The organism is Rhizobium sp. WYJ-E13 (assembly GCF_018987265.1).
Lineage (GTDB): Bacteria > Pseudomonadota > Alphaproteobacteria > Rhizobiales > Rhizobiaceae > Rhizobium.
Window position 1 is genome coordinate 2,406,506 of the sequence record NZ_CP076853.1, and the last position, 226,913, is coordinate 2,633,418.

General features: G+C 60.5%; 218 protein-coding genes, 1 tRNA gene, 2 other RNA genes, 1 pseudogene and 1 riboswitch (1 of these 223 cut by a window edge). Of the genes and pseudogenes, 86 read left to right on the top strand and 136 right to left on the bottom strand.

All coding sequences use genetic code 11. From position 1 onward, the window contains the following. The first annotated feature begins 139 nt into the window (after positions 1-139). The 3 genes from KQ933_RS12185 to KQ933_RS12195 all read left to right on the top strand — a co-directional run bounded on the left by KQ933_RS12185 (position 140) and on the right by KQ933_RS12195 (position 3,044). Positions 140-1,057: a bifunctional helix-turn-helix transcriptional regulator/GNAT family N-acetyltransferase gene (locus KQ933_RS12185; protein WP_216755127.1), complete on the top strand. Its 918-nt coding sequence runs from the start codon at positions 140-142 to the stop codon at positions 1,055-1,057. A 60-nt stretch (positions 1,058-1,117) separates the two neighbouring features. Continuing rightward, the gene (locus tag KQ933_RS12190) at positions 1,118-1,741 is read left to right on the top strand and encodes a TetR/AcrR family transcriptional regulator (protein ID WP_216755128.1); all 624 of its coding nucleotides are present in this window, start codon (positions 1,118-1,120) and stop codon (positions 1,739-1,741) included. 94 nt (positions 1,742-1,835) lie between these two features. Continuing rightward, entirely contained in the window at positions 1,836-3,044 is a 1,209-nt protein-coding gene (locus tag KQ933_RS12195) for an MFS transporter (protein WP_216755129.1), read from the top strand. 43 nt (positions 3,045-3,087) lie between these two features. On the opposite strand, the gene KQ933_RS12200 is transcribed toward KQ933_RS12195, so the two are convergent. Next, positions 3,088-3,516 (bottom strand): helix-turn-helix domain-containing protein, encoded by a 429-nt coding sequence (locus KQ933_RS12200; protein WP_216755130.1) that lies wholly within the window; start codon positions 3,514-3,516, stop codon positions 3,088-3,090. A 119-nt stretch (positions 3,517-3,635) separates the two neighbouring features. Here KQ933_RS12200 and KQ933_RS12205 point away from each other — a divergent pair, with 119 nt between their 5' ends. Further along, positions 3,636-4,517, top strand: coding sequence for an SDR family oxidoreductase (locus tag KQ933_RS12205; RefSeq protein WP_216755131.1), 882 nt, complete (start codon positions 3,636-3,638; stop codon positions 4,515-4,517). 49 nt (positions 4,518-4,566) lie between these two features. Here the strand turns inward: KQ933_RS12205 and KQ933_RS12210 are convergent, their stop codons facing one another. Beyond that, positions 4,567-5,319 (bottom strand): pyridoxine 5'-phosphate synthase, encoded by a 753-nt coding sequence (locus tag KQ933_RS12210; RefSeq protein WP_216755132.1) that lies wholly within the window; start codon positions 5,317-5,319, stop codon positions 4,567-4,569. Between the two features lie 447 nt (positions 5,320-5,766). Here KQ933_RS12210 and KQ933_RS12215 point away from each other — a divergent pair, with 447 nt between their 5' ends. Next, positions 5,767-6,459, top strand: a complete 693-nt coding sequence (locus KQ933_RS12215) for a MerR family transcriptional regulator (RefSeq protein WP_216755133.1) — start codon at positions 5,767-5,769, stop codon at positions 6,457-6,459. 74 nt (positions 6,460-6,533) lie between these two features. Here KQ933_RS12215 and KQ933_RS12220 read toward each other — a convergent pair whose 3' ends face one another. The 3 genes from KQ933_RS12220 to KQ933_RS12230 form a co-directional block, all read right to left on the bottom strand. Then, positions 6,534-7,661, bottom strand: a complete 1,128-nt coding sequence (locus KQ933_RS12220) for an ATP-dependent RecD-like DNA helicase (protein WP_183736035.1) — start codon at positions 7,659-7,661, stop codon at positions 6,534-6,536. Between the two features lie 125 nt (positions 7,662-7,786). Further along, positions 7,787-8,518 (bottom strand): alpha/beta fold hydrolase, encoded by a 732-nt coding sequence (locus KQ933_RS12225; protein ID WP_253958328.1) that lies wholly within the window; start codon positions 8,516-8,518, stop codon positions 7,787-7,789. Between the two features lie 207 nt (positions 8,519-8,725). Further along, positions 8,726-10,027, bottom strand: coding sequence for a folylpolyglutamate synthase/dihydrofolate synthase family protein (locus tag KQ933_RS12230; protein ID WP_367882480.1), 1,302 nt, complete (start codon positions 10,025-10,027; stop codon positions 8,726-8,728). Positions 10,028-10,048: 21 nt separating this feature from the next. Then, positions 10,049-10,129: riboswitch (ZMP/ZTP riboswitch) on the bottom strand. Positions 10,130-10,301: 172 nt separating this feature from the next. On the opposite strand from KQ933_RS12230, the gene KQ933_RS12235 reads away from it, so the two are divergent. The 4 genes from KQ933_RS12235 to KQ933_RS12250 all read left to right on the top strand — a co-directional run bounded on the left by KQ933_RS12235 (position 10,302) and on the right by KQ933_RS12250 (position 13,110). Next, the gene (locus tag KQ933_RS12235) at positions 10,302-11,333 is read left to right on the top strand and encodes a sensor domain-containing diguanylate cyclase (protein WP_216755135.1); all 1,032 of its coding nucleotides are present in this window, start codon (positions 10,302-10,304) and stop codon (positions 11,331-11,333) included. A gap of 91 nt (positions 11,334-11,424) precedes the next feature. Beyond that, positions 11,425-11,805 (top strand): hypothetical protein, encoded by a 381-nt coding sequence (locus KQ933_RS12240; RefSeq protein ID WP_216755137.1) that lies wholly within the window; start codon positions 11,425-11,427, stop codon positions 11,803-11,805. 10 nt (positions 11,806-11,815) lie between these two features. Then, entirely contained in the window at positions 11,816-12,331 is a 516-nt protein-coding gene (locus tag KQ933_RS12245) for an RNA polymerase sigma factor (RefSeq protein ID WP_216755138.1), read from the top strand. Then, complete coding sequence (locus KQ933_RS12250) at positions 12,328-13,110, top strand: anti-sigma factor (protein WP_216755139.1); 783 nt, start codon at positions 12,328-12,330, stop codon at positions 13,108-13,110. Before KQ933_RS12245 ends, KQ933_RS12250 begins: the two co-directional genes overlap by 4 nt. 131 nt (positions 13,111-13,241) lie before the next feature. Here the strand turns inward: KQ933_RS12250 and KQ933_RS12255 are convergent, their stop codons facing one another. Together KQ933_RS12255 and KQ933_RS12260 are read right to left on the bottom strand one after the other, a co-directional pair. Next, positions 13,242-13,541, bottom strand: coding sequence for a putative quinol monooxygenase (locus KQ933_RS12255; protein WP_216755140.1), 300 nt, complete (start codon positions 13,539-13,541; stop codon positions 13,242-13,244). Between the two features lie 18 nt (positions 13,542-13,559). Continuing rightward, entirely contained in the window at positions 13,560-14,576 is a 1,017-nt protein-coding gene (locus KQ933_RS12260; RefSeq protein ID WP_216755142.1) for an NADP-dependent oxidoreductase, read from the bottom strand. 110 nt (positions 14,577-14,686) lie between these two features. Between KQ933_RS12260 and KQ933_RS12265 the strand changes: the two genes are divergently transcribed. Further along, positions 14,687-15,241 (top strand): TetR/AcrR family transcriptional regulator, encoded by a 555-nt coding sequence (locus tag KQ933_RS12265; RefSeq protein ID WP_216755143.1) that lies wholly within the window; start codon positions 14,687-14,689, stop codon positions 15,239-15,241. Between the two features lie 186 nt (positions 15,242-15,427). On the opposite strand, the gene KQ933_RS12270 is transcribed toward KQ933_RS12265, so the two are convergent. From KQ933_RS12270 to nthA, 4 genes are all read right to left on the bottom strand, one after another. After that, positions 15,428-16,615, bottom strand: coding sequence for an IS701 family transposase (locus tag KQ933_RS12270; protein WP_216755009.1), 1,188 nt, complete (start codon positions 16,613-16,615; stop codon positions 15,428-15,430). Between the two features lie 93 nt (positions 16,616-16,708). Beyond that, on the bottom strand, positions 16,709-17,104 hold the full coding sequence (locus KQ933_RS12275; RefSeq protein ID WP_216755144.1) for a nitrile hydratase accessory protein: 396 nt from the start codon (positions 17,102-17,104) through the stop codon (positions 16,709-16,711). Continuing rightward, positions 17,091-17,750, bottom strand: a complete 660-nt coding sequence (gene nthB / locus KQ933_RS12280) for a nitrile hydratase subunit beta (RefSeq protein ID WP_216755145.1) — start codon at positions 17,748-17,750, stop codon at positions 17,091-17,093. Before nthB ends, KQ933_RS12275 begins: the two co-directional genes overlap by 14 nt. Further along, positions 17,747-18,382 (bottom strand): nitrile hydratase subunit alpha, encoded by a 636-nt coding sequence (gene nthA, locus KQ933_RS12285; RefSeq protein WP_216755146.1) that lies wholly within the window; start codon positions 18,380-18,382, stop codon positions 17,747-17,749. The genes nthB and nthA overlap by 4 nt, the downstream gene beginning before the upstream one ends. Positions 18,383-18,562: 180 nt before the next feature. Here nthA and KQ933_RS12290 point away from each other — a divergent pair, with 180 nt between their 5' ends. Together KQ933_RS12290 and KQ933_RS12295 are read left to right on the top strand one after the other, a co-directional pair. Then, positions 18,563-19,843 (top strand): SDR family oxidoreductase, encoded by a 1,281-nt coding sequence (locus tag KQ933_RS12290; protein WP_216755147.1) that lies wholly within the window; start codon positions 18,563-18,565, stop codon positions 19,841-19,843. After that, positions 19,843-20,313 carry a DUF2269 domain-containing protein gene (locus KQ933_RS12295; protein WP_216755148.1) on the top strand — a complete coding sequence of 157 codons (471 nt, stop codon included), beginning with the start codon at positions 19,843-19,845 and terminating at the stop codon, positions 20,311-20,313. The genes KQ933_RS12290 and KQ933_RS12295 overlap by 1 nt, the downstream gene beginning before the upstream one ends. Here KQ933_RS12295 and KQ933_RS12300 read toward each other — a convergent pair. Further along, entirely contained in the window at positions 20,305-20,898 is a 594-nt protein-coding gene (locus KQ933_RS12300; protein ID WP_216755149.1) for a LysE family translocator, read from the bottom strand. The genes KQ933_RS12295 and KQ933_RS12300 overlap by 9 nt on opposite strands. A 151-nt stretch (positions 20,899-21,049) precedes the next feature. Between KQ933_RS12300 and KQ933_RS12305 the strand changes: the two genes are divergently transcribed. Beyond that, on the top strand, positions 21,050-21,895 hold the full coding sequence (locus KQ933_RS12305; protein WP_216755150.1) for an aldo/keto reductase: 846 nt from the start codon (positions 21,050-21,052) through the stop codon (positions 21,893-21,895). Positions 21,896-21,959: 64 nt separating this feature from the next. On the opposite strand, the gene ilvN is transcribed toward KQ933_RS12305, so the two are convergent. Continuing rightward, entirely contained in the window at positions 21,960-22,532 is a 573-nt protein-coding gene (ilvN, locus tag KQ933_RS12310; protein ID WP_183736022.1) for an acetolactate synthase small subunit, read from the bottom strand. 24 nt (positions 22,533-22,556) lie between these two features. Continuing rightward, positions 22,557-24,350, bottom strand: coding sequence for an acetolactate synthase 3 large subunit (locus tag KQ933_RS12315; protein WP_216755151.1), 1,794 nt, complete (start codon positions 24,348-24,350; stop codon positions 22,557-22,559). Positions 24,351-24,675: 325 nt separating this feature from the next. Between KQ933_RS12315 and KQ933_RS12320 the strand changes: the two genes are divergently transcribed. Then, entirely contained in the window at positions 24,676-26,709 is a 2,034-nt protein-coding gene (locus KQ933_RS12320; protein ID WP_216755152.1) for an ATP-binding protein, read from the top strand. Positions 26,710-26,716: 7 nt separating this feature from the next. On the opposite strand, the gene KQ933_RS12325 is transcribed toward KQ933_RS12320, so the two are convergent. Together KQ933_RS12325 and miaA are read right to left on the bottom strand one after the other, a co-directional pair. Next, positions 26,717-26,974, bottom strand: coding sequence for a hypothetical protein (locus tag KQ933_RS12325; protein WP_216755153.1), 258 nt, complete (start codon positions 26,972-26,974; stop codon positions 26,717-26,719). Between the two features lie 81 nt (positions 26,975-27,055). Then, positions 27,056-27,952, bottom strand: coding sequence for a tRNA (adenosine(37)-N6)-dimethylallyltransferase MiaA (gene miaA / locus KQ933_RS12330; RefSeq protein WP_216755154.1), 897 nt, complete (start codon positions 27,950-27,952; stop codon positions 27,056-27,058). On the opposite strand from miaA, the gene serB reads away from it, so the two are divergent. Continuing rightward, on the top strand, positions 27,951-28,841 hold the full coding sequence (gene serB, locus KQ933_RS12335; RefSeq protein ID WP_216755155.1) for a phosphoserine phosphatase SerB: 891 nt from the start codon (positions 27,951-27,953) through the stop codon (positions 28,839-28,841). The genes miaA and serB overlap by 2 nt on opposite strands. Before the next feature lie 156 nt (positions 28,842-28,997). On the opposite strand, the gene KQ933_RS12340 is transcribed toward serB, so the two are convergent. The 7 genes from KQ933_RS12340 to KQ933_RS12370 all read right to left on the bottom strand — a co-directional run bounded on the left by KQ933_RS12340 (position 28,998) and on the right by KQ933_RS12370 (position 36,456). Further along, the gene (locus tag KQ933_RS12340; protein WP_216755122.1) at positions 28,998-30,368 is read right to left on the bottom strand and encodes an IS1182 family transposase; all 1,371 of its coding nucleotides are present in this window, start codon (positions 30,366-30,368) and stop codon (positions 28,998-29,000) included. 103 nt (positions 30,369-30,471) lie between these two features. After that, positions 30,472-32,226 carry a Do family serine endopeptidase gene (locus KQ933_RS12345; protein WP_216755156.1) on the bottom strand — a complete coding sequence of 585 codons (1,755 nt, stop codon included), beginning with the start codon at positions 32,224-32,226 and terminating at the stop codon, positions 30,472-30,474. 396 nt (positions 32,227-32,622) lie between these two features. Then, positions 32,623-32,808 carry a DUF2065 domain-containing protein gene (locus KQ933_RS12350; protein WP_216755157.1) on the bottom strand — a complete coding sequence of 62 codons (186 nt, stop codon included), beginning with the start codon at positions 32,806-32,808 and terminating at the stop codon, positions 32,623-32,625. An 11-nt stretch (positions 32,809-32,819) separates the two neighbouring features. After that, on the bottom strand, positions 32,820-33,779 hold the full coding sequence (gene hflC / locus KQ933_RS12355) for a protease modulator HflC (protein WP_216755158.1): 960 nt from the start codon (positions 33,777-33,779) through the stop codon (positions 32,820-32,822). 3 nt (positions 33,780-33,782) lie between these two features. Continuing rightward, complete coding sequence (gene hflK, locus KQ933_RS12360) at positions 33,783-34,880, bottom strand: FtsH protease activity modulator HflK (protein WP_216755159.1); 1,098 nt, start codon at positions 34,878-34,880, stop codon at positions 33,783-33,785. A gap of 146 nt (positions 34,881-35,026) precedes the next feature. Beyond that, positions 35,027-35,548 (bottom strand): dihydrofolate reductase, encoded by a 522-nt coding sequence (locus tag KQ933_RS12365; protein WP_216755160.1) that lies wholly within the window; start codon positions 35,546-35,548, stop codon positions 35,027-35,029. Between the two features lie 113 nt (positions 35,549-35,661). Beyond that, the gene (locus tag KQ933_RS12370) at positions 35,662-36,456 is read right to left on the bottom strand and encodes a thymidylate synthase (RefSeq protein WP_216758901.1); all 795 of its coding nucleotides are present in this window, start codon (positions 36,454-36,456) and stop codon (positions 35,662-35,664) included. A gap of 114 nt (positions 36,457-36,570) precedes the next feature. On the opposite strand from KQ933_RS12370, the gene ssrA reads away from it, so the two are divergent. The 4 genes from ssrA to KQ933_RS12390 all read left to right on the top strand — a co-directional run bounded on the left by ssrA (position 36,571) and on the right by KQ933_RS12390 (position 38,128). Then, positions 36,571-36,947, top strand: a transfer-messenger RNA (tmRNA) gene (gene ssrA / locus KQ933_RS12375). 131 nt (positions 36,948-37,078) lie between these two features. Beyond that, positions 37,079-37,588 carry an SspB family protein gene (locus tag KQ933_RS12380; protein WP_216755161.1) on the top strand — a complete coding sequence of 170 codons (510 nt, stop codon included), beginning with the start codon at positions 37,079-37,081 and terminating at the stop codon, positions 37,586-37,588. 47 nt (positions 37,589-37,635) lie between these two features. Then, complete coding sequence (locus KQ933_RS12385) at positions 37,636-37,824, top strand: DUF4169 family protein (RefSeq protein ID WP_216755162.1); 189 nt, start codon at positions 37,636-37,638, stop codon at positions 37,822-37,824. A gap of 82 nt (positions 37,825-37,906) precedes the next feature. Continuing rightward, positions 37,907-38,128, top strand: coding sequence for a ribbon-helix-helix domain-containing protein (locus KQ933_RS12390; protein WP_216755163.1), 222 nt, complete (start codon positions 37,907-37,909; stop codon positions 38,126-38,128). A gap of 36 nt (positions 38,129-38,164) precedes the next feature. On the opposite strand, the gene KQ933_RS12395 is transcribed toward KQ933_RS12390, so the two are convergent. From KQ933_RS12395 to KQ933_RS12405, 3 genes are all read right to left on the bottom strand, one after another. Beyond that, the gene (locus KQ933_RS12395; protein ID WP_216755164.1) at positions 38,165-41,869 is read right to left on the bottom strand and encodes an AsmA family protein; all 3,705 of its coding nucleotides are present in this window, start codon (positions 41,867-41,869) and stop codon (positions 38,165-38,167) included. A gap of 89 nt (positions 41,870-41,958) precedes the next feature. Continuing rightward, positions 41,959-43,371, bottom strand: coding sequence for an FAD-binding oxidoreductase (locus KQ933_RS12400; RefSeq protein ID WP_216755165.1), 1,413 nt, complete (start codon positions 43,369-43,371; stop codon positions 41,959-41,961). 100 nt (positions 43,372-43,471) lie between these two features. Then, complete coding sequence (locus tag KQ933_RS12405) at positions 43,472-44,524, bottom strand: aldo/keto reductase (RefSeq protein ID WP_216755166.1); 1,053 nt, start codon at positions 44,522-44,524, stop codon at positions 43,472-43,474. A gap of 91 nt (positions 44,525-44,615) precedes the next feature. Between KQ933_RS12405 and KQ933_RS12410 the strand changes: the two genes are divergently transcribed. Then, the gene (locus KQ933_RS12410) at positions 44,616-45,518 is read left to right on the top strand and encodes a LysR family transcriptional regulator (RefSeq protein WP_216755167.1); all 903 of its coding nucleotides are present in this window, start codon (positions 44,616-44,618) and stop codon (positions 45,516-45,518) included. Positions 45,519-45,667: 149 nt separating this feature from the next. Continuing rightward, on the top strand, positions 45,668-46,762 hold the full coding sequence (locus tag KQ933_RS12415) for an AbrB family transcriptional regulator (RefSeq protein ID WP_216758902.1): 1,095 nt from the start codon (positions 45,668-45,670) through the stop codon (positions 46,760-46,762). A gap of 199 nt (positions 46,763-46,961) precedes the next feature. Here KQ933_RS12415 and KQ933_RS12420 read toward each other — a convergent pair whose 3' ends face one another. Beyond that, positions 46,962-48,752: an ABC transporter ATP-binding protein gene (locus tag KQ933_RS12420; protein WP_216755168.1), complete on the bottom strand. Its 1,791-nt coding sequence runs from the start codon at positions 48,750-48,752 to the stop codon at positions 46,962-46,964. Between the two features lie 571 nt (positions 48,753-49,323). Here KQ933_RS12420 and KQ933_RS12425 point away from each other — a divergent pair. Beyond that, positions 49,324-50,244: a LysR family transcriptional regulator gene (locus KQ933_RS12425; RefSeq protein WP_216755169.1), complete on the top strand. Its 921-nt coding sequence runs from the start codon at positions 49,324-49,326 to the stop codon at positions 50,242-50,244. A 95-nt stretch (positions 50,245-50,339) separates the two neighbouring features. Here KQ933_RS12425 and KQ933_RS12430 read toward each other — a convergent pair whose 3' ends face one another. Both KQ933_RS12430 and KQ933_RS12435 read right to left on the bottom strand, forming a co-directional pair. Beyond that, entirely contained in the window at positions 50,340-51,293 is a 954-nt protein-coding gene (locus tag KQ933_RS12430) for an NmrA/HSCARG family protein (protein ID WP_216755170.1), read from the bottom strand. A 231-nt stretch (positions 51,294-51,524) separates the two neighbouring features. Further along, complete coding sequence (locus KQ933_RS12435) at positions 51,525-52,418, bottom strand: AraC family transcriptional regulator (protein ID WP_216755171.1); 894 nt, start codon at positions 52,416-52,418, stop codon at positions 51,525-51,527. Between the two features lie 32 nt (positions 52,419-52,450). Here KQ933_RS12435 and KQ933_RS12440 point away from each other — a divergent pair, with 32 nt between their 5' ends. Then, complete coding sequence (locus tag KQ933_RS12440; protein ID WP_216755172.1) at positions 52,451-52,858, top strand: DUF2000 family protein; 408 nt, start codon at positions 52,451-52,453, stop codon at positions 52,856-52,858. Between the two features lie 67 nt (positions 52,859-52,925). Here the strand turns inward: KQ933_RS12440 and KQ933_RS12445 are convergent, their stop codons facing one another. Further along, positions 52,926-53,591: an OmpA family protein gene (locus KQ933_RS12445; RefSeq protein ID WP_216755173.1), complete on the bottom strand. Its 666-nt coding sequence runs from the start codon at positions 53,589-53,591 to the stop codon at positions 52,926-52,928. A 160-nt stretch (positions 53,592-53,751) separates the two neighbouring features. After that, positions 53,752-54,165 carry a helix-turn-helix domain-containing protein gene (locus tag KQ933_RS12450; protein ID WP_216755174.1) on the bottom strand — a complete coding sequence of 138 codons (414 nt, stop codon included), beginning with the start codon at positions 54,163-54,165 and terminating at the stop codon, positions 53,752-53,754. A gap of 77 nt (positions 54,166-54,242) precedes the next feature. On the opposite strand from KQ933_RS12450, the gene KQ933_RS12455 reads away from it, so the two are divergent. Further along, the gene (locus KQ933_RS12455) at positions 54,243-54,830 is read left to right on the top strand and encodes an NADPH-dependent FMN reductase (RefSeq protein WP_113204759.1); all 588 of its coding nucleotides are present in this window, start codon (positions 54,243-54,245) and stop codon (positions 54,828-54,830) included. A gap of 61 nt (positions 54,831-54,891) precedes the next feature. Here KQ933_RS12455 and KQ933_RS12460 read toward each other — a convergent pair whose 3' ends face one another. The 5 genes from KQ933_RS12460 to KQ933_RS12480 form a co-directional block, all read right to left on the bottom strand. Further along, on the bottom strand, positions 54,892-55,890 hold the full coding sequence (locus tag KQ933_RS12460) for a flagellin (RefSeq protein ID WP_216755175.1): 999 nt from the start codon (positions 55,888-55,890) through the stop codon (positions 54,892-54,894). 283 nt (positions 55,891-56,173) lie between these two features. Continuing rightward, a complete protein-coding gene (locus tag KQ933_RS12465) occupies positions 56,174-59,329 on the bottom strand; it encodes an efflux RND transporter permease subunit (protein ID WP_216755176.1) in 3,156 nt (1,051 codons plus the stop codon). Continuing rightward, a complete protein-coding gene (locus tag KQ933_RS12470; RefSeq protein ID WP_216755177.1) occupies positions 59,326-60,537 on the bottom strand; it encodes an efflux RND transporter periplasmic adaptor subunit in 1,212 nt (403 codons plus the stop codon). Before KQ933_RS12470 ends, KQ933_RS12465 begins: the two co-directional genes overlap by 4 nt. 292 nt (positions 60,538-60,829) lie before the next feature. Continuing rightward, positions 60,830-61,618 carry an AraC family transcriptional regulator gene (locus KQ933_RS12475; protein ID WP_216755178.1) on the bottom strand — a complete coding sequence of 263 codons (789 nt, stop codon included), beginning with the start codon at positions 61,616-61,618 and terminating at the stop codon, positions 60,830-60,832. 192 nt (positions 61,619-61,810) lie between these two features. Then, positions 61,811-62,293 carry a VOC family protein gene (locus KQ933_RS12480; protein WP_216755179.1) on the bottom strand — a complete coding sequence of 161 codons (483 nt, stop codon included), beginning with the start codon at positions 62,291-62,293 and terminating at the stop codon, positions 61,811-61,813. 311 nt (positions 62,294-62,604) lie between these two features. Between KQ933_RS12480 and KQ933_RS12485 the strand changes: the two genes are divergently transcribed. The 11 genes from KQ933_RS12485 to pncA all read left to right on the top strand — a co-directional run bounded on the left by KQ933_RS12485 (position 62,605) and on the right by pncA (position 73,406). Next, the gene (locus tag KQ933_RS12485; protein WP_216755180.1) at positions 62,605-63,294 is read left to right on the top strand and encodes a hydrolase; all 690 of its coding nucleotides are present in this window, start codon (positions 62,605-62,607) and stop codon (positions 63,292-63,294) included. Positions 63,295-63,362: 68 nt separating this feature from the next. Then, positions 63,363-63,632, top strand: coding sequence for a XapX domain-containing protein (locus KQ933_RS12490; RefSeq protein ID WP_216755181.1), 270 nt, complete (start codon positions 63,363-63,365; stop codon positions 63,630-63,632). A 28-nt stretch (positions 63,633-63,660) separates the two neighbouring features. Then, complete coding sequence (locus KQ933_RS12495) at positions 63,661-65,547, top strand: amidohydrolase (protein WP_216755182.1); 1,887 nt, start codon at positions 63,661-63,663, stop codon at positions 65,545-65,547. 11 nt (positions 65,548-65,558) lie between these two features. Beyond that, positions 65,559-65,987 carry a DoxX family protein gene (locus tag KQ933_RS12500; protein ID WP_216755183.1) on the top strand — a complete coding sequence of 143 codons (429 nt, stop codon included), beginning with the start codon at positions 65,559-65,561 and terminating at the stop codon, positions 65,985-65,987. A gap of 128 nt (positions 65,988-66,115) precedes the next feature. Next, complete coding sequence (locus tag KQ933_RS12505; protein WP_216755184.1) at positions 66,116-66,937, top strand: alpha/beta fold hydrolase; 822 nt, start codon at positions 66,116-66,118, stop codon at positions 66,935-66,937. A gap of 49 nt (positions 66,938-66,986) precedes the next feature. Further along, a complete protein-coding gene (locus KQ933_RS12510; protein WP_216755185.1) occupies positions 66,987-67,868 on the top strand; it encodes a glyoxalase in 882 nt (293 codons plus the stop codon). Positions 67,869-67,895: 27 nt separating this feature from the next. Then, entirely contained in the window at positions 67,896-68,573 is a 678-nt protein-coding gene (locus KQ933_RS12515; protein WP_216755186.1) for a YoaK family protein, read from the top strand. A gap of 137 nt (positions 68,574-68,710) precedes the next feature. Continuing rightward, complete coding sequence (locus tag KQ933_RS12520) at positions 68,711-71,206, top strand: ATP-dependent helicase (protein WP_216755187.1); 2,496 nt, start codon at positions 68,711-68,713, stop codon at positions 71,204-71,206. A gap of 161 nt (positions 71,207-71,367) precedes the next feature. Continuing rightward, the gene (locus KQ933_RS12525; RefSeq protein WP_216755188.1) at positions 71,368-71,859 is read left to right on the top strand and encodes a hypothetical protein; all 492 of its coding nucleotides are present in this window, start codon (positions 71,368-71,370) and stop codon (positions 71,857-71,859) included. A 204-nt stretch (positions 71,860-72,063) separates the two neighbouring features. Continuing rightward, positions 72,064-72,573 (top strand): GNAT family N-acetyltransferase, encoded by a 510-nt coding sequence (locus KQ933_RS12530; protein ID WP_216755189.1) that lies wholly within the window; start codon positions 72,064-72,066, stop codon positions 72,571-72,573. A 206-nt stretch (positions 72,574-72,779) separates the two neighbouring features. Then, positions 72,780-73,406, top strand: a complete 627-nt coding sequence (gene pncA / locus KQ933_RS12535) for a bifunctional nicotinamidase/pyrazinamidase (protein WP_216755190.1) — start codon at positions 72,780-72,782, stop codon at positions 73,404-73,406. On the opposite strand, the gene KQ933_RS12540 is transcribed toward pncA, so the two are convergent. Further along, positions 73,407-73,658, bottom strand: coding sequence for a DUF2164 domain-containing protein (locus tag KQ933_RS12540; RefSeq protein WP_216755191.1), 252 nt, complete (start codon positions 73,656-73,658; stop codon positions 73,407-73,409). A gap of 133 nt (positions 73,659-73,791) precedes the next feature. Between KQ933_RS12540 and KQ933_RS12545 the strand changes: the two genes are divergently transcribed. Next, the gene (locus tag KQ933_RS12545; RefSeq protein ID WP_216755192.1) at positions 73,792-74,523 is read left to right on the top strand and encodes an AzlC family ABC transporter permease; all 732 of its coding nucleotides are present in this window, start codon (positions 73,792-73,794) and stop codon (positions 74,521-74,523) included. Position 74,524: 1 nt separating this feature from the next. Next, entirely contained in the window at positions 74,525-74,833 is a 309-nt protein-coding gene (locus KQ933_RS12550; protein ID WP_183803456.1) for an AzlD family protein, read from the top strand. Between the two features lie 23 nt (positions 74,834-74,856). Here KQ933_RS12550 and KQ933_RS12555 read toward each other — a convergent pair whose 3' ends face one another. Further along, positions 74,857-76,692, bottom strand: a complete 1,836-nt coding sequence (locus KQ933_RS12555) for an aminopeptidase P family protein (protein ID WP_216755193.1) — start codon at positions 76,690-76,692, stop codon at positions 74,857-74,859. Between the two features lie 278 nt (positions 76,693-76,970). Here KQ933_RS12555 and KQ933_RS12560 point away from each other — a divergent pair, with 278 nt between their 5' ends. Further along, on the top strand, positions 76,971-77,144 hold the full coding sequence (locus KQ933_RS12560) for a hypothetical protein (RefSeq protein WP_018115709.1): 174 nt from the start codon (positions 76,971-76,973) through the stop codon (positions 77,142-77,144). A 187-nt stretch (positions 77,145-77,331) separates the two neighbouring features. On the opposite strand, the gene KQ933_RS12565 is transcribed toward KQ933_RS12560, so the two are convergent. Next, positions 77,332-78,210: a 50S ribosomal protein L11 methyltransferase gene (locus KQ933_RS12565; RefSeq protein ID WP_216755194.1), complete on the bottom strand. Its 879-nt coding sequence runs from the start codon at positions 78,208-78,210 to the stop codon at positions 77,332-77,334. A gap of 59 nt (positions 78,211-78,269) precedes the next feature. Next, positions 78,270-78,872, bottom strand: a complete 603-nt coding sequence (locus tag KQ933_RS12570) for an SCO family protein (protein WP_216755195.1) — start codon at positions 78,870-78,872, stop codon at positions 78,270-78,272. A gap of 377 nt (positions 78,873-79,249) precedes the next feature. On the opposite strand from KQ933_RS12570, the gene KQ933_RS12575 reads away from it, so the two are divergent. Both KQ933_RS12575 and KQ933_RS12580 read left to right on the top strand, forming a co-directional pair. Then, entirely contained in the window at positions 79,250-81,217 is a 1,968-nt protein-coding gene (locus tag KQ933_RS12575; RefSeq protein WP_216755196.1) for a methyl-accepting chemotaxis protein, read from the top strand. A gap of 2 nt (positions 81,218-81,219) precedes the next feature. Beyond that, the gene (locus KQ933_RS12580) at positions 81,220-81,693 is read left to right on the top strand and encodes a chemotaxis protein CheW (RefSeq protein ID WP_216755197.1); all 474 of its coding nucleotides are present in this window, start codon (positions 81,220-81,222) and stop codon (positions 81,691-81,693) included. Positions 81,694-81,739: 46 nt separating this feature from the next. On the opposite strand, the gene KQ933_RS12585 is transcribed toward KQ933_RS12580, so the two are convergent. Next, positions 81,740-82,231 (bottom strand): CreA family protein, encoded by a 492-nt coding sequence (locus KQ933_RS12585; RefSeq protein ID WP_216755198.1) that lies wholly within the window; start codon positions 82,229-82,231, stop codon positions 81,740-81,742. A gap of 66 nt (positions 82,232-82,297) precedes the next feature. Then, positions 82,298-82,888: a 3'-5' exonuclease gene (locus KQ933_RS12590; RefSeq protein ID WP_216755199.1), complete on the bottom strand. Its 591-nt coding sequence runs from the start codon at positions 82,886-82,888 to the stop codon at positions 82,298-82,300. A gap of 268 nt (positions 82,889-83,156) precedes the next feature. On the opposite strand from KQ933_RS12590, the gene KQ933_RS12595 reads away from it, so the two are divergent. Beyond that, entirely contained in the window at positions 83,157-83,687 is a 531-nt protein-coding gene (locus KQ933_RS12595) for a GNAT family N-acetyltransferase (protein ID WP_216755200.1), read from the top strand. Positions 83,688-83,721: 34 nt separating this feature from the next. Here KQ933_RS12595 and ligA read toward each other — a convergent pair whose 3' ends face one another. From ligA to aqpZ, 10 genes are all read right to left on the bottom strand, one after another. Continuing rightward, on the bottom strand, positions 83,722-85,878 hold the full coding sequence (gene ligA, locus KQ933_RS12600; RefSeq protein ID WP_216755201.1) for an NAD-dependent DNA ligase LigA: 2,157 nt from the start codon (positions 85,876-85,878) through the stop codon (positions 83,722-83,724). 75 nt (positions 85,879-85,953) lie between these two features. Continuing rightward, complete coding sequence (locus KQ933_RS12605; RefSeq protein ID WP_216755202.1) at positions 85,954-86,472, bottom strand: DUF6886 family protein; 519 nt, start codon at positions 86,470-86,472, stop codon at positions 85,954-85,956. Positions 86,473-86,545: 73 nt separating this feature from the next. Further along, the gene (gene recN / locus KQ933_RS12610; protein WP_216755203.1) at positions 86,546-88,219 is read right to left on the bottom strand and encodes a DNA repair protein RecN; all 1,674 of its coding nucleotides are present in this window, start codon (positions 88,217-88,219) and stop codon (positions 86,546-86,548) included. A 5-nt stretch (positions 88,220-88,224) separates the two neighbouring features. Next, positions 88,225-89,094 carry an outer membrane protein assembly factor BamD gene (locus KQ933_RS12615; protein WP_216755204.1) on the bottom strand — a complete coding sequence of 290 codons (870 nt, stop codon included), beginning with the start codon at positions 89,092-89,094 and terminating at the stop codon, positions 88,225-88,227. Positions 89,095-89,364: 270 nt separating this feature from the next. Further along, positions 89,365-90,321 carry a UDP-3-O-acyl-N-acetylglucosamine deacetylase gene (gene lpxC / locus KQ933_RS12620; RefSeq protein WP_216755205.1) on the bottom strand — a complete coding sequence of 319 codons (957 nt, stop codon included), beginning with the start codon at positions 90,319-90,321 and terminating at the stop codon, positions 89,365-89,367. A 261-nt stretch (positions 90,322-90,582) separates the two neighbouring features. Next, a complete protein-coding gene (ftsZ, locus tag KQ933_RS12625; RefSeq protein WP_216755206.1) occupies positions 90,583-92,292 on the bottom strand; it encodes a cell division protein FtsZ in 1,710 nt (569 codons plus the stop codon). A gap of 56 nt (positions 92,293-92,348) precedes the next feature. Continuing rightward, positions 92,349-93,680 carry a cell division protein FtsA gene (ftsA, locus tag KQ933_RS12630; protein WP_113324938.1) on the bottom strand — a complete coding sequence of 444 codons (1,332 nt, stop codon included), beginning with the start codon at positions 93,678-93,680 and terminating at the stop codon, positions 92,349-92,351. Further along, the gene (locus tag KQ933_RS12635; protein WP_216755207.1) at positions 93,677-94,609 is read right to left on the bottom strand and encodes a cell division protein FtsQ/DivIB; all 933 of its coding nucleotides are present in this window, start codon (positions 94,607-94,609) and stop codon (positions 93,677-93,679) included. Before KQ933_RS12635 ends, ftsA begins: the two co-directional genes overlap by 4 nt. After that, on the bottom strand, positions 94,597-95,523 hold the full coding sequence (locus KQ933_RS12640; protein ID WP_216755208.1) for a D-alanine--D-alanine ligase: 927 nt from the start codon (positions 95,521-95,523) through the stop codon (positions 94,597-94,599). Before KQ933_RS12640 ends, KQ933_RS12635 begins: the two co-directional genes overlap by 13 nt. Positions 95,524-95,797: 274 nt before the next feature. After that, positions 95,798-96,484: an aquaporin Z gene (gene aqpZ / locus KQ933_RS12645; protein ID WP_216755209.1), complete on the bottom strand. Its 687-nt coding sequence runs from the start codon at positions 96,482-96,484 to the stop codon at positions 95,798-95,800. A gap of 271 nt (positions 96,485-96,755) precedes the next feature. Between aqpZ and KQ933_RS12650 the strand changes: the two genes are divergently transcribed. Next, positions 96,756-98,051 carry an MFS transporter gene (locus KQ933_RS12650; protein WP_216755210.1) on the top strand — a complete coding sequence of 432 codons (1,296 nt, stop codon included), beginning with the start codon at positions 96,756-96,758 and terminating at the stop codon, positions 98,049-98,051. A 113-nt stretch (positions 98,052-98,164) separates the two neighbouring features. After that, positions 98,165-99,094: an SDR family oxidoreductase gene (locus KQ933_RS12655; RefSeq protein WP_216755211.1), complete on the top strand. Its 930-nt coding sequence runs from the start codon at positions 98,165-98,167 to the stop codon at positions 99,092-99,094. Positions 99,095-99,199: 105 nt separating this feature from the next. Here the strand turns inward: KQ933_RS12655 and murB are convergent, their stop codons facing one another. From murB to KQ933_RS12740, 17 genes are all read right to left on the bottom strand, one after another. Beyond that, entirely contained in the window at positions 99,200-100,174 is a 975-nt protein-coding gene (gene murB / locus KQ933_RS12660; RefSeq protein ID WP_216755212.1) for a UDP-N-acetylmuramate dehydrogenase, read from the bottom strand. Then, a complete protein-coding gene (gene murC, locus KQ933_RS12665) occupies positions 100,171-101,586 on the bottom strand; it encodes a UDP-N-acetylmuramate--L-alanine ligase (protein WP_216755213.1) in 1,416 nt (471 codons plus the stop codon). Before murC ends, murB begins: the two co-directional genes overlap by 4 nt. Beyond that, complete coding sequence (murG, locus tag KQ933_RS12670; protein ID WP_216755214.1) at positions 101,583-102,707, bottom strand: undecaprenyldiphospho-muramoylpentapeptide beta-N-acetylglucosaminyltransferase; 1,125 nt, start codon at positions 102,705-102,707, stop codon at positions 101,583-101,585. The genes murC and murG overlap by 4 nt, the downstream gene beginning before the upstream one ends. 7 nt (positions 102,708-102,714) lie before the next feature. Then, positions 102,715-103,869 carry a putative lipid II flippase FtsW gene (gene ftsW / locus KQ933_RS12675; protein ID WP_216755215.1) on the bottom strand — a complete coding sequence of 385 codons (1,155 nt, stop codon included), beginning with the start codon at positions 103,867-103,869 and terminating at the stop codon, positions 102,715-102,717. A gap of 1 nt (position 103,870) precedes the next feature. Next, positions 103,871-105,283, bottom strand: coding sequence for a UDP-N-acetylmuramoyl-L-alanine--D-glutamate ligase (murD, locus tag KQ933_RS12680; RefSeq protein ID WP_216755216.1), 1,413 nt, complete (start codon positions 105,281-105,283; stop codon positions 103,871-103,873). A gap of 7 nt (positions 105,284-105,290) precedes the next feature. Continuing rightward, positions 105,291-106,391, bottom strand: a complete 1,101-nt coding sequence (gene mraY / locus KQ933_RS12685; RefSeq protein ID WP_183731091.1) for a phospho-N-acetylmuramoyl-pentapeptide-transferase — start codon at positions 106,389-106,391, stop codon at positions 105,291-105,293. A 20-nt stretch (positions 106,392-106,411) separates the two neighbouring features. Next, on the bottom strand, positions 106,412-107,845 hold the full coding sequence (locus tag KQ933_RS12690) for a UDP-N-acetylmuramoylalanyl-D-glutamyl-2,6-diaminopimelate--D-alanyl-D-alanine ligase (protein WP_216755217.1): 1,434 nt from the start codon (positions 107,843-107,845) through the stop codon (positions 106,412-106,414). Next, positions 107,842-109,302, bottom strand: coding sequence for a UDP-N-acetylmuramoyl-L-alanyl-D-glutamate--2,6-diaminopimelate ligase (locus KQ933_RS12695; protein WP_216755218.1), 1,461 nt, complete (start codon positions 109,300-109,302; stop codon positions 107,842-107,844). Before KQ933_RS12695 ends, KQ933_RS12690 begins: the two co-directional genes overlap by 4 nt. Before the next feature lie 64 nt (positions 109,303-109,366). Beyond that, positions 109,367-111,115, bottom strand: a complete 1,749-nt coding sequence (locus KQ933_RS12700) for a penicillin-binding protein 2 (protein ID WP_216755219.1) — start codon at positions 111,113-111,115, stop codon at positions 109,367-109,369. Continuing rightward, on the bottom strand, positions 111,115-111,555 hold the full coding sequence (locus KQ933_RS12705; protein WP_183731103.1) for a hypothetical protein: 441 nt from the start codon (positions 111,553-111,555) through the stop codon (positions 111,115-111,117). Before KQ933_RS12705 ends, KQ933_RS12700 begins: the two co-directional genes overlap by 1 nt. 1 nt (position 111,556) lies before the next feature. Then, positions 111,557-112,582: a 16S rRNA (cytosine(1402)-N(4))-methyltransferase RsmH gene (gene rsmH, locus KQ933_RS12710; RefSeq protein WP_216755220.1), complete on the bottom strand. Its 1,026-nt coding sequence runs from the start codon at positions 112,580-112,582 to the stop codon at positions 111,557-111,559. A gap of 17 nt (positions 112,583-112,599) precedes the next feature. Beyond that, positions 112,600-113,037: a division/cell wall cluster transcriptional repressor MraZ gene (gene mraZ / locus KQ933_RS12715; RefSeq protein ID WP_216755221.1), complete on the bottom strand. Its 438-nt coding sequence runs from the start codon at positions 113,035-113,037 to the stop codon at positions 112,600-112,602. Positions 113,038-113,467: 430 nt separating this feature from the next. Continuing rightward, positions 113,468-113,861, bottom strand: an RNA gene (rnpB, locus tag KQ933_RS12720) — RNase P RNA component class A. 57 nt (positions 113,862-113,918) lie between these two features. Next, positions 113,919-115,094, bottom strand: coding sequence for an FAD-binding oxidoreductase (locus KQ933_RS12725; RefSeq protein WP_216755222.1), 1,176 nt, complete (start codon positions 115,092-115,094; stop codon positions 113,919-113,921). 81 nt (positions 115,095-115,175) lie between these two features. Further along, the gene (locus KQ933_RS12730) at positions 115,176-115,793 is read right to left on the bottom strand and encodes a lytic transglycosylase domain-containing protein (RefSeq protein WP_216755223.1); all 618 of its coding nucleotides are present in this window, start codon (positions 115,791-115,793) and stop codon (positions 115,176-115,178) included. Between the two features lie 263 nt (positions 115,794-116,056). Next, positions 116,057-116,818 carry an N-acetylmuramoyl-L-alanine amidase gene (locus KQ933_RS12735; RefSeq protein ID WP_216755224.1) on the bottom strand — a complete coding sequence of 254 codons (762 nt, stop codon included), beginning with the start codon at positions 116,816-116,818 and terminating at the stop codon, positions 116,057-116,059. Then, on the bottom strand, positions 116,815-117,522 hold the full coding sequence (locus tag KQ933_RS12740) for a DnaJ family molecular chaperone (protein ID WP_216755225.1): 708 nt from the start codon (positions 117,520-117,522) through the stop codon (positions 116,815-116,817). The genes KQ933_RS12735 and KQ933_RS12740 overlap by 4 nt, the downstream gene beginning before the upstream one ends. 428 nt (positions 117,523-117,950) lie before the next feature. Between KQ933_RS12740 and KQ933_RS12745 the strand changes: the two genes are divergently transcribed. The 3 genes from KQ933_RS12745 (at position 117,951) to KQ933_RS12755 (ending at position 120,939) form a co-directional block, all read left to right on the top strand. Beyond that, entirely contained in the window at positions 117,951-119,162 is a 1,212-nt protein-coding gene (locus tag KQ933_RS12745; protein WP_216755226.1) for a pyrophosphate--fructose-6-phosphate 1-phosphotransferase, read from the top strand. A 57-nt stretch (positions 119,163-119,219) separates the two neighbouring features. Further along, complete coding sequence (locus KQ933_RS12750; protein WP_216755227.1) at positions 119,220-119,855, top strand: LysE family translocator; 636 nt, start codon at positions 119,220-119,222, stop codon at positions 119,853-119,855. 115 nt (positions 119,856-119,970) lie between these two features. Next, on the top strand, positions 119,971-120,939 hold the full coding sequence (locus KQ933_RS12755) for a lytic transglycosylase domain-containing protein (RefSeq protein ID WP_216755228.1): 969 nt from the start codon (positions 119,971-119,973) through the stop codon (positions 120,937-120,939). Positions 120,940-120,965: 26 nt separating this feature from the next. On the opposite strand, the gene KQ933_RS12760 is transcribed toward KQ933_RS12755, so the two are convergent. Continuing rightward, complete coding sequence (locus KQ933_RS12760) at positions 120,966-122,357, bottom strand: serine hydrolase (RefSeq protein WP_216755229.1); 1,392 nt, start codon at positions 122,355-122,357, stop codon at positions 120,966-120,968. Positions 122,358-122,553: 196 nt separating this feature from the next. On the opposite strand from KQ933_RS12760, the gene KQ933_RS12765 reads away from it, so the two are divergent. The 5 genes from KQ933_RS12765 to KQ933_RS12785 all read left to right on the top strand — a co-directional run bounded on the left by KQ933_RS12765 (position 122,554) and on the right by KQ933_RS12785 (position 127,693). Further along, complete coding sequence (locus KQ933_RS12765) at positions 122,554-123,798, top strand: DUF3419 family protein (protein ID WP_216755230.1); 1,245 nt, start codon at positions 122,554-122,556, stop codon at positions 123,796-123,798. Next, positions 123,795-124,466: a class I SAM-dependent methyltransferase gene (locus KQ933_RS12770; RefSeq protein ID WP_216755231.1), complete on the top strand. Its 672-nt coding sequence runs from the start codon at positions 123,795-123,797 to the stop codon at positions 124,464-124,466. The genes KQ933_RS12765 and KQ933_RS12770 overlap by 4 nt, the downstream gene beginning before the upstream one ends. 120 nt (positions 124,467-124,586) lie before the next feature. Further along, complete coding sequence (locus tag KQ933_RS12775; protein WP_216755232.1) at positions 124,587-125,384, top strand: GH25 family lysozyme; 798 nt, start codon at positions 124,587-124,589, stop codon at positions 125,382-125,384. A gap of 83 nt (positions 125,385-125,467) precedes the next feature. Next, entirely contained in the window at positions 125,468-126,694 is a 1,227-nt protein-coding gene (locus KQ933_RS12780; protein ID WP_216755233.1) for a lytic murein transglycosylase, read from the top strand. A gap of 93 nt (positions 126,695-126,787) precedes the next feature. After that, a complete protein-coding gene (locus KQ933_RS12785) occupies positions 126,788-127,693 on the top strand; it encodes a DMT family transporter (RefSeq protein ID WP_216755234.1) in 906 nt (301 codons plus the stop codon). A gap of 435 nt (positions 127,694-128,128) precedes the next feature. Here the strand turns inward: KQ933_RS12785 and metF are convergent, their stop codons facing one another. From metF to KQ933_RS12805, 4 genes are all read right to left on the bottom strand, one after another. Then, positions 128,129-129,031: a methylenetetrahydrofolate reductase [NAD(P)H] gene (gene metF, locus KQ933_RS12790; RefSeq protein WP_216755235.1), complete on the bottom strand. Its 903-nt coding sequence runs from the start codon at positions 129,029-129,031 to the stop codon at positions 128,129-128,131. Further along, entirely contained in the window at positions 129,032-130,057 is a 1,026-nt protein-coding gene (locus KQ933_RS12795) for a metalloregulator ArsR/SmtB family transcription factor (RefSeq protein WP_216755236.1), read from the bottom strand. A 157-nt stretch (positions 130,058-130,214) separates the two neighbouring features. Next, positions 130,215-131,864 carry an energy-dependent translational throttle protein EttA gene (gene ettA, locus KQ933_RS12800; RefSeq protein ID WP_216755237.1) on the bottom strand — a complete coding sequence of 550 codons (1,650 nt, stop codon included), beginning with the start codon at positions 131,862-131,864 and terminating at the stop codon, positions 130,215-130,217. A 108-nt stretch (positions 131,865-131,972) separates the two neighbouring features. Further along, positions 131,973-132,710: a ribonuclease gene (locus KQ933_RS12805; protein ID WP_216755238.1), complete on the bottom strand. Its 738-nt coding sequence runs from the start codon at positions 132,708-132,710 to the stop codon at positions 131,973-131,975. A gap of 157 nt (positions 132,711-132,867) precedes the next feature. On the opposite strand from KQ933_RS12805, the gene KQ933_RS12810 reads away from it, so the two are divergent. Genes KQ933_RS12810 through KQ933_RS12825 form a run of 4 tightly spaced genes read left to right on the top strand, consistent with a single transcriptional unit; the run spans position 132,868 to position 137,699 of the window. Beyond that, positions 132,868-133,812 (top strand): alpha/beta fold hydrolase, encoded by a 945-nt coding sequence (locus KQ933_RS12810; protein ID WP_216755239.1) that lies wholly within the window; start codon positions 132,868-132,870, stop codon positions 133,810-133,812. 1 nt (position 133,813) lies between these two features. Continuing rightward, on the top strand, positions 133,814-134,770 hold the full coding sequence (locus tag KQ933_RS12815) for a DMT family transporter (protein ID WP_216755240.1): 957 nt from the start codon (positions 133,814-133,816) through the stop codon (positions 134,768-134,770). A 45-nt stretch (positions 134,771-134,815) separates the two neighbouring features. Continuing rightward, positions 134,816-136,015, top strand: coding sequence for a CaiB/BaiF CoA-transferase family protein (locus KQ933_RS12820; protein WP_216755241.1), 1,200 nt, complete (start codon positions 134,816-134,818; stop codon positions 136,013-136,015). A 13-nt stretch (positions 136,016-136,028) separates the two neighbouring features. After that, a complete protein-coding gene (locus KQ933_RS12825) occupies positions 136,029-137,699 on the top strand; it encodes a thiamine pyrophosphate-binding protein (RefSeq protein WP_216755242.1) in 1,671 nt (556 codons plus the stop codon). A 46-nt stretch (positions 137,700-137,745) separates the two neighbouring features. Here KQ933_RS12825 and KQ933_RS12830 read toward each other — a convergent pair whose 3' ends face one another. The 3 genes from KQ933_RS12830 to KQ933_RS12840 all read right to left on the bottom strand — a co-directional run bounded on the left by KQ933_RS12830 (position 137,746) and on the right by KQ933_RS12840 (position 139,424). Continuing rightward, a complete protein-coding gene (locus tag KQ933_RS12830) occupies positions 137,746-138,090 on the bottom strand; it encodes a RidA family protein (RefSeq protein WP_007824077.1) in 345 nt (114 codons plus the stop codon). A gap of 72 nt (positions 138,091-138,162) precedes the next feature. Further along, positions 138,163-138,501 carry a TIGR01244 family sulfur transferase gene (locus KQ933_RS12835; protein WP_216755243.1) on the bottom strand — a complete coding sequence of 113 codons (339 nt, stop codon included), beginning with the start codon at positions 138,499-138,501 and terminating at the stop codon, positions 138,163-138,165. An 86-nt stretch (positions 138,502-138,587) separates the two neighbouring features. After that, positions 138,588-139,424, bottom strand: a complete 837-nt coding sequence (locus KQ933_RS12840; protein ID WP_216755244.1) for a DUF4432 family protein — start codon at positions 139,422-139,424, stop codon at positions 138,588-138,590. 255 nt (positions 139,425-139,679) lie between these two features. On the opposite strand from KQ933_RS12840, the gene KQ933_RS12845 reads away from it, so the two are divergent. Further along, positions 139,680-141,068, top strand: a complete 1,389-nt coding sequence (locus KQ933_RS12845; RefSeq protein ID WP_216755245.1) for a L,D-transpeptidase — start codon at positions 139,680-139,682, stop codon at positions 141,066-141,068. Positions 141,069-141,074: 6 nt separating this feature from the next. On the opposite strand, the gene KQ933_RS12850 is transcribed toward KQ933_RS12845, so the two are convergent. The 7 genes from KQ933_RS12850 to KQ933_RS12880 all read right to left on the bottom strand — a co-directional run bounded on the left by KQ933_RS12850 (position 141,075) and on the right by KQ933_RS12880 (position 149,861). Next, a complete protein-coding gene (locus tag KQ933_RS12850) occupies positions 141,075-142,190 on the bottom strand; it encodes a LuxR C-terminal-related transcriptional regulator (protein WP_216755246.1) in 1,116 nt (371 codons plus the stop codon). Positions 142,191-142,317: 127 nt separating this feature from the next. Further along, positions 142,318-143,028 carry a ParA family protein gene (locus tag KQ933_RS12855; protein ID WP_216755247.1) on the bottom strand — a complete coding sequence of 237 codons (711 nt, stop codon included), beginning with the start codon at positions 143,026-143,028 and terminating at the stop codon, positions 142,318-142,320. Between the two features lie 247 nt (positions 143,029-143,275). Then, entirely contained in the window at positions 143,276-144,430 is a 1,155-nt protein-coding gene (locus KQ933_RS12860; protein WP_216755248.1) for an iron-containing alcohol dehydrogenase, read from the bottom strand. After that, the gene (locus KQ933_RS12865) at positions 144,427-145,812 is read right to left on the bottom strand and encodes an aldehyde dehydrogenase family protein (protein ID WP_216755249.1); all 1,386 of its coding nucleotides are present in this window, start codon (positions 145,810-145,812) and stop codon (positions 144,427-144,429) included. Before KQ933_RS12865 ends, KQ933_RS12860 begins: the two co-directional genes overlap by 4 nt. A gap of 99 nt (positions 145,813-145,911) precedes the next feature. Beyond that, positions 145,912-147,276, bottom strand: coding sequence for a glutamine synthetase family protein (locus KQ933_RS12870; protein ID WP_216755250.1), 1,365 nt, complete (start codon positions 147,274-147,276; stop codon positions 145,912-145,914). Positions 147,277-147,419: 143 nt separating this feature from the next. After that, the gene (locus tag KQ933_RS12875; protein ID WP_216755251.1) at positions 147,420-148,970 is read right to left on the bottom strand and encodes an amino acid permease; all 1,551 of its coding nucleotides are present in this window, start codon (positions 148,968-148,970) and stop codon (positions 147,420-147,422) included. 120 nt (positions 148,971-149,090) lie between these two features. Continuing rightward, positions 149,091-149,861 carry an N-formylglutamate amidohydrolase gene (locus KQ933_RS12880; RefSeq protein WP_216755252.1) on the bottom strand — a complete coding sequence of 257 codons (771 nt, stop codon included), beginning with the start codon at positions 149,859-149,861 and terminating at the stop codon, positions 149,091-149,093. A gap of 177 nt (positions 149,862-150,038) precedes the next feature. Here KQ933_RS12880 and KQ933_RS12885 point away from each other — a divergent pair, with 177 nt between their 5' ends. The 7 genes from KQ933_RS12885 (at position 150,039) to KQ933_RS12915 (ending at position 156,896) form a co-directional block, all read left to right on the top strand. Beyond that, entirely contained in the window at positions 150,039-150,911 is an 873-nt protein-coding gene (locus KQ933_RS12885; protein ID WP_216755253.1) for a MurR/RpiR family transcriptional regulator, read from the top strand. A 190-nt stretch (positions 150,912-151,101) separates the two neighbouring features. Then, positions 151,102-152,205 carry an ABC transporter substrate-binding protein gene (locus tag KQ933_RS12890; RefSeq protein WP_216755254.1) on the top strand — a complete coding sequence of 368 codons (1,104 nt, stop codon included), beginning with the start codon at positions 151,102-151,104 and terminating at the stop codon, positions 152,203-152,205. Between the two features lie 72 nt (positions 152,206-152,277). Next, entirely contained in the window at positions 152,278-153,171 is an 894-nt protein-coding gene (locus KQ933_RS12895; RefSeq protein WP_216755255.1) for an ABC transporter permease subunit, read from the top strand. Then, positions 153,168-153,956, top strand: a complete 789-nt coding sequence (locus KQ933_RS12900; protein WP_216755256.1) for an ABC transporter permease — start codon at positions 153,168-153,170, stop codon at positions 153,954-153,956. Before KQ933_RS12895 ends, KQ933_RS12900 begins: the two co-directional genes overlap by 4 nt. A gap of 12 nt (positions 153,957-153,968) precedes the next feature. Beyond that, positions 153,969-155,030: an ABC transporter ATP-binding protein gene (locus tag KQ933_RS12905; RefSeq protein WP_216755257.1), complete on the top strand. Its 1,062-nt coding sequence runs from the start codon at positions 153,969-153,971 to the stop codon at positions 155,028-155,030. Positions 155,031-155,194: 164 nt separating this feature from the next. Next, positions 155,195-156,532, top strand: coding sequence for an MFS transporter (locus KQ933_RS12910; protein WP_216755258.1), 1,338 nt, complete (start codon positions 155,195-155,197; stop codon positions 156,530-156,532). Between the two features lie 58 nt (positions 156,533-156,590). Then, positions 156,591-156,896 carry an NIPSNAP family protein gene (locus KQ933_RS12915; protein WP_216755259.1) on the top strand — a complete coding sequence of 102 codons (306 nt, stop codon included), beginning with the start codon at positions 156,591-156,593 and terminating at the stop codon, positions 156,894-156,896. A gap of 67 nt (positions 156,897-156,963) precedes the next feature. On the opposite strand, the gene KQ933_RS12920 is transcribed toward KQ933_RS12915, so the two are convergent. The 5 genes from KQ933_RS12920 to KQ933_RS12940 form a co-directional block, all read right to left on the bottom strand. Further along, positions 156,964-157,965 (bottom strand): ABC transporter ATP-binding protein, encoded by a 1,002-nt coding sequence (locus tag KQ933_RS12920; RefSeq protein WP_216755260.1) that lies wholly within the window; start codon positions 157,963-157,965, stop codon positions 156,964-156,966. 10 nt (positions 157,966-157,975) lie between these two features. After that, on the bottom strand, positions 157,976-158,992 hold the full coding sequence (locus KQ933_RS12925) for a Gfo/Idh/MocA family protein (RefSeq protein ID WP_253958329.1): 1,017 nt from the start codon (positions 158,990-158,992) through the stop codon (positions 157,976-157,978). A gap of 47 nt (positions 158,993-159,039) precedes the next feature. Next, a complete protein-coding gene (locus KQ933_RS12930; protein ID WP_183731225.1) occupies positions 159,040-159,882 on the bottom strand; it encodes a carbohydrate ABC transporter permease in 843 nt (280 codons plus the stop codon). Between the two features lie 13 nt (positions 159,883-159,895). Further along, positions 159,896-160,840 (bottom strand): carbohydrate ABC transporter permease, encoded by a 945-nt coding sequence (locus KQ933_RS12935; RefSeq protein ID WP_216755262.1) that lies wholly within the window; start codon positions 160,838-160,840, stop codon positions 159,896-159,898. Between the two features lie 199 nt (positions 160,841-161,039). Beyond that, positions 161,040-162,299 (bottom strand): ABC transporter substrate-binding protein, encoded by a 1,260-nt coding sequence (locus KQ933_RS12940; RefSeq protein ID WP_216755263.1) that lies wholly within the window; start codon positions 162,297-162,299, stop codon positions 161,040-161,042. A 532-nt stretch (positions 162,300-162,831) separates the two neighbouring features. Between KQ933_RS12940 and KQ933_RS12945 the strand changes: the two genes are divergently transcribed. Both KQ933_RS12945 and KQ933_RS12950 read left to right on the top strand, forming a co-directional pair. After that, positions 162,832-163,716: an N-acetylglucosamine kinase gene (locus tag KQ933_RS12945; RefSeq protein WP_216755264.1), complete on the top strand. Its 885-nt coding sequence runs from the start codon at positions 162,832-162,834 to the stop codon at positions 163,714-163,716. Then, positions 163,713-164,477, top strand: coding sequence for a GntR family transcriptional regulator (locus KQ933_RS12950; protein ID WP_216755265.1), 765 nt, complete (start codon positions 163,713-163,715; stop codon positions 164,475-164,477). The genes KQ933_RS12945 and KQ933_RS12950 overlap by 4 nt, the downstream gene beginning before the upstream one ends. Positions 164,478-164,480: 3 nt before the next feature. On the opposite strand, the gene KQ933_RS12955 is transcribed toward KQ933_RS12950, so the two are convergent. The 3 genes from KQ933_RS12955 to metH form a co-directional block, all read right to left on the bottom strand. Then, on the bottom strand, positions 164,481-164,882 hold the full coding sequence (locus KQ933_RS12955; RefSeq protein ID WP_216755266.1) for a type II toxin-antitoxin system VapC family toxin: 402 nt from the start codon (positions 164,880-164,882) through the stop codon (positions 164,481-164,483). Continuing rightward, complete coding sequence (locus KQ933_RS12960; RefSeq protein ID WP_216755267.1) at positions 164,879-165,112, bottom strand: type II toxin-antitoxin system Phd/YefM family antitoxin; 234 nt, start codon at positions 165,110-165,112, stop codon at positions 164,879-164,881. Before KQ933_RS12960 ends, KQ933_RS12955 begins: the two co-directional genes overlap by 4 nt. Positions 165,113-165,298: 186 nt before the next feature. Beyond that, a complete protein-coding gene (metH, locus tag KQ933_RS12965) occupies positions 165,299-169,072 on the bottom strand; it encodes a methionine synthase (RefSeq protein ID WP_216755268.1) in 3,774 nt (1,257 codons plus the stop codon). Positions 169,073-169,245: 173 nt separating this feature from the next. Between metH and KQ933_RS12970 the strand changes: the two genes are divergently transcribed. Next, the gene (locus tag KQ933_RS12970; protein ID WP_216755269.1) at positions 169,246-170,490 is read left to right on the top strand and encodes an AGE family epimerase/isomerase; all 1,245 of its coding nucleotides are present in this window, start codon (positions 169,246-169,248) and stop codon (positions 170,488-170,490) included. Between the two features lie 10 nt (positions 170,491-170,500). On the opposite strand, the gene KQ933_RS12975 is transcribed toward KQ933_RS12970, so the two are convergent. From KQ933_RS12975 to KQ933_RS13005, 7 genes are all read right to left on the bottom strand, one after another. Then, the gene (locus tag KQ933_RS12975) at positions 170,501-171,124 is read right to left on the bottom strand and encodes a DUF2799 domain-containing protein (RefSeq protein WP_216755270.1); all 624 of its coding nucleotides are present in this window, start codon (positions 171,122-171,124) and stop codon (positions 170,501-170,503) included. Positions 171,125-171,243: 119 nt separating this feature from the next. Then, entirely contained in the window at positions 171,244-171,732 is a 489-nt protein-coding gene (locus KQ933_RS12980; RefSeq protein WP_216755271.1) for a heme-degrading domain-containing protein, read from the bottom strand. A gap of 109 nt (positions 171,733-171,841) precedes the next feature. Continuing rightward, complete coding sequence (locus KQ933_RS12985; RefSeq protein ID WP_216755272.1) at positions 171,842-172,585, bottom strand: aspartate/glutamate racemase family protein; 744 nt, start codon at positions 172,583-172,585, stop codon at positions 171,842-171,844. 1 nt (position 172,586) lies between these two features. Beyond that, the gene (locus KQ933_RS12990; protein WP_216755273.1) at positions 172,587-173,408 is read right to left on the bottom strand and encodes an ABC transporter permease; all 822 of its coding nucleotides are present in this window, start codon (positions 173,406-173,408) and stop codon (positions 172,587-172,589) included. 1 nt (position 173,409) lies between these two features. Next, the gene (locus KQ933_RS12995; protein ID WP_216755274.1) at positions 173,410-174,321 is read right to left on the bottom strand and encodes an ABC transporter permease; all 912 of its coding nucleotides are present in this window, start codon (positions 174,319-174,321) and stop codon (positions 173,410-173,412) included. A gap of 101 nt (positions 174,322-174,422) precedes the next feature. Then, positions 174,423-175,724: a PotD/PotF family extracellular solute-binding protein gene (locus KQ933_RS13000; RefSeq protein WP_183731266.1), complete on the bottom strand. Its 1,302-nt coding sequence runs from the start codon at positions 175,722-175,724 to the stop codon at positions 174,423-174,425. A gap of 28 nt (positions 175,725-175,752) precedes the next feature. After that, complete coding sequence (locus tag KQ933_RS13005; protein WP_216755275.1) at positions 175,753-176,841, bottom strand: ABC transporter ATP-binding protein; 1,089 nt, start codon at positions 176,839-176,841, stop codon at positions 175,753-175,755. Positions 176,842-177,107: 266 nt separating this feature from the next. Between KQ933_RS13005 and KQ933_RS13010 the strand changes: the two genes are divergently transcribed. After that, a complete protein-coding gene (locus KQ933_RS13010; protein ID WP_216758903.1) occupies positions 177,108-177,818 on the top strand; it encodes a GntR family transcriptional regulator in 711 nt (236 codons plus the stop codon). A 4-nt stretch (positions 177,819-177,822) separates the two neighbouring features. On the opposite strand, the gene KQ933_RS13015 is transcribed toward KQ933_RS13010, so the two are convergent. After that, on the bottom strand, positions 177,823-178,230 hold the full coding sequence (locus KQ933_RS13015; protein ID WP_216755276.1) for a DUF4174 domain-containing protein: 408 nt from the start codon (positions 178,228-178,230) through the stop codon (positions 177,823-177,825). 94 nt (positions 178,231-178,324) lie between these two features. Continuing rightward, positions 178,325-178,708, bottom strand: a complete 384-nt coding sequence (locus KQ933_RS13020) for a hypothetical protein (RefSeq protein ID WP_216755277.1) — start codon at positions 178,706-178,708, stop codon at positions 178,325-178,327. Positions 178,709-179,026: 318 nt separating this feature from the next. Here KQ933_RS13020 and KQ933_RS13025 point away from each other — a divergent pair, with 318 nt between their 5' ends. From KQ933_RS13025 to KQ933_RS13035, 3 genes are all read left to right on the top strand, one after another. Next, on the top strand, positions 179,027-179,233 hold the full coding sequence (locus KQ933_RS13025) for a hypothetical protein (RefSeq protein WP_216755278.1): 207 nt from the start codon (positions 179,027-179,029) through the stop codon (positions 179,231-179,233). Positions 179,234-179,242: 9 nt separating this feature from the next. After that, on the top strand, positions 179,243-179,458 hold the full coding sequence (locus KQ933_RS13030) for a hypothetical protein (RefSeq protein ID WP_253958236.1): 216 nt from the start codon (positions 179,243-179,245) through the stop codon (positions 179,456-179,458). Positions 179,459-179,692: 234 nt separating this feature from the next. Continuing rightward, complete coding sequence (locus KQ933_RS13035; RefSeq protein ID WP_216755279.1) at positions 179,693-179,941, top strand: DUF2934 domain-containing protein; 249 nt, start codon at positions 179,693-179,695, stop codon at positions 179,939-179,941. A gap of 8 nt (positions 179,942-179,949) precedes the next feature. Here the strand turns inward: KQ933_RS13035 and KQ933_RS13040 are convergent, their stop codons facing one another. Further along, entirely contained in the window at positions 179,950-181,890 is a 1,941-nt protein-coding gene (locus KQ933_RS13040; protein WP_216755280.1) for a DUF5054 domain-containing protein, read from the bottom strand. A gap of 386 nt (positions 181,891-182,276) precedes the next feature. Between KQ933_RS13040 and KQ933_RS13045 the strand changes: the two genes are divergently transcribed. Beyond that, positions 182,277-182,588, top strand: coding sequence for a hypothetical protein (locus KQ933_RS13045; protein ID WP_216755281.1), 312 nt, complete (start codon positions 182,277-182,279; stop codon positions 182,586-182,588). Between the two features lie 19 nt (positions 182,589-182,607). Here KQ933_RS13045 and KQ933_RS13050 read toward each other — a convergent pair whose 3' ends face one another. Then, entirely contained in the window at positions 182,608-182,793 is a 186-nt protein-coding gene (locus tag KQ933_RS13050) for a hypothetical protein (protein ID WP_113300036.1), read from the bottom strand. Between the two features lie 126 nt (positions 182,794-182,919). Here KQ933_RS13050 and KQ933_RS13055 point away from each other — a divergent pair, with 126 nt between their 5' ends. From KQ933_RS13055 to KQ933_RS13065, 3 genes are all read left to right on the top strand, one after another. After that, positions 182,920-183,645 carry a LuxR family transcriptional regulator gene (locus KQ933_RS13055; RefSeq protein WP_216755282.1) on the top strand — a complete coding sequence of 242 codons (726 nt, stop codon included), beginning with the start codon at positions 182,920-182,922 and terminating at the stop codon, positions 183,643-183,645. A 211-nt stretch (positions 183,646-183,856) separates the two neighbouring features. Further along, positions 183,857-184,522 (top strand): acyl-homoserine-lactone synthase, encoded by a 666-nt coding sequence (locus KQ933_RS13060; protein ID WP_216755283.1) that lies wholly within the window; start codon positions 183,857-183,859, stop codon positions 184,520-184,522. After that, entirely contained in the window at positions 184,519-184,710 is a 192-nt protein-coding gene (locus KQ933_RS13065) for a hypothetical protein (protein WP_183731300.1), read from the top strand. The genes KQ933_RS13060 and KQ933_RS13065 overlap by 4 nt, the downstream gene beginning before the upstream one ends. A 208-nt stretch (positions 184,711-184,918) precedes the next feature. Here the strand turns inward: KQ933_RS13065 and KQ933_RS13070 are convergent, their stop codons facing one another. Further along, positions 184,919-185,287, bottom strand: a complete 369-nt coding sequence (locus KQ933_RS13070; protein ID WP_216755284.1) for a response regulator — start codon at positions 185,285-185,287, stop codon at positions 184,919-184,921. A gap of 192 nt (positions 185,288-185,479) precedes the next feature. Between KQ933_RS13070 and KQ933_RS13075 the strand changes: the two genes are divergently transcribed. Then, positions 185,480-185,555, top strand: a tRNA-Ile gene (locus KQ933_RS13075). Positions 185,556-185,688: 133 nt separating this feature from the next. Here KQ933_RS13075 and KQ933_RS13080 read toward each other — a convergent pair. Together KQ933_RS13080 and KQ933_RS13085 are read right to left on the bottom strand one after the other, a co-directional pair. Continuing rightward, the gene (locus KQ933_RS13080) at positions 185,689-186,036 is read right to left on the bottom strand and encodes a hypothetical protein (protein ID WP_216755285.1); all 348 of its coding nucleotides are present in this window, start codon (positions 186,034-186,036) and stop codon (positions 185,689-185,691) included. Between the two features lie 6 nt (positions 186,037-186,042). Then, positions 186,043-186,537, bottom strand: a complete 495-nt coding sequence (locus KQ933_RS13085) for a hypothetical protein (protein WP_253958237.1) — start codon at positions 186,535-186,537, stop codon at positions 186,043-186,045. A 457-nt stretch (positions 186,538-186,994) separates the two neighbouring features. Here KQ933_RS13085 and KQ933_RS13090 point away from each other — a divergent pair. The 3 genes and pseudogenes from KQ933_RS13090 to KQ933_RS13100 all read left to right on the top strand — a co-directional run. After that, positions 186,995-187,107: pseudogene (locus KQ933_RS13090) on the top strand (IS30 family transposase); the annotation flags it as partial. Positions 187,108-187,264: 157 nt separating this feature from the next. Then, a complete protein-coding gene (locus tag KQ933_RS13095; RefSeq protein ID WP_216755287.1) occupies positions 187,265-187,855 on the top strand; it encodes an ankyrin repeat domain-containing protein in 591 nt (196 codons plus the stop codon). 31 nt (positions 187,856-187,886) lie between these two features. Next, on the top strand, positions 187,887-188,414 hold the full coding sequence (locus KQ933_RS13100; protein WP_216755288.1) for a YHS domain-containing (seleno)protein: 528 nt from the start codon (positions 187,887-187,889) through the stop codon (positions 188,412-188,414). On the opposite strand, the gene KQ933_RS13105 is transcribed toward KQ933_RS13100, so the two are convergent. From KQ933_RS13105 to KQ933_RS13120, 4 genes are all read right to left on the bottom strand, one after another. Next, on the bottom strand, positions 188,415-190,628 hold the full coding sequence (locus KQ933_RS13105; RefSeq protein WP_216755289.1) for an adenylate/guanylate cyclase domain-containing protein: 2,214 nt from the start codon (positions 190,626-190,628) through the stop codon (positions 188,415-188,417). A 184-nt stretch (positions 190,629-190,812) separates the two neighbouring features. Then, entirely contained in the window at positions 190,813-191,025 is a 213-nt protein-coding gene (locus KQ933_RS13110) for a hypothetical protein (RefSeq protein WP_216755290.1), read from the bottom strand. A 62-nt stretch (positions 191,026-191,087) separates the two neighbouring features. After that, on the bottom strand, positions 191,088-192,431 hold the full coding sequence (locus KQ933_RS13115; protein WP_216755291.1) for an O-antigen ligase: 1,344 nt from the start codon (positions 192,429-192,431) through the stop codon (positions 191,088-191,090). Beyond that, positions 192,425-193,162, bottom strand: coding sequence for a glycosyltransferase family 25 protein (locus tag KQ933_RS13120; RefSeq protein WP_216755292.1), 738 nt, complete (start codon positions 193,160-193,162; stop codon positions 192,425-192,427). The genes KQ933_RS13115 and KQ933_RS13120 overlap by 7 nt, the downstream gene beginning before the upstream one ends. Before the next feature lie 230 nt (positions 193,163-193,392). On the opposite strand from KQ933_RS13120, the gene KQ933_RS13125 reads away from it, so the two are divergent. Next, entirely contained in the window at positions 193,393-194,136 is a 744-nt protein-coding gene (locus KQ933_RS13125) for an SIMPL domain-containing protein (protein WP_216755293.1), read from the top strand. Between the two features lie 109 nt (positions 194,137-194,245). On the opposite strand, the gene KQ933_RS13130 is transcribed toward KQ933_RS13125, so the two are convergent. The 8 genes from KQ933_RS13130 to KQ933_RS13165 form a co-directional block, all read right to left on the bottom strand. Further along, positions 194,246-194,629: a hypothetical protein gene (locus KQ933_RS13130; RefSeq protein ID WP_216755294.1), complete on the bottom strand. Its 384-nt coding sequence runs from the start codon at positions 194,627-194,629 to the stop codon at positions 194,246-194,248. A 154-nt stretch (positions 194,630-194,783) separates the two neighbouring features. Continuing rightward, positions 194,784-195,089 carry a hypothetical protein gene (locus KQ933_RS13135; protein ID WP_216755295.1) on the bottom strand — a complete coding sequence of 102 codons (306 nt, stop codon included), beginning with the start codon at positions 195,087-195,089 and terminating at the stop codon, positions 194,784-194,786. A 123-nt stretch (positions 195,090-195,212) separates the two neighbouring features. Next, a complete protein-coding gene (locus KQ933_RS13140) occupies positions 195,213-195,635 on the bottom strand; it encodes a secondary thiamine-phosphate synthase enzyme YjbQ (RefSeq protein WP_216755296.1) in 423 nt (140 codons plus the stop codon). Between the two features lie 73 nt (positions 195,636-195,708). Then, positions 195,709-196,062 (bottom strand): DUF1428 domain-containing protein, encoded by a 354-nt coding sequence (locus KQ933_RS13145; RefSeq protein WP_216755297.1) that lies wholly within the window; start codon positions 196,060-196,062, stop codon positions 195,709-195,711. A 109-nt stretch (positions 196,063-196,171) separates the two neighbouring features. Then, positions 196,172-197,395 carry an MFS transporter gene (locus KQ933_RS13150; protein WP_216755298.1) on the bottom strand — a complete coding sequence of 408 codons (1,224 nt, stop codon included), beginning with the start codon at positions 197,393-197,395 and terminating at the stop codon, positions 196,172-196,174. A gap of 154 nt (positions 197,396-197,549) precedes the next feature. Beyond that, positions 197,550-198,176 carry a hypothetical protein gene (locus KQ933_RS13155; RefSeq protein WP_216755299.1) on the bottom strand — a complete coding sequence of 209 codons (627 nt, stop codon included), beginning with the start codon at positions 198,174-198,176 and terminating at the stop codon, positions 197,550-197,552. Between the two features lie 141 nt (positions 198,177-198,317). After that, positions 198,318-198,716, bottom strand: coding sequence for a DUF427 domain-containing protein (locus KQ933_RS13160; RefSeq protein ID WP_216755300.1), 399 nt, complete (start codon positions 198,714-198,716; stop codon positions 198,318-198,320). A gap of 223 nt (positions 198,717-198,939) precedes the next feature. Further along, the gene (locus KQ933_RS13165; RefSeq protein ID WP_216755301.1) at positions 198,940-199,875 is read right to left on the bottom strand and encodes a phytanoyl-CoA dioxygenase family protein; all 936 of its coding nucleotides are present in this window, start codon (positions 199,873-199,875) and stop codon (positions 198,940-198,942) included. Positions 199,876-200,011: 136 nt separating this feature from the next. Between KQ933_RS13165 and KQ933_RS13170 the strand changes: the two genes are divergently transcribed. Further along, positions 200,012-200,875 (top strand): AraC family transcriptional regulator, encoded by an 864-nt coding sequence (locus tag KQ933_RS13170; protein WP_216755302.1) that lies wholly within the window; start codon positions 200,012-200,014, stop codon positions 200,873-200,875. On the opposite strand, the gene KQ933_RS13175 is transcribed toward KQ933_RS13170, so the two are convergent. The 8 genes from KQ933_RS13175 to rpoD all read right to left on the bottom strand — a co-directional run bounded on the left by KQ933_RS13175 (position 200,872) and on the right by rpoD (position 208,399). After that, positions 200,872-201,759 (bottom strand): DMT family transporter, encoded by an 888-nt coding sequence (locus KQ933_RS13175; protein ID WP_216755303.1) that lies wholly within the window; start codon positions 201,757-201,759, stop codon positions 200,872-200,874. The two genes, KQ933_RS13170 and KQ933_RS13175, sit on opposite strands and share 4 nt — an antisense overlap. A gap of 72 nt (positions 201,760-201,831) precedes the next feature. After that, complete coding sequence (locus KQ933_RS13180) at positions 201,832-202,632, bottom strand: AraC family transcriptional regulator (protein WP_216755304.1); 801 nt, start codon at positions 202,630-202,632, stop codon at positions 201,832-201,834. Between the two features lie 120 nt (positions 202,633-202,752). Next, positions 202,753-203,550 (bottom strand): APH(3') family aminoglycoside O-phosphotransferase, encoded by a 798-nt coding sequence (locus KQ933_RS13185; RefSeq protein WP_216755305.1) that lies wholly within the window; start codon positions 203,548-203,550, stop codon positions 202,753-202,755. Between the two features lie 50 nt (positions 203,551-203,600). Beyond that, on the bottom strand, positions 203,601-203,762 hold the full coding sequence (locus tag KQ933_RS13190) for a hypothetical protein (RefSeq protein WP_183731361.1): 162 nt from the start codon (positions 203,760-203,762) through the stop codon (positions 203,601-203,603). Positions 203,763-203,866: 104 nt separating this feature from the next. Continuing rightward, positions 203,867-204,961: a DUF930 domain-containing protein gene (locus KQ933_RS13195; RefSeq protein ID WP_216755306.1), complete on the bottom strand. Its 1,095-nt coding sequence runs from the start codon at positions 204,959-204,961 to the stop codon at positions 203,867-203,869. A 34-nt stretch (positions 204,962-204,995) separates the two neighbouring features. After that, entirely contained in the window at positions 204,996-205,724 is a 729-nt protein-coding gene (locus KQ933_RS13200) for a DUF930 domain-containing protein (RefSeq protein ID WP_216758905.1), read from the bottom strand. Between the two features lie 107 nt (positions 205,725-205,831). After that, the gene (locus KQ933_RS13205) at positions 205,832-206,125 is read right to left on the bottom strand and encodes a GYD domain-containing protein (protein WP_216755307.1); all 294 of its coding nucleotides are present in this window, start codon (positions 206,123-206,125) and stop codon (positions 205,832-205,834) included. A gap of 219 nt (positions 206,126-206,344) precedes the next feature. Further along, positions 206,345-208,399 (bottom strand): RNA polymerase sigma factor RpoD, encoded by a 2,055-nt coding sequence (gene rpoD / locus KQ933_RS13210; RefSeq protein ID WP_216755308.1) that lies wholly within the window; start codon positions 208,397-208,399, stop codon positions 206,345-206,347. 499 nt (positions 208,400-208,898) lie between these two features. Here rpoD and KQ933_RS13215 point away from each other — a divergent pair, with 499 nt between their 5' ends. Further along, entirely contained in the window at positions 208,899-209,441 is a 543-nt protein-coding gene (locus KQ933_RS13215) for a murein L,D-transpeptidase family protein (protein WP_216755309.1), read from the top strand. 124 nt (positions 209,442-209,565) lie between these two features. Here KQ933_RS13215 and tdh read toward each other — a convergent pair whose 3' ends face one another. From tdh to dnaG, 5 genes are all read right to left on the bottom strand, one after another. After that, positions 209,566-210,603: an L-threonine 3-dehydrogenase gene (gene tdh / locus KQ933_RS13220; RefSeq protein WP_216755310.1), complete on the bottom strand. Its 1,038-nt coding sequence runs from the start codon at positions 210,601-210,603 to the stop codon at positions 209,566-209,568. Positions 210,604-210,624: 21 nt separating this feature from the next. After that, positions 210,625-211,812, bottom strand: coding sequence for a glycine C-acetyltransferase (locus KQ933_RS13225; protein ID WP_216755311.1), 1,188 nt, complete (start codon positions 211,810-211,812; stop codon positions 210,625-210,627). Between the two features lie 275 nt (positions 211,813-212,087). Next, a complete protein-coding gene (locus KQ933_RS13230; protein ID WP_216755312.1) occupies positions 212,088-212,549 on the bottom strand; it encodes a cupin domain-containing protein in 462 nt (153 codons plus the stop codon). A gap of 76 nt (positions 212,550-212,625) precedes the next feature. Beyond that, positions 212,626-214,491, bottom strand: coding sequence for a DNA helicase RecQ (gene recQ, locus KQ933_RS13235; protein ID WP_216755313.1), 1,866 nt, complete (start codon positions 214,489-214,491; stop codon positions 212,626-212,628). After that, entirely contained in the window at positions 214,491-216,467 is a 1,977-nt protein-coding gene (gene dnaG, locus KQ933_RS13240) for a DNA primase (RefSeq protein ID WP_216755314.1), read from the bottom strand. The genes recQ and dnaG overlap by 1 nt, the downstream gene beginning before the upstream one ends. A gap of 665 nt (positions 216,468-217,132) precedes the next feature. Between dnaG and KQ933_RS13245 the strand changes: the two genes are divergently transcribed. After that, complete coding sequence (locus KQ933_RS13245) at positions 217,133-218,029, top strand: hypothetical protein (protein ID WP_216755315.1); 897 nt, start codon at positions 217,133-217,135, stop codon at positions 218,027-218,029. On the opposite strand, the gene KQ933_RS13250 is transcribed toward KQ933_RS13245, so the two are convergent. Beyond that, positions 218,010-218,462, bottom strand: coding sequence for a GatB/YqeY domain-containing protein (locus tag KQ933_RS13250; protein WP_216755316.1), 453 nt, complete (start codon positions 218,460-218,462; stop codon positions 218,010-218,012). The two genes, KQ933_RS13245 and KQ933_RS13250, sit on opposite strands and share 20 nt — an antisense overlap. 272 nt (positions 218,463-218,734) lie before the next feature. Between KQ933_RS13250 and carA the strand changes: the two genes are divergently transcribed. The 3 genes from carA (at position 218,735) to KQ933_RS13265 (ending at position 221,085) form a co-directional block, all read left to right on the top strand. Further along, positions 218,735-219,940: a glutamine-hydrolyzing carbamoyl-phosphate synthase small subunit gene (gene carA / locus KQ933_RS13255; protein ID WP_216755317.1), complete on the top strand. Its 1,206-nt coding sequence runs from the start codon at positions 218,735-218,737 to the stop codon at positions 219,938-219,940. Positions 219,941-220,078: 138 nt separating this feature from the next. Next, positions 220,079-220,582 carry a GNAT family N-acetyltransferase gene (locus KQ933_RS13260; protein WP_216755318.1) on the top strand — a complete coding sequence of 168 codons (504 nt, stop codon included), beginning with the start codon at positions 220,079-220,081 and terminating at the stop codon, positions 220,580-220,582. 182 nt (positions 220,583-220,764) lie between these two features. Then, positions 220,765-221,085, top strand: a complete 321-nt coding sequence (locus KQ933_RS13265; RefSeq protein ID WP_216755319.1) for an antibiotic biosynthesis monooxygenase — start codon at positions 220,765-220,767, stop codon at positions 221,083-221,085. A 20-nt stretch (positions 221,086-221,105) separates the two neighbouring features. Here KQ933_RS13265 and KQ933_RS13270 read toward each other — a convergent pair whose 3' ends face one another. From KQ933_RS13270 to KQ933_RS13280, 3 genes are all read right to left on the bottom strand, one after another. Continuing rightward, a complete protein-coding gene (locus KQ933_RS13270) occupies positions 221,106-222,509 on the bottom strand; it encodes an MATE family efflux transporter (protein WP_216755320.1) in 1,404 nt (467 codons plus the stop codon). Between the two features lie 140 nt (positions 222,510-222,649). Next, positions 222,650-223,897: a TCR/Tet family MFS transporter gene (locus KQ933_RS13275; protein ID WP_216755321.1), complete on the bottom strand. Its 1,248-nt coding sequence runs from the start codon at positions 223,895-223,897 to the stop codon at positions 222,650-222,652. 134 nt (positions 223,898-224,031) lie between these two features. Next, positions 224,032-224,937 (bottom strand): LysR family transcriptional regulator, encoded by a 906-nt coding sequence (locus KQ933_RS13280; RefSeq protein ID WP_216755322.1) that lies wholly within the window; start codon positions 224,935-224,937, stop codon positions 224,032-224,034. Positions 224,938-225,047: 110 nt separating this feature from the next. Between KQ933_RS13280 and KQ933_RS13285 the strand changes: the two genes are divergently transcribed. After that, positions 225,048-226,040 carry an aldo/keto reductase gene (locus KQ933_RS13285; RefSeq protein WP_216755323.1) on the top strand — a complete coding sequence of 331 codons (993 nt, stop codon included), beginning with the start codon at positions 225,048-225,050 and terminating at the stop codon, positions 226,038-226,040. A 215-nt stretch (positions 226,041-226,255) separates the two neighbouring features. Here KQ933_RS13285 and KQ933_RS13290 read toward each other — a convergent pair whose 3' ends face one another. Beyond that, on the bottom strand, positions 226,256-226,913 hold the 3' portion of the coding sequence (locus KQ933_RS13290; protein WP_216755324.1) for a neutral zinc metallopeptidase. It continues 272 nt past the right edge of the window; only the last 658 of its 930 coding nucleotides appear in the window; the start codon falls outside the window, past its right edge; its stop codon occupies positions 226,256-226,258.

Genomic DNA, 226,913 nt, shown 5'->3' on the forward strand with positions numbered 1-226,913 from the left:
GTCAAATAAAAGCAGCAGAGTTTCGTTAGAACGCCGTGCGTCCATTCTGACGCACGGCGTTCTAACTCTTTGAATCTGCGCATCAGGCTTACCCAAAATCAAAACGGATTCTCGGGCCGATGCTGTAGGAGACCCTGCCATGACCGATATTGCCCTCATCGAATCCGCCCGCGAATTCAATCGCTTCTACACGAACTTCCTCGGCCTTCTGAACAAGGCCTATCTCGATACCCCCTTCACGCTGACGGATGCGCGTGTGCTCTTCGAGATCGGCGTCCATGATGGCGTCAATGCCGGCGCGCTCGCCCGCGACCTGCAGCTCGATCCCGCCTATCTCAGCCGCATCCTCAAGCGCTTCCGGGAGGAAGACCTCATCGAGGCAACGCCCGATCCAGCCGATCAGCGCAGCCAGATCCTCACTGTCACCGACAGGGGACGAGCGCAGTTCGAGGAATTCGGCCGCCGCTCCAATGCGCAAATCGCCGCCCGTTTCGAGACGCTGGCCGATGGCGAGCCGGAAGCGGCCGTTGCCGCCATGCGCACGATCCGCGCCATCCTCGATCCGCAGGTACGACCGGCAGCCGCTATCATCCGTTCGCATCGCACCGGTGACATCGGCTGGATCGTCCAGAGCCAGGGACGCTTTTATGCCGAGGAATATGGCTGGGATTTGCGCTTCGAAGGGCTGGTCGCCGATGTCGCCGGAAAGTTCCTCGCCAATTTCGACCCCGAGATGGAGCATTGCTGGATCGCCGAGCGTGGCGGCATCAATCTCGGCTCGGTGCTGATCACCAATGGCGGCGACGGCATCGCCAAACTTCGCCTGCTCTATGTCGACAAGGCCGCTCGCGGTCTCGGCCTTGGTAAACAGCTCGTCGAAGAATGCATCGCCTTCTCCCGCCGCAAGGGATACCGGCAGATCTCGCTCTGGACCAACGACTTCCTCCATACCGCCCGCGCCATCTATCAGAAGGCCGGCTTCCGGCTTGTCTCCGAAGAGAGACATCGCATGTTCGGCCCTGAGGCCAATGGCCAGACCTGGGTGCTCGATCTCTGATTTTGCTGCGTCGCAGAAATTTTACTTGATTTGGAAACGGTCATTCCCTAATTAGGCGTCATGACCGTTGACACCCTGACACCTGATGTGAAGACCCGCAGCCGCGGCCGCCCGCGCGAGTTCGATATGGACTCAGCCCTCGATGCTGCGCTGCGCGTCTTCTCCGAGCGCGGCTACCACGCCGCCTCCATCAGCGAACTGACCGAAGCCATGGGCCTCGCCTCAGGCAGCGTCTACAAGGCTTTCAAGGACAAGCGCGGCATCTTCCTTGCCGCCTTCAAGCGCTATCGTCAGCTCGGACGCGGCCGGCTGGAGGCGAAGATCGCATCCGTAAAGACCGGGCGCGAAAAGGTCTTCCAGATGGTCATGTATTACGCCGAACTTTCCCATGGCGAAGCAGGCCTCAAGGGCTGCCTCGTCGTCGGCGGCGCGAACGATCTTTCTCTGCTGGACGAGGAAGCGGCAGAGCATGTCGCCGCCGCCTTTTCCGCTGATGAAATGCTGATGGCCGATCTCATCCGCATCGGCCAGGCAGATGGCACGATTCCGCCGACCGTGGATGCTGATGCCACGGCCCTCACCTTTCTCTGCCTGACCAAGGGGCTGCGCGTCATCGGGAAGACGGGACGCGGCGAGAAAGAGATGATGGCTGCGGCAGAGGCCGCAATGCGGCTCGTGACCTGACGACCGAAATACCGGCACCCGTTCAAGGATCGGGTGGCGGCAGACGATTAAATTGCATTCAATCCTCCCAATCATTGCCCGACTGGAGTTTCTGATGAGCGTTTCAGCCACCACGCCGGATGCGGCCATGCCCCGAGCCCTATCCCCCTGGCTAACCTTCCTTTTTGCAGCTTCCTGCGGCTTTGTCGCCGCCAACCTCTATTACGGCCAGCCGCTGGCGGGCCTGATCAGCGCCGATCTCGGCTTCTCGCCTGCCGCAACCGGCCTCATCGTCACGTTGACGCAGATCGGCTACGGTCTCGGCCTTCTGCTTCTGGTGCCGCTTGCAGACCTCTTCGAAAACCGTCGTCTCATACTGACGCTGACTGTCGGCTCCGCACTTGCCCTCGTCGGCGCGGCCTTCTCCTCCACGCCATCAATGTTCCTGACGGCCTCGCTCTGCATCGGCCTCGCCTCGGTCGCAGCGCAGGTTCTCGTTCCCTTCGCCGCCAGCATGGCGCCGGATGCCACGCGCGGCCAGGTCGTCGGCAATGTCATGAGCGGCCTGCTCTGCGGCATCATGCTCGCCCGCCCCTTCGCGAGTCTCGTTGCCGAAGCCTCGTCCTGGCATATGGTCTATTACGTCACCGCCGCCGTCATGATCGCACTCGGCGTCGTGCTGCGCGCCAACCTGCCGGTTCGCATCCCGCACACGAAACTGCGTTATGGTGAGCTGCTGGCCTCCATGGGCCATCTGGCGCTGAATTCGCGGGTGCTGCAGCGCCGCGCCCTTTATCAGGCCGGCATGTTCGGCGCTTTCAGCCTATTCTGGACGACCGCGCCGCTGCTGCTTGCAAGCCCGGCTTTCGGCATATCGCAGAGCGGCATCGCCCTCTTCGCGCTCGCTGGCGCTGCCGGCGCCGTCGCCTCGCCGATCGCCGGCCGCCTGGCCGACCGAGGCCTGACGAAGGTCGCCTCAACGCTCGCGATGCTGCTCGGCATGGGTTCCTTCCTCATCAGCCAGTTCGCCACCGACGGCTCGCTGATGGCGTTGGTCCTGCTGACGGCTGCGGCGATCCTTTTGGATTTCGGTGTGACGACCAATCTCGTCTGTGGCCAGCGCGCCATCTACGGGCTGAGCCCGGAACATCGCGGCCGCCTGAACGGCCTGTTCATGGCGACGTTCTTCACCGGCGGCGCCATCGGCTCCGCACTCGGCGGCTGGGCTTACGCAACCGGCGGCTGGACGATGGCCGCCTGGATCGGCTTCTGTTTCCCAGCGCTCGCCTTCCTGTTCTTCCTGACGGAAGGCCGTAAGATGTAGTCAAATCAGGACCAGGCGGGTAACCGCCTGATCCTTCCTTCTTTCATTGTTCTGCGTCAAAGCGCAGCCGCGCGGCGCGAACCTCGTCATGGTTCGCCTCGGCCCAGTTCAGAAGCTGCGACAACGCCGTGTAGAGCGAGCGGCCGAGATCGGTCATCCGGTACTCCACACTCGGCGGCTTCGTCGGAAAAACCTCCCGCTCGATATAGCCGTCCCGCTGCAGGTCGCGTAGCGACTGGGTGAGCATGCGCTGAGAAATATCAGGGATCATCCGGCGCAATTCGCCAAAACGGTAGGGCTGCTTGGCAAGCGCTTCGAGAATCAGCGTCGACCATTTGCCACCGATCTGCTGTAACACATCACGAACCGGGCAATTGGTGAAATCCAGGCTGGCAAGGTCGATCTCGCGCCGCGCACCCAGCCCTTCGGATTGGTCTGTTCTCGCTTTCAGATTGACGACTGTTCCGGCCATGAGCTGGTTCCCTTTTGGTAACGAAGTCTCGAAAAACTGCCTTCTTTACAGTCTCGGGTCAATTCCTATTCTAGTGTTACTCTCTTTTTGAGACCACCTGTCAACCACTAGAGGATACTATGAGCGGAACCATTCTCGTCACCGGCGCTGCGGGCCAACTCGGCCAGCTTGTCGTCCATCACCTGATCGAAAGCTACAAGGTCGCCCCGGCTAGTATCATTGCCGCGACCCGCAACCCGGAAAAGCTCGCTGGTCTCGCTGCCAAGGGTGTTGTCATCCGCAAGGCGGATTTCGATGACGCAGCCGGCCTCGAAGCCGCTTTCGCTGGTACTGACCGCCTGCTGATCATCAGCACGGATGCGCTCGACACGCCCGGCAAGCGCCTGACCCAGCACAAAGCCGCCGTCGCTGCTGCTGTGAAGGCAAAGGTGAAGCACATCACCTACACCTCCATGCCGGCCCCTGATAATTCGCTTGTCACCTTCGCGCCCGATCATCTCGGCACCGAAAACGCCATCAAGGAAAGCGGCATCCCCTACGCGATCGTCCGAGACGCTTGGTATCACGACAACTATCTGCACGGCATGCCGCACAATCTGCAGACCGGAAAATGGTTCACCTCGGCGGGTGACGGCAAGATCTCGACCATCTCGCGTGACGACTGCGCACTCGCCATCGCTTCGGTCCTCGCCGCCGGGACCACCGGCATCTACACGCTGACCGGCAAGCAGTCGCTGACCTCAAAGGAAATCGCCGCCATCGTCACCGAAGCCACCGGCAAGCCGCTGGATGTCGTCAGTGTCACCGACGAACAGCTCGGCCAGGGCATCCGCGGCGCCGGCCTGCCGGGCTTCGTTGCCGACATGCTGGTCTCCGCCGACGCCAATATCCGCGCCGGCAAGTTCGACATCGTCACCGACGACTTCACCAAGCTGACGGGCAAAGAACCGCAGTCGCTGAAGGACTACTTCATCGCCAACAAGGCCGCGCTCACCGCCTGAGCCGGTCTAAAGTCCCGCCCTCGCATCCACCGAGGGCGGGCCTCTTCATTCAGATTTTCTGGCCGCAAGCCCGGCAGAAGCGGCGCACCGTCTCCGCCATGCCATATTCGAGTGCGTCGGCCGTCAGCCCGTGGCCGATCGAGACTTCGGCGAGATCGGGAATACGCTTGATCAGCGCCGGCAGGTTTGCCACCGTCAAATCATGGCCGCCATTGACGGCAAGGCCGAGCGCAATCGCCGCATCCGCCGTCTTGCCAAGCCCCTCGAGAATCGGCCCCGCCCGCTCCGGCGCATCGTAGCAGCCGCCATACGGACCGGTGTAAAGTTCGATTCGGTCGGCCCCCGTCGCCTTCGCGGCCTTCACCGCCTCAGCGTCGCCATCGCCGTCGGCGAACAGCGAAACGCGACATCCCATCTTTTTCAGCCGCGCCACGACATCGGTGAGAAACGCCTGATGCTTGCGGAAATCCCAGCCATGGTCGGAGGTCGCCTGTGAGGGATCGTCAGGCACCAGCGTCACCTGCTCCGGCGCAGCACCAGCACAAAGCGCCAGGAACTCCTCGGTCGGATAACCCTCTATATTGAATTCGGCTTCCGGAAATTCGTCGTCGATCAGGTTGCGGATGACCGGAAGGTCGGAAAAGCGGATATGCCGCTGGTCCGGCCGCGGGTGCACGGTCAGCCCCGAGGCGCCGGCGGCAAGCGCGATGCGCCCGAGCCCTTCCACGCTTGGCCAGGGCAGATCGCGCCGGTTGCGCAGCATGGCGATGGCATTGAGGTTCACGGAAAGTTTGGCGGGCATGGCGAGATCCATCAGCGCTTGAAAAACTGGCCTGCTTTTAAGCTAAGCGGCCCGTCAACGCCAATGAGATTCGCGGATGCATTCATGCCTGCTGGTGATGGCGATCCCCCCGCAGCTGCTGACGTCACACCCCGTACCGGAAACAGTAATTCCCGTTCCCTTGAAAGACCATTCGTCGGCGGCAGTAAACCGTGTGGTGACATCGTACCACACATCCGAAGCAAGAGGTGGATTGAGTGCCATGACATTGCTATCCCATTTAAAAACGGTTATTTTTAGCACTTCTAAAAAAGAACGTCCGCGCATAATGTGGGCGCTGCGTAACGAGTAAGTACGCCGAGTCCTGCTTCTTCCAACGATAAGAACGCTTGAGGAAACCCCACTCGCTGCGCTCCGGAAGCAACTGGCAAACCGCATGAGGTGCAACTAGCTGCCCCAGGAGGGTTCATGCCAGACGGTTCCAAACGTATGTTTGCTGCCGCCGGTATCGCTTCGGAGGCCCGGTCGAAATACCGGTTCCTGCCTTCGGCCGCTTTGCCGCCGGATATCCCACACGGTCCAGTGCCTATCGCCGACATGGCGAACGCTTTCGGCGTCACGCACAGGACATTGCATTTCTATGAGGAAAAGGGCCTGATTTCCGCAAACCGCATCGGCCTGATGCGCGTTTACGATCAGGATGACATCATGCGCATGGCGGTCATCACCGTCTGCCGCGAAACCGGCATGCCGATCGCCGTCATCCAGGAATTGATGGACGTTCTGCGCGGCGCGGCCTCGCAGGAAGAGGCTGAGTCGATCTTCCACGAGGCGCTCTCCCAGCGCAAGCGCGAGCTGACGGCTGAGATGTCGACTTTGCATCGGCAGCTGCAACAGGTGAGCGACCTTCTCGATTACGACAGCAGCCTCGACCTGCCGCCGATCAACGACAATAGGGATCCGGCAAGCCTGACCGATCAGGAGCGCCAATGCCTGGAGCTGATGGCCGAGGGATATTCGACGCAGCGCATCGCCCGCGCCCTCGACCTCAGACATGAGGAAACGCGCGCGCTGGAAGCCGACATCATCATGAAATTCCAAGCCAACAACCGCTTTCAGGCGATCGCCAAGGCGGTTCTCCTCGGCATCGTGCAGGCTTGATTCTCCCCACACCGGCTGCGGCCGCCACCGCATCTGCATGGCAGTGAACGCCAATCCCCAACGAACGCCAGACCTTAGCGGACGATCGTCAGCGTCTCTGCCGCGCGTGTGATCGCCGTATAAAGCCAGCGCTCGCGCGTGTCACGGAAGGCCCAGCTTTCGTCGAACAGCACGACATTGTTCCACTGCGAACCCTGCGCCTTGTGCACCGTCAGCGCATAGCCGTAATCGAACTCGTCATAGCGCTTGCGCGTGTTCCAGGGAATCTCGCCTTCCACATTCTCGAAGGCCTGCTTCAGGAGCTTGATCTTCGCAGCCCCCCGATCCATGTCGTCGTCTTCAGGGCGGACCAGCAGGTTGATGCCGGGCTTCGTCGTTTCCTTGGACGAGGTCATGACCTGCCAGAGCGAGCCGTTGAGCAGGCCCTTGGCCGGGTCGTTGCGCAGGCAGACAAGCTTGTCGCCGGTCTGCGGATGTTCGGTCGTAAACCCTTTGAGTTCACGCAAGCGCTGGTTATAGCGTCGCCGCGTCTTGTTGGTGCCGACGAGCACCTGATCGGCATCCATGACCAGCGGCTGCGTCACCTCGTTCTTCGAGATCACCTGCGCAGTGCCGTAGTCGCCATACATGATCTCGTTGCCCTCACGCACCTGCATGGCAAGCTTGATAATTGGGTTGTCGCGTGCCTGCCGGTGGATATCCGTCAGCAGGTAATCCGGCTCCTGATTGGTGAAGTAGCCGCCGCCCGACACAGGCGGCAGCTGGCCGGGATCGCCGAGCACCAGGATCGGTGTGCCGAAGCTCATCAGGTCCTTGCCGAGCGCCTCGTCCACCATCGAGCACTCGTCGACGATGATAAGGGCAGCCTTGGCGACCGGGCTCTGGCGGTTGATGGAAAACATCGGCGCAATCGAGGTCTTGCCGGTTTCCTCATCCTCAACCTCTTCCTCGCCGCGCGGCCGGTAGATCAGCGAATGGATGGTCTTGGCATTCGATGCCCCGCGCGAGCGCAGCACCTGTGCGGCCTTGCCGGTGAAGGCGGCAAACAGAACATCGCCATCAACATGCTCGGCAAAATGCTTGGCAAGCGTCGTCTTGCCCGTTCCGGCATAACCGAACAGACGGAAGAGCGGCGACCTGCCCTCCTTCAGCCAGTTCGAAACGGCCTTCAGGGCTTCATCCTGTTGAGGGGCGAATTGCATGGAAGCGACTTGGCAGGATTCGCATCGCATAGGCAAGGCGGAAATTCACGTCAAACGCAGACGTGCCGGAGCGAAAATCTCCGGCACGCTTTATTCGCGCTGGCTCCAGTGAGCAGCATCATCGCTTACTTGCTCGCAGCCGCCTCTTCGATCAGCTTTGCGACCTTGTCGGGATGCGAGACCATCACGACATGGGATGCGCCCGATACCACGACCGTGTCCTTCGAATGCGCGCGGTCGGCCATCCACTGCAGAGCCTTTGCCGGAATGTTCTTATCTGCATCGCCATAGACGAAATAGGCCGGGATCGTCTTCCAGGCTGCCTTGTCGATTGCCTCGTTCAACGCCGCATCGGTGATCGGGCGCTGAGTTGCCGCCATCAACTTGGCCTCGTCTTCCGGCACATCGGCGGCGAACTGATCATGGAACTTGGCCTGATCGATATAGAGATCCTTGACGCCGCCATCGAGCGCAACAGGCTCGGCAAGCGCGGATGCCAGAGTGCCGCCGGGAAATTTGCCCGACAGTGCCGCAGCCGTTTCCCCACTATCGGGTGCGAATGCGGCCACGTAGACCAGCGATTTGACGTTTGTTGCCGAAGATGCAGCCTCTGTTATCACCGAGCCGCCATAGGAATGGCCGACGAGCACAACAGGGGTTTTGACGCCCGCAACGACGCGCCTGATATAATCGCCATCAGACTTGACCCCGCGAAGCGGATTGGCAGCAGCGACCACCGGGTAGCCATCCTTTTCGAGCTTTTCGATGACGCCGTTCCAGCTCGACGCATCAGCGAAAGCGCCATGCACCAGAACCACCGTCGGCTTCGCATCTGCCGAAAACGAAGGAGAAGCCATCGCGGCTACCGCACCGGCAACCAGTGCAATCTTCAGAAAATTACGCATGTTGTGTTCCTTTCGAATGCCAATGCCAGGATCAATAATGCACAACTTAATTGTGCGCAATAGAAATAGAGCGCACGAAGGCTTCACTCTTCCGTGAGACTGAAATTTCAGGATCGCAAGCCGACCGAGGATGATCGCAATCGGCCCTATTTCGCGCCGCTAGCCTTTCGCGGCTTCCCGAATGATCCGCTCGCGTAGAACCCCAACGAGATAAAGCGACCCCGTGAGGATCACCCAGGCGCCGGTGGCGGCAGCCTGCTCACGCGCCTTTTCATAAGCCTTCTGCGGATCCTCGATCACGTCGCTGGAAAGACCGATCTTATCGGCAAGCTCTCGCAGTTCGGCAGGCGAACGGAAACGATCCGAAACCGAGGTGAAGATCGGCGAGACACCGTAACGGCTCATCACTTCGAGGAGCCCGGCGGCATCCTTATCCGCCGCAATCGCAACGACTGCGATACCCGGTCCGGCAAACCCCTCCATGCCGGAGAGATCGTCGAGCACAGCTTCGAGATTGAAGGGCACATGCGCCCCGTCGAGCGCGACGGCAACGCGCCTCTCCGCAACGGTCACGACGAAGCGCTCCAGCCGCCCCGGCAATTGCGATTCCTGCTCGGCCGCCTTGTCGATCAGCCATCCGGCAACCTTCCTGCCGTCCTTTGCCTCCACGCCGAATTCGCCCAGCACGTCGAGTGCGGCACCTGCAACTGCGACATTGCGCTCGGCAATCGTCTTCAGCCCGGAAAAATCCGGCCGGATAAGCCGCGCTTCGATTTCGACAGCGCGCTTGGCAATCACAGCGCCCGCCTCATGGTCGGCATCAAGCGGTGTCACGACCGTCGAATGCGGCTTGATGATGCCGGCCTTTTCGAAGGCGATGGCGGCGCGCGTCTTGCCCAATATCTCCGTATGTTCGAGGCCGATATTGGTGATGATGGAAACGTCGCTGTCGACGATATTGGTGGAATCCAGCCTCCCGCCGAGACCCGTCTCGACCACGGCCCATTCTACGCCCGCAAACCGGAAGATCAGGAAGCCGGCCGCCGTCAGCATATCGAACCATGTCGCAGCTTCCGCCGCGGTCCCTTCCGTCCTTGCCGCGCGCAAGGCGTCGAGCGCCAGGAAGAGCGCCTCGGCCAGTACGGCCTCCTCGACCGGCCGGCTGTTGATGCTGACCCGCTCGGAAATGTGCTCCACATGCGGCGAAGCATAACGTCCGACGGAAATGCCGGCATGGCGCAGCCCCGCTTCGAGCAGCGCCGAGGTCGAGCTCTTGCCCTTGGTGCCCGCCACGTGGATCGAGCGGAAGGCGTGGTGCGGATTGCCGAGACGGGCGGAGAGATCAATGATCGGCTCCAGTCCGACGCGCATTTCGCCGCGCGGGCGCTGTTCCCAGTTGGTGAGCTGATCAAGTTGCGAAAGGGCTTCGATAAGGCGAGGATTCTGTTTCTGCATGGGCATGGTACACGGCTACAAGGGTTCATTTTATGCCCAGGCGAGCGGCATCGACAACCTGCGCTTTCCGATGGTTGTCCATATGTCTCGCCAGTCGCGCAGGCAGCGCGACACTAGAACCTTTCCGTCGCCCTGCCTAGCCTCGCAAGCGGCATCGGCAGCGCTCCACCGCGACGCCGCGCGCGACAACTGCCAGTTAACGCTGGTGAATTTTAGCCCTTGCCGAGATTTTCAATAGGGCCATTTCTATCCCCTGTCTTTGACAGAGACGGAGATCCAAGTGGGGCAGACTATCCGAATTCCAGTCAACGAACCGCAGCGACTGCTTGCCGTACGCTCGCTGAACGCCATCAGCAGCGGCCCGACGCCTGAGCTTGCAGCGCTTGCCGAGCTCGCCAAGAACGCATTCGCAATGCCCTATGCCGCCGTCAACATCGTAGATGAGGACTGGCTGCGCATTGCCGGCGAAGCGGGCATGCAGCTTTCAGAATGTCCGCGCGACCTCTCCTTCTGCACCCGCGTCGTCTTCGCCAACGACATGGTCGTCATTCCCGATCTGGAACAGGATGCGGAACTCGGCACCGCACCCTATGTAACGGGCCCGCCGTATTTCCGTTTTTATGCCGGTGCGCCTCTGGAACTGGAAAACGAGCTGGCAATTGGCGCCTTCTGCATCCTGGATCAGAAGCCGCGGCTCTTCACCGAAAAAGAGGCCGCCAATCTTCGCCGTTTTGCCCGCGTGGCGAGCGCGCTTCTGCGGCTGCAGAAGGCGAATTTCGTCATGGGCCTTGCCGAAAGCAGCCTGCGCACTGCAGCCATGACCGACCCGCTGACCGGCTTCCTCAACCGCGCCGCACTCGATGCCATCGTGGACCACGCGCTGGAAGCAGCCCTTGCCTCCGGCCAGACCTTCGGCGCTCTCTATCTCGATATGGACGGTTTCAAGTCGATCAACGATACGCTTGGCCATCATATCGGCGACGAGGTACTGCGTGAGGCAGCAAACCGCATCCGTTCAGTCATCCGCTCCGGCGATATCGTCCTGCGCATGGGCGGCGACGAATTTGCAGTCTTCGTACCGAACCCGCCGAACACCGAAGCGCTGGTCTCCGTCTCCGAACGCCTGCTCTCGGCCTTCCGCAGCCCCTTCACGATCGAGGGAAATACTATCCTTGCCCGCCTGAGCATCGGCGCAGCCCTTGCTCCCAAAGGCGGCGGCCGCCGCCGCGAACTGCTGCGCAATGTCGATGGCGCCCTTTATAACGCGAAGGCTGCCGGACGGGACTGCTATGTGGTTTTCAATCCGAACTGAGATTTGAAAAAGAAACTGGAATAAAACAGACGCCTGCCGTGTCTCATCTCCGGTATCGCAAGACTGCGTGCCTAACCCGAGGAGAGAGACCATGAAGTCCGTAAAATTCCTGTCCGTGCTGGCGCTCATCGCTGCCACTGCCACTGCAGCCTTCGCCGCCCCCGCAGTCACCACCGTCGAATCGGCCAAGGGTAAGGTTCTTGCCGGCGAAAAGGGCATGACGCTCTATACCTACAAGAAGGACGAAAAGGGCGTCTCGAACTGCTACGACAAGTGCGCCACCAACTGGCCGCCTTTCCTCGCCGCTTCCGACGCCAAGGCCGATGGTGCATACTCGCTCGTCGAACGCAAGGATGGAAAGAAGCAGTGGGCCAAGGACGGCATGCCGCTCTATTATTGGGTGAAGGACATGAAGTCCGGCGATATCACCGGCGACGGCGTCGGCGGTGTCTGGGACCTCGCAAAGCCCTGATGAGGCAAGTGTGAAGACGCCCCTACCCGATACGTTCGAGGGCCAGATCCTGGCCCTCCTTCCCTCGCTCCGGCGCTATTCCCGCAGCCTCACCCGCTCGGATGCCGAAGGCGAGGATCTGCTTCAGGATTGCGTGGAAAAGGTTCTGGCCCGGCGCGGCCAGTGGCGCGGAATCAATCTGCGCGGCTGGGTTCTGACGACGATGACCAACCTCTACCGCAACACCCGCCGGGCGAGCCCCCGCGACCGGCTGGTCGAGCTCGATGCTGCCGAGGAAATGGCCAATCCCGATAACCAGGCCGATCCGCTGGAGCGTCTGCGGCTGGAACAGGCCCTCGCCAGCCTGTCGGAAGAATACCGCGCCGTGCTGATGCTCGTCGTCATCGAGGGTTACAGCTATCATGAAGTGGCAACCATGCTGGACATCCCGATCGGCACCGTCATGTCGCGCCTGTCGCGCGCACGCCAGCGCATGGGCGAACATATGAAAGCCGACAACGTGATTACGCTTCGGAGACCGAAATGAACGAGACCAACCCCACCGTGACCGAAGCGGACCTGCACGCTTACGCCGATGGGCAATTGCCGGAGGCCGCTCGCCCCCGCGTGGAAGCCTATCTCGCCGAAAACCCCGAGGACGCCGCCATGGTGGCCGGCTGGCGGACGCAGAATACCGACATCAAAAGCCTGTTTGCAGGCTATGAGAAGAGCCGCGACACCGATCTCCAGCTGGTGACACCGACAGAGCCGGCCTCTCCCTGGAAAATGCGCTCCGCACTCGCGGCTGCCGCCGTCGCGCTCTTTGTGCTCGGCGCCGTCAGCGATCGTTTCGTCCCGCCGCTCTTCGAGCGTCCACCGCTGCAACTGGCCGAATCCGAAACCCTGCCGAAACAGGCCGAAACCGCCTTCCTCGTCTATGCCAGCGAAGTGCGCCACCCGGTCGAGGTCTTCGCCAATGAGGAGGCGCATCTGGCGACCTGGCTCGGCAAACGGCTGGCGATCCCCGACCTCAAGGTACCGGATCTCAAATCTCTCGACTTCCACCTCGTTGGCGGCCGCCTGCTGCCGGTCGATGGAAGGCCGGGCGCCATGTTCATGTATGAGGATCAGGCAGGCGAACGCCTGACCGTCATCGTCGGCCGCAACAAGGAAAACAGGACGACGAGCTTCCGCTTCGCCTCCGCCAAGGACATCGAGACCTTCTACTGGATCGACGGCGAACTCGGCTATGCGGTAACAGGCGAAATCTCCCGCGACATGCTGCGCAAGGTGGCGGAGGAATGTTATCGGCAGTTCCCGTCCTAGAGCAATTCCAGCAAAGCGAACAACGGTCTTGCATCCGGAATTGCGTCGAACAAAGAGATAGCCCGGCTTCGTGTTTCGAAGAAAAACGGAAACACTCTATGGCGGGAACTGCGAGGCAGGCCAGCCTGCGTTCAGCCGATAAGCGGCCGTCCGCTCAAAACCTCATATTCGTGGAGATCACTTTTCATCTTGTCCTTCCAGGCTGTCAGGAACGCCAGCGTCTCCCTTTTCTCGATATGGGCGGCCAGCGCTTGCCGATCCTGCCAGCGCTGAGCGACCACGAAACGTCCGGCCGGCCCGTCATCCAGGGCAATGTTGTAAAACAGGCACCCCTTTTCGGCCTTCGTGCTGCTGCTGATTGCCCTGATGTCGGAAACGAACGCGTCGACATCTGCCGGATCGAGGTCGATGTAACCCATGATGACAAGCATGATTGCCGAGCCTCCTCTTCACACATCGACCGTCAGGACGATCTTGCCCTGGATATGCCCCCTGGCGGCCCGCTCATGCGCCTTGCGCGCATCCGCAAGCGGATAGGCGCTGTCGATGACGACACGGATCGTCCCGTCATTGAGCAGGCGTCCCACTTCCGCCAGTTGAGCTCCGCTGGAACGGACCTGGGTCGCCGAAACCGTGACACCGCGCTTGCCGGCCTCCGTGACATCGGCAAAGCCGAGGGGATATACCGGGAACAACGCCCCGCCACGCTTCAATACGCGCAGGAAACGACCTGTTGTCGAACCACCGACCGCATCGACGACAAGATCGATGTCACGCGCGGTCTTCTCGGGCGGCGTCCTGGTGTAATCGATGAATTCATCGGCACCGAGTTCCCTGAGTAATGACTCATGCTTGCCTGATGCCACGGCAATGACATGCGATCCCTTCAGCTTCGCGAGCTGCACCGCAAAGTGTCCTACGCCGCCGGCGGCGCCGTTGACGAGAACCGTCTTGCCCTTGAGCGGCACCGGCTCGTGCCTGCTCGATTGAAGTGGGTTCGGTTCATCATGTCCGAGCTCGATCATGAATTGCCACGCCGTCAACAGCGACATCGGCGCTCCAGCGGCATGTACGTGATCGATGCCGGCAGGCTTCAATGCGAGTTCCGAGACCGGCACGCTGACATATTCCGCATAGGCCCTGCTCTCTGCTACGCTGAAAAAGCGGACCATGGAATAGACTTCGTCGCCGACGGAGAATTCGCGGACATCATCGGCAACCGCCTCGACGACACCAGACACATCCGTGCCCAGGATGATCGGGAATGGCACCTGCGGCCGCCATTCCGGAGGAAGCGCCCTGTAACCATCGCGCAGATACCAGTCGGGAGGATTGATCCCTATGGCGTGAACGCGAACGAGCACTTCCCCCGGTTTCAGTTCAGGCTTCGGCGCATCCTCGTAACGCAGCACGTCGGGACCGCCGAACTCGTGGATCCGGATTGCTTTCATCGTTTCGCTCGACATTACTTTCTCCATCAAAATACATATGCTACCAATTTGGAGCACTGCCCCGCTACAAACGGAGCGTTGCCCCGTTTATAAATGGAGCGCTGCCCCGCTTGTCAAGAGGTGATATGAGAGCCGACGCAAAAAAGAACTATGATCACATTCTCGCGGTCGCCCGTGAGATGCTGACGGGGGATGGTGCGAATGCATCGCTGCGCGACATTGCGCGCAAAGCGGAAGTAGGAGACGGAACCTTGCACCGTCACTTCCCGACCCGGGAAGCACTGCTTGAAGCCTTGCTGCGCACCAGTTTCGAGGATTTGGCGCGACGGGCGAGCGAACTCGAACAATCGGACGATCCCGGCAATGCGCTCGTGACGTGGCTGCGCGAGGCGACCGCGATAACCCACAATTACAGCGGCGCTATTGCCTCGATGGTTTCCGCAATCGCTGACGAGAATTCCGCGCTTCACACGTCATGTGTGATGCTGCGCACAGCCGGTGCACAGCTTCTTCGACGCGCCCAGACGAAAGGCGCGGCGCGAATGGACATGGACGGCAACGACCTGTTCGCTTTGATAAGTGCGCTGGCGTGGCTCGCCGAACAACCTCCGCTCGTGCCGCGCGCGGATCACCTGTTCGACATCATCTCAGGTGCGATCCTGACGAGTGAACGGCAGTAGCTGCCTAGTACTACAGTTGCGTTTGATGCCTTGCTTTGTAGTGAGAAAGCATTGCGGATGCTTGATGCCTGCGTCGCCAGAGTGACCATGCCAAGATGAGGCGAACTCTAATCGGGGGCTGTAGCAGGAGGCGTTTGATCAGATAGCGGATCTCTGCGACGCTGGGCACGAAGGCCATGGTGTTGGTCAGGCGGCGATTGGCGGGTTTGGACTCGTTTCGTTCGGTTTGCCAGCAGCGGTGCGGCGTAGATCGGCGCCGAGTTTGGCGAGGAATGCAGCGGCTGCCATGACGAGCGTCATGTGCCGCTTCCAAGCATGCCAGGATCGCGCTTCGCAATGATCCAGGCCGAGATCGTCCTTCGCACGCTGGAAGCATTCTTCCACGGTCCAACGCAGCCCGGCAGCGCCCGCCAATTCGCTCAATTCGGTACCGGCGGGCGCAAAGACAAAGTAATAGGCGCGCGCATCGGGTTCGCGTCGGCTGCGCCGGATCAGAAGCCAGCGCTCCCATTGTGGATCCGGGCGAGAGCTGAGAGGAATACGGGCCCAATCATAAAGCCGAAGACCCTTGGCACCTTCGCCTGCTGCATGGCTCTGCCAAACCTCCGGTTTCAACTCATCAGCCATCGTTTCGGGATCGGTCTGCTCGATCCCTTGCTCACGCACAAAGCGCAGGCATTGATTGGAGCGCACTGCCAGAACATAAGGCTGGCCACGGCTTTCCAGCATCCGGCGCAGCTTGGAATCCGAACCATAAAGCGCATCCGCCAATACCCAGGCACAAGGCACGCCGGCATCCAGCGCATCGGCAATGAGCTTGGCTGCAATGGCCGGTTTGGTCGCGAAGGCTTGGGACTGGGGGACGTGAGCCGAAGCACGGCGGGCTTCATCCTCGGCCCACTCCTTCGGTAGATAAAGTTGCCGATCGATCAGGGTCTGACCGTAGCGGCTTGCATAGGCAAGGAAAACACCGATCTGACAGTTCTCGATCCGGCCGGCCGTGCCGGAATATTGTCGTGCGACACCGACTGAATGGGCGCCTTTCTTCAGGAAGCCGGTCTCATCGACCACAAGAACGCCGTCCGCGTCACCGAGAGACTCTATTGCATAAGCGCGAACCGTATCGCGCAATGCGTCAGCATCCCAATGGCTGCGCCCCAGCAGCGATTGCATCCGATAAGGGCGCTCCAGTCCTGCCTGTTCCGCCATCAGCCAGCCAGTCTTGCGCTCTACTCCCGACAACAACCCATCCAGAAAGGCACCGCACGATGCGCGCAATTCTCGGCGACCAAAGACCGAGCCCAACCGCACCTTCAAGGCATCGAGCTCACGATGCCACGCCAGAACCGACCCGGACCAACCCGCAACCGACATTGAACTTCCCTCCCGCCAAATGCGGGAAGTGAATCATGACTTCCGGTAAACCGCAACTGTAGTACTAGAGCGCCGTGCGTCCATTCGGACGCGCTAAGGACGCTCTAACTCTTTGAATTTACGCTTCGGATCGTTGGCAAGTTCGATCGGCTTGCCATGCGGTGTCGCCTCTGCCGCGCGCTGCCAGCTCTTCTGCAGGTCGAGGATTACGGCGGCATCCGCCACGCCGTGGCTGACGAGCAGATCGGAAAGTGCCGCCACCCAGCAGTCGAAATAATCGCTGCCATCGTCCGCCCGTCCAGGCTTGTGCAATTCCTTCGACAGGGTTTCAGCCCATTCGCTCCAGGCAAAAAGCCCCTTCGAATGCAAATGCACGGTCATGGCGAAAGCTTCGGCCGCCCAGGGCTCGGGAAAGACAGGATCACCCTGCGGTGACTTCGGCAGGCCGGGCAATTGCGCCAGTTCGGACGGCACCTCACACGTGCTCAAGATAGCTCTCCCATGCATCGACTGACACCGTCAGCGACGGATCGGCACCCTCGCCCCAGATCTCGGCTCCGTCGAAGACCACGGTATAGAGCCATTGCGGGTTCTCGCCCTTGCCATGGGCATTGTCATCGGGAAAGACGAAAGAGCCCTGCACCGCCTCGACGACACCCATCTTGGCGCGCGCGTAACGCGGCAGCCGCGTATGGGTCGTGGGATTGAAATTCTTCGTCTTCACTCGCTCGCCGACGACGAAGAGCGGCGCACTCTCCACCGGCCGGTCGCATGGCGCTCCCTTGGCGAGCACGCCGGCCACCATATCGGCCTTCAGCACCCGTTTCGGAACCGCGCCATCCTGCAGTTTGTGGCCGGACAGCAGCTCCTCACGGCTCGCAAAACCGTGGCGTTCCAGCAGCATGTCGATGCCGCGGATCCAGACCTCGTAGTAGCTCGCCGCAAGATAGTCGGCCGGCGGAATGCTCTCGCGCGCATGCCGGCTCTCGTCGATCGTCCAGGCGCCGAAGGCGCCGCAGGACAATGTGATACCAAGCGCCCGCTTCTCCCATTCGGCATGGAAATAGGGCTCGTTCACTTCGGGCGAGACCGGCCCGAAGCCCATCTGCCCGCCGAGATCGTGTGGGCCGTTCATGGGGTGACCTCCGGCCTGCCAGCTATCGCCGTTCCGATCATCGCATCGCGGCTGACGAGATCGGCAAGCGCCTCCTCGTCCAGACCCTCGGTGCCCTCCGGCCGCTCGGGAATGACGAGGTAGCGCAGTTCCGCCGTCGAATCCCAGACGCGGACCTTCTTGCTCTCAGGCAGCGTCACCCCGAATTCTGCCAGCACCCCGCGCGGATCGATGACGGCACGCGAGCGATAGGCCGGCGCCTTGTACCAGACCGGCGGCAGGCCGAGCACCGACCACGGGTAGCACGAGCAGAGCGTGCAGACGACGAGATTGTGCGTGTCAGCCGTATTGAAGACGGCACGCATATGCTCGCCCTGCCGGCCAGTATAGCCGAGGCTCGCAATGGCCCCCGTCGCGTCCCGCTTCAGCCATTCGGCAAAGTCGGGATCGCTCCAGGCTTTTGCAACGACACGCGCGCCATTCCGCGGCCCGACCTTCGTCTCATAAGTCTCGACAATCGCGTCGATTGCCGCCGGATCGATGAGCCCTTTCTCCGTCAGCAGCGTCTCCAGCGCTTTCACGCGCGCCTGCATGTCGGAATAGTGGTTGTCGTGGTGGTGATCATGGTGATCGTCGTGGTCATGGTCGTGCAATGCTATGTCCTCCTCGCTCGACGGCCTGAAGGGTGGAATCCCCTTCCCCCGCTCGGGGAGAAGGCGGATGAGGCAACGCCGTGCCCTCTCTCGAAACACTTCGCCTATCGTTCTAAACATATGCCACAAGCCCGCCAAGCCCTTCCGAGACCTTAAACCTTTTGCGCTACGCTCGCCGTCATGAACATCCTGATTCTCGGCGCAACAGGTTTTATCGGCTCCGTCGTCGCGGCACGTCTCGCCGCCGAGGGCCATGTCGTCAGCGGCCTCGGACGAAATGCCGCCCGCGCAGCACGCAGACAACCCGGCATCCGCTGGCATCGCGCCGATCTCTCCCAGATGACGCGACCCGAAGACTGGCGCGACATCCTCGATGGCAAGCATGCCGTCGTTAATTGCGCCGGTGCCTTGCAGGATAGCCTCGCCGACGACCTCTCGGCCACCCAGACCGAGGCCATGCTTGCCCTTTATGCCGCCGCAAAACCCGCCTCGACTCTGATTATCCAGATCTCCGCCCGAACGGATGGCGCCGGCAGCGACCTGCCCTTCCTCGCCACCAAGCGCGCTGCCGATATGGCGCTTGCGGCATCCGGCCTGCCTTACGTCATCCTCCGCCCGTCCCTCGTACTCGGCCGCAACGCCCATGGCGGCACCGCACTTCTGCGCGCACTCGCATCCTTCCCGCTTGCCCTGCCGCTCATCCATGCCGATAGCCCAGTCGAAACCGTCGCCGCCGAAGATGTCGCCACCGCAGTCTCAGCCGCGATCTCCGGAACGCTGCCCTCCGGCAACGATATCGAACTGGCCGCCGAGGAGCGGCACACGCTCGCTGATCTCGTCAGGCTGCACCGCGCTTGGCTCGGCCTGCCGGATGCTCCGGTCCTTTCCGTCCCACCGGCGGTGGCAAGGCCGGTCACATGGCTTGCCGATATCGCCGGCCATCTCGGCTGGCGCTCGCCGCTGCGCTCCACCGCCATGACCGTCATGTCCGAAGGTGTCAGCATGAACCGCCGGACGCCGTCAGGCCTTCCCGCCCTCTCGGCCGCCGCGACGCTCGCCGCCAATCCCTCGGGCGTTCAGGACTTGTGGTTCGCTCGCCTCTATCTCCTGAAGGCGCCCATCATTGCCGGCCTGTCGCTCTTTTGGCTTCTCTCCGGCCTGATCCCGCTTCTGGCTCCGAGCCAGGCGAGCGCCCACTTCCTGCCCTTCATGCCCTTGAGCGCCGCGATGGCGCTGACGATGACAACCTGCCTGATCGATGTGGCGCTCGGCGCCGCTGTGCTCTTCCGACCCTTTGCCCGCCGCGCCATCATCGGCATGCTCGCCGTCTCCCTCGCCTATCTCCTGGGCGGCACGGTGCTGGAGCCCGCCCTCTGGCTCGATCCGCTCGGCCCGTTCGTCAAGGTGCTGCCGTCCCTGCTGCTGACGCTTGCAGCCCTTGCCATTCTGGATGAACGCTGATGCTCGCCGAGCTGCTGCTTCTTGCTCACGTGGTCGGCGCAACCGTGCTCTTCGGCACCGGCGCCGGCATCGCCTTCTTCATGGTGATGGCCCACCGCACCCGCGAACCCGCGCTGATCGCCCATGTCGCCGGCACGGTCGTCATCGCCGATACGATCTTCACGGCCACAGCGGCCATTCTCCAGCCGGTGACAGGCTATCTGCTTGCCCGCATCATCGGCTGGGACCTGACCGAAAGCTGGATTGCGCTGTCGCTGTTGCTCTATGTCGTGACCGGCATCTTCTGGCTGCCGGTCGTCTGGATCCAGATCCGGCTGCGCAATCTGGCGCGCAACGCCGCCGCCGCTGGCACGACCCTGCCGCCGGCCTATTTCAGCCTCTACCGCATCTGGTTCGCCTGCGGCTTCCCGGCCTTCTTCGCCGTACTCGGCATTCTCTTGTTGATGCTGACCAAGCCGACGCTATTTTAGCATCGGCCAGAGGCTGAGCACGAGCAGCACCGCCATCGTGATATTGAACCATTTGAGCCTTGCCGGATCGGACAGCCACTCACGCAACGCCGAACCAAAGCCTGCCCAGGTGGAAACGGAGGGCACGTTGACCGCCGCAAAGGCGAGGCCGACGAGCAGCACGCTGATCATGTAGAGCTGCGGGTTGGTGTAGGTCGCCATGGCCGTCACCGCCATGACCCAGGCCTTCGGATTGACCCACTGGAAAGCTGCAGCGCCGAGAAAGGACATGGGCTTCACCCCACTCTTGCCTTCGCTGAGGGAACGCGACGTCGCGATCTTCCAGGCGATCCAGACGAGATAGGCTCCGCCGGCAAATTTCAGCGTGATATAGACCGCCGGCACCGTATGCAGCAGCGCGCCGAGCCCCAACCCCACGCCGAGCAGCAGAGACAGGAAACCCGCCCCGATGCCCAGCATATGCGGGATAGTGCGGCGGAAGCCGAAGTTCACACCCGAGGCGAAGAGCATCATGTTGTTCGGCCCCGGCGTGATCGAGGTCGTGAAGGCAAAAAGCAGCAGTGCCAGAAACGTATCCAGCGGCATGAAACCTCCCCACACCGCGCTTGTCGATGATGCGGCGGCCTATTGGATTTAGGTCAGCTTAACTGCCCTAAATCACAGCGGCCATAACATTGTTGTCATGGTGACAGGATTACCTGATAGTCTGCTGAGCACGTGTAGGACCAGAACTGCCATGGACGACCCGATCCCCACCATCACCTTCCCCGACGGCACCGAGGTCCCCGCGCTCGGCCAGGGCACCTGGGGCATGGGAGAGGATGCCGGCCATGCGAAGCAAGAGATCGCAAGCCTCCAGGCCGGCCTCGATCTCGGCATGACGATGATCGATACCGCCGAAATGTACGGTGACGGCGGAGCCGAAGAAATCGTCGGACAGGCAATCAAGGGCCGCCGTGACGAAACCTTCATCGTCAGCAAGGTCTATCCCTGGAATGCGAGCCGCACCGGCACGATCACCGCCTGCGAAGGCAGTCTCGAGCGCCTCGGCACCGACCGCATCGACCTTTATCTCCTGCATTGGCGCGGCAACTATCCGCTCACCGAGACCGTCGAAGCCTTTGAGACACTGAAAGCCGCCGGCAAGATCCGCGCCTGGGGCGTCTCCAATTTCGATACCGACGATATGCAGGAACTGCTTTCCGTGGCCGGCGGGCAGAATGTCGCCGCCAATCAGGTTCTCTACAATCTCGCCCGCCGCGGCATAGAATACGATCTCCTGCCCTGGTGCCAGGGCCGCAACATCCCGATCATGGCCTATTCGCCGATAGAACAGGGCCGCGTGCTGCACCATCCCGACCTGATCCATATCGCCAAGGCCTATCAGGCGACCCCGGCGCAACTGGCGCTCGCTTTCCTGCTGGAACGCGACGGTGTCTTCGTCATCCCCAAGACGTCGAACATCGAGCGCGCCCGCGAGAACCGCGGCTGCGTCTCCCTCGATATCACCGACGAGGACTGGGAAGCCCTCGACGAGGTCTTCCCGCCCCCGGCGAAGAAAACGCCGCTGGAGATGCTCTGACCCCAACGGCGTTAGCCATATTCTCGCAATGGGAGTATCGGATCACATGCCCGGGCTGTAGTTCCTACATGCCCTGCGCGCCGCGATTCATCGCCGCAATGCCGGTGCGGCAGACTTCGATGAGACCGAGCGGCTTCATGATCGCGATGAACTGGTCGATCTTCGAGGACTTGCCGGTGATCTCCAGTATGAAGTGGTCGACCGTCGCATCCACCACCTTGGCGTGAAAGGCATCGGCCAGGCGCAGCGTTTCGGCACGCGTCTCGCCGTTGCCGATCACCTTGAGCAGTGCCACTTCCCGCTCGATCGGCCGGTCCTGGCCGAGTTCGCGGGCACGCACCGTCAGGTCCACGACGCGATGGACGGGCACGATGCGTTCGAGCTGCGCCTTGATCTGCTCCAGCACCTGCGGCGTGCCGCGGGTAACGACGGTAATGCGCGACAGGTGCGCCGCATGCTCCGTCTCCGAAACCGTGAGGCTTTCGATATTGTAGCCGCGGCCGGAAAACAGGCCGATGACGCGGGCGAGCACGCCCGGCTCGTTATCGACGAGCACCGAGAGCGTATGGCTCTCGACGGCTGCCGTTTCCGGCGAGATGAAGTAGGCGGAGCCGGTCGGTTGAAGGTGTGCGTTCATGATCCTGGGTTTCCTACCTGATTGTTATACTAGCTGACGGCCCTTGGCGTCGATCGCGTTGGCGACCGCTTCGTCCGTGGCTTCGTCCGGCAGCAGCATTTCGTTATGGGCCTTGCCCGAGGGGATCATCGGGAAGCAGTTGGCGAGATTGGCGACGCGGCAATCGAAGATGACTGGCTTCTTGACGTCGATCATCTCCTGGATGGTTGCGTCGAGATCGTCGGGCTTCTCGCAGCGCAGGCCGACCGCACCATAGGCTTCGGCCAGCTTCACGAAATCGGGCATCGCCTCCGTATAGGAGTTGGACAGGCGGTTGCCATGCAGGAGCTGCTGCCACTGGCGCACCATGCCCATGTACTGGTTGTTCATGATGAAGATCTTGATCGGCGCATTGTGCTGGATCGCCGCCGACATTTCCTGGATGCACATCTGGATCGAGGCATCGCCGGCAATATCGATGACGAGGCTTTCCGGATGGGCGATCTGTACGCCGAGCGCTGCCGGCAGGCCGTAACCCATCGTTCCCAGGCCGCCCGAAGTCATCCAGCGGTTCGGCTGTTCGAAGCCAAAGAACTGCGCCGCCCACATCTGGTGCTGGCCGACTTCCGTCGTGATGTAGGTGTCGCGATCCCTAGTCAGGGCGAAGAGACGCTCCAGCGCATATTGCGGCATGATCACGTCGCTGCTCCTAGTATAGGCGAAGGAGTTGCGCGCGCGCCAGCGGGCGATATCGCCCCACCATGCATCGAGACGGTTCTTTTCCGGCTTCTTCGGCAGCGCTCGCCACAGGCGGATCATATCTTCCAGGATATGGCCGACATCGCCGCGGATGCCGAGATCGACGCGAACGTTCTTGTTGATCGAGGACGGGTCGATATCGATATGGATCTTCTTGGAATTCGGCGAGAAGGCGTTGAGGCGGCCCGTGATGCGGTCGTCGAAGCGGGCGCCGATGCAGACCATGACGTCGCAATCATGCATCGCCATGTTGGCCTCGTAGGAGCCGTGCATGCCGAGCATCTTCAGCCAGTTCTTGCCGGATGCCGGATAGGCGCCGAGACCCATCAGCGTCGAAGTGATCGGGAAATCGGTGAGTTCGACCAGTTCGCGCAGCATGCGGGAGGCTTCCGGACCGGAATTGATGACACCACCACCGGTATAAAAGATCGGCCGGCGGGCATTCGCCATCATTTCGATTGCTGCATGGATCTGGTTCAGGTCGCCCTGGATCTTCGGCTGGTAGCTCTTCTGGATCGCATGATCGGCCGGCGGCGTGTAGGTGCCTGTGGCGAACTGAACATCCTTCGGGATATCGACGACGACGGGGCCGGGACGGCCCGACTGCGCAATCCGGAAGGCTTCATGGATGACGGCGGCGAGCTCGTTGACATCCTTGACCAGCCAGTTGTGCTTGGTGCAGGGGCGCGTGATCCCGACGGTGTCGCATTCCTGGAAGGCGTCCGAACCGATGAGCGAGGTCGGAACCTGGCCCGTCAGGCAGACGAGCGGAATGGAATCCATCAGCGCATCCTGCAACGGCGTGACCGCATTGGTGGCGCCGGGACCTGACGTTACCAGCATGACGCCGACCTTGCCGGTGGAGCGGGCATAACCTTCGGCCGCATGGCCGGCCCCCTGCTCATGGCGAACGAGGATGTGCTTGACGTCTTCCTGCTGGAAGATCTCGTCATAGATCGGCAGAACAGCGCCGCCGGGATAGCCGAAGATGTGCTCGACGCCATTGTCCTTCAGCGCACGCAGAACGATTTCCGCTCCCGTCATCCGATTGCTGTCCGTTTGATTGTCCGTGCTCGCCATGTGTCTGTTCCGTTGATGCTGGGGATTGAGTTTGTGGCCGGAAGCCCTGATTTCGGGCATAAAAAAAGGCCCCTGAGGAGCCTTCGTCTAGCGCATGGGTGGCTATCGCCGGATGGTTACACCATCCTGCCCATGCGCTTTCCCACCACGATAAGAACGTTCGAAATTGTCATGGGCGGAATTGATAGACAGAAAATTTCGCAGCGTCAACGCATTCCGCAATAAAAAATCGGCAGCCCATCAAAGCTGCCAAGCATCCAATTGAGGCTGAAGGATTTGTTAAAGGATCGATTATATCCTGTGCGTTAATGCAGGGAGTAACCCTTTGCTCGACAACGACATGATGACGACAGGCAAAGCAGGCGAGCAGGATCGCCGCGATAGCCTCGCACCGGGAAATCGGTTTCTCGGGCGTGTCGTTGCATGCAGCGGATCGCGCGCCACCATCGCCGCCGTGGCAGAATCTGGCGGCACCGATCTCACGGAATTGTGGTCCGTCGGCCGGCTGATTTCGATAAGCGTCGGCAGGAATCGCGTCGTTGCCCTCGTCTATTCCATGAATACCGGCAATCAGGGCTGGGGCGAAGGCCAGGACAACATCTTCCGCATCGAGACGGAACTGCTCGGCGAAGTCCGTGTCGAGGAAGATGGCCGCGAGGAATTCTCGACCGGCATTTCACGCTACCCCTATCTCGGCGCCATCGCCCACCGCATCCGCGCCGCCGACCTCATGCGCATCTATGATGCCGGCAAGGGCGCCACCGCCGTCATCGGCAATCTCACGCAGGATGAAAGTATCGACGCGGCGATCCATGTCCCCTCGATGCTGTCCAAACATTTCGCCGTCGTCGGCTCAACCGGCGTCGGCAAGTCGACCGCCGTCTCGCTGCTGTTGCACAAGGCGATCGAGGCCGATCCGAAGCTGCGCGTGCTGATCCTCGATCCGCACAACGAATTTGCCGCGGCCTTTCCCAAGCACGCCGTCACTATCGATACGGATACGCTTGACCTACCCTTCTGGCTGATGCGGCTCGAAGAATTCGCCGAGGTCGTCTTCCGCGGTCGCCCGCCGGTGCCGGAAGAGCTCGACATGCTGCGCGATATCCTGCCGGAGGCCAAACGCGCCTTCCGCGGCAGCGACAGTTCGCTAGTGCGCCGCCAGACGGAAAAGAGTTCGATCACGGCCGATACACCGGTGCCCTACCGCATCGCCGATCTGCTCGCCCTCATCGATGAGCGCATCGGCAGGCTGGAAGGCCGCGCTGAAAAGCCGTTCCTGCGCTCGCTGAAGATGCGCATCATCGCCGCGATCAACGATCCGCGCTATCACTTCATGTTCTCCAGCAATACGATCAGCGACACGATCACGGAGACCATCGCGCAGATCTTCCGCATTCCCGGCGACAACAGGCCGATCTGCACCTTCCAGCTTGCCGGCATCCCCTCCGAAGTCGTCAATTCCGTCGCCTCGGTGCTCTGCCGCATGGCCTTCGAAATTGCGCTCTGGAGCGAAGGCGCCATCCATATGCTGGTCGTCTGCGAGGAAGCGCACCGCTACATACCCTCAGACCCGACCCTCGGCTTCGTGCCGACGCGGCAGGCGATTGCCCGTATCGCCAAGGAAGGCCGTAAATACGGCGTATCGCTCGGCATCATCACCCAGCGCCCCGGCGAACTCGACCAGACGATCCTATCCCAGTGCTCGACGCTCTTTGCCATGCGCCTTGCCAACGACCGCGACCAGGAAATCATCCGCTCGGCCATTCCCAACTCCTCGATCTCGACGACGAGCTTCATCTCCTCGATCGGCAACGGAGAAGCAATCGCGTTCGGCGAGGCAATCCGGGTGCCGATGCGCATGCGCTTCCTGCGCGTCGATGAAAACCTGCTGCCGAAGGCCCACAGCGCTACCAGCAAACATGCCGAGGATGATCCCGACACCGTCGACCTGCGCCGCATCGTCACCCGCATGCGGGCGATCACATCCGGCCCCGATATCTCCACCTTCCAGCAGAGCTACACGTCAGCCATGACAGACAGTTACGAGCCGGAAGACTACTTCGCCGACGACGCGGCCGATCGGCCCTATGCCGCTCCATCAACAGCAGAGGCGCCGCTCGAACCCTATCGCCCCGCCCTGCTGCCGCAGAGCCGCGCGCCGCATCCTGAGCCCCCGCCACTTTCGCCGCAGACCTCCATCGACGCACGCCTGGAAGCGCTGCGCCGCGAAATGCGCCGCGACGAACAGCCGAAGCCGGCCTTCGGCGAACAGACGTCGCCGCCGCGCCGCGAGGGCGGAATGTCGCTGCGCGAAAGCATCCTGAAAAAGCCGCTGAGCAGCCTTTACGACAAGGACTGAGTGAGCCTTACGAACGCTGCTGGCGCGTCGCCGCTGCGATTTCGGAAAGATGCCGCTCGATCAGCGCCAGGAAGGCGATGGTACCGCAGATCAGTGCCGCAACCACGATGCCGCCGATGGCGCCCAAAATTCCTCCGACGATGAACATGCCCGATCCGCCCTGCGCCGCAGCAGCGGTCGCACCCGAAAGCGTGGAAAAGGCGAGGATGACGATAGCGATCAAGGCGTTGATCGAAGAAAGCGTCTTTGCGAGAAAATTGTTCATGCCGGCCCCCATAGCTCCCTTGATCATGATTCGAGGATCATTGTAACCGTTTGCGGGCGCGAAGCATGTGTCGCTTTAGCGCTAAGGCGAAAGCCGCTCCCAGCTTTCATCCATCTGATTGCGGAACCAGGTCATCTGCCGCTTGGCATATTGCCGTGTCGCGGCCGCCCCGCGCTCGATCACCTCGGCGCGGCTCATCTCGCCATGCAGCATCGCCGCGATCTGCGACACGCCGATCGCCTTCATGACCGGCATTTCCGGGGGAAGATTAAGCGCCAGTAGCGCCCTCACCTCGTCTTCCGCCCCCTGCTCCAGCATTTTCTCGAAACGTCCGTTGATCCGCTGGTGCAGCACGATGCGATCCGGCAGCACGACGATCTTGCGCGCCGTGTGTGGATCGACGACGACAGGCCCCGCCTGCCCCTGGAATTCCGCAATCGACTGGCTCGTCGCCTCGAAAACCTCAAGCGCCCGCACGATCCTCTGCCCGTCCTGTACGTTCAGGCTCTCGGCCATGGCGGGATCAACCTTCGCAAGCTCCTCATACAGACCCTCCGATCCTTCCTCCAGAAGCCGTGCGCGCAACCGCTGCCTTATTTCCTCGGGAATGACGGGCATTTCCGATAACCCGCCCGTCAGCGCCTTGAAATAAAGCCCAGTGCCGCCGACGAAGACCGGCAGCTTTCCCTCTGCACGGATGCGCGGCAAGAGCGCCACCACATCCCGCAGCCAGGCGCCGGTCGAATAAGTCGCCCCCGCCGGCACATGACCGTAAAGGTAATGCGGTACGCCTCCCATATCCTCCTCGGACGGTCGCGCCGTCAGCACCCGCAGCGTGTCATAGACCTGCATGCTGTCGGCATTGATCACCACGCCGCCATGCTGTTTGGCAAGCTCCACGGCCAGCGCGGACTTGCCGCTGGCAGTCGGCCCGGTTATCAGGATCGCGTTCACAGAGCTCAGAAGGTTTTCCATCATGGCCCTCGTTGCCACGCTTGTTGCCAATCCGTCAAACCCCGTTCTTTCGCCTGAGATCGCCGAGCGTGCCGCCGGCGCCGTCAAGGCATCCGGGCTCTATTGGCTGGCGGATGGCATTGCCTGCGATATCGTACTCGCTGACGGCTCCGACGGCCAAGCAGCCGAGGCCAATCTGCTCGCCGTCATCGCCGGCAACCCGATCGACCTCGTCATTCAGGAACAGGAAACCCGCCGCAAGAAGATGCTGATTGCCGATATGGATTCGACCATGATCGGTCAGGAATGCATCGACGAACTCGCTGCCGAAGTCGGCCTCAAGGACAAGGTTGCCGCCATCACCGCCCGCGCCATGAACGGCGAGATCGCTTTCGAGCCGGCGTTGCGGGAACGCGTCGCCCTCCTGAAAGGTCTTCCGATCTCGGTCGTCGACGAGGTCATCGCCAAGCGGATCACCCTGACACCGGGCGGCCCCGAACTCATCGCCACCATGAAGTCGAAAGGCTATTACACAGCCCTCGTCTCCGGCGGCTTCACGGTCTTCACGAGCCGCATCGCTGCCGTTATCGGCTTCGACGAGAACCGAGCCAATATCCTGCTGGAAGAAGGCGGCCTGCTGTCCGGCCATGTCGCTGAGCCAATCCTCGGCAAGCAGGCCAAGGTCGACGCCCTCAACGACATCGCCACCCGCCTCGGCATTTCCCCTCAAGATGCCATCGCCGTCGGTGACGGCGCCAACGACCTCGGCATGCTGCATCTGGCTGGTTCCGGCGTCGCGCTTCACGCGAAACCCACTGTGGCCGCCGAAGCCGACATACAGATCAACCACGGCGACCTGACGGCGCTGCTTTATATCCAGGGCTATCGCAAGACGGATTTCGCGACGATTTGAGCCATAGGGCACTGTTGAAATGAAAAAGGAGCGGCCAACCGCTCCTCAGACCGCTGACAAACCCGTCGATTTTGTCGGCGGTTTTTTGTCGGAACGCCCGGTGAAGTGACGTTTTGCCGATGAGGTTGGTCTGATGAGAATTACGGCTGTCTGGCCTTATCCCCAGGCTGGCTTTGGGGTCTTGGTCAGCGCTATGGTGATCTTCTTGATGTTCTGGGCGGCAGCGGCCAGCAGGCATTGGCAGCGGACTCTGACGAGGCCTCGGAAGCGGGCGTAGCGGTGGCCGTGAAGTTGTTTGGCGTCGGCAAAGGAACGTTCGACGGTCTCTTTTCGCCGCTTATAGATTGCCTTGCCCCAGGGTGTCTTTCTGTTGGCATCTGTTCGTTCTCGGGCGTCTTGCCAGACATGGCGGGTGATGGTGCGCTCAGCCTTGGCATTGGACGTGCAGGAGGCAAGCAGCGGGCAGTTTCGGCAGATGGCAGGATCGGAGCGGTAGTGCTTGTAGCCGTTGCGGTCGGTGGTGGCATAGGTCAGCAACTGGCCCTCGGGGCAGCGATAGCCGTCCGTCTCGGGCTCGAACACGAACTTCGATTTGCGCATCATCCCGTCCTTGGGTGGGGTGGGATTGCGATAGCCGGTGACGCCGAGGATTTTTCTGTCCTCCAGTCCCTTGGCGATGCCTGATGTCGCATAGCCCGCATCGAGCCCGACCGCGCCGACATGCAAGTCGAAGCGGTCGCGCTGCCGGTCCAGCCGCTCCAGGTAGACGATCGAGTCATGCACATTGGCCGGCGTCACATGCGTGTCGGTGATGATGGCATGGCGACCATCGACGGTCCGATGATCGAGATAAAAGAAGCCCTTGGGCTTGCCGTCGCGCACCATGTAGCCGCTTTCAGGGTCGGTGCGGCTGACCTTGGTTTCCTTCACCTCGGGCTCGCGCGCCTTCTCCTTCAGCGGCTTCTGGCCATGCGCGGCCCGTTCGGCCTCGATCGCCCGGTCAAGATCGGCCCAGTAATCGGCCCGCGATTTCTGGAGCATCTCAAGATCATATTTGCCCTTGTTGGCATTGGCCTTCAGATGCGTGGAATCCGTATACAGTACCGTGCCGTCGACCAGGCCGTGCCGGATCGCCTGCTTCACGATCGCATCGAAGATGTCCTGGACCACGGACGTATCGTTGAAGCGGCGGCGACGGTTTTGCGACAGCGTCGAGGCATCGAAGACCGGCTCAGTCAGCTTCATCCGAAGGAACCAGCGATAGGCGACATTGACCTCGATCTCGCGCACCAACTGCCGCTCCGAGCGAACCCCGAACAGGTAGCCGATGAACAGAGCCTTGAACATTAAGGTAGGATCGAGCGGCGGACGCCCGTTGTCGGCGCAGTAGAGCCCGGCAACACGATCATGGATGAAGGAAAAGTCGATCACCGCATCGATCTTGCGAAGCAGGTGATCCTTCGGCACCAGGCTGTCGAGCGTCACCATCTCGAGAGCCGTTTGTTCGGGAGCAGGTTTCTTCAACATGTCCCAGTGAATCACAAACCCCTGGCTGTGGCCAGGGGTTTGTCAGCAGTCTGAGGAGCGGCCAACCGCTCCTTTGATTTTTCTGGCCTGTGCCGGGCGGCACCTACTCCATCGGCACCGCAACGAACCGCAAGTCGCCATTGGCCGCAGCGACCATCATCTGCGCATTGCGCCGGCCCTCCTGCTTCAGCGTCTGCACCTTGCTGGCGACAGCATCCGGTGACTTCATGAATTCCTGGGCCACTTCGACGATCACGTCACCGGGCTTCAAACCCTTCTCGGCAGCGGCCGAACCCGGTGCAACCTCGGTCACGACGACACCATCGACGCTTTCGGCAATGCCGAAGGCCTTGCGGGTTTCGGGACTGAGCAGCGAGAGCGAAAGACCGAGCACATGCTTTGGCGTAGCCTGGCCGGGAGCTGCCTGATCCTGCCCCTTTTGATCCGGGCTCTTTTGGTCTTGCCCTTGATCCTGCTGGTGCGGATCCTGGCCGTCGGGTGCGACCTGCCCCTGATCGCCACCCTGATCCGGTTCATCCATGTCGTTGTTCTCGCCGGGATCGGGGTTGATGACACCGTCATCACTCGAATTGTCGCCGGCCGCAGCCGCCTGGTCGCTGTCTTCGAGACGGCCGAGCGTCACCTTGACGGTCTGCTCCTTACCGTCGCGCAGCACGAGGACATCGACCTCTTTACCGACAGGGCTTTCGGCCACCACGCGCGGCAGGTCGCGCATCTCGGCGACAGCCTTGCCGTCGAATTTCAGGATGACATCACCGGCCTTGATCGAACCGTCATCGACAGGTCCGCCCTTGATGACGCCGGCGACCAGCGCGCCCCTGGCGCTGTCGAGGCCGAGGCTGTCGGCCACTTCGTCGGTGACCGGCTGTATGCGCACGCCGAGCCAGCCGCGGCGCGTCTCACCATACTCGCGAAGCTGCTCGACCACGCCGGATGCAAGCTCCGACGGCACGGAGAAACCGATACCGATCGAGCCGCCCGAGGGAGAAATGATCGCAGTGTTGATGCCGATCACTTCACCCTTCATGTTGAAGAGCGGGCCGCCGGAATTGCCCTTGTTGATCGCCGCATCCGTCTGGATGAAATTGTCGTAGGGGCCGGCATTGATGTTGCGGCCGCGGCCCGAAATGATGCCGACCGTCACCGATCCGCCGAAGCCGAACGGGTTGCCGATCGCCATGACCCAATCGCCGATACGCATCGTGCTGGAATCACCGAACTTGACGAATTTCAGCGGCTGCTTCGGCTCGACCTTGAGCACCGAAAGGTCAGTCTTGGTATCTGTTCCGATCAGCTTGGCCTTGAGCTTGGAACCGTTGGCGAAATTGATCTCGATGTCGTCGGCCCCCTCGATCACGTGGTTGTTCGTGACGATATAGCCGGTGGGATCGATGACGAAGCCGGAACCGAGCGAGCTGACATTGTGGCTGGGGCCGCGGTTGCCCTGCTGCTTGTTGAAGAAGTCGTTGAAGAATTCCTGGAAGGGCGAGCCGTCAGGCGCACGCGGTGCGGGACCGGCGCCCTCGTCACCCTTCACATTCTGCGAGGTCGAGATATTGACTACGGCATCGAGCAACCCTTCGGCGAGATCCGCGACGGAAGCCGGACCATTGACCGGAGCCGTCATCTGCATGGGCGGAGCAGCGGGTGCGACTGCAGCCGGGGAAACGGGCGTCGGTTGAGGGGCCGCAGGGGCCGGTGCTGCCTGTTCAGGTGTCGCTGGTGCGGGGGCGGTTTGCGCATGCGCAACACTGCTTACGCCAACATTTGCCAGAAGGGCGGTGCCGGCCAGCAGCGCGAGCGTTCGTCTGAAGGGCGAGCGAGTCGTGGGGGCCATCAAGCTTCCTCGTCTGGGATAAAGGCGCACATACAGCATCAGCATAAGGCGGAATGATGGAGGGCGAAATCACCTTTTCGAGAAATCCCCGTGCGAATGTGATTGAGAGCCTTTCCTGGCCAGATTGCAGCATTTTGTTGGCTCAAACGGAGTCGGATGGTCGACCGGCAGGCGCGCGTCGTAGCCCAGATCTATGGCTAAGCCGGCCGGTCGATCAGACGGCCCGTTTCAGCCAACCCCGGTGGTTTGCTTGCAAACCAGCTAGGGCCGGGCATCTTTGCGCCAGGATCAAAGGCGATCGGCTCGGACATACCTTGGGGTATGCCCTTCGCCAATCGCCTTTGCCCTGACGAAAACCTGCTCCGGCAGAATGCTGCAATCTGGCCAGGAAAGGCTCTAACCTCGCAAGAGCCAGACACCTCCGACACCAAGCACTACGGCCACAAGTCCAAAAGCCCTGAGTTGACGCTCTGGAACGCTTGGAAGAAGCTTCGCCATCTCGATAAGAAAACGAGGGGCCAGTGCGTAGACCAGCCCCTCGATGATGAGGAAGAATGCAAGTCCGGTGAGGAAATCCTGCACTCTGTCTGTCGTCAGTTCGCCGGCTGTGCCGGAGCCACAGGCTGCGCGGCCGCGGGCGGCACGAGGCCACCGGTCTGGCCCGGGGCCGGATTGCCGTTCGCATTCTCGAAGTAGCGGAAGAACTGCGACGTCGGCGAAAGCACCAGCGTCGTATCCTGCGACGAAAGTGCCGCGGAATAGGCGGCCATCGAGCGGTAGAACTCGAAGAAGGCCGGGTCCTTGCCGAAGGATTCGGCAAAGATGCGGTTGCGCTCCGCATCACCCTGACCACGCAGGATTTCCGAATCGCGCTGTGCATCGGCGGTGATCTCGACGACCTGACGATCGGCGACGGCCCGGCGACGTTGGCCTTCTTCATTACCTTCGGCGCGGATGCGCTCGGCCTCGGCCAGACGCTCGGAGCGCATGGCGTTGTAAGTGTTCGGAGCCACCTCCGGCGAAAGGTCCGTCCGGCGGATGCGGACGTCATCGATATGCAGGCCGAGGTTTTCGGCATCGGTGCGCAGATCGTCGCGGATTTCGAGCATCATCGCCACGCGTTCTTCCGAAAGCGCTGCGTTGTAGTCACGCAGACCGTAGACACGACGAAGCGAGGAATCGAGCTGCGCACGCAGCCGTGCCTCGGCAGCGTCGCGGTCGCCCGAGACCGTTTCGCGGAAACGGCGTACATCCGAGATATTGTAGATCACGAAGGCGTCGACATCGAAGGTCTGGCCGTCCTGAACCTGAACGCGGATATTGTCGAGGTCGAGCCTGAGCGCCCGCTTTTCCACGAACTGCACGCGGTCGGCATCCATGAAGCCGAACGGCAGTTTGAAATAGAGGCCGGGCTCTGTCTTCACCGACTGGATTTGACCGAAGCGCACGACGATTGCCTGCTCACGTGCATTGACCACGAAGATCGACGAATAAAGAATGACGAGAAGGACCGCGAGCGCGATCAGGATAAAGGGAAGTCTGTTCGATACCATGGTTCAACCTCCCTGCCGTGCCGGTGCCGCCGCCGGTCGATTGATTTCGTTGAGCGGCAGGTAGGGAACGACGCCCTGCTTTTCGTCGATCACGACCTTCTTGGAGTTCTTCAGGACCTGCTCCATCGTTTCCAGGAACAGGCGCTTGCGCGTCACATCGGGAGCCTTCGAATATTCGTCATTGATGGCTGTAAAGCGCTGTGCTTCACCTTCCGCTTCCTTGACGACGCGATCCTTGTAGGCGGCTGCGTCTTCACGGATACGGGCAGCATCGCCTCGTGCCTGACCGAGCTTCTGGTTCGTATAACGGTTGGCATCCTCGATCGTGCTGTCGCGGTCGCGACCGGCACGCTGCACTTCTTCGAAGGAGTCGGCGACTTCGCGTGGCGGCGCCACGTTCTGGATCGTCACGCCGGTCACGGTAATGCCCGCGCCATAGCGGTTCATCGTATCCTGAACGATGTTGAGAACCTGCGTCTCGATCGGCTGGCGGTTGCTGCGGAACGCATCCAGTGCCGGACGCCGGCCGACGACTTCGCGCATGGCGCTGTCGGAAACCTGCTGCAGCGTTTCAGCCGGATTTTCGACACCGAAAAGATAGGCCTTGGGATCGCTGATCGTATAGAAGACCGCGAACTGTACGTTGATGACACTCTTATCGCTCGACAGCATCAGCCCGCTCGAAGAGCCTGCCGTGGTCGCGCCGATGTTCAGCTGCTGCACCGTCACCTTGACCGTCTCGACGGTTTCAACCGGCCAGAAATGGAAATGCAGGCCCGGCAGGGAAACCTCCTGCTTGGGCTCGCCGAAGCGCAGCTCAACGCCGCGTTCGTCCGGCTGGACAACGTAAATGCATTGGAAAAGCCAGAAGATCGCGACGACCGCCACGATGATCGCAACGACACCGCCGTTGAAACCACCTGGAATGAAGCCGCGCAGCCGGTCCTGCCCGCGCCGTATGATATCCTCCAGATCAGGCGGACCGCCCTTGCCGCCGCCACCGCCGCGTGGACGGTTCGGCCCCTGCCCCCATGGTCCCTGATTGTTACCGCCGCCGCCGCCCCAAGGGCCGCCGCCGCCATTCTGATTGCTCCAGGGCATCAAAACCTCGTTGTTCGTTACGTCATACACATCCGACCGCCGTGGGGGCTGCCGGCGGATGCGATCCGACCGTTATAGGTATCGCCGCACCGGCTTTCAACGCGGTGTCAGAAACTTGGTCAATATAATTGGAAAATAGTTCCTTTTCAGGCATCTCGACGTTTATAAACGACGAAACGCGTGGGATAGGTATCCCTTTCCCCCGAGGGAACATCAACGCTCTCCGTCGCCACCCAGATCGCGGGATCGATGTCCGGAAAGGATGTGTCGCCCTCTACGTCGGCCTCCACATGCGTCACGCACATACGGTCGACGAACGCCATCGCCTGTGCGTAGATCTGCCCGCCGCCCAGGATGGAGATCTCGTTCTCACCCTGCTTGCGGGCAAGCGCCTCGGCCATTTCAATCGCCTCGTCGAGCGAGCGGGCCATATGCACGTCGGGAAGATCGATCGCGGCACCGCGCGAGATCACCACATGCTGGCGACCCGGCAGCGGCTTGCCGCCGAAGCTCTCGAAGGTCTTACGGCCGACGACGACAGGCTTGCCCACCGTCATCGCCTTGAAGCGCTTGAGGTCTGTCGAAAGCCGCCAGGGCATATCGCCGTCGCGGCCAATGATGCCGTTGCGCGCGACGGCAACGAAGATGGTTTTGCGGATATCGGACATCGGCCCTCCCGGCTTAGAGCATGTCGCGCAAAAATGTGCAGCGGTTTTGCGATCACGAAATGCGAAACAAGAGCCTAAAGCGTGGCAAGCGATCTGAAAGATCGCGACACGCTTCAGACGGCGATCGGCGCCTTGATATTGGCATCGGCATCGTAGCCGACGAGTTCGAAATCCTCGTAGACGAAGCTGAAGATATCCTTCACATCGCGCTTGATCAGCATGCGCGGCAGCGGCTTCGGCTGGCGCGCCAGCTGCAGCTTCGCCTGTTCGAAATGATTGTGGTAGAGATGTGTATCACCGAGCGTATGGACGAACTCGCCATATTTCAGCCCGGTCACCTGCGCCACCATCATCGTCAGCAGCGCATAGGAAGCGATATTGAAGGGGACGCCGAGGAAGATATCGGCCGAGCGCTGATAGAGCTGGCAGGAAAGCCTTCCATCGGCCACATAGAACTGGAACAGGCAATGGCAGGGCGGCAGCGCCATGTCATCGACCTCAGCCGGGTTCCAGGCGGAGACGATGTGGCGGCGCGAATTGGGGTTCTTGACGAGGCCTTTTACGAGATTGTCGATCTGGTCGATATGCCCGCCATCCGGTGCCGGCCAGGAGCGCCACTGAGCGCCGTAGACCGGGCCGAGATCGCCGTTCTCGTCGGCCCATTCGTCCCAGATGCTGACGCCGTTTTCACGCAGGAAGCGGATATTGGTCTCACCCTTGAGGAACCACAGCAGTTCATAGATGATCGAGCGCAGATGCAGTTTCTTCGTCGTCAGCACCGGAAAGCCGGCATCGAGATCGAAGCGCATCTGATAGCCGAAGACCGAACGCGTGCCGGTACCCGTGCGGTCGCCCCGGTCGGTGCCGTTTTCCATCACATGGCTCAAGAGGTCGAGATATTGCTTCATGGTCGCCACTGATTCCTTTTGCACCTAATTTAAGGGCAAAGCGGCCGCAAACCAATGCGCCTTGCCGATTATCCAAGCAAAAACGCTGATGAGGACGATGCTTTTATGACACATCCCCTTCCCTTGCGATCACAAAAACACTATATCACCCGTGCCGGCTTTCGGGCCGGCTATGGCGATAAACGGGCGGTGGAATAAACCTATTGGACCCGGGGGCGGTACCCGGCGCCTCCACCAAAAACAGGCGGATATCCTTTTGGACAAGCGCCTGCTTTTGATGGGGGCGAAATAGGATCGACAAGGGTGTAAAGATCGACTTTTCGCTCGGCATGATACCGCCGTTATCGGGTCACAAGTGTAGTTGCAAACGACAACAACGCTAAGGAATACGCTCTCGCTGCCTAACGGCGGTGCGGGAATTCCGCTCTAAGTCCTTACGGTTAGCCCCGTAAGGCGGGGTCCGAAGGCACCTGGCAACAGAAGCCTTCACCTTCTCCCCTTTTTCGACGAAATGATGTATGCTTGATGAAAGCATGAATCGGCTTGCGCCTTTCCCAAAGCGCCTGTTCGTGCCATACAAGTTCGTGAAAAGACTTCGAAACCGACGAAAGACAGGAAAAGCATGGGGCAGGATCACATCCGCTACGACATTCTGGCACAGGACGCGTTGCGCGGCGTCATCCGCAAGGTCTTGACTGAAGTCGCAACGACGGGCCGACTGCCCGGCGACCATCACTTCTTCATCACGTTTCTGACCGGCGCCCCCGGCGTGCGCATCTCGCAGCACCTGAAGTCCAAATATCCCGAGCAGATGACGATCGTCATCCAGCACCAGTTCTGGGAACTGAAAATCACCGAATCCCATTTCGAGATTGGCCTGTCGTTTTCCGACGTGCCGGAAAAGCTCGTCATCCCCTTCAACGCCATCAGAGGCTTCTACGATCCCTCGGTCAATTTCGAGCTGGAATTCGACGTGCCGCTGAGTGACGGCGAGGAGTTGCCGGCAGCCGAAATCACCGCCTATCCCGTTGACGCGGCCAAGACCGATGATGCGGCCGCAAAGCCCGCCGACGGCGAAGAAAAAAAACCAGGCTCCGTCGTTTCACTCGACTCTTTCCGCAAGAAGCAATGATGTCAAAGGGAGGCCGAAAGCCTCCCTTTTTTCATGGAGAGAAACGAATGAGCGCCGAAATCGTCAATCTGCGCCAGTTCCGCAAGAAGCAGGCCCGTTCCGAAAAGGAAGTGCGGGCTGAGCAGAACCGTGTGTCCCATGGGCGCACCAAGGCCGAGAAGCAATTGACCAAGGCCCTCAACGAGAAAGCCGAAAAGGCGCTCGATCAGGGCAGGCTCGAAAAAGACAAGACTTGATCGCGCCGACATAAAAGCACGCGTGATCAAGCAGTTGCGGTTCCCAAGTGAATCGCTTTCTCAATGAGACATGGTTAGCTCGATGATCCGTAAACATTCGGCGACACTGCATGGGCATCGCACAAGCTTCTCGTTGGAAGATGAATTCTGGATGGAACTGAAGACAATCGCAGCAAGTCGTTCCATGCCGCTTGCAGCGTTGATATCGGAAATAGACGATAACAGGCCGGCTGAGAGCAATCTCTCCTCGGCACTGCGCCTTCATGTCCTGAGCTGGTTGAAAAACGGCGCCGCAGGAGCTTGAGCAGCCCTGTTAGGCCGGCCTTTTTGCTCGCCGGAATTATTGTGCCTGGACGCCCGGCACCTGGTCGAAATTGAGTTGCCCGGGCTGAGGCACAGAACGGCGCGCAGCCTCGGCCTCTGCAGCAGCCCTCGCTTGTGCCTCCGCTTCCGCCTTGGCCTTCGCTTCGGCGGCAGCCTTCGCCTCGGCTTCGGCCTTGCGCTCAGCCGCCTGCTGTGCGAGCGCCCGCAGCCGCTCTTCCTCGGCCTTTCGCTGCCGCTCGATTTCGGCAGCCGCAACGCGCTGGGCATCATTGAAGCGATAGAGCGCCACTTCGCGCCGCAGCCGCTGCTTTTCCAGGACATTGGTCTGCAGCCGCTCGACACGCCGCCGCTCGCGTTCGAAGGCGCGCAGCGAGAGAAAGCTGGTGATATCGGTCACATCCATCGTCTTGCCCGGTGAAGCGAGCAGGCCGGAGAAGTTCAGCCGGATGCCCGGCTCCGCTCCCGACAGTGCCTCCGCGCCCGGATTGAGGTTGATGCCAAGCGTCGCGCTGATACGCTCCTGCGGCAGCTCGATCTGCGCATCGGCTGTCAGATGCGCGAGATCGTTGGCGACACTGACATTCTGGACCCGCAGCGTGCCGTCCGTCACGTTGAAGGGAATGCCGAGCGGCGGCAGCTTCGCCTCGCCATTGTTCAGCAGCGTCTCGACAATCGGATGTATCTTGCCGGCATTGATCTGATCCTGCATCGGATCGGTGGCGGCCAGTAGCGGCGCCAGGATCGCGAGGTTCAGCCCGCGAACGCTCGTCTCGCCGAGCCGGATTTCGCCCGAGCCGTTCAGCGAGCTCGCAATGTCCGCAACCGTCTTGCCCGAAGCTTCGAGCGAAAGCGACATGCCGAACTTGCCGTTGGCGACAGGCGCGCCGTCGCGCGACCAGACGACACCGCCGAGATCGGAATCGGCAAGCGTCAGCCGCGACTGCAGGAAACCCGTACCATTGGCATTGGTAAAGAGCATATTGCCCGAAAGCGCGCCGCCGTCCCAATTGCCGGCCATGTTGTTGAGCTGCATCTCGTCGCCCTTGTAGGCAACATCGGAGGTGAAATCATTGACAGCAGTATTGAAAAGCCCCGGCCAGAACTGCTTGGCGCTGAGCTTCAGATTGACGTCGAGATCGCGGAAAAGCGGCTGGCCGAGTGCTGCCGTCGTCAGCTGGCCATTGGACGGATCGTTGATCTGCCCGAACACCGCCTCTCCGAGCCAGCCGAGATCAGCCTTGGAGAGCGCAAGCGAACCACTCGCCGCAGTCTTTGCCGCCTTGCGGTCGAAAGTCAGTGCGCCCGTGAATTCATTGTCGGCCGCGTGCCCGTTGAGATCGGCCAACACCACCTTGTCGGCATCGATGGTCGCATTGGTCTGCATCTTGAAGGGCAGCCCGGTGCCGAGCTCAGGCAGCGCGATGCCGTTCATGACGAGATACGGGTCGAGATCCGCACTTTCGAGCGACAAGGCGACATTGCCGTTCATGAAAGTGTCGGGCCGCACATCGACCTTGCCGTTCGCCGTGAACGAAGTCCGGTCTGTGGCGAAGGTCAGCGCGGCATCCGCCGGATCGTTGCCCGCCGCCGTTACTTTCAGCGTCATGCGGCCGTTGGCGCCGGCATCGACCGGCAGTGGATCGAGACCCGCCTGGCCGAAGAGGATCGACGGAACAGCGTTGTCGAGCGTCGCCTCCAGCGCCGTCGTACCGTTGCCGGTCAGCGCCAGAAGGTCGGACATGCGGTAATCGAGATTGACGCGGCTACCGTTCGAAACGCCAGCCAGCGTCACCGCCAGCGCATTGTCGTCATCGCCGCCAAGCGTCACCGCGCCGCGCAGCGCCGTATTGCCATACCAAGCGGCATTGCGCACCAGCCGGTCCATCACAGGGTGATGCGGCAGGTGTTCGCGCAGCATGGCGAAGAAAGAGCCGGGATCGGCGGCCTTGAAGGTGATCTCGCCGGTACCCTTGTAGTCGAGCAGCGATCCCTCCGCCTTGCCCGTCGCCGTCAGTTCGGCACCCGCAAGGTTCTTGATCGACAGATGGTCGACGGAAAGCGCCCCGTCAGCAAGCGTAAAGGTCGTCTCGACATTGTCGGCCTGCACGCCGAAGGCCGTGAACTTGTCCGCCTTGAGCTGTGCAGCAATCTTGTGGTCAAGCACGTTGTCACCGGCATCCTGCCCGGTAAAGAGACCGGTCAGGGCGCGCAGCGCATCGAGATCGAGCGCATCGCCATTCAGTGCGACGGAAAGCGACGGTGTCTGGCCCTCGGTCGCCTGCCGCTCCAGCCGTCCTTTCAGCGTCGCAGCACCGATGGCGATCTCCAGGTTCTCGAAACGCTGCAGATCATGCGTCAGGCTGACATTGGCGGAGAAACCGGCCTGCCGGAGCTGGCGGATCGCCGGATCGACCGATCCGGACAGCCAGGAGGCAAGCCCCGTCGGCTGGTTGGAGGCGACGACCATCTGGCCGTTGAAGGACGGATCGCCAATGAGCGTCAGCTTGCCCTTGCCTTCCACCTGCGTGCGGCCGGGCAGCGTGCCGACGGCATTGTCGATCATCCAGCCATTGCCGGCGGGCCGCAGTTCCAATGCCACATCGCGGATCGTCGTATCGCCGGCAACGATGGCAGGCAGGCGCACGGTCGCCTTGCCGGGCACCTGCGGGATCGGCACCTGGCCGATGATTTCGATCAGCGAATTCAGCCTCTGGCGCGCCGAAACCGCCGGATCGCGGTTGGTCTTGCCAGCAGCCCCCTGGTTGCCGATACGGTTGACGTCGATCTGCTGGCCATCGGCGGTCAGCAGAAATTCCGGCGCCGTGCCGGTGTCCAGTGTCGCCTCCCCCGTGATCACATAGGGGTCATCGGTCGAGCCGACTTCCATGCGGTATTCGGGAATGCGGATGCGGTCGTTGGTGAGCTCGAAACGGCCCTTGAGGCGCGGCGGCGGCGCCTCTCCCTTTTCAGTCTTGCCCTCGCGGTTTTCAATCGCCGCAGACAGCGTGCCCTGATAGTTCGGCCGGCTGTCGACCAGCTTCAGCTCGCCGTCGAGATCGATGGTAACCGGATGTTTGTCAGGTGCAAGCCGGGTGCGTGCGCGCAGCACGCCGTTCTCGTCCGGCTGATTGCTGGAGATCGAAAAGCTGCCATGCTCGCCATCGAGCGTGCCGTCGCCCTCGATGCGCCATGGACCGGCGAGCGACTTCGCCGACATCTCGGCATTGAGCCCCGTCACATGCCGCGAACGGCCGGACTGGTCGTCGACGAACTCGATCTCACCGCCATTGACGTGCACATTTTCCAGAACGACGGTCTTGGCCGGAATTTCCGGCTGGCTGCCGCGCATCCAGTCCAGCGATCCATCCTTCAGAAGCCGCAGTCGCACCTTGGGGTTGATCACGCGCATGTCGAAGATCAGCGCTTCGCCGGAAAGGAAAGGCGCAAGCTCGGCATCCATGGAGAATTGCTCGACCTGCACGACCGGCTTGCCGTCCTCCTCCTGGCCGACGCGCACGTCATGCAGCGTCACGGACGGAAACGGTAGAAGCCGTGCGTCGACCGTGCCGTGGACCGTCACCTTCTTGCCGATGATACGGCTTGCCTGATCCTCGAAATTCATCCGGAAATCCGTCCAGTCGATGAACAGCGGTGCCAGCAGCGCTACAAAGAGCACTACGACGATCACTCCTCCTAGAAAGACGAGGAACCGGCCTACCAAGTCAGGGATTCTCCATTCGGGATTCTGTTGCCGACACTAGCGCTATTCATGCCGGGGGCAAGGGCCAAGATCATGAGATTGTTCCATTTTCAGCCCAGATGAAAAATCTTGCCGGGATTGAGGATATTGTCGGGATCGAGCGAGCGTTTGATCTGACGCATCAGATCCACCGTGCCTCCGAGCTCCTGCTCCAGAAATGCCATCTTCCCCTGACCGATCCCATGTTCGCCGGTGCATGTTCCGTCCATTGCCAGCGCCCGCGCATTCAGCCGGGCCACGAACTCCTCGGCCGTGGCAATCCCCGCGGCACTCTTGTCATCGAACAAAAGCTGCACATGGAAGTTCCCGTCACCCGCGTGGCCGACGATCGGCGCCAGCAAACCATTTGCCTCGATATCGGCCTGCGTTTCGGCAACGCAATCCGCAAGCCGCGATATCGGAACACAAACATCGGTCGAAAGTACGGCAAGGCCGGGTGCGAGCGCGCGCACCGACCAATAGGCGTCATGGCGCGCCTTCCAGAGCTTCGTGCGCTCCTCCGGGCTTGCCGCCCACTTGAATTCGCCGCCGCCGCATTCGGCCGCGATCTCGGCAAAGGCGGCTGATTGCAACGCCACCGTTTCATCCGTGCCATGGAATTCGAGGAAAAGCGCAGGGCTCTCCTCATAGGGAAGGCCGGCATAGGCAATGCTGGCGCGCATCTGCAGCGCATCGACGAGTTCGATGCGTGCCACCGGAATGCCCATCTGGATCGTCATGATGACGGCATCGCAGGCCGCCTTCACGCTCGGGAACGCGCACACACCGCCGGCGATCTTCTGCGGAATGCCGTGCAGGCGCAGCGTCACCGAGGTCAGGATGCCGAGCGTACCCTCAGCGCCCACGAAAAGCCGTGTCAGATCGTAGCCGGCCGAAGACTTGCGGGCGCGCCGCGCGGTGCGGATTTCCTCGCCTGATGCGGTGACGGCAGTCACCGCAAGCACATTGTCCTTCATCGTGCCGTAACGCACGGCATTGGTGCCGGAAGCCCGCGTCGAGGTCATGCCGCCGATCGAGGCATTGGCGCCGGGATCGATCGGGAAGAACAGGCCGGTATCGCGCAGATGGATATTCAACGCCTCGCGGGTGATGCCGGGCTCGACCGTGCAGTCGAGATCCTCAGGATTGACCTCGAGCACCCGGTTCATCCGGCTGAAATCAATGGAAATCCCGCCATTCGGCGCGTTGACTTGGCCCTCAAGCGAAGAGCCGGTACCGAAGCCGATGACCGGCACTTTGTGATCGGCACAGACCCGCACAGCGGCCTTCACATCGTCAGCCGTCTCGGCAAAGAACACTCCGTCGGGCAACTGAGCGGGAATATAGGTGGTCGTATGTGCATGCTGGGCGCGAAAAGCCTGGCCGGTCTGGAAGCGCTCTCCGAAGCGCTGTTTCAGAATACCGGTGACGGTCTCGATGCCCGCCTCGTTTCGCACCCCGACCTTTGCGTCGCGCAGCGCCATGCCCTTGATCTCCCTACATTCCACAGCCTGCTACAGCATCTGTAGCAGGCCGGGTATGAGGCAAGTCAAAGCGGCTGTCCAGCCAAGATTAGGGAAGATTTCATCCCATCTTTATTGCAGGGACAGCGGGCGGGTTGAGCCGGGCAAAACCCTCCTGCCGATAGTAAGGAAAATAGGGATAAGGCGGCGTCACGGCACTGACCGCATCCAGCCGCCTTATCTGCTCCGCCGTCAGGCTCCAGCCGACGGATCCGAGATTTTGCCTGAGCTGTTCCTCATTGCGCGCGCCGATGATGACGCTTGAGACCGTCGGCCGGCCGATCAGCCAGTTGATGGCGATCTGCGGCACCGTCCTACCGGTCTCGACGGCAATCTCGTCCAGCACGTCGACGATGTTGAAGAGCTTCTCGTCATCGACGGGTGGGCCATATTCAGCGGTCTGGTGCAGACGGCTTCCCTCCGGCAGGGCCACACCGCGGCGGATCTTGCCGGTCAGCCGGCCCCAGGCAAGGGGGCTCCAGACGAGCGCCCCCACCTGCTGGTCGGCGGCAAGCGGCATCAGCTCCCATTCGTAATCCCGCCCGGCGAGCGAATAATAGACCTGATGGGCGACATGGCGCGGGTAGCCGTATCGCTCGGAAATACCGAGCGCTTTCATCAACTGCCAGCCGGAGAAATTGGAAACGCCGACATAACGCACCTTGCCCCCGGCAACCAACCCATCGAGCGCCGAAAGCACTTCCTCCATCGGCGTCGAGGCGTCGAAGGCGTGAAGCTGCAAGAGGTCTATATAGTCGGTGCCGAGCCGCCGCAGCGCATCCTCGGTCGCGCGGATCAGCCGTGACCGCGAAGTGCCCCAATCATCAGGTCGCTCGCCCATCGGCAGCGCCATCTTGGTCGAGATCAGCACCGCATCGCGCCGGCCGGAAATCGCCTGTCCCAGCACCTCCTCTGACGCGCCAGCCGAATAAACGTCCGCCGTATCGAACAGCGTCACGCCCGCCTCCAGGCAGATATCCACCATCCGCCGCGCTTCCTCGGCATCTGTCGTGCCCCAGGCGCCGAAGAGCGGTCCGCTGCCACCGAACGTGCCGGCCCCGAAGCTCAGCACCGGCACCCTCAGCCCCGATGCGCCGAGATTTCTGTATTCCATGATCCAATCTCCTGTTTTCTGAAGAGATAGACCCGGCCAGCACTGTGATATAGATTGCCTCAGAGCATATCATTTGTGATTTGAATTCATCGTGAGCCGTCAGGACATCAATCGATCCGGTGAAATGGAAGTCTTCGTCAGCGTCGTCGAGCGCGGCGGCTTCTCCGCTGCTGCATTGGCGCGCCGCATGACGCCGTCGGCCGTTAGCAAGCTGGTCGCCCGGCTGGAAAACCGGCTCGGCACCCGCCTCGTCAACCGCTCGACGCGCAAGCTGCAGCTGACACCGGAAGGCTGCGCCTTCTATGAGCGCAGCGTGGCAATCCTCGCCAACATCTCGGAGGCCGAACGTTTTGCCTCGGCAGGAGAACAGGCGGCCGGACGCATCAGCATCAACACCAGCGGCTCTTTCGGCAATCATGTCCTGGCGCCGCTCGTCCCCGCTTTCATGGCCGAGCATCCCGGCGTCACGCTGGATATCACCCATACCGACAAGGTCGTCGACCTCCTGGAAGAGCGCGCCGATGTGGCGATCCGCGCCGGCCCGCTGAAGACATCGAGCCTGATTGCCCGCAAGCTCGGCGCTGCCAGAAAAATCATCGTCGCCTCGCCCGACTATCTGAAACAACGCGGCGAACCACGCTCAGCCACCGATCTGCACGATCACTGTCGCATTGGCTTTTCCTATGCCCGCGCACTGGAGGGCTGGCCGATCCTCCATGGCGGTGAAACGATCTCCCTTCCGCTCACATCAGGCCTGCAGGTCGGCGATGGTGAGGCCATGCGTTATCTGGCGCTCTCAGGCGCCGGCCTTGCGCGCATGACGGAGTTCACCGTGCGCGCCGATATCGCCGCCGGCCGCCTCGTCCCTGTGCTGGAAAAGCTCAATCCCGGTGATGTCGAAGAGTTCTACGCAGTCTATATCGGTCAGGGCGGGCCACTGCCGGCCCGTGTTCGCGCCCTCCTCGATTTCCTTGCAAAACACATCCGCCTTTAGGGGCACAAGGGCCAGATTCCGCAATTGACCCTTTGGCTGCCCCGAGCCTATACGGGGTCTGCGCTTGCCGGCCCTCAGCCGGCCTCTTCATGCTGCCGGAGCCTCTTCCCATCTTCGCCTACGGGCTCGCTCCGGTCAAAAGTTCGAGGATCACAATTTTGGACGCAAGCAGCTTCCAGCAGAAAGCGAGCCTGCCCAAATGGGCATTGCTGCTTGCCTTGTCCGCCATTCTTGTCCTGTTCCTCGAACTCTTCGCCCTGCCCGCCTCGCTGCTGATCGGCCCGATGGTCGCGGCGATCGGGCTGGCGCTCACCGTCGGCAAGGGGCAGTTGCGCATCCCCTACTGGCCGCTACAGTTCGGCCAGGTGCTGGTCGGCCTCCTGATGGCGCGCAACATCACGCCTGACATCCTGGGCACCATGGCCAAGGACGCGCCGCTCTTCTTCGTTTTCATCGTCTCGGTCATCGCCATTGCCGCCGGCCTCGGCTGGCTGCTCACGCGCTGGCAGGTTCTGCCCGGCACGACGGCTGTCTGGGGCTCGACGCCCGGCGGCGCCTCGGCCATGGTCATCATGTCGGAAGCCTACGGCGCCGATGCCCGCCTCGTCGCCTTCATGCAATATCTGCGCGTCGTCTTCGTCGCCGTCGGCGCCTCTGTCATCTCCCGCCTCTGGGTCGCCGCCGATGGTGAGGCGCCGCCGCCGGTCATCTTCTTCCCGGCGGTCGACTGGCCGGCCTTCACCATGACCATCGCCTTCGCCGCCCTCTGCTGCTACGCCGTCTTCCGCTTCCGCATCCAGGGCGGCAACATTGTGGTGCCGCTGTTTGCCGGCGCGGTGCTGCAAGGCTTCGGCCTGTTGAAGATCGAATTGCCGACCTGGATCCTGGCGCTCAGCTACGCGCTGATCGGCTGGAGCATCGGCCTTCGCTTCACCCGCTCGATCCTCAAACATGCCGCCCGCGCCCTGCCCCGCGTCTCCGCCTCCATCATCATCCTGATGGCGCTCTGCGGCTGCATGGCGGTGGCACTCCACAAATTCGCCGGCATCGACCCGCTGACCGCCTATCTTGCCACCAGCCCCGGCGGCGCCGATTCCGTCGCCATCATCGCCGCGTCAAGCGATGTCGACGTGCCCTTCGTCATGGCCATGCAGACCGGCCGCTTCCTGATCATTTTGCTGATCGGGCCGGCGCTTGCCCGCTTCATCGCCCGCCGCTCGGGACTTGCGGAAAGTTCCGCCTAAGGCATCGCTCGCACGACGAAGTTGGAACTCGTCTCAGCTAGCCGAGCGCGACGGAACCTATGATCGCATATCGCCGCCATGAACCCTGCCTAAGGACTACACCTCTCAGCCACAAAGCCCCGCTTGCCCAACAAAATCCAGTCGAGAAGCGGAGATGAAGCACCGGCGCACCGGCGCCTCAGCGCGCCGGTTCTTCGGCTCATGCCACCAGACCCTTGGTCAGTTCGAGCGCCTGCCGCTCGAACAGCCGGCGATAGATGCCGTTGTTGAGCCGGATGAGCGCTTGATGGTCGCCTTCTTCGACGATCATCCCCCTGTCGAACACCAGCAGTCGATCCAGCGCCCGCACCGTCGAAAGGCGGTGTGCGATGACAAGCGTCGTGCGGCCATCCATCAGGCGCTCCATGGCCTGCTGGATCTGCACTTCGCTCTCGCTGTCGAGGCTCGATGTCGCCTCGTCCAGGATCAGCACGGGTGCATCGGCGAGAAAAGCGCGCGCGATGGCGACACGCTGACGCTCGCCGCCCGACAGCTTGACACCGCGCTCGCCCACCATCGTCTCGTAGCCCTTCGGTAGGTCCATGATGAAACGATGGGCGCTCGCCTGTTTTGCCGCATTCTCGATCTCGCGCCTGGACGCGTTCGGGCTGCCATAGGCGATGTTTTCGGCCAGAGTGCGGTGAAACAGGATGGGCTCCTGCTGCACGATGGCGATCTGGCCACGCAGGCTCGATTGCGTGACCTCGGCGATATCCTGTCCGTCAATCCGGATCGACCCCGAGTTGACGTCATAGAGGCGCTGGATGAGCTTGACGAAAGTGGTCTTGCCCGAGCCGGAATGGCCGACCAATCCGACCCGTTCCCCCGGTTTGATGGTGACCGAGAAATCCTCATAGAGCGGGGTCGGATGCGCGCCATACTGGAAGGTGACGCGATCGAACACGATCTCGCCCTCGCCGATCGCGATGGCTTTCGCACCTGGCTTGTCCTCGATGCCGAGCGGCGTCTTGTCGAGCAGGACAAGTTCCTCCATGTCGTTGACGGCACGCTGCAGGTTTCGAATGTCTTGCCCGACCGAGCGCAGATAACCCTGCAGGACGAAGAACATCGCCAGCACGAAGGTGATGTCGCCTGCTGTCGCCAACCCTTGCTGCCACATGACAAGGCCGGTGCCGAGAATGCCGGCCTGCATGGAGACCATCATGAAGCCCTGGATCGTGCCGTTCAGCGTCCCGCGCTTCCACGTCCGCCGCGTGCGGTTGTCCCATTTGGCAAGCACATGGCGCAGGCGTTCCTCTTCGCGCCTTTCGGCACCAAAGGCCTTGACCACCGAGTTGCAGCTGATGGCATCCGCCAACGCGCCGCCGAGCTTGGTATCCCAGGCATTGGCAAGCTTTGCCGCAGGCGACACGAAACCCATCGAAAGTGCGACGGTCACGCCGATATAAACAAGCGATCCCGCAGCCACGATCAGCCCCATGATCGGCCAATAGGTGCCGAGCACGATACTGGCGCCGACCAGCATGACGATCGACGGCAGCAGAGCGATCAGCAGCAGGTCGTTGAGCGCGTCGAGCGCCCACATGCCGCGGGTGATCTTGCGGACCGTCGAGCCGGCGAAACTATTGGCATGCCAATCCGTCGAGAACCGCTGCACCCTATGGAAGCCGTTATTGGCGACATCGGCCATAATGCGCAGCGTCAGCCGGATGATCCCGTCGAAGATGAACCAGCGCAATACAACGCTGGTCAGGCCAAGGGCCACGACCACAGCGAAGGCGCGGATAGCACCGCCAGCCGCATTGCCGCTGGCAATCGTGTCGACGATCTCACCGGAAAACACCGGCACGAGAACTTCGGCCAGCGTGCTGGCAATAACCAGCAGGACAATAGTGCCCACCAATGCGGGGCGATGAGTCCATTGACGAAAAACAAAGCCGAGGACGCTGCGATACGCATCGGCACGGAAATCGAGCTTTTTGCGAGCCATTTTAACCAGTCCGACGCCGTGTTTCGGCAGCCGGCCCCAAAATCGAGAGTTGAAGAGCACAGTCGGAGCGGGAGACGAACTGGTCCCGGCAGATCGGTCGAGCTGTGAACGAAATTAAAACCGCATGTCGCGTTTCCCTGGCGGGCCGCGAATTGGAATGACCTAGTGTCGGATCATTCCGGACGGGAGGACTTCGATGAATGTTGATGCCATGCAACGCCTCCTTTGATTGATCTGCAGCGGTAGAGTTTCTGTACCGGACAAATTTGATTTTGCCAACCGGATCTTTTCTACTTTATGGAGAATGATGCGCGAATAACACAACATCGCGGCGTTCAAAGGAGCCCGGCATCACCCGCCTTGCTTGGGGATCAGGCGTATACGGCATGTTTTTATTGGTGCTTGCCGCGCAAAAATCGCTGAAGTCCCAGCCAAGCCTCGCAAAATTCCATCTAAATCGGGAAATCATCTACATGCGCCCCCAAGAGTCCCTGCCGTTCTGGCCATGCTTGGCTAGCCGCAAGCTCGTTTATCCCTTATATTGGCCTAATGAATGTCATTGTGCTGAAAAATGGATAATGCCGGGCTGTCTCTCGACAGAATGCGCACATTTGTTCGCGTCGCCGAGCGAGGCAACCTATCTATGGTGGCAAGAGAACTCGGCGTCGGTCAATCCACGGTGACGCGGCATCTCAACGAACTAGAGGATGCAGTCGGTGTGCCTCTCCTCAACCGAACCACGCGTCGCGTGACGCTTACCGACGAAGGCAGTCGCTATTATGCCAACTGCCTTCAGGTATTGCGCCTAGTCGAGCAGGCTGCCGAGGAAGCCAGGAATGCACGTCGGGCGGCCGCAGGCGCTGTCAGGCTTTCGTGTACCGCAGCGCTTGGCGTGATGCACATCACCCGCCTCATCTTCGAATTTCAGGACCGGCATCCTGATATCAGCGTCGATCTCAACTTGACCGACGAACGCATCGACCTGGTTCGCGAAGGCGTTGACCTGGCGCTCCGACTTGGACCTCTCACTGACAGTTCCATGAAGCTTCATGCGCTCGGAAAAAGCCACCGGCTGCTGGTCGGCGCTCCGGCCTATTTCTCCGTTCACGGGCGGCCGGAGCGCCCGGACGATCTCTCGCGATACGAAACCGTCATAATGTCCAATGTGGCCGGGAGCGATCAGATCGCTCTCTCCTCCCGCCATGGCGGGAATTTTACGGTTCCAGTCAACGGGAAGCTGCGCGTCGATCACGGGCTTGCGGCGCGCGAAGCCTTGGCTGCAGGACGCGGCATGGGTCCCGCTCACCTTTGGCTAGTCCACGATCTCCTGGATAACGGTCGCCTCGAGGTCGTGCTCGAAGACTATCGCCCGTCGCCGGTTCCGCTGAGCCTGCTCATCGTGCCAGAGCGCTCTGCCATCGCCCGCGTTCGCCTTCTCACCGACTTTCTTGTCGCCGAGATTCCCAAACTCCCGGGGATCCGGTCATCGTAACTTAGAGCGGCTCAGCTTTCACGGTAGCGCCGCTCTAAGTGTTTGTTTTTATGTAATTCCCGGGAAAACCGCTTCGCGCTTTGCCTAAAACTGCGCTAGAGCCCGAAAGATCGCTTGTCGCCGCGCCAACCCGTGGTGCGAAGATATTGCTTCCAGTCGAGCGTGTCGGGATTCAGGCGACGGCTCCACTCCAGATCATGCTCCTTTCCGAAATAACCATACTGAACGGCATACTCGACCATCCCCAGCAGTTCTTGCACGAAAAGCTCGTTGGCGGCGAACTCCGGAAAATACTGCAGCAGGCCACCCTTGGTGAAAGCATTTCGATATTCCGCCTTGAGGCCGGTTACCTCTCGGAAGGTTTCGACCATCTCGCGCGGAGAGATGACATCGCCGACGATCGGCAGCGTTCTCCCGTTGTAGCGCTCGGGATTTGAGAAAATTTCGAGCACGGCCGGCCCGGTCGCCGTGAGCGGATCGACAAAAGGTGCTCGAAAATCCTCGGGAAGATAGATCGGCAACAGCAGCGTGTCACCCTCCATGCGCGGCAGATAATATTCGAGAAGATTCGTGTAGAAGAATGCCAGGATGACGAAGGAATGAGAGATCGGCAGACCGCGAATATGGTCCGCAACGCGCGCTTTGTCGGTGAAGTGCGGAGCAAACTTCGTCCCGCCGGAGATGGCATCGACATTCTCAAGCGTGCTAAAGACAATATGTCCGACGCCTGCCTCGACCGCCGCATCCGCAAGTTGGCGGCCGATCGGAGCCTCTGTTGTCTCCGGCGGAATGATGGGCGGCGTCATCAGAAATGCCCCGTCCGCCCCTTCGAAGGCAGCAACGACATCCTTCTGGAAGCCAAGCTGGAGAGGGACGGATACAATCTCGGCTCCAAGTTGCTCCAGATTTAAAGCCTCGGGTGAATCCTTTTTCCGGGTCAGGGCGCGTACGCGGAAACGTCCGCTGCGAAGGAGCGTTGATGCGACGCTACGACCCTGTTTGCTGGTGGCACCGGCAATTGCGATGAGTGGCTTATCGTTTGCAGACATAATGTGCCTTGACCTTTCACAGACCGCCGGCTGCTTAGCCAGGCGTCATACTGAGGAGAGCATTCGGCGGACGCCGATAGCTTGGACCCGGGCAAGTTATCGAATCTGGCTTTCTTGCTGAAGGCATGCGCAATGCATATGATAATGCCGTTTTCTGGATAAATACGGATGTCATCTGATCACGTCAGATCGGTGGTGGCTGCATTTCTCAGATCTTCTTCCGGAAGAGGACTACGCCAGGCTGCCATTGCCGGCCTTTGCCGCATGGGCACGATGCAGTCCGGCCCACCGCCCCGGCGTAACGCCATAGGCCTTCTTGAAATGCCGGATGAAATGCGCCTGGTCGGCAAAGCCCGTGGCGGCGGCCACATCGGCAAAACTTTCGCCTTCGCCCATCCGCGCCTTTGCCTGCTGCAGCCGCCGCATCAGCATGTAGCGGTGCGGGCTGGTGGCAAAGGCCGTGCGGAAATGCCGTGACAGGGTGAAACGGTCGAGGCCGGTAATGTTCTCCAGTTCGCCGGAGCGCACCGGCCTCAGCGCATGCGCCTCCAGATAATCGCGAGCCGCCCGCACCTGCCTCCAGGCAACCGCGCCCAGAGCCCGGCGGCGCACCTGCGAATGCCGCGACAGGCCACCCGCCACGCGGCTGACGAAATCATCGACGAAAAGTTCGTCCAGTTCCCGGTCGAGTTCGCCGAGTGCGGCAAGCAGCACCTGCGCTAGCGCACCATCGGCGATCACAGGCTGGTCGACGAAGGGAAGACCGATCTTCTCCGCCTCCAGGCATTCCATCAACAGCGCCGGCTCCATGTAGAGCATGCGGTAATGCAGTCCGTCTGCGGTTCCCGCCCCGCCGTCGTGCTCCTCGTCCGGGTGCAACACGATCACCTGCCCCGGCAGGCTGAAGCGCCGTTCGCCGCGATAGGTGAAGGTCTGCACGCCGTGCAGGGTGACACCGAGCGCATAGGTATCGTGCCGGTGTGGCTCGAACATATTGCCGGAGAACTGCGCCTCGATACGCTCGATGCCCGGAAAGGCCGGCGCAGTCAGGATGCCGCCGCCGCCCTGCGGCTCGCACAAACGTTCAAGACCCTCGAAGACTTGCGGCGTTAGATTCAGGCTCAACGCGTTTCGATACCCTGATGAGAGAGACTGGAATGTTTGATACCAAAATTGCGATCGTCCTGCGAAACAATCTTGCCGGCTGGCAGAAGCTGAATGTCACAGCCTTCCTCTCGACAGGCATCGCCGGACAATATCCGGAGATCATCGGCGAGCCCTACCAGGACCGCGCCGGCAACCTTTACAACCCGCTATCCATCCAGCCGATCATAGTCTTGTCGGCCGACGAAACGACGATATCGACCATCCACCGCCGCGCGCTGGAGCGCGACGTGACGTCATCCGTCTTTATCGAGGAAATGTTTGCAACCGGCCACGATGCGGCCAACCGCGCCGTCTTCGCCGAATATGCCCCCGATGATGCTAAGGTTGTCGGCATTGCACTCAGAGCCGACAAGAAAATCGTCGACAAGATCACCAAGGGCGCCACGATGCAGCATTGAGGCGGAGGGCGCGCGACGAAAAAGGCCGGGCGATGCCCCGGCCTCTTTGTCGTCTGAAGGCACCCGATCAGCTCTGGGTGATCGGCGCGATCTGGATTTCGACACGGCGGTTCTGGGCGCGGCCGGCTTCGGTCGCATTGGAAGCGACCGGCTGCGACGGGCCGAAGCCGACGGCCGAGACGCGGCGCTGGTCGATGCCCTGGCTGCCGAGATAATCGGCAACGGACAGCGCGCGGCGCTGCGACAGGTCCTGATTATGCTGCAGGCTGCCGGTGGAGTCCGTATGACCGTTGATGTCGATGAGGGTGCGGTTGAACTTGCGTAGCACGATCGCCACCGAATTCAGCGTCGGATAGAAGCCCGCCTTCACCGCGTCCTGGTCGACATCGAAGGTGATGTTCGACGGCATGTTGAGAATGATGTTGTCGCCCTGGCGGGTGACAGAAATGCCGGTGCCTTCGAGCTGGGCACGAAGCTCGGCTTCCTGCTGGTCCATGTAGTTGCCGATTGCGCCACCGGCGAGCGCGCCAAGGCCGGCACCGATCAGCGCCGCGTTGCGCTTGCCATGGCCGCCGCCGCCGACGGCCACACCGACGAGGGCACCGCCGAGCGCGCCAAGGGCAGCACCGCCGGCAGTGTTGGATACCTTCTGCTCACCAGTATAGGGATCGGTCGTCGTGCAAGCTGAGAGGTAACTCGCCGCAACGGCCAGAAGGATGAATTTCTTGATCATGGACAGGAGGTTCTCCGTTCGAAGCTGGTGCGAGCAGATATTAGGGAATGCGGCAACAAGATGAAGATACCAATCTGATAAGCCAAATTCCCCATGGGAAACATCGGCCTGTTGCAGCCGCGCACCGATATCACCAGCTTTATTGGCAAACCGCAGGACTTCAGTCGAGGCCGCGACGTTTGGCATAGGCCGCCCGCGCCTCGTCCATGCGTGCGGAGTTTGCGACGACCCACTCGGCGAGCCCCCGAACCGGGTCCAGGAACTCCCGGCCGAGATCCGTCAGCGCATATTCGACCTGCGGAGGTGTCGTATGCGTGACGGTCCGGGAAACGAAACCGTTCTCCTCGAGCTCCCTGAGCGTCGATGCCAGCACCTTCTGGCTGATCTCACCCACTTCGCGGCGCAAGGCGTTGAAGCGCAGCGGCCCGTGACCCAGCACGCGCACCACTAGCAGGCTCCACTTGTCGCTGATGCGTGCCAGCATGCGGCTGATGTGATCGCAGGCGCGAACTTGCTGGCAGCCATCGGCGTCCTCCTCGCAGGGGCCGGTTTCCTGATGGTTATCTGGTTTCAATAAAGTGCCTCCTTGTGCGGCATCGCGAACCATTCGTAATTTGGTTACCGTTAGAAACCAGCATACAGGAGGTTACCATGAATTCTAAGCCCCGTATCGCCGTTATTATCGGCTCTACCCGCCCCACCCGTTTCGCCGATGCCCCGGCACAATGGATATTGAAACAGGCTCAGGCACGTGACGACTTCGACGTCGAGCTGGTCGATCTGCGCGATCACCCACTCCCCTTCTTCGAGGAAATGGCGTCGAACTTCTGGATGCCAAGCCAGAATCCGGAAGCGGTGCGCTGGCAGGAAACGATAGGGCGTTTCGACGGCTATATCTTCGTCGTCGCCGAATACAACCATTCGATCACCGGCGTTCTCAAGAACGCGCTCGACCAGGCCTACAAGGAATGGATGCGCAAGCCGTTCACCGCGATCGGCTATGGCGGCACGGGCGCCACGCGCGCGGTCGAACATCTGCGTGGGATCGGCGTCGAGCTTCATATGGTCTCCACCCGCAGTGCCGTGCATATCGGCGGTGGCGACTTCATGTCGATTCACCCGGCCTTCGGCAACAAGCCGATCGAGGAGATCGAGGCGAACCTGCTGCCGACGGCAAAGGCCGCCCTCGACGAGCTGGTCTGGTGGGCCAAGGCAACGATGGCCGCCAAGGCCGCCTGACGCCAAAGAAAACCACCCGGCGAGCATCGCTTGCCGGGCGGCCGGTACTACAAAATCGAGATCAGAAGTTCTGGAAAAGCTGACGAACCGTGTCGTAGGACGCGTTGGCAATATTCAGCGATTGCAGGCCGAGCTGCTGCTGGGTCTGAAGTGCCCTGAGCTTGCTCGATTCTGCCTCCATATCGGCATCGACGAGGCGGCCTATGCCTGAGGTGAGGTTGTCGGACAGGTTCTTGGCGAATTCGTCCTGAATGCTGATGCGCCTTTCCAATGCGCCGAAGGCCGAGCCGACGGTCGTCAGCTGTCCGAGCGCGGCGTCGACGACGCTGATCATGTCGTTCAGGTCCTGTTTGCTGGTATTCGCCGTCAGGCCGATTTCCACCTGGCCGGCCGTATTGCCGTTCTTGCTCTTGGTCAGCACCCAGGTCTGCGCGGTGCCGAGTTCGGTTGCGAAGAAGGCGGAGGTCAGCACGCCATATTCGCCGGTGCCGCCTGCCCGGTCATCGATCACATAACGCGCATCCTTGGAAGAGGTCGCGCCGCCCGGCGGAATATCGATATGGTAGCTCAGCATGCCGACCGATACCGAACCGTCAGAATTGCGGATGAAGGAGGACGGGATCTGGCGCGGCTGCGTCGGCGTCGTGGTATTGTCGAGAATGATCCAATTGTCGTTGTTGAAGCCCGCGCCTTCGGAAACGCTGCGTAGCTGCGCTTTTAACTGCTCCAGCTCTTCACCGACCTTGGTCTTGTCTACGCCCTGCTCGGTAGCGGCGACAAGCTTTGCCTTGATCTCGGTGACGACGTCGATGACGCTGTCAACGCCGGCAGATGCTGTTCCCATGGTGGCAGCCGCCATGCCGAGGGCATCCTGAATGGCGGAGAGTGCTTTGTTGTCGTGACGTACCGTCGTCGCGACTGACCAGTAGGCGGCATTATCTGTGGATTTTTCGACACGCAGACCTGTCGTGACATGGTTCTGCGTCACCGTCATATTCCGATTGATATCACGCAGCACATGAAGCGCCGCATCCACGGAGGTGCGCTGATAAATACTCACGGTACGAACTCCAAAACACAACAGGACGCAACAGAACAGGATGTACCGAAATCACGCGGACGTTCATGTCCGCCGTCGCTCGAAAAGCAGCGCAATGGCCTTCGGAAAAACTGGGGAAGACCGACCGGTTACTGATCGCAATCATTGCCGGTTATGCTTAAAAAACGGCTAAAGTTCAGAAGTAATTTATCTTATTTCACAAGCTTTCGTACACCATAAAAACGCCCGCGGGAGAGGTCCTGCGGGCGCTTCCGAAAGTATTGAAAAAGGCTTGTTCGCCCTCTTACTCGGCAGCCTGAAGCTGTTCTTCCGGATCCGGCTTCGGACGCGTCGCATGCGTCATTTCCTCGTGCAGGCGCGCTTCCTCATGGGCATGCGGCTTGGCGAAGCGGGCAATCAGCAGATAGGCGACGGGAGTGATGAACAGCGTCACCAGCGTTGCGAAGCCGAGCCCGCCGACGATGACCCAGCCGAGCGCCACGCGCGCCTCCGCACCCGCGCCATGGGCGAAGACCAGGGGAACGCCCCCAAGAATGGTCGCGATCATCGTCATCATGACTGGACGCAGGCGAAGCGCGCAGGCCTTTTCGATGGACGAGCGCACATCCTCGCCGCGGTCACGCAGCTGATTGGCGAATTCCACGATCAGGATGCCGTTCTTCGCCATGACGCCGACAAGCAGCACGAGGCCAATCTGGCTGTAGATGTTGAGGCTGGAGCCGGTGATGATGAGCGCAAAGACGGCGCAGGCAAGGCCGAGCGGCACCGTCGACATGATGATCAGCGACGACAGGACGCTCTCGAACTGGGCCGCCAGCACCAGGAAAATGATGACAATCGCAAAGCCGAAGGTCAACGCCATGCCGCTGGAATTCTCTTCGAGCGTTGCGGCCTCGGCAAGCGGCAGCAGACGCGCGCCGGGCGGCAACAGCGGTGCTGCCATCTGCGTGACGTTCTTGACAGCATCGCCGAGCGACATGCCGTCCTTGAGACCGGCGGTGATCGCTACGGACGCGAGCTGCTGTTCGCGATTGAGCTGCGGGGCGACCGAGCCTTCCTTCAGCGAAGCGATGACCGACATCGGCACGATCTTGCCTTCGCCCGTCTTCAGGAAGACGTTTTCGAGATCGGTCGGATCGTCGATCGGCCGCATCGTCGAAGTCAGAAGCACCGGGTAGGATTCACCATTGACGAAGACGTCGACCACCGATCGTCCCTCGAGCAGTGACTGGATGGCGGTCGAAAGCCCTGTAATGTCGATACCGAGATCGGAGGCCCGTTCGCGATCGATGGCGACGGAGACTTGCGCCTGCGAGGGTTCGTTGGTCAGGCGCGGCGTGTCGTATTGGCCGCTTGCGTCGAGTTGCTGCACGAGTTTGGCGGCAGCCGCCGTCAGCGCCTCGTGGTCGTTGCCGATCAGCGCCATCTGAAGACCGCTGCCGGCGCCGCGGATGCGCAGGCTGTTCGACGAGATCGCATTGCCGCGCAGCGCTGGCACCTTCGACGCAGCCTGGTTGATGTCGCGCACGATCTGGGCCTGCGTGCGGTGGCGCTCGCCCCAGGGCGCCAGCGTCAGCACCATGAAGCCGCTGTTGGAAGAGCCACCCTGGCCGGAGATCGAGAAGACGTTCCTGATATCGCCGCTGTCAACGAGCGGCTGAAGGTATTCCTCCACCAGTTGAAGCTTGTCGCGCGTATACTCGAGGCTGGAGCCCTGCGGCGTCGTCAGCCGCATCATCACCATGGCGCGGTCTTCCTCCGGCGTCAGCTCGCTCTTGACCGTGCCGAAAGCAACAACGGCTGCCGCGCCGAAAATGAGCGAGAAGACGATGACGACAACAGGCGCGCCCAGGCAGGCATGCAGCGCCCATTTATAAATGCTGGCGAAGGCCTCGCCGAAGCGGCCGAGCAGCCCGTGATCCTCGATCATCGGCTTGGTCAGCATGCGCGAGGCGAGCATCGGGCACAGCGTCAGCGCCACGATCGACGACAGGCCGACCGAGAAGGCAAGGACGAAACCGAACTCGCGGAAAAGACCACCCACCTGCCCCGGCAGGAAGGAGAGCGGAATGAAGACGGCGGCAAGTGTGGCCGTTGTCGCGATGACGGCGAAGAATACCTCGCGCGTGCCGAGCACGGCGGCCGCGCGCGGCCCCATGCCTTCCGAGCGTCGGCGCACGATGTTTTCGAGCACGACGATGGCGTCGTCGACCACGAGACCGGTCGCCAGCACGATCGCAAGCAGCGTCAGGATGTTGATCGAGAAGCCGACCATATAGATCGCGGCAAGCGTGCCGATCAGCGCCACCGGCATCGAGACGGACGGGATCAGCGTCGCGCGCCAGTCGCGCAGGAAGAGATAGATGACGACGGTGACGATCACGGCCGAGAGCAGCAACGCCAGCACCACTTCATGGATCGCGCCCTCGATGAACACGGCGTCGTCGCTGGTGATTGCGATCGTCGTGCCCTTCGGCAGCGTCTTGGAAAGCTGGTCGACGGCAGCGTGAATGCCGGTGGATATATTCAACGTATTCGACTGCGCCTGGCGGATGATGCCGAGACCGATGCCCGGCTTGCCATTGGAACGCAGCGCCGTCTCGCCGTCGCGCGGTCCGAGCGTCACGGTCGCAACATCGCCGAGGCGCACATTGTGCTGCAGGATGACGTTCTGGAAGTCTTCGGGCGTCTGCAGGCTGGCGGTGGCGCGCACCACGATATCCTGCATCGGGCTCTTCAGCGAACCGGCTGGCACATCGAGCGCGGCATTGTCGAGCGCCTTGGTGAGATCGCCAATAGTCAGCCCGCGGCTTGCAAGCGCGCTCTGATCGACGTCGACGCGGAAAACCTTTTCCTGATCGCCGTATTCCTCGACATCGGCAACGCCATCGACAGAGGCCAGTCGATCGACCACCTCGTTCTCGACGAGCAATGTCAGATCGTCCATGTTGAGCGTATCCGACGTCACCGCAAGGCGCATGATCGCCGAGGAATCCGAGTCAGCTTTGACGATCTGCGGCGCATCCGCCTCATCGGGCAGGTTCTGGGCAATGCGGCCGATGGCGTCACGCACGTCATTGGCGGCAACGGCCAGGTCGATAGAGTCGGAAAATTCCAGCGTTACGCGGCTCTGGCCGAACTGGGAACTGGAAGAGATGGATTTGAGGCCGCTGACGCGGGCGACCGCACCTTCGATGACCTTGGTCAATTCCTGGTCGATCGTCTGCGGCGAAGCACCGTCGAAGGTCGTGCGCACGGTTACCACCGGCCGGTCGACATCGGGCAGTTCGCGCACTTCGACGCCGACATAGGCCGCAAGACCGGCCACCACCATCAGCGTGTTGAACACCAGCGCCAGGATCGGGCGGCGCACGAACAGCGCGGTGAAAGACGCCTTGCTGGATTCCGGCTTGCCCTGGTGGATCTCGGTCACGTTCATTGGGAGGCGACCTTGTCGTTAGAGGCGATATCGGTCGCCACACGCACAGCGCCGTTCTCGCGCACGCGCTGCAGGCCCTGCGTGACGATCTGGTCGCCATCATCAAGGTCAGCCTTGACCAGCACATAATCCGGATTGCGCTGCACGACCGTGACCCGCACCTTGTGCGATCTGCCGTCGGTCACCCGCCAGACGAAAGAGCCCTGGGCATCCCACTGCACGGAGAGCGGGTTGACGGCTGGGTATTTATCGCCTGCAAACTTCATGCTGACAGCAAAGGACATGCCGGCGCGCAGCTCGTCCGAGCTGTTGTCGATCCGTCCCCGCAGGCGCAGCGTGCGGCTTGCCGCGTCGACGCGGTTGTCGACCGCTTCCAGCACACCTGAAAAGATCTTGCCCGGTCGCGCCACGGACGTTGCCTCGACCACCTGGCCAACGGAGACCGTATTGGCGAAACGCTCCGGCACCCAGTAGTCGACGAGGATTTCAGTGCGGTCGTCGAGCGTCACGATCGGCGTCGAGGTCGTGACGTTGTCGCCGATATTGACCGGCACGATGCCGACGATACCGTCGATCGGCGCGACGATATTGCGGCGTGCGAGATTGAGATCGGCCGCCTGCAGTTGCAGCCGCGCATTCTGCTCGGCGATCTCGGAATCGAAGACGTCCATGCGCGACACACTGGACTTGATGTTGTGGTAGAGGCTGGATTTCTCGAGCGCGCTATTCAGCGCCACCTGCGCTTGCCCCTGGGCAATGACCTGCTCCTCGCTGTCGAGTTTGGCAAGAACCTGACCCTGCTTGACCATATCGCCCGACTTGATGAGAATTTCGCGGATCGTGCCGGTTGCCTGCGGCGTGACCGCGACGGAGCGGATCGCGTCGCCCGTGCCGATCGCGTTCAGCCGGTCGTTGACGACGCCCTGTACTACGGCCTGGGTGACGACGAGAACGGAAGCATTGCGCCCACCGCCGCCTTCGCCGCCGTTACGACGACCCTGCCCTTGCCCCTGGCCGCCCTGACCTTGGCCGCCGCCCTTCGCCTGATCGGCCGCTTCATCGGTCTTGGGAGCAATCCTGGAGACGAGGTTGTCAGGAATTCCGGCATTGCGCATCGCATCGCCTGCCTCGGGCACAAAGTATACCCACGCGGCAAAGCCGGCGATAATCACGACAACGCAAAGTAAAAACTGCTTCCAAAAAGGCATTCACGTCTCCGGAGGGACTCGAGGTTAGACCAGGGTCGGTCGAAAGAGGCGTTGCGGGACAACCAGTCCCGTCAGGTGCGACAATATCGCACCTTTCCCCGGCCGGCAGCAAGCGTAACCACCCGTCATTACAGAATTGTAATATCAGCAAAGATTGAAAATAACCCGCCCGCTCACTTTTACTTGAGCGATGCCGGGGAGCCGTTCCAGCAAAAGTGTGCAGCGGTTTTGCGTCGGAACTGAGCAAGAAAAGAGATAGGCAATTTCCGTGTTCTAAGGATATGGAAATAACCTATATACGCCTCTCCCGCCGCCACGTCCCGGGCGACACCCCATGCAGCGCCGTGAAGACCCGTGTCAGATGGCTTTGGTCTGCAAAGCCGCAGGCGACCGCGATCTCGGCGATGGAGCCCGTGCCGAGCAGCATCTGCCGCGCCTTCTCCGCCCGGTATTCCATGAGCCAGCGATGTGGAGTGCGGCCGGTCGATCTCTTGAAGGCGCGGATGAAATAGCTGGTCGACAACCCGCATTGCGCCGCGACATCAGATATCGTCGCCTCCCGCGCCGTCAGCGAGGCGAGGAACGCCGTCGCCATGTTGAGCTGACGCCCCGAAAGCCCACTGCTGCGTTCGACCGGCAGATTGATCTTGCCGTAACGCGTCACCAGATGCGCCTGCAGCGCCAGCAGGACATGATCGATGAAAAGAGCGCTCGCATGCGCTGGCTGGCTGAGCGCCGGCAGGAGTGCCATTGCGAGCCCTTGCACGACCGGATCAAGCTGACCCTGCCCGCAATCGAGCCCGTTAAAGCCGGAACGCCCCGCCTCGTAGCTGAAATCGGAAAGCCCCTGCCGGGTTATGTTGAAACGCATGTTGTCGAAGGAGGAGCGATGATGGCAGCGCCACTCCTCCCCGAGATCGGTGATCGCCAGCGCTCCCGCCGGATGGCCGCCGTCGTGGATGAGCCTGCCGCGGCGCCAGAGGCGATGGTTGTCGAAGGGTTTCAGCTGCGCGATCACGCTGAAAGCCTCCGCCTGGGGAATCGGCCCGCTCTCGTCATGATCGGCGCTGTTGCTGCGCATGCGCGTGATCGACACCGCACCGGCTTGAAGCAATGAAATCTGTGGCCGAGACGCCAATTCAATCACCCCCGTTTTCGAATTGCCTCCCGCTGTCCCAATGACATCATTTCCCCTGAAAATCCACTGGGAGAATTGAAACGGCAGCCCTGTCTCCGGGGCTGCCGTCCACTCCGGTCATGGTGCTTCGCAGATTCAGGCCGCTTCCTGGAACGCCTTTTCCAATGTCGCGACATCGAGCTTGACCATCTGCAGCATCGCCTCGGTCATCTTCTTCGCATTGCCCTTGCGCTGACCGCTCATCATCTCGGCCAGAGCCTTGGGCACGATCTGCCAGGAAAGACCCCAGCGATCCCTGAGCCAGCCGCAGTGTTCTGCCATACCCCCGTTGCCAAGGAACCCATCCCAGATACGGTCGACCTCCGCCTGATCTTCGCAGATGACCTGTACGGAATAGGCATGGTTGAACGGTTCGAACGGCCCGGCCTTCATGGCCATGAAATTCTGGCCGCCAAGCTTGAACTCCACGATTTCGACACTGCCTGGAGGGCCGCTCGGCGTTTCTGCCGGCACGGTGGTGATGTCGCCGATTGCGGAATTGGGCACAAGCGAAACGTAGAATTCCACCGCCTCGCGGGCGCCTTCGGCAAACCAGAGATGTGAAATGACCTTGACCATGAAACATCCTCCTTTTGGTCGTCGTTCATGGCTCTAGGACGCATGAGCCCCGACAATCCCGACAGGGCCGCGAAAAAAAATCCCGGGTGCCTCTTTGGCTACTCCGACACCTTTCCGACCACCTCTGCGCCCCGAGGCAATTTTTGACAAAAGAGGGTAGAAACCGACAATCTGATTTGGCTTTTGCCAAGTAGGTTCGCCGTCGAATCGCGACCTCTCACTCGCGGGGAAGCGATGCACCACAAGCTTCTGCAGCGGCCGACTGGCAGCCGATTCCTGCCTTCAAGGCCTCATGACCAGGGAGAACGATAATGTCCAAATATCTTGAAGTCCTCACGCCCCAGAACAGCCAGCTGATCTTCATCGACCAGCAGCCGCAGATGGCCTTCGGCGTACAGTCCATCGACCGCCAGACTTTGAAGAATAATGTCGTCGGCCTCGCCAAGGCCGCCAAGACCTTCAAGGTGCCGACCACCATCACCACGGTCGAAACCGAGGCCTTCTCCGGCAACACCTATCCGGAACTGCTCGCCGTCTTCCCCGAAAACACGATTCTCGAACGCTCCTCGATGAACTCCTGGGACGACCAGAACGTCCGCGACGCCCTGGCGAAGAATGCCGCCAACGGCCGCAAGAAAGTCGTCGTTTCAGGCCTCTGGACGGAGGTCTGCAACACCACCTTCGCGCTCTCCTGCATGCACGACACCGATTACGAGATCTACATGGTCGCCGATGCCTCGGGCGGCACGTCGGCCGATGCGCATAAATACGCCATGGATCGCATGGTCCAGGCCGGCTGCGTTCCCGTCACCTGGCAGCAGGTTCTGCTGGAATGGCAGCGCGACTGGGCACGCCGCGAAACCTATGACGCCGTCACCACCATCGTCAAGGAACATTCCGGCGCTTACGGCATGGGCGTCGACTACGCCTATACCCACGTCCACAAGGCGCCCGAACGTGTCAAGCATGGTGAGCGCATCGGCCCGAATCCGGCCAAGTAAACTTCATCGGCGGGAGCGGCTTCTCTGCCGCTTTCGCTTTCCTGCATGACGAAGTGAATAGAGCCCAAATGAAAATCTATCTCCTCTCCCTTGGAGCCGGCCTACTCGTTGGCATTGTCTACAGCCTGCTGAACGTCCGTTCGCCGGCCCCACCGGTCGTGGCGCTTGTCGGCCTGCTTGGCATTCTGGTCGGCGAGCAGGTCATCCCATTCGCGAAGACCTTGATCAACAAGGAGCCTGCGGCCGTCTCGTGGCTGAACCAGATAAAGCCGCACATGTTCGGCCACCTGCCGAAAGGCAGCGCACCTTCCGACGCAAAGCCTTCTGACAAGGTCTGATACACGCTTTCGCTCGAGGACGAAGACTATGGAAAACGCAACTGCCGACCTCATCCTGCATCATGGCCTGATCACCACGCTCGACCGATCCAATCCGACAGCCAGCGCCGTCGCCGTCAAAGACGGCAAGTACCTCGCCGTTGGCCACGACGCCGAGATCATGGCGCTCAAGGGGCCGAATACGAAGGTGGTCGACCTCAAGGGCAAGCGCGTCCTTCCCGGCCTCATCGACAACCACACGCACGTCATCCGCGGCGGCCTGAACTTCAACATGGAACTGCGCTGGGATGGCGTTCGCTCGCTCGCCGACGCGATGGACATGCTGAAACGCCAGGTGGCGGCAACACCTGCGCCGCAATGGGTTCGTGTCGTCGGCGGCTTTACCGAGCACCAGTTTGCGGAAAAGCGCCTGCCGACGATCGAAGAGATCAACGCGGTCGCGCCGGATACCCCTGTCTTCATCCTGCATCTTTATGACCGCGCCCTTCTGAATGGCGCCGCCCTTCGCGCCGTCGGTTATACCAAGGACACCCCGAACCCACCCGGCGGCGAGATCACCCGAGATGCAAACGGTAATCCGACTGGCCTGCTGCTTGCCAAACCGAATGCTGGCATCCTCTATTCGACGCTCGCGAAGGGTCCGAAACTGCCCTTCGATTACCAGGTCAATTCCACCCGCCATTTCATGCGCGAACTGAACCGTCTGGGTATTACCGGCGTCATTGACGCAGGCGGCGGCTTCCAGAACTATCCCGACGATTACGCCGTCATCCAGAAGCTCGCCGACGAAGGCCAGATGACCGTGCGTCTCGCCTACAATCTCTTCACGCAGAAGCCGAAGCAGGAGAAGGAAGACTTCCTGAACTGGACCGCTTCGGTGAAATACAAGCAGGGCAACGACTATTTCCGCCACAATGGCGCTGGCGAAATGCTGGTCTTTTCCGCTGCCGATTTCGAGGACTTCCGACAACCGCGCCCCGACATGCCACCGGAAATGGAAGGCGAACTGGAAGAGGTCGTGCGCGTGCTCGCCGAAAACCGCTGGCCCTGGCGTCTTCACGCCACCTATGACGAGACGATCAGCCGCGCGCTCGATGTGTTCGAAAAAGTCAATCAGGATATCCCGCTCGAAGGCCTCAACTGGTTCTTCGACCACGCCGAGACGATTTCCGAACGGTCGATCGACCGGATTGCAGCCCTTGGCGGCGGCATCGCCGTGCAGCATCGCATGGCCTATCAGGGCGAATATTTCGTCGAGCGCTATGGTGTGGGTGCGGCCGAAGCCACCCCGCCGGTCGCCCGCATGCTGGAAAAGGGCGTCAAGGTCTCCGCCGGCACCGATGCGACCCGCGTCGCCTCCTATAATCCCTGGGTGTCGCTCTCCTGGATGATCACGGGCCGCACTGTCGGCGGCATGGCAATCTATCCACGCGCCAACTGCCTCGACCGCGAGACGGCGCTGCGCATGTGGACCGAAAACGTCACCTGGTTCTCCAATGAAGAAGGTAAGAAGGGGCGCATCGAGAAGGGCCAGTTCGCCGATCTCATCGTGCCGGACAAGGATTTCTTCGCCTGCGCCGAAGAGGAAATCTCGTTCCTCACCTCGGAGCTCACCATGGTCGGCGGCAGGATCGTCTATGGATCAGGCGCTTTCGCCAGCCTCGATGAAAACCCGGTCCCACCCGCCATGCCGGACTGGTCGCCGGTGCGCAGCTTCAAAGGTTATGCCGCCTGGGGCGAACCAGAAGGTGCCGGCAAGAACTCGCTGCACCGCCGCCTGATCTCGTCCTGCGGCTGCGCCAATGATTGCAACGTCCACGGCCATGCCCACGCCAATGCCTGGGGCTCGCAGGCGCCGGTCTCCGATCTCAAGAGCTTTTGGGGCGCGCTCGGCTGCGCCTGCTGGGCCGTCTGAGGATCGATCCGATGCATGCCCTTGAAATCCGACTTGCGTCCCTCGCCCGTCCTCTCTTCGGCGCGCCGTGGATGCGCTTCATCGCCTATCTCGGCCTCTGTGCCGCCTATCTGCAGGGCGGTCTCAACAAGCTCACGGATTTTCCGGGCGCGATCGGCGAAATGAACCATTTCGGCCTGTCGCCCGCTCCGCTTTTCGCCGTGTTCGTCATCATCATGGAGCTTGTAGCCTCACTCATGATTCTCATCGGCCTTTTTCGATGGCTGGGCGCGCTCGCCCTCGGCGCCTTCACGCTGCTCGCCACCTTCCTCGCCCTGCGTTTCTGGGAATTACCCGTGGGAATGGAGCGCTTCATGGCTGCCAATTCCTTCTTCGAACATCTGGGCCTCGTCGGCGGCTTCCTGCTCGTCGCCTGGCTCGATCTCAGGGAAAAAGCATAAGGCAACCTGCACCAAAGCATCACTTCCGCTGACCCCTGCAAACATGTTTTCTGGCCGTGTCAGCACCACGGTGCAACCCATCCGCCTCAGGGCACAGATCCTCCCAACCCCAGCATAGGACAAATTCAATGCCGACGATCACCACCAAGGACGGAACGACGATCTATTATCAGGATTGGGGCAACGGTCAGCCGATCCTCTTCTCCCATGGTTGGCCTCTGTCGGGCGATGCCTGGGAAGTCCAGATGCTCTACTTTGCCCAGCAGGGCTACCGCGTTATCGCCCATGATCGCCGCGGACACGGCAAGTCCTCCCAGCCGTGGAACGGCAACAATATGGATCAGTATGCCGATGACCTCGCCGAACTCATCGAGAAGCTCGACCTCAAGAACCTCATCATGATCGGCCATTCCACCGGCGGCGGCGAAGTCGCCCATTATATCGGCCGCCATGGCACGAGCCGCGTCGCCAAGGTCGTGCTCGTCGGCGCCGTACCGCCGCTGATGCTGAAGACGCCTGAAAATCCCGAGGGCACGCCGATCGAGGTCTTCGACGGCATCCGCAAGGGCACGGCCGGCGACCGCTCGCAATTCTACCGCGACCTCACCATCCCCTTCTACGGCTTCAACCGCGACGGCGCCAAGGTCAACGAAGGCCTGCGCGAAACCTTCTGGCTGATGGGCATGGCCGGCGGCATCAAGGGCCATTACGATTGCATCCATGAATTCTCCGAGGTCGATTACAGCGAAGACCTCAGGAAGATCGACGTTCCGGCCCTGCTCATCCACGGCGATGCCGACCAGATCGTGCCGATCAAGGCAGCCGCCGAAAAGGGCATCAAGCTTCTGAGGAACGGCACGCTGAAGGTTTATCCGGGTGCCCCGCACGGCCTCGCCCAGACGGAAGCCGACAAGTTCAACGCCGACGTCCTCGCCTTCATCAAGGCGTAAACCTCGAACGTACCGAATGAACGGCCGGCCAGGCCGCAGGAGATCGCATATGCTTCGTCTATCGTTAGCCCTTGTTGCCCTTCTCGGCTTGGCCGGCGCCCCAGCGCTGGCCGCCTCACCGCAATTCGGCGTCGGCGCGCAATATGACACGACCCATGTCTATGTCGCCCCCGGCGACGTGGACGCCTTTGCCAAGAGCTTCCTCGCCACCTTTGGCGGCACCAGCACCAAGCAGGTGACCGCAACGGTGACGCCGACGCCGAGCAGCACCACGTCGCAGCTTCTGCAGACGCCGGTTGGTACCGTCTCGCTCTTCGGCTTCAAGACGTCGATCCCCTACCCGTTCGGCGCCGAACGCACAGGCTATCTCGTCACCGATCTCGACAAGGCGGTCGCCGCGGCAAAGGCGGCCGGCGCCGATGTCATCGTCTCCGCTTTCCCGGATCCGATCGGCCGCGACGCCGTCATCCAGTGGCCGGGCGGCGTCAACATGCAGCTTTACTGGCATACAACCAAGCCAGACTATCCCGCCTTCACGACAGTCCCGGAAAACCGCGTCTACGTGTCGCCCGACCGTGTCGCAGCCTTCACCCACGCCTTCCTTGCCTTCTCGCATGGCAAACTCGTCTCCGACGATAAGAAGGCGCCTGGCGTCGAAATCGGCCTGCCGGACACGACATTCCATCGCCTGCGCATCGATTCCATCTTCGGCCGCATGACGGTGCTCGTCACCGATGGCCACCTGCCCTTCCCCTATGGCCGCGAGATGACGGGATATGAGACTGCCGATCTCGACGCGACGCTCCGGAAGGCTAGGAATAGCGGCGCCGAAATCCTCGTTGCGCCCTATCAATCCGGCGACCGCCGCGCCGCCATGGTGGAATTCCCGGGTGGCTATATTGCCGAAATCCACGCCGTCGCAGCAAAGTAACCAGACAAAACGATAAGAGGGAAAACGATGCGTCCAGCCCTGCCCGTACTTCTGAGCCTCACCGGCGGTTATGTCGATACAGCCGGTTTCCTGGCGCTCGGCGGCCTCTTCCCCGCCCATGTCACCGGCAACTTCGTGACATTGGGTGCGGCACTGACCCACGGCACGACGGGCATCATCGCCAAGCTTCTGGCGCTGCCGGTCTTCTGTCTGACGATCCTCCTGCTGCGCTACCTCACGCACAATGTGCCGCCCGGCGACGAGAAGGGCCTGCGCATCCTGCTCGTCATAAAGCTTCTCTTCCTGATTGCCGGCGGCGCCTGCGCCATCTGGCTTTCCCCCTTCGCCAATCCCGATGGACTGCCGCTGGTCGCAACCGGCATGCTGCTCGTCATCGCCATGGCGATCCAGAACACCGCCCACCGCATCCATCTCGGCGCCTCACCGCCGAGCACGCTGATGACCGGCACTACGACGCAAATCATGATCGACCTAGCCGACCTCGCCCATGGCAGCGCCGGCGATCAGGCAAAGCCCGTAAAGAGCCGACTGTCGCATATGGTGGTCGCCGTCTTCGCCTTCGCGCTCGGCTGCGGCCTTGCCGCCCTGCTGTATGCCACGGTCGGCACCTGGTGCTTTGCGCTACCGCCGCTCTTTGCGCTGGTTTCGGTCTGCCTGGCTTTCGCCGGCCCGCAAACGACCTGAAGTATCCGCGCAAAACGATGCAGCGGTTTTGCGATGACGACATTTGTCAAACAAGGACTTGAGGATAGCTGAGCCGCTGGGAATGAAAGCAGAACAACTTTCTGGTCTTTCCTTCCCGAATCACTACATTACGCGGCATGAGCAATAGTTTCGACGATATGCCCTTCTTCGACGAGGAACCGGGCGAAGCGCCGCGCAAACCGCAACAGCCTGCAGCACCTGCCCCAAGGGCGCCGGCTGTCGGCGGCGGCATTGCCGCCCGCGCCATGGCGGCTCGTGATGGCACTCGCCCCGATTATCTCGCCGGCCTCAACCCGGAACAGCGCGAAGCGGTCGAGACGCTGGAAGGCCCCGTCCTCGTGCTTGCCGGCGCTGGCACCGGCAAGACCCGCGTTCTGACCACCCGTATCGCCCACATTCTTTCGACCGGACGAGCCTTCCCCTCGCAGATCCTCGCCGTGACCTTCACCAACAAGGCCGCTCGCGAAATGAAGGAGCGTATCGCGCTTCTCGTCGGCGGCGCCGTTGAAGGCATGCCCTGGCTCGGCACCTTCCACTCGATCGGCGTCAAGCTCCTGCGCCGCCATGCCGAACTCGTCGGCCTGCGCTCCGATTTCACCATCCTCGACACCGACGATGTGATCCGCCTCATCAAGCAGATCATCCAGGCCGAGGGGCTCGACGACAAGCGCTGGCCGGCCAAGCAGTTCGCCGGCATGATCGATACCTGGAAGAACAAGGGCCTCGGGCCGGCCGATATTCCCGAAGGAGATGCGCGCGCCTTCGCCAATGGCCGCGGCCGCGACCTCTACTTCGCCTATCAGAACCGCCTGTCGACGCTGAACGCCTGCGATTTCGGCGATCTCCTGATGCATCCGATCGCGATCTTCCGCAAACAGCCAGATCTCTTGAAGGAATATCACCAGAAGTTCCGCTACATTCTCGTCGACGAGTATCAGGACACCAACACCGCCCAATATATGTGGCTGCGGCTTCTCGCCCAGCGTGCCAAGGGCGAGCCGCAGAATGTCTGCTGCGTCGGCGACGACGACCAATCCATCTATGGCTGGCGCGGTGCGGAAGTGGACAATATCCTCCGCTTCGAAAAGGATTTTCCAGGCGCCAAGGTCATCAAGCTGGAGCGCAACTACCGCTCGACGGCCCATATCCTCGGTGCCGCCGCCCATCTCATCACCCATAATGAAGGCCGCCTCGGCAAGACGCTCTTCACCGACCGCTCCGATCCTGACGATGTCAAGGTGCAGGTCCATGCCTCCTGGGATTCCGAAGAAGAAGCGCGTGCCATCGGCGAGGAAATCGAGCGCCTGCAGCGCGGCGACGCCGACGGCAGGAAACATCTGCTGAACGACATGGCGATCCTCGTTCGCGCCTCCTTCCAGATGCGCGAATTCGAAGACCGCTTCGTCACGCTCGGCTTGAACTACCGCGTCATCGGCGGTCCGCGCTTCTACGAGCGCCTCGAAATCCGCGATGCCATGGCCTATTTCCGCCTCGTCGCCCAGCCAGCCGACGACCTCGCCTTCGAGCGCATCATCAATACGCCGAAGCGCGGCCTTGGCGATACGACGGTGCGCGCGCTTCACGATTATGCCCGCGCCCGCGACATTCCGATGCTGGCGGCCGCCGCCGACATGATCGAGACGGACGAGCTGAAGCCGAAGGCGCGCAAGGCCCTTTTCGACGTGATTCAATCTTTCCGCCGATGGCAGGAACTGCTTGAAAACACACCACATACCGAACTTGCCGAGCAGATCCTCGAAGAGTCCGGATATACCGACATGTGGAAGAACGACAAGAGCGCCGAAGCGCCGGGTCGCCTTGAAAACCTCAAGGAACTCATCCGTTCCATGGAAAGCTTCGAATCCATGCGCGGCTTCCTGGAGCACGTCTCGCTCGTCATGGATGCCGAGACCAACGAAAATCTCGACGCCGTCTCTATCATGACGCTGCACTCGGCCAAGGGCCTGGAATTCGACACTGTCTTCCTGCCCGGCTGGGAGGAAGGCCTCTTCCCACACCAGCGTTCCCTCGACGAATCCGGTCGCGCCGGCCTGGAGGAAGAACGCCGCCTCGCCTATGTCGGCATCACCCGCGCCAAGCACCGCTGCCACATCTGGTTCGTCTCCAACCGCCGCATCCACGGCCTGTGGCAATCGACCATTCCCTCGCGCTTCCTCGACGAACTGCCGGAAACCCATGTGGAAGTGGCCGAGATGGAGCAGAACTATGGCGGCTACGGCCGCGGCGGCGGTTACGGCCAGTCGCGATTCGACAAGGCCGATCCCTTCGCCAATTCCTATTCGACTCCAGGCTGGAAGCGCGCCCAGCAGAACAAGACCGACGCCACCCGCGACAACTGGGGCACCCGCTCCGGCCATGCGGTGGAGCGCATCGGCTACGGTGAAAGCGGCCCGCGCGGCCGCACCATCGAGGGCGAACTGGTGGCGAAATCCACCGCCACCGAACCCTCGCGCTTCGCCCTCGGCGACCGCGTCTTCCACATCAAATTCGGCAACGGCTCGATATCCGGCATCGAAGGCAACAAGCTGACGATCGACTTCGACCGCGCCGGCCAGAAGCGCGTGCTGGACGGGTTTGTGGAGCGGGTCTGACCGCTCCACTGCGTCGGTACCTTGTCCGGAATCACAGGCCCAGCAGCCCGCAGTTCTCCAGATGACAAAACGCCGCTTTGACCCGACTCGCAAACAGGCATAGCCCGGTCACTGCCCGCCCATGAAAGGCAGGCTTCACAAGACCTTCAGAGGAGGTTCAAGTGACCAGTGTTTCAGCTCTGGGCAGCACGCTGACCCAGTACAAAGCCCCCCTCAATCCCCTCGACAAGAACGGTGACGGCGTCGTCTCGGCAGACGAGCTCGCCGCTGCCTCCCAATCCTCAACGGCCAGTACCGCGGGCGATGATGGTTCGTCAGGCTCCGATATCGTCCAGAAGATCACAGCCGATATTCTGGCGCTCATGCTCTCACTCCAGAAGAGCGATGACAGCGATGGCCAGTCCGGCACCGATGACATCAGTGACGAGTCCAAGGGAGCGCTCTCTGCCCTGGATTCGAACGGCGACGGCAAGTTGACCACATCGGAAATTCTTGCCGCCGACCCGCAAAAGATTGCCGCCACCGGCGGTGACGATGATGACAGCGGCCTGATGGCCAAAGTCCTGACCGACATGCAGACCGCACTTCGCGCATACCAGACGACCTACGGCAGCTCGCCCGCTGCAAACGGCGAGAGCGACCAAACGGCCTGATGCAATGAGGCTCTGCCGGGGGAGCCTCGCTGAACAGGCCGCAAGCAACCTTCGCCGCAGGCACCATTCGTTCTGACCCACGGCAAGCTCCTCAGAACACCGAGCTTTCTTGTCGGCCTTTTCGACCGCGTGGATACCCTGTAAATGACCTGCAGCTAAAGGCATTCACTCCAGGCTTCACCCGATTTTCCGGCGAGACATCCGATGACGACCATACCAACACTCCAAACCGAGCGCCTGATCCTCCGGCCTCCTGCAATGGAAGACTGGCCGGACTACCACGCGCTGATGATATCCGATCGCGCCCGATATATGGGCGGCCCGCATTCGACCAAGGCCGCCTGGGGCATGTTCTGCCATGACGTCGCCCTATGGGAACTGATGGGTCACGGCGCCCTGATGATGGAGGACCGGGTTTCAGGACAATGCCTCGGCCAGGTCGGCATCAATCACGGCCCGCTGTTTCCCGAGAAAGAACTGGACTGGCTTGTCTATCCGCAAGCCGAAGGCAAAGGTTACGCCTATGAGGCAGCCGTTGCCTTGCGCGACTGGGCCTTTACGGTTCGTGGCCTGAAGACGCTGGTGAGCTATATCGCTGCTCCCAATGTGAGGTCGATTCGGCTCGCCGAGCGGCTGGGCGCAGTGCCGGATGGAACGGCGGCGCGCCAGGATGGCGATTCCGACGATCTGGTCTTCAGGCATTCGGCTCCTTAGCGCATGCACAAATCCGAAGGGAAAACGCGAAATACTTGCCACTTTCGCGTATTACGCGAGCGCCATGGGAAAAATACGTTGATGCAGCCATCTGACACTCTCGATACGAGAAATAGCACTTGCGCCTTGCCCCCCGGAAATCCACTAGTTGATTGTGCTGGTATCGGTCGGCATTTTGCGGTGCGGTATGCGTAAGGGATAGCTTGATGAAGGCGTTGCTGCTGGTCGATATTCAGAATGGCTTCTGTCCCGGAGGCAACCTGCCGGTTCTGGATGGCCATGAGGTCGTTCCCGTCGCCAACAGCCTCATCGACAGCGGCAAATACGATCTCATCGTCGCCTCGCAGGACTGGCACCCGGCTGACCACGGCAGCTTCGCGTCCACCCATCCCTGCAAGACCCCTTTCGAGATGGGCGAACTTTCCGGCAAGCCGCAGATGTTGTGGCCGGATCACTGCGTGCAATACACGCGCGACGCCGAGCTGCACCCCGAGCTCCACTCTGCCCAAATCGACCTCATCCAGCAGAAGGGCGAAAACAAGAACGTCGACAGCTATTCCGCCTTCCGCGACAACGATCAGTATGCCGTGACAGGCTTGGCCGATTTCCTGATCGATCAAGGTGTCACCGAACTCGACGTCTGCGGGCTTGCGACCGACTATTGCGTAAAATTCTCCGCACTCGATGCGCTGGAGCTGATCCCCGGCGTCAAGGTCCGATTTGTCGAGGACGCAAGCCGCGGCATCACGCCTGAAGGCGTTGCCGCCGCCATCGACGAGATGCGTGCAAAGGGAATCGATATCGTCAAGAGTGCCGATATCCTCTCCGCCTGATCAGCCGTTCTTCTCGCCTTCCCGCTCGAGCAGATAGATCTCCTCTCCAAAATCCTCCATCTTCTTGAGGAAGGCGGCGTGGGCGTCGCGAAGCCCTCTGTTGTAGAAATAGGGTCCGATCTTCTCGGCGAAAAAATCGAGCAGGAATTCGGCCGGCAGCACGCCGATCGGGTCGAGCTCGCGATCGAAATATTGGCGGATGTGCGAAACGATCTCCGCCTTTTCTTCCTTCGTAAATTCGATCTTCTTCATTGTCTCCCTCACCTCGCCGGTGACGCAAACCGGTAACGCTTCAGCAAAATCGATTGGTGAATCAAGGAAATTCAATTGCCGCAGCGGGTGAGACACCATAGAGGGAAATTTCAATTCCAACAGGACCAATCCCATGAAACGCGCCGACTTTGTCGAAGGTTTGCGGGGCGGATTTGCCGTGGCGCTCGCTTCTGCTCCCTTTGGAGCGCTGTTTGGCGCCCTTGCTGCCGAGCAGGGCATGTCTCTCTCCGAACTCACCTTCATGAGCGCCACCGTCTATGCAGGCGCCAGCCAGTTGGTCGGCATCGAGCTCTTCGGCCATAATGTCCAGGCTTGGGTGATCGTTCTGTCCATCCTCGCCGTCAACTTCCGCCACGTGCTCTATTCGGCGGCGATCGCCCGCTACATCAGGCATTTCACGGCACTCCAGAAGTTCTTCACCTTCTTCCTTCTAGTCGATCCGCAATTTGCCGAAACCGTCAAGCGCGGCGAGGCAGGTCAGCCCGTCACCTTCACCTGGTATCTCGGCTTCGGCATCATCATCTACATTCCCTGGGTTCTCATCAGCCTGATCGGCGGCATGCTCGGCGCCTTGATCGGCGATCCGAAAATGATCGGCCTCGATATCCTCCTGCCGGCCTATTTCCTTGGCATCGTGCTCGGCTTCCGTAAACGCGACAATTTCCTGCCCGTGGCGCTGACGAGCGCTGTTGCCTCGGTCATCGCCTATCATTTCGTCGGCTCCCCCTGGCATGTGAGCCTTGGCGCTGCGGCCGGCATCATTCTTGCCGCGTTGATGCCTCTGCCTGCCGAGGAGCCGGATCTCGAAGCCGACGCCCTCAACACCGAAAATCACGAGGTCTGAGATGGAATTCGATCTCCACATGGCTCTCGTGATCCTGGCCGCCGCAGTCGCGACCTTCGCGACTCGCATCGGCGGCTACATCATGATTACCAAGATGAAACGCATCCCGCCCCGCATGGAAGCGGCGCTGAACGCCGTGCCGGCAGCGGTCCTCACGACGCTCGTCGCCCCCGCCTTCTTCATCGGCGGTTGGGATTCGAAACTGGCGCTCGCCGTCGCCCTCGTCATCGGCCTGCGCTTCTCGCACACCTGGATGCTCGTGGCCGCCTGGATCATCGTGATGATCTGGCGGCACACGATCGGTCTTTAAGTCAGACGCTCGATTCCAACCGCTCAGTATTCCAGCGGCAGCGTCGCATTCTCCAGCCATGCCTTGACGTCATGGTCGTGGATCAACGGCATCAGCGCCTCGCGCGTTTGACGGTGGTATTCGTTGAACCAGTGCAGCTCGTCATGCGTCAGCAATTCGGGAATGACGATGCTGCGATCGATTGGGCAGAAGGTCAGCGTTTCAAAGCCGAGCATCGGCATATCGCCGCCTTCAATGGCTTCAGCCTCACGCACATAGATCAGGTTTTCGATGCGGATGCCGAAATGACCCGGCCGGTAATAACCCGGCTCGTTGGAGAGGATCATGCCCGGCAGCAGTTCCTGTGTCGAAAGCCGCGAGATGCGCTGCGGCCCCTCGTGAACCGAGAGATAGGAGCCGACGCCATGACCCGTGCCATGTGCGAAATCGGCCCCTGCCCGCCACAACGCGATGCGCGCCAGCGGATCGAGGTCGCAGCCGCGCGTACCCTTGGGGAAGCGCGCCGTACTGATCTGGATCATACCCTTCAACACCAGCGTGAAGAAGCGCTTGTGCTCTTCAGTGACGACGCCGATACCCACCGTGCGGGTGATGTCGGTCGTGCCGTTGGTGTATTGCGCGCCGGAATCGATCAGGAAGAGCTCGCCCGGCTTGATATGCCGGTCGGTCGCCGTCGTCACCCGGTAGTGCATGATGGCCGCATGTTCGCCCGCACCCGAGATCGTGTCGAAGGAAATATCCTTCAGCGGGTTCTGCATGCTCTCGCCCATTTTCGCACGAGCCGCTTCCAGCCGCTGGGCAGCACCGATCTCGGTGATCGTGCCGGGCTTGCTCTGAGAGAGCCAATAGAGGAATTCGACCATGGCAGCGCCATCCTGCAGATGCGCGGCCGCCGAACCGTTGATCTCGACGCTGTTTTTCACCGCCCGCGGCAGCTTTGCCGGATCGGCACCCTCGACCACCTCGCCGCCCGCCTTGCGGACGATCTCGGCAAGGGCATAGGAGGCGATATCGGGATCGATGAGGATACGGCCGCCACCCCTGGCGACTTCAGTGAGCTTTTCGTCCAGCAGCGATGGCGCAAGCTGGCTGGCGATCTGCGCAAGATAAGCTTCCGGCTCGATGCCGGTCTTGCGCTTGTCGAGGAAAATCTCCGCCTTCCCGTCGGCATGGATGATGGCACGCGCCAGAGGATGCGGCGTATGCGGCACGTCGGCGCCGCGGATATTGAAGATCCAGGCGATGGAGGAGGGATCGGCAATCAGCACCGCTTTGAGGTTCTTCTTGCCGAGATCGGCGGCGATCGTCGCGATCTTGTCCTTGGCGAGGATGCCGGCCTGCGCGACGTTCTGGATGACAACAGGCCCAAGCGGCTCTGCCGGGCGATCTGTCCACAGCTTGTCGAGCGGATTATGCGGCAGGAAGACGAGCGAACCGCCGATCTCGGAAAGCGCCTTTTCGAGCTTGCGCACCTCCGCACCCGAATGCAGCCAAGGATCGATGCCGAGTCGCAGCCCGTTCTTGCCATGCGCCGGCAGCCAGACATGCGGCGGCTCGTTGACGAGATCCCCGCCGGTAAAGACTGCGCCGTCCACCTGTTCGGCGAGCTGAGTCACGTAACGTCCGTCGACATAGACGATCGCTTCCGTTCGGGTAATCAGCGCGATGCCCGCCGAGCCGGTGAAGCCCGTCAGCCAGGACAGCCGCTCGGCACAGGCCGGCACATATTCGCCGTTGAATTCATCGGCGCGCGGCACGAGAAACGCATCGATGCCGAGCGCATCGAAACTGGCGCGCAGCACGGAAACCCGTTCCCTGCCGAACTGCGGCGTGGAGGTGACTTCGAAAGACTGGAACATGCTGAAAACCCGAATGAATGAGACGAATCCGGTTAATGGGATAGCGGCCATGTTAGCGAATTTTCAGTCATTGGGGAGAAAAAGCGACGCGAAGCGCCTGGAAGCTGCCAGCCGCCCATTAATTTGGCAGAAATGTGTCTCGATGTGGGAAACTGGCACGCTTCATGCATTGCGCGCATGGCTCCCATGAAACAAACCCTCTGCCACCGCATGACGGAATAGCTATATACAGCGCATCGAACGGTTCGCGACGAACCACCAACAAAGGATTTTTTGAAATGACCGCCTCTCTCTCGCGCTTCGCTTACAGCAGCCCGGTACAGGCTGGCGAACGCCAGACTGTGCGTCATATCATCGGCGCCCGCCGCCCGCAGCATGAGGACAGCCTCAAGGTGCTTGCAGCCGGCCAGCGTTCCACGCGCCACAAGGGCGCACCGAGCTACGCATTCTGAGCTTAAAGCCTTTCCGATCCTCCTCCCTCCACCGGAAAGGCCTATCGGAATGCAGTAGAGCCCGCTCGAGCATCTCCTCCTCCTTCGAGCTCGCGGGCATGACCGGATTTAAACGCCGGTTTAAGGCGGTGTCACTGACACCGCCTTTTTTCTGCCTGTATTCCTGGGAAAACGCGCGTAGAAGAGATCAGGGACGATCCAGATGGATCGTCACCCAGCCGTTGCGCCAGATGGTACGCACATGGCGAAGCTTGGCGCCATTATAGGCGGCCAGCACCTTCCAGCGCTGCGAGGCGAGAATGCCGGACAGGATTACCGATCCGCCCGGCGCCAGATTGGTGACGAGCTGCGGCGCCATCTTGATCAGCGGCCGCGCCAGGATATTGGCAATGATCAGGTCGAACGGCCCATGCTCGGAAAAAGCCGTCGAGTGAAAGCCCGGTGCCGTCACAGTGCTGATGCCACTGGTGATGCCATTGCGGCGAACATTCTCGGCCGCGACGCGCACAGCGATCGGGTCAATATCAGTCGCGAGTACAGGAATATTGCGGAGCTTGCGAACGGCAATCGCCAATACGCCGCTGCCGGTTCCGAGGTCCAGCGCATTGCGCACCGTGCGGGCACGAAGCACCCGATCGATCACCTCCAGACAGCCAGCGGTCGTGCCGTGATGGCCGGTGCCGAAAGCCTGGCCGGCATCGATCTCGATGGCGATATCTCCTGATCGCACCTTGTCGCGGTCATGCGAGCCATGCACGAGGAAGCGCCCCGCCCTGACGGGCTTCAGCCCCTCCAGCGACTTGACCACCCAGTCCACATCAGGAATGACCTCGCGCAACAACGCAGCATCCGGAAATGTCTCCTTCAGCGCCTCCTCGATGCGAGGGCGCACCTCCGTCTCGTCCGCCGTCATCATGTAGACGGAGGCTTCCCAGATATCCTTCTTTTCGTCGACCTCGGTGGTGCCGATGGCAAAATCTTCTTCGCCGAAGACCTCGCTCAAGAGGTCGAGGATTTCCTCGGCCTGCTTTTCAGTCGTCGACACGTAAAGGCGGATTTCACTCACGATAGGCGATCTTTCAGGTTGCGTCGCCCGCTGCCGGTGTATGTGCTTTCAGCGGCCGGTCATCCCTTGGCGACGAGATTCTCAAGCTTCTTTATCGCCGTATCCGGATTTTCGCCATAGGAGATCGTTCCCGCAAAACGCCCGGCAGAATCAAGCAGGAAGACCGAGGCCGTGTGATCCATCGTATAGTCGCCGTTGGGATTGTTCTCGTCGACCGGCACCTTCTTGGCATAGACGCGGAAGCCCTTGATCACGTCGGCGATCTTGTCCGGCGGGCCGGAAATGCCGGTGATGCGCTTGGAAACGTTGGAGACATATTGGTTCATGATCTCGGGCGTATCGCGCTCGGGATCGACGGTCACGAAATAGGCCTGCAGCTTGTTGCCCGAGGGATCGACCTTCTCCATCCAGCCGTTGAGCTCGAACAGCGTCGTGGGGCACACTTCGGGGCAATGCGTGAAGCCGAAGAACAAGGCAGTGGGCTTGCCCCGCAAAGCCTGCTCCGTGATCGGCTGGCCACTCTGCGATACCAGCGTGAACGGCACGCCGAACGGGCCTTCGGCCACCACATTCCGCGTCCGGCTCTGATCCAGAGTGAACCAGCCGAGAACGCCGGCAAGCGCGAGCACGGCGACCCAGACGGCGATACGGAAATTCTTCATGGTATAATCCTTAATGGCTCGGGTGCCCCCACCCGTCTCGTCCGCGTGATTATAGCCGCGATCGTGAGCACGCAATTCAAGAATGCGTTTTCTCACCCGTGATTAATTGTCCCAGCTTGATGAATGCCAAATGTGGGCAAACGTGCTGAGAAAAACACGTACAAAACGAATTATCGCGCCTTTCTAACGGCTTGCGGCAACCATCCCGAAGCAGTCCCATGAAATACATCGTTAGGGAAGGCTTAATTGCGGATATCTATATTTAGTAATGCATACAGTGCTTCGGCACTGTTCCGACATGATGTCGGCCGGGGCATGAACCGGATCAGCATAAAAATTGAGGGAACTGAAAACCGCCTGGGGCGGAGGGTGGCTTTATGACAAATTCGACGGTTCGCAGAAACCTTTCGGTCGGCCAGCGGCTCTGGACGCTCGGCGGCGCTGCCTTCATCGGCTTCGGCTCGATGCTCGGTATCGGCTGGTACGAGAACATGCAGGTCGATATCAGCTTGCGCCGCGCCAGCGAAATCCAGCAGAGCATCGACAGCATCAACGACATGCGCGTCGCCGGCCTGACGCTGGTTCTCGCCGCAATGGACACGATCGTCGACAAGGACGAGAAGACCATCCAGCCCGAGCGCCTGAAAGTCATTGCCGACTCGCTCGCAACCCTTTCCGGCGGCTCGAAGGAAATGGGCATGATCGCTGAGGAGTTGAAGGCCGGCGACCTGCTGAAAAGCTACGATTCCGACGTCGGCGCGCTTCGCCAGGCCATCCAGGTGGACCTCAAGGCGCTTGTCGAACAGGGCGCGTCCGATGCCGAATTCGACAAGATCGACGATCGTATCGACTCTGAAGGCGAAAAGCTCGCCGCCACCCTCGACAAGTTCGCCAGTGACGGCACCGTCGTTGCCCGCGAGCGCATCGAAAGCGCCAACGAGACCTCCCACAGCTCGCTGGTCATCCAGATCGCGCTTGGCGTCATCGCCATCCTCACCATGGCTGCGCTGCAATATATCCATGGTGGCTCTATCCGCCGCGGCATCGTCACCGTGCGCGAAAGCATGCTGCGCATTCTGAATGGCGACCTGACGAGCAACGTCGCCGGCAAGGAACGCGGCGACGAGATCGGCGAAATGGCCCGCGCTGCCGAAAGCTTCCGTCTTGCCGCCATCGAAAAGATCGATCTGGAAACACGCACCGAGACCGACCGCCAGCGCAGCGATGCCGAGCGTCGCGAGCGCGAATCTGCCAAGCTTGCAGATGCGGAGGCGCTGAGCGCCGCCGTCACGGCTCTTGGACAGGGCCTCACCCGCCTTGCCAACGGCGATCTGACCGCAAGCATCGACCAGCCCTTCCGCGACGAATTGGAACGGCTGCGTCAGGACTTCAACCAGACGGCTCTGCGCTTGCGTCAGGCAATGGGCGATATCGCCCTGAACAGCACGTCCATCCAGGCAAACAGCAGCCAGATGCGCGCCGCCGCCGATGACCTCGCCAAGCGCACCGAGCAGCAGGCAGCCTCGCTGGAAGAGACCTCAGCGGCTCTGGACGAGATCACCTCCACCGTGCGTAACGCCACCAGCCGTGCCGAGGAAGTCGGCCAGATGGTCGCTCACACCCGCCAGAACACGGAGAAATCCGACGCCATCGTCGGCGATGCCATGGCCGCGATGGAGCGAATCGAAAACGCCTCGCGCGAAATCGGCACGATCATCAACGTCATCGACGAGATCGCGTTCCAGACGAATCTGCTGGCTCTGAACGCCGGTGTCGAAGCAGCGCGTGCCGGCGAAGCCGGCAAGGGTTTTGCGGTCGTCGCCCAGGAAGTGCGCGAACTGGCCGGCCGCGCAGCCGGAGCAGCCAAGGATATCAAGGCCTTGATCAGCAAATCCGGCACCGAAGTCAAAATCGGCGGCGAGTTGGTGACCGCTGCCGGCGAGGCTTTGCGCCAGATCGGCGAAGATGTTCTGCGCATCGACGGTCATGTTAAATCAATCGTAACCTCTGCGCGCGAACAATCGGTTGGACTGAACGAGATCAATACAGCCATCAGCCAGATGGATCAGGTGACGCAGAAGAATGCGGCCATGGTGGAAGAAACGAACGCCGCCAGCCACACTCTCGCAACCGATGCGGAAAACCTGACGCAGCTGGTACGGCAGTTCAATATCGGCGAGGGCATGAGCGCCCGTCAAACGCCGCGAGAAGCCTCCGCAGCCTCGCATCCGAAACCCTCACCCGCACGGAGCCTCATCGGCAAGGTCGCGGGCGCATTCACGGGCGGCGCAGCCGCCAGGACACTCTCCTCCTCTCCGGCCGGGGACAACTGGGAAGAATTCTGATCATGAACAACAACAACGCCATCAAGCAGTCGGGTGCCTATCTCGAAATCGTTTCGTTCCATCTGGGCGATCAGGAATTCTGCATCGATATCATGGCCATCCGCGAAATCCGCGGCTGGGCACCGGTGACGCCGATGCCGCATACCCCGCCCTACGTCCTCGGCCTCATCAACCTGCGCGGTGCGGTGATCCCGGTCATCGACATGGCCTGCCGCCTCGGCATGAAGATGACGGAACCGTCGGAGCGTTCCGCCATCATCGTCACCGACATCGCCGGCAAGCTGGTCGGCCTGCTGGTCGAACAGGTCTCCGACATGATGACCATCAAGAGCGAAGACCTTCAGCCGGCGCCGGAAATCATCCCGGAAGCCCAGCGCGCCTTCTGCCGCGGCATTGTCGCGCTCGAAAAGACCATGGTCTGCTTCCTCAACCTCGATACGGTCATTGCCGACGAGCTGGCCCGCGAAGCTGCCTGATCTCTTGGTTATCTGGAATTCGAAGGCCCGGCTCGTCCGGGCCTTTTCATTGCGGCTTCCCATTCTTCCAAACCACATCCTGCCCATAGAGCGGAATGGTCGAAATCGACATCTTCGCCGAACCATCCGTCACCTGTCGCGAATGAGCGAGATAAATCAGCGTATTGTTGGCCTTGTCGTAAATGCGATTGACCGCGAGCACCTTCCAGATGAGCGACATGCCCTGGCGGAAAACCTCGCTGCCATCCTTGGACAAATCGATATTGCCGATTTCGATCGGCCCCGTCTGACGGCAGGCGATGGAATTGTTGGACGGATCTTCGAACCAGTTGCCGTTCTTGAACCGGTCGATCAGGCTGCGGTCGAAATAGGTGACATGGCAGGTGATGCCTTTCACCTCGGGGTCGGAGACCGCCTCGACGATGATGTCATTGCCGATCCAGTCGACCCCGACCTTGCCGACGACTTCAGCTGAGGTCGCGCCCGCGGAAGCCGCGAGGAATATTGAGCCAAGGAAAAGATTGCGAAACGTGGACATGGCAACTCCCGTGTTGATCCCGCTAAGATAAGAATGGCCGGAATCTTTGCAAGAAAACGTGGGGGCTCAGGCCTTACGGCAGGTGCAGGGCTCGTAGCCCGCTGCCGTCAGCCTGCCGGGCTTCATGCCGATGACGGCGGGAATGGCAGCAACCGTCGAAGCCTTGACGGCCCTCGCCATCTCGAGCGCGGCTGCCGCACAGACGGCCGCATCTTCAGCCGCATTATGGTGGACGAAGCGCAGGCCGAGATGATCAGCAATCAGGTTCAGCCGGTGCGACAGGAAATGCGGCCAGATGCGCTGCGCCATCTTCAGGCTACAGAGATAGGTCAACTCCGGATAGGACTGCCGGTAGAGATCGAGGCTCGCCCGCCAGACACTGAAATCGAAAGCGGCATTATGGGCGATCATCGTCGCCCCTCGGAAATCGTCATGGAACTCGTCCATGACTTCAGGGAATTCCGGTGCATCCTCCACATGCTCAGGGCGGATGCCGTGAATGGCGATATTCATACCCGAAAAGCGCATGTCATGCGGTCGGATCAGCCGTTCCTCAACCCGCGTCACCTGTCCGTCCTCGATCCAGGCAAGGCCGACCGAGCAGGCACTGCCGCGCTGTTCGTTGGCTGTCTCGAAATCGATGGCGATGGTTTTCAAGGTCAAACATCCGAATCGTCTGCTCTTCCGGAATACCCATAGCCGCATCCGAAGGCAAATTCCGGCCTGTTGACATCTGCACGCAAATGGAGAAACCTCCACGCATGATCAACCCTGTGACCCACAATATGCATCTTATTTCCACGACCCTTGTAGGGTGCGCGGGAGCGATGGTGCGTCACTAGCAGTCCGATCATCCCGAGAACCCTGCCGAGGAAGCAGGGTTTCTGAAACTCCGCTCTCCTCTTTTAAACCCAAGGAGAGCATGATGTCAGCCAATCAGGACACCCCACCCGAAAAGCCTTATCTGAAGGGCCTCAGCGTTCGCGCGTTGCGGGTGAGCGATGCCGAAGCCGTCACCGAACTGATGAACCTGCCGGGCTACCGCGCCGGCACGCTGCGCCCACCCTTTCAAAGCATCGATGCGGTGCGCAAGCGCATGGAAAACCCCACGCCCGGTGCGCTCAATCTCGTCGTCGAACTCGATGGCAAGGTCGTCGCCAATGGCGGCATGACCCGCTTCGAAGGGCGGCGACAGCACGCCGCAAGTCTCGGCATGGGTGTGCATGACGATTTCACCGGCCGCGGCATCGGCACCGTTCTGATGGCCACCATGCTCGACGCCGCTGACAATTGGCACGACATCAAGCGGATGGAACTGACCGTCTACACGGATAACACAACGGCCATCCGCCTCTATGAAAAATTCGGCTTCGAGAAGGAAGGCCTCTTCAGGTCATATGGCTATCGCGATGGGCAATATGTCGATGCCTATACGATGGCGCGGCTGAGGGCTTGAAACAAAGAGGCCGGCGTTTGCCGCCGGCCCGCTCCTATCCGCCAATCAGCGCCAGCCACTCGTCCTCGTCCATCGTCTGGACGCCGAGTTCGCGTGCCTTGTCGAGCTTGGAGCCGGCGCCCGGGCCGGCAACGACGATATCGGTCTTCTTGGAGACGGAACCCGCCACCTTTGCCCCGAGGCCTTCAGCCCTCGCCTTCGCCTCTTCACGGGTGAACTTTTCCAGCGAACCGGTAAAGACGACGGTCTTGCCGGCTACCGGGCTACCCGCTGTCACCGGCTGTTCGGCCTCCTGCGGCGTTACCTCGTCGAGCAGGCGGCCGATCACCTCGATATTGCGGGGCTCCTTGTAGAATTCGACAATGGCCCGCGCGACGACCTCGCCGATGCCCTCGATGGCGTTGAGGTCGTCCCAGGCGTCGCCGGAAAGCGCCGCCGCCTCCTTCATTGCCGCAGCAAAGGCCTCGTAAGTGTTGTAGGAGCGCGCCAGCAGCTTCGCCGTCGTCTCGCCCACATGACGAATACCCAGCGCATAGATAAAGCGGTGAAGGGCAATACTGCGCCGTTCGTTGATCGCCGCGTAAAGCTTGCCGACGCTGACCTTGCCGAAGCCGTCGATATTCTCCAGCTTGGTGATCGACTGCTGCTGGCGCTTCTCCAGCGTGAAGATATCGGGCGCGGTGCGGATCTGCAGCGCCGGGTCTTCGCTCTCGAAGAAGAAGTCGATCTGCTTGGAGCCAAGTCCCTCGATATCGAAGGCGTTGCGCGAGACGAAGTGCTTCAGCTCTTCCGTCGCCTGTGCCCGGCAGATGAAACCGCCCGTGCACCGGGTGACGGAATCGAGCTTGCCGGTCTTCTCGTGCCGCTCACGCACGGCATGTGAACCACAGACCGGACATACCTTCGGAAACTGATAAGGCTGCGCATCCGCCGGCCGCTTTTCCATGACGACATCAAGCACCTGCGGGATGACGTCGCCGGCGCGCTGCACTATGACGGTATCGCCGATGCGGATATCGTGCTCCTCCTCGCGGATGCGCTCGCCGCTATTGCCGATGCCCTTGATGTAATCCTCGTTGTGCAGCGTCGCATTGGTAACCACCACACCGCCGACCGTGATCGGCGTCAGCCGCGCCACCGGGGTCAGCGCGCCGGTGCGGCCGACCTGAATGTCGATATTCTCTACGATGGTGAAAGCCTGTTCGGCCGGGAACTTGTGCGCCGTCGCCCAGCGCGGGCTGCGTGAGCGGAAACCAAGGCGCTGCTGCAGTTCGAGGCTGTCGACCTTGTAGACGACGCCGTCGATATCATAGTCGAGATCTGGCCGCTCAAGACCGATCTCGCTGTAATGGGCAAGGATATCGTCGACTGAACTCAACCGCTTCATCAGCGGATTGACCGGGAAACCCCAACTTCTGAAGGTCTCGACCATGCCCATCTGCGTATCGGCGGGCATGTCCGACATCTCACCCCAGGCATAGGCGAAGAACCTCAATTTGCGGCTCGCCGTCACCTTCGCATCGAGCTGGCGCAGCGATCCTGCAGCCGTGTTGCGCGGATTGACGTAGGTCTGCTTGCCTTCGGCCTCCATCTGGGCGTTCAGCGCCATGAAGTCGCTCTTGGCCATATAGACCTCGCCACGCACTTCCACGACGGATGGAACGCCCTTCGGCAACTCGTTCGGGATTTCCTTGATGGTGCGGATGTTGGCCGTGACGTTCTCGCCCGTCGTGCCGTCGCCGCGCGTGGCACCCGTCACCAGCCTGCCGTTCTCGTAACGGATCGACATGGAAAGCCCGTCGATCTTCGGCTCGGCCGTGAAAGCGATGGAATTATCAGGCAGACGGCCAAGGAAGCGATAGACGCTGGCAACGAAGTCGCGCACGTCCTCCTGCGAGAACGTATTGTCGAGCGACAGCATTGGACGCGAATGGACCACGGGCGCGAAAGTATTGGATGGCTCGACGCCGACGCGGCGTGACGGACTGTCCTCGCGGATAAGTTCCGGGAAACGTGCCTCGATCGCATCGTTGCGCCGCTTCAGCGCGTCATAGTCCGCGTCCGAAATCTCCGGCTGATCCTTGCCGTGGTAGAGCGCGTCATGATGCGCGATTTCCTTGGCCAGCCGCCCCAATTCGGCAGCGGCGTCTTCAAGGGTCAGGTCCTCAACAGCGACGGATTCGGTCGACATGCAGCTTCACTCCAGAGAATCTGCAATGGTTTTAGAGCAAAATCCCGCGATTGAAATAGTACCAACGTTCGGAAATCATGGCTGCGCGTTGCGTAGCCTTATGGCGCTGACATGCAACGTGGTGTCCCGTAGCGCCTTCAAAGGCATCAGGCTGTCAACGACCCTAAGCTCGATACCGCGCGGAGCAAATTCGCAATCGAGCCTGGAAACAACCGTGAGCGCCAGCGGCACGACGGCCTTGCGAGACACCCACATTCCCGCATCCTGCAAATCCTCGAAGCTCTCCGTCGGCATCTCGTAGCGATGGATGCACCCAGCCTCCAGGCGTGCCAGCCAGCCGCGTTCGATATAAGCCGCGCCGCGCCATCTGCCCAACAGCTGCCGGTCTTCTTCCGATGTCTCCGGCTTCGCCCATATCAGGATGCGCGGGCAGTCACGCGGAAAGAGATACATGAAGTCATTGACATCATCGATCGCCCAGACAAGCGGCCCATTCAGCCACTCCCTGCCCGGCGGGCGCTCGGAGGCGATACGCACCGGTCGAGGCTCGAAAATCGTAATGGCGGGATCGTTGCTGAAATGGAAAAGCCGCATGGGATGCAGGACCTCGCCGTGAGAGTGAGGCCTGATAGCGCAGTGCCGAAGCCTTGTCACCAGCAGCGGATATCTAGCCGTTGCCCGCCAGCAACCGTGCAGCCGCCGCCCTCGCCTCTTCCGTGACAGAGGCACCGGCGAGCATACGGGCGATCTCTTCCCTGCGGTCCTTCTCGGCCATGGTGGCGACGCGCGTGGCGATCTTGTCGGAGCCCTCGCCGGACGGTCCCTTGGAGATCAGGAGATGCGTGGCAGCACGTGCTGCCACCTGCGGCGCATGGGTGACGGAGAGTACCTGTACGCGGTCAGAAAGCCGCTTCAGCCGCTGGCCGATCGCGTCCGCCACCGCGCCACCGACACCGGTGTCGATTTCGTCGAAGACGAGCGTCGGCGCCGAGCCGCGGTCTGCAAGCGCCACCTTGAGCGCTAGCAGGAAGCGTGAGAGTTCACCGCCGGAGGCGACCTTCATGATCGAGCCTGGCCGCGTACCCGGATTGGTCTGGACGTGAAATTCGACGACATCGATGCCTTCGGCGGTCGCCTCCTCCGCATCGGTGGTGATCTCCACCATGAAGCGGGCGCGCTCGAGTTTCAGCGCCGGCAGCTCCGCCATGACGGCCTGCGCCAGCGCATCGCCGGCATGGTGACGCTTTTCGGACAGCGAGCGAGCCGCCGCATCGAAACTCGCCTTGGCGGCGGCCACTTCTGCATCGAGCTTGGTAAGCCGCTCCTCGCCGGCATCGAGATCGGCGAGATCGCTGATCATGCGTACGGCGAGCGCCGGAAGCTCGGTGACGGGAACCGAATATTTGCGGGAGGCGGCGCGCAATGCAAACAGCCGCTCCTCGACGCGCTCCAGTTCCTTCGGATCATATTCCGTCTTGCGCAGTGCCGCCTCCACTTCCATCTGCGCGTTCGAAAGCTGATCCAGCGCCGCGTCGAGCAGCGCGACGGTGTCTTCGAGCAGGCCGGGCGCCTCATGGCTCTTGCGCTCCAAGCGGCGTACCAGCGAGGCGATATGCGGCACGGGAGAGGCATTGCCGTTCAGGAACTCGGAAGCCTCGGCAATATCGCCGGCAATGCGCTCGGCCTTCATCATCTTCTGGCGGCGGTCGGCAAGCTCGTCTTCCTCGCCATCGCGCGGCGAGAGCTTTTCCAGCTCTTCGACGGAAGAGCGCAGATAATCCGCCTCGCGGGCCGCGGCCTCGACCTTCTCGCGGTGCTTCTTCAGCGTGCGCTCGCTATCGCGCCACTGGCGGTAAAGCGCGCCGACGGTCTGCACATCCTCGCTGATGCCCGCAAAGGCGTCGAGCAGCGTTCTGTGGGCATTGGTATCGACCAGCGCGCGGTCGTCGTGCTGGCCGTGGATCTCGACCAGCATCTGGCCGGCCTGACGCATGAGCTGCACGCTCACCGGCTGGTCGTTCACATAGGCCTTGGTGCGGCCGTCTGAGGATTGCTGGCGGCGGAAGATCAGGTCGCCTTCGTCGTCGATGCCGTTTTCGCGCAAAAGCTTCCGCGCGCCGTGATCCATGCCGACATCGAAGACGGCCGTGACCTGACCCTTGTCCTCTCCATGGCGCACGAGGCCGCCATCACCCCGCCCGCCAAGGGCCAGCGACAGACTGTCAAGCAGGATGGATTTGCCGGCACCGGTCTCACCCGTCAACACGGAAAGGCCGGTCTCGAAGGCAAGGTCCAGCCGCTCGATCAGGACGATATCGCGGATCGAAAGCTGGATCAGCATTGGCCTCAGGAACCGAGAAGGAGTTTCTTGCCCGCTGCAGCGATCCACGAACCCTTGTTTTCACGCGGCTCCGCCCCACCCGACTGCAGCAGCTTGTAAGAATCAGCATACCACTGACTGTCTGGATAATTGTGACCGAGAACGGCAGCCGCCGTCTGCGCTTCGTCGACGATACCCATTGCATAATAGGCTTCGACAAGACGGGCGAGCGCCTCTTCGATCTGATTCGTGTTCGGATATTTCTCGACGACGATGCGGAAGCGCGAGATCGCGGCGAGATATTCCTTACGCTCCATGTAATAGCGGCCGACCTGCATTTCCTTGCCGGCGAGCTGGTCGCGCGCAAAGCGCATCTTGGCCTGCGCGTCATCGACATATTCGGAATCAGGATAATTGTCGACGACGGCCTGCATGGCGTCGATGGTCTTCTGTGCCGCGCGCTGGTCCTGCGTCACGTCGACGATCTGCTTGGAATAGGTAAGACCGACGAGATACTGCACGTAGGCGGCATCCTTGGACTTCGGATACTGCGCCATATAACGGTTGCCCGATGCGAGCGCGTCATCGAAGCGGCCCTGGCGGTATTTGACGAAGGTGCTCATCACGAGCGCCTTGCGTGCCCATTCCGAGAAGGGATTCTGCGCATCGATCGCATCGAACTTGCGTGCCGCCTCAGCCATGTTACCGGCCTTCATGTTGGCGAGGCCCTGCGTGTAGAGCACATCAGGCGGATCGGTTTCGAGGCCGAGCTTGGTGATGTCGATATCCGGGTCCGACTGGCAGCCGGAAATCAAGGCGCCTGCGCTCAGCACCATCACGGATGCGAGCAAAGCGCGCGCTGTCTTCATCATCATGTCAGACCTTGCATAAGCCATTCGAAAGAATCCCACCGCCGCCGTCCACTCCACAGCAGCCACGCCTAGCTGGCGTTTCTAGCCACAAATGTGCATCGAGAGCAACGCAATGATCACGCATTAACGCATTTTTGTGGCAGCACTGCCGAGAATGTCAGGCTTTTCACGGCATTCAAAGCGGTGATAGCTAAATATATGCCGCAAACATCTATCGCGCGCGATCCGCCCCTTCCCCACAAAAAAACCGCCCCCGTTGGGAGGCGGCCCTGGCCTTAATTGGTATACTGGAGGTCATGCCGACCAGGGGGCGAATTCCGGAGCGCTGACCGCAATGAACTCGCGAACGGTAACGCGCTGGCGCGGTATCGACGTCTCGACCACTTCATAGGCCGTGGGATCGCTGAGCAATGCCTTGAGAGCGTTGGCGTTCATCTTGTGGCCACCGCGATAAGAACGGTAGCAGCCGATGAACTGTGCGCCGGCAAGCGCCAGATCTCCGACAGCATCGAGCGTCTTGTGACGCACGAACTCGTCCTTGGCGTAGCGCAGACCTTCGACATTGATGACAGTGTTGTCATCGGAGATGACGACGGAGTTTTCGAGCGAAGAGCCGAGAGCATGGCCCGAAGCCCAGAGGCGCTCGACATCGCGCATGAAGCCGAAGGTGCGCGCACGCGACAGCTCGGTCTTGAAGACGGTGGCGGTGAGATCGCCTTCCCATTTCTGGCGGCCGATCAGCGGGCATTCGAAATCGATCTCGACTTCAAAGCGCGTGCCGTCATAGGGGCGGAACTCGCTCCAGGAGCCACCATGCTCGATACGAACCGGCTTGGTGATGCGGATGTAGCGGCGCTTGACGCCGAGGGAAACGAGACCGACTTGTTCGATAGCTTCGACGAAGGAAACCGAGCTGCCATCCATGATCGGCATTTCGGCGCCGGTGACTTCGATGACGACATTGTCGAGGCCGAGCGCATAAACGGCTGCCATGACATGTTCGATCGTCGCGACGGAATGGGCCGGCGAGAAGCCGAGAACGGTGCAGAGATCGGTATTGCCGACCTGCGAGGAAACGGCCTTCAGTTCGGTGACGTCGCCGTTGTCATGCACGCGCTGGAAAATAACGCCGGTACCGGCTTCGGCCGGATTGAAGGTGATCGAAACGTCGGCACCAGAATGAACGCCGATACCCGAAAGAGTTACCGGACGCGATACCGTCGTCTGAAAGCCCAACAAGCCAAGTCCCATAAAATTCTGCCTTTATTCTTCCGCACCCGTCGCTGCCAGCCGGTCCGGTGTTCTTCTACACTGCCCGGTGCCGCTTAAAGCAGACTCTTGGAGCAGTTCGCTTGCTTCATACTTACGTGGAGGCACGCCGCAATCCAAATCACTGTTCGTTTCGGTTTGTTACGAAAATCTCGGTGCCAAAAACATCTAGAATTCAAGCACCTAGAAATGCAAACGCCCAGGATTTCGGCCCCGGGCGTTTTCTGTGGAGAAGTGTTCTTCTCAGTTCGACTGACGGCGCAGGAATGCTGGGATTTCCAGCTGGTCGTCTTCCTGCATCATGCGGGCCTGCGGGACGGCACGACCCTGGTCGTCGAGGTTGCCGCGACGCGGTGCGTAGAGGCTTGCCTCCGGCGACAACGGACGGCGCTGCTGCGAGGAGGCAGCCGGCGCAGACGTCATTTCCGGAGCGACTTCCTCTTCGCGGCGGCCGAGCGAATTGGTGATTCGCTTCAAGAGACCCATCGGGCCGCGCTCTTCCTGGACATGCGAAGCAGCAGGCTGCGAGCGATGATCGATCTCGGCCTGGACGACCGGCGGGAAATCCTCGACCTTCGGCATGCGGACCTGTTCGGGCGCCTGGCGGATGACAGGCTCATGACGGACCGGCTGCTGCATGACCGGCTGCGGAGCCGGCTGGTGCATGACGGGAGCCGGATGTAGCGGGGCCTGACGCATGACCGGAGCTGCTTCCGGTGCAGGAGCGAAGATCTTGCTCTGCGGACGGAAGGTTTCCTGCATCACCGGCTGCTGCTGGACAGGAGCAGCGGCACGCGGGGCCGGAATTTCCAGTTCACGTTCCATCTCGACTTCAGCCTGGCGGATGGTCTGTGCAATCTGGTCGGCCTTCGGTGCCTGCATGACTGGAGCAGGCTGAACTGCGGCCGGTGCCGGAGCAACGGCCGCGGAGGGACGGATAGCGGGCTTTGCGGCCGGCTGGAACCCACGGTCGGCAGCCTGGTTCATCGCACGGTCGATGCCGGTGGCGACGACCGAGACGCGGATGATGCCTTCGAGCGATTCGTCGAAGGTTGCCCCGAGGATGATGTTGGCGTCCGGATCGACTTCTTCGCGGATGCGGGTTGCAGCTTCGTCGACTTCGAACAGCGTCAGGTCGCGACCGCCGGTGATGGAGATCAGCAGGCCCTGTGCGCCCTTCATCGAAGTTTCGTCGAGCAGCGGGTTGGCGATCGCCGCTTCGGCGGCCTGCATGGCGCGGCCCGAACCGGAAGCTTCGCCCGTACCCATCATTGCGCGGCCCATTTCGCGCATGACCGAGCGGACGTCGGCGAAGTCGAGGTTGATGAGACCTTCCTTCACCATCAGGTCGGTGATGCAGGCAACGCCCGAGTAGAGAACCTGGTCGGCCATGGCGAAGGCGTCGGCGAAGGTCGTCTTGTCGTTGGCAATCCGGAAAAGATTCTGGTTCGGAATGACGATCAGCGTGTCGACCGACTTCTGCAGTTCCTGGATACCGGATTCGGCCAGACGCATGCGGCGTCCGCCTTCGAAGTGGAATGGCTTGGTGACCACACCGACCGTCAGGATGCCCTTGTTGCGGGCGGCCTGCGCGACGACAGGAGCAGCGCCAGTGCCGGTGCCACCGCCCATGCCGGCGGTAACGAAGCACATATGCGTACCGTTCAGGTGGTCGATGATCTCGTCGATGCACTCTTCGGCAGCCGCGCGGCCGACTTCCGGCTGCGAGCCGGCGCCGAGGCCTTCGGTGACGTTGGCGCCGAGCTGGATGATCCGCTCGGCCTTCGTCATGGTCAGCGCCTGGGCGTCCGTATTGGCAACGACGAAGTCGACGCCCTGGAGACCGGCGGAGATCATGTTGTTGACAGCATTGCCGCCGCCGCCGCCAACGCCGAACACGGTGATGCGCGGCTTCAGCTCGGTGATGTCAGGCTTCTGCAGCTTGATAGTCATGGTACCTGTTCCTTCTCTCTCTGGCCGCATCGCCACGCCGGCCAATTCACTCAATTTCAAAAGCTTTCCTTCAGCCACTGGCCCATGCGGGCGATGCGGCTGTTATTACCCCCAAGCGACAGGAGCAGGCTGCTCTGTGACGCATGTGTTTCCATGTCCGCGACCTGCGGATAGATCATCAACCCGACGGCCGTCGAAAAGGCCGGACCCTTGGCCGCCGTCGGAAGACCCGATACACCCATCGGACGGCCGATACGAACGTTGCGGGCCAGGATGCGCCGCGCCACTTCGGCAAGGCCGGTCAGCTGGCTGGCGCCGCCCGTCAGCACGACGCGCTTGCCGACGATCGGGCTGAAGCCCGAGCGCTGGATGCGGTCGCGGATGAGTTCCATCGTCTCCTCGATACGCGCCGAAACGATGCGCGAGACGAGAGCCCGCGGCACCTGGCTCGGCTGATCCCGGTCATCCTCGCCGATCGGCGGAATGGAGATCAGTTCACGCTCATCGGAAGAATTGGTCAGCGCCGAAGCATGAACCACCTTCAAACGTTCAGCATCCTCGATCCGGGTGGAAAGGCCGCGTGCGAGGTCGGTCGTCACATGATGACCGCCGAGGCCGACAGCATCGGTATGAACAAGCTTGCCTTCGGCAAAGACCGAGATCGTCGTCGTGCCGCCGCCCATGTCGATGGCCGCACAACCAAGTTCGACTTCATCGTCGACGAGTGCGGCAAGACCGGATGCATAAGGCGTTGCAACGATTCCTTCCACCGAAAGATGCGCTCTGTTGACGCTGAGCTCGAGATTTTTGAGTGCCGAGCGTTCCGCCGTCACGACATGCATGTCGACGCCGAGCGCATCGCCATACATCGCCAGCGGATCGCGGATGCCGCGTTCGCCATCGAGCGAGAAGCCGGTCGCCAGCGAATGCAGAACCGCGCGGTCCTGGCGCAGCGACTGCTGGCAGGCGGCCGAAAGCACCTTTTTCAGGTCGTTCAGCTCGACTTCCTGACCACCGAGATCGATGGTCGCCGTGTAGATGTCGCTGCCGAGACGGCCGGCCGTCAAGTTGACGATCAGGCTTTCGACGGTGAGGCCCGCCATGCGCTCGGCCGCATCGACAGCAAGACGGATGACGCTTTCCAGTGCGTCAAGATCGGCGATTACGCCGGTCTTGATGCCGCGCGAACGCTGATGGCCGATGCCGATGATCTCGATATTGTGCGTGCGGCCCGGCAGGATCTGGCTTTCCTCACGCGGCGTCAGCCGGCCGATCATGCAGACGACCTTGGTCGAGCCGATATCGAGCACCGAAACGATATGCGACCGCTTCGACGAAAGCGGCTTCAGGCGCGGCAATCCAAAATGGGATGAACCGAACAAGCTCATATATTCTGCCCCGCCTTCTTCAATTCCTTGGTGCGCATCGTGACCGCGGCCTGTCGGCGGGCTGCCGCCTCGGGCGTCAACTGGATCGTCGTGCGATCCGGCAGCCTGAGATCGACTGCAGCGATATCACGCTCCAGGAGCTGCTGTTCCCTGTCGAATTTCGAAAGCGTCGCGAGCGCCTGGTCGAGATCATCTTCCGGCAGCTTGACGACGACGCCATTATCCATGTGCAGGTCCCAGCGACGGCCGGAAACCCAGACATAAGCCTTCACGCGAGCCTTGACATCCGGCCACTTGGCGAAGGCGTCCTCGATGGAGGCAGCAGCCGTTTCGGCATCACGGCCGACGACGAGCGGCAGGGTCGAAAACTTGTTGTCGCGAAGCGGCGCGATCACGCTGCCGCTCTTCTCGATCAGCGAAAGCTCCTGACCGTGCTGCCAGATGGCATAGGCATTGCGTTCAGAGAGCCTCACCTCGATGGTCTTCGGATAGACCTTGCGGACTTCGACATTCTCGACCCAGGGGAGGCGTGCGATCTTCTGGCGCGCGGCATCGATGTCGAGAGCAACAAGCGACGTCGCGCCATCGAGGCCGAGAAGCTGCAGGATCTCGATTTCGGAAGTCTGGTTGTTGCCGGAAACCTTCACGTCCTCGATGGCAAAGCCGACAGCGCTTGTGGTCGCCTGGGCGACGGCTTCCGTATGACCGCCGAGCGACATACCGTAGAGACCGGTCGCAGCCAGGAAGCCGAGCGCCGAAACCGTGCCCGTATGGGCCGGAATGTGAATGCGGCCGGTACCGAGGCTGACGAGGAAACGCACGACGCGGCGCAGCGGACGCGGCAGCACGCGACGTTCGTCGGCTTCCACGATGGGAAGCGCGGCATAACGGCTGGGGCGCCCTATCCTTTTGACTGTCAACGCAAACAAGACGCGTCCTCCACCATCCACCGGAGAAATGCACCAAAGGAATATCCGGCATGGCCGGCCATTTCGGGCACAAGGGAGGTTGGAGTCATGCCCGGCTGGGTATTGACCTCCAGCCAGATAAGCTCGCCGTCTTCGGAGAAACGATCGTCGTAACGAAAGTCGGACCGACTGACGCCGCGACAACCGATTGCTTGATGCGCCCTTAACGCCAATGTTTGTATTTTTTGGTAAATTTTCGGTGAAATTTTAGCCGGCAAGACGTGTTTTGAGCCACCCGAAGCATACTTGGAGTCGTAATCATAGAAATTGTGGCCCTGAGGCACCACCTCGATGACATCCATGGGTTGATCACCCATGACGCCGCAGGTCAGTTCGCGACCATGGATATAGCGCTCCACAATGACTTCCTCGCCGTAGCGCCATTCGGCCGAACCGATGACCTGCGGCGGGTGCGCCTGATCCTCCCCGACGATGACGACACCGAAGCTGGAACCCTCGCGCACCGGCTTCACCACATAAGGCGCCCTCATCGGATGCTCCGATGGAAACGAGAAGCGGTTCAGCACCTGCGATTCGGCAACCGGAACGCCGGCAGCGGCAGCCACACGCTTCGCCCGGCCCTTATCCATGGCAAGCGCGGAGGCAAGCACGCCCGAATGCGTATAGGGGATCTGCAGATATTCGAGGATGCCCTGAATGGTGCCGTCCTCGCCGAAAGGCCCGTGCAAGGCATTGAAGACAACATCGGGCTTCAGAGCGGAGAGCTTTTCGGAAATGTCGCGCTCGACATCGATACGCGTCACCTTGAAGCCTTCATTTTCGAGGGCATCGGCACACGCCTTTCCCGAGGAAAGGCTGACAGGCCTCTCCGAGGAAAACCCGCCCATCAGGACAGCTACGTGCTCGCGACTCATCAACACCCCCAAAAATAACTTTCACCCTTCAGTATCGAGGCTTGCGCGAAGCTGGTCTGCGCGCTTCGTGGCCTTTGTCTGACTTGGGTGCATTAGAGCATCATTATGGTTAACGAACCGTTTACTTTCGTTAACTCCGCCTTGTCGAATACTTCATTTTTCTGCCCTTGCGGCCGTGCGAATATCGCAGCGAACAAGCCGCAAGGGCGATTAAAACGAAAAACCCGCGCGGAAAAACCACGCGGGTTCAATGGCATGCCTCACTGTCTTGCAGTCAGTCTTTATCGCCGAAGAATTTCCAGACGAGGCCGCCGATCGCACCGCCCGCAAGCGGCGCGATCCAGAACAGCCAGAGTTGCTGCAGCGCCCAGCCGCCGACGAAAAGCGCCTGCCCGGTCGAACGCGCCGGATTGACGGAGGTATTCGTCACGGGGATCGAGACGAGGTGAATCAGCGTCAGCCCGAAGCCGATCGCAAGCGGCGCAAATCCGGCGGGTACCCGGCTGCTTGTCGATCCCAGGATGATGATCAGGAAGAACATGGTCAGCAGAACTTCGATCAACAGTGCCGAAAGCAGCGAATAACCGCCCGGAGAATGTTCGCCATATCCGTTGGCCGCAAACCCGCCGAGCTCGAAACCCGCCTTGCCGCTGGCGATGAGATAGAGCGCTGCGGCAGCGACGATGGCACCAACCACCTGTGCGAAGACATAAGGAACGAGGTTAGCCGCGGGAAAACGTCCAGCAGCCACAAGGCCGAGAGAGACGGCGGGATTGAAATGGCCGCCGGAAATACCGCCCACGGCATAGGCCATGGTGAGGACAGTCAAGCCGAACGCCAGCGCCACGCCGGCAAAACCGATGCCAAGTTCAGGATAGGCGGCCGCGAACACAGCACTGCCGCATCCGCCGAAGACCAGCCAGAATGTGCCGAAAAACTCGGCAGCAAGACTTTTTTGCATGTGCCCCTCTATTCCCTCAACCAGAGATTTCTTATCAATCGATTACAATTTGATTCCGGTCAAGTTGGCGGCCAGCCTATGACAAGCTTGGCGCAAGAGTGAAAAAACGCCGAGCCTGGGAGACGGAGCCTCCGTCGAGGCAAACCGGTCACACCGGCGGATAATGTCGTTCGCGTCATATTCTTGCGTATCCGGGCATTTTCTCAGCCTTAAAATTGCGTTAAGAGCGGCGGCTCCCAAGCAAATCGATAAAATACTGATTGGAATGAACATGACAGAAGCGATCTCCGTATCGCCGAGCCCTTCGACCAGCGCGCAGGTCAATTCTCCGGCACGCGTCCTGATTGCCAGCCTCATCGGCACCACCATCGAATTCTTCGACTTCTACGTATACGCGACGGCAGCCGTCATCGTTTTCCCGCACCTCTTCTTCCCCTCAAGCGATCCGACCTCCGCACTCCTGCAGTCGCTCGTGACCTTCTCGATCGCCTTCTTCGCCCGCCCCTTCGGCGCCGTGGTCTTCGGCCACTTCGGCGACAAGGTTGGCCGCAAGGCGACGCTCGTGGCCGCCCTCATGACCATGGGCCTGTCGACCGTCGTGATCGGCATCCTGCCGGGTTATGATGCGATCGGCATCGCCGCTCCGTTGCTGCTCGCGCTGTGCCGCTTCGGCCAGGGCCTCGGCCTCGGCGGCGAATGGGGCGGCGCCGTGCTGCTCGCGACGGAAAACGCACCTCCCGGCAAGCGCAGCTGGTACGCCATGTTCCCGCAGCTCGGCGCGCCGATCGGCTTCATCCTCTCCTCCGGCTTCTTCTTGATCCTGGCGGAGACCATGAGCAACGAGGACTTCCTGGCCTATGGCTGGCGCATTCCCTTCATCGCCAGTCTCGCGCTCGTCGCCGTCGGTCTCTATGTCCGCCTGAAGATCGCCGAAACGCCGGAATTCCAGAAGGCTGTCGAAAAGCACGAGCGCGTCGCCGTTCCCATCGCGACCGTCTTCCGCGGCCACCTGCGCAGCCTTATCCTCGGCACGTTCATCGCAGTCGCCACCTTCGTGCTCTTCTACCTGATGACGGTCTTCACGCTGTCCTGGGGCACGACGAAACTCGGCTATTCGCGCGAGCAGTTCCTGGTCATCCAACTCGTCGGCGTCGTGTTCTTCGGCCTGACGATCCCGCTCTCCGGCTGGCTGTCGGATCGCTACTCGCGTCGCCTGATCCTGATCCTGACGACGATCGCCATCGCCGTCTTCGGCTTCTTCTATGCGAGCCTGCTGACGGCAGGCCTGACCGGCGCGGTTCTATGCTCGATCATCGGCCTCGGCCTGATGGGCTTCACCTATGGTCCGATCGGCGCGGCCCTGGCAGCTCCCTTCCCGACCATGGTGCGCTACACCGGCGCCTCGATGACCTTCAACCTCGGCGGCATCTTCGGGGCTTCGCTTGCTCCCTATATCGCCACCTGGCTCGCAACCAATTACAGCCTCAACTATGTCGGCTACTACCTCGCCGCCTCGGCTGCGATCTCGCTGATCTGCATCCTGCTGTCGGGCCGCGAAGAAGTCTGAGCCACTTACCATCTGAACAAAAAGCCGCGCCGCCCGCCGTCGCGGCTTTTTTTATTGATGCAGCCAGCGCTTCCGGTTAGCCAAGTCCTCTGCGGGCGAACAGGGAGAAGATCATGCGATGCCTCGTCACCGGCGCAGCCGGCTTCGTCGGCGGTCCGCTTGTCGAACGGCTGCACAGAGAGCGGATTTGCGACGTAACGGTCACGACACGTTCCGCGACATCAGCCTTCCCGTCCGATATCAGGCATTTCCCGGTCGATATCACCGAGAAGACCGACTGGACGGCAGCTCTGGACGCCGTCGACGTCGTCGTCCATCTCGCCGCCCGCGTTCACATCATGAACGATCGTTCGGCCGATCCGCTGGCGGACTTCCGCCGCGCCAACACCGCTTCCACCCTGAACCTTGCCGAACAGGCCGCTCGCGCGGGCGTGAAACGGTTCGTCTTCATTAGCACCATCAAGGTCAACGGCGAAGAGAACGACCGGCCGTTCAGGCACGACGACACGCCGAAGCCCCTCGATCCCTACGGCATCTCCAAGATGGAAAGCGAAATCGGCCTGCGCGAGATCGCCGCCCGCACCGGCATGGAGGTTGTCATCGTCCGCCCGCCGCTGGTCTACGGTCCCGGCGCGCGCGGCAACTTCGCGCTGCTTGTCGGGCTTGTCCGCAAGAAACTGCCGCTGCCCTTTGCCTCGCTGAAAAACCGCCGCACGCTGGTCGCAGTGCAGAACCTCGTCGACCTGATCATCACCTGCATGCGCCATCCCGCCGCCGCCGGCGAAACCTTCCTTGCCGGAGATGGCGAGGATCTTTCGACGCCCGCGCTGATCGAAGGCATTGCCGCAGGTCTCTCCGTCAAACCGATGCTGCTGCCCTTCCCGCCGTCCCTGATGCACATGGCAGCCAGGATCACCGGAAAGGAAGCCGTCTATCAGCGTCTCTGCGGCTCTCTGCAGGTCGATATATCCCACGCCCGCGACGTGCTGGGCTGGTCGCCCGTTGTCACGCCGGGCGAAGGCCTGAGGCTTGCGGTGAACTAAAGCATGTCGCGCAAAAGTGTGCAGCGGTTTTGCGACAACGACATGCGTCAAACAAGGAGTTAAAGCGTGCCAAGCGGATCTGAAAGATCGCACACGCTTTGAAGCTTACTCTGACGTCACGCCCTGAAAGGGGCGAACCTCACGGTCGGGCATGAAAAGGCCGAGACGCTTGATTTCCCATTCGAGCTTGATGCCTGACATTTCGAAAACCTTGCGGCGCACTTCCTCGCCCAGATATTCGAGATCGTAGCCCGTCGCCTGCCCCATGTTGATCATGAAGTTGCAGTGAAGCGACGACATCTGCGCGCTGCCGATGACCAGACCGCGGCAATCCGCTTCATCGATCAGCTTCCAGGCCGAATGACCCTCGGGGTTCTTGAAAGTCGAGCCGCCGGTCTTTTCGCGAATTGGCTGTACCGTCTCGCGGTGATTGCGCACGGCATCCATTTCGGCGCGGATCTTGGCACGGTCGTCGGCATAGCCCTCGAACAGCACCGAGGTGAAGATCAGATCATCCGCAGCATCAGAGTGGCGATAGGAATAGCCCATCTGGGCATTCGTCAGGACATGCTTGTTGCCCTTCCGGTCGATTGCGCGGACCTCGACGACGCGATCCTTCGTCTCGGAGCCATTGGCGCCGGCATTCATGCGAGCAGCACCGCCGATACCGCCGGGAATACCGTAATAGAATGCGAAACCGCCAATGCCGTTGTCCATCGCCATGGCCGCCACATGCTTGTCCGGGCAGATGGCGCCGGCAAGAATGCGGTTTTCGCCGGCGAGTTCGACAAAGCCGAAGCCCTTGGCCGACAGGCGCAGCACGACGCCCGGAATGCCGCCATCGCGCACCAGGATATTCGAGCCGACGCCGACCACCGTCAGCGGCACTTCATCCGGCAATATCTTCAGGAAGGCGATCAGGTCTTCCTCGTCATGTGGCTGGAACATCAGCTCGGCCAGACCGCCGGCGCGGAACCAGGTGACGCGATCCATGGGGGCATCCGGCGTCAGTCGGCCGCGAATGTCCTTTACGCCTTCTCCGAGAGAGGCAAGAAGCTTTTCCCCGTTAACCTGTTTCATGCGGACTTTCCTGAAAGGTCTTGCAACTGCTTCGGCAGCGCTGCTGCCCAATATGTAATGCTACCAGCCCCCAACAGAACCACAAAGTCCCCGGGCTTTGCAATCTCTGATACCATCTGAGGTAGAGCCTCCGCCGAAGGAAGGAAACGTGCATCACGATGGCCACCCGATTTGATGCGGGAAACGAGCGATTCCGAATCCGCTCCCTCGATCGCATCCTCACCCGCGGCATAGACCGGCGCGATGAAAATGCTATCGGCATCGTTGAAGCAGGCCGCGAATTCCTCGAAGAGGCTCGACAGGCGTGTGTAGCGGTGCGGCTGGTGCACCGCGATGATCCGGCCCTTGCAGGCTTCGCGGGCGGCGCGCAGCACCGCCTTGATCTCGACCGGGTGATGGCCGTAATCGTCGAAGATCTGCACGCCGTTCCATTCGCCCGTCAGCGTGAAGCGACGCTTCACACCACCGAAGGAGGCAAGCCCTTTGGCGATATCCTCGCGGGAGATGCCAAGCCGGTTGGCCACGGCTACGGCCGCAGTCGCATTCGAAATATTGTGACGGCCAGGCATCGGCATGATGAGATCGTCGAGACGAATGACCTGCCCCGTGCGGCGGCGGCGGATTTCGACATCGAAGATCGAGCGCGTGCCGTCGATGCGCACATTCATGAAGCGCACATCGGCCTGCGGGTTTTCACCGTAGGTGATGACCTTGCGGTCCTCTATACGGCCGACCAGCGACTGAACCTCGGGATGATCGAGGCACATGACGCCGAAGCCGTAGAAAGGCACATTCTCGACGAACTGCCGGAAGGCGGCGCGAACGGCATCGAAATTGCCGTAGTGGTCGAGATGTTCGGGGTCGATATTGGTGACGACGGCCACATCGGCCGGCAGCTTCAGGAAGGTACCGTCGGATTCGTCCGCCTCGACCACCATCCACTCGCCCTCGCCCATGCGCGCATTCGTGCCGTAGGCATTGATGATGCCGCCATTGATGACGGTTGGGTCCAGCCCGCCGGCCTCGAGCAGTGTGGCGACAAGCGAGGTGGTCGTCGTCTTGCCGTGCGTGCCGCCGATGGCGATCGCATTGCGGAAGCGCATCAGCTCGGCCAGCATTTCGGCGCGGCGCACGACCGGCAAGAGCTTTTCGCGCGCGGCAATGAGTTCCGGATTGCTCTTCTTGATCGCGGTAGAAACGACGACGACTTCGGCATCGCCGAGGTTTTCCGCCCTGTGGCCGACGAAAACCTCGATGCCTTTGTCGCGCAGGCGCTGGACATTGGCACTGTCGGATTGATCCGATCCCTGCACCCTATGGCCGAGATTATGCAGCACCTCGGCGATACCGCTCATACCGATACCGCCGATGCCGATGAAATGGACAAGGCCTATCGCCTTTGGCAGCTTCATGCGCGTGCCCCCTTGAATTCTGTAACTGTCTTGCCGGCGGCAATAGCCTCAACCATGTCGGCAAGCAAGTTCGCCGCGTCAGGTTTTCCCGCACGCTTGGCGGCAACAGCCATGCCGGCAAGCTTTTCCGGATCGTTCATCACATGCGTCAGGATGGAGGCGATATGCTCCGGCGAAAGCTCCGACTGGGCGATCACCTTGGCTCCGCCGGTCGCCGCAAGCGCTGCGGCATTGGCCGCCTGATCATGGTCGAGCGCATGCGGATAAGGCACCAGCACGGCCGGACGGCCAATGACCGAGATTTCCGAAACCGTCGAGGCGCCCGAACGGCAGATGACCAGATGCGCCTTGGCAAGACGCTCCGCCATGTCGTTGAAAAACGGGGCAATATCCGCAGCCATCTGCAGTTGCACCACGCACCCGCGCACCGTCTCCATATCCTCAGGGCGAACCTGCTGGGTTACCCTCAGCCGCGCGCGCAGCGCATCGTCGAGCAGGCTGATCGCCGTCGGCATCGCCTTGGAGAAATATTGCGCGCCCTGGCTGCCGCCGAAGACGACGAGATTGAACGGCTCACCGGGATGCGAAGGCACATAGGGCTGCTCGGCCGCGGCAAGGATCGCCGGGCGCACGGGATTGCCGGTCGCGACCGTCTTGTCGGAAAATGGTCCGCCGCTCTCAGGCAGGAAACCGCCGGCAATCGCCCTGACGCGCGGCGCCAGCGCCTTGTTGGCGCGGCCCATGACGGCATTCTGCTCATGCAGCATCGAGGGAACGCCGAGGCGCGTGGCGGCGAGCAACGGCGGCACGGTCGGATAACCGCCGAAGCCCACGACGATCACAGGCTTCAGCCGCTGAATCAACCGCTTTGCGGCGCGCATACCGGTCCAGAGCTTCCAGAGCGAGCGGGCAACGGCGACCGGGTTCTTCGAACCGATCGTCGCCGACGGCACAACATGGATTTCATCGGCCGGGAACTTGCCGGCATAGCGCTCCGCACGGCTGTCGGTGACGAGATGCACGGAATAACCGCGCTCCCTAAGCTTGAAGGCCAGCGCTTCTGCCGGAAAGACGTGGCCGCCGGTTCCCCCGGCGGCAAGAAGGACGATGCCCTTGCTCATAATTCCCTTACTCCGCCGGCATTCCGTGCGGCACGCGGAAGAGGCTCCGGTCCTGCGCACGTTTTTCCGGTCGATGGCGCGTCAGCGCCAGAATGAAGCCGGCCGTCACGCAGATCGCCACCATCGACGACCCGCCATAGGAAATCAGCGGCAGCGTCATGCCCTTGGCCGGCAGCAATTCGAGATTAACGCCGATATTGATGATCGACTGGATACCCATCTGCAGCACGAGCCCGGCGACGGCAAAGCGGTTGAAGTCGTTGCGTTCGCGGTAAGCATGCGACAGGCCGCGCAGCACCAGCACAGTGAAGATGGCAACGAGTGCGATACAGAAGACGATGCCGAATTCCTCGGCCGCAACCGAAAAGATGAAGTCCGTATGGGCGTCCGGAATGATGCGCTTGACGATGCCTTCGCCCGGCCCCTGGCCGAACCAGTCGCCACGGATGATCGCTTCACGGGCAGTATCGATCTGGAACGTATCACCTTCGCCGGTCAGGAACTTGTCTATTCGGCCTGCCACGTGGGGGAAGACATAATAGGCGGTCACCAGGCCTCCCGCACCGCCCGCACCCAGCACGATGATCCAGAGCCACGGCATGCCCGCCATGAAGAACATGCCGCCCCACACCGCCGTCGTCAGGATCGTCTGACCAAGGTCAGGCTGCGCGACGAGAAGGGCTGCTACGATGCCGAACAGGATGATGGCGAAGAGATTGCCCGGAATTTCCGGCTGGCGGGCATGCTCGGCAAAGAGCCAGGCGCAGACCACGACGAAGGCCGGCTTCATGAATTCCGACGGCTGGATCGAAACACCCGCAAGCGTGACCCAGCGGCGGGACCCCTTGACCTCGATGCCGAAGAACAACGCCAGAAGCATCATGGCGAGTGCCACGATCAGCAGGATGATCGCTGTGCGCCGCACCTGGCGCGGCGTCAGGAAGGAAAGGCCGAGCATCACGCTGATCGACGGGATCATGAAGGCCGCGTGGCGCTTGACGAAGTGGAAAGGCTCCAGGCCGATACGCTCGGCAACCGCCGGCGAAGCGGCAAATGAAAGCATGAAGCCGATGCCCATCAGGAACAGGAACAAGGCCAGAAAAAAGCGGTCGATGGTCCAGAACCAATCGGCCAATGCTCCACGTTCCGCGCGGCTCACCATGTCATTTGCCTCCTGTTGCCGAATTGATCAGCATCGTCACGCCGTCAAGGGCGGCCACATGGCCGACAAAGGCATCGCCCCTGACTTCAAAGTTCTTATATTGATCGAAGCTTGCGCAAGCCGGGGATAACATCACAGCCAAAGGGTCGGCCTCATCCCTTTCGGCATCCGCCGCCGCATGCACGACTGCCCTCTCCAGCGTGCCTGAAATTTCGTAAGGCACCGCCTCGCCAAGCGTCGCGGCAAATTCCGCCGCCGCCTCGCCGATCAGATAGGCCTTGGCGATGCGCGGGAAATAGGGTGCAAGCGTGGTGATGCCGCCGGCCTTCGGCAATCCGCCGGCAATCCAGTAGATGCGATCGTAGCTCGAAAGCGCCGGTGCTGCAGCATCCGCATTGGTCGCTTTGGAATCATTGACGAAGACGACATTGCCGCGCCGGCCGACCGGCTGCATGCGGTGCTTGAGGCCGGGAAAGGATGCCAAACCCGCACGGATCTCCTCGGCGGAGACGCCGACGGCAAGGCAGGCAGCGACCGCAGCAGCGGCATTCTGCGCATTGTGGCTGCCGCGCAACGTCTGTATGCCGTCGAGATCGACGAAGGGCAGCATCGCCCCACTTGCTGCCTGGATGAGCTTGGTGCCTTCGGCGTAGATACCGTCAGCCAGCACATTGCGGCGGGAAATCCTCACCACCTTCACCCCTGCCCGCTCGACGCGGTCGGCAATCAGCACCGAAAAGCTGTCATCGACGCCAACGATGGCGACATCGCTGCCGGCGACAAGCCGTTCCTTGACATCGGCATAGTGCTGCATCGTGCCGTGGCGATCGAGGTGATCGGGCGTCAGGTTGAGCAGGATGCCGGCGGACGGATTGAGCGTCGGCGCAAGGTCGATCTGATAGGATGAGCATTCGACGACGAAATAGCGCTCGGCCTTCGGCGGATCGAGCGTCAGCACGGCCGTGCCGATATTGCCGCCAAGCTGTGTATCGCGGCCGCTCGATTTCAGGATATGGGCGATCAGCGCCGTCGTCGTCGACTTGCCATTGGTGCCGGTGATGGCGATGAACGGGCAATCGGGAGCATGCGCGCGGCGCTCGCGCACGAAGAGCTCGACGTCGCCGACGATATTGAGACCCGCGGCACGCGCGAGATCGACGGTCCAGTGCGGTTTCGGATGGGTGAGCGGCACGCCAGGCGAAAGCACGAAAAGCGTCTGCGCGCTCCAGTCGATCGTACGCAGATCGGCAGTAGCGATACCGTCTGCCGCAGCCTTCGCGACACTGTCAGGATTGTCGTCCCAGCCCGTGACATCGGCGCCACCGGCAACCAGCGCCTTGGCCGTCGCGAGGCCCGAGCCGCCGAGACCGAAGAGAGCGACCTTTTTTCCTGCAAGCGTCGTGACGGGGATCATGACCGCCTCACCGCAGCTTCAGCGTGGAAAGACCGATCATGGCAAGGCCGACCGCAATGATCCAGAAACGGATGACCACCTGGCTTTCCGTCCAGCCCTTCTTTTCGAAGTGATGGTGGATCGGCGCCATCAGGAAGACGCGCCGGCCGGTCATCTTGAAGAAGCCGACCTGGATGATGACCGACAGCGTCTCGATGACGAACAGACCGCCGACAATCGCCATGACGATCTCATGCTTGGTGGCAACGGCAACCGTGCCGATCGTGCCGCCGAGCGCGAGCGATCCGGTGTCGCCCATGAAGATTGCGGCCGGCGGAGCGTTGAACCACAGGAAGCCGAGGCCCGCGCCGATAACCGCCCCGAGCACCACGGCCAACTCGCCGGTGCCGGGCACGAAATTGATCTGCAGGTAATTCGCAAAGACCGCATTGCCGGCGAGGTAGGCGATGATGCCGAACGCGGCAGCGGCAATCATCACCGGCACGATGGCGAGGCCGTCGAGACCATCGGTGAGATTCACGGCATTGCCGGCGCCGACGATGACGAAGCCGCCGAAGACAACGAACATGATGCCGATATTGATCATGAAGTCCTTGAAGAACGGGAATGCGATCGAGGAGCCGAAAGTCGAGCCGGCAGGGCCGGAGGCCAATGCCGTGCGCATCATGAAATAGACGGCGATGCCGGCGATGATGAATTCGATGCCGAGGCGCGCCTTGCCGGAAAAGCCCTTATGGCTCTGCTTCGTAACCTTGAGATAGTCGTCATAGAAGCCGATAGCGCCAAAACCGAGCGTCACGAGCAGGGTGGCGACAACATAGACGTTGGAAAGATCGGCCCAGAGCAGCGATGCCCCGACAATGCCGGCGAGAATCATCAAGCCACCCATGGTCGGGGTGCCGGCCTTCTTGAAATGCGTCTGCGGCCCGTCTGCGCGGATCGGCTGACCCTTGCCCTGCCGGATGCGCAGCGAATTGATGATAGCAGGCCCGAAGAGGAAAACGGTGAGAGCGGAGGTGAAAAGCGCGGCACCCGCACGGAAGGTAATGTACCTGAACAGATTCAGAAATTTGAAATATTCCGACAGTTCAACCAGCCAAATCAGCATTCAAAGCCCCTTTTCCCCGATCATAGATCGCGTTGCGTGTCTGAAACTGGCGGGTACTTGTCAAGGAGCGCGGCAACAATCTTGCCGAAACCGATCCCCAAAGACGACTTCACCATCAACACGTCGCCAGGTGCGACCGAGTTCAAAACGAATTCCAACAATTCTTCCGTCTTCTCGCGATGCTCGACCGCGACGCTCTCCGGAAGCGAGCCCTTCAGCGCCACCATCTCGGGCCCCGCGAGCCAGACATGTTCCAGACCGGCAGCGAGCAGCGGACCTGCGAGATCCGTATGGACCTGCTCGGCAAACTCGCCCATCTCCAGCATGTCGCCGAGAACGGCGATGCGGCGGCCCCGGCCGGTCGGCTCGGCCGATGCCAGCAGCGCGATCGCCGCGCGCATGGAGGCCGGATTGGCGTTATAGCTTTCATCGATCAGCGTGAAGCTGCCATTGCCGATCGGCAGCCTGTAGCGCTTGCCCCTGCCCTTCTCCGGCTTCAGCGTCGCGAGCGCGTCGATTGCCTTGTCGAGGCTGGCGCCGACGATCGTTACAACGCCCAACGCTGCCAGCGCATTTTCAGCAATGTGGCGGCCCGGTGCGCCGATGCGCACTTCCTTGGTCTCGCCACCGACAGTCATCCAGAGCGTCGAGCTTTCGTCCGAGCCGTTGAACTCGGCAAGGCGGAATTCCGCCTTGGCATGCTGGCCAAAGGAATGGATCTTCTGGATGCCGAGCGCCTGGGCGGTCTGCTCCAGGAAACTGAACTGCTCATTGTCACGGTTGAGAACGACGTCACCGCCCGGCTCCAGGCCTTCGAAGATCTCTGCCTTGGCGGCAGCGATTTCCTGGACGTTCTGGAAATTGCCGAGATGGGCCGGCGCGATCGTCGTGATGACGGCGACATGCGGGCGGATCATCTTCACCAGCGGCCGGATCTCGTCCGGATGGTTCATGCCGACTTCGAAGACACCGAAATAGGTGTCGATCGGCATGCGCGCCAAGGTCAGCGGCACACCCCAGTGATTGTTGAAGGAGGCGACCGACGCATGCACCTTCCCCGAGGGAGACAGCACATGGCGCAGCATCTCCTTGGTCGTCGTCTTGCCGACCGAACCGGTAACGGCAATAATCTTTGCCCGCGAGCGCTCGCGCGACGCCTGCCCCAGCTTGCCGAGGGCAGCAAGCACGTCCTCGACCACGATCATCGGCACAGTCAGGCGCCCCATGGCCGGCAGACGGCCTTCGCTGACGACGAGCAGAGCCGCACCATTGGCAACGGCCATCGAGGCAAAGTCATGCCCGTCGACACGGTCGCCCTTGATCGCGAAGAAAGCCTCACCCGGCGCGATCGAGCGGCTGTCGATGGAAATGCCGGTAATGCCCTGCGGCAGCGAACCGAAGGGACGGCCCGCCATCGCGGCGATCATGTCTTCGGTGGTCCAGAGCCAGTTCATGGTACCCGCTCCTCCAAAGCCTTGCGCACTTCGGCATGATCGGAAAACGGCAGCGTGACGCTGCCGACCGTCTGCCCCTCTTCATGTCCCTTGCCGGCAACGATCAGCGTATCGCCGGATTTCAGCTGCAGGACCGCCTCGCGGATCGCCTTTGCACGGTCGCCGATCTCGGAAGCGCATTTCGCCGCCGCCATGATCTCGGCACGGATCGCCGCCGGCTCTTCCGAGCGCGGATTGTCATCGGTGACGATCACGACATCGGCAAGCCGGCAGGCGATCTCGCCCATGATCGGTCGTTTGCCGCGGTCACGGTCGCCGCCGCAGCCGAACACGACGATGACGCGGCCCGTCGTGAACGGACGCACCGAGTTTAACACATTTTCCAGCGCGTCCGGCTTGTGGGCGTAATCGACATAGGCAAGCGCGCCATCCTTGGTATGGCCGACCAGCTGCAGGCGGCCGGACGCGCCCTGCAGCTTTTCGAGCGCGGCCATCGCGAGCTTCGCCGGAACGCCCGTGGACATGGCAAGGGCCGCGGCAACCAGCACATTGGCGATCTGGAAATCGCCGGCAAGCGGAATATCGACCTCGAAGATCTCGCCTTCGGCATGGATTTCCGCAACCTGCTTATGGCGGAAATGCTCGACGCGCTTCAGCGTCAGATAGCTGCCCTTGCGCCCGACCGTGCGAACGTCATGGCCAGCAGCCGTCGCCACCTTGATCGCCTGCTCAGACCATGGATCATCGGCGAAGATGATGGCGGGCGAACCCTTCGGCAGCACCCGGTCGAAGAGGTGCATCTTGGCGGCCATATAGTCTTCGACCGTCGGATGGTAATCCATATGGTCGCGGCCGAGATTGGTGAATGCGGCGGCGGCAAGTTTCACGCCGTCGAGGCGATACTGGTCGAGCCCGTGGCTGGAGGCCTCCATAGAAGCATGCGTGACGCCCTCGTCGGCGAGTTCGGCAAGCAGCTGGTGCAGCGATACGGTATCGGGCGTCGTCAGCGAGCCATATTCGTTGCGCGTCGGCGAAACGACGCCGGTCGTGCCGATCATGGCGGCAGCGTGGCCGGCATGCGCCCAGATCTGCCTGACGAAGGAGGCAACCGAGGTCTTGCCGGCGGTACCCGTCACCGCGACCATCGTCGCCGGCTGGCGGCCGTAGAAACGCGAGGCGGCAACGGAGAGGAATCGACGCGGTTCGGCAACGACCAGAACCGGCGCGCGGGTTTCGACTGCGTGCGATGCGATGACGACGGCAGCACCCTTGGCAACAGCATCGGCAATGAAGCCTGCCCCATCGGCCTTGGAGCCGGCAATCGCCACGAAAGCCATGCCGGGCGCGATCTTGCGGCTATCGGAAGACAGACCGGAAATCTCCAGCACGCCGGCCGGCCCATCGAGTTCAGCTTTGAGTTCCGGAAACGCATTTCCGGCGAGGTCCCGCAATTTCATCGAATGCACTTCTCTGGTTCAGGTCGACCGCCCCTTACGAATCGACACCGATATTGATTCACACTCAATAAGACACCAACAAGGCCGAGCCGTCTTCGCCGAATTCCGGTTCGACACCGAGGATGGGGGCTGCACGGCGCACGATGTTCTTGACCATGGGTGCCGCCGTATAGGCGGCGATACGCTGATGCTGTTCGCCATCGAGCGGTTCATCGCAGAAGGTCAGCACCACATATCTTGGATTGTCGATCGGGAAAGCCGCCAGAAAGGCGTTGAAATTCAGATTGCTGGCGTAGCGTCCGTTGACCACCTTGTCGGCCGTACCGGTCTTGCCGCCGACATTGAAACCCGGCACGTCGGCGTTGCGGCCGGAGCCCTTTTTGCCGTTGAGCTTGAACAGATAGCGGATATCGTCGCTCGTGCTCTTCTTGACGACGACCTCGGCCACTTCATCGGCCTGCTCGCGGCTGCGCGGCAGGAAAGTCGGCTCGATCAACTTGCCGCCGTTGATGAGGGCGGCACCGGCAACCGCCGTCTGCAGCGGCGTGGTTGCCACACCATGGCCGAAGGAGATCGTGATGGAGTTGATCTTCTTCCAGACACGCGGCTGGCTCGGCATCTTCACTTCCGGCAACTCGGTCTGCATCTTGGTCAACAGCCCAAAACGCGTCAGATAATCCTTCTGCATTTCCATGCCGACGATATCGATCATTCTCGCCGTGCCGATATTGGAAGAATACTCGAAGATTTCCGGAACCGTCAGCCAGCGGCGCTGGCCATGAAAATCGCGAATCGTGAAGCCGCCGATGCGGATCGGGTTGGTGGCGTCGAAACTGTCTTTCAGGGAAACCTTGCCGCTGTCGATCGCCATGGCGGTCGAGAAGGTCTTGAAAGTCGAGCCCATCTCGAACGTTCCGTTCGACATGCGGTTCAGCCAGCCGTCCTTGGAACCTTCCTGCGGATTGTTCGGATCAAAATCCGGTGCAGACGCCATGGCGAGCACCTCGCCCGTATGGGCATCAAGCACAACGGCGCCGGCGCCCTTGGCCTTGTAGTTGACCACGGCATCGGCAACGACATCGCGCACGATCGCCTGCACACGCACATCGATCGAAAGGCGCACCGGCTCCAGCGACTGGTTGCTCGTCATGCCGACCGAGGCAAGATCGGCAAGCCCCTGGTCGTCTATATATTTCTCCATGCCGGCAACGCCGCGGTTGTCGATGTTGACATAACCGAGGATATGCGCAGCCGTCGCGCCACCCGGATAGAAACGGCGTTTCTCCGGCCTGAAACCGATGCCGGGAATGCCGAGCGCCAGGATCTGGCTCTGCTGCTTCGGCGTCAGTTGGCGACGCAGCCAGGCAAAATGCGAGGTGCGGTTCGAGAGCTTCTTATAGGTGTCCTTGGCGTCGAGATCGGCAAGCACCGTCTGCAGCTTCTCGACGGCCTCGTCCGTATCGACGATCTTGTTCGGTTCGGCAAACAGCGAAACGGTCCGGATATCGGTTGCCAGCACTTCGCCGTTGCGGTCGATAATATCGGGGCGCGATGCCATCAGCCGATCGGGCGGCAGGATGGACGAGACCGATTCCGGCTCCTTCATCGCATATTCGACCATACGGGCGCCGATGACGGCATAAAGGGCGGTAAAGCCGACGATGAGCAGGCCGACGCGGCTCTTGGCCTGCCCGGCCTTGCGCTTGCGCGAGCCTTCGATTGCCATGCCGGAGGGGGCGCCGAAACGATTGTAGACGCCGGCGGAAAAATGCGCCTGACTCTTCAGTACCATGATGCGGGAAAGAAAGGACATTATTCCACCGCTCCCGTTTCGATCTGGTCCGCGTCTTCGGCCTCTCGCGGCGCCGGCATCGGGATCGGCTGAGACTTGGCAGCAACACCCAGCTTGGCGCCTGCCTTGGCGTCTCCAGCCTTGGCTTCAGTAACGTCAGGCGGAGGAACCTGCGACTTCAGCATCGGCAGCTCGCGCGCGTGGGCAAGTGCGGTCGAATCCGTCGGTTGCAACTGCAGCTCGCCGTTATAGGCATTGACGAGGCGCTCCAGCCGGTTCGGCTGCGACTGCAGCGCCCAATCGGCCTTCAGGAGATCGATCGTATCCTTCTCCAGCTTGATCTCCGCTTCGAGGCGCTGAACCTCCTCGAGCTTCAGCTCGGCGCGGTGCTTGATCGTGTAGGTAACGGCGGCTGCCGCCGTCATGACGCCGATGAGCACAAGATCGAACGTTCTCAGCATATCAACCTCCAAGCTTTCCGAGGCTGGCAAGATTCGGGAATCCGAAGAGCGACATGTCCTCGGCCTCGGCGGGTGCAATGGTACGCTGGCCGGCGCGCAGCTTGGCGGAACGGGCGCGCGGATTGGTCTCGGCTTCTTCCTCACTGGCCGAAACCATCGACTTGCCGACCGGCTCGAAGGTCGCGACCCGCTCATGCGCTATCGGCAGGTGGCGGGAGCCGGATGCCTTGCCGGCCCGGTCGGAGAAGAACTTCTTGACGATACGGTCCTCCAACGAATGGAAGGTGACGACAACGAGGCGACCGCCGGGTTTCAGCGCCCGCTCGGCAGCAAACAGCGCCTGCGCCAGCTCGCCAAGCTCGTCATTGACGAAGATGCGCAACGCCTGAAAGACCCGCGTTGCGGGATGGATCTTGTCTTTCATCTTGCGCGGCGTCACCAGCTCGATGAGGCCGGCAAGATCACGCGTCGTCTCGAAAGGCTTTTCGACGCGGCGCTTTTCGATGGCATGCGCAATGCGCGGCGCCTGGCTCTCTTCGCCGAGATAATGGAAGATGCGAATGAGATCGGCCACCTTGGCACGATTGACGACATCGGCTGCAGAAACGCCGGCGGCCGACATACGCATGTCGAGCGGGCCGCTCTTCTGGAAAGAGAAGCCGCGCTCGGCCTCATCGATCTGCATCGAGGAAACGCCGATATCCAGCACGACACCATCAAGCCCGCTATCGGGCGCATGATCGGCGAGCTGCGAGAATTGCGAATGGATGAGCTTGAGATGACCGCCATGCGCGGCGACGAGCGCCTGGCCGGCTGCAATCGCCGTCGGATCACGATCAAGCGCGATCACATCGGCGCCGGCATCGAGAATGGCGGACGTATAGCCGCCGGCACCAAAAGTGCCGTCGAGAATGACCTTGCCTGAAGAAGGCTCCAGCGCCGCAAGCACTTCCTTGAGAAGAACCGGAATGTGGCGAACCGGTCCGCCACCGGCTTCAGTTGAACCTCCGCCAGGATTCGCCACCATTCCGTTCCCTCGTTCATTCAGGAACGCTTGCCCGCCAGCTTGCGCTCCCCTCGTGCCTGCGCCTGCGCGGCCGCAAATGCTTGCGGCTGCCAGAGCTGAAAGTGGTCTGCCCGACCGACAAAGGTCACTTCGTCCGAAATACCGGTGAAGTCGCGAATGAAATCCGTGACCATCAACCGCCCCTCGGCGTCGAGCTTCATGAAGACCCCGCCCCCATGAATGAGAAGCGACATCTCGTTTGCCTCCGGCGAAAACGGATCCTCCGCCGCAATCTGCCGCTCGAATCTTTCCAGAAGATCCGAACCGCCGACGCTGATCGCCGGAAACACAAAATCCTGGAAGCAGTAAACTTCCTGAATATTGCGCTGCGCCAGCACGGAACGAAACGCCGCCGGCACGGAAACCCGGCCCTTGGCATCGATCCTGTTGGTCGCATTCGAAAGGAAGCGGCTCATGACACGAAACATCCGTTTCCGAAAGAGCCCGGAAAGCTCTTTGCCGCCCGAAACCCTCAAAGTCAGGCACAGCTTCGCAAGCCGAAAGAACCAAGGTCCTCCCGACGCTTCCGATCCGGAAGGCGCCTTTGCTTTGCGATGAATGGGCAGATGATTGCCCTGATGCAGTGCGCATTTGGGATAGCATGGGACCATATGGGCGTCAATGGGATGAGCCCATTTTGAGGTGGGCGCAGTATCAAACATTTATAAGCTGTTAAGTTTAACAAAGGGTTAGGAAAGCGATTCTCTAACGCCACCCAAAGCTCCCCGGGTGAACAGGAGATCCGGCCGGGCAAGATCCGTGAGACCTCGCCTCTATTTCAGACATTTCAATGGCTTGATAGGAAGGAAATCGGATTTTGCGGCAAAGCGGACGCCGGAAAAGGTAATCGCCAGTTGGCCTGTAAGCCGGGTTCTGTATGGCTCCGGCGAACCGGAACGTGGCAGCCATTCATCTGGGACAGCGCTTGCACGCTGCCTCACGCAACCCACCCGGATGACTGACCCAGAAACAGGCCGGAAGGCTTTCGCCAACCGCGTCATCCCTATTCGGTTTTGCTCCCGGTGGGGTTTACCGTGCCATATCCGTTGCCGGAGATGCGGTGGGCTCTTACCCCACCCTTTCACCCTTACCTGTCATGACAGGCGGTTTGCTTTCTGTGGCACTTTCCCTGAGGTCGCCCTCGCCGGACGTTATCCGGCACCGTGTTTCCGTGGAGCCCGGACTTTCCTCACCTTACCGCCTTTCGGCATTGGTAAAGCGCGGCTGCCCGGCCAACTGGCAGGGGCTCCCTTAAACGAGGAAGCCCGCAAATGCCAACGAAATATGGGGGACAGGCTTAACGGAAATAAGGTGCGAAATCCGTGGCGTAGCCCTGGTCCTTGATTCTGCCTGCAAGAAGCAGTTCGGCTCCGAGCCTGCCGATTTCATCCGAGCTCTTGGCTGAGGTCCCCGCACAGCCCGTCAGCACCCCAATATGCGGCGAGGACGTATAGCCGATCATCGGATAGCGGCTCTTCGTATAGGAGACGACGCAGGATGCGGAGGAAATGGACTGCGCCTCAAGCTCCGGCACAATACGATCAACGATATCAGTCAGATGCTCGCGCGCAACCTCGCGTCCCTCCGTGCGGAACCAGGCGCGCATGTCCGTATCGTTGCTCAGCACCAGATTGTCGGGATCCCCGCCGATCTTCAGATAGAGCTTGCCGTCGGGATAGCGGATCGGCGGCAATAGATAGATGTCGATGCCGGGCGCCTCAAGAATAAGTGACGGCATGCTGGCAAGGCGCGGAGCATCCTCGTCCGCCACCTCGAACAGGGTCACGGTGCGTCCGTAAACGGTCATGTCAACGGATTGCGGCAAGAGATTCTGCGAAATGGAAAAACCACCGGCCGCCAGCAGCACCTTCTCGGCGCGATAAACCTTGCCGCTCGCCGTGGTGACGACGGCCACCCCACCCTCCTCGCGGATGGAGGCGGCACGATCGCGGATCACGGTCGCACCCGCCTTTTCGGCAAGCAGCGACTGCGCCTTCACGAGCTTTCGCGGGCTGATATGCCCTGCTCCCTTCGCTTCGAAGATGCCGGCACTGCCGGCGGGAAAAGCGAAATAGGGAAACCGTCGTTTCAGCCCAGCCTCATCGAAAGATGTCGTTTCGACGCCGAGCGAAACCGCGGCCTGCCTTGTGCCGGCAAGGTAGGCACTCTCGACAGGCGCTACAACGACGCAGCCCGCTTCCGTATAGAAGTCGATGCCGCTTTCGCTTGCGATCTCGCCATAGCGTGCGATCGAGCGATTGGCGAGCAAGGCCCAGTCGCAATCGGGATCGATGGTCCGCGTGATGCGGCCTTCGTCGTAATGGCTGGCGAAAACGCCCTCATGCGCCCTGCGATCAGCCGGCTCGTCCGGACCGATGACGGCAACGCCGTCCGTCTGGCGTGCCAGGTATTTAGCGGCCGCGGCACCCATCATGCCGCGACCGATGACGATGAACCTGAAATCGACTGCCATATCGCACCTCGCTAAAGGCTAGCGATAACACGGCAATTGCGCTGAATCATCCGACGCTTGTCAGAGAAAAGCGCTTCCGGTTCAGAGCATCGCAAGAACCTTGCCGCAATAGGACTTGGAGACCGGGTTCATGCGCGTCGCGCCATGGCCGGCATTGTATTTGAGGATGGTATTGCAGGTCTGCCCGCCACCGAGATCGTGGGCAGTTGCCAGGTACTTCATGCCGTATTTGATGTTGGTTTCCGGATCGAACAGGCCCTTGGCACTGCCGGAATAGCCCATCATGCGGGCCGTCGCCGGCTTGATCTGCATCAGGCCGACTTCGCCATGGCTGCCGCGCGCCATCGGATTGAAATTGCTTTCGATGCGGATGACAGCAGTCGCAAGAGCCACCGGCACATCATATTGATTGGCATATTTGCTGATCAGTGCGGAATAGGAATTGCCGGAAACATCGGCGACGGGATAGCCACTCTGGCGCTCGACCGTCTTCAGCGGACGCTCCGTTTTCTTCTGCACACGCTGCGCCGTCCTCTGCGGGCGTTCCTTCTTATGCACCCGCTCCGCAGTCTTCTGCCGACGCTCCACTTTCTTCACCGGCGCATCGGCCCGCACACCCCAGTCATTCGCAAAGGCAAAGCTATTTCCTGCCAGCATCATGCCAACGCATGCTGCAGCAACAACAATCATTTTTCTCATGTAGTCTTGATCACTCCGACCCAAAGAATTACCGGACCGCGCGCCTCGCCGTCATGATGTATTCCCGACCAAGAACCGATCAGGTTACGCAGCAATTCTTATCGTTTCACATGACGCCTTCGATTTAGCTTGGGAACAACCATCGGCGCCGCTTAGCGGAAGTTCTTAGACCATCGCAATGAGGAGATAATAGGGAAATGATGTGGCAGTCCGAATTTCGCATTCAGACATGGAAAATCGGTAATGTCAGAAACCATTAGAGATCAGGAATATCGCGGCAGCGCCGAAAGCAGGCGGTGCAGCGTGTCGATCGTCGAGAAATCGGCGATCCCGTCCACTCGCTCGGTACGAAAATGCCGCTGGAAGGCTTCGACGTCACCGGCCGTTTTATCGGTGAATTCGCCTGTGATCTCAGTGCTGTATCCATAAAGCGACAGCATGGATTGCAGCGCCTCTATCGGCTGTCCACGGTCACCGCGCTGGAAGAAGCGCCCGCCCGTGATAGCGGCCGGTTCCACCCAGTGGCCGACGCCGGCCCGGTACAGCGCGCCCCAGGGGAATTTTTCGCCCGGATCGACCTTGCGCACAGGGGCCACATCAGAGTGGCCGAGCACCCTTTCAGGCGCGATTGACCAGCGATTGCCGCAATCGCGACATAATTCGATCACCGCCGCGATCTGCTCTTTCGGATAGTCCGGAAGCCCGCCCGGATGGCCAGCATTGGCGATCTCGATGCCGATTGACAGCGAGTTGATATCCGTCTCGCCGTGCCAGTAGCTCTTGCCCGCATGCCATGCGCGGCGGCTCTCCGGCACGAGCTGCACGACTTCGCCGTCTGGATGCACGAAATAATGGCTGGAGACCTGGCTTTCGTCCCGACAGAGCCAGTCGAGAGCCCCTTCCGGGCTCGGCATGCCGGTATAATGTAGCAGGATCATATCAGGCTTGCGTCCGTCAGCGCGTTCGCCATGGTTCGGCGAGGGCTGGACGCGCGCCTTGCTGTAGTCGGCCTCTAATGAGGTCATGCGGCGCGGCGTTCCTTTTCAATCGCCGCATAGGCGTCGTTCAGGGCTGCCATGCGTTCATTGGCGATCACATAGAACTCTTCCGGCACGCCGCGCGAGATCAGCCTATCCGGATGATGCTCGCTGACGAGCACATGATAATGGCGGCGGATCGTCGGGAAGTCATCTGCCGGCGAAACCCCGAGAACCTTGTAAGGGTCGCGTCCATCGGAGACGTGGCGTGCAGCGATCTGATCGAAGCGGACCTCGCTCATCTGGAAAATCTCGGCGATATGGTGCAGGAAATTCATTTCCTTCTCGTGGATCAGCTCATCTGCCTTGGCAATATGGAACAGGCCGTCGAGCACATCTTCCAGGATCGGGCAATTGGCAGCACAAGTCGAGCAGAGCGTGGAGAGCTTCGCGGCATAGGCTTCGTAACCGGCAACGTCCTGGCGAGCGAGATTATAGAGACGCGCGACATTCTTCGCCTCGCTCGGAGGAAAGTCGAATATATCGCGGAAGGCCTGCACTTCCTTCTCGCTGACGATGCCGTCCGCTTTTGCCATCTTGGCAGACAGCGCAATGACGGCCACCGAGAAAGCAACCTTGCGGCGCGTCTCCGGATCGCCTTCGAAAACCGTGCGAATAGCCTCGACCACCGCGGAGAGCGCATTGCCCGCGGTATTGCCAATGGCATTCACCAGTTTTTCCCAGAAAGACATCGTCATCTTCTCGCAATGCAGCAAGTTTTGGAAGAAACACCTTGACCAAATAATCGCCCGCATTGCAAGGCGGCTATTGGTCGTAGGTTTGAAAACAGTTTTCACAATTTGGTAATGGTCGCAGGCGCCGCTACCATCCGCTGTGTCCGCCATTTCGTGCATTATTCGCACAACGGCCGGCGATTTCCACAACACTTATGGATAGGTGGACCGGCATTGAACCGATTATATCGCCGCTTCCGGCACTTGCTCTGCAGAAAGGGGCGTTTTTCGTAAATTCTTTACTTTACAGGCCACTTTCCCTGCCGCATCCATGCGTTACCTGAAGCATGTCGCGCAAAAGTACGCAGCGGTTTTGCGATAACGACATGCGTAAAACAAAGCCTTGAGCTGCACGCAGTCGCGCATCGGGCGCCAAAGGAGGGACTATGGCCAAACAGAAAGTCGCAATGCTGACCGCCGGAGGCCTGGCGCCCTGCCTCTCATCCGCCGTCGGCGGCCTCATCGAGCGCTATAGCGATGTTGCACCCGATATCGAACTCATCGCTTACAAGTCCGGCTATCAGGGCGTGCTGCTCGGCGACAGCGTTCAGATCAATGCGCAAATGCGCGAGAAGGCGCCGCTCTTGCACCGTTATGGCGGCTCGCCGATCGGCAACAGCCGCGTGAAGCTTACCAATGCCGCCGATTGCGTGAAGCGCGGCCTCGTCAAGGAAGGCGAAAATCCGCTGCGGGTTGCCGCCGAACGTCTTGCCAATGACGGCGTCACCATTCTCCACACGATCGGCGGCGACGACACGAATACGACGGCCGCGGATCTCGCCGCCTATCTCGCGGCAAACGGCTATGACCTCACCGTCGTCGGCCTGCCGAAGACTGTTGATAACGACGTCGTGCCGATCCGCCAGTCGCTCGGCGCCTGGACGGCTGCCGAGGTCGGCGCGCATTTCTTCGACAATGTCAGCAACGAACAGACCGCCGCCCCGCGCACACTCGTCATCCATGAGGTCATGGGTCGCCACTGCGGCTGGCTGACGGCTGCCACCGCCCACGCCTATCTCCAGCGCACCAAAGGCAATGAATATGTCGATGGCCTGATGATGAACGCGCATATGAAGAGCATCGACGCCGTCTACCTGCCGGAAATGGCTTTTGACCTCGATGCCGAAGCCGCGCGCCTGAAGGAGATCATGGACCGCACCGGCCATGCCACGGTCTTCGTGTCGGAAGGTGCCTGCCTCGACGCCATCGTCGCCGAGCGCGAAGCCGCGGGCGAGACGGTCAAGCGCGACGCCTTCGGCCATGTGAAGATCGACACGATCAATGTCGGCGCCTGGTTCCAGAAGCAGTTCGCAAGCCTGCTCGATGCAGAGCGCTCGCTCGTCCAGAAATCCGGCTATTTTGCCCGCTCTGCACCGGCAAACGGCGAAGATCTGCGCCTGATCCAGAGCATGGTCGATCTCGCCGTCGAGAGTGCCCTCAACAAGGTTTCGGGCGTAACCGGCCATGACGAAGCGCAGAATGGCAAATTGCGCACAATAGAATTTCCCCGCATCAAGGGTGGCAAGCCGTTTGATCTATCAACCGGATGGTTTGGCGAAGTAATGAACCAGATCGGGCAAAAATACAGGGCGGCATGATTGACGGATGGCTAATATGGTGTCTTTGCTTGTTCTCTGGGAATAGGAGGAGATTCCATGTCGCTTGAAGCTTGGCTCGCTTTTGCGGCCGCATCCGCCATCATGCTCGCCATACCGGGACCGACCATTCTTCTGGTTGTCTCCTATGCGCTTGGGCATGGCCGGAAGACGGCGCTTGCGACCGTTTCGGGCGTGGCACTCGGCGATTTCACTGCCATGACCGCCTCGCTTTTCGGCCTTGGCGCCCTGCTCGCCACATCGGCAACGCTGTTCACCGTGCTGAAGTGGATCGGCGGCGCCTATCTGATCTGGCTTGGAATCAAGCTCTGGCGAGCCCCGATCGTCGGCGAACACATCGCCGACAACGATAATCTGCCCGAAGAAAAGTCGCTGCGAATCTTCCTGCATGCCTATGTCGTGACGGCGCTGAACCCGAAGAGCATCGTCTTCTTCGTCGCCTTCGTGCCGCAGTTTTTGAACCCTGCCCTTCCCTTCTTCGATCAGATGCTGATCATGGAGGCGACCTTCCTCGTGCTCGCCACCATCAATGCCTCCTGCTACGCGCTCGCCGCCCACGCCGCCCGCGGCCTGATTCGCAAGGCGAGCGTGCAGCGCGCGGTCAACCGCACCGGGGGCACTCTGCTCATCGCAGCAGGCGCCGTAACAGCCGGGTATCGCCGTATTGCAGCTTAGTAATATTCCGTGGTTGCCGGAAAGCCACGAATAAGTTAATGGCTATCCTCGGGCTTAAGGTATTTGATAACTTTTAAGACGCTGCCGGGGCGGCGCGATTCACGAAAGTGAGAGAATGGTAGCGATCGGATTTTCCGGCCTGAAACGCAGTCTCGTGGCCTCTACCATGCTCTGCGGTGTCATTTCCGGATGCGCGAGCGTCGAATATACCTCTCAGGCAGAACTGACCGCCGTACAGACCGTGATTCCGATGCCGAAGCCGGGTGAAGACGCAACGCTGGCTGCTGTCCCGACCGCTGAAGGCGCGAACGGCCCGACCATCGCCACTCTCAATCCCCAGGCAGCAACCGCTGCACCCGTTCTCACCGCAGCCGCCATGCCGAATGTCGTCTCTCCCGTGCAGCAGCAGGCCGGTGATTTCGCCATGCAGGGCGGTGTCCAGCAGGTTGCCGTCAATGGCTATGCCCCCATTCCGCTGACGCCTGAGATGACGGCGATACAATCCGTCATTCCCACGCCGCGGCCGGGCTCGCCCGCCAGCCCCTCGACGCAGCTCGCCTTCGCAGCCACGACGCCGCAGAACGGGGCGCTCGCAGCGCTCGCCGCCGTCGATACCACGCCGCGCTTCACGATGGATTACGGCTTCGATGAATCCGGTCCGATCGATCCACCGGCAGCCCCGCCGATGTTCAGCGATAACGACAACGACGATGCGCCGACCGTCGAAAAGAGCCTCGTCAGCAAGCTCATCAGCAAATATTCCAAGCTTTACGAAATCCCGGAATCGCTGCTCCACCGCGTCGTTCATCGCGAGAGCCGTTATAATTCCAAGGCCTACAACAAGCGCGGCTACTTCGGCCTCATGCAGATCAAGTACAACACTGCAAAATCGATGGGTTATGACGGCAGTGCCGCCGGCCTCTTCGACGCTGAAACCAATATCAAATATGCCGGCAAATACCTGCAGGGCGCCTGGCAGGTTGCCGACAAGAAGGAAGACGACGCCGTTCGTCTCTATGCCCGCGGCTACTATTACGACGCCAAGCGCAAGGGCATGACCGATATCGCCCAGGGCAACTACTGATACCAAGACATCGTCGCTGACAAACGTCAGCCGGCCTTTGCCGATTGAAGCGTATTGAGAATTTCCTTCAGCATTACCTGCGGCCTGTAGCGCAACCAACTCGGCGTCAGTCCCATGCGGACGAAGACGAGATTGGCCGAAGGAACGATCGCGATCGACTGTCCGTCGTGGCCCTGCAGCCAGAACGTATCCTGCGGCAGCCCGAACTCCGCGCTCGCCCCGCCGCCCGGCCCTGCAAGCCAGGCCTGGCCTTGCGTATAGCTGCCGCCCGAACTCGCCGTTGGCGTGCGCATCATCGCAACAAAGCCTTCCGGCAGAAGCCTCTGACCGTTCCATACCCCATCCTGCAACAGGAACTGGCCGAAGCGCGCCCAGTCATGCGCCGTGGCATAGAGATAGGAACTGCCGACAAATGTGCCGCGCTCGTCCGCTTCGAAGACCGCACTTGTCATGCCGAGCGGACCGAAGAGCGCATCGCGGGGGTAATCGAAGGCGGCCCGCGGATCGCCGGCCCTGTTCATCCAGATGCGCGAGAGAAGCAGGGCGGTTCCGCTGGAATAATGGAAATCGCTGCCCGGCGCGGCCACGAGAGGCGCGCTCGCCGGCAGGGAAACCATATCGGGGTCGAGATAGAGCATCCGCGTCACATCGGCGACAGCGCCATAGTCTTCGTTGAAAGCAAGCCCGCTTTCCATGCCCATCAGATCGGAGAGTTTGATGTCGCCGCGCGGATCGTTCCCCCATTGCGGCAAGAGATGTGTGTCATCATAGGAAATCTTGCCTGACAGCATCAGCCTGCCGATCAGCGCCGCATTGACCGTCTTCGTCATCGACCAGCCCACCAGCGGTGTGCTGGCGCTGAATCCCGGCCCATAGTTCTCGGCAATGATGCGGCCGTCCTGCACGACCACCATCGCCCGCATCGCCGGCCCGGCAAGCTTGGCGTCCGAAAGAAGGGCAGAGACCCTGCTATTGACCGCCGCCGGATCGATGCTCTCGCCGTCCGGCCAGACTGCGTCGTTTTCGCCCACCCGCGATGCCGGCAAGAGCGGCGTGGCCTTGGCACCGGCATCGAAATCGCCATCCGGTACGCTCGTGCACCCAAGCGCGCCGCGATAAAGCGCGTAGTTCGGCGCAAACAGACCCATGAAGCGCGAGGTCACCCGCCCGCTTTCATGATCGACCTCGACGCGCATCAGACGCAGCAGCGGGTTTCCAGGCGCCTGAACATCGTCGTAAAGCACGGCATCTGGATCGCGGCCGGCAATGAAGACGTTGGAGCAGACGATCTTGGCGGCATAGCCGTTGCCCACCTTCAGGAGCTCCGGCGGGCTTACGGAGAGCCACGCGCCTCCACTGATGACAACGAGAATGACGAGCAGGGCCAAGCCCTTGACGATACGCAGGACAACTCGCATGCAATCCTCCATGGAGTGGAGACAAGCAGGAAACTTGGCTCACGAAAAGAGAGAAGCGAAAAGAAGCCCTTCAATCGGCTTCAATTTTCGCTGAAGTCCTCGCCTGCTTACGCGGAAGCTCTGGCCCACAGGGCTCGTCATCAAACTGTAGCAGAGGCGCGTTACACGCCCTGAACGCTAAAAAGGTGACAGACTCATGTCGGAATTTGCACCGGATACCGGCTTCCGCAAGAACCGGAAACTCAAGGCAGCGCTTCTCCGCCACAAGGCTTTTTCAAAGGACGGCTTCTCCGAGCGTCTCTTCGGCCTTCTCTTCTCCGGCCTCGTCTATCCGCAGATCTGGGAAGACCCGGATCTCGATATGCAAGCGATGGAGCTGAAGCCCAATCACCGCATCGTCACGATCGGCTCCGGCGGCTGCAATATGCTCGCCTACCTTTCCAAGGCGCCTGCTTCGATCGACGTGGTCGACCTCAACCCGCACCACATCGCGCTGAACAGGCTGAAGCTTGCCGCTTTCAAGAACCTGCCAAGCCATTCCGATCTCGTGCGCTTCCTGGCGATGCCGAACGAGAAGTCGAACAGCCGGGTTTTCGACAGTGTGCTGTCGTCCAACCTCGACGAGACCACTCGCGCCTACTGGAACACCCGCAAGTTCGGCCGTCGTCGCGTCACCGTCTTCAACCGTAACATCTATGAAACCGGCCTGCTCGGCCGCTTCATCGGTGCCGCCCACCTGCTCGCCCGCCTGCATGGCGTGAAGCTGCAGGAAATGACCAAGACCCGGTCGATCCGCGAACAGCGCCAGTTTTTCGACGATCAGATCGCTCCCCTGTTCGAAAAGCCCGTCGTTCGCTGGATCACCAACCGCAAGAGCTCGCTCTTCGGTCTCGGCATCCCGCCGCAGCAATATGACGAGCTGGCAAGCCTTGCCGCCGACAATTCCATCGCGCCGGTTCTGAAACACCGCCTGGAAAAGCTCGCCTGTCATTTCCCGATGCGCGACAACTACTTCGCCTGGCAGGCTTTCGCACGCCGTTATGCCGATGGCGAGGAAGGCCCGCTGCCGACCTATCTGAAGCCGGAGCACTACGACGTGATCCGCGCCAATGTCGACCGCGTCAACGTCCACCATGCGAGCTTCACCGAGCTTCTGGCTGGCGAGCCCGCCGCCTCGCGCGATCGCTACATTCTACTCGACGCACAGGACTGGATGACCGACCAGCAACTCAACGATGTCTGGCGCGAAATCACCCGCACGGCGCGCGAAGACGCCCGCGTGATCTTCCGCACGGCAGCCGAAAAGAGCATCATCGAGGGCCGCCTTGCCCCTGAAATTCGCGACCAGTGGCACTATTTCGAAGAACAGTCGCGTGAAATGACCACCCAGGACCGCTCGGCGATTTACGGCGGCTTCCACATCTACGGGAAGAAGGCGTGAGCGAAGCCAGCGAGATGACCGTCAAGAGCGAAGAACATGCCGACCTGATGGACGGCATGTACCGCTACCAGCGCCATTTCTACGACCTGACCCGCAAATATTATCTTCTCGGCCGCGACCACACGATCCGCAATCTCGACGTCCCCCATGGCGGCACGCTGCTCGAAGTCGGCTGCGGCACGGGCCGTAACATGGCGCTCGCGCACAAGCACTTCCCGACCGCCAAGCTCTACGGCCTCGACATTTCCCAGGAAATGCTGATTTCCGCCCACAAGACCTTTGCCACCAAGGCGACTGTCCCGGATTTCCGGGTGGCGGACGCCACCGCCTATACGCCGCGCGAATTTGGCGTCACCGGATTCGACCGCATCCTCATTTCGTACGCACTGTCGATGATCCCGGATTGGGAACGCGCGGTGGATGCATCGATTGCCGCACTCAATCCCGACGGCCAGCTCCACATCGTCGATTTCGGCCAGCAGGAAGGCCTGCCCGCCTGGTTCCGTAAACTTCTGCAGGCCTGGCTCGCCAAATTCCACGTCACGCCCCGCGCCAATCTGCGCGAGGTTCTGGAAGCGCAAGCCATTGAAAACAATGCGCGATTGTCGTTTGATCCGATCGGCGGCGGTTACGCCTGGCGGGCGGCGATCATCAGCAAGCGCTCATAATTCGCTTGAAAATAACGCTTTTTTTACGTTGATATCAGAAAAGAGGGGCATTCCCTCTGCAGGGCACGTGTTTTCGAAGGTCAGGCTGTGGGGCAGATCCATCATCACGACGGAATATTTATGCGTCGGCTTCTGTTTTGCGTCCTGCCGCTTGCCCTGATGCTCGCCGGTTGCAGTTCCACGGGTTACGATTATCTCGAAACGGCTTCCATAAAACCGAAGACCCGCTTCAAGGATACCGATCCCCAGGATTTCGGCCCCAAGCATCCGCAGCAAAACGCGGTCCATGGCATCGATATCTCCAAATGGCAGGGTGATATTGACTGGCAAACGGTGCGCAAATCCGGCGTCGCCTTCGCCTTCATCAAGGCGACCGAAGGCAAGGATAGGGTCGATTCGCGCTTTGACGAATATTGGCGCGAGGCAGCCGCGTCAGGCATTCCGCATGCGCCCTATCACTTCTATTATTTCTGCTCCTCCGCCGACGACCAGGCCGACTGGTTCATCCGCAACGTTCCCAGGGAATCCATGCGTCTGCCGCCGGTGCTGGATGTCGAGTGGAATGCCGAATCGAAAACCTGTCGCTTCCGCCCCGACCCGGCCACGGTGCGTTCTGAAATGCAGCGCTTCATGGATCGCCTGGAGGCCTATTACGGCAAGCGGCCGATCATCTACACCTCTGTCGATTTCCACCGCGAAAACCTCGAGGGCTATTTCCAGGATTATCACTTCTGGGTCCGCTCGACTGCCAAACACCCCGAAGTGACATATGCCGACCGCCGCTGGGCCTTCTGGCAATATACGTCGACAGGCGTCATTCCGGGCATCAAGGGGCCGACCGACATCAATGTCTTCGCCGGCTCCGCGAAAAACTGGAACAACTGGGTGGCTGACGTTTCCAAGGATAGAAATTCTTAGTAACGTGCTCCAATCTTTCTTGCTTCCGTCACATTCATCTGTGAAATCGGCGGCATTCTATGTCATTTTACGAGGATCGTTTCATGCACCGCTCGCTCAAAAGCTGCTCTGCACTTGCTCTTCTGTTTGCCTGCGTCCTAGCAACAGGCGCTGCTGCGCAGCAGGCTCCGGATGCGGCAGCTTCGGCCCCGGCAGCACCCTGCGGCGGCGATCTCTTCACCTTCCTTGAGGGCGTCAAGAAAGAGGCGATCGCAGCAGGCGCCAGCGCCGAAGCAGCAGACCAGGCCTTGGCCGGCGCTGAGATCGATCCCAAGGTCCTGAGCCGCGACCGCGCCCAGGGCGTCTTCCGCCAGACCTTTTTGGAATTCTCGCAGCGCACCGTCAGCCAGGCCCGCCTTGATATCGGCCGCCAAAAGATGAAGCAATATGCCGATGTCTTCGCCCGCGCCGAGCAGGAATTCGGCGTTCCCGCCGGCGTCATCACCGCCTTCTGGGCGATGGAAACGGATTTCGGCGCCGTACAGGGCGATTTCAACACGCGCAACGCGCTGGTGACGCTGTCGCACGACTGCCGCCGCCCGGAACTCTTCCGCCCGCAGCTGATCGCCCTCATCGAAATGGTGCAGCATGGCGACCTCGACCCGCAGACCAATACCGGCGCCTGGGCCGGCGAAATCGGCCAGGTGCAGATGCTGCCGCGCGATATCATCGCCTATGGCATGGACGGCGACGGCGACGGCCATGTGCGCCTCAAGCAGAGCAGCCCGGATGCGATCCTGACGGCCGCCAAGTTCATCCAGCATCTCGGCTTCGAGCGCGGCCAGCCCTGGCTGCAGGAAGTCACCGTGCCAGATAACCTGCCCTGGGAAAAGTCGGGTCTCGGCGGCACGATGACGGCAGGCGAATGGTTCAACCTCGGCGTCAAGCCGCGCGACGGCAACATGGCCTTCGCCAATCTCGAAGGCGATCTCGTCCTGCCGCAGGGCCGCCTGGGACCGGCCTTCATCGCCTATCCCAACTTCAAGATCTATCTGGAATGGAACAAGTCGTTCATCTACACGACCTCGGCGGCCTATTTCGCGACCCGCCTCTCCGGTGCCCCGACCTACCAGAAGGGCACGCCTGAACAGGGCCTTTCCAACGACCAGATGAAACAGCTGCAGACGAAGCTCGATTCGCTCGGCCACGATGTCGGCGAGATCGACGGCATCCTCGGCTCCGGCACCCGCGTCGCGATTCAGAAAGAACAGCTCCGCCTCGGCATACCGGCTGACGGCTGGGCAACGCCTGCGCTGCTGAACGCTCTCTGATCCCTCACAATTGCCCTTTCACCACCCGGCCGCATGAATCGGGTGGCGCCTCCCCGCCGATCGGTTAAGCCTGCCAGCAAATGGAGGATCGGCATGGAACAGAGAATAAGCGCATTGACCTGGGGGCTTCTCGCCCTGCTCGGTCTGATCTGGGGTGGCTCCTTCTTCTTCGCGCGTATCGCCGTTGCCGAGGTGCCGCCGCTTACCCTCGTCTTCCTGCGCCTCTCCATTGCGGCCCTTGCGCTGCATATCTACATCGGCGGGCGCTTCGGCATCTATCCGCTGCTGAAGAGCCGCTGGCGCGAATTCCTCATTCTCGGCATCCTCAACAATGCCCTGCCCCATGCGCTGATCTTCTTCGGCCAGACGCGCATCGGCGCCGGCCTTGCATCCATCCTCAACGCCACAACGCCGATCTGGACGGTGCTGATCGCCAATTCCCTGACATCGGACGAAAAACTCTCCTCGGCCAAGATCATCGGCTGTCTCACCGGCCTTCTCGGCACAGTCGTTCTCATCGGGCCGAGTCTCAATAGTAGTCGCGACCTGCCCCTCTGGGCGCTCCTCCTACCCGTCATCGCCGCAGGCTGCTACGGATTTGCGGCCACCTACGGCAAGCGCTTCAAGGGCGTGGCGCCGCCCGTTATCGCTGCCGGCCAAATGACGGCGTCCTCGCTCGTGGCCCTGCCGCTGTCGCTCGCCATGGATCACCCCTGGGCACTTGCCATGCCGTCAATCAACGCCATCGCGGCCGTTCTGGCGATTGCGTTGCTGTCCACCGCCGTCGGCTATATCATCTACTTCCGCATCATGGCCGCGGCGGGCGCGACCAACACCTCTCTGGTGACGCTGCTCGTGCCGCCGAGCGCGATCCTGCTTGGCTTCCTGTTCCTGGATGAGCGTCTGGAGATGACCGAGATGGCCGGCATGGCGCTGATCGGCGCGGGACTTGTCATACTGGATGGCCGGATCTACCGCCGCTCTGACGCCATAGCCTGAAATGATTATGCTGCAGTGCGCCATTCTTCCGCCAAAAGCATGAATCGTGACTACCGGATTGTAACGGATCGTTAAATTTTGAGAGCGGATTTTTCTGATTATATTTCAGTGGCTTATAGGATTGCTGTTAGACTTATCCACTATCCTCTTCGGCAGCGCAGCACAAGAAGCGCTTCCCAACCAACACATTTCCGACATATTATGAGCCGGTTAGCGCGAGGAGGCAGACATGGGACTTACGCAATCCTTGAATGTCCTGTTGGTCAGTGCAGCGTTCGCATTCGTCGTGTCCATGCTCTTCATTTGAGCCGATGCGAGGCGTCAAAAACTGAGATACCTACACTCCTGAATAACAAATAACCCCGAAAACTGAAAAGCGCATGCCCCGCCCGGCCATGCGCTTTTACTTTGCCCGCAGCAACAGTGTGTATCGGTTTAAGCTGCCGCGCCGGCGCTTCTGGCCGTCTGGCGCGAGAGGCCGAGATTGTCGAGGACGGCAGAAACCAGCGGCGCACGGTTCATCGTATAAAGATGGAACTCGTGCAGGCCTCGGCGAATAAGATCCTCGATCTGCTCGGCTGCAACCTCGGCTGCGACCTTGGCGCGCTCTTCCGGCTTGTCGTCATATCCGGCGAAACGCGCGTCGAGGAAGGTCGGGATGACCGTGCCGCAGGCGCCGGCAAAGCGCTTCAGCTGCGTCAGGTTCTGGATCGGCATGATACCAGGCACGACAGGGATTTTGACGCCGGCAGCACGCACCTTCTCGAGATAACGCTCGAAATTGTCGTTATCGAAGAAGAACTGCGTCAGCGCGCGGTTGGCGCCGTTCTCGGCCTTCTGCTTCAGCATGTCGATATCAGCCGCCTGATCGCGGCTTTCCGGATGCTTTTCCGGATAGGCCGAGACGGAGATCTCGAAATCACCGATCTGCTTGAGGCCGGCCACCAGTTCCGCCGCATTGGCATAACCGCCCGGATGGGGCTGGTAGGCCGCACCGACGCCACCCGGCGCATCGCCGCGCAACGCCACGAAATGCGTAACACCCGCCTTGCGGAAACTGTCGACCACCTGATGCGTCTCTTCCTTCGTGGCGCTGACACAGGTGAGATGCGAGGCGGTCGCAAGCGGCGTGTCGGTGAGGAAGCGCGTGACCGTGGAGAGCGTCGGCGCCTTGGTGGTGCCACCGGCACCGTAGGTCACGGAGACGAATTCCGGGTTCCAATCCTGCAGGTCGCGGACGGTGTTCCAGAGCTGGCCCTCCATCTCCTCGGACTTCGGCGGGAAGAACTCGAAGGAGATCGCAATATCGCGGCGGCGGGCGTCGTTTTTCTGGGTCATTTATTCTCTCCCGGCAAATGTAAGTACCGCGCCTTCGCTCTCCAGCGAGGCCATAAGGCGCCTCGGGTCGCGCGCGAGCCAGATCGTGACCGTAAGGCCCTTCTCCCCCTGCTGACCCGGATGAAGATCGACGACCTGCTCGACATCCAGCCCCGCCTTGCGCACCCAGTCCGACATGGCCTGATGCGAGAAGCCGAGACGGACGTGGGCATGTTCGTCGCGAAGATATTCGAGGTTATGCGGCGCGAGATCGATGATGACGAGGCGCCCGCCCGGCCGCAGCATGCGCGCGGCTTCCGCGATTGCGATATCGGGCTGATCAAAGAAGTGCAGCACCTGATGGATCGTTACCAGATCGAAATCCTGCCCCTCGAACGGCAGGTTCAGGATATCGGCGTGGCGCACCGAAGCCGTCGTGATCCGCGACTTGTCGAGATTGGCGCGCGCCACGCTCAGCATGTCGCGGCTGGCGTCGACGCCGATTGCACGGCGATAGCGACCGGCCAGAAGCTCCAGCATGCGACCAGTGCCGGTGCCGAGGTCGAGCAGGGAATCGATCGGGTTGGCGCCGAGCAGCTTGATGACGGCTGCATCCACCTCTTCGTCAGCGGCGTGCAGACGACGAAGTTCGTCCCATTCGGCGGCGTTGCGGCTGAAATAGGCCTGTGCCCGCTCGGCGCGCTGCCGCTTGACGGTGGCAAGGCGCTCGCCGTCACGCTGGACGACGGGGTCGTTTTCGGAGACATGCTTCAGCAGCGCTCGCACCAGCGCGGCTGCCTTGCCTTCGTGCGCCAGGCGGAAGTAGGCCCAGGCGCCTTCCTGATAGCGGTCGATCAGTTCCGCCTCGCCAAGCAGCTTCAGGTGCCGGGAGATGCGGGGTTGGGATTGACCGAGAATTTCCGTAAGATCTGTGACGGTGAGATCCCCCGCCGCCAGTAGCGCGAGGAGCCGCAGGCGCGTCGGTTCGCCGGCCGCCTTCAAGACGTCCACCAGCGCATCCAGTCCAAGCCTTAAGGGTTCGCTCATATCCTACCCAATCAAGATATAAAGATATCTTTATGTGACTTGGATAGCGGAGGCAAGCGGCATTTCACCGATTTGCGAAATTGCCTGTATCGATAACGACAGCAGACATTAAAAAAGCCCCGGACCAGCCGGGGCTTCGAAATGCACGAAAAACCGATTAGCGGGTCAGACGCTTGTGAGCCTGGCTGCCGGGATTGAGGGCGTCGGGGCCAAGGCGGCGGATCTTGTCCTGTTCATAATCCTCGAAGTTGCCTTCGAACCACTCGACATGGCCGTCGCCTTCAAACGCGAGAATATGCGTGGCCAGACGGTCGAGGAACATGCGATCGTGGCTGATGATAATGGCGCAGCCGGCAAATGCTTCCAGCGCGCTTTCCAGAGCACCAAGCGTTTCCGTATCGAGGTCGTTGGTCGGTTCGTCGAGCAGCAGAACGTTGCCGCCGGCCTTCAGCATCTTGGCAAGGTGAACGCGGTTGCGCTGACCACCCGAGAGATTGCCGACCTTCTGCTGCTGATCGCCGCCCTTGAAGTTGAAGGCGCCGCAATAGGCGCGCGAGTTCATGTCGAACTTGCCAAGCTTGATGACTTCGGCGCCGCCGGAGATTTCTTCCCAGACGGTCTTGTTGCCATCAAGCGCATCGCGGCTCTGGTCGACATAACCGAGATGCACGGTCTCGCCGATGCGGATCGAACCACTGTCGGGCTTTTCCTGGCCGGTGATCATCTTGAACAGCGTCGTCTTGCCGGCGCCGTTCGGGCCGATAATGCCGACGATGCCGCCCGGCGGCAGCTTGATCGACAGATCGTTGATCAGCGTGCGGCCCTCGAAGCCCTTGGTGATACCGTCCATCTCGATGACCACCTGACCGAGGCGCTCGCTGACCGGGATAATGATCTGCGCGTCGCCGGGACGCTGCTTCTCGGCGGCCTCGACCAGTTGCTCGTAAGACTTGATACGCGCCTTGGACTTGGCCTGACGGGCCTTCGGGCTGGAGGCGATCCATTCCTGTTCGCGGCTGATGGCCTTCTGGCGACCTGCCTCTTCGCGGTTTTCCTGCAGCATGCGCTTTGCCTTCGCCTGCAGGTAGGCCGAGTAGTTGCCTTCGTAAGGAATGCCGCGGCCGCGGTCGAGTTCGAGGATCCAGCCGGTGACGTTATCCAGGAAGTAGCGATCGTGGGTGATCATCATTACGGCGCCCGGATAGTCGCGCAGATGCTTTTCGAGCCAGGCGATGGTTTCGGCGTCAAGATGGTTGGTCGGTTCGTCGAGCAGCAGCAGGTCCGGCTGCGACAGAAGCAGGCGGCAGAGCGCGATACGGCGGCGCTCACCGCCCGACAGCGTCGTGACATCGGCGTCGCGCGGCGGGCAGCGCAGGGCTTCCATCGCCATCTCGACCTGGCTTTCCAGATCCCAGAGGTTCTGGCTGTCGATGATATCCTGGAGCTTCGCACCCTCTTCCGCCGTCTCGTCGGAATAGTTCATCATCAGTTCGTTGTAGCGATCGACGATCGCCGTCTTGGAGGCGACACCTTCCATGACGTTCTCGAACACCGTCTTGCTGGGGTCGAGTTTCGGTTCCTGCTCCAGATAGCCGACGGTCGCGCCTTCGGCGAGCCAGGCTTCCCCGGTATATTCCTTGTCCTGGCCGGCAATGATGCGCAGCACGGTGGACTTACCGGCACCGTTCGGACCCAGGATACCGATCTTGGCATCGGGATAAAAGGAAAGATGGATATTCTCGAGGATCTTCTTATTGCCATAGGCCTTGTTGAGGCCGGACATATGATAGATGAACTGGCGTGCCATGCTGGGATGCTCCGGGCGGAAACTTGAAATCGTGGCCGCTATGTAGGCGAAACCACGCCCGCGGGCAACGCCGAAACCCTGTTTCGTCAGGATTTCGGCATGTTTCCATCAGAAGCCGGCGGCATCCACAAGGCCTTCATCGCAGCCGAAGGACGTCTGCCCTGCCCCTTGGATGAGGCCGCCGAGGCCCTTCTCCTTCGCTTGCGCCGAAACTGCATCCTGCGAAAGCCCGATCGTCAGCTCGCTGATCACTCTGATATTGCCGACGCGGCGGCAGCTCATTTTCACGCGGTCGCTGGCACCGGCCCCAAAGCTCTTGTCGAAAGCCGCCTTGATCGCATCGGATTTCAGCGTCTTGCCGACGTTGGCGGCGAAGAGATCGCGCACGGCCGAAGCATTGAGATCGCCCATCAGGTGAATGGCGGTGGCGAAATATTCGTCGGCGCTCATCTTCGTGCAAGTGCCGTGCTTGATCCACTCATGCCGCTCGAGCCCCGATTGCGTGCCGGGCATCGCCTTGTCGAGCGCGCTCTTCGTCTCGGCCGAAAGGCTCACTGTCGGCAGGTTCGTCCACTGGCCGTCCTTGTCGGCGGCTCTCTGGTCGGCGGGTACGCCGCAATAGTCCTGCCGCATCGGCCATAGACCGTGGAGAGAAAAGTTGGTGGCGTCATAACGCTCGCCGCCCTGGCTGGCGCATTCGGCCTTCTTCTGGTTGGTCTGGCAGAATGCCGGTTGCCAGCTTGCCGCAAGGATGAAACGCGTGCGCCCGCTTTCTTGCGCGGATACGGGTCCGACTGACGACAGCGAAAGGAAGAGAATGGAAACCGAAAGGAGAAACTTACCCATTGATAGCCCCGACAAAGAACAATACAGGAACAAACAAGCATGAAGCCGAAAATTGCGCAACCCTGAATCGCAGCAAAATCGCGCTTTCTCATGTATGAGGAGAACCGCAATATTGCATTTGTCCTGCGATCTGGTCTTTTGGGCGCGGGAGGAATGCATGTTTTCCGAGACATTGCGGCTTCAGAATGCCGGGGCTTCGCTTGCGTGCCATCACCAGCCTGCAGAGGGCCAGGCGCACGCTATCCTGATGATTTCACACGGGCTCGCCGAACATTCTCGCCGTTACCGGCGCTTTGCCGAGGCCATGGCGGCAAGAGGTTATCATGTCTATGCGCATGACCATCGCGGCCACGGCGAGACAAGCGCGCCCGATGCACCGCTCGGTCGCTTCGCGAGACAGGGCGGCATAGAGCGCGTCATCAACGATATCGCCGCCGTGCATGACTTTGCCACGACCCGCCACCCCGGCCTGCCCGTCATCCTCCTCGGCCATTCGATGGGCGGCCTGATCGCCCTTAATGCCGCCGCCGATCTCCCCGGCCGTTTCGCAGCCCTTGCCGTCTGGAATTCAAATTTCTCGGTTGGACTTTCCGGCCGCGTTGCGCAGGCGATCCTGCTTGCCGAACGCATGCTCAAAGGCTCGGATGTGCCAAGCGACATGCTGCCGAGGCTGACATTTTCCGCCTGGGACAAATCCATTCCCAACCACCGGACGGAATTCGACTGGCTGTCGCACAATCCGGCCGAGGTCGATGCCTATATCGCCGATCCGCTATGCGGCTTCGGCCCCTCGGTATCGCTCTGGCTCGATATCTTCGCCCTCACCTTCCGCGGCATCGAGAAGGAGCGGCTCGAGAGGCTGCCGAAAGACCTGCCGATCCATCTGGTCGGCGGCGGTCAGGACCCGGCAACCATCAATGGAAAAGCCGTCCTCTGGCTGTCAAAGCGTTTGAGAAGTCAGGGCTTTTCCCGTATCAGCACGGAGATATATCAGGACATGCGGCATGAAACGCTGAACGAGATCGGCGCGCAAACGGCAATTGCGGATTTCGCCGGCTGGTGCGACGCGGCGATCCGCGCGGTCCCGAGCGAAAGGATCTGAGATGACAAGCACGAGTTCCATACGCCATCCCGCCGCCTCCGAGGTGACGTTTGGCCTGCTTTTTATGTTTTTGTCGGTGATGATCTCGCCGCTGATCGACATCTTCTCGAAGCTCGCGACCGCGACGATCTCGTCCACCGAAGTCGCTGGCTTCCGCTTCGTCATCCAGTCGCTCACCATGCTGCCTTTCGTCTTCCTGCGCGGCGCGAAGATCCAGTTTTCGCTGAAGCAGAGCTGGTATCATGCCATCCGTGGCGCAATGGTCACTATCTCGATGATCTGCTTCGTCACCACGCTGAAGGTCATGGCGGTTGCCGATGCCATCGCCATCTTCTTCGTCGAGCCGATCATTCTTACGATCCTCGGCAGCATCTTCCTGAAAGAGACGATCGGCTGGCGGCGCTACAGCGCCTGCGCCGTCGGCTTCCTGGGGGCCCTGCTGATCATTCAGCCGAGCTTCGAACAGGTCGGCTATATCGCTCTGCTGCCCGTCGTCAGCGCCTTCTGCATCGCCGTCTTCGCGCTGATGACACGGGTACTATCGCACCGCGAAGATCCCTGGGCCATGCAGTTCCAGACCGGCCTCTGGGGCATTTTCTTCTGCGCCGTTGTCCTCTTCATCGGCTATGGCAGCGGCTCTGACATCATCGATACGGCCATACCCGATCTTCCCGCTTTCGGCTACCTGCTGGGTACGGGCATTGCCGCGGCGATAACCGGCATTCTCGCGGCTTACGCCTATCGGGCCGCACCGGCCTCCACGCTGGCGCCGCTGCAATATCTGGAAATCGTCTCGGCCACCGTCTTTGCCTGGCTGGTCTTCGCCGATTTCCCCGACGCGTTGAAATGGCTCGGCATCCTCATCGTCATCGCGTCCGGCCTCTACATCATCTGGCGCGAGCAGCGCTTTGCTTCCAAACCCGTATCCGATACATCTGAGGTGACGCGGGCGCCCTGAAATCCGCCGCTCATGAGAGGAGTTTGGGAGGAATTTGGGAGGAACATGACGCAAGACGTGAAGAAGAAACCGCCGCTTGCGGGCATCAGGGTCATCGAGCTTGCGCGCGTGCTGGCCGGACCCTGGGCGGGGCAGATGCTGGCCGATCTCGGCGCCGATGTCATCAAGGTGGAAAACCCCGATGGCGGCGACGACACGAGGCATTGGGGGCCGCCCTTCGTTGAAGGCGCGGACGGAGAAAACCTCTCGGCTGCCTATTACCATTCCGCCAATCGCGGCAAGCGCTCCATCACCGCAGACCTGAAGAGCGATGAAGGCCAGTCGCTGGTGCGCCGTCTCGTTGCGACAGCCGATGTGCTGATCGAGAATTTCAAGCTTGGAGGTCTCGTCAAATACGGGCTCGATTACGAGAGCCTGAAGGCGATCAATCCGCGCCTCGTCTATTGCTCCATCACCGGCTTCGGCCAGACCGGCCCTTATGCAAACCTCGCTGGTTACGATTACATCGTCCAGGGCATGTCCGGCTTCATGTCGATCACAGGCGAACCTGAGGGACAGCCGATGAAGGCGGGTGTGGCGATCGCCGATGTCTTCACCGGCATCTACGCGGTCTCGGCCATCGAGGCCGCCCTCATCCATGCGCTGAAATCAGGCGAAGGCCAGTTCATCGACATGGCGCTGCTCGATGTGCAATCGGCCGTGCTCGCCAACCAGAATATGAACTACCTGGTCTCCGGCAGAGCCCCGGTTCGCCTTGGCAATGCCCATCCGAACATCTCACCTTATGAAGTCGTGCCGACGGCTGACGGTTATCTCATCCTTGCCATTGGCAACGATGGCCAGTTTCGCCGCCTTTGCACGATCCTCGCCCTTTCCATCGCCGATGACGAGCGTTTTGCGACCAACAAGGCGCGCGTCGCCAACCGCGGCGAGGTGCGCCGGCTTGTCTCGACCGAAACGCTGAAATGGCGGAAGGCCGATCTCCTGAAAGCCTGCGAGGACAATGCCGTGCCGGCGGGCGCCATCAATACGATCGAGGAAATGTTTGCCGATCCGCAGATCAAGGCGCGTGGCCTGCGCGTCGACCTGCCGGATGCCGCGGGCACGATGATACCGGGCGTGCGCACGCCGGTGGTCCTGTCGGAAACGCCGCTGCGCTACGAACGGCCGAGCCCGCGCCTGGGCGAACACAATGCCGAAGTTCTGGCCGAACTTGAGGAATGGGAGAGGAAAACGTCACCATGAGAAGGAAGGGGCCATGAAAAGGACAGGCGGACAGTTGATCGTCGAAGCGCTGAAGGCGAACGGGGTGAAGCGCCTCTCCTGCGTGCCGGGAGAGAGCTTCCTTGCGGTGCTCGACGCCCTGTATGACAGCGATATCGATGTCATCGTCTGCCGTCAGGAAGGTGGCGCGGCGATGATGGCGGATTGCTGGGGCCGGCTGACCGGCGAGCCCGGTATCTGCATGGTCACCCGCGGCCCCGGCGCCACCAATGCCTCCGCCGGCCTGCATATCGCCAGGCAGGATTCGATCCCGATGATCCTCTTCATCGGCCAGGTGCAGCGGGAGGCGCGCGAGCGCGAAGCTTTCCAGGAGGTCGAATTCCGCCGCGCGTTCACCGAATTCGCCAAATGGGTCGGCGAGATCGATGATGCCGCCCGCATCCCGGAATTCGTCACCCGCGCCTTCGCGATCGCCACATCGGGCCGTCCGGGTCCGGTCGTGCTGACGCTTCCTGAAGATATGTTGCGCGACGAGGTCGAGGCCCCGAAAGCAAGGCGCTACGCGCGCGTCGAAGCCCATCCCGGCCGCAGCCAGATCGACGATCTCTATCTGCGCCTGCTGAAGGCCGAGCGGCCGATAGTCATCCTTGGCGGCACCCGCTGGGATGCTGATGCGGTCGCCGATTTCCAGACCTTTGCCGAGCGCTTCCGCCTGCCGGTCGGCTGTTCCTTCCGCCGGCAGATGTTGTTCGACCACCTGCATCCCTGCTACGCCGGCGACGTCGGTATCGGCATCAATCCGGCGCTCGCCAAAGAGATCAAGGAGAGCGACCTTCTGATCCTGCTCGGCAGCCGTATGTCAGAAATGCCTTCCTCGGGCTATACGCTGCTCGACATCCCCTACCCTGCCCAATCGCTCGTCCACATCCATCCAGACTCGTCCGAGCTCGGCCGCGTCTATCGCCCTGATCTCGCGATCTGCGCCAGTCCCATCGACTTCATCGAAGCGCTCGCCGATCTGGAAGCCCCTGCCGAACCGCGCTGGGCCGAACGCACTGAGCGTATGCATCAGGCCTATCTCTCATGGTCGAAGCCGCCGGCCACGGGTCCGGGCGCCGTCCATATGGGGCCGATCTTGGAATGGCTGGAGGCAAACACGAAGCCGGATACGGTCTTCACCAATGGCGCCGGAAACTACGCCACCTGGGTGCATCGCTTCCACCGCTTCCGCCGCTTCAACACGCAGGCGGCACCGACCTCAGGCTCCATGGGTTACGGCCTTCCGGCCGCCGTTGCCGCCAAGCGGCTCTTTCCCGATCAGGAAGTTATCTGCTTTGCCGGCGACGGCTGCTTCCTGATGCACGGACAGGAATTTGCGACCGCTGTGCGCTACGGCCTGCCGATCATCGCGGTCGTCGTCAACAACGGCATCTACGGCACGATCCGCATGCATCAGGAACGCGAATATCCAGGCCGCGTCAGCGCCACGGATCTCACCAATCCGGATTTCGCAGCCCTTGCTCGCGCCTATGGCGGCCACGGCGAGACGGTGGAAAAGACCGAGGATTTCGCGCCGGCTTTCGAGCGCGCGCGCGACAGCGGCAAGCCGGCAATCATTGAAATCAAGCTCGATCCTGAAGCGATTACGCCGACAAGGACGCTCTCGGAAATCGCCCAACAAAAAGCCGGTGAGTCCGCGAACTAATCCAGTTCAAACCTCACCGGCTTTGATTGGTCTCCGCAGGACGCTCTTAGTCGAGAGCGGCCGTAACGATGAACTCAACCTTGTACTTCGGCGCAGCGAGCTTGGCTTCGCTGGTGGCACGGGCCGGCGGGTTTGCCGGGTCGATCCAGCCTTCCCAAACGGCGTTCATCTCAGCGAAATAGGCGATGTCGGAGAGATAGATGATCGTCTGCAGGATCTTCGATTTGTTGCTGCCGGCGGCAGCCAGCAGACGGTCGACTTCGCCAAGCGCGGACTTGCACTGATCGGTGACGCTCTCGCCTTCGCCGACCTGGCCTGCGAGATAAACGGTGTTGCCGTGGATGACGGCGCCGCTCATGCGGGCGCCGATATCGATACGCTTGATGCTCATCGTGTTCTCCTGTTCATTAAATGAAAGACGCCGCGTTCAGGCGGCGTCGGATTGTGTCCGGATGGGACCGGATCAGGTGCGGATATGATGCGTCTTCTGATAGATCGCCGTGGAGCGTGCGCCGGAGCGGCAGTAGCCGAGCATCGGGCGTTCGAATTCGTCGAGCGCATCGACCATGCCCTGCACGGCTTCCTCGGTCACCCCCATCGGGCCGACAGGCACATGGGTAATCTCGAGGCCGATCTCCTTGGCACGGGCTTCGATGACCGCAAAGGGCGGCTGGTCCGGGCTTTCGTCGTCCGGACGATGGCAGACGATGGACTTGAAGCCGAGGGCCTTGATCTGGTCGAGATCCTCAACCGTGATCTGGCCGGAAACGGAGTATTCATCGTCGATCTGGCGGATATCCATCGTCTCAATCTCCTCGAAAATGGTGGGCTGAAGGTCTACGACGCGTCCTGTCAAGCGTCAACACGTCTTCAGCCAATCATCCTTCATTAGACGAAGGCGAAACGCAGGCCATAGCTGCGGCTTTCACCAGGCTTCAGCCAGTTGAACTCGCCGGCCGCTTCCAGTTCATCGCGCAGCACCCAGCGGTGCGAAACTGGCTCGATACCGATGATATGCGCCGGCGCCTTCTGGTTCCGCCAGATCTGCAGATGCGGCAGCGTATCGGCGCGAAACCGCACTCTGAGCGTCCTGCCGCCAATCGCCGCAATCGGCCCGAGCCGGACTTCGGCAAAGCTCTCCTCGGTGGCCGGAGCCTCCACGCAGAAGATACCACCCGGCTCCTCGCCGAAAGTCCAGGGAAAACCGCCGCCCTCCAGCATCCGGCCTTCGAGCCGCGTTCCCCCGTCCAGCCATTTGCCGCCGATGTTCATATGATACATCAGGAAGGTCGGCACGGTCTCATTGCTCCTATTGACGATGCGGTCCTCCAGCGAAACCTCGCCGGTGGCCCCGTCGATCCGCCACAGCCGCTCGATGCGCCGCGGCAGCCCCTCCACCGTGGTGATATCGATATCGGCGCGGCATTCGGCATTGCCATTCTCGAACGTCGTCCGGAGCACCTTGGCCTGATGGCCGGAGGCCGAACCGTGCAGCGGATAGATCTTGCCGTCCGTGCCGGGAACTGGCTGGCGGTGACGGATATGATCGGGACCGCAGGTAAAAAGGAAGCCTTCCAGCGAATGATCGATTCGCGGATCGCCGTCATCAGGGATGGCCCGCTTGGGCGCGATGTCGACGCCCTCGACGATGCAGCCGCCGATATCCAGCACCGATGTTTCGTCCAGCATCAGGCGCGGCCCGCTTGCGGCGGCAAATTCGATCATCGGCAGTCCTCCCGGGGAATCTTGGTTGCGGTAGGGTTAGGTCGTGCGGCCACCCTCGTCAATCGGGACCGATGAGATGGCCAGGGAGTACCGTAACCGACGACTTCACAGGAACGTCATCTTCGCGCAAGCGTTTATGAGTAAACGCAAAACACCGTTGTTTTTATGTTTTGTTCAGCACGGCTTAAGAAATTCCACACTAGCGTCAAAATTCGCAGGTGTGTGTCTGCCGAGCCACTGATCGAGGTGTGAGACGTGAATCGCTTTATGAAATCGGCCCTTTCCCTTTCGGCCATGCTTTTGGCGCTCGCCGCCTTCACACCGCAGCAGGCCGGTGCGCAGCAATATGGGCGCAACAGAAGCGACATCGTGCTGGTGACGCCGAGCGGCGAAATCCTCGATTACGTCCCGCCCGGCCGCGGCTTCGTCTATGCCCACGATTATCGTGGCAATCGCGTGCTGATCGACCGCTACGGCAATATCGTCGCTACGGAAATGCGCGCCCGTGGCTACTACTCGCCAAGCACCAATCGAGAAGTCTATAACGACGTCTACAACAACGATCCCTATTATCCCGACGGTAACCGCCATGGCGATACGCGCTATTCCGAGCGCGGCCCGGTAACCGGTTCCATTCCGCAGGACGCTGCCATCGAGCGCGGCCCGCTCGAGGATCAGCTCTACCCCGGCGACCAGCAGGGTCAGGATGACTATGCAGCAATTGAGCCCGATCAGCAGGTTCCGCCGGCCGACGAGCCGCGCCCGGCGCCGCAGGAACCTGTGATCACGCTCAAGGGCAAGTCCAAGCCCGAAATCGTCGCCCTTCAGGTCTTTCTGGATCGCTCCGGCGTTTCCCCCGGTGTCATCGACGGCCACATGGGCTCCAATGTCACCAAGGCGATCTACGCCTATGAACAGATGACTGGCACCAAGCTCGATCCAAACAATACGGATGCGATCCTCGAAGAGCTGCGCATGAATGGTGGCCTTCCGGTCGTCAGCTACACGATCACGGATGCGGATGCGGCCGGTCCCTATGTCGCGCAGATCCCTGAAGACTATTCGCAGAAAGCCCTCCTGCCGTCCCTCGCCTACACCTCGGTCACCGAAGCGCTTGCCGAACGTTTCCACATGGACGAAAATTTCCTGAAGGAAATGAACCCCGGCGCGGATTTCACGATTCCAGGTACCGTCATCAAGGTCGTCAATCCCGGCGAGAACAAGAAGGGCGCTGTTGCAAAGATCCTCGCCGACAAGGGTCGCAAGCAGGTCTTCGCCTATGACGACGCAGGCAACCTCGTTGCCGCCTACCCCGCCTCGATCGGCTCCACGGACACGCCCTCGCCTTCTGGCATTGTCACGGTCGAGCGCGTCGCCTTCAATCCTGGCTACACCTACAATCCGAAGATCAATTTCCAGCAGGGCACAAACGACAAGATCCTCGACATCCCGCCAGGCCCGAACGGCCCGGTTGGTACGGTCTGGATGGCGCTTTCCAAGCCGACCTACGGCATCCACGGCACGCCCGACCCCTCGAGAATCGGCCGCACCCAGAGCCACGGCTGCATCCGGCTGACGAACTGGGATGCGACGGAGCTTGCCAAGATGGTCAAGCCCGGCGTGACTGTCGAATTCGTCGACTGAGGAAATCTACTCGCCCGGTGTCTGTGCGGGACGCTCGCCAAACTGGATGAGACGCAGGAGCTCCACCTGCTTTCTGGCACCGGTCTTCATGTAGACGGACCGCACCTGCGAGCGGATCGTCTCCCGCGAACGGCTGGTTTCGGCAGCCAGGCCCGAAACCGAGCCTCCCGAAACAAGCGCCCTCACGACCTTGATTTCAGCCTGCGTGAGACCGAAATCACTGCGCAGTTTCTCATCGCTCAGCCCTATGGAGCCTTGTTTCGGCTCGATAAGGATGGCGACGACAGGCCGTTCGAAGAAGCGTGGACGGTGGCTCTTCTCAAGCTTGAGCAAGGTGATCTTCCGGCCATCGGCCAGAACCGTATGCTGACGCTCTGCCTCCTCCTCATGCCTGAGCATCAGTGTGAGACGGTCGTCGGCATCCTTGTCGGCAAGATGCAACATTCCGAGCGGTGAAAGCCAGACACCCGCTCCCTGTTCAAGCACCGCCTCTCCAAAGACAGACGTGGAGATCAGTCGCCGCTCTGAATTTAACAGGAGCACGCCGACGCCAATGGCATCGAACAGCCGCCCATTGATCTCCGAAGCGTTCTTTTGCCGGCCGCCGGATTCGACCGCGATGAAGGCGCGCCTCAGATGAGGCCCGATCCGCGTCAGAAGCGCAGCGCAGGCCCGACTCTCATCCGGACCGGTCCAACGGGTCGTGGTGATCGAAAGATTGAACGACCGGCCGCCCTCCCGCAGGATCGTCATGCCGACGGCGCCGTGACCTTCATGCCGATGCCAGAAGTCGTTGAAGAACTCGGTCCTGGAAAGCTCTGCATAGGATATGAAATCCTCGCCGATTGCTCCCTGCCCGGTGGGCGTTCTGTTCAGGCCCGATATCCAGGGGTTCAGCCGGCAGTAATAGCGTGTGTAGGTGTCGATCCACGCCTGATCCATATTGATGTGGAATTGCGACGAACCTTCCGCCCGCACAGCGTCATGATAGAAAAGGCTGGTTCCGGCCCCCGGCAGCAGCCCGTTCAACTCCGTCAGAAACGTATCCCATCGTGCTTCACCAAAAACGACCCCGTAGATGGAATCGATAAGCTTGTCGTCGACTTGCCGGGTGATGCTCATGCGTTGCTTCGCGCGTGAATATATTTTTACAGCCTGTCAATCATTACAGCAGTGAGCAAATGTAATTTCAAATAGAAAATGCCCCAGCCGAAGCCGAGGCATCCAATTTCTTGCTCCGATATTCTGATCAGGCGGCGCTTCGCATCGCGTTGGCCAGCCGAACAGCAACCGGCAGCCGTCCCGGTACCTTGCGTATGATTTCCTCTGCGAAACAGAGGGCATTTTCACGGGCCTTGTCGAGATTGCTGACGCGCGCCGGATCCATCGTATGCAGCGTGCCGCCGCAATCGAAAATGTCGCGAAAGGCCGAGCGTTCGATGATGGCCGTATCCAGAACCGACACATGGCGTTCGTTCAACAGGGCCTTGACGAGCTGCAGTGCGCGGGTGGTGACCATGGAGTTGACGCGGGTCAGCACGACCGAATGGTCGATCTTGATGCCTGCCTTCTCCTCCAGATACTGGAGCAGCTCGAGAACCTGGGCACCGCCGCGGGCATCCATGGCGCAGCCCTGGATCGGGATCAGCACGTGGTCGGAGAGACCGACGGCCGTTGCCAGCAGCGGATTGCGCGCACCCGGCAGATCGATGATGAAATAATCGGTATTGTGCTTGTTTTCGCTGATGTGCTGCGGCAGCGAGGCAGTCGTCACGAAATCGATGACGCTGATGTTGGGCACATGGCCGGAGATTTCGTGCCAGCGCGAAATCCAGTGCTGCGGGTCGGCATCGAGGATGGTGACACGGTAGCCCTGACGGGCCAGCTCGGTGGCAAGCAGCAACACGGCCGTGGTCTTGCCGGCGCCGCCCTTGGTATTTGCGAATGTGATGACTGGCATATTCTTAAGTCCTCGAAGGGAAATGGCGCGAGCCGGCATCGCTCGTTGTTAATCGCACAGTCGGAGCATCGTGCGGTTAACCCATCCTTTCCAATCGTGGTTAACAAACTGTAAACACGCCCGCCGAAATTGCGGTCCGCATTTTTCGCATCATCAAAAATCAGGATGGCCTGAAGCGCGAAAAACAACAAAAAAGCCCGGAAAACCAAGGTTCCCCGGGCCAGTTCAGAGGTCCGCCTTTATCTGTTCAGAAGCAATCCCTAAACAGGGTCTTCGTATTTTCGAGCGTCAATGCAACCGGATTACCGCCGGCGCTCGGATCTTCGATCGCCATTGCGGCCAGTTCATCGATCCGGTCGGGGGTGATTCCCATCGCGGTGAGATTTTCGGGAACGCCGAGTTCGGAGCGCAGCTTCAGCACGTAGTCGTAGAAGCCGTCGAAACCGCCGGATATGCCGAGATAGGCAGCCGCGCGCGCAACCTTCTCTTCGATGGCCGAGCGGTTGAAGCGCAGCACCGCGGGCATCACGACGGCATTGGTCATGCCGTGATGGGTATTGTAGACCGCGCCGATCGGGTGCGAGAGCGCATGGATGGCGCCAAGCCCCTTCTGGAAGGCGACAGCGCCCATGGCGGCTGCCGACATCATGTTAGCGCGCGCTTCCAGATCCGTGCCTTCCTTATAGGCGCGCGGCAGGAATTCCTTGACGAGCCGCATGCCTTCCAGCGCGATGCCGGCCGACATCGGATGGTAGAACGGTGAAGAGTAAGCCTCCAGGCAATGGGCGAAGGCATCCATGCCGGTGCCGGCAGTGATGATCTTCGGCATGCCGACCGTCAGTTCCGGATCGGCGATCACGACGCCCGGCAGGAACTTCGGGTGGAAGATGATCTTCTTCACATGCGTCGCGGAGTTGGTGATGACGCTGGCGCGACCGACTTCCGAGCCGGTGCCGGCCGTCGTCGGCACGGCAACGATCGGGGCGATGCCTTCGATGCTCGCGCGTGTCCACCAGTCTCCGATATCCTCGAAATCCCAGACCGGGCGCGTCTGGCCGACCATGAAAGCCACGCACTTGCCGAGATCGAGGCCCGAACCGCCGCCGAAGGCGACGACACCATCATGGCCGCCATCGCGGAAGGCCTTGATTCCGGCTTCGAGGTTCTTTTCGTTCGGGTTCGGATCGACATCGGCGAAGATCGCTCGGCCGAGGCCGGCATCTTCGAGAATGTCGAGCGCGTTCTTGGTGATCGCCATCGCGGCGAGGCCGCGGTCGGTGATGAGCAGCGGCTTCTTCATGCCGAGGCTCTTGCAGGCGTCTGCCAGTTCCTTGATGCGGCCGCGGCCGAGCTTGACTGATGTCGGATAGCTCCAGTTGGCGGTGATGTTGGCGCTGCTCATGCTGTAACTTTCTTCAGGTGGTAGGATTTCGGGCGCGTCAGGTTGTGGAAGCCGATGATCGACAGCGAGCCGCCGCGGCCGGTTTCCTTGACACCGGTCCAGCACAGAGCCGGATCGAGATAATCGGCGCGGTTCATGAAGACGGTGCCGGTTTCGATGTCGCGGCCGAGCCGCCCTGCCCGCTCGGCGTCCTTTGTCCACAGAGAGGCGGTGAGCCCGTATTGGCTGTCGTTCATCAGCGCCAGGGCCTCATCGTCACTCTTGACCTTCATGATGCCGACGGCCGGGCCGAAGGTTTCTTCGCGCATGAAAGCCATGGAATGATCGACGTTGACGAGAATCTGCGGAGCGAGATAGGCACCCCCGTCATCGGCCGGAAAAAGCTTTGGATCGACGAGCGCCTTGGCGCCCTTGGCGACCGCGTCCGCGATCTGCTCGCGTACCACCCTGGCGAAGCGCTTGTGGGCCATCGGACCAAGCGTTGTCTCCGGATCGAGCGGATTGCCGAGCTTGTAGTTCGAAACCCAGGCGACCGACTTCTCGACGAAGGCGTCATAGAGCGATTCATGCACATAGATGCGCTCAATGCCGCAGCAGCACTGGCCGGAATTATAGGTGGCGCCATCCATCAACGTATCGACGGCGGCATCGAGATCGGCATCCTCCATCACATAGCCCGGATCCTTGCCGCCGAGCTCGAGGCCGAGCCCAGTGAAAGTGCCGGCCGCAGCCCGCTCCATCGAGCGGCCTCCTTCGACCGAGCCAGTGAAATTGATGAAGTTGAAGCTGCCGGCCGCAATCAGCGCCGAAGTCGTCTCGTGATCGAGAAAGACATTCTGGAACACATCCTCGGGCACACCGGCCTCGACAAAGGCCTGCACCAGCCGCTCGCCGACGAGCAGCGTCTGCGAGGCGTGCTTCAGCACGACGGTATTGCCCGCCATCAGCGCCGGCGCGATCGTGTTGATCGCCGTCATGTAAGGATAGTTCCAGGGAGCGATGACGAAGACGACTCCATGCGCTTCGCGCTCGATGCGGCGCTCGAACTTGTCGCTCTCTTCGACGACGAGCGGCGCGAGGGCGTCCGCAGCGATCGAGGCGACATAGTTGGAGCGTTCGTTGAAGCCGCGATATTCGCCGCCATACTTGATCGGCCGGCCCATCTGCCAGGCAAGTTCCGGCACGACGACATCGGACATCTCGTTGAGACGGGCGACACCCTTCAGCACAAGCTGGACGCGATCTTCGAGCGGGCGCCTGGCCCAGGCCTTCTGCGCCTTGCGGGCACGCGCGACGGCTTCCTTTGCCGCTTCGAGCGAAAGCGCCGGACGCTCCGCATAAACGGAGCCGTCAACCGGCGAAATGCATTGGATCATTGTCATGATCTGAATCCTGTTTTCTTCTGAGCCGCAGGGAAAGACGCCTCGATTGATCCTCCGCAGGAGAACCCGGTCGGGCGACTTTCCGCTTCGGATATGTTCTTAAGCTCTCTCGAAGCCGCGCGCCACTTCCCAATCCGTGATGCGGCGGTCGTATTCTTCCTGCTCCCATTCGGCAGCGCGGGTATAGTGGTCGATGACATCGTCGCCGAAGGCTGTGCGCAGCATCTCCGATTCCGTCATGGCCTTGGTGGCAGCCCGCAGCGTGCGCGGGATTTCGCGGATATCCTTGCCGAAATAGGCGTCACCCACATAGGGCGCCTCCAGCTCCAGCTTCTTTTCGATGCCGTCGATGCCTGCAGCAAGCAGCGCTGCGAAGGCAAGGTAAGGATTGAGATCGGAGCCGCCGACGCGGCATTCGATGCGGATCGCCTTGGTTTCCTCGCCGCAGAGGCGATAGCCGGCCGTGCGGTTATCCTTGCTCCAGACGGCCTTGGTCGGCGCGAAGGTGCCGGCCATGAAGCGCTTGTAGGAGTTAATATAAGGCGCCAGGAAATAAGTGATCTCGCTCGCGTGGCTGAGCAGCCCGGCAATATAGTTCTGCATCAGCGGCGTCATACCATGATGGCCGGCATGATCGAAGAAGAGCGGTTTTTCTTCCAGGCTCCAGAGCGACTGGTGGATATGCGAGGAACTGCCGGCGGCATTGTAATGCCACTTGGCGAGGAAGGTGATCGCCTTGCCCTTCGACCAGGCGATTTCCTTGCAGCCGTTCTTGATGATCGCATGCCGGTCGGCCATGGTGAGCGCATCGGCATAACGCACATTAATTTCTTCCTGACCGGCCGACGCCTCACCCTTGGAATTTTCGACCGGGATGCCGGCGCCCTGCAGGCCCTTGCGGATCGCCCGCATCACCTCTTCTTCCTTGGTTGTCTGGAAGATATGGTAATCCTCATTATAGGCACTGGCGAGTTTCAGGTTGCGGTAGCCGGACGCCTGGGCCGCCTCGTAACTCTGGTCGAAGAGGAAGAATTCAAGCTCGGAGGCCATGTAGGCCTTCATGCCCATGTCCTCCAGCCGCTTGACCTGCTTCTTCAGGATCGCGCGCGGCGAATGCGCCACTTCCTCGTGCGTATGATGGTCCAGCACGTCGCAAAGTACGAGCGCCGTGCCTTCGAGCCAGGGGATGAGCCGCAGCGTCGAAAGGTCCGGCTTCATCGTATAGTCGCCGTAACCCTTTTCCCAGCTTGTTGCCTTGTAGCCGGAGACGGTTTCCATCTCCATGTCGGTCGCCTGCAGATAATTGCAGCTGTGCGTTTCCTTCCAGGCGCTTTCGAGGAAAAATTCCGCCTGGAAACGCTTGCCCATCAGGCGCCCCTGCATGTCCACCTGGCAGGCGAGCACCGTATCGATGCGCCCGTCGGCAACGTCCTGTCTGAGATCGTCGAGAGTATAGCTGCTCATGATTCATCCGCCTGAAATTGAAACCGGGAAATCGGGACAACGAAACGGCATGCGACCGCCGGGATCAACACGTTCGATGCCTTTTCGTTGAACCGTGATGGGGCCGCCGGAGCGGCCCCATCGTGTAAGGGGGAAGCTCCTTTTCAGACTTCGCCAACCGCCGCCTCCGCGGCCGCGATTTCAGCCTGGCGTTTAGCAATCGCCTCGCCGATCGGCGGCCCCTTGAAGCGGCGGTTCTCGAATGCGAACCAGACGATAGCGGTCAAGACGAGGAAGCCTACAGTGATTTCCAGCGCCCAGTCGTTCGGCGGCTGAATGCCGATGTAGAAAATCAAAGCCATCGACAGGATGGCGAGAACGGCAACCACTTTATACAGCCCGATTCCCATATTCCAGGGTCCCATCTTCGGCCATTTCGCTGTTCCTATCGAGATGAGGCCGAGAGCGATCGGCACAACGAAGGACAGGAACAGGAAGATGACCGTGCACGATACGACGATCGAATAAGCAGGGGTACCGGCAATGGTAATCGCCGAGGTAAACCAGACAAAGAGCACGGAAAGGATCGAGCCCGTCCAGATGGCTGCGACCGGCGTGCGGAAGCTCGGGCTGACCTTGGCGAGGACCGAGGACGCCGGAAGCCCCTTGTCACGCGAGAAGGCAAAGATCATTCGCGAAAGCGAGGTGACCGTCGCAAGTCCACACAGGAACTGCGAGACGAATATCAGCACGTAAAGAATGGTTTTGATCGTCGGGTTGACCTGCGCGTCCATCGCCCAGAAGAACACGTTCCAGCCCTGTTTTGCTGCATCGTCCATGTTCGGGATCATCAGCACGAAGGCACACAGCATGAGATAGCCGAAAAGCGCCGACCAGAGAACCGAGGAAACCATGCCACGCGGCACGGAGACGGCGGCCTTGACGGTCTCCTCCGAGGTATGCGCAGAGGCGTCATAGCCGGTGATGGTGTAGACCGGCAACAGCAGGCCGAGCAGGAACGCCATGCCGGTCGAGACGGTGGCCGGCCAGACGAGCGATGCACCTTCGGTGCCCGTATAGTTGGCGAAGGTGAAAAGCCGAGAAACATCCCAGCTCGAGGCAGCAGCCAAGCAGACGATCGTCAACAGAATAGCTGTTGCAAAGATCAGATATCCCGAAAAATCGGTCAGCTTGGCGGTCAAGCCGATGCCGAAATGGTTGATGCCGGCCTGCAGCGCAGTGATGATCGCCACGAAGACGACACGATGAAGGAGCGTGTCCTCTATGCCGAACTGCGGCCCGAAGGCCCCGAAGAAGAAGTAGAAGGTGCCGACATTGATGGCACCGAGCACGGTGACGAGCCCGAGAAGGTTGAGCCAGGCCGACAACCAGCCAGTGAAACGGTTGCCGAGGATCGAGCCCCAATGATAGAGACCGCCGGCTGTCGGATAGGCGGAGCCGATTTGCGCGAGGCCGAGGGCGAAGATGAACGATATCAGGCAGCCGAGCGGCCAGCCGAGGCCGATCGCCGCTCCTCCCGCACCCGCTGTCGCCTGCCCGAGCGAATTGATGCCGCCGGAGAGAATGCAGATGATCGAAAACGAGATTGCAAAGTTCGAAAACGAGCTCATCCGCCGTTCGAGTTCCTGGGCATAGCCCATGGAATGCAGGATATGTATATCCTGCTTCTTGTCACTTTCAGTATAGTCCGACATGACTTCCCCCTGTTGACAATCGCCCGCGGGATTGCGACCGATCCTATGCCAATAGTGCCCGTGGCTTTTCGCCTTGCGGGCTGTTCGCAGTTAAACTGCTCCCCGGGGTCTTCTTTTTATTCAGGCATCCAGACTCTGCTGGAGAAGCCTTGTGAGATAGTCGGCCACGACCCCTTGGCCGGTATCGTCTGCGATGAGGTCGTTGCGGACCTCGATCATGACATTGCGAAGCCCATTGGAAATGCCATGCAGGATCAGCGTGTGCGTCACGCCGTCCTCAGGCCCGTAGGGTTCGTTGCGTTCGGTACGGTAGAGCGGCGCCTCGGCCGCAAAATCCAGCATGCGGTCGGCAAGGCGGCTGTCCTCGTCGTGGAGGATGCCGAGTTCGACAGCGCGCTGCCGGCCATTATAGATCGGCGTAAAACTGTGGATCGTCACGATCACGCTGTCTTGCCCGCTTGCCTGACGGTCGCGGATCAGGGCGCGAACGGCATCGTGAAACGGCAGGTAGAGAGCTTCCGTGCGGGCGTTGCGCTCGCCCTCGGTCAAATCCTTGTTGCCGGGAATCGTATAGATCTCGCTGACCTCGGGCATGGCGCCGGGCGAACTCGGCGGCCGGTTGCAGTCATAAATCAGCCGCGAGAAGCGCTGGTAGATGAGTGTCGCATCCAGCGCTGCCGAAATGGCGCGGGCAACGGCAAGCGCACCCGGATCCCAGGCGATGTGGCTCGAAAGCGCTTCCTCGGAAAGGCCGAGATCGCCGAAATGTTCAGGAAGCGTGCGGGATGCGTGCTCGCAGATGACGAGCACCGGACTCTTGCCGTGAGCACGTTCGATTGCCACGCATTCGCCGTCGTCATCGCTGAGAATTTTGGCCTGAGCCAGCACCAAAGGCGCTTCCCCCATCGCTTAATAAATTCTTTATAAGAAAAGAATTCTTCAGGTTCGCAGCAGTGTCAAGCGCACTCTGAAAATTTCTTTTCATGACAGTCATTGACATGGATTGTGACAGCGTTGTTAACTTTCAATGGGAAAGTGGCGCTAGACCATCCCGGGGAGCAAAATCACGTGAGTGTCGCGGCCAAGACCGTTTCGGACGTCATTCATTCGTATTTCGGCGTGCTTACGCGCGCCGAGAAGCAATTGGCTGAAAGCCTGCTCGACAACTACCCCGTCTCCGGTCTCGGCAGCATCACCACCATCGCCGAAAATGCCGGCGTCTCCACGCCGACGGTCGTGCGCATGGTCCAGAAGCTCGGCTACAAGGGCTATCCGGACTTCCAGCAGCATCTGCACCAGGAAGTCGAGGCAACGATTTCCAACCCGATCGCCAAACACGATCGCTGGGCTCAGAACGCGCCGGGCACCCATATATTGAACCGCTTCGCCGATGCCATCATGGGCAATCTGCGCCAGACGCTCTCCGATCTCGATACGGCAACCTTCGACAGCGTCGCCGCCCTGCTCTCGGACCGCAAGCGCACGCTCTATTTCGTTGGCGGACGTATCACCGGCGCACTTGCCGAGTACTTCTTCACCCATATGCAGGTCATTCGCCCGAACACGGCGCTGCTCTCCTCCAACTCGTCGAGCTGGCCGCAATATGTCCTCAATATGAATCCGGGCGATCTGCTCATCATCTTCGATATCCGCCGCTACGAGCAGGAAATGGTGAGCCTTGCCACTGCCGCCCGCAAGCGCGGAGCCGAAATCATCGTCTTCACCGACCAGTGGGCTTCGCCCGCCGCCAAGCTCGCCCGTCACGCCTTTCGTGTACAGATCGAGGCGCCGTCGGCATGGGATTCCTCCGTCGTCACGCTCTTCATCGTCGAGGCACTCATCGAAGCGGTGCAGAACTCGACATGGGACGAGACGAAGGAGCGCATGAAAACGCTGGAAGGCCTGTTCGAACAGACCCGGCTTTTCCGCAAACCCGGTTAGGAGGGACAACTAAAAAAGGGGCAAAAACAACGACGGATCTCGCGGAAACAGAACAGCCCGTCGCAAATGAAACATCTGCTGCAAATGCCTGCTATTCATGGCAAAATTAACGTCACGCAACTGTCATACAAGCTTCATGTAAGCTCATTAACAGCATCGCCGGACACTGAAAACCCGAAGGAGAACTACAGTGATCTCTAACATTTCTCGACTTCTGTCGCTTTCTACTGCGATGATCGTGGCTTCGACCGCGATTGCTGCTGCAGAACCGAGCGCTGAACTTATTGCTGCCGCGAAGAAGGAAGGCACGCTGACCACGATCGCCCTCCCGCACGACTGGTGTGGCTATGGCGACGTCATTGCCGGCTTCAAGGCCAAGTACGGCCTGGAAGTCAACGAACTGAACCCGGATGCCGGCTCGGGTGACGAAGTCGAAGCCATCAAGGCCAACAAGGGCAACACCGGCCCGCAGGCTCCCGATGTCATCGACGTCGGTCTCTCTTTTGGTCCGTCCGCTAAGAAGGATGGCCTGATTCAGCCTTACAAGGTCTCCACCTGGGATTCGATCCCAGATTCCGCCAAGGATGCAGAAGGTTACTGGTACGGCGACTATTACGGCGTTCTCTCGTTCCTCGTGAACAAGGACCTCGTCAAAGAATCGCCGGCCGATTGGGCCGATCTGAAGAAGAGCGATTACGCAAACAGCGTTGCTCTCGCAGGCGATCCGCGCTCCGCCAACCAGGCCGTCCAAGGCGTCTATGCTGCAGGTCTTTCCGCATCCGGCGGTGACGCAGCCAAGGCAGGCGAAGAAGGCCTGAAGTTCTTCGCCGAACTGAACAAGGCCGGCAACTTCGTACCTGTTGTCGGCAAGGCTGCTCCCTTCGCGCAGGGCTCCACGCCGATCATCGTCGCCTGGGACTACAACGCGCTTTCCTGGGGTGAAAGCCTGAAGGGCAATCCTCCCTTCGAAGTCGTCGTTCCGAAGACGGGCGTCGTTGCCGGCGTCTACGTCCAGGCCATCTCCGCGTTCGCTCCGCACCCGAACGCTGCCAAGCTCTGGATGGAATATCTGTATTCCGACGAAGGTCAGCTCGGCTGGCTGAAGGGCTACTGCCACCCGATCCGCTTCAACGATCTTGCCAAGAACAACAAGATCCCGAAGGACCTGCTCGACAAGCTGCCGCCGGCGGCAGCCTATGAAAAGGCCGTCTTCCCGACGCTCGAAGAACAGGCAGCAGGCAAGGAAACCATCACCAAGAACTGGGATTCCGTCGTCGGCGCCAGCGTCAAGTAACATCCGATCCTGCCTCTCCGCCCAAAAGGCGGGGAGGCTTTGTCACTCCGACGCCCCAGGATGAGCTTTTCCATGAGCACCGTTTCAACGCCTATGGTGAGCAGCGCCCCCTTGATCAACAAAGACCGCGTGATCGACTGGCTGGGCATTGCACCCTTCATTATTTTCTCCCTGCTATTCCTGATCATCCCCACACTTTATCTCGTGGCGGGCGCCTTCCTTACGCCCGAGGGCGATTTCACGCTGAAGAACATCGGCGATCTCTTCACTCCATCCATTATCAGCGCCTACTGGATCAGTATTCGCGTCTCGGTGGCGTCGGCTCTCGGCGGCGCGCTGATCGGCTTCTTCCTCGCCTGGGCCGTCGTGCTCGGCGGACTGCCCAGCTGGGTGCGCTCGACGCTTCTGACCTTCTCCGGCGTCGCCTCGAATTTCGCCGGCGTGCCGCTCGCCTTCGCCTTCCTCGCTACGCTCGGCCGCACCGGCCTCGTGACCGTTTTCTTGCGGGAATGGTTCGGCTTCAATCTCTATGGCACCGGCTTCAACCTGCTCTCCTTCTTCGGCCTCACCATCACCTACATGTATTTCCAGATCCCGCTGATGGTGCTGATCCTGACACCGGCGCTCGACGGCATGAAGAAGGAATGGCGCGAAGCCGCTGAGATCCTCGGCGCCACCAACCGTCAATACTGGACGATGGTCGCCCTGCCGATCCTCTGGCCGAGCCTGCTCGGCACAGCGCTGCTGCTCTTCGCCAACGCCTTCGGCGCCATCGCTACCGCTTTCGCGCTGACAGGCAGCTCACTGAACATCGTGCCAATCCTGCTCTACGCGCAGATCCGTGGTGACGTTCTGCATAACGCCAACCTTGGATACGCCATCGCGCTCGGCATGATCGTCATAACCGGCGTCTCCAATATCCTTTACCTCATGCTGCGCATGCGCGCCGAACGGTGGCAGAAATGAAAGCTCAACGTCTCGGAGCCTGGATCGCCATTATCATCGGCGCGTCCTATTTCGTCATTCCACTGATCGGCACCATCGAGTTTTCGCTGCGTATGCGTCGCGGCACCTATAGTTTCGACGCCTATCAATCAGTCTTTTCGGACGTCCAGTTCCGCGAGACCTTCGGTTACTCCATGCTGATGGCGGCGCTTACCATCGTCTTCGGCATGCTGCTCGTCGTGCCGACGGCCTATTGGGTGCGCCTGCGCCTGCCGCAGATGCGTCAGGTCGTCGAGTTCATCACGCTGCTGCCGCTTGTCATTCCGGCGATCGTCATCGTGTTCGGCTACCTGCGCATGTACAACTCGTCATCGATCCTGCCGCTGACGGGCTATACGACGGGCACGAACATCCTGCTGGTCATCTCCTACATCACGCTCTCGCTGCCCTACATGTACCGCTCCGTCGATACCGCCATGCGCGCCATCGACGTGCGCACGTTGACGGAGGCAGCCGAAAGCCTCGGTGCGAGCTGGATGACGATCATGTTCAAATGCATCTTCCCGAATGTCATGAGCGGCGTGCTCTCGGGCGCCTTCATCACGCTCGCTATCGTCATGGGCGAATTCACCTTCGCAGCACTTCTGAACCGTCCAGCCTTCGGTCCCTACCTGCAACTCGTCGGTGCAAACAAGGCCTATGAACCCTCCGCGCTTGCGGTCATCGCATTCTCGATCACCTGGCTCAGCATGGGCCTGCTCAACCTCGTTTCTCGCTTTGGCAAAGCCCGCCCGGCTAAAGCATAAGGTATTTGGCTCATGTCCTTTCTTACGCTGACCAATATTCAGAAATCCTTCGGCCAGACTCAGGTCGTCAAGAACTTCAACATGAACATCGAGAAAGGGGAATTCGTCTCTTTCCTCGGACCGTCAGGCTGCGGCAAGACGACCGTTTTGCGCATGATCGCCGGTTTTGAGACGCCGACCGGTGGCACGCTGACGATCAATGGCAAAGACCAGAGCTCGCTGAAACCGAACCAGCGCAATATCGGCATGGTTTTTCAGGCCTATGCGCTGTTCCCCAACATGTCCGTGCATGACAACGTCGCCTTCGGCCTCAAGGTCGCGGGTGCTCCGAAGCCTGCGATCGACGCCCGCGTCAAGGAAATGCTCGGCCTGATCAAGCTCGATCACCTGGCAGACCGCTTCCCTTACCAGATGTCGGGTGGCCAGCAGCAGCGCGTAGCACTCGCCCGCGCCCTTGCCGTCAAGCCGCAGGTCCTGCTGCTCGACGAGCCGCTGTCCGCTCTCGACGCCAAGATCCGCGTTTCGCTGCGCGAGGAAATCCGCCAGATCCAGCAGTCGCTCGGCATCACCACGGTATTCGTCACGCACGACCAGGAAGAAGCGCTTTCGATCTCCGACCGCATTGTCGTCATGAACGCTGGCAAGGCAGACCAGATCGGCACGCCCTTTGAGATCTACAACACGCCGGCAACGCGCTTCGTCGCATCCTTCGTCGGCACGTTGAATCTCATCGAAGCCAAGGTTGTCGACCCCGACAGCAACCGGATCCAGATCGGTGATCAGGCTGTGACGCTGAAACAATCTGTCCAGACCTACAAGGCCGGCGATACCGTTCAGCTCGCACTCCGTCCCGAAGCCGGTTCGCTTGCCGAAAGCACACACAGCGATACGGCTCTGACCGGTCAGGTCGTCTCCGCCCACTTCCTGGGTTCTGTCATCCGAACCCGAATGAATGTCGGCGGCAACGTCATCTCCTTCGACATGTTCAACAGCCCCGGCGTCACCCCGCCGGCTGCTGGCGAAACCGTGACGCTCCGCTTCATGGCCGCCGATCTGCTCGTCATCCGCGATTGACTGGAAGAAACCGGTCTTGATGAGGGCGCCGCCGATGCGGCGCCTTTTTTCGTTATGACGAGAACATTGTCAGCAAACGTGATGAAGCCATCACGATAAAGGGCTTGAAGTGATGGGAGCCATGCCGCATGGAGCAACCATACCGATCCACGAAGTGCTCCATCATGTCATCAATCACAGCCTCCGCTCCCCGCAGCCTGACCCCCCAGGATTTTCGCACGCTTGGCCTTTCCGCCCTTGGCGGCGCGCTGGAATTCTACGATTTCATCATCTTCATCTTCTTCGCAGCCGTGATCGGCAAGCTTTTCTTCCCGCCGGAAATGCCGGACTGGCTGGTGACGCTGCAGACCTTCGGCATCTTCGCCGCCGGATATCTGGTGAGGCCGCTCGGCGGCATCGTACTGGCCCATTTCGGCGACCTCTTTGGCCGCAAGAAGGTCTTCGCCTTCTCGATCCTGCTGATGGCGCTCTCGACGCTCGGCATGGCCGCAATGCCGACCTATGCCTCGATCGGCATTGCGGCACCCATGCTTCTCATCCTGATGCGCGTCCTCCAGGGTGCGGCGATCGGCGGCGAGGTTCCGGGCGCCTGGACCTTCGTCGCCGAGCATGTACCCTTCCGCCGCGTCGGTTTTGCCTGCGGCTTCCTCTGCTCGGGCCTGACGCTCGGCATCCTCTTCGGCTCTTTCATCGCGACGATCATCAATACGGTCTTCACGCCCGACGATATCGCTGCCTATGCATGGCGCCTGCCATTCTTCATCGGCGGCATCTTTGGCCTCATCGCCGTCTATCTGCGCCGCTGGCTGCAGGAGACGCCGATCTTCTCCGAGATGAAGCAGAGCCGCTCACTGGTGCCGGAACTGCCGCTGAAGGCCGTGCTGCGCGACTATCCCCGCGGTATCGTGATCTCCATTCTGCTGACCTGGATCCTGTCCGCCGGCATCGTGGTGACAACCTTGATGACGGCGACGTTTCTGCAGAAGCAGTATGGCTATACCGCCCAGCAATCGCTAGCTGCCACGAGCTTCGGCACGCTGTTCCTGATCTTCGGCACGGCGGCAGCGGGTGCAATCGTCGATCGTGTCGGCTCAGGCCGGTTCTTCCTGGTATCGAGCATCTTCTTCGCCATCGCCACCTTCGCCTTCTACAGCTATGCCGCAGTTTCGCTGACGGTGCTCTTCATGCTCTATGCCATCATGGGCCTCGCCGTCGGCATGGTCGGCGCAGTGCCTTATGTGATGGTGCGCGCCTTCCCGGCCCGCGTCCGCTTCAGCGGCCTCTCCTTCTCCTACAATGTTTCCTATGCGATCTTCGGCGGACTGACACCGCTTGCCGTCGCCGCCCTGCTCCCGATCAACCCGATGGCACATGCCTATTATCTGCTGTTCATCGCCGCCCTTACCTTCGGCCTCGGCCTCTACCTTCTGGTCAAGGGAGACAGCATCGAGGCCGAAGTCGGCATCGAGGAACTGACAGACCGGCTGACCTCCCGAACCTGAACGTGCAACACACGCCGGACGGCCAGTCGCCCGGCTTTTTCCACAATGGGATATTTCAATGATTACCTGCTATCTGCGATACGTCATCGATCCATACAAGGTCGCCGAATTCGAGGAATACGCCCGGCTCTGGATTCCGATTGTCAACAGGATGGGCGGTACCCATCACGGCTATTTCCTGCCGTCAGAAGGCGCCAACAACATTGCGGTTGCGCTGTTTTCCTTCCCGAGCCTCGCCGCCTATGAGGACTATCGCACCCGGATGGCAAGCGACCCAGAATGCCAGGCCGCCTTCGATCTCGACAAGCGTAACCGCAGCATCATCAGCTATGAGCGCAGCTTCATGCGTCCGGTTCTCCGGTGAAGACGGCTCTATCAATTGTCTGAAATGAAAAGCCCAGCTTGGCGGGGCTTTTCATACGTAGACACAATTACCGGATCGCTTGATCGTTCGCGTCGAAGCGGTGGATATGGCTTTCGTCCGGCGTCGCATAGACGATCTCGTCGGGCTCGTATTTATGCTCACCGAAGAGACGCGCGGTCAACAGGCCGCACTGCTCGGATTCCAGATAGACGATGGTGTCAGCGCCAAGATGCTCGACATGCACAGTCTTCGCCTTCCAGGTGCCGCTGTCGCGCGAGAGCGTCAGATGCTCGGGGCGGATACCGACGGTTTTTGCATCGGCATCCCCCACCTTGTCGCCGGAAATAAAGTTCATCTGCGGCGAGCCGATGAAGCCAGCGACAAAGACATTGGCCGGGCGGTTATAGAGGTCCATCGGCGAGCCGATCTGTTCGATCGCACCGGCATTCAACACCACGATCTTGTCGGCAAGCGTCATGGCTTCGACCTGATCGTGGGTGACATAGATCATCGTCGCCTTGAGGCTGCGATGCAGGCGGGCGATCTCGAGGCGCGTCTGCACGCGCAGCGCCGCATCGAGGTTGGAAAGCGGTTCATCGAACAGGAAGAGCTCCGGCTCGCGCACGATCGCACGGCCGATCGCAACGCGCTGGCGCTGGCCACCCGAAAGTTCGGCCGGGCGGCGGGCGAGATATTGTTCCAGCGACAGCATCGAGGACGCCTCGGAGACGCGCTTTTCGATCTCGTCCTTCGCCGTACCCGCCTGCTTGAGGCCGAGGCCCATATTGTCCTTGACCGTCAGGTGCGGATAGAGCGCGTAGGACTGGAACACCATGGCGATGCCGCGCTTGGCCGGTGGCGTCAGCGTCTCGTCGCGGCCATTGATGATGACGGCACCTGATGTCACGTCTTCCAGGCCGGCGATGCTGCGCAGCAGGGTCGATTTCCCGCAGCCGGAGGGGCCGACGAAGATGACGAATTCGCCGTCCTTGACCTCGAGGTCGATGCCCTTCAGCACGTCATGCTTGCCGTAGGCCTTGCGGATGGATTTGAGTTGAAGCGATCCCACTAGTCTTTCCTTATAGTCTAACCGGTCGGCCGGTTCGCACGCTCTCGTCGGCGGCAAGACAGATGCGCAGCGAGGCTACGGCATCATCTATATGGCGGGTAAGGTCCAGATCCTCGTTGATAGCGCGCGCCACGAATGCCTGTTCCAGGTCGCAAAGCGCCTGATGACCCGGCTCGCCTTCCATGGTCATGTCCTGATCGGGACGGATGAATTTGCCGTCAGGCCCGGTCTCTGCCGTATGCAGGCGGATGACGGAAGTCTTGGTATGCGTGTCGATGTCGTCGGACTTCGCCTTCGGGTCCATGACGATCGAAACGGCGCCGTTCGGCGACATGACGTCCTTCACGAAGAAGGCCGTCTCGGAAATCATCGGCCCCCAGCCGGCCTCGTACCAGCCGACGGAACCGTCCTCGTAAAGAACCTGCAGGTGACCGTAATTGTACATATCCGGCGCGATCTCGTTCGACAGGCGCAGGCCCATGCCACGCACCTCGACCGCCCTAGCATCGGTGATCTGGCACATGACATCGACATAATGGACGCCGCAATCGACGATCGGCGAGGTCGTCTGCATCAGTGACTTATGCGTTGCCCAGGTCGGCCCGCTGGATTGCTGATTGAGGTTCATGCGGAAGACATAGGGACCACCGAGCTTCCGCGCTTCCTCGATCAGCTTGATCCAAGAGGGGTGATGGCGAAGGATATAGCCGATCACCAGCTTCTTCTTCGCTTTCTTCGCCGCTGCCACGACACGCTCCGCATCGGCAACGGTCGTTGCGAGCGGCTTTTCAACGAAGACGTCGCAGCCGGCCTCGAAGGCGGCCACCGCATAATCGGCATGGCTGTCGGAATAGGTGTTGATCGAGCAGAGATCCGGCTTCAATTCGGCAAGTGCGGCCATGAAATCCGGATGGATCGTGTACTGCTCCAGCTCCGGTGCCAGTTGCGACGGCTTGGAGCGGTTGACGAGGCCGACGATCTCGTAGTTCGGATTGTTGTGATAGGCGAGCGCATGGCTGCGGCCCATATTGCCGAGGCCGGCGACGAGGACGCGGATCGGCTTTTCGGATTGGCTCACTTGACGGCTCCCGAGGTAATGCCGCGGATCAGCTGCCGCGAGAAGATGACGTAGAGAACGAGGATCGGCAGGATCGCGAGCGACAGTGCTGCCAGAACCGCATTCCAGTTGGTGACGAACTGGCCGATGAAGATCTGCGAGCCGAGCGTCACGGTCTTGGTGGCTTCCGACGGCGCCAGGATCAGCGGAAACCATAGGTCGTTCCAGATCGGGATCATCGTGAAGACGGCGACCGTCGCCATTGCCGGCCGCACCAGCGGCAGCACGAGGCGGAAGAAGATCGCATATTCCGAAAGCCCGTCGATGCGCCCGGCATTCTTCAGGTCGTCGGACACGGTGCGCATGAATTCCGACAGGATGAAGATTGCCAGCGGTATGCCCTGCGCCGTATAGACCAGGATCAGCGCCGTCAGCGTATTGACGAGGCCGGTCGCGACCATGCCCTGCAGGATGGCGACCGTGCCGAGGCGGATCGGGATCATGATGCCGATCGCCATGTAGAGGCCAACAAGCGTATTGCCCCTGAAGCGATATTCCGACAGTGCGAAGGCGGCCATGGCCCCGAACAGCAGCACGAGGAAGATCGCCACGATCGTCACGATGAAGCTGTTCTGGAAATAGGTGGCGAAGTCACCCTGCCCCAGCACCGTCTGGTAACCAACGAGGCTGAAGGTGGACGGCGTCGGCACCTGCAGCGGCGACCGGAAGATCGAGTTGCGATCCTTGAACGAATTGATGATCGTCAGGAACACCGGGAAGATGGCAATTAGCGTGTAGCCAACCAGCGCCAGATGCACGAGGCCGGTGCGGATCGGGGATGTGCGCGCTCTGTTCGACATGGGCTCACATTCCTCAGAACTGGTAGCGGCGCATGCGCCGCTGGATGGCGAAAAGATAGAAGGAGACGCCGGCAAGGATGATCAGGAACATGACCGTTGCGATCGTCGCGCCCATGGAGCGGTCGCCGAGCTGCAGCTGGAAGCCGAAGAAGGTACGATAGAGCAGCGTGCCCAGAATATCCGTCGACATGTCGGGGCCGGCAAGCGCGCCCTGCACCGTGTAGATCAGATCGAAGGCGTTGAAATTGCCGACGAAGGTGAGGATCGAGATTATGCCGATTGCCGGCAGGACCAGCGGCAGCTTGATCTTCCAGAACTGCGCCCAGCCGGTAATGCCGTCGCATTCGGCAGCCTCGATGACTTCCTCGGGAATGCTGAGAAGGGCAGCATAGATCAGCATCATCGGGATGCCGATATATTGCCAGTTGGAGATCAGCGACACTGCGATCAGCGCAGGGCCGGACTGGCCGAGCCAGGGCGCAAAGGCCCACTTCAGGCCGACGAGGCTCATCAGCCAGGGTGCGACGCCCCAGATCGGAGAGAGGATCAGCTTCCAGATGAAACCGACGATAACGAAGGAGAGCAGCGTCGGCAGGAAGATCGCCGTCCGATAGAAGGCAACAAAGCGCAGTCGAGGCGTCGACAGCAGGGCCGCAAGCGCAATCCCGATCGGGTTCTGAACGCACATATGGATGATGAAGAAGATGACGTTGTTGCGGAGCGCATTCCAGAAGTCATGCACCCAGCGGGCATCGCCGAAAAGAACCTTGTAATTGGCGAAACCGACAAACGCCGGGGCGCCGTCGACCGTATTGTAGAAAGAAAGCCGGAGCGTTTCGATCAGCGGCAGGATCATGATCGCCGAATAGACGATGAAGGCCGGAAGAAGGAAGATTCCGATATGCCAGCGGATAGGACGCTTAATCGGTTCAGGAATTGCCGATGTCTGATCGGTCATTACTTGGCTCGCTTTTGGCTTCGTTCTCTCCCTCATCCCTGTTCACGACGGGGATCGAGCAGCGCCGCTTCAGCGGTGCGGGAGACTCTTTCACGCGAAAGACTTTGCGTGGCTAGGTTCCTGTGACATCCCCAGCCTGGCCGAGGATACGGGAACGAGGGCGGCAACCCGATTGCCGCCCTCCTCTCATGCTTTCAGCTTACTTCGCCGGCTTGTACCAGCTGTCGAGGCCCTTCTGGAGCTTTTCGGCAGCAACGGCAGGCGTATCCGTGCCATTGATGACGTTTGCCGATTCAACCCAGGTCTCGTTTTCGAGATTCGGCGTACCGCGCGACAGGATCTGATAGGTCGAGCGGACGGTCGACTTGTACGGGCCGCGCCAGGAAACGAATTCCTGAGCCAACGGATCGCTCATCTTGACCGGGTTGGAGTTCAGGCTGAAGAAGCCCGGCAGGGAGTTGGCATAGATATCGGCAAACTCAGGCGAAGCAACCCAGCTGAGAAACTTCTTGGCTTCTTCCTGGTGCGTGCTCTTGGCGTTCAGTGCAACGCCGATATCCGGATGATCGGAGATGTAGCCCTGGTCGCCAGCCTTCGGAACCGGCGGCGGGAAGGCCCCCATCTTGAACTGCGCCTGCGTGTTGAACAGCGCGATTTCCCACGAACCGGCCGGATAGATGGCGGCGCGGCCGAGCGTGAAGAGGTTCTGGCTGTCCGAATAGGTCTGGGCTTCGAAACCGTCGCCCAGATAGGGCTTCCACTTGGCAAGCTCTTCATAGGGCTTGACCCATTCGGGATCGGTCAGTTTCTGCTTGCCGGCGATCAGGGCTTCGCGGCCCTCTTCACCCTTCCAGTAGTTCGGGCCGATGTTCTGGTAGCCCATGGTTGCGGCTTCCCAGAGGTCCTTCGTGCCCATGGCGAGCGGGATGTAGGTACCGTCGGCCTTGATCTTGTCGAGGGCAGCGAAGAACTCGTCTTCCGTCTTCGGAACAGCGATGCCGAGCTTGTCGAAGGCATCCTTGTTGTAGATGAAGCCGTGGATGACCGAAGCCATCGGTACGCAGAAGGTCGACTTGCCATCGTCTGTCGACCATGCAGCCTTGGCGACCGGCGAGAAGTTTTCCATGCCGGACAGGCTGGTGATGTCGACGAGCTGCTTCTTGTTGAAGAGCTCGAGCGATGCGTCGAACGGACGGCAGGTAATGATGTCGCCTGCGGAACCGGCGTCGAGCTTGGCGTTCAGCGAAGCATTGTATTCAGTCGGAGCGGTCGGCGAGAAGACGATCTTGATGCCCGGGTTCTTGGCTTCGAAAGCCGGGATGATCTTTTCCTGCCAGATCTGCAGGTCGTCGTTACGCCAGCTTTCGACCGTGAGCGTCACGTCGGCGGCATGAACGAGGCCAGCCGACGACAGCAGGCTGGAGGCAAGCAGCAGGCTTTTCAGAGCAGTGTTTTTCATTTCCCTCTCCTGTTTTTAAGCGCCGCAAGGCGCTGTTTTCGATCTGGAACAAGCGGTTGGCGTGCCTGAGGAAACACCCAACGCCCCTTTTAGAGCCGCCAAGATTGCCGGCCCCGAAGCTCTGTCGACACGGAAGACGATTGCTTCCGGCCGGATGGTGCGCCCTCCCGATACGCTGAACCGGGCGCCTGAAAAGTAAGGGAAAGCTTGAAAGATGCCTCACACATCCGCGAGCCTTGCCAGCCCTTCGGATCACTGTCTGCACCTTTCTCGAAACCTGGCCGGCGCTGTTTTTCTTTGCCGGTTTTCACATGCCTCGATACGCTGTTCCCTTTTCCGGAATTAAGGCCAAAAAAATACCAATTGTCCAGCCGAAATTAACTTCTGAGCCCGAGAAAATTGATTAAAAAATTTTATCATATAAAATCAATAGGATAAAAACGGACAATTTCCTGATCATTTCCACTTGGTAAATGGTATTTTTTTGGTATTGTATTAAAAAACACAAGGGAACGGCGTATCCGGAGGTCCGATGACGGAACTTGCAATCGGCATAGATGGCGGTGGAACAAGCTGCCGGGCCGCAGTTGCGGACAGAATGGGCAATGTCATCGGCCACGGCAGGGCTGGCCCTGCCAATATCCTTTCCGACCTAGAAACCTCTCGCGTCAATATCGTCGAAGCCGCTCGGGCTGCCCTTCGCGATGCGGGGCTCGAAAGTGAAACCGCTTCCACCGCCTCCGCAGTCGTCGGTGTCGCCGGCGCCAACGTCGGCGACTACGGCAAGCGCATCGAAAAGGCCCTGCCCTTCAGGAATGCACGAGTCGTCACTGATGCGCTGATTTCGCTGCAGGGCGCACTCGGCGACGCCGATGGCATTGTCGGCGCTTTCGGAACCGGCTCCGTCTATAATGCGCGCCGGAACGGCAAGCTGCATGGCATCGGCGGCTGGGGCTCCATCGTCGGCGATCAGGCAAGCGGCGCCCGTCTTGGCCGCGATCTCTTGGAAAGATCCTTGCTTGCTTATGACAAGGTCCGCACTGCCTCGTCGCTGACCGATAGGCTCCTGGCCGAATACGACAACGATCCGGAACGCGTCGTCGAATTCGCCCATACGGCCCGGCCAACGGATTTTGCGCGTTACGCGCCCATGGTCTTCGAAGGCGCGCTGGCCGGCGATGCCACGGCAATCGAGATCATCAAGGATGCGGCGCGCGCCATCGACGAAAGCCTCGACGCGCTGTCCTGGCCGGAGTGCCCGTCCATCTGTCTGCTTGGCGGACTGGCGAAAGCCTATCACCCCTGGATTGCCGACCGACACAAGGCGCTGCTGTCGGAGCCGAAAGCCGACGCGCTGCGGGGCGCGGTCGATCTCGCCGTCAAACTCCTGAACCAACGGCAGAGAGGTGCGGCATGACTGACGATCTCGCCACCATCCTCTCACCTGCACGCCTTCAGGCCGGCGGCACCGGCCCGCTCTATGTGAAGCTGCGCCGCACACTGGAAGATGCCGTCCGCACCGGCACCCTCGCCCATGGCGACGCCCTGCCGCCGGAACGCGACATCGCCGAATTTGCCGCCGTCAGCCGCGTCACCGTGCGCAAGGCGATCGACGAGCTTGTGGCCGACGGCCTGCTGGTGCGCCGCCACGGCTCCGGCACCTTCGTCGCCAAGCCGGTTTCGAAGGTCGAACAGCGCCTGTCGCAGCTCACCTCCTTCACCGAGGATATGGCCCGGCGCGGCATGACCGCCCGCTCCGAATGGCTGCACAAGGGCGTCCACACGCCCTCGCCCGACGAGATGATGATCCTCGGCCTCGGCACCGACATCAAGGTCTCGCGGCTGTCGCGCCTGCGTATCGCCGACGACCAGCCCTTGGCGATCGAACATGCGAGCGTCTCGGGCGAATTCCTGCCCGACCCCTCCTCCGTGACCAACTCGCTTTATGCCGAACTGGAGCGCCGCGGCGTGCGCCCCGTCCGCGCCGTCCAGCGCATATCCGCGACCAACATGAAGGAAGCCGACGCCCAACTGCTCGGCGTGCCCGTCGGTCAGGCCGGGCTTTCGATCGAGCGCATCTCCTATCTCGGCTCCGGCCGCGCGGTGGAATTCACCCGCTCCCTCTATCGCGGCGATGCCTATGACTTCGTCGCCGAACTGACGATCGGGGCAACGTAAGCCTTACCAGAAGCGGGCGATCCAAAGCTCATTGCCGCCAAGTTCGTCGAAGACGACGTCGGCGGAGATGATGGGTATTCCATTCTGCATGGCAGTGGCCGCAAGCAGCCGATCGAAGGGATCGCGATGGTGCCAGTCCATAACGGCGGCTGTCAGACATATGTCCGGCGTCAACGCGGCAATGATACCGCCCTGCTCCTGCAAAAGATCTGCGAGCCGCTCGATGAAAGGTTCCATCTCTGGCCACTTGCCGAGACGAACCTTCTGGCCGATCTCAAACAGAGATAGGGGGCTGACGAAAATAGTCTCGGCCTTTTCGATCATGGCAATCGCCTTGGTCGAGAGACGATCGTCGCCGGTCAGCGACCATGCCCAGGCATGCGTATCGAGCAGAAGCGTATTCACTCAGCCCCTTCCCAGGATGCGAGTTCTTCTTCATCCAATGGCTCGAAGAAGTCAGGCCCCTTACCACCGACTTGCCCCTTCAACAGGCCGATCTTGAAGGTTGCTTGGCCGATCGGCACGATCTTCACGACAGGCTTGCGCCCCTTGGCGATCACAACTTCCTCACCGGAAAGGGCGGCGTCAATCAACTTCGACAGGTTGGTCTTGGCGGCATGAATGGTAACTTGCATGACTGCCCTCATTAGCTAACTTAGCTAAATATACCATCTTGACCTCCAAGCTGAAAGGCCCTGAAGGCAGGGAATTATGAGGCACATCAAAAAGATAAAGCCGAAACATGAATCACGTTCCGGCTTTTTCATTAATTGAATCAATCACTCAGCCAGCCACCTCAAGCAACTGGAAAGACTCGACAATCAAGCCGCGTCTTCGATGTCCTCATCGGCCCTGCGCGGCACGTAGTTGAGCACCGGCCCAAGCCAGCGCTCGACCTCGGATGTCTCCATGCCCTTACGCTTAGCGTAATCTTCGACCTGATCGCGCTCCACCTTGGCGACGCCGAAATAGTAGGAGTCGGGATGGCCGATATAGATGCCGGACACCGACGAGCCGGGCCACATCGCATAGCTCTCCGTCAGCTTCACGCCGGCGGTGTTCTCCGCATTGAGAAGACCGAACAAGGTCTTCTTCTCGGTGTGATCAGGCTGGGCCGGGTAACCAGGTGCCGGGCGGATACCGGCATAGGCCTCGGTAATGAGATCCTCGTTGGAGAGATGCTCGTCCTTGGCATAGCCCCAATATTCGCGGCGCACCCGCTCATGCATGCGTTCGGCGAAGGCTTCGGCGAAGCGGTCGGCAAGCGCCTTCACGAGGATCGAGGAATAATCGTCGTTCGAACGCTCGAAACGTTCGGCGATGGCGATCTCCTCGAAGCCGGCCGTTACCACGAAGCCGCCGACATAGTCCTGCACACCGCTATCAACAGGTGCCACGAAGTCCGACAACGCCACGTTCGGGCGGCCGTCGCGCTTCGAAAGCTGCTGGCGCAGCGTGTAGAACGTCGCCAACTCTTGCCTGCGCGCATCGTCCTTGAAGAGGCGGATATCGTCGCCAACGGTGCCTGCCGGCCAGAAGCCGATGACGGCGCGCGGGCGGAACCACTTCTCGTCGATGATCTTCTTCAGCATAGCCTGGGCGTCGTTCCAGAGCGCACGGGCGGCTTCGCCCTGCTTCTCGTCCTCGAGGATTGCCGGATAGCGGCCGCGCAGTTCCCAGGTCTGGAAGAACGGCGTCCAGTCGATGTATTTGGCAAGCTCTGCGAGATCGTAGTCTTCGAACACCTTGGTACCGAGGAAGCTCGGCTTGGTCGGCTTGTAGGCCGCCCAGTCGACCTTCTGCGCATTCTCGCGGGCTCGGGCGAGCGGCAGGCGCACCTTCTCCGCTTCGCTGCGCGCATGCGCGGCAGCGACCTTGGCATATTCGGCCCTGATGTCATCGATATAGGTCTGACGCCCCTCGGGCGAGAGCAGCGAGGAGACGACGCCAACGGCACGGCTGGCATCCGTCACATAGATCGACTGGCCCTTGTTGTAGCCCGGATGGATCTTGACGGCCGTATGCACGCGGCTGGTCGTTGCCCCACCGATCAATAGCGGAATGTCGAAGCCCTGGCGTTCCATCTCGGCAGCCACATGCACCATCTCATCCAACGACGGCGTGATGAGCCCCGAGAGGCCGATGACATCGACATTCTCGGCAACAGCCGTTTCGAGGATCTTCGTTGCCGGCACCATGACGCCGAGGTCGATGATCTCGTAATTGTTGCAGGCGAGCACGACGCCGACGATGTTCTTGCCGATATCGTGCACGTCGCCCTTGACGGTCGCCATCAGGATCTTACCGGCAGACTTGCGTTCCTCACCGCCATTCTGGCGCTTCTCCTCCTCCATGTAAGGAAGGAGAACGGCAACGGCCTGCTTCATGACGCGTGCGGACTTCACCACCTGCGGCAGGAACATCTTGCCCGAGCCGAAGAGGTCGCCGACCACGTTCATGCCAGCCATCAGCGGGCCTTCGATGACATGCAGCGGGCGCGCGGCCTGCTGGCGGGCTTCCTCGGTATCGGCCTCGATATATTCGGTAATGCCGTTGACCAGCGCATGCTCGAGACGCTTCTCGACGCTCCATTCCCGCCAGGAGAGATCCTGCGCCTTGGCTTCCTTGCCGGCAGCACCCCGGAAACGTTCGGCCACATCGAGCAGCCGCTCGGTCGCATCGGCGCGGCGGTTCAGCACCACGTCTTCGCAGGCCTCGCGCAGTTCCGGGTCGATCTGGTCATAGACGGCCAGCTGGCCGGCATTCACGATGCCCATGTCCATACCCGCCTGGATGGCGTGGTAGAGGAACACGGCATGCATCGCCTCACGCACCGGCTCGTTGCCGCGGAAGGAGAAGGAGAGGTTCGAGACGCCGCCGGAGATATGGACGAGTGGCATGGTCTTGCGGATCGTGCGCGTCGCCTCGATGAAGTCGACGCCGTAGTTGTTGTGCTCCTCGATCCCCGTCGCGACCGCGAAGATATTCGGGTCGAAGATGATATCTTCGGGCGGGAAGCCGACCTTTTCCGTCAAAAGCTTGTAGGCGCGTGTGCAGATCTCGACCTTGCGGTCATAGCTGTCGGCCTGTCCCGTCTCGTCGAAAGCCATGACGACGACGGCAGCGCCGTAATTATGCACCAACCGCGCCTGGGCGAGAAAATTCTCCTCGCCTTCCTTCAGCGAGATCGAGTTGACGATCGCCTTGCCCTGCACCCGCTTCAGGCCGGATTCGATAATCGAGAATTTCGACGAGTCGATCATCACGGGCACACGGGCGATATCCGGCTCGGCAGCGATCAGGTTCAGGAACTCGACCATTGCCTTTTCGGAATCGATCAGGCCTTCGTCCATGTTGATGTCGATCACCTGGGCGCCGTTCTCGACCTGGTCGCGGGCAACGTCGAGGGCTGCCGTGAAATCGGCATTGGTGATCAGCTTGCGGAACTTGGCCGAACCGGTGACGTTGGTGCGCTCGCCGACATTGACGAAGGGGATGTCCTTGGTCAGTTCGAAGGGTTCGAGGCCGGAGAGCGACATGAAGGGGCGATGCTCGGGGATCGGCCGCGGCTTGTACTTGGCAACCGTCTCGGCAATGACACGGATATGCTCGGGCGTGGAGCCGCAGCAGCCGCCGACGATATTGACAAGGCCTTCGCGGGCAAAACTGTCGATCTGCGCCGCCATCAGTTCCGGCGTCTCGTCATACTGGCCGAATTCGTTCGGCAGACCGGCATTCGGATAGGCGCAGATGAAGGTATCGGCAACGCCCGAAAGCTCCTGCAGATGCGGACGCATCGCATTGGCGCCAAGCGCGCAGTTGAGGCCGATCGTGAAGGGATTGGCATGACGCACCGAATTCCAGAAGGCAGTCGGCGTCTGGCCGGAGAGCGTACGGCCAGAGAGGTCAGTGATCGTGCCCGAGATCATCACCGGCAGGCGAATGCCCTTGGCTGCAAAGCGCTCCTCGCAGGCGAAGATCGCAGCCTTCGCATTCAGCGTGTCGAAGATCGTCTCGATGAGGATGATATCGGCGCCGCCATCGATCAGGCCGTCGATCTGCTCGGCATAGGCATCACGCAGGTCATCGAAGGTAACGGCGCGGAAGCCAGGATTGTTGACGTCGGGCGAGATGGAGGCCGTGCGGTTGGTCGGGCCGATGGCACCGGCCACGAAGCGGCGCCTGCCGTCTTCACGCTCGGCGCGCTGCGCGGCGCGGCGCACGATTTCGGCACCTTCCTTGTTCAGCGCATAGACCTCACCTTCCATCTGGTAATCGGCCTGCGCGATGCGGGTCGAAGAAAAGGTGTTGGTCTCGAGGATATCGGCGCCGGCCTTGGCGTATTTATAATGGATTTCCTCGATCGCATCAGGCTGCGACAGGATCAAGAGGTCGTTATTGCCCTTCTGATGGCAGGCGCAGCCGATAAAACGCGAGCCGCGGAAATGGTCCTCATCGAAGCCCAGACCCTGGATCTGCGTACCCATGGCGCCGTCAAGAACGAGGATGCGTTCGCTGGCGGCTTTCTTAAGCGCCGCGAATACTTCACTGCCGTCACGCTTGCCCCCTTCGGGACCAAAAAGACTATCAAACACGGGAAGGCTCCTTGACGTCATAAGATCAGAAACGACAAATCACATAAAGATATCTTTATGTCAACATATGCCTATCGCTTTAGGCCGTTGCAAGCCTTGGCGGATGACAGACTCGCCCAGCCCCTATATAGGCGTTCTCCTAAAGGCATTGTGCACGAATTCGGAGGAGTATCATGGCACCTGCACTCGGCAACTGGTCCACCCGCGCCTATCATCGCGGCTGGCTGCTCTCGCAGGCCAACGGCCTCTTCGATTTCTTCCAGCACAATTCCATCAATCCCAAGTGTGGTTTCTACGACCTCGACGACGCCGGCAAGCCGCTGAACGCCGCAGGCCAGGTGCGCCCGCTCCATATCGCCTCGCGCGCCGTGCACTGCTTCTCGATCGGCACGCTTCTCGGCCGCCCGGGTGCCGCCGATGTGGTCGACCACGGCATGAACTACATCTGGAACCACCATCGCGACCGGAACAACGGCGGTTACTTCTGGTCGCTGGATAACGACGGTCCTGTCGATTCCAACAAACAGGGCTACGGCCACGCCTTCGTGCTACTCGCCGCCTCCTCGGCAAAAACGATCGACCATCCGCTCGCTGACGGCATGCTCGCCGATATCACCGAGGTCCTGAACAACAGGTTCTGGGAAGCCAAGCACGGCGCGATTGCTGAGGAATTCACTGCCGACTGGCATCCGCTCGATGGTGGCGCCTATCGCGGCCAGAACTCAAATATGCACCTCACCGAAGCGCTTATGGCCGCCTTCGAAGCGACCGGCAACCGGGACTATCTCACGAAAGCAGAAAGCATCGCCGATCTCGTTATCCGCCGTTCGGCGGGCTCCGTCGACTGGCGCGTCGCCGAACATTTCGATGCCGAATGGAACCTCGATAAGGATTACTATCATCCGAACGAAATGTTCCGCCCGGCCGGCACGACGCCGGGCCACTGGCTGGAATGGACCCGCCTGATCCTGCAACTCTGGGCGCTCGGCGGCAAGAAGATCGACTGGATGCCGGATGCGGCAAAAGCCCTCTTCGAACAATCCATGGTACTCGGCTGGGACAACGACAAGGGCGGCTTCTTCTATACGCTCGACTGGGCAGACAAGCCGGCCAAGCGCAACAAGCTCTGGTGGCCGGCCTGCGAGGGTGCTGCTGCTGCGCACTTCCTCAACGAACACCTGCCGAGCGATTATCACGAAGAATGCTACCGCAAGATCTGGAACGTGATCGAGCGCAGCTTCATCGACCACAAAAACGGCGGCTGGCACGAAGAACTGACGGAAGATCTCGTGCCCTCACACTCGCTCTTCCCCGGCAAGGGCGACATCTACCACGCCCTGCAGGCCTGCCTTATCCCGCTCTTCCCGGCAACGGGCAGTCTTACCAAGGGCATCGTGGAAGCCGGCGGCAAGCTCTGAGACAAAAGCCTCAGTAGCCAGGCATGACCGGCGGCGGTGCATTCGGATTCTGCTGGAACCACTGCACCTCAGCGCTCGCGTCATCAAGTTCGTCCTCAACGTCGCGCTGCTCTCTACGAATGCGGCGCATATCGTCTTCGAGATCGTCCATCCGCCGGCGGATATCATGCCGGTCCGCATCGGGCGCATCCTTGAGCTTGCGCGACAGGTCGTCGATCTCGGCTTCCTTCGATCCGTAATCGCTCTGCAGCGAGCTTAGCCGTGATTGCAGCGAATGCTGGCGGTTCCCGAGCGTATAGCCGCGCAGGAAGTCTGCAGCCGTCGCCGGTGGGCAGACATTGGAGTAGCCGTGGCCCGCCTGCCCGTGCATCAGACCGCTCATCGGCGTGCAATAGCGCACGAGACCGGCCTGATAGCCCTGATACCAGATGGTCTGGTCGGGCACGATCTTCACCCGCTCGCAGGATTTGGCATGCGCGGCAAAACGCTCCTGCGGCTCGTATCCGGCAGCGCCGTCGGATTCACCAATCACCCGCCAGTCGGCGGCGAGGCATTCTTCCTTTGAAAGCGTATTGCAGGAAACAAGGAGAAGGCTGAAACCAATGGCAGCAAAGGCAAAGAGCAAACGTAACATGATGTCCCGCAAGTCACAAAACAGGGCGCACCTTAACGTCAGGAAATAAAGCCGTCACCGGGAACGGATCGCGATCTTGCGCTTTTCGTGGCTTTTATTTGTCAGAAATGCGGCAGAATTCACGCCAGCCGCAGCATATCGAGATCCTTCGCCAGGATAAGCGCCAAGGCTTCGACTGCGAGGTTGTGATCGTCCCGCTGCGGCAGGCCTGATACGGTGACGGCGCCGATGCAGCCGGTGCCCCTGACATTGATTGGGAAACTGCCGCCATGCGGCGCATAGTCGGCGCCGGAAAGACCGTTGTCCTCGACCGTCTTGCCTTCCTTCTGCAGCTTGAGGCCGGAAGCGTAGCTGCTGCGGAAATAGCGGAAGACCATGTTGCGCTTGCGGCGCACCCAGTTGACATTGTCAGGCGTCACACCCGGCAAGGCCGCGTAGAAGACCGGCATGGAATGCAGCGTGATATCGATTGCGATGCCGAGGCCGCGTTCGGTGGCCAGTTCCTGCAAGAGCTTGCCGAGCTGCCATGCCGTCGTCAGATCGAAGGCGTCGAAGCTCAGTGCCTTTTCCTGCTCCGCGATACGGATCAGATCCTCGTCGATCGACATGGTACGGCTCTCCTCCAACGTGATAATCGGCTGCGACAATTCTCACGCGAGGGGGAAAAGTAAAGTCAAAACTTGGCGCTATGCACCATTGCGAGTTTTCGCACTACGTTCAGCCGGCTGCCCGGATCGGCGCAAAACCGCTCATCGCACCCGTGAAATGTTTGGGCAGCGGAGAGGCATAGGAACCGCGCTTGCTGGTCGAAAGGCCGAGCGAGACCAGCGCTTCCGCCTGCTTCACGGCAGCCGCGACCCCATCGATGACAGGCACGCCGTAGATATCCTGCAGCTCACGCGCCAGATCCGTCATGCCGGCGCAGCCGAGCACGATCGCCTCAGCACCATCTTCCGAAAGCGCCCGTTCGATTTCCGCTTTCAGCTTACCGATCGCTCCCGATCCAGCATCTTCCAGTTCCAGCACCGGAATATCCGATGCCCTCACCTTCGCACGACCACCCATGCCGTAACGACGCACGAGATTATCGATCAGCACCCGGGACCGCTCCAGCGTCGTCACCACCGTGAAGCGCTGGGCAAGGAAGCCTGCTGTCGCGACAGCGGATTCGCAGAGCCCGAGAACGGGCACGTCAGCGAAGGTGCGCGCGGCATCGAGCCCGGTATCGTCGAAACAGGCGACGATCGCCGCATCGTAGCCGGCCTCCTGCCGCTCTTTCAGTTCCGTCAGCAGACCGGGAATGGCGAGCGCCCCGTCGTAGTGCCCCTCGATGGAAACAGGCCCCATGCGTGAGGTCGCGGCAATGATGTCGGTGCCGGCGGCAGCGACCGCACGAGCGGCAGTTGCCGCCTTCTCGGTCATGGAAGCGGTGGTATTGGGATTGACGATCAATATGCGCATGTCAGCGGGTCTTTGCCTGCCGCCGGCCGAGCATCATCATGATGCCCAACGCGACGAGAATGATGGTGAAGGAGAAGAGCGTCGTGACCGTGCCGAGCGCATAGAGCACCGGCGTCGTGACGTTCGTGGTCATGCCGTAGATTTCGAGCGGCAGCGTGTTGTAGGTGCCTGACGTCATCAGGGTGCGGGCGAATTCGTCATAGGAAAGCGTGAAGCCGAAGAGACCGACGCCGATCAGGCTCGGCGCAATCATCGGCAGAACGACATGCCGGAACGTCTGCCAGGAGGTCGCCCCGAGATCGCGCGCCGCCTCCTCGTATGCCGGCGAGAAGCGATTGAAGACGGCGAACATGATCAGCACGCCGAAGGGGAGCGTCCAGGTCAGATGCGCACCGAAGGCCGAGGAATACCATGCCGGCCGCAAACCGCCTTGCTGGAAGACGACGCCGATACCAAGCGAGATGATGATCGAGGGCACGACGAGGCTTGCGACTGTCGCATAAAACAGCACCGATGAGCCGCGAAACCGCCGGCGGAAGGCAAGGCCGGCCATCAGCGAAACCACGACGGTCACGATCATCACCATCAGGCCGAGAATGAAGGAGCGCTGGAAGGACGCCCCGAAATCGCCGACCGCCTGCTTCTCGAAGAGATTGAAGAACCAGTGCGTCGAGACGCCGTTCAGCGGGAAGGTCAGGCCGCCATCCGGTCCCTGGAAGGAGAGGATGACAATTGCCGAGAGCGGCCCGTAGAGAAAGAGCACGAATACAGCGAAGAAGAGTGCCAGCACATAGAATTGGAAGGAGCGTTTTTCGCGATTCATCTCAGAGCTCCCTGCGGATATCGACGACGCGCAGAATCGCGGCGACCATCGTCAGCACCACTGCCAGCAGCACGACCGCATTGGCGGCAGCGGCCGGATATTGCAGCAACGACATCTGGTTCTTCATCATCAGCGCCACCGAAGCACTCTGCCCGCCCGACATGACCTGCACGGTGGAAAAATCCGCCATGACAAGCGTGACAACGAAGATCGTGCCGATCGCCATGCCAGGCTTGGCAAGCGGGATCACCACATTCCACAAAACCTGCCAGCCGGAAGCACCGGCATCGCGCGCCGCTTCGAAGAGCGAACGGTCGATGCGCATCAGCGTATTGAAGATCGGTGTCACCATGAACAGCGTATAGAGATGCACCATGGCGAGCACCACGGCGAAATCCGAATAGAGCAGCCATTCCACCGGCTGCGGTACAATGCCCATCTGCACCAGCGCCGAATTGACGAGACCGTTACGCCCGAGCACCGGGATCCACGAGATCATGCGGATGATGTTCGATGTCATGAAGGGCACGGTGCAAACGAGGAAGAGGATCATCTGCGTCGAGGTCTTGCGGATATGGAAGGCCAGGAAATAGGCGACCCAGAAGCCGATGAAGAGCGTCAGCGCCCAGACGATGACGGTGAATTTCAGCGTGTTGAGATAGGTTTTCCACGTCACCCATGAACCGAGCGTCTCGGTATAGTTCATGGTCAGGAAATCGGGATAGAGACCGGCGAAATCATAATCCCAGAAACTGACGACCGCGATCATGGCGATCGGCAGGATGAAGAAGAAGCCGAGGATGGCGATCAGCGGCGTGGCCTGCAGATAGGAGATCGCCCATGGCGCAAGCCGGAAGGCGCGTTTGGGCGTCTCCGCTGCCGGTATCGTCTGCTCTGAAGCGATCGTGGCCATGTCTGGTCCTTTCGTTCATCAAGGAAGAAAGGAGAGGTCGTCAAAGACCCCTCCCCAACCCTCCCCACGAGGGGAGGAAAAGCGGCAAACGCCGACGTGCCTCAGGCGGCGATGAATTCGTTCCAGCGGCGGACCATGTAGCGGTCTTCATCCATGACGGAATTCCAGCATGCCACATGACCCATGCGCTCTTCGAACGAACCACCATCGCGAACAGCGCCGGCCTTTTCCATGACCTTGCCTTCCGGCGAAAGGATATCACCCTGCGCCGCCTTGCCTTCGATCCAGTAGCCCCATTCGTCTGCCGTCATGAAGTTCTTGGCGGTATCCATGCAAGCGGAGTAGTAGCCCTGACGGTTGAGATAGCCGCCGACCCAGCCAGAGGTGTACCAATTGATATATTCGTAGGCGGCGTCGAGCTGCGCGCCCTTGAGGTGCGCGGCGAGGCCGAGACCGCCACCCCATGAACGATAGCCTTCCTTGAGCGGCTGATATTTGCAGGCAATACCCTTGGAGCGGACGGCGGCGACGGCCGGCGACCACATGGACTGGATGACAACCTCGCCCGATGCCATCAGGTTGACCGACTCGTCGAAGCTCTTCCAGAAGGCGCGGAATTGGCCGTCCTGCTTTGCCTTGATCAGGAACTCGATCGTCTTGTCGATCTCCGCCTTGGTCATGTTGCCCTTGTCGGCATATTTGATGTTGCCCAGAGCTTCCATGATCATCGCGGCATCCATGATGCCGATCGACGGGATGTTGAGGATCGAGGTCTTGCCCTTGAACTTCGGATCCATGATATCAGCCCAGGTGGTGATCTCGCGGCCGACGAGGTCGGGACGAATGCCGAGCGTATCAGCATTGTAGATCGTCGGCATCATGGTGAAGAGCTCGGTCTCCCCCTTGGCGAAAGTCTTGGCATCCTTGCTTTCGACGTAGCCAACGGTGTGCGGTGCCGTGCCCTGGGCAATGACGCTGTCTGGCTTCAGCTTGCCGTTCTTGAAGAGCGGCACGACCTGGTCGTAATATTTCAGCTTCTTCACATCCATCGGCTGGATGACGCCGGCCGGATAGACCTTTTTCAGGATCCAGTATTCGATATCGGCAATGTCGTAGCTGTCAGGCTGGGTGACGGCGCGCTGGGCAGCGGCGTCGGAATCGGTCGCCGTCATCTCCAGCGTGATACCGAGATCGGCTTTGCACTTCTCGGCGATCGCATTGATGTTCGAAACGCCGGTACCGAACTGACGAAGCGTGATGTTCGTCTGCGCCCAGATGGTCGGGAAGCCGGTGATGGCGCCCGAGCCGGCAATGGCGCCGACGGCGGCAGCACCCGTCTTCAGAAGCGAGCGGCGGGAAATACCCTTTTCCGCTTTCGTCGTGGTTTTCGTTTCAGTCGTCATGGCAGTTCCCCTTTTTTGATGCTGAAGGTCACGCGGAAACGCGGCCGAGGAGGACGGCATCCTCCAGAGCCCAACTCAGAGACACCGCATCGCCGACCGAGACCGGCTTTGCGAAATAGTCGCTGTCACTTGCGATGACGGTGAAGTCGTCGCTGCCGGCTCCGAACACGGTGATCTTCACCGAGGAGCCGCGATATTCGATGTTGGAGACGATACCGTTGAAACCGAGGGTCCATTCGGTCGCCACTTGGAGGCGCACGCGGTCGGTGCGGATGCCGATATCGATGGGCTCGCCGATCTCCCTGCCAGTCCCGCGCACGGAAAAGCTCTGCCCCTCCGGCACCTGCATCACGACAACGCCGTTCTCGCTCGATGTCACCCGGCCGGAAAGCACGTTATGATCGCCCATGAAACGCGCAACGAAGGCGGTTGCCGGCTTCTCGAAAACGTCGCGCGGTGCAGCGGCCTGTTCGATGCGCCCGTCATTCATGATGACGATCAGGTCGGCGAGCGCCATCGCCTCTTCCTGGCTGTGCGTCACATGCACGAACGTGATGCCGAGCGTCTTTTGCAGCTTCTTCAGCTCCGCCCGCATGCGGATCTTCAGGAACGGGTCGAGCGCGGAGAGCGGCTCGTCGAGCAGCAAAGCTTCCGGATCGGTAATCAGCGCACGCGCCAGCGCCACGCGCTGCTGCTGGCCGCCCGAAAGCTGCGCCGGCCGGCGGGATGCATAGGCATCCATCTGCATCAGCTTCAGCATGTCGAGCGCCTTGGCGCGACGCTCTTCCTTGTCGACACCCTTCATCTTCAGGCTGAAAGCAACATTGTCGATAAGGTCGAGATGGGGAAACAGCGCGTAGGACTGGAACATCATCGCCGTGCCGCGCTTTGCCGGCGGGAAATCGGTGACGACGACATTGCCGAGGCGGACATCGCCCGATGAAATGGTCTCGTGACCGGCGATCATGCGCAGCGTCGAGGTCTTGCCGCAGCCTGAAGGACCCAGGAAGCAGCAATAGGAACCTGCCGGGATTTTAAGGCTGATGGCATGCACTGCGGTGGTCGCGCCATAGACCTTGGAAACGGATGCTATATCGATCTCTGCCGCTTTCGACATCGTGTCTTCCTCTGTTCGAGAAAGACGATGCATCTGCCGTGCCAATTTGCCGGGCGCATTCCAAACCCTTACAAATCATGAATTTTTCATGACATAATGCGCCCTGACGAAAGAGCGGATATTTTTCGCGCTGCACACAAAATGGGCTTTCGTGCTCAATTCGTGCAAAAGATCGTATACAATTCTGACTAAATCCTGCTCACAAAATCCGTTTAACTTTTGAGACGAAGATGGCTATGTTTACTGACATCAAGGAAACCGATTTCATGAAATCTGCCGCCAGCGCCATCAGTCAAGACGATACCCAGGAAACGGGCGTCCCGCAGATCCGCGATGCGATCAGGGACGCGATCGTCGAGCGGCGCCTGTCACCCGGCACGAAACTGTCGGAAAGCGATGTCGGCAATCTCTTCAACGTCAGCCGCACGTTGGCGCGCGCTGCCTTGCAAGCGCTATCCTATGAAGGTCTCGTCAGCGTCGAAAAGAATCGCGGCGCTTTCGTCGCCTATCCCTCCCCGGAAGAGGCCCGGCAGATTTTTGCCGCCCGCCGGTTGGTCGAGCCCGGCATTCTGCGGGAAGCTGCCGCCCGCATCACACCATCCGATATCCAGCACCTGAAGCAATTGCTTTTGGAGGAAGGCCGGCTGATGAGCGAACGCGGCCAGACGGCAAGGCGGGCAGAGATCAAGGCGTCGGGCGATTTCCACCTGACGCTCGCGGCTATATCCGGTAATGCGATCATGCAGCGCTTCATGGAAGAGCTGGTCGCCCGCTCATCCCTGGTGATCGCGCTCTACGGGCAATCGACGGTGTCAAGCTGCGGCCATGCCGAACACGGGGACATCATCGAGGCGATCGAACGCAGGGAACTCGACCGCGCCTGCCATCTGATGCTGCACCATATCGCCCATATCGAGGCCGATCTCGACCTGCGTGAACGCAAGAGTCTCGGCCTCAAGGAAGCATTCGAACTCTGAGAGATCAGTGGCCTGGTGAAGGGAGATCGGCGGCGCGGCTGATTTCCTCCACGCTCATCGGTTCGCTCGAGCGCAGCTTGATCTTGCCGTCAGCGCCGATCAGCACCAACCCGAATTCGCCGTTGAGCGGTCCCTGAAGCTGTTCGCGCACATCGTCGGCATCAAGGTCATGTCCATCCTCGAATAGGGAGAATGCACCGCCGCCGGCGATGGTGAAGACCTCGATATCGTCTTCGATCAGCCGCATCTGCGATTTGCGCAGCAATTCGTCCTGAATGATCGGCCTGTCGTCCTCGGCGTCGGCAAAGACGATCAAGATATTCTTCTCGCCCAGGAACTGTTCCAGCGATCGCGGCAGATGAGGCTTGCGGACGCCGGATCCGATGATTTCTTGCAGAATGGATTTCAACATGATGCTCATTCCTTCTCTGCCTGTTTCAACGGCTGGAAATGAGCACGGTTCCCGAATGGGGGAGGATCGCGGCCAATGCCGCGATCCAGTAGGGCTATTCGCGCGGTTCGCCTTCGGATGCGCGCGTCGAAAGCGCGACGATGTCAGGCGTACCATTGGCGAGAAGGCGCTTGCGCACCAGAACGCGCATGACGCGCGCCGCCGTGGAAAAGGTCATCTGGTCCAACGGTCCCTCGCCCTCCCAGGGTTTGGTCAGCCGTTCGGTGACGGCGCTGACGATATTGGCCGGGACGATATCGGTGCATTCGCGCATGGCTTCGAAAACGAAACTGATAGGGATGACCCTGCCTTCATAGGTAACGATCGGCTCCGTCAATTCGCTGTCCCATTCCTCATAGGCGTAAAGCGCCTCGCGGAAGAGCTGCTGCAGGGTAAACGGCGCATGTCCGTTGTGAAGTGGCGGCAGTGCATTCATCATGTCTGTCTCCTCTGTGGATTAAGCCAGCTTCCTCAAGACCCGGTCCGGATCGACGCGGAAACAAAAGCTCGACTCCTCCTTCGGACCGGATACACGATTCATTTTATAGAGTAACACAGGCGTGATAAAGCCATTTCTGACCACCCTGCTCGCGGCAGGTTCTAACCGATTGAAATTCATTAAGACTTGCCGGCATTTTTTGTTGGCGAGACAGGCTCAAACAGCGTTTTCGCCTGTAGACAACATCGGAAAGGCGGATTTGGAACCTTTAAGGCGCTGACAGGTTTTTCCCCCGCAAGCAGTCTGGGGAGATCAGCAATGACGCAAATTCACCAACCTGAACGACGCAGCCGCACCCTGCGTGGCCGCCCCTATAGTCTTCATGAGTTCGCCGCCAAATACGGCCTCAAGAACGAACAGGCCGAAAGCCTCTTCACCCGCTTCGGTCCGTCTTCTATCGAGTTGGACTTGTTGATGGCGGCCAAGCGCCGTCCGCCAGTTCAGCCCGACCGTATCCGCGAGTAGGATAGAATCGTGAGCAGCAAAGACAAAATCCGCAAAGATGCCGGAGGACAGTTCGCGCGTTCGGACGAGGGCCGCCGCAACGACGGCGTCTCCAGCGCCAAGCCGCGCGACATCACTCATTCCGATGATGCCACCATCCACCGCACACCGCCCGGCCAGAGGTCGCACAGGGACTGGAACGTCAACCACGACGAAGCCAACAGCGAGCGGTCACGCCCTGAATGACCGCTCCTCCCTCTGCGGCCTCCTGAAGCGAAATTTCACCGAATATGTCGGGAACACATCTCAGGTGAAATCGTTCTTCCGGTGAGCATGGCGAAAGGCCATGCGGCCCCATCGAAAGACGGCATATTTTGCCGGCTCCTTCTACACGATCGGCTTGAAGTGCCGCCTTTGGCGGGAGGCCGATCGTGTGGAATCGAAGGCGGGGGAAAAGATCGGCGCAAGAAGGACGGAATTATGAGCAACACCTCCAGGCATGAGTGGATATGCAAGCGAGCCTATGCGATCTGGGAAGCGGAAGGCAGGCCGCACGGCCGTGATGCCGAACATTGGCTCCAGGCAACAGCCGAACGCGAGAGGCTGGAGCGCACTCGTGCCTCGACGGATGGCAATGAAGTCCTCGTCAAATTTCGCCCGAAAGCGCCGAAACCACGCAGGCCGGCTGCTCTCGGCTACCAACGCCAAAAGCTGTCGCGGGCCGGTTGAACGCACGGCTATTCCAAACTGACACGGAAACGGGCCGAGAAATCGCCTTCCCACCACATCGGGAAGTTGGTTCCCCATTTATTGTTGTGCAGGTTGAAGCGGATTCCCTCTTCAAAATCCGGCAAGCCTTTGCAGAAACTCATGAAATCCCAGCTCTGCGGCGCGACCAGCGGCGTGTCCAGGGGCTTGATGAGGAGCGCCCTTGCACCGCCTCCAGCATCCTCGAAATCGCCCCGGACTGCAGTAACGGCCTGAAGCTGAGCACCACCGGAGCTGGCAGATTTTCCGGATGGGTGCCATAGACCCATCTTCCTGAAGGCCCAGCCCTTTGCGACCTCGGGCGTAAAGGAAAGGAAACTTGCCTCCGGCATGCGGTTCGCCGGCTTGTCGCGCAGCGAAAGGCGCAGTTCCAAGGCATCGCCATCGGCCGAAAACGCGACAGCGAGCTGGCGCGGTGCGCCGAAACGTTCAACAGCCTCAGTGGGCATGGACAGCAGAAGCCCTCCCTCGCCGGCACTTTTAAGATCAGGCATGAAAATCTTGGAGAGCGCAGCACCCGAACGGTCAAGCCCCGGCTTGTCGTGATCCAGCACCGCCCATTCCTGGCGATGGGTGAGATAGCTGTCCATATGCCTGTTGACGTCGGCAGCATCGTAGCTCTCATAGCGATAGGCGATCAGAGAGCCAGCACGGCCGGTGATCCGCCGGCCCTGCGGTGATGTGAGCGCCGTGACATCACCCGTCACTTCATTCAGCTCGATCGACCAGCCGCCGGCGCTGAGACGGGTTTCGCGGCTCATGCTGTCGACGAACGGCGGCGCAAAAAGCTCCGCAAGCACAGCCTGTGCGTGCTGCTGGTCATCGCCATCGAGTTCGGCGACGGCCTGGTCGATATAGCCGCGCTGCTCGTCCCACGATGCCTCGGTATAGGCGAACCGGTAGTCCGTTTTGCGAGCAGCTTTGAAATCGGCTTTTGCCCAGGCCCTGTCGTCGCGCAGGTAGGATTTGATATCCACCCCGCACGTATGCTCCGCCACCATGGCAAGCCCGCGCCCAAAGGCGAGCCTGCGCCTATTGAGCCCCTCGCCGGCAAAACGGTCATAGAGCCGCTGCAGGGCCAGAAACTTCGCCGTCTTCAAGGGATCGGCGGCGCTGCCATGGATCCAGCTGTCGCCCAACTCCAGCTCCAGCACCGGAAAGCGTTCGCGCTTCCCCCAGAGGATCGCACCATAATCCTCCAGCGTCGCCGCGCGGATGATCGCGTCAGGCTCATGGCGGCGCATGTCGCGATGGACTTCCGCAGTCTGCGGCACGCTCTGCGGACCGATATTGTCCTGCGTATGCGCAAAGCTCAGCCCGTCGTCGAAACCTTCGGGGAAATAGGTCTCGCCATAGGAGCGCTGGTACATGACGACGACTTCCGCCCCATCGGGCGCGCGCCAGCGGAAAACATCGGGCACATCAGGCGGCGGGGAAGCGGTGTTGACGCCGAGATGCAGGAAGCGGATGCCGGCCTCGGCAAGCAGAGGCACCATGCCGAGGGTGTGGCCGGGAACGTCGGTCATCTTCGCCGCAATCGTCGTCCTGCCGAAACGGCGGTCGAGCTCCTGCGAAAAGGAAAGACCGGCGCGGAACAGGTCTGACGACATCAGCTCCGTGTGGGTGGTGAAGGGCAGCCCGTGCCAGCGGATGAGTCCCCGCTCGATCGCCTGCTCGAGTGCTGCGACCTCGGCAGGCGAGCGCGAATTCAGATGATCCCAGATCAGCCACGCGCCCGTTGTCCAGATGAACTTCGGCTCTTCAGGGTTTTCGGCATGGAAATGCGCGCCGGTCTCGATCGCCTGCGGGATGAAGCGCTCGTGATATTGACGGCGGACTTTCTCGGCATGATCAGTAAAGCCGATGTCGAGATGGGTCTTGAAGACCAGATGCACACGCTTTTCGGTCATTTCCATTCCATTGGGCCGGCCTTGCCGCCATCAAGCGGTTTTCACGCGGTCTCCACGCAAGGCGCTGTGTGTCCAACGCGCAATACAGGCCATCCTCCCAATATGATACAACAACCTGCTGTGTAATCGTTTCCACAAACAGCCTTGCGCCGCAACGTAACGATCCGTCAAGCATATTTGAGCGAGATACCCGAATATGCTGGATATTTTGTTGTACTTTGTTTCGAGCGTCTTGCCTGCGGTACCAGACCGCAATTATCTAACGAAAGAATGTGAAGACGTGTTCATATGCCATCTGCCCTGATGGCCGGTGAGATGCGTTCGCGATATGCCTGTCATCTTGCTGCTTTACACGACGTATCCGAACCTTCGCCGATGGCCGCTCCATGACCGAATTCACCGTCCATGTCACACGTTCCAGCCAGGCGAATGATCACTGTTTCCAAGTGCCCTTCGATATTCCCTCGGGCACGACCATTTTCGGGCTAGTTTCGGGAACGGCAGATATTCGCGGCGCAATGAGCGATCGCATCGTCCGGCCCGGTCAGGCATTCTCGCCGAAGAAACGATCGAAGCGGAGGAATGGCAGGACAGCTTTTCGGGACCGCCAAAAACCTTGCGGCGCGCGGAAATCATCGTGGAAGCTGCGTAGCAGCCAATCCGGCAGTCCCGTCCACATCGAAGGAATTCGTAACTGATGTAACGATAAAGGAGTGACTATTTCTCTTCGCAGAGCGTCCGGTGAACCTCTGTCCAGAACAAGGCAAGCAACGTATCGCCGTTGCGTTCGGCGACGAGCGCGCGGATCAGCGCCTCGGAGCCGGCCATGTCCTGCCAGCTCGATTTCAGCCCTTTGGCGGCCTGATGGCATTCGGCGATATCGAACGTTCTCTTACTGTCCATCTGGAGCCTCCCCGGAAAAGGCGCTAACAGATGGATCTGGAAAAGTCATTCCCCGCATATGTGGGGATGCCTTGTATTTTTGACATTCCTCGCGGTAGGATTGAACGGTTTGAGACAGGCGGCACGATGACGGAAAATAGCTATTCGCAAAAATTCGAAGCCGTTTTCGAACAGATCAAGGCTGCGGAAAATGTCGATGCTTCCATCCGCATTTTCCAGGCGGGATATGCCGTGGACTATGTCACCTATCACCTCGCTCAGACCATTGCGGCAAAGATAGACGCCCCTTTTGTGCGCACCACCTATCCGGATGCCTGGGTGTCTCGCTATCTGCTCAACAGCTATGTGAAGGTCGATCCGATCGTCAAACAGGGCTTCGAGCGCCAGCTGCCCTTCGACTGGAGCGAGGTCGAGCCGACACCGGAAGCCTATGCCATGCTCGTCGACGCCCAGAAGCACGGGATCGGCGGAAACGGCTATTCGATCCCCGTTGCCGACAAGGCGCAGCGCCGCGCGCTGCTGTCGATCAATGCCCGCATTCCGCTCGATGACTGGACCTCCATGGTCAAGCTCTATCGCAATGAGTGGATCGAACTCGCCCATGTCATCCATCGGAAGGCCATCTACGAGCTTCACGGCGAGAACGACCCGGTGCCGACGCTTTCCCCGCGCGAAATCGAATGTCTGCATTGGACGGCACTCGGCAAGGACTACAAGGACATCGCCGTCATCCTCGGCATTTCCGAGCATACGACCCGCGACTACCTGAAAACTGCACGCTTCAAGCTCGGCTGCGCCACCATTTCCGCGGCCGCCTCGCGGGCCGTGCAGTTGCGCATCATCAACCCCTAAGCTTTTCCGGATTAGTTTGGAACATTCTGTTGGCTCAAACGGGCCGGTCGATCAGACCGCCCGTTTCAGAGTGGTTTATGCTGACCAGGAAAGACTCTAAACGACCCCCCCATATGCGGGGGCTCATCTGTAGGCACCCATATGAGGGAATTTCCGATCCCGCCGTCCTGAACCATTCTGCCCTCACGAACCCAACACGCTGGAGGGCAAAATGTTCGTTATCATTCAGGCACATGAGTATCAGAAATACGCTTTCATACTCGACCAGATGTTCCGCCTGCGCAAGAAAGTCTTCGCGGACACCCTTGGCTGGAACGTTCCGGTAATCGGCCCCTTCGAGCGCGACAGCTATGACTCGCTCTGCCCGGCCTATCTCGTCTGGTGCAACGAAACCCGCACCCGCCTATACGGCGGCATGCGCCTGATGCCGACGACCGGACCGACCCTCCTCTACGACGTCTTCCGCGCAACGTTCCCGCAGGCAGCCAATCTCGTCGCCCCCGGCATCTGGGAAGGCACCCGCATGTGCATCGACGAGGAAGCAATCGCCGACGATTTTCCCGATGTCGATGCCGGCCGCGCCTTCTCCATGCTGCTGCTCGCACTTTGCGAATGCGCCCTCGACCACGGCATCCACACGATGATCTCAAACTATGAGCCGCATCTGAAGCGCGTCTACAAGCGCGCCGGCGCCGAAGTCGATGAACTCGGCCGGGCCGATGGCTACGGCAAGTATCCGGTCTGCTGCGGCGCCTTCGAAGTTTCCGAACGTGTGCTCACTAGGATGCGCGCATCCCTCGGCATCGATACCCCCCTCTACACCCGCTACGTCCCGACACGTTCCGTCGTGACGCAATTCCTGGAGATGGCAGCATGAACCGCTTGAACGAAACCACCGTGCAAAAAGATATCGGCGCGCTGGAACGACATATCCTCGCATCCCGCGATATCGCCACGCAGATGGGAGACCCCTTCCTCTCCTATCTGCTCTCGATGGCTCTCTTCACGATCTACGAGAAGAAGGCGCATCAGGAAAACGACCTGCTGAAGAGCAGCTACAACTGAGCAATTCCAGCAAAAGTGCTTGAGCGCTTTGCGTCCGGAATTGCGTGAAAACAAAGATATAGAGCATTTCCGTGACGTGAAGAAAATGGAAATGCTCCAACGGGTCCCCCGGGGCCAGCGGCCGGGCTTGAAGCAGACCTCCCCTTCAGGCTCGGCTGCGCCTCCCGATCTCAGGCGCCTTGCCTGAACTGGCCAGAACTGGCCGCAGCTACCGCCTCATGGAAGCGATCGCCGAAATCAAGGCCTCGTGCTGATAGGGTTTCGGCAGGAAAGCGGTGTTGGCCGGCAGCGACATGGGATCGAGCCGCACCATGCCCGAGGTAATGATGATGCCGATATTCGGCCGCATCGCCCTTACCCGCTTGGCCAACTGGATGCCATCCATCGAACCGGCCATGTTGACGTCGGTGAAGAGGATATCGACATCGTCGCGGGCCTTCAGAAGCACCATCGCCTCATCCGCATTCCCGGCCTCGAGCGCCACGTGCCCAACATCTTCAAGCACATCCAGAATATTGAACCTGATCAGCGGCTCATCCTCGACAATGAGCACCACGGCACCCTGGGAAGCCACCATTCTGCGATTGCCCTCTTCAGATCCAGTCTGACAGGAGTAAATGTAGCCCGTGTGCGAAGGTTCCAGAGGGCAAACCGGAAATATGCATCGTCCACAGATGCTTGCGCTGATGGCTTGTGACTGTCCCGGATTTGCGTTAAGCGGACACAAGCTGCGGGTGCCATTGCCCCGGCTGACCGCACCCTGGGTGCCGGGCCTGTAGCTCAATGGTTAGAGCCGGCGGCTCATAACCGCTTGGTTGGGGGTTCGAGTCCCTCCGGGCCCACCAGTTTCTCATCTTTTCAAAAAGCTAATGTAGCCGGACGCGAAAAACCGGAATTTTGACACCAGGTTCCGGAATTCTGAAATTGGCGCGCCAATCATTCAAAGGGACTTTAAACCGCTTTTGAAGAGCCGGGACCTCACGCGCCTTTTTTCCGCGTAAAAAGCGCTCTCATGATCTTAAAGAAATCTTTGATCAGCCGAATGTAGGTCCAGTAGTTGGGATATTCGTCATATGATACCTCCCAAGGCGGCGTGCGCGGATCTCTTTTCTTGCGCCTAACACCCCAAGGGCCGACGTTGTCGCCTCCTAGTTTCTGCATCTCTTTCTTGAGTGCATCAATCTTGTCGCGCTCGGTTGGCATCTCAGTCCTTAAACAATCCGTAAGGCGTTCGAAATCATCGGATGTCTTGCTACGTTTGCCGCAGTCCGTTTCTGCAATGCTGCTTCCGCAGCCAAGGAACCGTACTAGGCCGCCGAAAACCACATAACGTTACCCGCCGGCATTATTCTCCGCATTTGATTCGTCAACTTTTGGAAGACCAGCTGTCTTGATCGTCAACCAAACGAATAAAATCAGCGCGACCAGCGCAGGAACGCCCAAAAGGACACAAAAATAAATCACCAGTGGAAGGTCGTGAATTCCTACGAATAGTTCCTGCGCAGCACACTTATCCGCCATGTAATCTTTGAAATGTGTACACTTGCCGGCGTCGGGGAATAAATAGAAAGCCCCGTCCACAACAACCAGGAAGCCAGCCATGATGGCCATGCCTTCAAGCAGTTTTCCATTTGCTTGCCGCCTGAGTGACAGCTCCGGCTTCGTTTTCTTAACCGACCAGAGTAACTTGCCGAACAGGAAGCACGCAGCTGTACCGAGAAACTGGGCAAGCATAATCACAAAGAAAAGGTTGAAAGCGGGTTTGACGAGGTGGGCAGTAAGTGCAGCCAGAAATGCCACCACCCCCAGTATTGAAACTGCGGACACCCACGTAAGCCCGTCTCGCGTCACAACAGCACGGTAGAGCCCATATGACGCCCAGGCGGTCAGGGCTATGGGGACGGGACCGATGGGCCAAGGAAACGATAGATCAAGCATGCTGCGACTATGCCTGATCAAATGCGTTACTCAACCGAATTATGTCTCGACACCGGGATCTTTCCTAACTCAGCGATGTAATGCGTCCGGGTCGTACGGCTGAGGTTCCATTTTGCCCCACGAACCTCAACTGTCGGACGACCATGTCCCGCTTCGGCGGGCTCTTTTTGCGAGATCCCCGACATTTTACGGATATCTTTCGGTCGCCGGATGCCACAGTCTAGCGGTGCGCGGAGCATGGTTGGTTACCACGGCGCAGGCGCTGGCGGTTTGGTTGGAAACAGACCGTCAGCGTCGCCCAACCAAGCGGAAATCCTTATTTTCTCCGCATTCGCCGCTTCTGCTAGGCGATACGGATCTTGCAATCATCTCTCAGCGAGATCTCATCAGCCGCGAAAATGCCTTGGCTACAAAACGCTGGCCGAAGTGTTCATGGCCCATTTGCAAGAACAGGGGTGATCCCCTACCCTGAACGTCGGCGTGATGCATCTGGGTGAGCTTCTCCGATTCTTCCTCAAGCCCGACATCTCCATTCATTGCCGCCCCCTCATATTCATGATAGCTTAACCACGCTTTCGCGCTTGTGAAGCCAGGGATGGCAAGACGGGGGTGCGCGATGAATGTCTTTTGGATCAGCGTCATCTGCTTCGGCCTTGGGATCTCCGCTGCTACGGCAGGCCCACTGCATGATGCCGCGCGCGAAGGCAATGTCGAGCGCGTCAAGCAGCTTGCGGATCAGGGGGTAAACCTCTCCGAGCCTGATGATACCGGGGAACCGGCGCTGCTGATCGCGGCCCTGTCCGGCAAGGCCGATGTCGTCACTCTTCTTCTCGACCGCGGCTGCGACATCAAAATCCGCAACAAGGGCGGGCTGACGGCCCTGCATGCGGCGGCCTATGGCGGCCATCTGGATATCGTGGAACTGCTGGTGGCGAAAGGCGCCTCCGTCAACGACCACGACAACTTCTACAATATGACGCCGCTGCATGCGGCGGCCGAGGAAGGTCATGCCGATGTCATTGCCTTCCTGCTTGCGCAGAAAGCCGATATCGAGCCGAAGGAAAGGAACGGCTACACGCCGGTGACCCAGGCCGGATGGCGGTCACACTGGGACGCCGTCACTCTGTTGTTGAAAGCGGGCGCCGCCTGTCAGGGAGCGGACCTTACGGGTCAGTGGCTCTATGACGAATGCACGAAGCGAAAATGAGCGTGCGCGCCTGAAAAACGGGAGCATTGAAATGTCTCACTGGAATGGATTTGTGAAGGCTGCAGCTACAGGCGGCATCGCCGTCCTGCTGCTGGCAAACGAGGCCACAGCCGAAGACTTCGTCAACACGGGCTATTTCGGGGATGTGGCGATCAAGGGCTATGACCCGGTCGCCTATTTCACGGATGATAAGGCCGTGGAAGGATCACCGCAATATTCCCACCACTGGCTGGGCGCGACCTGGTATTTCGCCAGCGCCGAGCATCGTGACATGTTCGCCAAGGATCCCGGCAAATATGCCCCGCAATATGGCGGCTACTGCGCCGATGGCGTTTCCTTCGGAACGGTGACGACCAATATCGATCCGAAGGCCTGGCGGATCATCGATGGCAAGCTCTATATCAGCTATGATCCGGGTGCGGCCGAAGGGCTGGTGAAGAACCCAACGAAGGTGGTGGATTCCCAAAAACACTGGTCGGAAGTGCAGAACATCCTGATCTCGGAGAAGGCGCAGAAAGACTGGCAGCATCCCTCTGCCCAGCAGCTGACCAATCGGTGATCAGCCCCCGATAGAGAAGAATTTCAGCGCCTGCGGCGTGACATGAACATATGTCGCGCCGGGTTCTTCCGCAGCGTGATTGCGATAAACGTTCCCGCAGACCATCCGATCCATGAAATAGCCTGGGAACTTTTCGCAGAGCCAGTCTCCCTGAATTTCGACCGTGCCTGTTATGTTGGTGTTGGCGCTTCGATAGGCCGTGTTGCCGGCATTGTCGAAGAACTGGACGAATTGCGTGCCGTTGCGGTGTTTGCCGGTCCAGGTCTTGTCGCTGATGAGATCGCGCAACTGCTCGCCGGTGACCTGATCGTCCTTCTCGCCCCGAAATCCGAAGGGCCATTCGGGAATTCCGGCCTTCTGCAGCCTGCTCAGATGTTTGTTCAGATCGTCCTTGCGCCAGTAGTCGTAGAGATAGCTGTAATAGGTCAGGTTGCTTTCGGGAAAGAGCGCCAGGAGCTTCGTCTTCTCCTGAAGGCTGCGCGCCTTATCGCCGTCATCGATGTAGGCTGCCGTGAGAAATTCGCGCGCAGCCTCCGCTTTGGGAAGCGCGTCGCGGGCAGCCTCCATCAGCGAGATCGCCCGGTCCTCGTCTCCAACGATGTAGAAAACGATACCGGCCAGCAACTGGAAGCCTGATGATGGCGAAGGATCGAAGCGCAGCGCCTTTTCCATTTCGCTGATCGCCTGATCATGATTGCCGATATGAGCGAGCACGAGGGCCAGATTGCCATTGGCTTCAGCGTCGCTCGGCTGTGCCTGCACGGCACGGTTTGCCGATGTCAGTGCCTCGGTCTGGCGGCCATCGACCAATTGCAGCAGAGCAAGCACGGTATGCGCCCGCGCATTGTTCGGATCGATCTTCAATGCCTGCCCTGCCGCGTCATAGGCGATCTTGCGGGCAACAGCTGCCGACCAGAGGATGTTGTAGTCGTTGCGCCAGACATCGACGGCAATGCGGGCAATCCCCGCATGTGCATCGGCAAAGTTCGGATCGAGGTCGATCGCCTTCTGGTAATAGGACAGCGCCTCGCGATAGGTCACCACGTCACCATAGGTGAGACCCGCCTGCTCGGCCCGCATATAGTAATCATAGGCCTCGAGATTCTCCGTCGGGATCTGCGCCAGCTGCGTGCGCTCGCCCTCGCTCAGCCTGATGGCAAGCGCTGCGATGATCTTGCCGATCACGTCATCCTGGACTGCGAAGAGGTCGGCATATTCGCGGTCGTAGCGCTCGGCCCAGAGGGAAAGCCCGGTCAGCGCATCGATCAGTTTGACGTTGATACGCAATCGCGAGCCGGCGCGCTGCAGCGTGCCTTCAAGCACATAATGGACACCAAGTTCGGCGGCCACATCCTGTATCTTGCCGCCATCATCGCGCACCGCAAAGACGGAATGGCGCGCGATGACGAAGAGGCCGGAGACTTTCGAGAGTTCCGTAATCAGGTCATCGGTCAGGCCTTCGGCGAGATGATCGTGCTCGACGTCGCCGCTGACATTGATGAATGGCAATACGGCGACGGATGGTTTGTCGGGCAAAGGATAGGCAAAACGCCCGGTAATCGATGGGGTTTCGAGCAGCACCCATGGCTGCCACCACAGCGCCGCTGCCGCCGGAACGAGAAGGATCGCAACGCCTATTGCTGCGATGCGCCAGCGGCCAGGATATCGGCGAGCGTTGGCAGCTCTGTTTGCCGCCAATGGGCCGAGCACGACACGATAGACCCGCACGGGCTCGGCAATGCTTTTGAGCCTCTGCTCGCCGAGCGAGACGAAACCGACGTCGAGTTTCGATTTCACCTGGTCGTAGGCTGGGCCTGAGATCGCTATTCCACCGGGTTCGGCGAGCGACTGCATGCGGTCGGCCAGGTTGACGCCATCGCCGTGAATATCGTCACCCTCGACAATGATGTCACCAAGGTTGATGCCGATGCGGAAATCGAGACGGCGATCGGCCGGGATCTCCGCATTATGCTTCGCCTTCAGCTTCTGCACGTCCACTGCGCAGCGCATGGCGTCGACGACGCTGTGAAACTCGACCAGCAGCCCGTCGCCCATGGTTTTGACCAACCGCCCGCTATGCTCGGCTATCGAAGGCTCGACAATCTCTCTCAGGTCCGCCTGGAAACGCAGACGTGTCCCCTCCTCGTCGACCTGGCTTAGACGGCCATAGCCCACGACATCGGCAATCAGGACAGCTGCAAGGCGGCGCTCCATGCCAGTCTCTTCCCCCGAAAGGACGACAGCGGCAGCATCTTACAGTACCGCCATAGCCGATACCATCGACGGTGAGAGGGAAGGTCCTCAGCCTGTTGTGGGGTGGCCTGAGGCCGCGCCACTGTCACATCACTGTCACATCACTGTCATATTCTGCATAGGTGGCATGCCAAAATGCCCATTGTTACAGCATCACGCACAAATTATATGCTCGCCGGCTAACAAAAATAAGAAAAGTGAGCTTGCTATGCACTTGATTTTCAAACGCCGCAAAAGCGGCTTCATGCAACGGATCGTTAATGGCTTGGGTTCTGCCCAGCAGCGCTATCGTGATGCGCGCGAGGCAAGGAAGACCGCCATCCATCCTTCGTTTCTGGACGATTTCGGTATCTGACAACGCGGGCGCTCCAACGCAGGAGCGCTGAGCAATCCCTTTCGGGCCGGGGTTTCATCACCCTCTCAGGCAGCCTTCCGATCACCGGCGACCATGCTGGCCTCCTGCCTGACCTCCCCCTTCTTCAACATGATCCCGCAGGCAAACGCGACGGCGGAGAACACGAAGAAGAACGATTCGCCGATCGCCAGCCGATTGTTGGAATTGGACAGGATCGTTCCAAGGAAGAACAGTGTGATCATGGTATAGGCCAGCAAAGCGCTGAGGCTGATCAGTTTCTCCCTCCACGCGGCCACGACGCGTCTGTACATGGCGACCGCCAGAATGGCGAAAACGATAATGCCGAAGAGCCCGTGGCGGACGAGCATTTCGAAATAGCCATTGTGAAGCAGCGTATAAGGTACGCCGGCATAGGTCGTAGACTGCCAGAGCGTGAGCCAGTGGTTGCCGGCACCAAAAACTGGCGCCTGGGCAATCACTTCCGAGGCGTTCGCCCAGAGCTGCAGCCGCTCGCTCATCGACTCCGGCGTATCTTTCGACTCAATCGCGGAACTAACGGCATTCCATACGCCATGCGCCGAGATTTCAGTCTCGATCCGTGCGGTTGCCTCATAGGTCGGGCCGGCAAACCTCCAGATATCATCGCCGCCGACAAAAAGTGCCGCTGCGATGAGAGCGAGGACAGCAGCCCCTACCAACGCGGCTCGGCGCCTGTTTGCGTAAAGCAGCAGTGAAGCGAGCATGAGAGGCCCGACGAGGACGAGACTCAGCCAGACGCCTTTCGCCTTCGAGCCGTAAATGTTGAAAAGGCTGAGCGCGATGATGAGCGTCGCGACGGCAACAATCCAGTTGCCGGAACGGCGCTGGAGCTTGCCGGTCTCCCAGGCGTGCAACAGCCAGTAGAGGGCGCCGATCATCAGGAAGCCGCAGCCGATGGCCCCGTGGATCAGATTATTGTGGTAAAGTGGCGAAATGCGGTCGTCGCCAGCAAGGATCAGCCGATAGTCGGTAGAGACCAGCAGGGCGGCCAGTGCCACCGGGAAATAGATCGTAAAGACCGTTTCAACATGCTTGCGGCTGGAATAGAGCGCGATGCCGACCGCCGGGAAAAACAGCGTAAAGGCGTAGAGCCAATCGGACGCCCCCTTCTCGCCGTAAACGATCAGGCCGAAGAAAAAGCGCAGCAGCGCATAGGCACCCCAGGCAAGACAGGCATTGGCCAGCCAGTCACCCTTCAGCAGGCGAAAATTCGGCCTGAAATAGGCATAGGTCGTCCCGATCAGCAGCAGTGCCGCATAGCGATAGATGTCGCTTTCCACAATGGGAGCCGAAATCAACAGCAGCCACAGGATGACAAGGACCGGCTTGAGGTGGGAGGGCGTGGCAATCGGCTCTTCGCTCGCTACCATAGAGAATACCGTACCCTTCTAGCATAATCGGCGGCGCGAAGCAGATGAGTGACGGAGCGGCGTATTCCCGTGAATTTCTGCCGCCTGTAATCGAGCTTCGTCGCAATCGCGGTCTCGTGACTGTTTGCCCCTAGCTCTAGCAGATTGCTCTTGAGCGTAAAGGTATTAACCTTAGTCGACCACCCGCGTTCTATTGCCACATCGAAGGGATAGACCATGACGAACATGGTTCGCAGCAGCTTCTCAGCGCCGGATCGGGTGACGAGGTAGCAGGCCGCCGAGCCCTGCGGCCCGTGAATGCAGCGGCCAATGATATCGCGATATTTCGTCATCGCCTTGTATCTAAATCCATCGGACCGGTGATTGAGAAGCTTGACCAACTCTGCCTTCGGAACGGTGGCAAGCACCGCCTCCGCGCGCCGCATCAGATCGGCCTGCAGCTCGACATCGTCTTCCATGATGATGGCAGCATCATTGCTGCTGTTCAGAAACTCGGTAAGCGCCTTGAGGTGGCTGCGGTAGCAACCGTGCTCGCCCGGCAGATAGTTCCTGCCGTTGCGAAGAAGAAATTGCCGCTGGTTGATATCCGCCTTGTCGTGCGGCTGGATCTGCGAACCGTCCACGCCGGATATCCTGATGATATCGAGCTCCAGCGAATTGGCCTTTCGCGAAAGCTGTTCCCACCGGGCGATGGAGCGGTTCAGGTTGATGACATAGGCACCAAGTTTCATAAAGGCGGAACTTCAGTATGAGATGGAAAAGCACTTCTTTATAAGGTGATGCTTAATCGCGGGCAACTGCCATATGCCGCCACCATCTACCATGCGTTGTTTCTCCCCCCACACCCTTTGGTCGAACCCATTATTTATAGTAGAGAAATTCTCATGCGCGCTATTGCCGCAATAGCTTCACAATCCGCAGACACAAAGCTCGCAGGGACGCAAACAGCCGAGGAACAAACATGGCGCCGAACTACACCAAGACTGCCTTTCTCACAGCCTTTCTGAGCCTGCCGCTCGCGGCATCCGCTCCGCTTCTGGCGGAGGAGAACCAGCCGCGCGAAGCGGTCATCAACGTATCCGGAGAAGGCGAATCGGCATTGGCTCCCGATATGGCCGTCGTCAATCTCGCCGTGGTCAAGCAGGCAAAGACCGCCCGCGAAGCGCTCGACGAGAACAACAAGGCCATGAAGGAGGTGCTGGCTGCGCTAAAGAAGAGCGGCATTGCCGAGCGCGACCTGCAGACCTCGGGCTTTTCGATCCAGCCGCAGTATAATTACCCGCAGCCGGTCGATAACCAGCCGCAGCCGCCTGAGCTGATCGGCTACCAGACCAGCAATTCGGTCACCGTGCGCGTCCGTGACCTTTCCAAGCTGGGAGAGATCATCGACCAGTCCGTCACGCTCGGCGTCAATCAGGGCGGCGATATCCAGTTCACCAACGACAAGCCGGAAGCAGCCCTTGAGGAAGCCCGCAAGAACGCCGTCGCCAACGCGATCAAGAAAGCCAAGACGCTGAGCCAAGCCGCCGGCGTCGAGGTCGGCCGCATCATCGAGATCAGCGAGAATGTCGTCCGTCCGATGCCGCAGCCGATCTATCGTGCAGCGATGATGAAGGAAGCCTCCGATGTCGCTGCCGTTCCGGTCCAGGGCGGCGAAAACAGCTACAATGTCACCGTCAGCGTGACGTTCGCGATCGAGCAGTAGAACATTCAGGGCGCTTCGGCGCCCTGCCCCGCGCTAACGCCACTCAAAAGAAAACCGCCCTTGCAGACAGCAGGGGCGGTTTTTTTGTGGTGAAAATCGTACGCCGATATCAGCGGCGCAGGAGCGGGCAACCGCGAACGTTGCCAAAGGTCATCTGGTCGGGACCGCGACGACTCCAGCCCTGCACGATGACACGGCGTGGCGTGACATCGACGACGCGCGTGCGGCGCAAACCGTAATCCTCGGCGATATTTTCCGCCATGCGCGGATCGCAGCCGCCACGCGGCGGGCGACCGTAACCTGGCGGAGGCAGAGGCGGACGGCCATATCCCGGCGGCGGTGGCGGCGGGCGGCGCCAATCCGGCGGCGGCGGACCACGGTCCGGTTCGCCGATAATGATATTCACCTGCGCGGAAGCCGGCACAACGGTGCCGGCCAGCGCAGCAGCGGAAAGAAGGGCGGCAAGCCCCGCCTTCGCCAGAAACTGCATCATGAAAAAGATCCTCGTGGTTAGTAGCCGCGCGCGGGCAATTGCCGAAGCCTGTTTCGGAATCACTTACATACAGTTCCGAGAGAAGACGGTCTAAAGTGTCGCGGTCAAGGCAAAATGGCCGAAGCGCAGGTTTTCCCGGCTCCGGCCGATGGAATTAGCGGTACATGACAGGGCAGCCGCGCACGTTGGCGAAAGTCATGCGGTCCCAGCCACGGCGATCCCGGCCGGCAACGACGACCCGGCGCGGTGTGATGTTGAAAACGCGCACGTCGCGCAGGCCGGAATAACGGGCTTTGCGGATGGCCTCCATCGGCGAGCAACCGCGAACTGGCGGACGGTGGTACTGCGCCTTGACGACGAAGTCCGTCTGCGGCGCGGCGAAAGCGACAGAACCCGCGAGCGGGATGGAACTCAGAGCAAGCAGTGCGGCAAGCGAAGCCTTGGCAAGGAAATGCGACATTTGGGGTTGTCTCCTCGTGGTGTTTCCTCGATCTCCCGTTTGGGATTGTCTCGAAACTAAACGCGTGAAGCTGAATGCCGTTCGAACCGCCCATTCAGTTGGCATTCAGAACTGTTAACGAGATCATGGGCTGAGATGCAGGACCACGTCACGCCGATGCGGGTGGTCACGGTGCTCGAAGAGATAGATGCCCTGCCAGGTGCCGAGCACCAGGCGGCCATGGCTGATGGGAATGCCGATCGAAACCTGCGTCAGCGCCGCCTTGATGTGGGCAGGCATGTCGTCCGGCCCCTCCGTCGTATGAACGATCCAGCGCATGGACGGATCGGAAGACGGCGGCACAAGGCGGCGAAAAAAGCTATTGAGATCGGTCTTCACATCGGGATCGGCATTTTCCTGGATGAGCAGCGAGCAGGAGGTATGACGGACGAAGACCGTCAGCAACCCCTCCTCCATGCCGGACTGGCGCACGAAGGTATTGGCCTGATCGGTGAATTCGTAGAGGCCCTGGCCGCGGGTGGAAAGTGTTATTGTTGTCTGAGGCAAGGCGGGCTCCGTCGCAAATTGTCCCTGCGAGGTGGCGCGCCCTGCCTCTGGAGTCAATGGAAATGAGTTAAAACTAGAGCCGCAGCAGCTCCTCGAAACCGCCGTAGATCATGCGCTTGCCGTCAAATGGCATCTTCCATTTGTCGCTGGAAAGGCGCGGATCGGCCATGACCTTAGTATTGATCTCGTCGCGGTGCTGCCTGGATTTGTAGAGGATCCATGAAAAGACCACCACCTCGTCATCCCTTGCCATGACAGCGCGCGGAAATGAGGTCATTTCGCCATAGGGCACGTCATTGCCGAGGCACTCGACATATTCGAGCGCACCATATTCCTTCCAGATCGACCCGGCATAGGCGGAGAATTTCTTATAGGCATCGACATTCTCGCGGGGAACGGCGACGATGAAACCATCAACATAAGACATTGCACTTCTCCTCTTGCGTTAACGTCCGAAAGACGTTCGACGCCGGTCACATCCGACATTGCCGCGTCAATTAACGTCCGCGGCCGTGCGGCAAGGAGATGAGAGCCCATCAGCCCTGAAGGGTCTTTACCTTGAGGAGATCGGGGAAAAGCCGCGTCCACAAGAGCACGACGGCGATCGTACCGACTCCGCCGACAATGCCGGCTGCGACCGGACCGACCACACCGGCAAGCATGCCGGATTCGAACTCGCCGAGCTGGTTCGAGGTGCCGATGAAGAGCGAATTGACGGCATTGACACGCCCGCGCATCTCATCCGGCGTCAAAAGCTGCACCAGCGAACTGCGAACGACGACGCTGACCGTATCGGACGCACCGATGACCAGCAGCGCCAGAAACGAAAGCGCGATGTTGGTGGAAAGCGAGAATACGATGGTGGCGACACCGAAAACCGCGACTGCGAACAGCATCTTGCGGCCGACATCCGATGTCAGCGGCCGTCGCGCCAACACAATCGACATGGCAAGCGCACCGATTGCAGGTGCCGCGCGCAGCATGCCGAGCCCCCACGGGCCGGCATGCAGGATATCACTGGCAAACATCGGCAACAGCGCCGTGGCGCCGCCAAGCAGAACCGCGAAAAGATCGAGCGAGATGGTGCCGAGCATCACCGGCCGGCTGCGAATGAAGGAAACCCCGGCGAAGACGGACGACAAAGTCACCGGCTCACGTTTCGAGGGCGCCCATTCCATGCGGATCGAAATCACGTTGAAACTCGCCGCGGCAAACAGCACGGCCGACATCGCAAAGGGAGCGACAGGGCTCACTCCGTAGAGAAGACCGCCAAGCGAAGGACCGATGATCAGCGCCGTCTGCATCATCGAGGTCGAGGTGGCAATCGCTTTCTGCAGCATCGAAGCCGGCACGATATTCGGCAGGAGCGCCGCCATGGTCGGTCTTTCGAAGGCGACAACAGCCCCCATGATGGTGACCGCAACAAGCATTCCAGCCGGCGAAAGCCATTGCTGCCACGTCGCTATCGCCAGCACCAGCGAAGTAATCGCTTCGACGAGTTGGCAGGCAAGTCCGATCCGTCGGCGATCGAACCGGTCGGCGACATGGCCGACGACGAAGGTCAGAACAGCCATCGGCAGAAACTGGCAGAAGCCGACGAGGGCAAGCGCGAAGGCGCTATGGGTTTGTTCGTAGATCATCCATCCCATGGCGATCGCCACGGACTGAAAGGAAAGCGAGGAGAAGACCCGGGAGGCAGCGAAATTCAGATAGCCGGGATGGCGCAGAACGCTTTCCCGCTCTTTCACTATTATGTCCATTGTTCAGTCACCGGCCTGCGGCCAAGCCCCAGGCACTTATAGGAATCTTATAAGAACGGAACGGTGTTCTGCTCGAAAATGATCTATGTCAACCGGAATAAGCTCCGGCGCGCAATTGCCGCATCAACGTGGAGGTGGGCAGCAGCCCGACGTTCTAGCACGCGGCGGTATGGAGCTGGTCGCGCATGTTGAGCAGCCAAATGGTCTCCTCCATGACACCGAGGATTGCCGAACGCAAATCCGGGCCGACAAGAGCGAGCAGCTCGTTCTGCGAACTTCCTATGATCTCCGTGCCGCTTAGAAGCTGTCTCATCTGCTCGACAGAGGGAGTGGTGGAAATCTCAGCCGCATCCTGAATGTCCGGAGAAGGAATACCCATCCAGGCAAGTGCCGAAGCAACGAGCACTTTGGAGAGCGCCCGGCACAGCGGACAGGGCAATTCCCCTGATATATTGACCATCTTCCGCTTGAAGCAGGCGATCGTCGCCCGGACTTTGCTGTTGACGGCTGCGAACATGCCGACAGCAATCCTGCGAGCAGCTTCGACGGGTCTCACGATGTAGACCCTTTGCCGGCTCCAGAGTGAAGAGGCGGCACTATTTTCCTCATCGAAACCCTGAACAAGGAAATCGCCTCTCCCTGCCAGTATTTCCAGGAGGATCAGAACGTATCCGTCGCTGCGAAAGACATCGAATTCAAGATTGAATGAACCATCGCCGAGGCCTTCAACGATACGAATATCCAATACTTCGGAGCGAAGCTCCACCTGATCCAGTTTCATGAGGTCCCCGGCCTGCAGTATTCCTCGCGCGCGACGAGAATACTGCAACCTGAGGGGGATTCATATTAACCCAATACGCTTACACGTCCGGCGTCATTTTTCCCGATGCGATCGATCAGAAGGTGGAAGTCAAGTAATCCCTTAGAACTGCCCCGCTTCGGGCGACGGCAACTCTTCGATGGAATCGACCCTATCAGGATAAAAGGCCATATGGCCCTTGATGTTGGCAACGGCGGGATGGGGCGCCTCATACGTCCAGATCGCATTCTTCGAACGCTCGCCGCCATCAGGAATGCTGTAATAGGAGGCATCCCCCTTATAGGGGCAATGACTCTCGTGGTCGGTGCGCTCCAGCAGCGACATATCCACGTCCTTCCGTGGAATATACTGCACCGGCGGATAGGAAGCCTCGCGAAGCGTCAGCGCATCATGCGTATCGGCGATCACGCGGCCGCCGAGCTTGACGACGACGCGGGAGGGATTGTGTTCGACGGTGATCGGATGATCCGGCCCCGGAATCTTGATCGGCTTGCCTGACATGAATGTCGTCTCCGGATTGATATCTCTCCGAAAGAGATAGGGTAGGCAAACGGCCATCCCAAGGGGTCAGCGGTCCCCTCCTCGTTCTCGGCCGATTTCACCCGCAGATGTGCGGATGAGGGACAGCATCGGCAGATTCGTGCCGGACCGCGCAGGCATAACGCCGATGATAGTGAAAGAGCCGCGGAGTGTTCTCCTCCGCGGCTTGTGATCTTATATCGTCTTACCAGCGGTCGAGGCCGAGCAGCTTGCGGCCGAGCGGCGTCAGCTCGGCAGTCTTGGCATTGTGCTTTTCCCATTCGCGCGGATCGCCAGGGAAGGCATCGCGCTTGGGATGGTCGAGCTCTCGCCACAGACGGATCCGTTCCTCACGTTCCTCCGCATTGTCGTATTCGGCCGGATGCATGGAGATATATTGCGCCATGCGCACCCGATTATCCGAATGGTTGGGGCGAACGCCGTGGGCGAGCAGTGAATTGAAGATCATCAGGTCACCCGGCTCCATGTCGATATTGACGACTGAAAGGCCGGTCATATCGGGATGCATCGGATCACGGTCCTCGGGCTGCGTCTTCACCCATTCGTCGAAATGCTCGAAGAGATAGGGTACGCACTGGAAGCCACCGACATCGCCGTCCTGCTTCTTGAGGCTCAGCACGCCCTGCACGCCAATCGGCAGCGGCCGGATGGACGTATCGACATCCCAGTGGATGAAGCCGTTGGGATTGCCCTTCACCTTCTTCGGAGGGTTGAGGTTGGCGCGGTCGATCGTCACCCACAGGTCTTCGCGGTCCCAGATATCGACAAAGACGTCATAGACGCGCTTCTCCATCCGGTTATCCCAGAGCGCCTGGTGATTGTAGATCTCCAGCATGCCGGTATTGTTGAGCTCCTTCATCTTGTGCTCGCGGCGCTGCGGCGCATACCAGGTGGAAGGGTCGTTCGGATCCTTCTCGTCAAAACGCCAGAGCACGTCCACAAGCCGCGCGACATTGTCCGCAGGAACGGCCTGGCGAACGATCACATAGCCCTTGGTGATCCAGTGCTGCCAGTCCGCCGCCGAGAGCACCCGCAGCGGCAGCTTCTTCTTGATGTCCTTGAGCTGGGTGGTGACCGACGAGGCCGTCGGATGAGCGTCGCGTTTCACTGCCAGTTCCATGAGATCCTCCCATCATTTGAACCATTCCTGTGGTTTCAGGCTATGATGGGGAGTGTAGCCTCGCATCGCGGCTCATGTTGTGCCACCTTGGCGGATTATGATACTATTCTGGCGTCAATGACCTGAAGGGCGCCCGATGAGGCCTTATCTCGAAATCCTGCCACGGCATGCCGATGCGTCCTGGAGCATGCTGAACCGACGGCTGGATGAGGCGATCCCTTTCCAGTGGCACCACCATCCCGAATTCGAGCTGACCCTGACGCTGAATTCCATCGGCCAGCGCTTCATCGGCGACCATACCGGGGAATATGGGGACGGCGATCTCGTGCTCGTCGGCCCCAACCTGCCGCACACCTGGGTATCCCGCGCGAAATATGACGAGACCACCCCGCATATCGCGCTGGTTCTCTGGTTTCATCCGCACTGGATTCGTCAAGTGACGGCTGGCGCGGTCGAGCTCGCCCCGATCGAAGCGATGCTGTCGCGCGCCGATCGAGGATTACAGTTTTCAAAGGAAACAGCCGACGCCGTGCGCAGCGAAATCGAGGCGGTCTTTTCAAAACCACCCGCCGAACGGCTCCTATCCCTTTTGAATATTCTCGGACGCGTCGCCACCGACCGGCAGGCATCCGCGCTTGCCAGCACCCCCGGCCAGAGCCCGGAACTGCAGGAAAGCCGTGAGCGCATCGACCGGATTCTCACCCACCTGCATCTGCACTATGCACGCACGATCGGCCTGGAAGAACTGGCCGATATTGCAGCCCTCAGCGTCTCCGGCCTGCACCGGCTCTTCCGTCGCCACACGGGCACGACCGTCTCCGACTATCTGATCCGCATGCGCATCGGCGACGCCTGCGCCCGCCTCTCCGCCACAAGCCAGCCCGTCGGCCATATTGCCGATGCGGTCGGCTATGGTTCGCTCGCAAACTTCAACAGGCAATTCAGGGCACAGACCGGCATGACGCCACGGGAGTATCGAAACGTCTTTCGCCGCGCCTAGCTTCTCGCCACCCGACGCAGGCTCGTGAGGCCAAGGCCAATGACGGCCGCCAATACGCAGGCGATCCCGAAAATCTGGTTGGAGCCGATCGCCTCGCCAAGAACCAGGAAGGCGAAAATGACAGCCGTTGCTGGTGCGACGGCCGTGAATAGAGAGGCCTCAGCGCCGCTGACACGCTCCGCTCCCGCATACCAGAGTATGAAGCCGCCGACGGTCGGCACCAGCGCATAGTAGACAACCGCGACCAAAGCGGGTTGCGAAGCGATGCCGATATCATGATGCTCGAACAGAGCTGGCACACCGGCAACGACGAAACCAATGGCTGTCATCAGCGCCGACTGCGTCAGCGGCGGGATCGCCCTCCCGAGCCGCTTGTTCAACAGGATGAATAGCCCCTCGCAGATAACAGCGCCAAAAATCAGCATGTCGCCGGTAAGGGACCCGCTTCCGGCAGCCGGCGAAAAGACGATGGAAAAGACGCCAGCCGCCGCAAGACCGATCGCCAGAAGCAGGAAGCGCTGCGGCCTCTCGCCAAGCACGAGGATGGAGATCGCCGCGGAGACGACAGGCAGCGTGCCGATGATGACGCCGGCATTGGCCGCTGATGTCAGCGACAGGCCCGAGATCAGCAAGGTCGTATATCCGACGCTTCCTGCGCCGGCCTGCGTGACGAGGATCAGCCAGTCCCGCCCGGAAAGCCGCGGCAATCGCGATCCCGTCCAGCGCATCAGGAAAAGGAAGAAGGGAAAAGCCACCGCAAAACGCAAGGCCGTCGCCGTAAAGGGCGGCAACCCGGAGGCGATGACCTTGCTGGCAATCACTGTGCTGCCGACCGTCGTCATGGCCAGTGCGAGATAGATATAACCCTGAAATTCCCGGCTCATCTGCTGCTCCTTTCGAGACGGCAGAAGGAAACAGGCTAAAAGGCATGACGTCTTGAACGAAATTGCAAGCGCTCAGGAACGACCGCGCACATAGGCGCCGGGCGTCAGGCCGTAGCGCGAGACGAAGGCGCGCGTCATATGACTCTGGTCGGCAAAGCCGCTTTCGGCGGCAGCCTCCGCCAGTGGCGCGCCGCGGGCGATCAGCCGGCGGGCAAGATGCACACGCGCCTGAACAAGATAGGCATGCGGCGTAAAACCCGTCGCCCTTGCAAAGGCGCGCAGCACCTGAAACCGGCTGAGCCCGCTTTCGCGCGCCAGATCGGCGAGTGAAATTTCCGCGGACGGATCATCGTCGATCAAACTGCGGGCATGGGCAATGGAATGCGGCGCCCTCTCCGGCACGTCCCCCATCACTGTTTCGCGCATCGCATCGGCAATGACTGACAGCAGCAGTTCCTCGCAGCGCAGCCGCTCCTCATTGCCGGTGACGGCAGAAAACAGCGCGCGGAACCGGTCGGCGAGCGGTCTGTCGTGAATGACGGGGCGCGGAATCTCCGAGCGGCGAACCCCGCCCCCTGCTACCTCGCGCGCAAGACCATCCATGACGGCGGGATCGAAGTAGAGAATGCTCCAGGAGCGCGCCTCGCCGATCGGCGCGCCGTCATGCACCTCATTCGGATTGACGGTGATGAGATCGCCGGCTTCCGCCTCGACCATGCCGCGCCCACTCAGCGATTTCTGCGCACCTGAGAAGAGCAGGCCGATGCCGAACTGCTCATGCGTATGGCGCGCGAACCGATGGCTCGTCGTCGCGACCACGGCCTCCAGGCCCGGCACGGACGAGTTCAGCATCCTGAACTGGCTGGCTGCCATGGCGATCTCCTTCGCAGCCGACTTTGCCAGCCGACAGCGGACCGGGCAAGCGGCTGCGAGAGCATTTGTTTTCGCGCAATTCCGGACGGAAAACCGCTGCACACTTTTGCTGGAATCGCTTTAAAAGAACTCGTCGAGAAGCTGATAGTAATCCATCTTCACGGGATCGATGATCGACAGGCCGTAGGCATTGAGAAACAGCCGCACGAATTCCTCGCCGAAATTATAGGCGATGCTGTGGCAGGCAAGCGCGATATCCTGATAGCGGTCGGCAACGCCAAGGCGGCAGCAATCGATATAACCGGCAAACCGTCCATCTGCGGTCAAGAAGTTCGGCAGGCAGGCATCGCCATGCGCAATGACGAGATTCTCGCTTGCCGGCCGCAATCGCTGCAATTCGCCGAACAGGAAGAAGGCGCTTTTGCCGAGCCGCTTCTCGTCGAAATCCGTCTCATCGACGACGCCCGCCCGCATACGCGCCTCGGCGGCAGCAAGGCGATTGTTCAGACGATGATCGAACGGACAGGCGCTGATATCGAGGCTGTGGAGTATGCTGAGCGCGGAGGCGAGGACTTCGACGCGCTCTTCCGGCAACAGCATTGCAGCCGTCACGAGATCGGCGCCCGGCAACGCCGTCATCAAGAGGAAGCTGCGTTCGCCATCGCTCTCGTGAGCGATGACCTCGGGGCATGGAAGGCCGCGGCTCGCAAGCCAGACGAGCCTCTCGGCCTCGTCGGCAAGCTCGCAAAACGGACCCGCCTCCTCGACCTTCAGGTAAAGCCCGGGACGCCTTTCGGCTTCCAGGCGGAAAACACATGCCGAGGAACGGCCGAGAGCATCCCGCCGCCATTCATAGCCGCCAAGATGGCTCCGAAGCGAAACCGGAAGCCTGCCATCCTCTTGAAGCGGAACGACCATGACGATCCTGTAATGGAAAGAAGCTCTGCCGGAGAGCCGGTGCTAGCGCCTTAGTGGAAGGTTTCGGCCGGCGCGCTTTCCAGGAGAATTTCGAAAGCCTCTTCCAGGGCCGCGACCAGAATGTCGGTCAGCTCGTCTGCCTTGTGTTCCAGAAACATCAGGCTGACAGCTTCTTCCTGACGCTCGAAGAAGTGCTCGATCTCGTTCGACATATCATTTGTCCCTTCGCTACCGTACCATAACGGGCATGGGAAAACGATAGAGATGGTTCCTTGCGCGTGGCTTGTTGCGAATGGAGCGGCCAAGGTGCCGACGACTATTCGCGAATATCGTATTTTCCATACTGGTTACGGGGGATCAAGCCGCCCACTTCGTGGGCAAACGAAACCACCTTCGTGGCATCCACATCCACCTCACAACGGAAACGAACATGGTACCAACCCTTGGCCGTACCAAAAGCTGCATCGTCAATATTCAACAGGGTTCCTGCTGGCAACCCGTACTGGGGCAGTGCATAGGGCTGATAACTCGGAGAACCGTAAGCGAGTTGGGCGCGAAGCTCACTGGCGCAAAGAACGGCCACCCTTTTGCTGCGTGGGAGACCGTCGATTGCGGACTGCGCAAGGAAGGCTCCGTCCTCAGTGGAAGAAAACAGCGTCTTGGCATTCGCCAGATCATTGTTCTTCGCCACCTCTTTTGGCTTTTCAGGAGTTCTCTGCGCCGGCGCCTTGGTTTGCTCGAGACTGGTCTTGGCTTCACCCGACACATCTGCTGGCGGCCCATTTGGCTCCGGAGAAGCATCAGCGGCCGCAACTTCCGGAAGCTTCACATCATCTGGAACGGGCCTTGATGGAGGCGTCTCAGTTTTTGGTCTCTCGGCGGCGGCCTCTGTGGGCATTTTCTGCGGCTCAACATCGCGCTTTGGCGGCGTCGTCGCCGGCTTTGCTTCGCCTTCAGACGAATTGCCCGCCAACGTTTTTTTTGGACCGCTGTTCTTGTCGCCAAATTCTGTGACAAGACGCATAGGCGGCATAGGCGTCTGCCTCGTTTTTTCTGCCGTCTCTGCGGCAGGTGGAGGTGATTGTGGCGGTGGTGGTGGCGGTGGCTGTTTCGCCCTCGCCTGTTCCTTCGGCTTCTCTTCCTCTTTCGGCTTTTCCTCCGGCTTCTTCTCTTCCGGCGGAGGGACGAGCTCCACCTTCACGCTCTCGTCTTCGGCGGGCTTCGGCTGGATATCAGGCAAACCGAATATGAGGAGCGCGACGATCGGCACATGCAGGAGCACAGACGCGACAACACCCCAGCGAACGCGAGGCTCCTCGTGCTCCTTCTCGTGGTCGGTATCTGCCGGTTCGACGTCTTCTTCTGTCACAGCAGCGATGTGGCCTCTAAAACCGGCAGCATCAAGCCACAAATCAAAAAAACCTCGTGATCATCAGGCCCAAAGCTCATTGGTCGGCTTCGCCATCCTCGGCGACCAGATTGCGCTCCTGCCACTCATCCCTCGGAATGGCCTCGCCGATCGCAAAGGCAAAGGCCACGACCGCCTTGCCAGTGGGATCGACTTCACAACGGAACCAGATATTGAACCAATTGCCCTTGCTCCGGAAAGCCCCACCCTCGACCTCGACGCTGGCGCCCCTCACCTTCTCCGGCTTCATGGCATAGGGCGCAACGAGATCCGGCGCAGAGCCAGGCCGGGAACGGCTGACCTGTTCCAAGGCTTCGAGATTGCAGAGCTGCAGATTGCGCTCGCCGCCCGATAATGTAGCGAGCATCTCACGCGCTTTCCGGCTGCGCGGACTGGCCAGCGTCTTCCCCGAAAAGAGCACTTTTGCCTGCGTCAACTCCGGCGGGCCGGATATGACCGGCTTCGGCAATGCCGGCAAGGAAGGAGCTATTTCTCTCGACGCTGTCTCAGGTGCTGCGGGCGCCGCCTCTTCCGCCGCCGAATTCTCTCTGTCCGGCGGTTGCCGAACGGCAGGCGGCGGAATTGGAGTGGCGATTGCGGGCGGTGTCACGACTTCAACGTCGATGCTGTCTTCCAGCGGCGGCCTGACAGGCTCCACCTCAGGCAGGAAAGCGAGCAGGAGCAAGCCGATGCCCAGATGCAGCACGAGCGACACCGGCAAGGCCGGATCGAACTTCACTCTCTGCAACAGGCCGGCATGTTCCATCGGCAAGGCAAATCCATGCTCTGGGTTCAAGGCGCAGCGACACTGCCAGCGCCGCGGGACAACCGCAACGCCGCATCTGGCTCATCACCAGTTATCGCCATCCTGATCTATGTGAGCGACGCGATGATGTCGCGATAATGCACTTCCGGAAACGCTTTCAAGGTTTTCGTGCGCACATTGCCGCCCGCAGCAAGGGACAACGTGAAGCGCGCCATCACGCGGTCATCAGGCGCCTCGCAGACGGCAACCATGTCGTACTCGCCCATGGTGAGATAAAACTTGTCGAAGGAACCGCCCATGCTGCCAAGCAGGTTCCTTGCCGCATCCAGCCGCTTGGGAGAGTCCTTCGCGTTCCGGATGCCCTGATCGGTCCAGTTTATCAGCAGAATGTAGGTGGTCATGCTGCACCTCCTGGCGGAGGCCATGGTCACGCGGCACATGATACCGCTCGCACGCCGCGACCGCTCTCTTCCCCCGCAACCGGAATTATAGGCCCGTCACCATATGGGGACAAGCAGCGCGAGAACCATCAATCGGGCTAATCCGCTCATACCTCTCCTGCAAGGAAAAACCCGGCCAGCGAGGCTAACCGGGTTCTGATTTCAATCCTCGTCGACTCTTTAGCTGTCGAGGAACGAGCGCAGCTTGCGAGAGCGGCTCGGATGCTTGAGCTTGCGCAGCGCCTTCGCCTCGATCTGGCGGATACGTTCGCGGGTGACCGAGAACTGCTGGCCGACTTCTTCGAGCGTATGGTCGGTGTTCATGCCGATGCCGAAGCGCATGCGCAGCACGCGCTCTTCGCGCGGCGTCAGCGATGCCAGAACGCGAGTCGTCGTCTCGCGCAGGTTCGCCTGGATGGCGGCGTCGATCGGCAGCAGTGCGTTCTTGTCCTCGATGAAATCACCGAGATGCGAATCCTCTTCGTCGCCCACAGGGGTTTCGAGCGAGATCGGCTCCTTGGCGATCTTCAGGACCTTGCGGACCTTTTCGAGCGGCATGGCGAGCTTTTCGGCCAGTTCTTCCGGCGTCGGCTCACGGCCGATTTCATGCAGCATCTGGCGCGAAGTGCGGACGATCTTGTTGATCGTTTCGATCATATGCACCGGAATACGGATCGTACGGGCCTGGTCGGCGATCGAGCGGGTGATCGCCTGACGGATCCACCATGTCGCATAGGTCGAGAACTTGTAGCCACGGCGGTATTCGAACTTGTCGACCGCCTTCATCAGGCCGATATTGCCTTCCTGAATGAGGTCGAGGAACTGCAGGCCGCGGTTCGTGTACTTCTTGGCGATGGAGATGACGAGGCGAAGGTTCGCTTCGACCATTTCCTTCTTGGCGATGCGCGCTTCGCGCTCGCCCTTCTGCACCATGTGCACGATGCGGCGGAATTCCGAAATCGAGATGCCGGTTTCCGTTGCGAGATTCTGGATCTCCTGGCGGATGTCGCGGATCGTCGTGTTCTCGCTCTTGGCGAATTCCTTCCAGCCGCGGGCGGCCAGATTGCCGATCGACTTCATCCAGTTCGGATCGAGCTCGGCGCCCTGATATTGTTCCAGGAACGAGTCGCGCTTGACGCCGTAGGATTCGGCCAGCCGCAGCAGGCGGCCTTCGTTCTGCACAAGGCGCTTGTTGATGTCGTAAAGCTGCTCGACCAGCGCATCGATGCGGTTCTGGTTGAGCGACAGCGACTTCACGGCCTTGATCAGTTCGTCCTTGAGCTCCTTGTAGCGGCGCTCCTGGGCGGAAGACAGCGTGCCGGTGGCAGCTAAGCGCTGCTCGACCTGCTGGTCCTGCAGCTTACGCAGCTTCTTGTAGGTCTCGGCGATGATGTCGAGCGTTTCCATGACCTGCGGGCGAAGCTCTGCTTCCATCGCCGCCAGAGAGAGGTTCGATTCGTCCTCGTCCTCTTCTTCCTCTTCCGGAGGCATGCCTTCGCCGCCGACATCGGTAATGTCGTCGTCACCGGAGCGCGAACGCCGGGTCCTTTCCTTCTCTTCGGCAGCCTTGCGGTCAGCCTCGATCTTCTCAGGACTCTGGAACTGCGGCGCAGCCTTGGCTTCCGGACCGGAATAGGTCGTTTCGAGATCGATGATCTCGCGCAGGAGCGTGGTGCCTTCGTTGAGTTCGTCGCGCCAGATGATCAGCGCCTGGAACGTCAGCGGGCTCTCACAGAGACCTGCGATCATCGTTTCGCGGCCGGCCTCGATGCGCTTTGCGATGGCGATTTCGCCTTCGCGCGACAGAAGCTCGACGGACCCCATCTCGCGCAGATACATGCGCACCGGGTCGTCGGTACGGTCGGTCGGCTCTTTCTTCTTGGCGGTCGCAAGCGCGGTGCCGCCGGAAGGCGCAAGTTCGCCGCCCTCGCTGTCATCGTTATCAGAGCTGTCGTCGTCGTCGCCGCCGGAAGCGCCGGCTTCCTCGGCTTCCTCATCCTCGATGACGTTGATGCCCATGTCCGACAGCATCGACATCGTGTCTTCGATCTGTTCGGACGTCACTTCTTCGGAAGGCAGGACGGCGTTGAGCTCGTCCATCGTCACATAGCCGCGCTTCTTGGCGGCCTTGATCATCTTCTTGACCGCGTCATCGGAAAGATCGAGAAGAGGGCCGTCGCTTGCGCCGTCGCGTTCGACTTCCGCTTCTTCGTTCTCTTTGACCTTCGTTGCCATTTATATCGTCGCCTTCCTGACGCTATTCATACTCGCTGTAGTGAATGGCAGTCTCGTGGCCCAGAGCGCGTGCGCACCGGCCTCGAATCACCTATACCCACCTAACGGGATGACATTTAAAGCCTGATTAACCACGATTGCCGGCATCGGACAGCAAAATTCAATTGCCATTGGATTTCCGGCCATGGTTGTGCGATCCGCCTTGACCCAGTTCACCGCTCAAGTGGAACGGTGATTCCCACAAAATTTGTTCTCGTCAAGCTTTTCCACAAAAAAAGCCACCGAAAACCCGGAAAAAGCCTTATCCACAGGCTTTGAACCGCGCCAGCGATTGCGAAGCTTATCTAGTATGTCACCGGGAAAAGACAAGGGCTTTTGTACAAACACTGGAATAGCCGCGTATCGCTCCAACCGCACGCCATAGATTCTTCGCAAATCGCCAACATGAGTTGTGAAAACAAGCTGTACGCGATTATGGGGAATCTCGGTGGCAAGGATCATGACGAGAAACAGGGTGATCCTTCTGGCCGCCATCGCCGTCAGCGTTTTCGCTTATACGAAAGTGATGGCGAGGATCGGCTCGGGTTCAACGCCTGCGAATGCGCCTCTGGAGCAACGAGCCGACCTCATTCGCGTTTATAAATCCGAGCGCCGTATGGTTCTCCTCCGAGACGAGACGCCTCTTTCGACATATCGGATTTCTCTTGGAAGCGCTGCCGATGAGGGCCCAAAGCAGCGAGAAGGCGACGAGAAGACACCGGAAGGCCGCTATGAGATTGACTGGCGAAATCCCCGGTCCATGGCGCATCTCAGTCTGCATATCTCCTACCCCAATCCGGCCGATCGGCAGAACGCCGAATTGAAGGGATATCCTCCCGGCGGCGATATCATGATCCACGGCCTTCCCAATGGCTGGGGCTTCCTTCAGACCATGCACCTGCTTTGGGATTGGACGGATGGCTGCATTGCCGTCACTGACCAGGAGATGCGCGATATCTGGGCACGCGTCCCCGATCATACGCCGATAGAGATCGTGCCCTAAACCACCGCCTAGCGTGACAGCTCGTCATAGGCGTTCACCGTCAGGGCCGACAGATCGAGCGCCGTAATACAGCGCAGATTGACGGATGCCATCTCCATGCCGTTGCGCTGTCGCTTCGTCCTCCTCACATCCAGTCCATCACGACCTTGCCGGAATTGCCCGAGCGCATTGCCTCGAATCCATCGCGGAATTCGTCGATCTTGATGCGATGAGTGATGACAGGCGAGAGATCCAGACCGCCCTGCACGAAAGCGATCATCTTGTACCAGGTCTCGAACATCTCGCGACCATAGATGCCCTTGAGGTTCAGCATCTTGAAGATCACCTTGTTCCAGTCGATCTCGAAACCGGCGGGCGCAATGCCGAGGATGGCGATCTTGCCGCCATTGTTCATCTTGTCGATCATGTCGCGAAAGGCGGGTGCTGCGCCCGACATTTCCAGGCCGACGTCGAAGCCCTCAGTCATGCCGATCGCCTTCATCACATCGGCAAGGTTTTCCTTGGATGCATCCACGACATAATCGATGCCAAGCTTGCGCGCGAGATCGAGCCGGTTCGGATTGATGTCGGTAATGACGACCTTGCGCGCGCCGGAGCGCTTGGCAACGAGCGCCCCCATGATGCCGATCGGTCCTGCACCGGTGACCAGCACGTCTTCGCCGACGAGATCGAAGGAAAGCGCGGTGTGAACGGCATTGCCGAACGGATCGAAGATCGCCGCGATTTCATCCGGAATATCGTCTGGGATCGGCACCACATTGGCTTCGGGTATGCAGACGAACTCCCCGAAGGAGCCCGGCCGATTAACGCCAACGCCGAGCGTGTTGCGGCAGAGATGCCCCCTGCCCGCGCGGCAGTTGCGGCATTTGCCGCAGACGATATGCCCCTCGCCGGAGACACGTTCGCCGACATTATATTTGGTGACGGCCGAGCCGATCTGGGCAATCTCGCCGCAGAACTCATGGCCGACGACCATCGGCACCGGAATGGTCTTCTGTGCCCACTGGTCCCAGTTCCAGATATGCACGTCGGTACCGCAGATCGCCGATTTCTTCACACGGATCAGCACGTCATTCGGGCCGACGTCCGGCACCGGCACATGCTCCATCCAGAGGCCAACTTCGGGCTTCGCCTTGACCAGTGCTTTCATCATGTTGGACATGATCTTTTCTCCTCAAGGCTCTCAGATAGTGCCGAGTTCGCGGCCGGCTTCGGCAAAGGCTGATATCGCCCGCTCGACATCCGCCTTCGAATGCGCAGCCGACATCTGCGTTCGGATACGCGCCTGCCCCTTTGGCACGACGGGGAAGGAGAAGCCGATCACATAGACGCCCTTCTTCAGCATCAGTGCGGCCATATCCTGCGCGAGCTTCGCGTCTCCCAACATGACCGGGATGATCGGATGCCCCTCGCCGGCAAGCGTGAAGCCGAGCTTGGTCATTTCGGTGCGAAACAGCGCCGCATTGGCCGACAGCCGCTCGCGCAGCGCATCGCCGTTGTCGATGAGGTCGAAAACCTTCAGCGAGGCAGCCGCAATGACCGGCGCCAGCGTGTTGGAGAAGAGATAGGGACGTGAACGCTGCCGCAGCCACTCGACGATTTCAGCCCTTGCCGACGTATAACCGCCGGATGCGCCGCCAAGCGCCTTGCCGAGGGTGCCGGTGATGATATCGACCCGGCCTTCGACCCCGCAATATTCCGGCGAGCCGCGGCCATGCTTACCGACGAAGCCAACGGCATGGCTGTCGTCCACCATGACCATCGCGCCGTATTTTTCGGCGAGATCGCAGACACCTTGGAGATTGGCGATGATGCCGTCCATGGAGAAGACGCCATCGGTTGCGATCAGCTTGAAGCGGCTGCCTTCGGCCTTTTTCAGCTCCTCTTCCAGCGCCGCCATGTCGTTGTTGGCGTAACGGAAGCGCTTGGCCTTGGAGAGGCGTACGCCGTCGATGATCGAGGCATGGTTGAGCGCATCGGAAATGATTGCATCCTCTTCGCCGAGCAGCGTCTCGAACAAACCGCCATTGGCATCGAAGCAGGAGGAATAGAGGATCGTATCTTCCATGCCGAGGAAGGAAGAGATGCGTGCTTCAAGCTGCTTGTGCTCTTCCTGCGTGCCGCAGATGAAGCGCACGGACGCCATGCCGTAGCCATAGCGGTCGAGCGCCTTCTTGCCGGCTTCCGCCAGTTCCTCGTTATCGGCGAGGCCCAGGTAGTTGTTGGCGCAGAAATTCAGCACGCGCTCACCAGAGGCAATGGCAATTTCACCTGCCTGCTTCGATGTGATGACGCGTTCGGACTTGTAGAGGCCGGCATCCCTGAGCGAGGCAAGCTCCGACTGCAGGTGGGAGAGAAATGCTTTTGTCATTGTAAACGCCCTTATCCCAAAAACGTCCTCAGATGGGGGCTGCCATTAGCACAAAGCGAGTGCTGATGTCGCTGATCCCGTACGATTTTTTTGCAGGCAATTCGCTGCGGGCAACCCCGTTATGCATATTTCGCCCCTTGTCCGCTTCGAAGCCATTCAGGGGCGCGCACGACAAAGACGCCGGCCGGCCGGAAGACACGTCGAGGCATTTGCTGAAGACCTATCTCTCAAGGAGATTTCGATCTCGCCTGATCGCCCTCTATGCATCTGATATCTTAAGGATCAGGACCATCGCCGATCTCCACGAGGCCGAAACGCTCCTGGATCGGCAGGATCACTTCGGGCGTCCTGGCGTCCGCCCGTTCAAGCTCCAAGAAGAAATGCTCGAACCCGCCGGGCGTGACGAAGCCCATCATCCGGCCCATTGTGTCTGCGACATTGCGCCAATGATGCGGCACGTTCGGCGGCAAGACGACGACGGATCCGACTGGCGCCTCGATCATCTCGTTTCCGCACCAGAAGCGGTAGTTTCCTTCGATGACACGAAAGACCTCCGTCTCGCGCGTATGCATGTGCCGCGACGGACCGGTTCCCGGCGCCGAGAAGGTTTCCCAGATGCCGTAAGCGCCGGCCGTTTCCTCCGCCGTTGCATGAATGAAGACCTGCCCGCCATGCGGATGCCTCGCAATCCGCTCACGTCCGGGCAATGACGCCACTGCTCTGTTGAACTGTGCCATTGAAGTTCCCCCAAAACTCTGCAGGAAGCCTAGCAGAAATCTTTGCCGATTGCAGCGCAAGGCATGTGCAACCGCACTATTCGTCGTGCGAGAGGATGATATCGAGGAAAGCGTCGCCGTAACGTTCGAGCTTCGACTGGCCGACGCCGGAAATGCCGAGCAGTTCCCTGCGGCTGCGCGGCCGCTCGGTGGCGAAGGCGATCAGCGTCGTATCCGGGAAGACGACATAGGGCGGTACGCCAAGCGACTTGGCAATCGACATTCGCTCGGCCCTGAGCGCTTCGAAGAGCGCGCCGTCCGCACCCGAAAGTCCGGTCCTGCGCTCCGCGCGCTCGGTCTTTTTCGCCCGGCGTTCGGAGGGCGCGCGATCCTTGCGGAAGAAGACCTCGCGCTCGCGCTTGAAGACGGCGCGCGCCTCCGGCTCCAGCTTCAGAGCTCCGAAAGCCTCGTGATCGACACGGATCAGCCCCATCGCCATAAGCTGGCGATAGACCGATTGCCATGTCCGAACAGCAATATCCTTGCCGGCGCCGAAGACGGGCATATCGACATGGCGGAAGCGCTCGGTCTTCTCGTTGACATTACCGACGAGCACGTCGATGACATGGCCGGCGCCAAAACGTTCGCCGGTGCGATAGACTGCCGCCAACGCCTTGATCGCCGCCTCCGTTCCATCCCAGGTCTCGACCGGCTTCAGGCAGGTATCGCAGCCGCCGCACTTGCCCCCGTGTGCTTCGCCAAAATGCGCCAGGATCGCCTGCCTCCGGCAGGATGCCGTCTCGCAGATCGCCAGCAGCGCATTCAGCTTGCCGCGCTCGATACGCTTGATCTCGTCGGCCGCATTGCCCTCATCGATCATCCGCCGGCGCTGGATGACATCGGCCATGCCGTAAGCCATCCATACCTCGGACGGCAGGCCGTCACGTCCCGCGCGGCCTGTCTCCTGATAATAGGCCTCGACCGAGCCCGGCAGATCGAGATGGGCGACATAGCGCACATTCGGCTTATCGATGCCCATACCGAAGGCGACAGTCGCAACAAGGCAGAGTTCTTCTTCCTTCAGGAAGGCATCCTGGTTGGCGTCACGCAGCGCCCGGTCCATGCCGGCGTGATAGGGCAGCGCCCGGATGCCCTGCGTGTTCAGCCAGTCCGCCGTTTCCTCCACCTTGGCGCGCGACAGGCAATAGACGATGCCGCTGTTGCCCTTGTGGCCGGAGAGAAAGCGCAGGAGTTGCTGGCGCGGCTGATCTCGTTCGACGATCTCATAGGAAATATTCGGCCGGTCGAAGCTCGTCGTGAAAACAGCGGCATTATCGAGCATCAGCCGCTCGATAATGTCTTCCCGCGTGTGCGGATCGGCGGTAGCCGTCAGCGCGATGCGCGGCACGTCGGGATATTGCTCGGTGAGCTTGCCGAGTTCGCGATATTCCGGCCGGAAATCATGGCCCCACTGCGAGACGCAATGCGCTTCGTCGATCGCGAACAGCGCGATCTTCGCATTGCCGATCAACTCGCGGAAACCATCCATCAGGATACGCTCCGGGGTGACATAGAGCAGGTCGAGATCGCCGGAGGAAATGCCGCGGCGGATTGCGACATATTCCTCGCGCGATATCGAGGAATTGAGCGCTGCGGCACGAATGCCGAGCTGTTTCATCGCCTCGACCTGATCACGCATCAGCGCAATCAGCGGCGAGACGACGATGCCGAGACCCTGGCGGCAAAGGGCCGGGATCTGGAAGCAGAGCGACTTGCCGGCCCCGGTCGGGAAGAGCACGACGGCATCGCCGCCGGCGACGACATGCTCGACCACTTCCTGCTGCCTGCCGCGAAAGGCGGAATAGCCATAGACGCGCTTCAGCACGTCGAGCGGCTGCGCCGTGCCTGCAAACAGGGCATCGGAGGCGGAGAATAGCGGTTCGTCGCGTTCGGTCTGCGGCATCAGTGGCTCGCAGCGCCCTTGACGCGGCCGGAGAGCACACCGAAGCCGTCGATGATGGCTTCCTGGTTCTCAAGCCGCAGCGCCTCGAAATGCACTTCCTGGGACGCGCGCATCAACCGGTCAATCTCGGAATCATCGCCGGCCTCCGTCGCCTGCGCGATATCGCGCTCCAGCTCGATCTTCTGCCAGCGCAGATCCTTGGCGCGCTTGTGGAAGGCAAGCGCTTGACGATAGCCCTCGCGGGCGTCCTCCATCGCCGCCGCCTCGGTCGCCGTCCAGAGCCGGGCGTTGCGCACCTGCTGATCGAGGTTTTTCAGGAGCGGGCCGAAACCCGCGACGTCGAGGCATTCCATCAGATAATCACGCGTCAGATGCGGCCCGGCAACGACTGCCGCCGCCCCCAGCATCGCCGCCCAGAGTTTCTGCAACTCGCGATTGTCGTAATCGACTGCGGCAATCTCATCGTAATCGTCAAGCATCAAGGCAGGATGATTGATAACCGTCAGGGCCAGCACGCATTCCCTGAGCGCCGCATTGTCCTGATGGCCGCGCACGAGACCCGAGCGAGCCAGACGATCCGACGCTGCGACCGGGGTTCGAGGTCCCGCGGGAGCGCCACCCTTCTGGCCTCGAAAATTGCTACCACCAAAATTGCGCCGCTCGCCACCGCCGCGGTTCTGGAACTGTGGCTGGAAGAAGCTGTTCAGGCGATCGCGCATATCCTGCTGGTAATGGCGGCGTACATTTTCGTCGGCAATGACGGCCACGAGCTGTCTCAGCCGCGCTTCCAGTTCGGCGCGCGCTTCCGGCGTGTCGAACTTGCCGCTCCGCGCCTCCCGATCCCACAGCATTTCCGAAAGCGGCTTTGCCTGCGCCATGACCTTGTCGAAGGGCGCCCTGCCCTCGTGCTTCACGAGGTCGTCGGGATCCTTGCCATCAGGCAGCAGCGCGAAACGCACGCTACGCCCCGGCTTCAGATGCGGCAGTGCAAGATCGGCGGCGCGATTGGCAGCGCGGATGCCGGCACTGTCACCATCGAAGCAGAGCACCGGCTGCGATGTCATCTTCCAGAGCAGATCAAGCTGGTTTTCGGTCAATGCCGTGCCGAGTGGTGCGACAGCATTTTCGACGCCGGCCTGATGCAGCGCGATGACGTCCATATAGCCTTCGACAGCGATGATCGTGCCCTCGCCGTTCGTGCCCTGCATTGAGCGGCGCGCACGGGCGAAATTGTAAAGCACACTGCCCTTGTGGAAGAGCTCCGTCTCGTTGGAATTGAGATATTTCGCCGGCGCATCCGGCGACATGGCGCGTCCGCCGAAGGCGATGACCTTCTCGCGAGAAGAGAGGATCGGGAACATGATGCGGTCCCGGAACCGGTCATAGGAGACCGGCACGTTTTCATGCACCACCAGGCCGCACGCCTCGATCTGCTCCTTGCTGACACCCTTGCCGGCCAAAAATTCTTTCAGCGCATTGCGGCTGTCGGGTGCAAACCCGAGCCTGAAGGTCTCGATCGTGCGGCCCGTCAGCCCGCGGTCGCGCAGATAGGCGCGCGCCCTGGCGCCATTGGCCGTCTGCAACTGATCCTGAAAGAACTGCGTCGCCATTTCCATGACGTCGAGAAGCGAAGTGCGCTCCTTCTCCCGCTTTTCCATTTGCGGATCGACAACCGGCATCGGCACGCCAGCCATGTCTGCGATCGTCTGAACGGCTTCGGGAAAGCTCAGGCCCTCAAGCTCGGTCAGAAAGCGGAAATGATCGCCGGTCACGCCGCAGCCGAAGCAATGGTAACGACCCTTGCGGTCCTCGCAATGGAAGCTCGGCGACTTCTCGCCATGGAAGGGGCAGCAGGCCCAATAGTCGCCGCGCGATACGTTGGTCTTGCGCTTGTCCCAGCTCACGCGCCGCGCAATCACGTTCGATATGGGAACGCGGTCGCGGATATCGTCCAGGAAGGTGGGTGAAAAGCGCATCTCTACCTCTTGCAGAACCTCCATATAAGCAGCTTTGCCATGCTGCGCCACGAAACTTCTGCCTTAAATCCCGCTTTTCACAGGGCCGGAAACCCTGTCAAAAATCTCGGCAAACGCCACTCAACAAAGCGTTATCGGGGCCCTGGTAGAGGGTGCGACATTTTTGACATATCTCAACTTTCGAGACACCGGCATTATCCACTCCGCGAAAATCGCTCTTTAGAAAGAGCAAGTAAAAACAATTTGTTATAAAGATTCGACCAGTTTGCACCTTCCGCTCGGAGGAACGCCGCGCGCCTCCATATTTGCAGCCCGGCAGGCCGAATCCGAGATTATTATATTTTTGTAATTTGAATAAGCCGGGGCCTGGCCATAAGTTCGATCTCAACAAAGCGATCCCCAAGCGAGGCACCATCCCTACCCCCGGCGCCGCCTCGCAAGGGTGCCTTTGCAAATACCCGCCGGCTTGGGTTTCAACCCTGCGTCGCTGACGGAAGCAAAGAGCAAGAAGGCAGGAGCGCCCCCAGCTCCTGCCTTCTTATTTTTGGGCTTATGCGCTGCAGCTTTTATTGAGCTTTACCTTACCAATTAACCCCTGAAATACAAAAGCATTGACACTTCCAATAGGCGTGGCAGATGAATGCGCAAAACTCCTGGACAGCGCTATGGCCCACACCGCAGAAAAACTTGCAGCTGACGATAATTTTCTTGCTGCAATTCTTCATTGTGCCAATCAAATGCTCGCAATTTACCGCGATAGCCCGCGTATTGCATCAATATTCGCCGCACAACAGCGCTGGCTGATGGCGCATGCGGGCTTCGCTCTCTATTACGGCTATCCAGGCGATGAGAAGCGCGGCCTTTATTCTGGCCGGTTCATCGATTTCGCCGTCCAGAACAAGATCGCCAGCCGCAACACCGCAGCCGCCTTCGTGCAGGAAATGTTGGTCTATCGGTTCTTGCGGTCCGCTCCGGGCGAAGACAGGCGCACCCGCTTTCTCGAACCGACGGAAACGGCTGAACAGCATTTCACCAAATGGCTGGTCGCGCACCTGATGATTCTGGATAACCTCGATGGTGGTGGCCGCGCGGAAAATCTGACGGCCGATCCCACATTGATCGCCCGCCTCCAGCCGCTCATTGCCAAAAAGATCATCGAGACCGAAGCTGTCCGCGATCCCGGCGCCACCTTCAATCTCTTCAACTGGGCTAATTCCGGCGGCCTTGTGATGGACTATCTGATTTCGCGCCTGCCGGGCTTTCCGCGTTCTGCCGACTACGTCGTCGTCGGCCCGCTGTCGCTGCGCGAGATCCGCGACCAGTTCATGATCTCCAACACGCACCTGAAGCGCTTGCTCACGCAGGCGGCGAATATGGGAAGCGTGGGCTGGACCGAACCGCCGAGAAAGGGCGATTTCTGGCTCTCGCGCGGTTTCGTACTCGAATACTGGAATTATCAGGCGGCGAAATTCGCCATCATAGACGCCGCCACCGAGCAAGTGCTGGGGCCTGCGGTCGAAGAACAACCGCAGGCGAGACGTCTTATTTCAGCAGCTCTTTGACCGTGCCGGAAGCCTTGGCAAAGTCCATCTGGCCGGCATAACGCTCTTTGAGAGCAGCCATGATCTTGCCCATGTCCTTCGGGCCTTCGGCGCCCACGTCCTTGATGATGGCGGCGATATTGGCGCGCACTTCATCGTCGGAAAGCTGCTTCGGCAGGAAGTCCTGGATGACGGCGATTTCGGCGCGTTCCTTCGCGGCAAGCTCCGGACGGGCATTGTCCTCGTAGATCTTCGCCGACTCATCGCGCTGCTTCACCATCTTGGCGAGGATCTGCAGCACTTCATCGTCGCCTGCTTCTTCCTTGCCGGCGCCGCGATTGGCGATGTCGCGATCCTTGATCGCAGCCTGGATGAGGCGGATGGTGCCGAGTCGGTCCATCTTCTTTGCCTTCATGGCCTCTTTGAGCTCAGTGGCGAGTTGATCGCGCAGCATGTCACTACTCCTTTTAAAATGGCGCTTTCATAAACCACGCTGATGCATGGGATCAAATAAATTGCGAGAATCCGGCCAATATCAGCAGGAAAAGTACCGCAATCTGCGGTACAAAGATTGACCTAGACAAAGAGCGTGGCTATCTACCGCCACCTGCACCAAAATTCGTGATCAGGCGTCAAACGCGGCCAAAGGCGCGCGCCTGCGCCTGCGAGATCAAAAGGCCGGCTCGCGTATCCCAACGCAAAAAGCCCGCCGGAAACGGGATGAAGATGACCGCGACAGCACCCTGGACCACCGAAAAGCCGACCGCCCTGCTCGTTCTTGCCGACGGCACCGTCATCGAAGGCAAGGGCATCGGCGCAACTGGCAAAGTCCAGGCCGAAGCGGTCTTCAATACGGCACTGACCGGTTACGAGGAAATCCTCACCGACCCCTCCTATCTCGGCCAGATCGTTACCTTCACCTTCCCCCATATCGGCAATATCGGCACCAACGAAGAAGATATCGAAGACCTGACGCCGGCAGCTCGCCACGGCGCGGTCGGCGTGATCTTCAAGGCCGACATTACCGAACCGTCGAACTATCGCGCCGCCAAGGATCTCGACGCCTGGCTGAAGGCCCGTGGCATCATCGGCCTCTGCGGCATCGATACCCGCGCGCTGACGGCCTGGATCCGCGAAAACGGCTCGCCGAACGCTGTCATCGCCCATGACCCCCAGGGCAATTTCGACGTTGAAGCCCTGAAGGCGGAAGCCAAGGCCTGGAGCGGCCTCGAAGGCCTCGACCTCGCCAAGATCGCCTCTTCCGGCCAGTCCTCGCAGTGGTCGCAGACACCCTGGGTCTGGAACGACGGCTACGGCGAACTCAGCGCTTCCGACAGCAAGTACCATGTCGTCTGCCTGGATTACGGTGTGAAGCGCAACATCCTGCGCCTCTTCGCCGGTCTCGATTGCAAGGTCACCGTCATGCCGGCAACGACCAGCGCTGAGGACGTGCTCGCCCTGCAGCCGGACGGTATCTTCCTGTCGAACGGCCCGGGCGATCCGGCCGCGACAGGCGAATATGCCGTGCCCGTCATCAAGGAACTGATCAGCACCGATATCCCAGTCTTCGGCATCTGCCTCGGCCACCAGATGCTTGGCCTCGCTCTCGGCGCCAAGACCGAGAAGATGCATCAGGGCCACCACGGCGCAAACCATCCGGTGAAGGACCACACGACCGGCAAGGTCGAGATCGTCTCCATGAATCACGGCTTCGCAGTCGATACGAAGTCGCTGCCCGAAGGCGTTGAGGAGACTCACGTTTCGCTGTTCGACGGCACCAATTGCGGCCTGCGCGTTCTCGGCAAATCGGTCTTCTCCGTCCAGCACCATCCCGAAGCCTCCCCCGGCCCGCAGGACAGCCACTACCTCTTCCGCCGCTTCGTCAACATGGTGCGCGAGAAGAAGGGCGAACCGGCGCTCGCCGAACGCTGAAGGCGGCCTATCAGTCCAGCTTTTGACCAAAAACACGATCTCCTCGTTCATCGCGGAGGTCGTCTTATCAAGGTATCGCCTGCCAAACGTATTTTACAGAATTTATGCCAGCCCGTCTCGTAGCTCAGGAACGGCGCCATGTCTGACGGAATTATCAAACTGCTGAAGCCGGAAGATGGGGAGGTTTTCAAACAGATTCGGCTTGAGGCATTGCGTTCCGACCCCGCCGCATTCGCGAGCCGCGCGGAAGATTGGGAGATATTGTCTCTTGATGAATGGAGTAGCCGGTTGATTGAAATGCCGGTCTTCGTCGCCTTTCAGCAGGATGAACCGGTCGCGATCATGGGGTTGATGTGGCAAAAGCCAAGCAAGATGGCGCACCGGGCAACCCTTATCATGGTTTACGTGCGCGCCAGCCAGCGAGGAACAGGCGTTGCTCGTAAACTTCTGGAGCAAATAACGAACCATGCCGTCGCCCACGGGATCAGGCAGATCGAATTGGCGGTCAATGCAGAAAATCCCGCGGCACGCCGTTTCTACGAGCGCGAAGGTTTCGTTGAGATAGGCCGAATTCCGGGCGCGTTTCTCCAAGACGGCGTGGAAGTGGATGAGGTTATGATGTTTCGCCGGATTGGCCCCTGAGCCTCCCATGAGGCTTCACAAGGGCGGACGCGTTGTAAACATCGCCGAATTCTCCTGCATCTGGCGTCCGCGGCGGGATTGCCCCGCCCAAGCGGGTCTTTTCTTTCTCCGCATATTGACCTCAACTTAACTTGAGGAATTACAGAACTGCTTGCAACACCTCAGATGCAGGAGAAGACTGGATGAGCGGAGCTTTCTACAGGATAGACAAATTCATCGTGCCGGCAGCGGCGCGCGAGGAATTTCTCGTCAATGTGATGATGACCCATAAGGTGCTGGAGGCACAGGACGGCTTCATCAATCATACGGTGCTGGAACAGGTTGCCGGTCCCGGCGAATTCAATTTCGTGACAGTCGCCGAATGGGAAAGCGCCGATGTCGTCGAGCGCGTGCGGGCTGTTGTTACAGCGGCCCATAAGGCCGCCAATTTCAACCCGCAGGAAATGTTTGCGCGTCTCGGCATTCGCGCCGATATCGCCAGCTACAAGCCTGTTGCGGCCTAACGGCTGATAAGGCGGCCGGCTCAAGCGCCGGTCGCAGTCCCTTCCCGGCGAACGAGAATATAGAAGCGCGCGCAGAGCATGGCGGCAGCGGCCGCAAGCCCGACGAGGAAGCCGAACCAGATGCCGAGCCCGCCGAAACCGAGCGGGAAGGCAAAGGCCCAGGCGAGGAAGAAGCCGATCGGCCAATAGGCAATCAGCGCCAGGATCATCGGCACACGCGCATCCTTCAGCCCACGCAGCAAACCGCTGGCGATTGCCTGCAGGCCGTCGACAAACTGGAAGAGACCGGCAATGACGATCAGCGGACCGGCATATGCCAGCACCTGCGGCGCCTCCGGCAGGCTGACATCGAGAAACAGACGTGCCAGAAGCTGCGGTATGGTCGCAAAAATGATGCTGCCGATGATGGCGGCGATGCTGGCGATGATCAGCACCGTGATCGCGGCCCGCACCAGCCCGGCATGATCGCCCTGCCCGTGCGCGACACCGACGCGCACGGTTGCCGCCTGACCGAGGCCGAGTGGAATCATGAAGGCCATCGACGCCCACTGCAGCGCGATGCCGTGCGCTGCAAGCTCGATCGTACCGATATGGCCCATCAGCAGAGAGGCGGCGGTGAACAGGCTGACTTCGGCGAGGATCGTAATGCTGATCGGCAAGCCCAAGCGGATGACCTCGAAGAAGGCATGCCAGTCCGGCTTCCAGAAACGAACGAAGATCTCGTAGCGCCGCGTCTCTTCCCTGCCCTGCACATAGGACAGGATGAAGAGGAAACCGGCCGCCTGCACTGCGACAGAGACGATGGCAGCGCCTTCAAGCCCCATGACCGGCAGGCCGAAGTGACCGAGTACAAGGATGTAGGCGCCGATCGCATTCAGCACCAGCATGGCGATCGTGACCTGGAGAATGACGCCCGCTTTGCCGATGGCGCTGACGAGCGCGCGCATGACATTGTAGAGCAGGCCCGGCAGCACGCCGAACTGGCCGATGATGATATAGCCGTGCGCGAGCTTCGCGACCTCAGGCTTCTGCCCGAAATAGCGCAGGATCGCCTCGGAATTGAAGAAGGCCGGCTGCATCAGCAGCCAATAGCAGATGACCACCCAGATCCCCATGCGCAGCGACCGGCGAACCGTCACCACGTCGCCGCTGCCATAAGCGTGTGCCACCATCGGGATGACGGCGATGGCAAAGCCCGAGCCGAAGATCAGGATCGTGAACAGGAATTGCGCCGAAAGCACCATGGCCGCGAGATTTTCGGCTCCGAGCTGGCCGACAATCATCACGTCGGTCATGCCGATGCCGAATTGCGCCAGTTGCGCACCGATCAGCGGCACGCCGAGCATCAGCGTGGCGCGGATATGCGCAGACCAGCGGTTGTCGGTTGCAGGCGCAATGGTGCGCACGTCGATCGGCGTGTCCATGACACTATTCCTGAGATTGAATCGTTAACGGCCGCAGGGCGGCAAAATATTATGCCGGCTTAGAGCAAAGCGGCGCAAAGAACCATCCCAAAACAGGCAGATGCTGAAAAATTCATCACAGCTTCACTGTTTTTGATGGATCACTCAGCGGCGTTGAAAGCTCCCGCCGGCGCCTTCGAAGTCGTCACCCGCATCAGGAATACAACTGCGGCGACAAAGATGAAGACGGCTGCCAAGAGATAGGGCGCACCGGCGAAAGTGATCGGCGCATCTGGTTTGGTGAAATAGCCGAACATCTGCGTGAAGATCAGCGGGCCGATGATCGTTGTAATACTGCTGATGCTGGCGAGCGCGCCCTGCAACTCGCCCTGCGCCGAGGGCGGCACCTTGCCGGCGGCAATGCTGCGCAACGGCGGGTCGGCGACATTTTCCATGACTGTCAACACGATCACCGTATAGACGACCCAGCCCTCCCAGGCGAAAGCATAACCTGTGAGGGCGGCCATCGAGAAAGACAGGCCGAGTAGCGCCGTCTTCCATTCACCGAGAACAGGCACGACACGCGGTAGCACGAGCCCCATGACAAGCGCGGCACCGATGCCGTAGATGCCGAGCGACAGGCCAATCTGCCCTTCGCTCCATCCGTATCGGAAGGTCGTGACGAAGGACCAAACCGAAGGATAAACGGCATGGGCGAGGAAAAACATGAACATCACGAGGCAGACCCAGCCGATGCCGTGATAGTGCCGCATCTGTCGCAACGCACCGAGCGGGTTTGCGCGTTTCCATTCGAACCTGCGGCGGTTCTTCGCATCGAGCGTTTCCGACAGCAAAAAGCAGGCGGCGACGAAATTAACGAAGGAAAGCGCTGCCGCACCGAAGAACGGCACGCGCGGCCCGAACTCCCCAAGAAAGCCGCCAATGACCGGGCCGACGGTGAAACCGACGCCGAAGGCGATGCCGATCAGGCCGAAATTCTTCGCGCGGTTCTCTTCATTGCTGATATCGGCGATATAGGCCGAGCAGGTCGCAAAACTGCCGCCGCTGATGCCGGCAAGCACGCGGCCGACGAAGAGCATCCAGTAGCTGGTGGCCACAGCGCAGATGAAATTATCGAATGCGAAGGTCAGTACCGAAAGCAGCAGGATCGGACGGCGCCCGAAACGGTCGCTCAAGTTTCCAAGCAGCGGCGCAAACAGGAACTGCATCAGCGAATAGATGAGCATGAGCCAGCCGCCATCGACTGCCGCATCGCTGACCGTTCCGCCCGTCAATTGCTCCAGATAGACAGGCAGGACCGGCATGATGATGGCAATGCCGATAACGTCCAGAAAGAGAATGATGAAGACCAGGAAAAGGCCGCGGCGAACGAATTTCGGATCGAGCATGAAGCATCTCTACAGCTGATATTTTCTGGAAAGACGATCTGGTCGCCGGATCTATGACATAGCTCATTGAAATGGCCGAAACAATCCGTGAACATTTCAATGTTTTTGATGGCGAGGCGGGCAAAATAGATGGTTCAGGCGCTCTTTCTCTGTTCCATCCGCACGAAATCCACAAAAGCCCGCAGCGGTGCGGGCATATGATGACGGCTCGGATAATAGAGGAACGGGCCGGAAAATTCGCTGTCCCATTCGCTCAGGATCGGCATCAGCCGGCCATCCGTGATACCGGGCACAACCAGCTCCTCGAAAGTTCTGACAACGCCGAGCCCGGCAAGCGCCGCCTCGATTTCCATCTCAACCGCGTTGGCGATGACGGGACCTGACGGCGTGATGACCAATACCTCTTCTCCACGTTCGAATTCCCAGGGGAGCGAGGCTCCGCTTAGGAAGCGATGGCGGATGCAGCTGTGCTCCAGCAGATCCCGCGGATGCTGTGGTAAGCCGCGCCGCTTAAGGTAGGCGGGGGCGGCCACCGTCACATAGCGCTGCCTGCGTGGACCGATCGGCACCGCGATCATGTCGCGCTCCAGCCTCTCGTCGTATCGAACACCGGCATCGAAACCGGCGGCCAGCACATCGATAAATGTATCCTCGGCGATGATTTCAAGCGTGATCTGCGGGTAAAGCGCCAGAAACCGCACGGCGAGATCAGCCATGAAAAGCCTCACGACAATGCTTGGTACATTCAGCCTGAGCGTACCCGCCGGATTGTCGCGAAAACTGTCGAGTTGGCCGAGCGCAGCCGCCACTTCCGAAAGCGCCGGCGAAAGTCGTTCAAGCAATCTCTCGCCCGCAGCCGTCGGCGTAACGGAGCGCGTCGTGCGGTTGAGAAGCCTGACGCCGAGGCGCTCTTCCAGCCGCCGCAGGGAGTCGCTGAGTGAGGAAGCGGAAACCCCGCGCTTGCGGGCCGCGGAGCGGAAACTGCGCTCCCTTGCAATTGCGGCGAAGGCATCCAGATCACTGAGGGGAAGATCATCCACTGTGCATTTTTCCGTACGGCCTGTTCGAGACTATCCGGATTATCGCACAAACTCGGCCGCGGTAAAACAGGATCCGAAGACGCCATCGGGCGCCGCTGAAGGAGAAGAAGATGCAGACCTATCGTTTGGGAAAGACCGGCCCGGAAGTCTCGGTCATCGGCCTCGGCTGCATGGGCATGTCGGGCATGTACGGCCCGTCAGACCGCGCTGAGAGCATTGCCACCATTCATGCGGCGCTCGATGCCGGCATCAACCTGCTCGACACCGGTGATTTCTATGGCATGGGCCATAATGAAATGCTGATCGGCGAGGCGCTCAAGGGCCGCAAGCGAGAGGACGTTGTCGTCAGCGTCAAGTTCGGCGCGCTGCGCGATCCCGCGAATGGCTGGAACGGCTATGACACCCGTCCGATCGCCATAAAGAACTTCCTCGCCTACACGCTGCAGCGCCTCGGCGTCGATTATATCGACATCTACCGCCCTGCCCGCCTCGATCCAAACGTGCCGATCGAGGATACGGTGGGCGCAATCGCCGATCTCATTAAGGCCGGCTACGTCCGCCATGTCGGCCTCTCCGAAGTCGGCGCCGATACGATCCGCCGGGCTGCTGCCGTGGCACCGATCGCCGACCTGCAGATCGAATATTCGCTGATCTCCCGCGGCATCGAGGATGAAATCCTGCCCGCGACCCGCGAGCTCGGCATTTCCATCACCGCCTATGGGGTGCTGTCGCGCGGCCTCATCAGCGGCCATTGGCAGAAGGGCCAGCAGTCCGCCGGCGATTTCCGCGCCGTCAGCCCGCGCTTCCAGGACGGCAACGTTGATGAGAACCTTGCTCTGGTCGAAGAACTCAGAAAGATCGCCACACTCAAGGGCGCCTCGGTCGCCCAGGTCGCCATCGCCTGGGTGGCGGCACAGGGCAAGGATATCGTGCCGCTGGTCGGCGCCCGCCGCCGTGATCGCCTGACAGAAGCGCTCGGCTCCCGTGCGGTGGAACTGACGTCTGACGATCTTTCTGCCATCGAACGCGCCGTGCCGAAGGGTGCTGCCAAGGGCACCCGTTATCCGGAAGCCCAGCTCAGGCACATGGACAGCGAAAAGTAAGCTCTCGCTTTGCCGGCACCTTGCCCTAGAGCCTTTCCTGGTTAGATTGCAGCATTCTGTTGGCTGAAACGGGCCGTCTGATCGACCGGCCGGCTTAGCCGTAGATCTGGGCTACGACGCGCGCCTGCCGGTCGACCATCCGACTCCATTTGAGCCAACAGAATGCTGCAATCTAACCGGGAAAGGCTCTAAACGCCGGGTGCCGGATCTCCCGATCAAATCGGGTTGGAGAATGTATCGCAGGCTGAAAGCTGTCCGCTGTCGAAACCGCGCTTGAACCACCGCATACGCTGCGCCGACGTGCCGTGGTTGAAGCTTTCGGGAACGACATAGCCCTGCGAGCGCTTCTGCAGCGTATCGTCGCCGATCTGCTGCGCCGCGTTCAGCGCCTCCTCCAGATCGCCGGCGTCGAGAATGCCCTTCTGCTGCGTATACTTGCCCCAGATGCCGGCGAAGCAATCCGCCTGCAGTTCAACCCGGACCGACATCCTGTTGGCATCGGCCTCGCTCATGCTCTGGCGCGCCTGATTGAATTTCGGCAGGATGCCGAGCAGGTTCTGCACATGATGGCCGACCTCATGGGCAACCACATAGGCTTCGGCGAAATCGCCGGATGCGCCGAACTGGTCGGAAAGCTGCTGGAAGAAGGCCGTGTCGAGATAGACCTTGTGATCACCAGGGCAATAGAATGGCCCGGTCGCAGCGGATGCAAATCCACAGGCCGACTGCGTCTGTCCGGAGAATAGAACGAGGCGCGGTTCCTCATAGTCTTTGCCCTGCGACTGGAAGATGCCGTGCCAGGTATCTTCGGTTTCAGCAAGAACCGTGCGGACGAAGGCGGTCATCTCGTCATTGGCCGGAGCCTGCGAAGAG

Excerpts from the sequence above, each read along its gene's own strand:
- KQ933_RS12185 (WP_216755127.1), top strand. The coding sequence starts at position 140 with ATGACCGATATTGCCCTCATCGAATCCGCCCGCGAATTCAATCGCTTC.
- KQ933_RS12190 (WP_216755128.1), top strand. The coding sequence starts at position 1,118 with ATGACCGTTGACACCCTGACACCTGATGTGAAGACCCGCAGCCGCGGC.
- KQ933_RS12195 (WP_216755129.1), top strand. The coding sequence starts at position 1,836 with ATGAGCGTTTCAGCCACCACGCCGGATGCGGCCATGCCCCGAGCCCTA.
- KQ933_RS12200 (WP_216755130.1), bottom strand. The coding sequence starts at position 3,516 with ATGGCCGGAACAGTCGTCAATCTGAAAGCGAGAACAGACCAATCCGAA.
- KQ933_RS12205 (WP_216755131.1), top strand. The coding sequence starts at position 3,636 with ATGAGCGGAACCATTCTCGTCACCGGCGCTGCGGGCCAACTCGGCCAG.
- KQ933_RS12210 (WP_216755132.1), bottom strand. The coding sequence starts at position 5,319 with ATGCCCGCCAAACTTTCCGTGAACCTCAATGCCATCGCCATGCTGCGC.
- KQ933_RS12215 (WP_216755133.1), top strand. The coding sequence starts at position 5,767 with ATGCCAGACGGTTCCAAACGTATGTTTGCTGCCGCCGGTATCGCTTCG.
- KQ933_RS12220 (WP_183736035.1), bottom strand. The coding sequence starts at position 7,661 with ATGCAATTCGCCCCTCAACAGGATGAAGCCCTGAAGGCCGTTTCGAAC.
- KQ933_RS12225 (WP_253958328.1), bottom strand. The coding sequence starts at position 8,518 with ATGGCTTCTCCTTCGTTTTCGGCAGATGCGAAGCCGACGGTGGTTCTG.
- KQ933_RS12230 (WP_367882480.1), bottom strand. The coding sequence starts at position 10,027 with ATGCCCATGCAGAAACAGAATCCTCGCCTTATCGAAGCCCTTTCGCAA.
- KQ933_RS12240 (WP_216755137.1), top strand. The coding sequence starts at position 11,425 with ATGAAGTCCGTAAAATTCCTGTCCGTGCTGGCGCTCATCGCTGCCACT.
- KQ933_RS12250 (WP_216755139.1), top strand. The coding sequence starts at position 12,328 with ATGAACGAGACCAACCCCACCGTGACCGAAGCGGACCTGCACGCTTAC.
- KQ933_RS12255 (WP_216755140.1), bottom strand. The coding sequence starts at position 13,541 with ATGCTTGTCATCATGGGTTACATCGACCTCGATCCGGCAGATGTCGAC.
- KQ933_RS12260 (WP_216755142.1), bottom strand. The coding sequence starts at position 14,576 with ATGTCGAGCGAAACGATGAAAGCAATCCGGATCCACGAGTTCGGCGGT.
- KQ933_RS12265 (WP_216755143.1), top strand. The coding sequence starts at position 14,687 with ATGAGAGCCGACGCAAAAAAGAACTATGATCACATTCTCGCGGTCGCC.
- KQ933_RS12270 (WP_216755009.1), bottom strand. The coding sequence starts at position 16,615 with ATGTCGGTTGCGGGTTGGTCCGGGTCGGTTCTGGCGTGGCATCGTGAG.
- nthB (WP_216755145.1), bottom strand. The coding sequence starts at position 17,750 with ATGAACGGCCCACACGATCTCGGCGGGCAGATGGGCTTCGGGCCGGTC.
- KQ933_RS12290 (WP_216755147.1), top strand. The coding sequence starts at position 18,563 with ATGAACATCCTGATTCTCGGCGCAACAGGTTTTATCGGCTCCGTCGTC.
- KQ933_RS12295 (WP_216755148.1), top strand. The coding sequence starts at position 19,843 with ATGCTCGCCGAGCTGCTGCTTCTTGCTCACGTGGTCGGCGCAACCGTG.
- KQ933_RS12300 (WP_216755149.1), bottom strand. The coding sequence starts at position 20,898 with ATGCCGCTGGATACGTTTCTGGCACTGCTGCTTTTTGCCTTCACGACC.
- KQ933_RS12305 (WP_216755150.1), top strand. The coding sequence starts at position 21,050 with ATGGACGACCCGATCCCCACCATCACCTTCCCCGACGGCACCGAGGTC.
- ilvN (WP_183736022.1), bottom strand. The coding sequence starts at position 22,532 with ATGAACGCACACCTTCAACCGACCGGCTCCGCCTACTTCATCTCGCCG.
- KQ933_RS12315 (WP_216755151.1), bottom strand. The coding sequence starts at position 24,350 with ATGGCGAGCACGGACAATCAAACGGACAGCAATCGGATGACGGGAGCG.
- KQ933_RS12325 (WP_216755153.1), bottom strand. The coding sequence starts at position 26,974 with ATGAACAATTTTCTCGCAAAGACGCTTTCTTCGATCAACGCCTTGATC.
- serB (WP_216755155.1), top strand. The coding sequence starts at position 27,951 with ATGGCCCTCGTTGCCACGCTTGTTGCCAATCCGTCAAACCCCGTTCTT.
- miaA (WP_216755154.1), bottom strand. The coding sequence starts at position 27,952 with ATGATGGAAAACCTTCTGAGCTCTGTGAACGCGATCCTGATAACCGGG.
- KQ933_RS12340 (WP_216755122.1), bottom strand. The coding sequence starts at position 30,368 with ATGTTGAAGAAACCTGCTCCCGAACAAACGGCTCTCGAGATGGTGACG.
- KQ933_RS12345 (WP_216755156.1), bottom strand. The coding sequence starts at position 32,226 with ATGGCCCCCACGACTCGCTCGCCCTTCAGACGAACGCTCGCGCTGCTG.
- hflC (WP_216755158.1), bottom strand. The coding sequence starts at position 33,779 with ATGGTATCGAACAGACTTCCCTTTATCCTGATCGCGCTCGCGGTCCTT.
- hflK (WP_216755159.1), bottom strand. The coding sequence starts at position 34,880 with ATGCCCTGGAGCAATCAGAATGGCGGCGGCGGCCCTTGGGGCGGCGGC.
- KQ933_RS12365 (WP_216755160.1), bottom strand. The coding sequence starts at position 35,548 with ATGTCCGATATCCGCAAAACCATCTTCGTTGCCGTCGCGCGCAACGGC.
- KQ933_RS12370 (WP_216758901.1), bottom strand. The coding sequence starts at position 36,456 with ATGAAGCAATATCTCGACCTCTTGAGCCATGTGATGGAAAACGGCACC.
- KQ933_RS12380 (WP_216755161.1), top strand. The coding sequence starts at position 37,079 with ATGGGGCAGGATCACATCCGCTACGACATTCTGGCACAGGACGCGTTG.
- KQ933_RS12385 (WP_216755162.1), top strand. The coding sequence starts at position 37,636 with ATGAGCGCCGAAATCGTCAATCTGCGCCAGTTCCGCAAGAAGCAGGCC.
- KQ933_RS12390 (WP_216755163.1), top strand. The coding sequence starts at position 37,907 with ATGATCCGTAAACATTCGGCGACACTGCATGGGCATCGCACAAGCTTC.
- KQ933_RS12400 (WP_216755165.1), bottom strand. The coding sequence starts at position 43,371 with ATGGCGCTGCGCGACGCAAAGGTCGGGGTGCGAAACGAGGCGGGCATC.
- KQ933_RS12405 (WP_216755166.1), bottom strand. The coding sequence starts at position 44,524 with ATGGAATACAGAAATCTCGGCGCATCGGGGCTGAGGGTGCCGGTGCTG.
- KQ933_RS12420 (WP_216755168.1), bottom strand. The coding sequence starts at position 48,752 with ATGGCTCGCAAAAAGCTCGATTTCCGTGCCGATGCGTATCGCAGCGTC.
- KQ933_RS12425 (WP_216755169.1), top strand. The coding sequence starts at position 49,324 with ATGGATAATGCCGGGCTGTCTCTCGACAGAATGCGCACATTTGTTCGC.
- KQ933_RS12430 (WP_216755170.1), bottom strand. The coding sequence starts at position 51,293 with ATGTCTGCAAACGATAAGCCACTCATCGCAATTGCCGGTGCCACCAGC.
- KQ933_RS12440 (WP_216755172.1), top strand. The coding sequence starts at position 52,451 with ATGTTTGATACCAAAATTGCGATCGTCCTGCGAAACAATCTTGCCGGC.
- KQ933_RS12445 (WP_216755173.1), bottom strand. The coding sequence starts at position 53,591 with ATGATCAAGAAATTCATCCTTCTGGCCGTTGCGGCGAGTTACCTCTCA.
- KQ933_RS12455 (WP_113204759.1), top strand. The coding sequence starts at position 54,243 with ATGAATTCTAAGCCCCGTATCGCCGTTATTATCGGCTCTACCCGCCCC.
- KQ933_RS12465 (WP_216755176.1), bottom strand. The coding sequence starts at position 59,329 with ATGAACGTGACCGAGATCCACCAGGGCAAGCCGGAATCCAGCAAGGCG.
- KQ933_RS12470 (WP_216755177.1), bottom strand. The coding sequence starts at position 60,537 with ATGCCTTTTTGGAAGCAGTTTTTACTTTGCGTTGTCGTGATTATCGCC.
- KQ933_RS12475 (WP_216755178.1), bottom strand. The coding sequence starts at position 61,618 with ATGCGCAGCAACAGCGCCGATCATGACGAGAGCGGGCCGATTCCCCAG.
- KQ933_RS12480 (WP_216755179.1), bottom strand. The coding sequence starts at position 62,293 with ATGGTCAAGGTCATTTCACATCTCTGGTTTGCCGAAGGCGCCCGCGAG.
- KQ933_RS12485 (WP_216755180.1), top strand. The coding sequence starts at position 62,605 with ATGTCCAAATATCTTGAAGTCCTCACGCCCCAGAACAGCCAGCTGATC.
- KQ933_RS12490 (WP_216755181.1), top strand. The coding sequence starts at position 63,363 with ATGAAAATCTATCTCCTCTCCCTTGGAGCCGGCCTACTCGTTGGCATT.
- KQ933_RS12495 (WP_216755182.1), top strand. The coding sequence starts at position 63,661 with ATGGAAAACGCAACTGCCGACCTCATCCTGCATCATGGCCTGATCACC.
- KQ933_RS12500 (WP_216755183.1), top strand. The coding sequence starts at position 65,559 with ATGCATGCCCTTGAAATCCGACTTGCGTCCCTCGCCCGTCCTCTCTTC.
- KQ933_RS12505 (WP_216755184.1), top strand. The coding sequence starts at position 66,116 with ATGCCGACGATCACCACCAAGGACGGAACGACGATCTATTATCAGGAT.
- KQ933_RS12510 (WP_216755185.1), top strand. The coding sequence starts at position 66,987 with ATGCTTCGTCTATCGTTAGCCCTTGTTGCCCTTCTCGGCTTGGCCGGC.
- KQ933_RS12515 (WP_216755186.1), top strand. The coding sequence starts at position 67,896 with ATGCGTCCAGCCCTGCCCGTACTTCTGAGCCTCACCGGCGGTTATGTC.
- KQ933_RS12520 (WP_216755187.1), top strand. The coding sequence starts at position 68,711 with ATGAGCAATAGTTTCGACGATATGCCCTTCTTCGACGAGGAACCGGGC.
- KQ933_RS12530 (WP_216755189.1), top strand. The coding sequence starts at position 72,064 with ATGACGACCATACCAACACTCCAAACCGAGCGCCTGATCCTCCGGCCT.
- pncA (WP_216755190.1), top strand. The coding sequence starts at position 72,780 with ATGAAGGCGTTGCTGCTGGTCGATATTCAGAATGGCTTCTGTCCCGGA.
- KQ933_RS12540 (WP_216755191.1), bottom strand. The coding sequence starts at position 73,658 with ATGAAGAAGATCGAATTTACGAAGGAAGAAAAGGCGGAGATCGTTTCG.
- KQ933_RS12545 (WP_216755192.1), top strand. The coding sequence starts at position 73,792 with ATGAAACGCGCCGACTTTGTCGAAGGTTTGCGGGGCGGATTTGCCGTG.
- KQ933_RS12550 (WP_183803456.1), top strand. The coding sequence starts at position 74,525 with ATGGAATTCGATCTCCACATGGCTCTCGTGATCCTGGCCGCCGCAGTC.
- KQ933_RS12555 (WP_216755193.1), bottom strand. The coding sequence starts at position 76,692 with ATGTTCCAGTCTTTCGAAGTCACCTCCACGCCGCAGTTCGGCAGGGAA.
- KQ933_RS12560 (WP_018115709.1), top strand. The coding sequence starts at position 76,971 with ATGACCGCCTCTCTCTCGCGCTTCGCTTACAGCAGCCCGGTACAGGCT.
- KQ933_RS12570 (WP_216755195.1), bottom strand. The coding sequence starts at position 78,872 with ATGAAGAATTTCCGTATCGCCGTCTGGGTCGCCGTGCTCGCGCTTGCC.
- KQ933_RS12575 (WP_216755196.1), top strand. The coding sequence starts at position 79,250 with ATGACAAATTCGACGGTTCGCAGAAACCTTTCGGTCGGCCAGCGGCTC.
- KQ933_RS12580 (WP_216755197.1), top strand. The coding sequence starts at position 81,220 with ATGAACAACAACAACGCCATCAAGCAGTCGGGTGCCTATCTCGAAATC.
- KQ933_RS12585 (WP_216755198.1), bottom strand. The coding sequence starts at position 82,231 with ATGTCCACGTTTCGCAATCTTTTCCTTGGCTCAATATTCCTCGCGGCT.
- KQ933_RS12595 (WP_216755200.1), top strand. The coding sequence starts at position 83,157 with ATGTCAGCCAATCAGGACACCCCACCCGAAAAGCCTTATCTGAAGGGC.
- ligA (WP_216755201.1), bottom strand. The coding sequence starts at position 85,878 with ATGTCGACCGAATCCGTCGCTGTTGAGGACCTGACCCTTGAAGACGCC.
- KQ933_RS12605 (WP_216755202.1), bottom strand. The coding sequence starts at position 86,472 with ATGCGGCTTTTCCATTTCAGCAACGATCCCGCCATTACGATTTTCGAG.
- recN (WP_216755203.1), bottom strand. The coding sequence starts at position 88,219 with ATGCTGATCCAGCTTTCGATCCGCGATATCGTCCTGATCGAGCGGCTG.
- KQ933_RS12615 (WP_216755204.1), bottom strand. The coding sequence starts at position 89,094 with ATGGCTTATGCAAGGTCTGACATGATGATGAAGACAGCGCGCGCTTTG.
- lpxC (WP_216755205.1), bottom strand. The coding sequence starts at position 90,321 with ATGGGACTTGGCTTGTTGGGCTTTCAGACGACGGTATCGCGTCCGGTA.
- ftsZ (WP_216755206.1), bottom strand. The coding sequence starts at position 92,292 with ATGACTATCAAGCTGCAGAAGCCTGACATCACCGAGCTGAAGCCGCGC.
- ftsA (WP_113324938.1), bottom strand. The coding sequence starts at position 93,680 with ATGAGCTTGTTCGGTTCATCCCATTTTGGATTGCCGCGCCTGAAGCCG.
- KQ933_RS12640 (WP_216755208.1), bottom strand. The coding sequence starts at position 95,523 with ATGAGTCGCGAGCACGTAGCTGTCCTGATGGGCGGGTTTTCCTCGGAG.
- aqpZ (WP_216755209.1), bottom strand. The coding sequence starts at position 96,484 with ATGCAAAAAAGTCTTGCTGCCGAGTTTTTCGGCACATTCTGGCTGGTC.
- KQ933_RS12650 (WP_216755210.1), top strand. The coding sequence starts at position 96,756 with ATGACAGAAGCGATCTCCGTATCGCCGAGCCCTTCGACCAGCGCGCAG.
- KQ933_RS12655 (WP_216755211.1), top strand. The coding sequence starts at position 98,165 with ATGCGATGCCTCGTCACCGGCGCAGCCGGCTTCGTCGGCGGTCCGCTT.
- murB (WP_216755212.1), bottom strand. The coding sequence starts at position 100,174 with ATGAAACAGGTTAACGGGGAAAAGCTTCTTGCCTCTCTCGGAGAAGGC.
- murC (WP_216755213.1), bottom strand. The coding sequence starts at position 101,586 with ATGAAGCTGCCAAAGGCGATAGGCCTTGTCCATTTCATCGGCATCGGC.
- murG (WP_216755214.1), bottom strand. The coding sequence starts at position 102,707 with ATGAGCAAGGGCATCGTCCTTCTTGCCGCCGGGGGAACCGGCGGCCAC.
- ftsW (WP_216755215.1), bottom strand. The coding sequence starts at position 103,869 with ATGGTGAGCCGCGCGGAACGTGGAGCATTGGCCGATTGGTTCTGGACC.
- murD (WP_216755216.1), bottom strand. The coding sequence starts at position 105,283 with ATGATCCCCGTCACGACGCTTGCAGGAAAAAAGGTCGCTCTCTTCGGT.
- mraY (WP_183731091.1), bottom strand. The coding sequence starts at position 106,391 with ATGCTGATTTGGCTGGTTGAACTGTCGGAATATTTCAAATTTCTGAAT.
- KQ933_RS12690 (WP_216755217.1), bottom strand. The coding sequence starts at position 107,845 with ATGAACTGGCTCTGGACCACCGAAGACATGATCGCCGCGATGGCGGGC.
- KQ933_RS12695 (WP_216755218.1), bottom strand. The coding sequence starts at position 109,302 with ATGAAATTGCGGGACCTCGCCGGAAATGCGTTTCCGGAACTCAAAGCT.
- KQ933_RS12700 (WP_216755219.1), bottom strand. The coding sequence starts at position 111,115 with ATGTCCTTTCTTTCCCGCATCATGGTACTGAAGAGTCAGGCGCATTTT.
- KQ933_RS12705 (WP_183731103.1), bottom strand. The coding sequence starts at position 111,555 with ATGCTGAGAACGTTCGATCTTGTGCTCATCGGCGTCATGACGGCGGCA.
- rsmH (WP_216755220.1), bottom strand. The coding sequence starts at position 112,582 with ATGGTGGCGAATCCTGGCGGAGGTTCAACTGAAGCCGGTGGCGGACCG.
- mraZ (WP_216755221.1), bottom strand. The coding sequence starts at position 113,037 with ATGAGCCGCTTCCTTTCGAATGCGACCAACAGGATCGATGCCAAGGGC.
- KQ933_RS12725 (WP_216755222.1), bottom strand. The coding sequence starts at position 115,094 with ATGGCAGTCGATTTCAGGTTCATCGTCATCGGTCGCGGCATGATGGGT.
- KQ933_RS12730 (WP_216755223.1), bottom strand. The coding sequence starts at position 115,793 with ATGAGAAAAATGATTGTTGTTGCTGCAGCATGCGTTGGCATGATGCTG.
- KQ933_RS12735 (WP_216755224.1), bottom strand. The coding sequence starts at position 116,818 with ATGACCTCATTAGAGGCCGACTACAGCAAGGCGCGCGTCCAGCCCTCG.
- KQ933_RS12740 (WP_216755225.1), bottom strand. The coding sequence starts at position 117,522 with ATGTCTTTCTGGGAAAAACTGGTGAATGCCATTGGCAATACCGCGGGC.
- KQ933_RS12745 (WP_216755226.1), top strand. The coding sequence starts at position 117,951 with ATGGCCAAACAGAAAGTCGCAATGCTGACCGCCGGAGGCCTGGCGCCC.
- KQ933_RS12750 (WP_216755227.1), top strand. The coding sequence starts at position 119,220 with ATGTCGCTTGAAGCTTGGCTCGCTTTTGCGGCCGCATCCGCCATCATG.
- KQ933_RS12755 (WP_216755228.1), top strand. The coding sequence starts at position 119,971 with ATGGTAGCGATCGGATTTTCCGGCCTGAAACGCAGTCTCGTGGCCTCT.
- KQ933_RS12760 (WP_216755229.1), bottom strand. The coding sequence starts at position 122,357 with ATGCGAGTTGTCCTGCGTATCGTCAAGGGCTTGGCCCTGCTCGTCATT.
- KQ933_RS12765 (WP_216755230.1), top strand. The coding sequence starts at position 122,554 with ATGTCGGAATTTGCACCGGATACCGGCTTCCGCAAGAACCGGAAACTC.
- KQ933_RS12775 (WP_216755232.1), top strand. The coding sequence starts at position 124,587 with ATGCGTCGGCTTCTGTTTTGCGTCCTGCCGCTTGCCCTGATGCTCGCC.
- KQ933_RS12780 (WP_216755233.1), top strand. The coding sequence starts at position 125,468 with ATGCACCGCTCGCTCAAAAGCTGCTCTGCACTTGCTCTTCTGTTTGCC.
- KQ933_RS12785 (WP_216755234.1), top strand. The coding sequence starts at position 126,788 with ATGGAACAGAGAATAAGCGCATTGACCTGGGGGCTTCTCGCCCTGCTC.
- metF (WP_216755235.1), bottom strand. The coding sequence starts at position 129,031 with ATGACCCAGAAAAACGACGCCCGCCGCCGCGATATTGCGATCTCCTTC.
- KQ933_RS12795 (WP_216755236.1), bottom strand. The coding sequence starts at position 130,057 with ATGAGCGAACCCTTAAGGCTTGGACTGGATGCGCTGGTGGACGTCTTG.
- ettA (WP_216755237.1), bottom strand. The coding sequence starts at position 131,864 with ATGGCACGCCAGTTCATCTATCATATGTCCGGCCTCAACAAGGCCTAT.
- KQ933_RS12805 (WP_216755238.1), bottom strand. The coding sequence starts at position 132,710 with ATGGGTAAGTTTCTCCTTTCGGTTTCCATTCTCTTCCTTTCGCTGTCG.
- KQ933_RS12810 (WP_216755239.1), top strand. The coding sequence starts at position 132,868 with ATGTTTTCCGAGACATTGCGGCTTCAGAATGCCGGGGCTTCGCTTGCG.
- KQ933_RS12815 (WP_216755240.1), top strand. The coding sequence starts at position 133,814 with ATGACAAGCACGAGTTCCATACGCCATCCCGCCGCCTCCGAGGTGACG.
- KQ933_RS12820 (WP_216755241.1), top strand. The coding sequence starts at position 134,816 with ATGACGCAAGACGTGAAGAAGAAACCGCCGCTTGCGGGCATCAGGGTC.
- KQ933_RS12825 (WP_216755242.1), top strand. The coding sequence starts at position 136,029 with ATGAAAAGGACAGGCGGACAGTTGATCGTCGAAGCGCTGAAGGCGAAC.
- KQ933_RS12830 (WP_007824077.1), bottom strand. The coding sequence starts at position 138,090 with ATGAGCATCAAGCGTATCGATATCGGCGCCCGCATGAGCGGCGCCGTC.
- KQ933_RS12835 (WP_216755243.1), bottom strand. The coding sequence starts at position 138,501 with ATGGATATCCGCCAGATCGACGATGAATACTCCGTTTCCGGCCAGATC.
- KQ933_RS12840 (WP_216755244.1), bottom strand. The coding sequence starts at position 139,424 with ATGATCGAATTTGCCGCCGCAAGCGGGCCGCGCCTGATGCTGGACGAA.
- KQ933_RS12850 (WP_216755246.1), bottom strand. The coding sequence starts at position 142,190 with ATGAGCATCACCCGGCAAGTCGACGACAAGCTTATCGATTCCATCTAC.
- KQ933_RS12855 (WP_216755247.1), bottom strand. The coding sequence starts at position 143,028 with ATGCCAGTCATCACATTCGCAAATACCAAGGGCGGCGCCGGCAAGACC.
- KQ933_RS12860 (WP_216755248.1), bottom strand. The coding sequence starts at position 144,430 with ATGAGCAGCGCCAACATCACCGCCAACTGGAGCTATCCGACATCAGTC.
- KQ933_RS12865 (WP_216755249.1), bottom strand. The coding sequence starts at position 145,812 with ATGACAATGATCCAATGCATTTCGCCGGTTGACGGCTCCGTTTATGCG.
- KQ933_RS12870 (WP_216755250.1), bottom strand. The coding sequence starts at position 147,276 with ATGAGCAGCTATACTCTCGACGATCTCAGACAGGACGTTGCCGACGGG.
- KQ933_RS12875 (WP_216755251.1), bottom strand. The coding sequence starts at position 148,970 with ATGTCGGACTATACTGAAAGTGACAAGAAGCAGGATATACATATCCTG.
- KQ933_RS12895 (WP_216755255.1), top strand. The coding sequence starts at position 152,278 with ATGAGCACCGTTTCAACGCCTATGGTGAGCAGCGCCCCCTTGATCAAC.
- KQ933_RS12900 (WP_216755256.1), top strand. The coding sequence starts at position 153,168 with ATGAAAGCTCAACGTCTCGGAGCCTGGATCGCCATTATCATCGGCGCG.
- KQ933_RS12905 (WP_216755257.1), top strand. The coding sequence starts at position 153,969 with ATGTCCTTTCTTACGCTGACCAATATTCAGAAATCCTTCGGCCAGACT.
- KQ933_RS12910 (WP_216755258.1), top strand. The coding sequence starts at position 155,195 with ATGTCATCAATCACAGCCTCCGCTCCCCGCAGCCTGACCCCCCAGGAT.
- KQ933_RS12915 (WP_216755259.1), top strand. The coding sequence starts at position 156,591 with ATGATTACCTGCTATCTGCGATACGTCATCGATCCATACAAGGTCGCC.
- KQ933_RS12925 (WP_253958329.1), bottom strand. The coding sequence starts at position 158,992 with ATGGGCCGCAGCCATGCGCTCGCCTATCACAACAATCCGAACTACGAG.
- KQ933_RS12930 (WP_183731225.1), bottom strand. The coding sequence starts at position 159,882 with ATGTCGAACAGAGCGCGCACATCCCCGATCCGCACCGGCCTCGTGCAT.
- KQ933_RS12935 (WP_216755262.1), bottom strand. The coding sequence starts at position 160,840 with ATGACCGATCAGACATCGGCAATTCCTGAACCGATTAAGCGTCCTATC.
- KQ933_RS12940 (WP_216755263.1), bottom strand. The coding sequence starts at position 162,299 with ATGAAAAACACTGCTCTGAAAAGCCTGCTGCTTGCCTCCAGCCTGCTG.
- KQ933_RS12945 (WP_216755264.1), top strand. The coding sequence starts at position 162,832 with ATGACGGAACTTGCAATCGGCATAGATGGCGGTGGAACAAGCTGCCGG.
- KQ933_RS12950 (WP_216755265.1), top strand. The coding sequence starts at position 163,713 with ATGACTGACGATCTCGCCACCATCCTCTCACCTGCACGCCTTCAGGCC.
- KQ933_RS12960 (WP_216755267.1), bottom strand. The coding sequence starts at position 165,112 with ATGCAAGTTACCATTCATGCCGCCAAGACCAACCTGTCGAAGTTGATT.
- KQ933_RS12970 (WP_216755269.1), top strand. The coding sequence starts at position 169,246 with ATGGCACCTGCACTCGGCAACTGGTCCACCCGCGCCTATCATCGCGGC.
- KQ933_RS12975 (WP_216755270.1), bottom strand. The coding sequence starts at position 171,124 with ATGTTACGTTTGCTCTTTGCCTTTGCTGCCATTGGTTTCAGCCTTCTC.
- KQ933_RS12980 (WP_216755271.1), bottom strand. The coding sequence starts at position 171,732 with ATGTCGATCGACGAGGATCTGATCCGTATCGCGGAGCAGGAAAAGGCA.
- KQ933_RS12985 (WP_216755272.1), bottom strand. The coding sequence starts at position 172,585 with ATGCGCATATTGATCGTCAATCCCAATACCACCGCTTCCATGACCGAG.
- KQ933_RS12990 (WP_216755273.1), bottom strand. The coding sequence starts at position 173,408 with ATGAATCGCGAAAAACGCTCCTTCCAATTCTATGTGCTGGCACTCTTC.
- KQ933_RS12995 (WP_216755274.1), bottom strand. The coding sequence starts at position 174,321 with ATGGCCACGATCGCTTCAGAGCAGACGATACCGGCAGCGGAGACGCCC.
- KQ933_RS13000 (WP_183731266.1), bottom strand. The coding sequence starts at position 175,724 with ATGACGACTGAAACGAAAACCACGACGAAAGCGGAAAAGGGTATTTCC.
- KQ933_RS13005 (WP_216755275.1), bottom strand. The coding sequence starts at position 176,841 with ATGTCGAAAGCGGCAGAGATCGATATAGCATCCGTTTCCAAGGTCTAT.
- KQ933_RS13010 (WP_216758903.1), top strand. The coding sequence starts at position 177,108 with ATGAAATCTGCCGCCAGCGCCATCAGTCAAGACGATACCCAGGAAACG.
- KQ933_RS13015 (WP_216755276.1), bottom strand. The coding sequence starts at position 178,230 with ATGTTGAAATCCATTCTGCAAGAAATCATCGGATCCGGCGTCCGCAAG.
- KQ933_RS13020 (WP_216755277.1), bottom strand. The coding sequence starts at position 178,708 with ATGATGAATGCACTGCCGCCACTTCACAACGGACATGCGCCGTTTACC.
- KQ933_RS13025 (WP_216755278.1), top strand. The coding sequence starts at position 179,027 with ATGACGCAAATTCACCAACCTGAACGACGCAGCCGCACCCTGCGTGGC.
- KQ933_RS13035 (WP_216755279.1), top strand. The coding sequence starts at position 179,693 with ATGAGCAACACCTCCAGGCATGAGTGGATATGCAAGCGAGCCTATGCG.
- KQ933_RS13040 (WP_216755280.1), bottom strand. The coding sequence starts at position 181,890 with ATGACCGAAAAGCGTGTGCATCTGGTCTTCAAGACCCATCTCGACATC.
- KQ933_RS13045 (WP_216755281.1), top strand. The coding sequence starts at position 182,277 with ATGACCGAATTCACCGTCCATGTCACACGTTCCAGCCAGGCGAATGAT.
- KQ933_RS13050 (WP_113300036.1), bottom strand. The coding sequence starts at position 182,793 with ATGGACAGTAAGAGAACGTTCGATATCGCCGAATGCCATCAGGCCGCC.
- KQ933_RS13055 (WP_216755282.1), top strand. The coding sequence starts at position 182,920 with ATGACGGAAAATAGCTATTCGCAAAAATTCGAAGCCGTTTTCGAACAG.
- KQ933_RS13060 (WP_216755283.1), top strand. The coding sequence starts at position 183,857 with ATGTTCGTTATCATTCAGGCACATGAGTATCAGAAATACGCTTTCATA.
- KQ933_RS13065 (WP_183731300.1), top strand. The coding sequence starts at position 184,519 with ATGAACCGCTTGAACGAAACCACCGTGCAAAAAGATATCGGCGCGCTG.
- KQ933_RS13070 (WP_216755284.1), bottom strand. The coding sequence starts at position 185,287 with ATGGTGGCTTCCCAGGGTGCCGTGGTGCTCATTGTCGAGGATGAGCCG.
- KQ933_RS13095 (WP_216755287.1), top strand. The coding sequence starts at position 187,265 with ATGAATGTCTTTTGGATCAGCGTCATCTGCTTCGGCCTTGGGATCTCC.
- KQ933_RS13100 (WP_216755288.1), top strand. The coding sequence starts at position 187,887 with ATGTCTCACTGGAATGGATTTGTGAAGGCTGCAGCTACAGGCGGCATC.
- KQ933_RS13105 (WP_216755289.1), bottom strand. The coding sequence starts at position 190,628 with ATGGAGCGCCGCCTTGCAGCTGTCCTGATTGCCGATGTCGTGGGCTAT.
- KQ933_RS13115 (WP_216755291.1), bottom strand. The coding sequence starts at position 192,431 with ATGGTAGCGAGCGAAGAGCCGATTGCCACGCCCTCCCACCTCAAGCCG.
- KQ933_RS13120 (WP_216755292.1), bottom strand. The coding sequence starts at position 193,162 with ATGAAACTTGGTGCCTATGTCATCAACCTGAACCGCTCCATCGCCCGG.
- KQ933_RS13125 (WP_216755293.1), top strand. The coding sequence starts at position 193,393 with ATGGCGCCGAACTACACCAAGACTGCCTTTCTCACAGCCTTTCTGAGC.
- KQ933_RS13130 (WP_216755294.1), bottom strand. The coding sequence starts at position 194,629 with ATGATGCAGTTTCTGGCGAAGGCGGGGCTTGCCGCCCTTCTTTCCGCT.
- KQ933_RS13135 (WP_216755295.1), bottom strand. The coding sequence starts at position 195,089 with ATGTCGCATTTCCTTGCCAAGGCTTCGCTTGCCGCACTGCTTGCTCTG.
- KQ933_RS13145 (WP_216755297.1), bottom strand. The coding sequence starts at position 196,062 with ATGTCTTATGTTGATGGTTTCATCGTCGCCGTTCCCCGCGAGAATGTC.
- KQ933_RS13150 (WP_216755298.1), bottom strand. The coding sequence starts at position 197,395 with ATGGACATAATAGTGAAAGAGCGGGAAAGCGTTCTGCGCCATCCCGGC.
- KQ933_RS13155 (WP_216755299.1), bottom strand. The coding sequence starts at position 198,176 with ATGAAACTGGATCAGGTGGAGCTTCGCTCCGAAGTATTGGATATTCGT.
- KQ933_RS13160 (WP_216755300.1), bottom strand. The coding sequence starts at position 198,716 with ATGTCAGGCAAGCCGATCAAGATTCCGGGGCCGGATCATCCGATCACC.
- KQ933_RS13165 (WP_216755301.1), bottom strand. The coding sequence starts at position 199,875 with ATGGAACTGGCAGTGAAACGCGACGCTCATCCGACGGCCTCGTCGGTC.
- KQ933_RS13170 (WP_216755302.1), top strand. The coding sequence starts at position 200,012 with ATGAGGCCTTATCTCGAAATCCTGCCACGGCATGCCGATGCGTCCTGG.
- KQ933_RS13175 (WP_216755303.1), bottom strand. The coding sequence starts at position 201,759 with ATGAGCCGGGAATTTCAGGGTTATATCTATCTCGCACTGGCCATGACG.
- KQ933_RS13180 (WP_216755304.1), bottom strand. The coding sequence starts at position 202,632 with ATGGCAGCCAGCCAGTTCAGGATGCTGAACTCGTCCGTGCCGGGCCTG.
- KQ933_RS13185 (WP_216755305.1), bottom strand. The coding sequence starts at position 203,550 with ATGGTCGTTCCGCTTCAAGAGGATGGCAGGCTTCCGGTTTCGCTTCGG.
- KQ933_RS13190 (WP_183731361.1), bottom strand. The coding sequence starts at position 203,762 with ATGTCGAACGAGATCGAGCACTTCTTCGAGCGTCAGGAAGAAGCTGTC.
- KQ933_RS13200 (WP_216758905.1), bottom strand. The coding sequence starts at position 205,724 with ATGGAACATGCCGGCCTGTTGCAGAGAGTGAAGTTCGATCCGGCCTTG.
- KQ933_RS13205 (WP_216755307.1), bottom strand. The coding sequence starts at position 206,125 with ATGACCACCTACATTCTGCTGATAAACTGGACCGATCAGGGCATCCGG.
- rpoD (WP_216755308.1), bottom strand. The coding sequence starts at position 208,399 with ATGGCAACGAAGGTCAAAGAGAACGAAGAAGCGGAAGTCGAACGCGAC.
- KQ933_RS13215 (WP_216755309.1), top strand. The coding sequence starts at position 208,899 with ATGACGAGAAACAGGGTGATCCTTCTGGCCGCCATCGCCGTCAGCGTT.
- tdh (WP_216755310.1), bottom strand. The coding sequence starts at position 210,603 with ATGTCCAACATGATGAAAGCACTGGTCAAGGCGAAGCCCGAAGTTGGC.
- KQ933_RS13225 (WP_216755311.1), bottom strand. The coding sequence starts at position 211,812 with ATGACAAAAGCATTTCTCTCCCACCTGCAGTCGGAGCTTGCCTCGCTC.
- KQ933_RS13230 (WP_216755312.1), bottom strand. The coding sequence starts at position 212,549 with ATGGCACAGTTCAACAGAGCAGTGGCGTCATTGCCCGGACGTGAGCGG.
- recQ (WP_216755313.1), bottom strand. The coding sequence starts at position 214,491 with ATGCCGCAGACCGAACGCGACGAACCGCTATTCTCCGCCTCCGATGCC.
- dnaG (WP_216755314.1), bottom strand. The coding sequence starts at position 216,467 with ATGCGCTTTTCACCCACCTTCCTGGACGATATCCGCGACCGCGTTCCC.
- KQ933_RS13245 (WP_216755315.1), top strand. The coding sequence starts at position 217,133 with ATGGCCCACACCGCAGAAAAACTTGCAGCTGACGATAATTTTCTTGCT.
- KQ933_RS13250 (WP_216755316.1), bottom strand. The coding sequence starts at position 218,462 with ATGCTGCGCGATCAACTCGCCACTGAGCTCAAAGAGGCCATGAAGGCA.
- carA (WP_216755317.1), top strand. The coding sequence starts at position 218,735 with ATGACCGCGACAGCACCCTGGACCACCGAAAAGCCGACCGCCCTGCTC.
- KQ933_RS13260 (WP_216755318.1), top strand. The coding sequence starts at position 220,079 with ATGTCTGACGGAATTATCAAACTGCTGAAGCCGGAAGATGGGGAGGTT.
- KQ933_RS13265 (WP_216755319.1), top strand. The coding sequence starts at position 220,765 with ATGAGCGGAGCTTTCTACAGGATAGACAAATTCATCGTGCCGGCAGCG.
- KQ933_RS13270 (WP_216755320.1), bottom strand. The coding sequence starts at position 222,509 with ATGGACACGCCGATCGACGTGCGCACCATTGCGCCTGCAACCGACAAC.
- KQ933_RS13275 (WP_216755321.1), bottom strand. The coding sequence starts at position 223,897 with ATGCTCGATCCGAAATTCGTTCGCCGCGGCCTTTTCCTGGTCTTCATC.
- KQ933_RS13285 (WP_216755323.1), top strand. The coding sequence starts at position 225,048 with ATGCAGACCTATCGTTTGGGAAAGACCGGCCCGGAAGTCTCGGTCATC.